Source organism: Pseudarthrobacter sp. Pseusp20 (assembly GCF_059492155.1).
This window is the reverse complement of record NZ_CP168521.1, coordinates 1,125,621-1,353,700: the sequence shown is the minus strand read 5'-3', so window position 1 is coordinate 1,353,700 and position 228,080 is coordinate 1,125,621. Positions and strand designations below refer to the sequence as shown.

The 228,080-nt window shown below is 65.9% G+C and carries 210 protein-coding genes, 1 tRNA gene, 3 rRNA genes and 1 pseudogene (2 of these 215 cut by a window edge); 84 read left to right on the top strand and 131 right to left on the bottom strand.

The genetic code is table 11. The annotated features are described in order from the left end of the window. A protein-coding gene (gene hisC, locus ACEN9K_RS06435; RefSeq protein WP_495635393.1) for a histidinol-phosphate transaminase crosses the window boundary here: on the bottom strand, positions 1-289 show its 5' end (the start). 803 nt of this gene lie to the left of the window's left edge; only the first 289 of its 1,092 coding nucleotides appear in the window; the start codon lies at positions 287-289; its stop codon lies off the left edge, out of view. A gap of 93 nt (positions 290-382) precedes the next feature. Here hisC and ACEN9K_RS06430 point away from each other — a divergent pair, with 93 nt between their 5' ends. From ACEN9K_RS06430 to ACEN9K_RS06395, 8 genes are all read left to right on the top strand, one after another. After that, positions 383-886, top strand: coding sequence for an Lrp/AsnC family transcriptional regulator (locus tag ACEN9K_RS06430; RefSeq protein ID WP_495635392.1), 504 nt, complete (start codon positions 383-385; stop codon positions 884-886). Between the two features lie 94 nt (positions 887-980). Continuing rightward, positions 981-1,406: an SRPBCC family protein gene (locus ACEN9K_RS06425; RefSeq protein WP_495635391.1), complete on the top strand. Its 426-nt coding sequence runs from the start codon at positions 981-983 to the stop codon at positions 1,404-1,406. Positions 1,407-1,515: 109 nt separating this feature from the next. Continuing rightward, entirely contained in the window at positions 1,516-3,174 is a 1,659-nt protein-coding gene (locus tag ACEN9K_RS06420) for a thiamine pyrophosphate-binding protein (RefSeq protein WP_495635390.1), read from the top strand. A 511-nt stretch (positions 3,175-3,685) separates the two neighbouring features. Further along, complete coding sequence (locus tag ACEN9K_RS06415) at positions 3,686-4,357, top strand: hypothetical protein (RefSeq protein WP_495635389.1); 672 nt, start codon at positions 3,686-3,688, stop codon at positions 4,355-4,357. Positions 4,358-4,599: 242 nt separating this feature from the next. After that, positions 4,600-4,752 (top strand): hypothetical protein, encoded by a 153-nt coding sequence (locus ACEN9K_RS06410; protein WP_495635388.1) that lies wholly within the window; start codon positions 4,600-4,602, stop codon positions 4,750-4,752. Between the two features lie 59 nt (positions 4,753-4,811). Beyond that, on the top strand, positions 4,812-5,561 hold the full coding sequence (locus tag ACEN9K_RS06405; protein WP_495635387.1) for an SDR family oxidoreductase: 750 nt from the start codon (positions 4,812-4,814) through the stop codon (positions 5,559-5,561). An 84-nt stretch (positions 5,562-5,645) separates the two neighbouring features. Then, positions 5,646-6,401, top strand: a complete 756-nt coding sequence (locus ACEN9K_RS06400; protein ID WP_495635386.1) for a hypothetical protein — start codon at positions 5,646-5,648, stop codon at positions 6,399-6,401. A gap of 58 nt (positions 6,402-6,459) precedes the next feature. After that, complete coding sequence (locus ACEN9K_RS06395) at positions 6,460-8,019, top strand: HD domain-containing phosphohydrolase (RefSeq protein WP_495635686.1); 1,560 nt, start codon at positions 6,460-6,462, stop codon at positions 8,017-8,019. A gap of 45 nt (positions 8,020-8,064) precedes the next feature. Here the strand turns inward: ACEN9K_RS06395 and ACEN9K_RS06390 are convergent, their stop codons facing one another. Continuing rightward, on the bottom strand, positions 8,065-9,138 hold the full coding sequence (locus tag ACEN9K_RS06390; RefSeq protein WP_495635685.1) for a methyltransferase: 1,074 nt from the start codon (positions 9,136-9,138) through the stop codon (positions 8,065-8,067). A 350-nt stretch (positions 9,139-9,488) separates the two neighbouring features. Between ACEN9K_RS06390 and ACEN9K_RS06385 the strand changes: the two genes are divergently transcribed. Further along, positions 9,489-9,905 (top strand): SRPBCC family protein, encoded by a 417-nt coding sequence (locus ACEN9K_RS06385; protein ID WP_495635385.1) that lies wholly within the window; start codon positions 9,489-9,491, stop codon positions 9,903-9,905. After that, the gene (locus ACEN9K_RS06380) at positions 9,905-10,378 is read left to right on the top strand and encodes a MarR family winged helix-turn-helix transcriptional regulator (protein WP_495635384.1); all 474 of its coding nucleotides are present in this window, start codon (positions 9,905-9,907) and stop codon (positions 10,376-10,378) included. Before ACEN9K_RS06385 ends, ACEN9K_RS06380 begins: the two co-directional genes overlap by 1 nt. A gap of 60 nt (positions 10,379-10,438) precedes the next feature. Here ACEN9K_RS06380 and ACEN9K_RS06375 read toward each other — a convergent pair whose 3' ends face one another. After that, positions 10,439-11,182, bottom strand: coding sequence for a hypothetical protein (locus ACEN9K_RS06375; RefSeq protein WP_495635383.1), 744 nt, complete (start codon positions 11,180-11,182; stop codon positions 10,439-10,441). A gap of 220 nt (positions 11,183-11,402) precedes the next feature. On the opposite strand from ACEN9K_RS06375, the gene ACEN9K_RS06370 reads away from it, so the two are divergent. Beyond that, complete coding sequence (locus tag ACEN9K_RS06370) at positions 11,403-11,570, top strand: hypothetical protein (protein ID WP_495635382.1); 168 nt, start codon at positions 11,403-11,405, stop codon at positions 11,568-11,570. Here ACEN9K_RS06370 and ACEN9K_RS06365 read toward each other — a convergent pair. Beyond that, positions 11,567-12,802, bottom strand: a complete 1,236-nt coding sequence (locus ACEN9K_RS06365) for a Vgb family protein (RefSeq protein WP_495635381.1) — start codon at positions 12,800-12,802, stop codon at positions 11,567-11,569. The two genes, ACEN9K_RS06370 and ACEN9K_RS06365, sit on opposite strands and share 4 nt — an antisense overlap. A gap of 170 nt (positions 12,803-12,972) precedes the next feature. Between ACEN9K_RS06365 and ACEN9K_RS06360 the strand changes: the two genes are divergently transcribed. Then, positions 12,973-13,440: a hypothetical protein gene (locus tag ACEN9K_RS06360; RefSeq protein ID WP_495635380.1), complete on the top strand. Its 468-nt coding sequence runs from the start codon at positions 12,973-12,975 to the stop codon at positions 13,438-13,440. An 85-nt stretch (positions 13,441-13,525) separates the two neighbouring features. Here the strand turns inward: ACEN9K_RS06360 and ACEN9K_RS06355 are convergent, their stop codons facing one another. Further along, positions 13,526-13,846: a GYD domain-containing protein gene (locus ACEN9K_RS06355; protein WP_495635379.1), complete on the bottom strand. Its 321-nt coding sequence runs from the start codon at positions 13,844-13,846 to the stop codon at positions 13,526-13,528. Positions 13,847-14,109: 263 nt separating this feature from the next. Between ACEN9K_RS06355 and ACEN9K_RS06350 the strand changes: the two genes are divergently transcribed. Together ACEN9K_RS06350 and ACEN9K_RS06345 are read left to right on the top strand one after the other, a co-directional pair. Further along, a complete protein-coding gene (locus tag ACEN9K_RS06350) occupies positions 14,110-16,803 on the top strand; it encodes a PEP/pyruvate-binding domain-containing protein (protein ID WP_495635378.1) in 2,694 nt (897 codons plus the stop codon). A 209-nt stretch (positions 16,804-17,012) separates the two neighbouring features. Further along, on the top strand, positions 17,013-17,279 hold the full coding sequence (locus tag ACEN9K_RS06345) for a hypothetical protein (RefSeq protein WP_018770524.1): 267 nt from the start codon (positions 17,013-17,015) through the stop codon (positions 17,277-17,279). A gap of 44 nt (positions 17,280-17,323) precedes the next feature. Here the strand turns inward: ACEN9K_RS06345 and ACEN9K_RS06340 are convergent, their stop codons facing one another. Next, the gene (locus ACEN9K_RS06340; RefSeq protein ID WP_495635377.1) at positions 17,324-18,220 is read right to left on the bottom strand and encodes a diacylglycerol/lipid kinase family protein; all 897 of its coding nucleotides are present in this window, start codon (positions 18,218-18,220) and stop codon (positions 17,324-17,326) included. A gap of 9 nt (positions 18,221-18,229) precedes the next feature. Beyond that, a complete protein-coding gene (locus ACEN9K_RS06335) occupies positions 18,230-18,496 on the bottom strand; it encodes a hypothetical protein (RefSeq protein WP_268002701.1) in 267 nt (88 codons plus the stop codon). Between the two features lie 98 nt (positions 18,497-18,594). Between ACEN9K_RS06335 and ACEN9K_RS06330 the strand changes: the two genes are divergently transcribed. Further along, the gene (locus tag ACEN9K_RS06330; RefSeq protein ID WP_495635376.1) at positions 18,595-19,065 is read left to right on the top strand and encodes a hypothetical protein; all 471 of its coding nucleotides are present in this window, start codon (positions 18,595-18,597) and stop codon (positions 19,063-19,065) included. Between the two features lie 9 nt (positions 19,066-19,074). Here ACEN9K_RS06330 and ACEN9K_RS06325 read toward each other — a convergent pair whose 3' ends face one another. After that, positions 19,075-19,929 (bottom strand): GmrSD restriction endonuclease domain-containing protein, encoded by an 855-nt coding sequence (locus ACEN9K_RS06325; RefSeq protein WP_495635375.1) that lies wholly within the window; start codon positions 19,927-19,929, stop codon positions 19,075-19,077. Positions 19,930-20,197: 268 nt separating this feature from the next. On the opposite strand from ACEN9K_RS06325, the gene ACEN9K_RS06320 reads away from it, so the two are divergent. Then, positions 20,198-20,953, top strand: coding sequence for a YoaK family protein (locus tag ACEN9K_RS06320; RefSeq protein WP_051081403.1), 756 nt, complete (start codon positions 20,198-20,200; stop codon positions 20,951-20,953). Between the two features lie 29 nt (positions 20,954-20,982). On the opposite strand, the gene ACEN9K_RS06315 is transcribed toward ACEN9K_RS06320, so the two are convergent. From ACEN9K_RS06315 to ACEN9K_RS06305, 3 genes are all read right to left on the bottom strand, one after another. Further along, the gene (locus tag ACEN9K_RS06315; protein WP_495635374.1) at positions 20,983-22,845 is read right to left on the bottom strand and encodes a metallophosphoesterase family protein; all 1,863 of its coding nucleotides are present in this window, start codon (positions 22,843-22,845) and stop codon (positions 20,983-20,985) included. Next, positions 22,842-23,924, bottom strand: coding sequence for a hypothetical protein (locus tag ACEN9K_RS06310; RefSeq protein WP_495635373.1), 1,083 nt, complete (start codon positions 23,922-23,924; stop codon positions 22,842-22,844). The genes ACEN9K_RS06315 and ACEN9K_RS06310 overlap by 4 nt, the downstream gene beginning before the upstream one ends. Positions 23,925-24,229: 305 nt before the next feature. Further along, the gene (locus ACEN9K_RS06305; RefSeq protein WP_495635372.1) at positions 24,230-25,099 is read right to left on the bottom strand and encodes a DUF1295 domain-containing protein; all 870 of its coding nucleotides are present in this window, start codon (positions 25,097-25,099) and stop codon (positions 24,230-24,232) included. A gap of 215 nt (positions 25,100-25,314) precedes the next feature. Here ACEN9K_RS06305 and ACEN9K_RS06300 point away from each other — a divergent pair, with 215 nt between their 5' ends. Beyond that, a complete protein-coding gene (locus ACEN9K_RS06300; protein WP_495635371.1) occupies positions 25,315-25,746 on the top strand; it encodes a DUF2177 family protein in 432 nt (143 codons plus the stop codon). Positions 25,747-25,881: 135 nt separating this feature from the next. Here the strand turns inward: ACEN9K_RS06300 and ACEN9K_RS06295 are convergent, their stop codons facing one another. Together ACEN9K_RS06295 and ACEN9K_RS06290 are read right to left on the bottom strand one after the other, a co-directional pair. Beyond that, positions 25,882-26,028, bottom strand: a complete 147-nt coding sequence (locus ACEN9K_RS06295) for an MFS transporter small subunit (protein WP_018770535.1) — start codon at positions 26,026-26,028, stop codon at positions 25,882-25,884. A 1-nt stretch (position 26,029) separates the two neighbouring features. Beyond that, positions 26,030-27,415 (bottom strand): OFA family MFS transporter, encoded by a 1,386-nt coding sequence (locus tag ACEN9K_RS06290; protein ID WP_018770536.1) that lies wholly within the window; start codon positions 27,413-27,415, stop codon positions 26,030-26,032. 262 nt (positions 27,416-27,677) lie between these two features. Here ACEN9K_RS06290 and ACEN9K_RS06285 point away from each other — a divergent pair, with 262 nt between their 5' ends. After that, on the top strand, positions 27,678-28,166 hold the full coding sequence (locus tag ACEN9K_RS06285; RefSeq protein ID WP_495635370.1) for an SRPBCC family protein: 489 nt from the start codon (positions 27,678-27,680) through the stop codon (positions 28,164-28,166). Between the two features lie 5 nt (positions 28,167-28,171). Then, positions 28,172-29,848: an FAD-binding dehydrogenase gene (locus ACEN9K_RS06280; RefSeq protein WP_495635684.1), complete on the top strand. Its 1,677-nt coding sequence runs from the start codon at positions 28,172-28,174 to the stop codon at positions 29,846-29,848. Between the two features lie 73 nt (positions 29,849-29,921). On the opposite strand, the gene ACEN9K_RS06275 is transcribed toward ACEN9K_RS06280, so the two are convergent. Then, positions 29,922-30,422 carry a GNAT family N-acetyltransferase gene (locus tag ACEN9K_RS06275; RefSeq protein ID WP_495635369.1) on the bottom strand — a complete coding sequence of 167 codons (501 nt, stop codon included), beginning with the start codon at positions 30,420-30,422 and terminating at the stop codon, positions 29,922-29,924. 107 nt (positions 30,423-30,529) lie between these two features. Here ACEN9K_RS06275 and ACEN9K_RS06270 point away from each other — a divergent pair, with 107 nt between their 5' ends. Next, positions 30,530-31,420: a potassium channel family protein gene (locus ACEN9K_RS06270; RefSeq protein WP_018770540.1), complete on the top strand. Its 891-nt coding sequence runs from the start codon at positions 30,530-30,532 to the stop codon at positions 31,418-31,420. A gap of 31 nt (positions 31,421-31,451) precedes the next feature. On the opposite strand, the gene ACEN9K_RS06265 is transcribed toward ACEN9K_RS06270, so the two are convergent. Continuing rightward, complete coding sequence (locus ACEN9K_RS06265; protein ID WP_026265967.1) at positions 31,452-32,468, bottom strand: LacI family DNA-binding transcriptional regulator; 1,017 nt, start codon at positions 32,466-32,468, stop codon at positions 31,452-31,454. Between the two features lie 206 nt (positions 32,469-32,674). Between ACEN9K_RS06265 and ACEN9K_RS06260 the strand changes: the two genes are divergently transcribed. From ACEN9K_RS06260 to ACEN9K_RS06240, 5 genes are all read left to right on the top strand, one after another. Continuing rightward, positions 32,675-34,642, top strand: a complete 1,968-nt coding sequence (locus tag ACEN9K_RS06260) for a glycoside hydrolase family 127 protein (RefSeq protein WP_495635368.1) — start codon at positions 32,675-32,677, stop codon at positions 34,640-34,642. Positions 34,643-34,681: 39 nt separating this feature from the next. Beyond that, positions 34,682-35,968, top strand: a complete 1,287-nt coding sequence (locus ACEN9K_RS06255) for an ABC transporter substrate-binding protein (protein WP_056393237.1) — start codon at positions 34,682-34,684, stop codon at positions 35,966-35,968. Between the two features lie 61 nt (positions 35,969-36,029). After that, the gene (locus tag ACEN9K_RS06250; RefSeq protein ID WP_026265968.1) at positions 36,030-36,989 is read left to right on the top strand and encodes a carbohydrate ABC transporter permease; all 960 of its coding nucleotides are present in this window, start codon (positions 36,030-36,032) and stop codon (positions 36,987-36,989) included. Between the two features lie 27 nt (positions 36,990-37,016). After that, positions 37,017-37,877 (top strand): carbohydrate ABC transporter permease, encoded by an 861-nt coding sequence (locus ACEN9K_RS06245; protein WP_018770545.1) that lies wholly within the window; start codon positions 37,017-37,019, stop codon positions 37,875-37,877. Positions 37,878-37,912: 35 nt separating this feature from the next. After that, complete coding sequence (locus tag ACEN9K_RS06240) at positions 37,913-38,419, top strand: DinB family protein (RefSeq protein WP_495635367.1); 507 nt, start codon at positions 37,913-37,915, stop codon at positions 38,417-38,419. 24 nt (positions 38,420-38,443) lie between these two features. Here the strand turns inward: ACEN9K_RS06240 and ACEN9K_RS06235 are convergent, their stop codons facing one another. Then, positions 38,444-39,322, bottom strand: a complete 879-nt coding sequence (locus ACEN9K_RS06235) for a CPBP family intramembrane glutamic endopeptidase (RefSeq protein ID WP_495635366.1) — start codon at positions 39,320-39,322, stop codon at positions 38,444-38,446. Between the two features lie 90 nt (positions 39,323-39,412). After that, positions 39,413-40,462 (bottom strand): helix-turn-helix transcriptional regulator, encoded by a 1,050-nt coding sequence (locus ACEN9K_RS06230; protein ID WP_495635365.1) that lies wholly within the window; start codon positions 40,460-40,462, stop codon positions 39,413-39,415. Positions 40,463-40,645: 183 nt separating this feature from the next. On the opposite strand from ACEN9K_RS06230, the gene ACEN9K_RS06225 reads away from it, so the two are divergent. Further along, positions 40,646-41,080 (top strand): nuclear transport factor 2 family protein, encoded by a 435-nt coding sequence (locus tag ACEN9K_RS06225; protein ID WP_018770549.1) that lies wholly within the window; start codon positions 40,646-40,648, stop codon positions 41,078-41,080. An 82-nt stretch (positions 41,081-41,162) separates the two neighbouring features. On the opposite strand, the gene ppsA is transcribed toward ACEN9K_RS06225, so the two are convergent. From ppsA to ACEN9K_RS06205, 4 genes are all read right to left on the bottom strand, one after another. Further along, positions 41,163-43,583 (bottom strand): phosphoenolpyruvate synthase, encoded by a 2,421-nt coding sequence (ppsA, locus tag ACEN9K_RS06220; protein WP_495635364.1) that lies wholly within the window; start codon positions 43,581-43,583, stop codon positions 41,163-41,165. A gap of 145 nt (positions 43,584-43,728) precedes the next feature. Further along, positions 43,729-44,547, bottom strand: a complete 819-nt coding sequence (locus ACEN9K_RS06215) for a pyruvate, water dikinase regulatory protein (protein ID WP_018770551.1) — start codon at positions 44,545-44,547, stop codon at positions 43,729-43,731. 95 nt (positions 44,548-44,642) lie between these two features. Further along, positions 44,643-45,452, bottom strand: a complete 810-nt coding sequence (locus ACEN9K_RS06210; RefSeq protein ID WP_018770552.1) for a slipin family protein — start codon at positions 45,450-45,452, stop codon at positions 44,643-44,645. A gap of 111 nt (positions 45,453-45,563) precedes the next feature. Further along, positions 45,564-46,172 (bottom strand): DUF222 domain-containing protein, encoded by a 609-nt coding sequence (locus ACEN9K_RS06205; RefSeq protein ID WP_495635683.1) that lies wholly within the window; start codon positions 46,170-46,172, stop codon positions 45,564-45,566. Positions 46,173-46,512: 340 nt separating this feature from the next. Between ACEN9K_RS06205 and ACEN9K_RS06200 the strand changes: the two genes are divergently transcribed. Both ACEN9K_RS06200 and ACEN9K_RS06195 read left to right on the top strand, forming a co-directional pair. Next, the gene (locus tag ACEN9K_RS06200; protein ID WP_224084294.1) at positions 46,513-47,001 is read left to right on the top strand and encodes a hypothetical protein; all 489 of its coding nucleotides are present in this window, start codon (positions 46,513-46,515) and stop codon (positions 46,999-47,001) included. Continuing rightward, entirely contained in the window at positions 46,994-47,134 is a 141-nt protein-coding gene (locus tag ACEN9K_RS06195) for a hypothetical protein (protein WP_018770555.1), read from the top strand. Before ACEN9K_RS06200 ends, ACEN9K_RS06195 begins: the two co-directional genes overlap by 8 nt. Here the strand turns inward: ACEN9K_RS06195 and ACEN9K_RS06190 are convergent. The 5 genes from ACEN9K_RS06190 to ACEN9K_RS06170 form a co-directional block, all read right to left on the bottom strand. Then, complete coding sequence (locus ACEN9K_RS06190; RefSeq protein ID WP_223994044.1) at positions 47,131-47,391, bottom strand: hypothetical protein; 261 nt, start codon at positions 47,389-47,391, stop codon at positions 47,131-47,133. The two genes, ACEN9K_RS06195 and ACEN9K_RS06190, sit on opposite strands and share 4 nt — an antisense overlap. 173 nt (positions 47,392-47,564) lie before the next feature. Next, positions 47,565-48,662, bottom strand: a complete 1,098-nt coding sequence (locus ACEN9K_RS06185) for a DUF2891 family protein (protein WP_495635363.1) — start codon at positions 48,660-48,662, stop codon at positions 47,565-47,567. 34 nt (positions 48,663-48,696) lie between these two features. Further along, positions 48,697-49,668 carry a DUF979 domain-containing protein gene (locus tag ACEN9K_RS06180; RefSeq protein WP_018770558.1) on the bottom strand — a complete coding sequence of 324 codons (972 nt, stop codon included), beginning with the start codon at positions 49,666-49,668 and terminating at the stop codon, positions 48,697-48,699. Beyond that, positions 49,665-50,378 (bottom strand): DUF969 domain-containing protein, encoded by a 714-nt coding sequence (locus tag ACEN9K_RS06175; protein WP_018770559.1) that lies wholly within the window; start codon positions 50,376-50,378, stop codon positions 49,665-49,667. The genes ACEN9K_RS06180 and ACEN9K_RS06175 overlap by 4 nt, the downstream gene beginning before the upstream one ends. Positions 50,379-50,588: 210 nt before the next feature. Next, positions 50,589-51,266, bottom strand: a complete 678-nt coding sequence (locus ACEN9K_RS06170) for a GntR family transcriptional regulator (RefSeq protein WP_056393210.1) — start codon at positions 51,264-51,266, stop codon at positions 50,589-50,591. A gap of 69 nt (positions 51,267-51,335) precedes the next feature. Here ACEN9K_RS06170 and ACEN9K_RS06165 point away from each other — a divergent pair, with 69 nt between their 5' ends. Further along, positions 51,336-52,313, top strand: a complete 978-nt coding sequence (locus ACEN9K_RS06165) for a prenyltransferase/squalene oxidase repeat-containing protein (protein ID WP_495635362.1) — start codon at positions 51,336-51,338, stop codon at positions 52,311-52,313. 7 nt (positions 52,314-52,320) lie between these two features. Here the strand turns inward: ACEN9K_RS06165 and ACEN9K_RS06160 are convergent, their stop codons facing one another. The 8 genes from ACEN9K_RS06160 to ACEN9K_RS06125 all read right to left on the bottom strand — a co-directional run bounded on the left by ACEN9K_RS06160 (position 52,321) and on the right by ACEN9K_RS06125 (position 65,164). Beyond that, positions 52,321-54,069 (bottom strand): acetyl/propionyl/methylcrotonyl-CoA carboxylase subunit alpha, encoded by a 1,749-nt coding sequence (locus tag ACEN9K_RS06160; protein ID WP_134165526.1) that lies wholly within the window; start codon positions 54,067-54,069, stop codon positions 52,321-52,323. Continuing rightward, entirely contained in the window at positions 54,062-55,732 is a 1,671-nt protein-coding gene (locus ACEN9K_RS06155) for a 5-oxoprolinase subunit B/C family protein (protein ID WP_495635361.1), read from the bottom strand. Before ACEN9K_RS06155 ends, ACEN9K_RS06160 begins: the two co-directional genes overlap by 8 nt. A gap of 1 nt (position 55,733) precedes the next feature. Further along, positions 55,734-56,492 (bottom strand): LamB/YcsF family protein, encoded by a 759-nt coding sequence (locus ACEN9K_RS06150; protein ID WP_018770564.1) that lies wholly within the window; start codon positions 56,490-56,492, stop codon positions 55,734-55,736. Between the two features lie 336 nt (positions 56,493-56,828). Continuing rightward, positions 56,829-56,945, bottom strand: a 5S ribosomal RNA gene (gene rrf / locus ACEN9K_RS06145). A gap of 173 nt (positions 56,946-57,118) precedes the next feature. Next, positions 57,119-60,248: ribosomal RNA gene (locus ACEN9K_RS06140) — 23S ribosomal RNA — on the bottom strand. 539 nt (positions 60,249-60,787) lie between these two features. Continuing rightward, positions 60,788-62,310: ribosomal RNA gene (locus tag ACEN9K_RS06135) — 16S ribosomal RNA — on the bottom strand. The 16S, 23S and 5S rRNA genes sit together here, the layout of an rRNA operon. Positions 62,311-62,974: 664 nt before the next feature. Beyond that, the gene (locus ACEN9K_RS06130) at positions 62,975-63,709 is read right to left on the bottom strand and encodes an excalibur calcium-binding domain-containing protein (RefSeq protein ID WP_495635360.1); all 735 of its coding nucleotides are present in this window, start codon (positions 63,707-63,709) and stop codon (positions 62,975-62,977) included. A 66-nt stretch (positions 63,710-63,775) separates the two neighbouring features. Beyond that, a complete protein-coding gene (locus ACEN9K_RS06125) occupies positions 63,776-65,164 on the bottom strand; it encodes a GmrSD restriction endonuclease domain-containing protein (protein WP_056389444.1) in 1,389 nt (462 codons plus the stop codon). A gap of 278 nt (positions 65,165-65,442) precedes the next feature. Here ACEN9K_RS06125 and ACEN9K_RS06120 point away from each other — a divergent pair, with 278 nt between their 5' ends. Then, on the top strand, positions 65,443-65,835 hold the full coding sequence (locus ACEN9K_RS06120; protein WP_134165949.1) for a VOC family protein: 393 nt from the start codon (positions 65,443-65,445) through the stop codon (positions 65,833-65,835). A gap of 40 nt (positions 65,836-65,875) precedes the next feature. On the opposite strand, the gene ACEN9K_RS06115 is transcribed toward ACEN9K_RS06120, so the two are convergent. Genes ACEN9K_RS06115 through ACEN9K_RS06100 form a run of 4 tightly spaced genes read right to left on the bottom strand, consistent with a single transcriptional unit; the run spans position 65,876 to position 69,811 of the window. Then, positions 65,876-66,901 (bottom strand): LacI family DNA-binding transcriptional regulator, encoded by a 1,026-nt coding sequence (locus tag ACEN9K_RS06115; RefSeq protein WP_018771323.1) that lies wholly within the window; start codon positions 66,899-66,901, stop codon positions 65,876-65,878. A 36-nt stretch (positions 66,902-66,937) separates the two neighbouring features. After that, complete coding sequence (locus ACEN9K_RS06110) at positions 66,938-67,669, bottom strand: cupin domain-containing protein (protein WP_495635359.1); 732 nt, start codon at positions 67,667-67,669, stop codon at positions 66,938-66,940. 3 nt (positions 67,670-67,672) lie between these two features. After that, positions 67,673-68,653, bottom strand: coding sequence for a DUF6807 domain-containing protein (locus ACEN9K_RS06105; protein ID WP_018771325.1), 981 nt, complete (start codon positions 68,651-68,653; stop codon positions 67,673-67,675). A gap of 24 nt (positions 68,654-68,677) precedes the next feature. Then, entirely contained in the window at positions 68,678-69,811 is a 1,134-nt protein-coding gene (locus ACEN9K_RS06100; RefSeq protein ID WP_056389436.1) for a Gfo/Idh/MocA family protein, read from the bottom strand. 262 nt (positions 69,812-70,073) lie between these two features. On the opposite strand from ACEN9K_RS06100, the gene ACEN9K_RS06095 reads away from it, so the two are divergent. Next, a complete protein-coding gene (locus ACEN9K_RS06095; protein ID WP_495635358.1) occupies positions 70,074-72,476 on the top strand; it encodes a glycoside hydrolase family 3 N-terminal domain-containing protein in 2,403 nt (800 codons plus the stop codon). 8 nt (positions 72,477-72,484) lie between these two features. Here the strand turns inward: ACEN9K_RS06095 and ACEN9K_RS06090 are convergent, their stop codons facing one another. Beyond that, on the bottom strand, positions 72,485-73,180 hold the full coding sequence (locus tag ACEN9K_RS06090) for a helix-turn-helix transcriptional regulator (RefSeq protein WP_495635357.1): 696 nt from the start codon (positions 73,178-73,180) through the stop codon (positions 72,485-72,487). A gap of 73 nt (positions 73,181-73,253) precedes the next feature. On the opposite strand from ACEN9K_RS06090, the pseudogene ACEN9K_RS06085 reads away from it, so the two are divergent. After that, positions 73,254-73,994 (top strand): annotated as a pseudogene (locus ACEN9K_RS06085) (alpha/beta fold hydrolase). A gap of 17 nt (positions 73,995-74,011) precedes the next feature. On the opposite strand, the gene ACEN9K_RS06080 reads toward ACEN9K_RS06085, so the two are convergent. The 7 genes from ACEN9K_RS06080 to ACEN9K_RS06050 form a co-directional block, all read right to left on the bottom strand. Next, positions 74,012-74,698, bottom strand: coding sequence for a DUF624 domain-containing protein (locus ACEN9K_RS06080; protein WP_495635356.1), 687 nt, complete (start codon positions 74,696-74,698; stop codon positions 74,012-74,014). A gap of 49 nt (positions 74,699-74,747) precedes the next feature. Next, on the bottom strand, positions 74,748-76,382 hold the full coding sequence (locus tag ACEN9K_RS06075) for an ABC transporter substrate-binding protein (RefSeq protein WP_495635355.1): 1,635 nt from the start codon (positions 76,380-76,382) through the stop codon (positions 74,748-74,750). Between the two features lie 5 nt (positions 76,383-76,387). Continuing rightward, on the bottom strand, positions 76,388-77,257 hold the full coding sequence (locus ACEN9K_RS06070; RefSeq protein ID WP_026266084.1) for a carbohydrate ABC transporter permease: 870 nt from the start codon (positions 77,255-77,257) through the stop codon (positions 76,388-76,390). 83 nt (positions 77,258-77,340) lie between these two features. Beyond that, a complete protein-coding gene (locus ACEN9K_RS06065; protein ID WP_018771333.1) occupies positions 77,341-78,321 on the bottom strand; it encodes an ABC transporter permease in 981 nt (326 codons plus the stop codon). A 9-nt stretch (positions 78,322-78,330) separates the two neighbouring features. Next, positions 78,331-80,457 carry a beta-galactosidase gene (locus ACEN9K_RS06060; RefSeq protein ID WP_495635682.1) on the bottom strand — a complete coding sequence of 709 codons (2,127 nt, stop codon included), beginning with the start codon at positions 80,455-80,457 and terminating at the stop codon, positions 78,331-78,333. 229 nt (positions 80,458-80,686) lie between these two features. Then, a complete protein-coding gene (locus tag ACEN9K_RS06055; RefSeq protein ID WP_495635354.1) occupies positions 80,687-81,289 on the bottom strand; it encodes an SOUL family heme-binding protein in 603 nt (200 codons plus the stop codon). A gap of 59 nt (positions 81,290-81,348) precedes the next feature. Beyond that, on the bottom strand, positions 81,349-81,855 hold the full coding sequence (locus tag ACEN9K_RS06050) for a DUF3592 domain-containing protein (RefSeq protein ID WP_043425439.1): 507 nt from the start codon (positions 81,853-81,855) through the stop codon (positions 81,349-81,351). Positions 81,856-81,990: 135 nt separating this feature from the next. Between ACEN9K_RS06050 and ACEN9K_RS06045 the strand changes: the two genes are divergently transcribed. Both ACEN9K_RS06045 and ACEN9K_RS06040 read left to right on the top strand, forming a co-directional pair. Then, a complete protein-coding gene (locus ACEN9K_RS06045) occupies positions 81,991-82,452 on the top strand; it encodes a MarR family winged helix-turn-helix transcriptional regulator (protein WP_018771337.1) in 462 nt (153 codons plus the stop codon). Further along, a complete protein-coding gene (locus tag ACEN9K_RS06040; RefSeq protein WP_495635353.1) occupies positions 82,449-83,705 on the top strand; it encodes an MFS transporter in 1,257 nt (418 codons plus the stop codon). The genes ACEN9K_RS06045 and ACEN9K_RS06040 overlap by 4 nt, the downstream gene beginning before the upstream one ends. A gap of 85 nt (positions 83,706-83,790) precedes the next feature. Here ACEN9K_RS06040 and ACEN9K_RS06035 read toward each other — a convergent pair whose 3' ends face one another. The 9 genes from ACEN9K_RS06035 to ACEN9K_RS05995 all read right to left on the bottom strand — a co-directional run bounded on the left by ACEN9K_RS06035 (position 83,791) and on the right by ACEN9K_RS05995 (position 89,420). Continuing rightward, positions 83,791-84,033 (bottom strand): hypothetical protein, encoded by a 243-nt coding sequence (locus ACEN9K_RS06035; protein ID WP_018771339.1) that lies wholly within the window; start codon positions 84,031-84,033, stop codon positions 83,791-83,793. A gap of 104 nt (positions 84,034-84,137) precedes the next feature. Then, positions 84,138-84,488, bottom strand: a complete 351-nt coding sequence (locus ACEN9K_RS06030) for a cupin domain-containing protein (protein ID WP_223993993.1) — start codon at positions 84,486-84,488, stop codon at positions 84,138-84,140. A gap of 152 nt (positions 84,489-84,640) precedes the next feature. After that, entirely contained in the window at positions 84,641-85,030 is a 390-nt protein-coding gene (locus ACEN9K_RS06025; protein ID WP_018771341.1) for a VOC family protein, read from the bottom strand. A gap of 239 nt (positions 85,031-85,269) precedes the next feature. After that, positions 85,270-85,593 carry a hypothetical protein gene (locus ACEN9K_RS06020; RefSeq protein WP_026266086.1) on the bottom strand — a complete coding sequence of 108 codons (324 nt, stop codon included), beginning with the start codon at positions 85,591-85,593 and terminating at the stop codon, positions 85,270-85,272. Between the two features lie 65 nt (positions 85,594-85,658). Then, positions 85,659-86,003: an iron chaperone gene (locus tag ACEN9K_RS06015; RefSeq protein ID WP_268002678.1), complete on the bottom strand. Its 345-nt coding sequence runs from the start codon at positions 86,001-86,003 to the stop codon at positions 85,659-85,661. 9 nt (positions 86,004-86,012) lie between these two features. Then, positions 86,013-86,480, bottom strand: a complete 468-nt coding sequence (locus ACEN9K_RS06010; protein ID WP_056389409.1) for an SRPBCC family protein — start codon at positions 86,478-86,480, stop codon at positions 86,013-86,015. Positions 86,481-86,510: 30 nt separating this feature from the next. Continuing rightward, positions 86,511-87,428, bottom strand: a complete 918-nt coding sequence (locus tag ACEN9K_RS06005; protein ID WP_495635352.1) for a 2-hydroxyacid dehydrogenase — start codon at positions 87,426-87,428, stop codon at positions 86,511-86,513. Further along, positions 87,425-88,207: a DeoR/GlpR family DNA-binding transcription regulator gene (locus ACEN9K_RS06000; RefSeq protein WP_018771346.1), complete on the bottom strand. Its 783-nt coding sequence runs from the start codon at positions 88,205-88,207 to the stop codon at positions 87,425-87,427. Before ACEN9K_RS06000 ends, ACEN9K_RS06005 begins: the two co-directional genes overlap by 4 nt. A 70-nt stretch (positions 88,208-88,277) precedes the next feature. Then, positions 88,278-89,420, bottom strand: coding sequence for a Gfo/Idh/MocA family protein (locus ACEN9K_RS05995; RefSeq protein WP_495635351.1), 1,143 nt, complete (start codon positions 89,418-89,420; stop codon positions 88,278-88,280). A 139-nt stretch (positions 89,421-89,559) separates the two neighbouring features. Here ACEN9K_RS05995 and ACEN9K_RS05990 point away from each other — a divergent pair, with 139 nt between their 5' ends. The 10 genes from ACEN9K_RS05990 (at position 89,560) to ACEN9K_RS05945 (ending at position 99,856) form a co-directional block, all read left to right on the top strand. Beyond that, positions 89,560-90,462, top strand: coding sequence for a PfkB family carbohydrate kinase (locus ACEN9K_RS05990; protein ID WP_018771348.1), 903 nt, complete (start codon positions 89,560-89,562; stop codon positions 90,460-90,462). 20 nt (positions 90,463-90,482) lie between these two features. Beyond that, complete coding sequence (locus ACEN9K_RS05985; protein WP_495635350.1) at positions 90,483-91,367, top strand: aldolase; 885 nt, start codon at positions 90,483-90,485, stop codon at positions 91,365-91,367. A 92-nt stretch (positions 91,368-91,459) separates the two neighbouring features. Further along, the gene (locus ACEN9K_RS05980) at positions 91,460-92,749 is read left to right on the top strand and encodes an ABC transporter substrate-binding protein (protein ID WP_144601326.1); all 1,290 of its coding nucleotides are present in this window, start codon (positions 91,460-91,462) and stop codon (positions 92,747-92,749) included. Continuing rightward, complete coding sequence (locus tag ACEN9K_RS05975; protein WP_018771351.1) at positions 92,746-93,702, top strand: carbohydrate ABC transporter permease; 957 nt, start codon at positions 92,746-92,748, stop codon at positions 93,700-93,702. Before ACEN9K_RS05980 ends, ACEN9K_RS05975 begins: the two co-directional genes overlap by 4 nt. A gap of 4 nt (positions 93,703-93,706) precedes the next feature. Next, positions 93,707-94,522 (top strand): carbohydrate ABC transporter permease, encoded by an 816-nt coding sequence (locus tag ACEN9K_RS05970; RefSeq protein WP_018771352.1) that lies wholly within the window; start codon positions 93,707-93,709, stop codon positions 94,520-94,522. Positions 94,523-94,601: 79 nt separating this feature from the next. After that, complete coding sequence (locus ACEN9K_RS05965) at positions 94,602-96,041, top strand: NAD-dependent succinate-semialdehyde dehydrogenase (RefSeq protein ID WP_495635349.1); 1,440 nt, start codon at positions 94,602-94,604, stop codon at positions 96,039-96,041. Next, positions 96,042-96,785: a sulfite exporter TauE/SafE family protein gene (locus ACEN9K_RS05960; RefSeq protein WP_134165925.1), complete on the top strand. Its 744-nt coding sequence runs from the start codon at positions 96,042-96,044 to the stop codon at positions 96,783-96,785. Between the two features lie 43 nt (positions 96,786-96,828). Further along, positions 96,829-98,103: an AGE family epimerase/isomerase gene (locus tag ACEN9K_RS05955; protein ID WP_495635348.1), complete on the top strand. Its 1,275-nt coding sequence runs from the start codon at positions 96,829-96,831 to the stop codon at positions 98,101-98,103. Between the two features lie 97 nt (positions 98,104-98,200). Then, on the top strand, positions 98,201-98,389 hold the full coding sequence (locus ACEN9K_RS05950; RefSeq protein WP_018771356.1) for a hypothetical protein: 189 nt from the start codon (positions 98,201-98,203) through the stop codon (positions 98,387-98,389). Between the two features lie 225 nt (positions 98,390-98,614). Beyond that, complete coding sequence (locus ACEN9K_RS05945; protein WP_495635347.1) at positions 98,615-99,856, top strand: MFS transporter; 1,242 nt, start codon at positions 98,615-98,617, stop codon at positions 99,854-99,856. Between the two features lie 7 nt (positions 99,857-99,863). On the opposite strand, the gene ACEN9K_RS05940 is transcribed toward ACEN9K_RS05945, so the two are convergent. After that, positions 99,864-100,199 carry a cupin domain-containing protein gene (locus ACEN9K_RS05940; protein ID WP_018771358.1) on the bottom strand — a complete coding sequence of 112 codons (336 nt, stop codon included), beginning with the start codon at positions 100,197-100,199 and terminating at the stop codon, positions 99,864-99,866. A 147-nt stretch (positions 100,200-100,346) separates the two neighbouring features. On the opposite strand from ACEN9K_RS05940, the gene ACEN9K_RS05935 reads away from it, so the two are divergent. The 3 genes from ACEN9K_RS05935 (at position 100,347) to ACEN9K_RS05925 (ending at position 102,859) form a co-directional block, all read left to right on the top strand. After that, the gene (locus ACEN9K_RS05935; RefSeq protein ID WP_488315013.1) at positions 100,347-100,754 is read left to right on the top strand and encodes a DUF1304 family protein; all 408 of its coding nucleotides are present in this window, start codon (positions 100,347-100,349) and stop codon (positions 100,752-100,754) included. Between the two features lie 64 nt (positions 100,755-100,818). Further along, a complete protein-coding gene (locus ACEN9K_RS05930; protein ID WP_488315014.1) occupies positions 100,819-102,054 on the top strand; it encodes a mechanosensitive ion channel family protein in 1,236 nt (411 codons plus the stop codon). A 52-nt stretch (positions 102,055-102,106) separates the two neighbouring features. Further along, positions 102,107-102,859, top strand: coding sequence for an ArsR/SmtB family transcription factor (locus ACEN9K_RS05925; protein ID WP_142074042.1), 753 nt, complete (start codon positions 102,107-102,109; stop codon positions 102,857-102,859). 68 nt (positions 102,860-102,927) lie between these two features. On the opposite strand, the gene ACEN9K_RS05920 is transcribed toward ACEN9K_RS05925, so the two are convergent. The 5 genes from ACEN9K_RS05920 to ACEN9K_RS05900 form a co-directional block, all read right to left on the bottom strand. Further along, positions 102,928-104,274, bottom strand: coding sequence for an alpha-L-fucosidase (locus ACEN9K_RS05920; protein ID WP_495635346.1), 1,347 nt, complete (start codon positions 104,272-104,274; stop codon positions 102,928-102,930). A gap of 57 nt (positions 104,275-104,331) precedes the next feature. After that, a complete protein-coding gene (locus tag ACEN9K_RS05915; protein WP_018771363.1) occupies positions 104,332-105,231 on the bottom strand; it encodes a carbohydrate ABC transporter permease in 900 nt (299 codons plus the stop codon). Next, a complete protein-coding gene (locus ACEN9K_RS05910; RefSeq protein WP_495635345.1) occupies positions 105,221-106,108 on the bottom strand; it encodes a carbohydrate ABC transporter permease in 888 nt (295 codons plus the stop codon). The genes ACEN9K_RS05915 and ACEN9K_RS05910 overlap by 11 nt, the downstream gene beginning before the upstream one ends. 91 nt (positions 106,109-106,199) lie before the next feature. Continuing rightward, entirely contained in the window at positions 106,200-107,456 is a 1,257-nt protein-coding gene (locus ACEN9K_RS05905; protein ID WP_051081442.1) for an ABC transporter substrate-binding protein, read from the bottom strand. A gap of 213 nt (positions 107,457-107,669) precedes the next feature. Next, entirely contained in the window at positions 107,670-108,407 is a 738-nt protein-coding gene (locus ACEN9K_RS05900; protein ID WP_018771366.1) for a FadR/GntR family transcriptional regulator, read from the bottom strand. 183 nt (positions 108,408-108,590) lie between these two features. On the opposite strand from ACEN9K_RS05900, the gene ACEN9K_RS05895 reads away from it, so the two are divergent. From ACEN9K_RS05895 to ACEN9K_RS05865, 7 genes are read left to right on the top strand one after another with little or no spacing between them, the layout of a single operon-like run. Continuing rightward, entirely contained in the window at positions 108,591-109,988 is a 1,398-nt protein-coding gene (locus ACEN9K_RS05895) for an L-fuconate dehydratase (RefSeq protein WP_018771367.1), read from the top strand. Beyond that, a complete protein-coding gene (locus ACEN9K_RS05890; RefSeq protein WP_134165909.1) occupies positions 109,985-110,413 on the top strand; it encodes an RbsD/FucU family protein in 429 nt (142 codons plus the stop codon). The genes ACEN9K_RS05895 and ACEN9K_RS05890 overlap by 4 nt, the downstream gene beginning before the upstream one ends. Before the next feature lie 10 nt (positions 110,414-110,423). After that, positions 110,424-111,299, top strand: a complete 876-nt coding sequence (locus ACEN9K_RS05885; RefSeq protein WP_495635344.1) for an amidohydrolase family protein — start codon at positions 110,424-110,426, stop codon at positions 111,297-111,299. A gap of 2 nt (positions 111,300-111,301) precedes the next feature. Continuing rightward, positions 111,302-112,273, top strand: a complete 972-nt coding sequence (locus ACEN9K_RS05880) for an aldo/keto reductase (protein ID WP_495635343.1) — start codon at positions 111,302-111,304, stop codon at positions 112,271-112,273. 40 nt (positions 112,274-112,313) lie between these two features. Further along, entirely contained in the window at positions 112,314-113,159 is an 846-nt protein-coding gene (locus tag ACEN9K_RS05875; protein WP_495635342.1) for a fumarylacetoacetate hydrolase family protein, read from the top strand. Between the two features lie 27 nt (positions 113,160-113,186). Continuing rightward, positions 113,187-113,945: an SDR family oxidoreductase gene (locus ACEN9K_RS05870; RefSeq protein WP_134165903.1), complete on the top strand. Its 759-nt coding sequence runs from the start codon at positions 113,187-113,189 to the stop codon at positions 113,943-113,945. A 52-nt stretch (positions 113,946-113,997) separates the two neighbouring features. Continuing rightward, positions 113,998-115,293, top strand: a complete 1,296-nt coding sequence (locus ACEN9K_RS05865) for a hemolysin family protein (protein WP_018771373.1) — start codon at positions 113,998-114,000, stop codon at positions 115,291-115,293. Positions 115,294-115,308: 15 nt separating this feature from the next. Here ACEN9K_RS05865 and ACEN9K_RS05860 read toward each other — a convergent pair whose 3' ends face one another. The 4 genes from ACEN9K_RS05860 to fdhA form a co-directional block, all read right to left on the bottom strand. Then, on the bottom strand, positions 115,309-116,670 hold the full coding sequence (locus tag ACEN9K_RS05860) for an MFS transporter (protein WP_495635341.1): 1,362 nt from the start codon (positions 116,668-116,670) through the stop codon (positions 115,309-115,311). Between the two features lie 67 nt (positions 116,671-116,737). Beyond that, positions 116,738-117,688 carry a serine hydrolase gene (locus tag ACEN9K_RS05855; protein WP_495635340.1) on the bottom strand — a complete coding sequence of 317 codons (951 nt, stop codon included), beginning with the start codon at positions 117,686-117,688 and terminating at the stop codon, positions 116,738-116,740. Positions 117,689-117,831: 143 nt separating this feature from the next. Continuing rightward, a complete protein-coding gene (locus ACEN9K_RS05850) occupies positions 117,832-118,185 on the bottom strand; it encodes a GNAT family N-acetyltransferase (protein WP_018771376.1) in 354 nt (117 codons plus the stop codon). Between the two features lie 112 nt (positions 118,186-118,297). Further along, positions 118,298-119,509, bottom strand: coding sequence for a formaldehyde dehydrogenase, glutathione-independent (fdhA, locus tag ACEN9K_RS05845; RefSeq protein ID WP_495635339.1), 1,212 nt, complete (start codon positions 119,507-119,509; stop codon positions 118,298-118,300). A gap of 313 nt (positions 119,510-119,822) precedes the next feature. Here fdhA and ACEN9K_RS05840 point away from each other — a divergent pair, with 313 nt between their 5' ends. Together ACEN9K_RS05840 and ACEN9K_RS05835 are read left to right on the top strand one after the other, a co-directional pair. Continuing rightward, on the top strand, positions 119,823-120,797 hold the full coding sequence (locus ACEN9K_RS05840; RefSeq protein WP_018771378.1) for an aldo/keto reductase: 975 nt from the start codon (positions 119,823-119,825) through the stop codon (positions 120,795-120,797). Between the two features lie 26 nt (positions 120,798-120,823). Further along, on the top strand, positions 120,824-121,153 hold the full coding sequence (locus tag ACEN9K_RS05835; RefSeq protein ID WP_026266091.1) for a DUF6457 domain-containing protein: 330 nt from the start codon (positions 120,824-120,826) through the stop codon (positions 121,151-121,153). Between the two features lie 13 nt (positions 121,154-121,166). Here ACEN9K_RS05835 and ACEN9K_RS05830 read toward each other — a convergent pair whose 3' ends face one another. After that, the gene (locus ACEN9K_RS05830; RefSeq protein WP_495635338.1) at positions 121,167-123,494 is read right to left on the bottom strand and encodes an FdhF/YdeP family oxidoreductase; all 2,328 of its coding nucleotides are present in this window, start codon (positions 123,492-123,494) and stop codon (positions 121,167-121,169) included. A gap of 251 nt (positions 123,495-123,745) precedes the next feature. On the opposite strand from ACEN9K_RS05830, the gene ACEN9K_RS05825 reads away from it, so the two are divergent. Both ACEN9K_RS05825 and ACEN9K_RS05820 read left to right on the top strand, forming a co-directional pair. Next, positions 123,746-125,482, top strand: a complete 1,737-nt coding sequence (locus ACEN9K_RS05825) for a RecQ family ATP-dependent DNA helicase (protein WP_495635337.1) — start codon at positions 123,746-123,748, stop codon at positions 125,480-125,482. A gap of 37 nt (positions 125,483-125,519) precedes the next feature. Next, positions 125,520-126,722: a TerC family protein gene (locus ACEN9K_RS05820; RefSeq protein ID WP_018771382.1), complete on the top strand. Its 1,203-nt coding sequence runs from the start codon at positions 125,520-125,522 to the stop codon at positions 126,720-126,722. 25 nt (positions 126,723-126,747) lie between these two features. On the opposite strand, the gene eda is transcribed toward ACEN9K_RS05820, so the two are convergent. The 6 genes from eda to ACEN9K_RS05790 form a co-directional block, all read right to left on the bottom strand. Then, positions 126,748-127,374: a bifunctional 4-hydroxy-2-oxoglutarate aldolase/2-dehydro-3-deoxy-phosphogluconate aldolase gene (gene eda, locus ACEN9K_RS05815; RefSeq protein ID WP_223993965.1), complete on the bottom strand. Its 627-nt coding sequence runs from the start codon at positions 127,372-127,374 to the stop codon at positions 126,748-126,750. Then, the gene (locus ACEN9K_RS05810) at positions 127,367-128,746 is read right to left on the bottom strand and encodes a mannitol dehydrogenase family protein (protein WP_223995121.1); all 1,380 of its coding nucleotides are present in this window, start codon (positions 128,744-128,746) and stop codon (positions 127,367-127,369) included. The genes eda and ACEN9K_RS05810 overlap by 8 nt, the downstream gene beginning before the upstream one ends. Positions 128,747-128,820: 74 nt before the next feature. Continuing rightward, positions 128,821-129,807: a PfkB family carbohydrate kinase gene (locus ACEN9K_RS05805; protein ID WP_018771385.1), complete on the bottom strand. Its 987-nt coding sequence runs from the start codon at positions 129,805-129,807 to the stop codon at positions 128,821-128,823. Next, complete coding sequence (gene manD, locus ACEN9K_RS05800) at positions 129,804-131,015, bottom strand: D-mannonate dehydratase ManD (RefSeq protein WP_223993963.1); 1,212 nt, start codon at positions 131,013-131,015, stop codon at positions 129,804-129,806. Before manD ends, ACEN9K_RS05805 begins: the two co-directional genes overlap by 4 nt. Before the next feature lie 101 nt (positions 131,016-131,116). Then, positions 131,117-132,145 carry an L-idonate 5-dehydrogenase gene (locus ACEN9K_RS05795; protein WP_223993961.1) on the bottom strand — a complete coding sequence of 343 codons (1,029 nt, stop codon included), beginning with the start codon at positions 132,143-132,145 and terminating at the stop codon, positions 131,117-131,119. Further along, entirely contained in the window at positions 132,142-133,539 is a 1,398-nt protein-coding gene (locus tag ACEN9K_RS05790; protein WP_495635336.1) for an MFS transporter, read from the bottom strand. Before ACEN9K_RS05790 ends, ACEN9K_RS05795 begins: the two co-directional genes overlap by 4 nt. 185 nt (positions 133,540-133,724) lie before the next feature. Between ACEN9K_RS05790 and ACEN9K_RS05785 the strand changes: the two genes are divergently transcribed. Continuing rightward, complete coding sequence (locus ACEN9K_RS05785) at positions 133,725-134,450, top strand: GntR family transcriptional regulator (RefSeq protein WP_056389338.1); 726 nt, start codon at positions 133,725-133,727, stop codon at positions 134,448-134,450. 78 nt (positions 134,451-134,528) lie between these two features. On the opposite strand, the gene ACEN9K_RS05780 is transcribed toward ACEN9K_RS05785, so the two are convergent. Continuing rightward, entirely contained in the window at positions 134,529-134,792 is a 264-nt protein-coding gene (locus tag ACEN9K_RS05780) for a hypothetical protein (protein ID WP_018771390.1), read from the bottom strand. Positions 134,793-135,127: 335 nt separating this feature from the next. Between ACEN9K_RS05780 and ACEN9K_RS05775 the strand changes: the two genes are divergently transcribed. Continuing rightward, positions 135,128-138,775 (top strand): TM0106 family RecB-like putative nuclease, encoded by a 3,648-nt coding sequence (locus tag ACEN9K_RS05775; protein ID WP_495635335.1) that lies wholly within the window; start codon positions 135,128-135,130, stop codon positions 138,773-138,775. 54 nt (positions 138,776-138,829) lie between these two features. On the opposite strand, the gene ACEN9K_RS05770 is transcribed toward ACEN9K_RS05775, so the two are convergent. From ACEN9K_RS05770 to ACEN9K_RS05760, 3 genes are all read right to left on the bottom strand, one after another. Then, a complete protein-coding gene (locus tag ACEN9K_RS05770; RefSeq protein WP_018771392.1) occupies positions 138,830-139,144 on the bottom strand; it encodes an acylphosphatase in 315 nt (104 codons plus the stop codon). Between the two features lie 105 nt (positions 139,145-139,249). After that, positions 139,250-140,191 (bottom strand): pullulanase X25 domain-containing protein, encoded by a 942-nt coding sequence (locus ACEN9K_RS05765; RefSeq protein ID WP_018771393.1) that lies wholly within the window; start codon positions 140,189-140,191, stop codon positions 139,250-139,252. Between the two features lie 261 nt (positions 140,192-140,452). Further along, on the bottom strand, positions 140,453-141,514 hold the full coding sequence (locus ACEN9K_RS05760) for an adenosine deaminase (RefSeq protein WP_018771394.1): 1,062 nt from the start codon (positions 141,512-141,514) through the stop codon (positions 140,453-140,455). A gap of 312 nt (positions 141,515-141,826) precedes the next feature. Between ACEN9K_RS05760 and ACEN9K_RS05755 the strand changes: the two genes are divergently transcribed. Then, a complete protein-coding gene (locus ACEN9K_RS05755; RefSeq protein WP_026266094.1) occupies positions 141,827-142,468 on the top strand; it encodes a LysM peptidoglycan-binding domain-containing protein in 642 nt (213 codons plus the stop codon). Positions 142,469-142,650: 182 nt separating this feature from the next. On the opposite strand, the gene ACEN9K_RS05750 is transcribed toward ACEN9K_RS05755, so the two are convergent. Beyond that, positions 142,651-143,238 carry a hypothetical protein gene (locus tag ACEN9K_RS05750; protein ID WP_018771396.1) on the bottom strand — a complete coding sequence of 196 codons (588 nt, stop codon included), beginning with the start codon at positions 143,236-143,238 and terminating at the stop codon, positions 142,651-142,653. A gap of 156 nt (positions 143,239-143,394) precedes the next feature. Between ACEN9K_RS05750 and ACEN9K_RS05745 the strand changes: the two genes are divergently transcribed. The 5 genes from ACEN9K_RS05745 to ACEN9K_RS05725 all read left to right on the top strand — a co-directional run bounded on the left by ACEN9K_RS05745 (position 143,395) and on the right by ACEN9K_RS05725 (position 148,482). Further along, on the top strand, positions 143,395-144,315 hold the full coding sequence (locus tag ACEN9K_RS05745; protein WP_018771397.1) for an MSMEG_6728 family protein: 921 nt from the start codon (positions 143,395-143,397) through the stop codon (positions 144,313-144,315). Positions 144,316-144,318: 3 nt separating this feature from the next. After that, the gene (locus tag ACEN9K_RS05740) at positions 144,319-145,179 is read left to right on the top strand and encodes an SDR family oxidoreductase (protein ID WP_026266095.1); all 861 of its coding nucleotides are present in this window, start codon (positions 144,319-144,321) and stop codon (positions 145,177-145,179) included. Between the two features lie 69 nt (positions 145,180-145,248). Beyond that, positions 145,249-145,644, top strand: a complete 396-nt coding sequence (locus ACEN9K_RS05735) for a DUF1622 domain-containing protein (RefSeq protein WP_018771399.1) — start codon at positions 145,249-145,251, stop codon at positions 145,642-145,644. Between the two features lie 75 nt (positions 145,645-145,719). Continuing rightward, the gene (locus tag ACEN9K_RS05730; RefSeq protein WP_495635334.1) at positions 145,720-147,429 is read left to right on the top strand and encodes an HNH endonuclease signature motif containing protein; all 1,710 of its coding nucleotides are present in this window, start codon (positions 145,720-145,722) and stop codon (positions 147,427-147,429) included. Positions 147,430-147,663: 234 nt separating this feature from the next. Then, positions 147,664-148,482 (top strand): YqjF family protein, encoded by an 819-nt coding sequence (locus tag ACEN9K_RS05725; RefSeq protein ID WP_018769624.1) that lies wholly within the window; start codon positions 147,664-147,666, stop codon positions 148,480-148,482. A 27-nt stretch (positions 148,483-148,509) separates the two neighbouring features. Here ACEN9K_RS05725 and ACEN9K_RS05720 read toward each other — a convergent pair whose 3' ends face one another. Further along, complete coding sequence (locus tag ACEN9K_RS05720; RefSeq protein ID WP_018769623.1) at positions 148,510-148,830, bottom strand: hypothetical protein; 321 nt, start codon at positions 148,828-148,830, stop codon at positions 148,510-148,512. Between the two features lie 46 nt (positions 148,831-148,876). Then, the gene (locus ACEN9K_RS05715; RefSeq protein WP_495635681.1) at positions 148,877-151,330 is read right to left on the bottom strand and encodes a Tex family protein; all 2,454 of its coding nucleotides are present in this window, start codon (positions 151,328-151,330) and stop codon (positions 148,877-148,879) included. A 137-nt stretch (positions 151,331-151,467) separates the two neighbouring features. Between ACEN9K_RS05715 and ACEN9K_RS05710 the strand changes: the two genes are divergently transcribed. After that, the gene (locus tag ACEN9K_RS05710) at positions 151,468-151,785 is read left to right on the top strand and encodes a hypothetical protein (RefSeq protein WP_018769621.1); all 318 of its coding nucleotides are present in this window, start codon (positions 151,468-151,470) and stop codon (positions 151,783-151,785) included. Between the two features lie 233 nt (positions 151,786-152,018). Here ACEN9K_RS05710 and ACEN9K_RS05705 read toward each other — a convergent pair whose 3' ends face one another. The 4 genes from ACEN9K_RS05705 to ACEN9K_RS05690 form a co-directional block, all read right to left on the bottom strand. Further along, positions 152,019-153,089 carry an alkene reductase gene (locus ACEN9K_RS05705; RefSeq protein ID WP_134165609.1) on the bottom strand — a complete coding sequence of 357 codons (1,071 nt, stop codon included), beginning with the start codon at positions 153,087-153,089 and terminating at the stop codon, positions 152,019-152,021. 120 nt (positions 153,090-153,209) lie between these two features. Beyond that, complete coding sequence (locus ACEN9K_RS05700) at positions 153,210-154,121, bottom strand: hypothetical protein (RefSeq protein ID WP_495635333.1); 912 nt, start codon at positions 154,119-154,121, stop codon at positions 153,210-153,212. Between the two features lie 17 nt (positions 154,122-154,138). Then, the gene (locus ACEN9K_RS05695) at positions 154,139-154,669 is read right to left on the bottom strand and encodes a DUF6318 family protein (RefSeq protein WP_495635332.1); all 531 of its coding nucleotides are present in this window, start codon (positions 154,667-154,669) and stop codon (positions 154,139-154,141) included. A gap of 342 nt (positions 154,670-155,011) precedes the next feature. Next, a complete protein-coding gene (locus ACEN9K_RS05690) occupies positions 155,012-156,739 on the bottom strand; it encodes a purine-cytosine permease family protein (protein ID WP_495635331.1) in 1,728 nt (575 codons plus the stop codon). A 184-nt stretch (positions 156,740-156,923) separates the two neighbouring features. Here ACEN9K_RS05690 and ACEN9K_RS05685 point away from each other — a divergent pair, with 184 nt between their 5' ends. Together ACEN9K_RS05685 and ACEN9K_RS05680 are read left to right on the top strand one after the other, a co-directional pair. Beyond that, positions 156,924-157,358: a pyridoxamine 5'-phosphate oxidase family protein gene (locus tag ACEN9K_RS05685; protein ID WP_026265824.1), complete on the top strand. Its 435-nt coding sequence runs from the start codon at positions 156,924-156,926 to the stop codon at positions 157,356-157,358. A 19-nt stretch (positions 157,359-157,377) separates the two neighbouring features. After that, positions 157,378-157,821, top strand: coding sequence for a very short patch repair endonuclease (locus tag ACEN9K_RS05680; protein ID WP_223993948.1), 444 nt, complete (start codon positions 157,378-157,380; stop codon positions 157,819-157,821). Positions 157,822-157,950: 129 nt separating this feature from the next. On the opposite strand, the gene ACEN9K_RS05675 is transcribed toward ACEN9K_RS05680, so the two are convergent. Beyond that, positions 157,951-159,192 carry a glycosyl hydrolase gene (locus tag ACEN9K_RS05675; protein WP_495635330.1) on the bottom strand — a complete coding sequence of 414 codons (1,242 nt, stop codon included), beginning with the start codon at positions 159,190-159,192 and terminating at the stop codon, positions 157,951-157,953. 228 nt (positions 159,193-159,420) lie between these two features. Between ACEN9K_RS05675 and ACEN9K_RS05670 the strand changes: the two genes are divergently transcribed. After that, complete coding sequence (locus tag ACEN9K_RS05670; RefSeq protein WP_018769614.1) at positions 159,421-159,831, top strand: Hpt domain-containing protein; 411 nt, start codon at positions 159,421-159,423, stop codon at positions 159,829-159,831. Here the strand turns inward: ACEN9K_RS05670 and ACEN9K_RS05665 are convergent. After that, the gene (locus ACEN9K_RS05665) at positions 159,804-160,568 is read right to left on the bottom strand and encodes a response regulator transcription factor (protein ID WP_026265822.1); all 765 of its coding nucleotides are present in this window, start codon (positions 160,566-160,568) and stop codon (positions 159,804-159,806) included. The genes ACEN9K_RS05670 and ACEN9K_RS05665 overlap by 28 nt on opposite strands. A 94-nt stretch (positions 160,569-160,662) precedes the next feature. Between ACEN9K_RS05665 and ACEN9K_RS05660 the strand changes: the two genes are divergently transcribed. Beyond that, positions 160,663-162,318, top strand: coding sequence for a sensor histidine kinase (locus ACEN9K_RS05660; protein ID WP_223993944.1), 1,656 nt, complete (start codon positions 160,663-160,665; stop codon positions 162,316-162,318). A gap of 19 nt (positions 162,319-162,337) precedes the next feature. On the opposite strand, the gene ACEN9K_RS05655 is transcribed toward ACEN9K_RS05660, so the two are convergent. The 11 genes from ACEN9K_RS05655 to ACEN9K_RS05605 form a co-directional block, all read right to left on the bottom strand. Then, the gene (locus ACEN9K_RS05655) at positions 162,338-163,591 is read right to left on the bottom strand and encodes an McrC family protein (protein ID WP_223993942.1); all 1,254 of its coding nucleotides are present in this window, start codon (positions 163,589-163,591) and stop codon (positions 162,338-162,340) included. Beyond that, entirely contained in the window at positions 163,578-165,809 is a 2,232-nt protein-coding gene (locus ACEN9K_RS05650; protein ID WP_495635329.1) for an McrB family protein, read from the bottom strand. The genes ACEN9K_RS05655 and ACEN9K_RS05650 overlap by 14 nt, the downstream gene beginning before the upstream one ends. Before the next feature lie 70 nt (positions 165,810-165,879). Next, entirely contained in the window at positions 165,880-166,137 is a 258-nt protein-coding gene (locus tag ACEN9K_RS05645) for a PLDc N-terminal domain-containing protein (RefSeq protein WP_026265820.1), read from the bottom strand. A gap of 98 nt (positions 166,138-166,235) precedes the next feature. Beyond that, entirely contained in the window at positions 166,236-166,652 is a 417-nt protein-coding gene (locus tag ACEN9K_RS05640; protein ID WP_018769608.1) for an acyl-CoA thioesterase, read from the bottom strand. A 110-nt stretch (positions 166,653-166,762) separates the two neighbouring features. Beyond that, positions 166,763-168,799: an ABC transporter ATP-binding protein gene (locus tag ACEN9K_RS05635; RefSeq protein WP_056389187.1), complete on the bottom strand. Its 2,037-nt coding sequence runs from the start codon at positions 168,797-168,799 to the stop codon at positions 166,763-166,765. A 41-nt stretch (positions 168,800-168,840) separates the two neighbouring features. Next, positions 168,841-170,574, bottom strand: a complete 1,734-nt coding sequence (locus tag ACEN9K_RS05630) for an ABC transporter ATP-binding protein (protein ID WP_223995117.1) — start codon at positions 170,572-170,574, stop codon at positions 168,841-168,843. A gap of 233 nt (positions 170,575-170,807) precedes the next feature. Continuing rightward, complete coding sequence (locus tag ACEN9K_RS05625) at positions 170,808-173,036, bottom strand: MDR family MFS transporter (protein ID WP_134165618.1); 2,229 nt, start codon at positions 173,034-173,036, stop codon at positions 170,808-170,810. Then, positions 173,029-173,523: a MarR family winged helix-turn-helix transcriptional regulator gene (locus ACEN9K_RS05620; protein ID WP_018769604.1), complete on the bottom strand. Its 495-nt coding sequence runs from the start codon at positions 173,521-173,523 to the stop codon at positions 173,029-173,031. Before ACEN9K_RS05620 ends, ACEN9K_RS05625 begins: the two co-directional genes overlap by 8 nt. Before the next feature lie 155 nt (positions 173,524-173,678). Continuing rightward, positions 173,679-175,367 carry a thiamine pyrophosphate-binding protein gene (locus ACEN9K_RS05615; protein WP_144601266.1) on the bottom strand — a complete coding sequence of 563 codons (1,689 nt, stop codon included), beginning with the start codon at positions 175,365-175,367 and terminating at the stop codon, positions 173,679-173,681. 4 nt (positions 175,368-175,371) lie between these two features. Continuing rightward, positions 175,372-176,436 (bottom strand): agmatinase, encoded by a 1,065-nt coding sequence (gene speB / locus ACEN9K_RS05610; RefSeq protein WP_018769602.1) that lies wholly within the window; start codon positions 176,434-176,436, stop codon positions 175,372-175,374. 113 nt (positions 176,437-176,549) lie between these two features. Beyond that, positions 176,550-177,125, bottom strand: coding sequence for a helix-turn-helix domain-containing protein (locus ACEN9K_RS05605; RefSeq protein ID WP_488315035.1), 576 nt, complete (start codon positions 177,123-177,125; stop codon positions 176,550-176,552). A 258-nt stretch (positions 177,126-177,383) separates the two neighbouring features. On the opposite strand from ACEN9K_RS05605, the gene ACEN9K_RS05600 reads away from it, so the two are divergent. Then, positions 177,384-178,904 (top strand): sodium:solute symporter family protein, encoded by a 1,521-nt coding sequence (locus ACEN9K_RS05600; protein WP_018769600.1) that lies wholly within the window; start codon positions 177,384-177,386, stop codon positions 178,902-178,904. A gap of 91 nt (positions 178,905-178,995) precedes the next feature. On the opposite strand, the gene ACEN9K_RS05595 is transcribed toward ACEN9K_RS05600, so the two are convergent. Then, complete coding sequence (locus ACEN9K_RS05595) at positions 178,996-179,217, bottom strand: hypothetical protein (RefSeq protein ID WP_018769599.1); 222 nt, start codon at positions 179,215-179,217, stop codon at positions 178,996-178,998. A 266-nt stretch (positions 179,218-179,483) separates the two neighbouring features. Here ACEN9K_RS05595 and ACEN9K_RS05590 point away from each other — a divergent pair, with 266 nt between their 5' ends. Continuing rightward, positions 179,484-180,644, top strand: coding sequence for a VIT1/CCC1 transporter family protein (locus tag ACEN9K_RS05590; protein WP_056389060.1), 1,161 nt, complete (start codon positions 179,484-179,486; stop codon positions 180,642-180,644). 3 nt (positions 180,645-180,647) lie between these two features. Here ACEN9K_RS05590 and ACEN9K_RS05585 read toward each other — a convergent pair whose 3' ends face one another. Then, a complete protein-coding gene (locus ACEN9K_RS05585) occupies positions 180,648-181,781 on the bottom strand; it encodes an LOG family protein (protein WP_495635328.1) in 1,134 nt (377 codons plus the stop codon). 266 nt (positions 181,782-182,047) lie between these two features. Here ACEN9K_RS05585 and ACEN9K_RS05580 point away from each other — a divergent pair, with 266 nt between their 5' ends. Together ACEN9K_RS05580 and iolB are read left to right on the top strand one after the other, a co-directional pair. Next, positions 182,048-182,788 carry a GntR family transcriptional regulator gene (locus ACEN9K_RS05580; RefSeq protein WP_056389192.1) on the top strand — a complete coding sequence of 247 codons (741 nt, stop codon included), beginning with the start codon at positions 182,048-182,050 and terminating at the stop codon, positions 182,786-182,788. A gap of 17 nt (positions 182,789-182,805) precedes the next feature. Next, entirely contained in the window at positions 182,806-183,699 is an 894-nt protein-coding gene (gene iolB, locus ACEN9K_RS05575; protein ID WP_018769595.1) for a 5-deoxy-glucuronate isomerase, read from the top strand. A gap of 13 nt (positions 183,700-183,712) precedes the next feature. Here iolB and ACEN9K_RS05570 read toward each other — a convergent pair whose 3' ends face one another. Further along, positions 183,713-184,915: an MFS transporter gene (locus ACEN9K_RS05570; RefSeq protein ID WP_495635327.1), complete on the bottom strand. Its 1,203-nt coding sequence runs from the start codon at positions 184,913-184,915 to the stop codon at positions 183,713-183,715. Between the two features lie 172 nt (positions 184,916-185,087). On the opposite strand from ACEN9K_RS05570, the gene ACEN9K_RS05565 reads away from it, so the two are divergent. Continuing rightward, entirely contained in the window at positions 185,088-185,537 is a 450-nt protein-coding gene (locus ACEN9K_RS05565; RefSeq protein ID WP_495635326.1) for a MarR family winged helix-turn-helix transcriptional regulator, read from the top strand. 25 nt (positions 185,538-185,562) lie between these two features. On the opposite strand, the gene ACEN9K_RS05560 is transcribed toward ACEN9K_RS05565, so the two are convergent. From ACEN9K_RS05560 to iolC, 7 genes are read right to left on the bottom strand one after another with little or no spacing between them, the layout of a single operon-like run. Next, on the bottom strand, positions 185,563-186,705 hold the full coding sequence (locus ACEN9K_RS05560; protein ID WP_495635325.1) for an MFS transporter: 1,143 nt from the start codon (positions 186,703-186,705) through the stop codon (positions 185,563-185,565). Further along, positions 186,621-187,634: a Gfo/Idh/MocA family protein gene (locus tag ACEN9K_RS05555; protein WP_018769591.1), complete on the bottom strand. Its 1,014-nt coding sequence runs from the start codon at positions 187,632-187,634 to the stop codon at positions 186,621-186,623. The genes ACEN9K_RS05560 and ACEN9K_RS05555 overlap by 85 nt, the downstream gene beginning before the upstream one ends. 32 nt (positions 187,635-187,666) lie before the next feature. Then, positions 187,667-188,578, bottom strand: coding sequence for a sugar phosphate isomerase/epimerase family protein (locus ACEN9K_RS05550; protein WP_495635324.1), 912 nt, complete (start codon positions 188,576-188,578; stop codon positions 187,667-187,669). Positions 188,579-188,600: 22 nt separating this feature from the next. Beyond that, the gene (locus tag ACEN9K_RS05545) at positions 188,601-190,127 is read right to left on the bottom strand and encodes a CoA-acylating methylmalonate-semialdehyde dehydrogenase (RefSeq protein WP_268002639.1); all 1,527 of its coding nucleotides are present in this window, start codon (positions 190,125-190,127) and stop codon (positions 188,601-188,603) included. Positions 190,128-190,165: 38 nt separating this feature from the next. Beyond that, positions 190,166-192,094: a 3D-(3,5/4)-trihydroxycyclohexane-1,2-dione acylhydrolase (decyclizing) gene (gene iolD, locus ACEN9K_RS05540; RefSeq protein WP_268003350.1), complete on the bottom strand. Its 1,929-nt coding sequence runs from the start codon at positions 192,092-192,094 to the stop codon at positions 190,166-190,168. 31 nt (positions 192,095-192,125) lie between these two features. After that, the gene (locus ACEN9K_RS05535; RefSeq protein WP_268002637.1) at positions 192,126-193,061 is read right to left on the bottom strand and encodes a Cgl0159 family (beta/alpha)8-fold protein; all 936 of its coding nucleotides are present in this window, start codon (positions 193,059-193,061) and stop codon (positions 192,126-192,128) included. Next, positions 193,058-194,062: a 5-dehydro-2-deoxygluconokinase gene (gene iolC / locus ACEN9K_RS05530; protein ID WP_268002635.1), complete on the bottom strand. Its 1,005-nt coding sequence runs from the start codon at positions 194,060-194,062 to the stop codon at positions 193,058-193,060. Before iolC ends, ACEN9K_RS05535 begins: the two co-directional genes overlap by 4 nt. 382 nt (positions 194,063-194,444) lie before the next feature. On the opposite strand from iolC, the gene ACEN9K_RS05525 reads away from it, so the two are divergent. Both ACEN9K_RS05525 and ACEN9K_RS05520 read left to right on the top strand, forming a co-directional pair. Next, positions 194,445-194,804 (top strand): ArsR/SmtB family transcription factor, encoded by a 360-nt coding sequence (locus ACEN9K_RS05525; protein ID WP_056389079.1) that lies wholly within the window; start codon positions 194,445-194,447, stop codon positions 194,802-194,804. Continuing rightward, positions 194,804-195,286 carry an SRPBCC family protein gene (locus ACEN9K_RS05520; RefSeq protein ID WP_018769584.1) on the top strand — a complete coding sequence of 161 codons (483 nt, stop codon included), beginning with the start codon at positions 194,804-194,806 and terminating at the stop codon, positions 195,284-195,286. The genes ACEN9K_RS05525 and ACEN9K_RS05520 overlap by 1 nt, the downstream gene beginning before the upstream one ends. On the opposite strand, the gene ACEN9K_RS05515 is transcribed toward ACEN9K_RS05520, so the two are convergent. From ACEN9K_RS05515 to ACEN9K_RS05440, 16 genes are all read right to left on the bottom strand, one after another. Continuing rightward, on the bottom strand, positions 195,244-196,062 hold the full coding sequence (locus ACEN9K_RS05515; RefSeq protein WP_134165628.1) for a triose-phosphate isomerase family protein: 819 nt from the start codon (positions 196,060-196,062) through the stop codon (positions 195,244-195,246). The two genes, ACEN9K_RS05520 and ACEN9K_RS05515, sit on opposite strands and share 43 nt — an antisense overlap. Positions 196,063-196,091: 29 nt before the next feature. Continuing rightward, positions 196,092-197,438 (bottom strand): MFS transporter, encoded by a 1,347-nt coding sequence (locus ACEN9K_RS05510; protein ID WP_018769582.1) that lies wholly within the window; start codon positions 197,436-197,438, stop codon positions 196,092-196,094. Between the two features lie 101 nt (positions 197,439-197,539). After that, entirely contained in the window at positions 197,540-198,307 is a 768-nt protein-coding gene (locus ACEN9K_RS05505; RefSeq protein WP_018769581.1) for an SDR family NAD(P)-dependent oxidoreductase, read from the bottom strand. Positions 198,308-198,324: 17 nt separating this feature from the next. Then, the gene (locus tag ACEN9K_RS05500; protein ID WP_495635323.1) at positions 198,325-199,278 is read right to left on the bottom strand and encodes a 3-hydroxyacyl-CoA dehydrogenase family protein; all 954 of its coding nucleotides are present in this window, start codon (positions 199,276-199,278) and stop codon (positions 198,325-198,327) included. After that, entirely contained in the window at positions 199,275-199,769 is a 495-nt protein-coding gene (locus ACEN9K_RS05495; RefSeq protein WP_495635322.1) for a ribose-5-phosphate isomerase, read from the bottom strand. Before ACEN9K_RS05495 ends, ACEN9K_RS05500 begins: the two co-directional genes overlap by 4 nt. Before the next feature lie 10 nt (positions 199,770-199,779). After that, entirely contained in the window at positions 199,780-201,501 is a 1,722-nt protein-coding gene (gene dhaL, locus ACEN9K_RS05490) for a dihydroxyacetone kinase subunit DhaL (RefSeq protein ID WP_495635321.1), read from the bottom strand. A 46-nt stretch (positions 201,502-201,547) separates the two neighbouring features. After that, positions 201,548-202,546, bottom strand: coding sequence for a sugar phosphate isomerase/epimerase family protein (locus tag ACEN9K_RS05485; RefSeq protein ID WP_018769577.1), 999 nt, complete (start codon positions 202,544-202,546; stop codon positions 201,548-201,550). A 132-nt stretch (positions 202,547-202,678) separates the two neighbouring features. Then, a complete protein-coding gene (locus ACEN9K_RS05480) occupies positions 202,679-203,368 on the bottom strand; it encodes a GntR family transcriptional regulator (protein WP_018769576.1) in 690 nt (229 codons plus the stop codon). Positions 203,369-203,483: 115 nt separating this feature from the next. Continuing rightward, a complete protein-coding gene (locus ACEN9K_RS05475; RefSeq protein ID WP_495635320.1) occupies positions 203,484-204,260 on the bottom strand; it encodes an SDR family NAD(P)-dependent oxidoreductase in 777 nt (258 codons plus the stop codon). 9 nt (positions 204,261-204,269) lie between these two features. Then, on the bottom strand, positions 204,270-205,619 hold the full coding sequence (locus tag ACEN9K_RS05470) for an MFS transporter (RefSeq protein WP_026265817.1): 1,350 nt from the start codon (positions 205,617-205,619) through the stop codon (positions 204,270-204,272). A gap of 219 nt (positions 205,620-205,838) precedes the next feature. Further along, positions 205,839-206,570 (bottom strand): FadR/GntR family transcriptional regulator, encoded by a 732-nt coding sequence (locus ACEN9K_RS05465; RefSeq protein ID WP_018769573.1) that lies wholly within the window; start codon positions 206,568-206,570, stop codon positions 205,839-205,841. Between the two features lie 191 nt (positions 206,571-206,761). Then, positions 206,762-207,664, bottom strand: coding sequence for a succinate--CoA ligase subunit alpha (sucD, locus tag ACEN9K_RS05460; RefSeq protein WP_018769572.1), 903 nt, complete (start codon positions 207,662-207,664; stop codon positions 206,762-206,764). Between the two features lie 11 nt (positions 207,665-207,675). After that, positions 207,676-208,845 (bottom strand): ADP-forming succinate--CoA ligase subunit beta, encoded by a 1,170-nt coding sequence (gene sucC, locus ACEN9K_RS05455; RefSeq protein ID WP_018769571.1) that lies wholly within the window; start codon positions 208,843-208,845, stop codon positions 207,676-207,678. Between the two features lie 225 nt (positions 208,846-209,070). Continuing rightward, positions 209,071-209,787: a hypothetical protein gene (locus tag ACEN9K_RS05450; RefSeq protein ID WP_026265816.1), complete on the bottom strand. Its 717-nt coding sequence runs from the start codon at positions 209,785-209,787 to the stop codon at positions 209,071-209,073. A 20-nt stretch (positions 209,788-209,807) separates the two neighbouring features. Then, positions 209,808-212,363, bottom strand: coding sequence for a DNA helicase PcrA (pcrA, locus tag ACEN9K_RS05445; protein WP_223993908.1), 2,556 nt, complete (start codon positions 212,361-212,363; stop codon positions 209,808-209,810). A gap of 90 nt (positions 212,364-212,453) precedes the next feature. Then, positions 212,454-213,284: an inositol monophosphatase family protein gene (locus ACEN9K_RS05440; protein ID WP_134165632.1), complete on the bottom strand. Its 831-nt coding sequence runs from the start codon at positions 213,282-213,284 to the stop codon at positions 212,454-212,456. A 32-nt stretch (positions 213,285-213,316) separates the two neighbouring features. Between ACEN9K_RS05440 and ACEN9K_RS05435 the strand changes: the two genes are divergently transcribed. Continuing rightward, on the top strand, positions 213,317-213,943 hold the full coding sequence (locus ACEN9K_RS05435; RefSeq protein ID WP_056389110.1) for a hypothetical protein: 627 nt from the start codon (positions 213,317-213,319) through the stop codon (positions 213,941-213,943). Here ACEN9K_RS05435 and ACEN9K_RS05430 read toward each other — a convergent pair. Then, complete coding sequence (locus ACEN9K_RS05430; RefSeq protein WP_134165634.1) at positions 213,940-214,713, bottom strand: DUF998 domain-containing protein; 774 nt, start codon at positions 214,711-214,713, stop codon at positions 213,940-213,942. The two genes, ACEN9K_RS05435 and ACEN9K_RS05430, sit on opposite strands and share 4 nt — an antisense overlap. A gap of 83 nt (positions 214,714-214,796) precedes the next feature. On the opposite strand from ACEN9K_RS05430, the gene ACEN9K_RS05425 reads away from it, so the two are divergent. The 3 genes from ACEN9K_RS05425 to ACEN9K_RS05415 all read left to right on the top strand — a co-directional run bounded on the left by ACEN9K_RS05425 (position 214,797) and on the right by ACEN9K_RS05415 (position 215,799). Beyond that, a tRNA-Arg gene (locus ACEN9K_RS05425) sits at positions 214,797-214,869 on the top strand. 1 nt (position 214,870) lies between these two features. Beyond that, complete coding sequence (locus ACEN9K_RS05420; RefSeq protein WP_495635319.1) at positions 214,871-215,365, top strand: DUF6314 family protein; 495 nt, start codon at positions 214,871-214,873, stop codon at positions 215,363-215,365. Beyond that, complete coding sequence (locus ACEN9K_RS05415) at positions 215,362-215,799, top strand: NUDIX hydrolase (protein ID WP_142068542.1); 438 nt, start codon at positions 215,362-215,364, stop codon at positions 215,797-215,799. The genes ACEN9K_RS05420 and ACEN9K_RS05415 overlap by 4 nt, the downstream gene beginning before the upstream one ends. 10 nt (positions 215,800-215,809) lie before the next feature. Here ACEN9K_RS05415 and ACEN9K_RS05410 read toward each other — a convergent pair whose 3' ends face one another. Further along, on the bottom strand, positions 215,810-217,723 hold the full coding sequence (locus ACEN9K_RS05410; RefSeq protein WP_018769563.1) for an ABC transporter ATP-binding protein: 1,914 nt from the start codon (positions 217,721-217,723) through the stop codon (positions 215,810-215,812). Continuing rightward, positions 217,720-219,387 (bottom strand): ABC-F family ATP-binding cassette domain-containing protein, encoded by a 1,668-nt coding sequence (locus ACEN9K_RS05405; RefSeq protein ID WP_223993900.1) that lies wholly within the window; start codon positions 219,385-219,387, stop codon positions 217,720-217,722. The genes ACEN9K_RS05410 and ACEN9K_RS05405 overlap by 4 nt, the downstream gene beginning before the upstream one ends. Positions 219,388-219,637: 250 nt before the next feature. Between ACEN9K_RS05405 and ACEN9K_RS05400 the strand changes: the two genes are divergently transcribed. Beyond that, the gene (locus ACEN9K_RS05400; protein WP_223993898.1) at positions 219,638-220,369 is read left to right on the top strand and encodes a hypothetical protein; all 732 of its coding nucleotides are present in this window, start codon (positions 219,638-219,640) and stop codon (positions 220,367-220,369) included. Beyond that, positions 220,366-221,103 carry a hypothetical protein gene (locus ACEN9K_RS05395; RefSeq protein ID WP_223993896.1) on the top strand — a complete coding sequence of 246 codons (738 nt, stop codon included), beginning with the start codon at positions 220,366-220,368 and terminating at the stop codon, positions 221,101-221,103. The genes ACEN9K_RS05400 and ACEN9K_RS05395 overlap by 4 nt, the downstream gene beginning before the upstream one ends. A 212-nt stretch (positions 221,104-221,315) precedes the next feature. Here ACEN9K_RS05395 and ACEN9K_RS05390 read toward each other — a convergent pair whose 3' ends face one another. The 6 genes from ACEN9K_RS05390 to ACEN9K_RS05365 all read right to left on the bottom strand — a co-directional run. Next, complete coding sequence (locus ACEN9K_RS05390; protein WP_495635318.1) at positions 221,316-224,348, bottom strand: alpha-mannosidase; 3,033 nt, start codon at positions 224,346-224,348, stop codon at positions 221,316-221,318. Between the two features lie 124 nt (positions 224,349-224,472). Further along, positions 224,473-225,351 (bottom strand): formate dehydrogenase accessory sulfurtransferase FdhD, encoded by an 879-nt coding sequence (fdhD, locus tag ACEN9K_RS05385; protein WP_495635317.1) that lies wholly within the window; start codon positions 225,349-225,351, stop codon positions 224,473-224,475. Between the two features lie 50 nt (positions 225,352-225,401). Further along, entirely contained in the window at positions 225,402-226,910 is a 1,509-nt protein-coding gene (locus tag ACEN9K_RS05380; RefSeq protein ID WP_495635316.1) for a molybdopterin molybdotransferase MoeA, read from the bottom strand. Continuing rightward, positions 226,907-227,203, bottom strand: a complete 297-nt coding sequence (locus tag ACEN9K_RS05375; protein WP_056331155.1) for a DUF6457 domain-containing protein — start codon at positions 227,201-227,203, stop codon at positions 226,907-226,909. Before ACEN9K_RS05375 ends, ACEN9K_RS05380 begins: the two co-directional genes overlap by 4 nt. Beyond that, positions 227,200-227,874, bottom strand: coding sequence for a molybdenum cofactor guanylyltransferase (gene mobA, locus ACEN9K_RS05370; protein ID WP_488315047.1), 675 nt, complete (start codon positions 227,872-227,874; stop codon positions 227,200-227,202). The genes ACEN9K_RS05375 and mobA overlap by 4 nt, the downstream gene beginning before the upstream one ends. Before the next feature lie 95 nt (positions 227,875-227,969). After that, positions 227,970-228,080, bottom strand: partial view of an HNH endonuclease gene (locus ACEN9K_RS05365; RefSeq protein ID WP_018769554.1) — the end only. It continues 390 nt past the right edge of the window; only the last 111 of its 501 coding nucleotides appear in the window; its start codon lies off the right edge, out of view; its stop codon occupies positions 227,970-227,972.

Here is a 228,080-nt window from a genome sequence, read left to right as displayed (position 1 = left end):
TGCCGGGCCCCACTGCCACCTCCTCCGCGGTGACGCCCAGGTGCCGGGCCAGCCGTTCGCGGAGCTCGACGGCGGCCATGTCCGGGTAGCGGTTCATCCTGCCGGCCGCCTCGGCCACCGCAGCAATGGTGGCGGGCAGGGGGTCGTAATGGCTTTCGTTGCTGGCGAGGGCGGCGATGTCGGCACCGAGGCTGCGGCGCCCCGGGACGTAGGACGGAAGCCCGGTCACCGCGCCGCGCAAGGTGGGCAACGCAGTTTCGGGGGCGGCCACGAGCTGATCACTGGTCATGAAGTCCGATCATGGAAGTGACCCGGACCACAATGCAAGGTAGGCTCCGGTGCTTGGGACTTCTGCTCAACTTCTAGTACTTCTGGTGAAAATATGACCATCGCAAACTCTCGCACCCTTGATTCCCTGGACGGCCGGATCATCCTTGCCCTGGACAAGGACCCCGAAGCCAGCGCCCTGGCACTCTCCCGGACCCTCGGCGTCGCCCGCAACACCGTCCACGCCCGGCTGGCACGGCTGGAGCGCAGCGGCGCGCTCCGCTCCTTCAGCCGCAGGCTGGACCCCGCCGCGCTCGGCTACGAGCTGATGGCCTTCCTTTCGCTGTCCATCAGCCAGACGCGGACCGGCTCGGTGGAGAACGGGCTCGCCGCCATCCCGGAGGTCATCGAGGTGCACGCCACCACCGGCGACGCGGACCTCATGGCCAAGGTGGTTGCGCGCGGTACCGCCGACCTCTACCGCATCACCAACGAGATCCTGGAGATCGAAGGGATCGAGCGGACCAGCACAGCCATCTCCATTCTGGAGCTCATGCCGCCCCGCTACGACGGCCTCATCAGCCGGCTGTCCGAGCAGGAAGCGCGGCCGGCGGACTGACCGCATCCGGTGGCGTACGCCGCTGTGGCCTCCCCGGCGGGAGGGGCAAGCCGCTACCCTCGCCTCCGCGTGCCGGTGAGAGCATACTGAACGCATGCCAACCTTCCGGCTGTCCACGTTTGCAGCAGCGCCGCCGGAGCGTGTCTTCGCCACCTGGACCGATGCCGACAGGTTCCATGAGTGGATCGGCGGCGTCACCGGCGTCACCGACCGCGTTGGCCCTGCCGGTGAGGCCGGCAGCCGCTACACGGTGCAGTTCGGGCGGATGATGAGCCGCACCGAAGTCCTCGAGGCCGAGCGGCCCCGCCACATCCGCACCCGCTTCGGCAACGCCATCCTGAAGGGCGAGTCGGACGTGACCTTCACCCCCGATGGCGTGGGCACCCGCATTGACCAGGTGTTCACGACCCGCGGGTTCGTGTCCGCGATTTTCGGCTGGATCTTCGCGACGGGCTCGTACCGGGGCAGCTTCAAGGGTGAGTTGGAGACGTTCCGGGCACTCGTTGAGCGGGAGGCGTGATACGCACCACAGGTGGGCGTATTGTCACTTTCCAGCACTCCTGCTGCCAAAAATCCCAGCTGCATCGCGCGGTATTGCAAACGTGAGATGCAGGCCACACGATGCCTGCATGACTTCACTTACCGTCTCCCGCCGCGTGGCGCAGGTTCTCAGCAGCTATGTCAGCGACGTCTTCGGCGTTATGGGCAACGGCAACGTCTACTTCCTGGACGCCGCCGAGCAGCAGGGCCTCCGCTTCACCGCCGTCCGGCACGAGGGCGCCGCCATCGCCGCTGCCGACGCCTACTACCGCACCTCGGGACGGCTCGCCGCGGGCACCACCACCTACGGCCCCGGCTACACCAACGCGCTCACCGCCCTCGCCGAGGCGGTTCAGGCGCAGATCCCGGTGGTGCTGGTCACCGGCGACGCCCCCACCACCGGCGCCCGGCCCTGGGACGTGGACCAGGCGGCCATCGCCGCAGGCCTAGGCGCGGCCACCTTCACCGTCACCCGCGACGCCGCGGGCGCCATCACCCGGCAGGCGGTGGAGTACGCACTCACCCGGCGCACCGCCGTCGTCCTGGCCATCCCGTACGACCTCGCCGCGCTCGAGACCGGGGACGAGGACCTTCCGGAGCCGGCGGCACCACAGGTGACGGACGACGTCGACGGCGGCCTTGGGCAGATTGCGCGCTTTCTCGCCGGTGCCAGGCGGCCGCTGATCCTGGCCGGCCGAGGCGCGCACCTGGCCGGAGCCGGCCCGGAGCTCCGTCAACTCGCCGATCGGCTCGGCGCACTGACCGCCGGAACCGCCCTGGCCCTCAACCTCCTCAATGGCGAGGGGTACCTGGGCGTTGCCGGCGGTTTCGGCACCGACACCTCGGCCGGGCTCATGGGCGAGGCCGATGTGGTCCTGGTGGCCGGCGCCAGCCTCAGCCCGTTCACCATGCGGTTCGGGCACCTGCTGGGCCCGGACAGCACCGTCATCCAGATCGACACCGCCCTGCAGCCGACCAACCCGCGGGTGGACCTGTTCGTTCAGGCAGATGCGAAGGTTGCTGCTGCGCGGCTGTTGTCCTTGCTGGACGGCGAGGCTGCTGTGGCTGGTTGGCGCGCGGAAGCTTCTCGTCGCCTGGCTGCGGGGCCGGGGCATGATTTGGGTTCGGCCGAGACTGAGGATGGCCGGCTGGACCCGCGCGCCCTCGCCACCGCCCTTGACGCTGTGCTGCCGGAGCGCCGGACGGTGGTCCAGGACGGCGGCCACTTCATCGGCTGGGCGCCCATGTACTGGAACATCCCGCGGCCGCAGGACCTGGTGATGGTGGGCACCGCTTACCAGACCATCGGGCTGGGACTGGCGAGCGCCGTCGGGGCCGCCCATGCGCTGGAGGACGGCCGCACCCTTGTGCTGGCCTCCGGCGACGGCGGTTTCCTGATGGGCCTGTCGGATCTTGAATCGCTTATCGGTGCAGCTCGCAGCGCCATCGTGGTGATCTACAACGACGCCGCCTACGGGGCCGAGATCCACCAATACGGCTCGCAGGGCCTGACGGAGAAGCCGATGCTGATCCCGGAAGTGGACTTCAGCGGGGTTGCAAGGGCGCTGGGTGCCGAGTCTGCGGTTATCCGTTCGCTTGGTGACCTGTCCACGCTGCAGGACTGGATCGACGCCGGCGCGAAGGGAACGTTCGTGGCCGACTGCCGGATCACCTCCAGCATCCGGGCGCCCTGGCTGACCGAGTGGATGAACGCGACGAGGGCTGCGAAGGCAGCTGTGGCGGGATAGCCAGGTTGGCCTATCCGCAGAGCCTCGCTACTCCGTCTTGGGGCTGGCCTTCCTTGTTCATGATGGACTCGTCCCGGTCAAACTCCGGCGAATTCTGCAAAATTACATCAAGATCTTTGCAAGATTTCGCAAGGAAAGACCACTTATCGCTACAGCATTAAGACAAGATTCATTGGTTTCAGGAGCTGACCCGCAGAAATATGGTCGAAACTCACACTGGATTAACAATTTTCAATTTGGAAGTCATGAATGCGGAAATCCAACTATTCTGACATCATCATGACATGACTACACCAGAGCTTCCGGGGGCGAGCTCTCAGCAGACTGCGCCCCACCAGCAACCGCAATTTCCTCCTATGCCGCCGAACTACGGTCCACAAGGCGCTTCAGGCCCTCAAGAATACGCGAAGGCAAAAAGCAGCGAAATGTCATCGGGCTCGTCGCACTTATTGCCGCAATTGTCGGTTTCATCTTTGCGTGCATCCCCGGCGCTCTCATTATCGGTTGGGTCTTGCTGCCCATTGCGTTCATCCTGGCAATTGTTTCCCTCTTCTTGAAAGACAAAGCCAAGGGAATGGGCATCACAGCCCTGATCTTGTCGATCGTGGGAACCATCGTCGGCTTTGCTGTTTTCTTCTCCGTTGTCGCATCGTCGGCCAAGGACGCCTTCGGCGGAGGCGACACTAAAGTTTCGGCACCTAACGCTGAAGCAGGTAGCGCTGCTCCAGCAGCAGCACAGCCCGCCGCCAAGACCGGAACACGTGAAAATCCTTCTCCAATCGGCTCGGTCGTGGAGTCAAAGGATTGGCGGGTAGTGATTAACTCGGTCAGGCTTGCTGCTTCGGATGCAGTTGTCGCGGCTAACCAATTCAACAAACCCCCGGTCGCCGGCACCGAGTACATCTTGGTGAATTACTCTGCAACTTATCTCGGCGATGAGGCAAATGGGCAGATGCCTGCTTTTGTCTCGGTCGACTACGTCACCCCCGATGGAAAAACCGTCAATCGACTCGATAACAGTGCCGTTGCACCCGAGCATATCGACACTACGAGCACCCTTTACAAGGGGGGCACTGCAACAGGCAATATCGCCATTCAAGTACCAACAGCCACAGCTGGCCAAGGTGTTCTCGCCGTCCGGCCGGGCATGATCGCCGACAAGGTCTTCGTCGCCGTCAAATAGCTTCGTCCACAATAAAGCAAGGCCTCCGGCAGTCGCCGGAGGCCTTGCTTTATTGTTGGGCATGACTTGGGACCATGCTCGTCTGGCCTGCGGGCGACACCGGTTGGTGCAAAAGCACGCAGTGACAGTCACGTCCGCCGTGAAGCACCACGCCCCCACCGCCTGCGGCCGGCCTGGGACGTGGACCAAACCGCTATCGCCGCGGGCCATGCGTTGGGGCCGACTCGGCTGTCATCCGCTCATTGAGTGACCTGTGCGCGCTGCAGGACTGGATCGACGCCGGCGCCAAGGGCACCTTCGTGGCCGAGTGCCGGATCACGTCCAGCATCCGGGCGCCGTGGCTGACCGAGTGGATGAACGCCACGCGGGCAGCGAAGGCGGCGGTGGCGGGGTAAGACCTATCGGTAACGGAAGACCAGCAGCTTTGTCAGTCACCCGGCATAGGATTCCTTGCATGAGGATTGCCGTTGCAGGGGGAACCGGGACAGTGGGCCGCCACGTTGTGGCTATCGCCAGCGAGCGCGGACACCACGTGGTCAGTCTCAGCCGGGCCGAAGGGGTGGACCTCATCACCGGGCGCGGCCTCGACCAGGCACTCCAGGACGTCGACACCGTCATCGACGTCTCCGGCATCCAGGTCCTGTCCACCAAGAAAGCCGTGGATTTCTTCACCAACGCCACCCAGAACCTGCTGGCTGCCGGGAAGAAGGCCGGCGTAAAGCACCATGTGGTGCTGTCCATTGTGGGCATCGATAAGGCCAACTCGGGACTGTACGCCGGGAAGCTGGTGCAGGAGGACGAAGTCAGGCACGGCGGCATTCCCTGGACCATCCTCCGGTCCACCCAGTTCCACGAGTTCGTACCGATGTCCATCAAGGCCGCCTCAGTGGGCCCGCTGGTCTTCGTGCCCACGATGGTCACCCAGCCGGTGGCAGCAAAGGAGGTGGCCGCAGCCTTGGTAGATGCGGCCGAGTCCGGGCCGAAGGGACGCATTCCGGACCTCGGCGGCCCGCGGACCGAACACCTGAAGGGCCTGGTGGCGGCCTATCTGGCCAAGACGCGGCAGAAAAAACTGATCGTTCCGCTCCGGGTGCCCGGCCCCATGGGCAAGGCCATGCGCAACGGCGGGCTTATCCCGCCGCCGGGTTCCGCCGTCGGACGCCAAACGTTTCAGGAGTGGCTCGACGCCATCGGCGCCGCGTAAAAGCCGATGCTAAATGGGGCAACTGCCCCATGCCGCTGCTGCGGCCCGGTCATAGTCTCGCCTCATAGAGAAAAGGAGGCGGCCATGACCATCTACCAGCCGCAGTCATCAGCAGAGGCAACACCCAAACTTGCCGACCTTCCCGAGGACGCCGCCGAGCACTTCGCCGGCTACGCCGTCCTGGGGCTGCCTTTCACCAGCGGCCACTACCTGGCATTCCGGGATTTCCCGGTGAGCTCCGTCGGCCCCGGCTACCGCTCCGTCTGGCACCGCACGCCCGGCGGCGAGTGGACCATCTACGCCAACACCGCGCCCGAGTTCAGCTGCGCCCGCTACTTCGGGGCGGCCGTCCACCATACGGTGGAGACCGACGTCGACATCCAGTGGAGCGGGCCCTTCACCGCCGTGATCACGGTCCCGGGAGTCCTCGACTGGGACCTGCAGCTGGGCACCTCCGCGGCCACCACAATGCTGACCGCCATGGCCGTGCGGATGCCGGAAAGCCTGTGGCGGAACGAGCTGGTGCTCCGGGCCATGGGGGCATTCGCCGGCCCGCTGCTCGGCGCGGGCAGGATGAAAGTATCAGGCGTTGTGCCCAATGGCCAGACGTTCCAGGCCCAGCCGCGGCAGCTGTGGCTCGTGACGGATTCCCAGGCCACCATCCGGGATGAGGATGCCGGAGTTCCGGGCCCACTGCCGGTCCAGGACCACCTGGCGGACTTCTGGCTTCCACAGCGTGGACTGTTCGGAGCGCAGGTGGGCGTCAGGTTCCCGTCCACCGCACAATCCGCCGGACCAGGCCCCGTCCAGGCACGGACCGGGAAGAACCAGACGGCATAAGAGCCGCACGCGTGGTCCCTACTGCCGTGGCCGGCGGCTTCCTAGAATGGCAGGTGTGATGCAGTCACCGGCTGCGCCCCGGCGCAGCGAAGTCCTGGCCGCGCTGTCGCTCGCCATCGACCTGGGGCTGGGGCAACCGATGGAGCACATGCTGCGTGCGTCCCTGCTGGCGTTGCGGATCGCCGGGGCTGCGGGCGTGGACGACGCAGGCCAGGGCAGGATCTACTACGCCAACCAGCTGGCCTGGATCGGCTGCCACGCGGATTCCTTTGAACTCGCCGCGCTGTTCACGGACGACATCGCCTTCCGCGCCGACTATTACGACCGAGACCAGCATGGCCTGCCCATGTACGCCGGCATGTTCAGCCACGCCGGCGCCGGCCTCCCGCCGCTGGCCCGCGTTGCCCGCTGGACGCGTTTCGCGGCGACCGGCAGCGGGGCGGTGCGGACCATGATTGCCTCGCACTGCGTCTCGGCCGGGGTGTTGGCCAGCAGTGTAGGGCTCGACGACGGCGTGGCAGGACTGCTCACCCACACCTTTGAGCGGTGGGACGGCAAGGGCCTCCCGGAGGGGGTGGCGGGGGCGGACATTCCACTGGAGATGCGGATCATGCACCTGGCGGATACGGCCGAGGTCTTCCTGCGGAGGGAAGGAGTGGCCGGCGCGGTGGCCATGGTGCGGGCCCGCCGCGGCAGCCAGTTCGATCCCGCACTGGCCGGGCTGTTCATCGACCAGGCCCAGGCACTCACCGAAGGACTCCTCGATGTCGACTGCTGGCAGGCGGCCCTTGACCTGGCTCCCACTGACGCTCCCCTGTCGGGCAGCCAGCTGGATACAGTGCTGCGCGCCATCGGCGACTTTGCAGACCTCAAGTCCCCCTACACGGCCGGACACTCCCGCGCGGTGGCGGCCCTGGCGGCCGCCGCGGGCGAGGAGCATGGGCTGCCGGCGGACGACGTCACGGAGCTCCGCCGCGCAGGCTGGGTGCACGACCTGGGCCGCCTGGGGGTGTCCAACCAGGTGTGGGACAAGAAGGAGCCCCTCTCAGCGCTGGACCTGGAACGTATCCGCATGCACCCGTTCCTGGGCGAACGGATCCTCAGCCGCGTTCCCGGGCTGAAGGGCGAGACGGCCCTCACCGGCACACACCACGAGCGGCTGGACGGGTCCGGCTATCCACGAGGGATCGGCGGAAACGAGCTGGGGATCAAGCAGCGGATCCTGGCGGCAGCTGACTCTTACCATGCCTCCGTGGAGCCACGCCCGCACCGGCCCGCTCTGACGCCGGTCGATGCGGCCGCCCGTCTCCGGCAGGAAGTTTCAGCCGGGAGGCTCGCCGCCGGAGCAGTGGAGGCCGTGCTCGTGGCGGCCGGCCAGCAGCCCCGCCGTTCGCATGCCGCCGCGGCTGGGCTCACCCCGCGGGAAGTGGAAATCCTCGGCATGCTCTGCCGCGGCATGACTCCGGCCGAGATCGCGGACAGCCTCTTCCTCTCCCGGAAAACCGTCCGCAACCACGTGGAGCACATCTACACCAAGATCGGTGCAACCAACCGGGTGGGGGCCACCTTGTTCGCGATCAGGAACGGCCTGACCGATTACGGGACGGCACCCAATTAGCGCAGGGCCGCGCCGTGCCCGCCTCGTGGGGCACATCCCTTGGTGCTAGCGGCTGACAAGCCGCCACAATGATGTGACCTCGGCCGAGCGCGCCGCGAACAGGGGATCGTCGCGGTCCGAAGCTTTCGGATGCGTTGGCTTGGTGTCGAGCCGCTCCGTCACCTTCAGCCCGGCGGCTTCGACGGCGGCCAGCAGGTCCTCGCGCGAGCGGAGGCCGAGGTGCTCGGCCAGGTCGGACAGGACCAGCCAGCCCTCACCGCCCGGCTCCAGATGGCCGGGGAGTTCGTTCAGGAAGCGGAACAGCATCCTGCTCCCGGGGTCGTAGACGGCGCTGTCCAGGCTGGAATGCGGTGTGGCCGGAATCCAGGGCGGGTTGCACACGATCAGCGGTACCCGTCCGGGCGGGAACATGTCGGTCAGGACCGCCTCCGCGCGGTCCTGGACCCCTAGGTTCCGGAAATTCTCCGCGGCGCAGGCGATGGCACGCGGCTCGTTGTCGGTCGCGATCACGCGGCGGACGCCACGGCGCGCGAGGACGGCGGCGAGCACGCCGGTTCCGGTTCCGACGTCGAACGCCAGCGTATCGGAGGGCAGTGCAGCGGCCGCCACCAGGTCCACATACTCGCTGCGGGTGGGGAAGAACGTGCCGTAGTGCGGGTGGACGCGGTCCTGCAGGGCCTCGACGTAGACGCCGGTCCGGCGCCATTCGTGGGCGCCGATTGCCCCGACAAGCTCATGCAGGGACACCACGGACGCTTCGCCGATGTCTCCGTACGCCTCCACGGCGGCTTCCCGGATGTCCGGTGCGCGACGCAGCGGCACCACGGCGCCCGGGGCAAGGGGAATCAGCAGCAGGCCCAGAATGCGTGCACGGTGCGAGGCGGACTGCCGGTGCCGGTAGAACTGCTCGGCAGGGGTTCCCCTGGACTTCTTTCCGGTACCTATCCGGCGGTCCAGGGCGTTGAGGATCTGCCGGGCGTTGTGGAAGTCGCCGTGCCAGAGCATCGCGGTCCCCTGTGATGCCATGCGGTACGCAGCATCGGCTGTGAGGGAGTCGTCCACCACTTCCACGCGCCCCGGCGCCGCCCTGCCATTGGCCGAGCGCCACCGCGCGGTCATGCCGGCGCCAGCCTCAACCCAGTTCACGTACTCATCCACCGCGGCAGTGCGCGAAGGTTTGGGGACGGCGAGAGGGATTCCCGCGGAAGCTGGGGTGTCAGTAGGGATGAAGATCCATTCCAAGATATTGGGCAATCGGATCCTGACGATTGCAGCGGCGGTTCGATGACGTCCAAAGCGGAGGGCCAGGATTCCAGACCGACATCCGGCAGTAAACCGGGCATGGTCGATGGGGCGCTGAAGCCCTTGAACCTAAATGTCAGGATACAGGAGCGGCACGGGTTGCCTCTGTACAGAAATAGTCTGTGCATAGATAATCTTCGTATAGACCATCTGCCGAGGAGGCCACCATGTGGGAATACGAGAACAGCATTGAAACCAGTGCCACGCCTGAGTCCATCTGGCGGCTGTGGTCCGACGTCGAGAACTGGGGCGCCTGGAACGGGGAGATCGAGAAGATCGAGATCAACGGCCCGTTCGCCGCTGGCTCGCAGATCCTGATGACGCCCCCGGGTGACGATCCCATCCCGCTGGTCATCGCCGAAGCTATTGAAAACGAACGGTTCGTGGACGAGGCCCGCTTCGGCGACCTTCTCCTAAGGACCACCCACCGCATCGACACCATCGAACCCAACCGGAACCGGGTGGTGTACCGGATGGAGATCACCGGCGACGGCGCCGACGAAGCCGGCCCGCAGATTGGACCCGGCATCACTGCCGACTGGCCCGAGACCATGGCCGCGCTGGTCAGGATGGCCGGCGGCTGATGCCCCTCAGCCCCGGCGAAAGTCCCGGATTCCTGCTCTGGCACACCACGCTGCGCTGGCAGCGGGACATTGCGGCAGCACTCGCCCCGCTCGACCTGACCCACGTCCAATTCGTGCTGCTCGCCTGCGCCTGGTGGCTCAACAACCAAGGTGAGCACCCGAACCAGCTGGCCCTGGCACGGCAGGCCGGCACCGACGTCAAGATGGCCTCCCAGGTCCTGCGCGCGCTGGAAGCCAAAGGACTCATCGAACGGGAAGTCGATCCGGAGGACACCCGTGCCAAACTGCTGCGCGTCACCGACGCCGGAGCCCAGCTGGCGCCACTCGCAATCGCCGCCGTCGAACTCGCCGACGCGCAGTTCTTCCAGCCTGTGCCCGTCGACGATGCCATATCCCTGCTCCGCCGCCTGGCCCATCCCGAGTTTGGAGCGCCCACGACGGCGGCCAAGGAAAGCCGTTCCAAGCACACTTGATGAAGCCGCGGTTACTTCCTCTTCGTCAGGGCAGATACACGGTCAGGTCCCGCTGCAAAATCAGGCATGCCAGGCAATGGCGTTTTGAACAAAGACGGCAATGCGTTGTACCGAAGCATCACCGGATGGATGGCCAGCTGAATAAGTAGCAGCCGCTTCCCGGACGCAGCCGTCCAGTTCCGGCCAGGAGATCCAACAGAAAACCTCCGGTAGGCGGGCCATCAGCTCGGATTCAGACGGAAGGGATACGTCGGCGACACGTTCCAGCACGGGGCCGAGGAAGCGGCCTACGGCTTCGGCTAGCTCAAGTTGCCCAAGGCCTTTGACCCGAACCGGCGGGGCTGCACCCAAAAGAAAAAGCACAGGAGCAGCGGGCCCGGTTTTGGACATTAGGGTGATGTATTCGCGTGCCAATTGTTCGGGCTGAAAACTGCCGTACCTGATGCGTTTGGCTTCAACCAATGTGTACGTGCTTGGAGTCTCAAAGATTGCGTCCGGCTGGACTGTCAATTGGGCTTTGCCGCCACCCGCACCGAGATTGAAGTCGCCGGGAAGAAAATGCATCTGCAAATTCTCGGCCTCTGCTGCAAGCTTGTTGCGGGCATCATCGGCTCCATGGGCAGACCTCAGGATGCTTCCCAGGAAGTGGGTCCTGGGAAGGAAGTCGAGGCCCACCAGCACTTCTGCCGTAAGGACATTCTCACGCCCCTGGCCGCCGGCTCTATAGTCACGTGCTTTCTCCCATGAGATTTCTTCCAGGAGCTTTCCCACGATTGAACTGGAGGCGGTGGTTGCAATTTCCAAAGGTTCTCCTTCGACACAGCGCGACGGCGTTTGTCGCGACAGTAGCCCAATTGTCGCGGACCGAATGGGAACACGCAGGCAAGGGCAAAGGTGCTACTCCCGGAACTCAATTCCGGGGTGCTCCCGACGATCCATGGCACGGGCCTTGAATTTCCCGGAGGTACCACTCGTGAGAGGCTTGGAGAAACTCACATTGGGGGACACTGTGGATATTGCGTGGATGCTGTTGAATGCGGCGGTAATGGTTGTGCCTGTGGCACTTGGCGCAACTCTTTTGTATTGGATCATCCGGCTGGGCGTGAAGCATGGCCTGAGGTCGTACTACGCGCAGAGCAACCAGAAGCCGGACGCTGTCAGCCCGGCGCATCAGCCGGAGCGCTTGGGCTAGTCCAGCGCCCACACCTCGGCGCCGTCAGCCCCGCTGACCTTCCGGCGGCGGCGCAGCACCACAACAAGCAAGGCGGCGCCGCCCAGGAAAAAGGCGCCCGCTCCGGCGGCGACGGCCGGAAGTGCCACATCGAAGGATCCCTGGGCGATGTCGGCACCTTCCGACCCGGCACCATCTGATGCGCCGCCGTCGGCTGCTGCTGCTGCTGGCTCTCCCCCGCCCGTGGTGGGCGCCGCTCCGGTGGCCGGTCCGCCGTCGAGCACTGTCAGTGACCTGCTTTTCCTGTTGACAACCACCACGGGCCCGTCGCTCCGCTGCACCATCCGGGCGGGATCGTCCCCGGTGGCGATGGTATGCGCGGCAGTCGCCGCCCCGGCGGGGATGACGGAGACGGTGTCGTCCAGGCTGTTGGTCACGTAGACGGTCCCGTCGGCAGCGGCCAGCACCTCCTGCGGCGCAGTGCCCACGGGAATCCGCCGCTCCACGGTTGTGCCGCCGGGCTCGATCACCGCAACATCGTTGGTGAGGATGTTGGCCACATAGACGGTCCCGTCCGGCGCCGCGGCGATCCCGTGCGGCTCGGCCCTGGCACCCACATCAATCGTGTGCGACGGCCACGGCGCACCGCCCGGAACCACGGTGACGGTGCCGGCCAGCTGGTTGGTGGCATAGGCCGTCCCGTCCCTGGCCAGGGCCACCTTCACGGGATACGGCCCGGCCTGGATAATCCGCTGCACCCATGCATCGCCCGGCTTCACCACAGACACCGAGTTCTGGTCCGAATTGACCACGTAGAGCGATCCCTCCGGCCCCACGGCCAACCAGCGCGTGCCGGCCGGAAGCTTCATCACCAGGGAGACTTCGTCCGCGCCCGGCGCCACCACGCCGATTTCTGACTGCGCACCATTGCTCTGCGCCACGTACAGCGTCCCGTCCGGCGTTACGGCCAGCGAGGTGGGGAAGTGCCCGGTGGTGATGGTGCGGGACGGCACCGTCTCCCCCGGCTTGTAGACGCTGACGCCGCCGCCCCAGTTGTAGTCGCTGACGTACAGCGTGCCGTCCGGGCCGGACGCAATACCCAGCGGCTGGCCGACGGCGCCAATCACCTTCGGATCGGCCGCGGACGCGGGGGCGGCTACGACGGCGGATCCCAGCATGAGCGCGGCGCTGGCCAGCAGTGCCATCCCGGCAGAAAAGGCCGCGCCTGCGGCACGGCGGAGCGGCAGATGCATCACGGTGTTCCCCCAAACGTATTGCCGACCCCCGCGGCAATCCTCCGATCCTACCTGCGGTCCACACCGTGGGCGCTCCGCCGGTCGCAGAAGTCTTTGGCACCGCGGAATAGCCCCACCTGCCGTGGTGCGCGTACGCGCACGCCGCCAAAAGGGCGCATAGTTAGAAGATGACAGGTCCTTACACCCGGGGTGACTCCTACAGCAGCGAGGTTTCCCGGAAACACATCAGGCAGGCGCTCGAGAACTACGGGGCAACGGACATCATGTTCAGCCAGCGGGGAAGCCTGGGCGCCGTCGCCTTCAAGGGCGATGGCAGGCAGTTCCGGATCGTCATGCAGTTGCTGCAGTCTGAAGGCGCCCTGGCCATCCGCGGGGACATCGCGGACAGCCGGCTCCACGAAGCGAACGCCAAGGTCCTGGAACGCGTCAACCGCAAATCCTGGCATGCCCTGGCGCTGGCCATCGACGCCAAACTCGGGGCGGCGGCAGCCGGCATTGCCACGCTTGAATCGGAATTCCTGGCGCATGTGGTTCTCCCCGGAAACCACACCGTGCTCGACGAACTCGAGCCCATCATCGACTCCGCCTACCGCTCCGGCCAGCGTCCCTCCTTCGGTCATCCGGCCCTGCCCTAGGGCCCAAGCTGGGTGGAACGCCCAAGCCGGCGGGCCGCCGTCGTAAATTCCCCGACGCCGGCCCACTGCAAAGCTGCAAACCCGCCTATTGTCCCGGGGCCCGGTACGACGGCGTCTTCTTGGCGGCCTCGTCCAGGTCTTCCGCGGTGAGGAGCGGCTTCAGGCGGACGTTGACGTTCCCGGTCGAATTGATCAGCAGCGACAGTGCCGCGGCACTTGCATCGTCCGGCGCCTCGAACACGCCAAGGACGTCATAGTAGCCAAACGCGTAATAGAAGCTCTCCAGCGAGCCGCCCACGGACTTCAAGGCCTCCGCCAGGGCATCACGCCGCTTGGTACCGCCTTCCTGCATCAGCCCCTTGATCCCCTGGCCCACGTACGTTGCTTCAAACAAATACTTCGGCATGGTCTTTCCTCCCTGGCATGTGCATGCGACGGCGCCACGTTCCGCGGATTACGGATGTCCGGCCCCGACAAGGCCGAAAGTATGCCTCCGGCTACAGGCAGTCAATACGCGGGGATACCTAATGGCGGGCGCCGTGGCAACACCGCGATTAGGGGTATGCGGACGCTTCCGGAAGGCCGTTAGGCCCTAGCTGGGTCCCGGCGCCGCGGCACAGGCTGGAACATGTCAATTGCAGGAGGACGGCTCCCGGGACGCAGGCGGGTGTGCCGTCTGAAACGGCCGACGGCGATGCGCGGCAGGGGGACACAGTCATGACCTATGTCAAGGACTTGGGCGACGTGGGCCGGGACGACCTCGGCACAGCCGGCGGCAAGGCGGTGGGCCTCGGCGGCCTCATCCAGGCCGGCCTGCCGGTCCCGCCCGGGTTCGTCCTCACCACCGCCGCCTACTCGGAATTCGTCACCGGGAACAACCTCGATGCGGCCATCCGGGAACTGGCCTCCCTTCCACCCGACGCCTCGCCGGAGGACTACGAACACGCCTCCGGGCAGCTACGGGCCCTGTTCGGCAAAGGCACCATGCCACCGGCCATCAGAACCGAACTCGCGGGCGCCTACCAACGCCTGGGCAGCGGGACGTCCGTGTCGGTGCGTTCCTCCGCCACCGCCGAGGACCTCCCGTCGGCCAGTTTCGCCGGGCAGCAGGAAACCTACCTGAACGTCCGCGGCCAGGACGCCCTGACCCAAGCCGTGACCGACTGCTGGGCCTCCCTCTGGACGGCGCGCGCCATGGCCTACCGCGCCCGCGAAGGTGTGCAGCCCGGGCAGGTGCGGCTCGCCGTGGTCGTCCAGCAGATGGTGGAAGCCGACGCCGCCGGCGTCATGTTCACCGCCAACCCCGCCAACGGCCGGCGCGACCAGACGGCGATCAGCGCCGCATGGGGCCTGGGCGAGGCCGTGGTCAGCGGAACGGTGACCACCGATGACCTGGTGGTTGAGTCCGCCACCGGCAGGATCATCTCGCGGCAGACAGCCGACAAGGAGGTCATGACGGTTCCCGTGGAGAGCGGAACCCGGGAGCAGCCGGTGGCGGAAGCCCGCCGTCGTGCGCCTGTCCTGGATGACGCGGCAGCTGCGGAGCTGGCCCGCTACGGCCAGCGGATCGCGGACCACTTCGGGTCTCCGCAGGACGTCGAATGGGCGCGGGCCGGCGGCCGGTTCTTCCTGCTGCAGTCCCGGCCCATCACCGCCCTTCCCGAACCCGCGGCCGACGTCCCCGAGACCTGGCCCGTGCCCTATCCCAACGGGCTCTACTTCCGGGCGAGCATCGTGGAGCAGATGCCGGACCCGCTCTCCCCGCTCTTCGCCGACCTCATTGACGGCTCGGTGTCCCGCTCGCTGTCCGCCCTGATGAACCAGGCGCTGGGCATCAACTCCCTGCGCGAGGGCGAGGTGCGGTTCCCCACCATCAACGGCTACGCCTATTACTACTACCGCAACTGGGCCATGCTGCGGATGACGGGCCGGACGGTGCCGGCGATGGGGGCGCTGTTCCGCGGCACGGCGCACATGGGCATCGCCGGGTGGCGCGACTATTCGCACCCGCGCTACGAACGGGTGATCAAGGACTGGTCCGTGAAACCCCCCTCGGAGCTCACCGGCGGGCAGTTGCTGGAGGGGGTGCAGGCCCTCCTGGACGCCGGAACCGTGTACTACACGGCCGTGCAGTCCATCATTCCGCTCGCTGCCATGAGCGAGATCTCGTTCCGGACGTTCTATGGCAGGGCCGTCCGGCGCCACGGCGATCCCCCGGCCCAGGCGTTCCTGCTGGGCTTCGACAGCGAACCCATCCGGGCGGAAAAGTCCCTCTACGATCTGGCGGGCTGGGCGCGCAGCGATCCGGCGCTGGCAGCGGCTTTGCTGGAGCGGCCGACGGCGGAGCTCGCCGGGTGCCAGCGCACCGGTGCCGCGCCGGAAGGGGTGGACGACGTCCTGTGGCAGGAATGGCGGCTTGCCTTCAAGGAACACCTGGACCTGTACGGGCATGCCGTCTACAACCTGGACTTCGCCACCCCGGTGCCGGCCGACGACCCGTCCGCCCAGCTGGAGACGGTGAAGTTCTACCTGCGCGGGCAGGGCACGGACCCGCACGAGCGGCAGCGGCAGCTCACCGAACGCCGGGAGGAACTGACCCGGGAGATGGCCGCCCGGCTGGGGCCGCGGCGCCGGGCCCTGTTCCACCGGCTGCTGAAGTGGGCCCAGGAAACGGCACCCGCACGCGAAGACGCGCTGGCCGACGTCGGGCTGGCCTGGCCGCTGATGCGGCGCATGCTGCTGGAACTCGGCCGGCGCCTGGTGGACTCCCACGTGGTCGCGGCGCCGGATGACGTGTTCTGGCTCCGGCACCAGGAGCTGCGGAGCGCCGTCGAATTCGGTCTCGCCGAGCCCGGGGCTCCGGCCGCCGTGGTGATTGCGGGAGCTGCCCGTCCCGTCCGGGCCGCCGCCGTCGAGGATCGCCGGATGCTGTGGCGGGGCCAGGCGAAGGCGAATGCACCGCAGATGCTTCCCGAGAGCAAGTGGATGGAACGGTCTTTCGGGTCGTGGATGCCGGCAGGCTCCCAGCACCAGGCCGGCGACGTGATCAAGGGCGCCGGCGCCAGTTCCGGCAAGGTCACCGCACCGGCGCGCGTCCTGCGCGGACCCGGGGATTTCGGCCAGATGCGGCCCGGCGAGGTGCTGGTGGCCCGCATTACTACTCCCGCGTGGACTCCGCTGTTCGCCATGGCGTCCGCCGTGGTGACCGACGTGGGCGGCCCGCTGAGCCACAGCTCCATCGTGGCCCGCGAGTATGGCATCCCGGCGGTCCTGGGCACCGGGGTGGCGACGCAGCGGCTCAGCAGCGGGCAGCGGATCGCCGTGGATGGCGACGCCGGTACGGTCACCATGGAACGCCCCTGACCGGGCATCGGATGGCAGTCCCGCTGGCAGCCAGAAAATGCCAGGGCTTCCGGCACGTTGGAGCCCGCTATTGGGCGTACACTCAACGTACCCGGGACACCCGTGACTGGACATCCTGTCTCCGACAGTACGTCCCTTGGGTCCCTCCGCCGGGCAGCAGCCGACACTCTCTTCGACTCGCATCCGGCAACTGCCACGAAAGGCACACCATGACAGATCTGCGCATCCGCGACCACTGGAACCAGCTTCCCTCCGCCGTAACGCAGTGGCTGCTGGAAAACCCGGGGTGCATGATCCTTCCGCGGACGCTCTCCGCGGAAATCAGTGCGGCCAATGGCGAAGCGGCCAACGACGACGTCCACGGCGAGACCACGCTGTCCCAGCAGGACATGGACTTCATCCGGATGAAATCACATGAGGCAGCGAACGGACAGCCGGACACCGGTTACACGTTCTTCGACTCCGTGCAGCCGTAACCACTTCCGGCCTGTACGCACGGGCGCAGTCCTGCGGCGAAGGGTCACAGAGTGGCCAGGGCACCCTTGGCGCTTTCCACCAGGACGTGCGTACCTGCCTGGATATGGACCACCTCGCCGTCGATCTGGCACGGCACAGCATTCCGCGTGGAAAAGGCATAGCTGGTGACGCTGGGCTGCTCCCCCAGTCCCAGCGTCACGGCGCGGAGCGTCATCAGCGCCATCTTCACCAGCCCGGCGTGGGGCAGGGTCACTACCTCGAACCGGCCGTCGTCCGGATAGTGCGATTCGCTGACCGTTCCGTACTTCGCCATGCGGGAGATGTTGGCCAGGATCAGGCTGTCGAACTTTGCCGTGGCCCCGTCGTCCCGCACGAGCTCGAACGGCCTTAGGTTCCGCAGTGTGCGGGCAACGGAAACCAGTTCCAGGACTTTTCCCTTGCCGCCCTTTTCGATGCCAATGGCCATCAAGGGCGTCAGCCCGAAACCCACGTAGGAATGCGCGTACAGGACCTCCTCCCGGCCGCCGCTGCGGAACGTGACGCGCAGCAGGTCGATGGGCCGGACCGCTTTCTCCCGGATTGCCTGGCTGAGGGTCCGGGCGGGCAGGCTCCGGTAATGGTCGTTGGCGTTGCCTGCAGGAATCACGGTGCACACGGCTTTGCTGCCGGGAACGTCCATCACGCCGTTGACCACCTCGTTGTACCCGCCGTCGCCGCTGACGGACACGATGAGTGGCGCACCCCGCCCAGCCTCGGTCCGCGCAAGCACGCGGGCGTGCCCCGCATACTCCGTGGGCAGCAGCTCAACCGGCAGGCCCGGCAGGTCTGCGGCCAGGTCCTGATGCAACGCCTCGATCCGCGCGTCCATCCCGGCCCTGCCCGGATTGAAGATCACAACGGCGCGGTCAAAGAGGGCCGCGGGTGCTCCGTCATCGGCCATGGCGTCCCGCTACTCCCCCATCCCGGGGTGGACGGGAACGTAGTCGACGCTGTTGCCGGAGTTGGTCCGGCCCGCGGTGGTCCGGGAGTAGCCGCGCGCATCCAGCCCGTTTTTGGCGCGGAATTCCGCGAGCGCGGCGTCGTAGGCGTTGTTCAGGGTGCGGCCGGAGAACTCACCGGTACTGCCGTCGGTGAAAGCGATCCGGATCCGGACGCTGGCCGGGTAGTGCCGGTTCATCCGGATGAAGCCGTCTGCATCCTGCTGGAGGGTAATCAATTGGGTCTGCTTTCGTTCGTGGGAGCAGTCTCAAGTTTGCCGCAGATTCCTTGAAAATCCCTTTACGGCCGATGCCATACTGGTCCATGGCGATGGGAATGACCAGGCGCGGGGCGTGGCTGCGGTACGGACTGGTCTCGGTCCTGCTGATTTTGATCCACATGGGCGCCCTGTGGTTCTTCTCCGACGGCGTCTACCACGGCAACGCAAACGTTCCTCTCTTCAAATTTCCGGAAGAAGTGGATGTCCTGTACATCCTGACGTTCACTCCCCTTTTCATCGGACTCAAGTACCGGGTCTACGACGCCGCGGTGCGGGCCGCCACCAGGAACTACAGGCCTCGCGCGGCGGTGGTCTGTTTCGTCGCCGGCTATGTGGTGGCCCTGGCGATGGACGTGGCATGCCTCGTCGCGGCGTCCAGGCCCATCGCGGATTCAGGGCTGTCCATCCTGGGCTCTGTCTTCCAGACGCCGCTGGTCCTCCTGGTTGCCGGCGCGCTCATTGCGGGGGCCGGTATGCAAAACGGCAGGCCACCGGAAACGGGGCCCGCTCCCTTCCCCGGGCGCTAAGTCCCGCGGCTACCCTTCGCAGGCCACCCCGTCGCCGTCGCCGTCCAGCCCGGCCCGGTAGCCGGCAGTGCCGGCATACAGCGGCGCGGCTCCGGCAGCCACCGCCTCGGCGCAGTTCGCGTAGTACACAACAGCCGTAGCGGCGGCGGGCGCCACAGTCGCCGGTGCCAGCTGCCCGGGGCAGCTTGCCAGGATGCCGGCGATCGCGTCGTGCTCCGCCTGCGTCACCCACAGGCTGTACCGCGCCTTCACCGACACCTGCCGGGCCACATACTCACATCGGAAGGCCTTGGCCGGCGGCAACCAGGTGGCCGCGTCGCCGTCGCCCTTTTGCTGGTTGGTGGGTCCGTCCGTTGCCTGCAGGTTCATCGGATCATTCGCTAACGCCGTCCGCTGCTCGGTGGTCAGCTGCTGCGCGCCCTTCTGCCAGGCATCGCTGAGCGCCACCACGTGGTCGATCTGCACGGCGCTGCTGGTGGTGGTGCCGCGGACGAAGTTGATGACCGTTCCGGTGTAGGGGTCCACCAGCACCCCGGTCTTGACCGTGCAGGGGACGCTGCCGGCGTAGGTGACCTCGGTGAGGTCGCGCCGCAGGATGTCGTTGCGGGTGTCGCAGCCGTTCTGGTCCACGTCCGCCCACGTCGGGCCGAACAGCGACCGCTCGTACCCCGTCTTCGGCGCCCGGCCCTTGACCGGGAGGGTCTCCAGCACATCGGCTGCATTGACGGCGACCGTGCTGCCGTCGGCAGCAACCGCCGGCAGGCTTGGAGTGAAGAGCGCCAACAACGCGGAAAGGACGACGGCGGCCGTCCAGCGCGTGCCTGGCGCGGGTATTGTTTCGGGCAAGGACGTGAAGCTGGACATGCAGTTCCCCAGGTTGTGCGCAGCAAGAGTTGACGGCGCCAGCTCCCCCAAGACCGCTGGCGCCACGGACGAGCCTAGCGGCCGGCACCTGCCAAAACGGCCGGTTGGGGACCAACTGGGCCAATCCTTCCCGACTCCTGCGCCAACCCTGCAGCTGCTCCCTCTTCCCGCGTTTCCCCGGCCGGCAAGGCCCCGGCGCATACTGGAACAGTCGCCCCTGCTGGGCACAATCCGCGTCCCGCCACCAGGACTGCCGAAAGGTATGCGCATGCCCGCCCGCTTCCTCCCCGCCCATCCGGCCAGGCTGCACCTGGTGCTCATGCTGGTCCTCACGTTTTCCACCGGGGTGCTCGACGCCGTCGGTTATCTGGGCCTGGACCGGGTGTTCACGGCGAACATGACCGGCAACGTGGTGATCCTGGGCATGGCGCTGCTGGGCGGGGACAACCTCCCGATCCTTGGCCCCATCGTGGCGCTCACGGGATTCATGACCGGCGCCGTCATCTCCGGCCGGGCGCTGCGGCCCACCACGTCAGGGTGGAACCGCCGCACCACCGGGCTGCTGGTGGGCGTCAGCGCTGTGATGGCTGTTGTGGCCACCCTCCTCCTCAGCGGCGTGCACCCCAGGCACAATGAAGCCCTGACCGTTGCCATCACCGGCACCCTGGCGGTGACCATGGGTGTGCAGGCCGCCACCGCGCGGCATCTCAACGTCAAGGATGTCCCCACCGTGGTGGTCACTTCCACCATCACGGGCCTGGCGGCCGACTCCCGCTTTGGCGCCGGCACGCACCCGTTCTGGGGACGGCGGCTCGCGGCGATCGGGCTCATCATGGCCGGCGCAGCGGTGGGCGCCGGGTTCGTGCAGCTCCACCTGGGGCTCGGGGTCCTGCTGACCGCACTCCTCACCCTCGGCGTCGCCCTGCTGGGCCGGACAGGCGTGCACAAGTACGGCGCAGACACGGCGACGGCGGCACCCGGGCCGGGTGCCGCCGTCGAAAGCCCTCCGGAGACGGCTACGTAGGCTGCCGCTGCATCATCATTGGCTCCCGCTCACGGACCCGCCGGCCGCACCACGATGGCCGAGCCGCACTGGTTGATGAGCGTGCCCAGGCTTGAGGATGCCGTGGCGGCCTTCGTGCCGGTGGCGGACGTATCGGTCAGCGGAAGGGCGTTGACCTCAATGGCCGCGTTCGACTTGGCCGCGATATTGGAGGTGGCATCACCCAGCTCGGTGGTCCCTGCCGGTGGCGTGAAGGACGTGGTGGCCGAGTTGGTGCCGTTCCTGACGCCGTGGGCGGTCAACAACAGCGACCCCGGTGTTACCGGCGTGATGGACGGCGCCCGGACATCCGGGTAGGCCACCCCGCTGTTGGTGTCCGTGGTCGGCGTGACGTCCAGCGGCGTTGTGGTGTTTGCGCCCTGGACGGCAACAGTGGACCAGGCATACCGGGAGGCGGGCTCAGGTACGCTCGGCGCGGTGTCGCCGGCCTGCATCACCCGGTACCAGACTGCCTGGTGCGCCGAGGCGGAGCTGGCGCTGGTGAAATCGCCCACTGCCCGCGTCCACCCCGCCGGAGCGGTGGTGTTCGCGGACCCGGACACGGTTACCTGCGAGTACAGGAATACCGTGTCGCCAGGCTGCCAGCCTGCCGGCAGGGAGGGCGTATAGGACCCGGCCGCCGTCAGTTCACCCGATCCCGTGGCCGTCGACCGGACCGAGACGGCTGTCGCCGGGGGCGTCGTCGTCGTGGGCGTCGGCGTTGGAGTCGGGGTAGGCGTTGGAGTTGGAGTCGGGGTAGGCGTTGGCGTGGCAGTCGCAGTCGCAGTCGCTGTCGCCGTAGCGGTCGGCGTCGGGCTTGGTGAAGGGGCAGGCCGGGTGACCGAGAAATTGTCGGTGAACGTCCCGCCCGAGGCGCCGACGAATGACCCGCTCAGGGTGGTGCTGGTCACCGACACCTTCAGGAAGCCATACGTTGGATTGTTGTTGCTGCCCATGAATCGCTGGAAGTACGGAGCCGTCGTCGTGTTGCTCTCACTGTTGAGCGACCTGCCGCCCGAACCAACTGTGGCCAGGATGGTCCCGGTACCGGCGGCGAACTGCCCCGTCGGATCGGTGTCGGCCACACAGTCGGGATTGAAGCTGGTGACGGGGATGGACGTGCAGCTGCCCTTGAGCGCCAGCGGGTAGCTGCGAGCGTAGGCATGGTCGTGGGCCTGCAGGTACAGATCCACCTTCTTGGACACCAGCATGTTCATCAGGTCAGGACTGGCGGCACAGGGGTAGTTCACCATCGACAGGCAGTACATGTGCATGCCAACGATGATGAAGGGGATCCCGGCAGCACGGGCCGAGTCGATGGCCGACGTCACGAATTTGTAGCCCTGCGTCCCGGACTTGTAGGACCAGTCAAGGCCGCTTCCGCTGTACGTCAGCTTCGGGGACACCATGATCAGCCGGACCAGGGGGCTGGTTGCCGGATAGTCCGTGTAGAACTGCTGGGCGTAATTCCCCACCGAGCCGAGCTTGTCCGGCAGGCACGAGGCGAAGTTGGACCAGACGCCGTCGGGCCCGTCGTCCTCGTGGTTCCCGGTGATGAACTCATAGGGCATGGTCCCGGCATGCTGCTTGACGAATGAACACCAGGCAGACTCCGGGGTGATCTGGGAGTAGGACAGGTCGCCGAGGTTGAACATGGCGGAGGTCCCGGCGTTGCGTGCCGCATCGATCACCTTGCCGGTGTTCGTGTTGCCGCCGGTGTCACCGGCGAACCCCAGGCTCACGGTGGTGGCCGCGGTGGCCTGCGGGTTCCACGATGTGGCAAGGAAGGAGACATTCGCAAGGACGAGGGCAGTGCCGAGAAGGACTGCCAGCGCCAAGCGCAGTGGGTGGCGCATGCGCCTGCGGGCGTTCACTTGCAGCTCCAAACAGTAGCGCGGCGCAGCCCGTTGGCTGCGGCGGAGTACCCGGTGATAACGGTGGGGCCGGCCTGCCGTGAGGCCGACGTGGCCGCCCCGGACACTCCGGTGAACTGGCCGTCAGAGCCTGGCGGCAGGATCCGTGCGCTCTTGCCGATCCACATCACCGCTTGGGGGCGGTCCCCGCGGAAGGACGACGAACTGCCGGTTCCCACCGCGATGCCCGGAACGCCCGATGCCGCACTCGAGGAGGGGCCGGCTGCCGCGCCTGCATCGCTGACGGAGCCGGACTTGTCCCAGGTGGCAGCGTGGGTTCCCTCATTGACGGCGCTCTGGCCGATCGCCTGCCCGGCCGAGTCGATGGCAAGGACCACACCGCCGCGCCCGCTAAGGGTTGGAAGGGACGTCGGGGTACCGGCCGGCGACCACAGGACCGGCGTGCCGCCGCTGTCGAGGGCCACCCCGCCGATCGTGCCGTCCGGACCGATCGCGAAAGCATGCCCACCTTGTGCACCGGCGGGCAGGGTGAGCGCCCGGGGTGCCGTGGTCAGCGTGGACCAGACAGCGGGACGCTCGTCGTCATCCGCGCCCGGGCCGTCCGAGTGCTCCTCGTCGTTGATCAGCGCACCGACCACGACGCCGCTGTCCGAGACCATCGACGGGAGCGCGATGTCACCCGGGTTGACGGGAAGGGTGTGATAGGCACCGTTCTGCCACCACCAGCCGACCAGGACCTCATTGGCCGTGTCATATCCCGTGCCGACGACTACTCCGTCCTTGTTTACGGAGGTGGGGACTGCGGCATCGAGTGGAATCGCCAACTGGGTGGGCTGGCCATCGCGCCAGAGCACCGGCGCGGATCCTCCGGAGGCAGTATCGGCGAGGCCTACCACCAGGCCGTTGCTGCTCGACGCCACTGCGTTGCTGCCCTGGCCGCCGATGCCCGGGAGCAGGGTGGCCGAACAGTTTGTGGCCGCGGGCAATTGCGCGCCAGCGGCTGTCGCGGCAACCGGCACCATGACCATGCCGCCCTCGGCCGCAAGCAGGAGCGCCGTCAGCACCGCCCCGGGTTTCATGTCCTTCGGCCTGTTGAGCCAGGGAGGCCTGCCTCCGCTGCCCGGTAGACCCCTGTTGAAATTCCTATGCTTTGACAATGTCGCTCCCCGGAGTAGAACCCCACGTCCCCAGCAACGTGCAGCGCAAGAGGCCTCTGCATAACCGCACTGTCTTTCGAGACTACGTTGCCACCCGCCGCCGGGCACGGGTAAGGGGGTACTCGGATCGGAGGTTAGGGGCTACTTGCTTGGAGCGAACCGCCCTTCCAAGCCGCGACGGCGGCACCCAGCCCGGGTGCCGCCGTCGTACGTCCTGCCCAAAGCCCCTATTTGAGCTTGGGTACCAGCACGGGCGTGTTCTTCTTGTACTCCTCATAGTCCGCCTGGCCGCCCCACTTCTTGTCCGCCTTCTTCTCCAGGGGCGGCACGCCGCTGCCCTTGATCAGCAGCAGGGCCACGAAAACCGGGGAGATTAGGGCCGCCCACTGCCAGCCCTGCAGGACGGGCAGGGCGATGATGGCCACGCCCACCCAGAGCGTGATCTCGCCGAAGTAGTTGGGGTGGCGGGACCTGGACCACAGTCCGGTGCTGATGAAGCGGCCCTTGTTGGCGGGGTCGTCCTTGAAGCGGGTCTTCTGGAGGTCAGCCACGGTCTCGATGGCGATCCCTGCGGCCCATACCAGCAGGCCCACCCAGAAGAACCCGTCCAGGCCCACCTTCTGGTCGGACGTGATGGCCACCCAGGCCAGCGCCGCGGTGAGTACCACCCACAGGCCCTGGATGGTCCAGGTGTTCAGGAAACGGAAGAAGTCCGGCTTGAGCTCATCGAAGCGGTCGTCCTTGCCGTGCTTGCTGATCCGCATAAACAGGAAACTGCCCAGCCGCGCGGCCCACAGCACCACCATGGCTGCCAGCACCATGCCCCGCGCGTCCACGCCCGGGGAGGCCAGGACCAGGAACACCGTGATGGAGATGTAGGTCAGGGCGCCGGTAAGGTCGTAGAACTTTTCCGTCTGCGCCTTGTAGGACGGGATGAACACCAGCCACTGGATCACGAACGCGATGGCAACCCCCAGCGCGAACACCGGGAACCCGCCAATCCGGGAGCCGCCCTGGCTGCCGGCCAGGGCAATGAGCACCGCCGCCACCACGGCAATTACGGTGCTGATGAGTGCCTTGCGGCTCTTTTCGTTCACGGACCCGTTCCTTTCCCCTGGCCCGCCGCGCTCTGCTGCACGGCCGGTCCCAACGATCATGCGGCCACCTTCATTCTCCACAACGCACGGCGCCTGCCACTTGGTCTTCGGAGCGGCGGGGGGCTTGTATGGGTGGCCCGCACGTTTGACCAGTCCATCCCTTGCCACGGCGCCGAACAGCTTCTGCAACCGTCACCGACACAAGGAGTCAAAGCATGGTCCCCCGCACCAGGAACTGGCTGATCACGTACGTTGTCAGCGCACTGATATTCGCGGTGCTGGATGTGGTGTGGATCCTGCTGGTGGCCAACCCGCTGTACCAGAGCCAGATCGGCCACCTGCTGGCGCCCAGGGCCAATCTGCCCGGCGCTGTCCTCTTCTATGTCATCTTCGTGGCGGGGATGGTGCACTACGGCGTCCGGCCCAACACCCCCGGCATCAGCCTGCGGCAGCGGGTGGGCGGCGCTGCCCTCTTTGGGTTCTTCACCTACGCCACATGGGCGCTGACCGGGTTCGCTGTGCTGAAGGATTTCACGGCCCTGGTGGCCGTGACGGACATCCTGTGGGGAGCCGCGGCCTGCAGCGTGGTCACGTGGCTGACCGCAACGGTGCTGCGCCGCCGGCTCGCCAACCCTGCCACGGCCTGACGCCTGGCGTGATGCGCGCCCAGAGTGGCCCAGTTTTCATGGTGAAACCCTGAGTATCGCGGGCGGCTGCCGTTGCTTGCCGACCGAAACTGGGCCACTGTGACGCACGGCCCAAAGCTGGCCCAGCCCGGGCGGCTACCCGAACAGCGCCGCCACCTGGGTCAGCGTTTGGAAGACCCCAAAGGCCAGCGGGATTCCCACCAAAACCCAAGCCAGTACCAGCCTGCCGGTGGACCGGCGGACCGGCTGGTGCGCGCCGTGGTTGTGTGCTGTGCTGCTCATTTCATGCCTCCAGGGAAGATTCGTGCCGCTCGGGGCGGCGTTCGTGGAACCGTGCATCGACGGGCTTGACCAGCAGGTTGGCCACGAACCCGATGACCAGCAGGGCCACCATGGTCAGCAGCGCGGGCTGGTAGGACGCGGCATTCAGCTGCCCGGGCTTGCCCTGTGCGTCCAGGATGCTGTTGACGATCAGCGGCCCGGCCACCCCGGCCGCGGACCAGGCGGTGAGCAGCCGGCCGTGGATGGCGCCTACCTGGTACGTCCCGAAGAGGTCCCGCAGGTATGCCGGGACGGTGGCAAACCCGCCGCCGTAGAAGGAGATGATGACGAAGGCGAGCACCACGTAAAGGGCGGTGGCGGTGGATCCGGCCAACGCCAGCACCGTATACAGCACGGCGCCCACGCCCAGGTACACCATGTAGATGCGCTTGCGCCCCGTGACGTCGGAGGTGGCGGACCAGGCGAAGCGGCCCGACATGTTGCCGATGGACAGCAGCCCCACAAAGCCCGCAGCAACGCTCGCACTGACCAGGGACTTTCCGTCGGACTGCCGGAAGAAGTCCTGGATCATTGGCGCCGCCTGCTCCAGGATGCCGATGCCGGCCGTGACGTTGCAGAACAGCGCCACCCAGACCAGCCAGAACTGCCGGGTCTTGATGGCGTTCTTCGCCGACACGTTCTCCGTGGTGACGAGCTTGGCCGCCTTGACCTTGGCGGGGTCGAACCCTGCGGGCCGCCACCCGTCGGCGGGCACCCGGACGGTGAAGGCGCCGAACAGCATGTAGGCAAGATAGACGACGGCGAGCGTCAGGAAGAGCTTGCCCACGGCATCGCCGCTGGCCACCCAGCCCTGGGCGCCGGAGTTGGGATCGTACGCCTTCAGCAGGGCCTGGGACACGGGGCTGGCGATCAGCGCGCCGCCGCCGAAGCCCATGATCGCCATGCCGGTAGCCAGGCCGGGGCGGTCCGGGAACCACTTGATCAGCGTGGACACCGGCGAGATGTAGCCGATGCCCAGGCCGATGCCGCCCACGAAGCCGTACCCGAGGTAGACGAGCCACAGCTGGTGGGTGAAGATACCCACCGAGCCGATCAGGAAGCCGCCCGCCCAGAACATCGCGGAGGTGAACATCGCCTTGCGCGGGCCGTTGGTGTCCACCCAGGTGCCCATGACAGCGGCGGAAAGGCCCAGCATCACGATGGCGATGGAGAAGATGACGCCGATCTCGGTCAGGCTGGCCCCGAAGTGCTTGACCAGCGCCGTCTTGTAGACGCTGGTGGCGTAGGCCTGGCCGATGCACAGATGGACGGCGAGCGCCGCGGGCGGGACCAGCCAGCGGTTGAAGCCCGGCGGGGCGATGGAGTGGTCACGGTCCAGGAAGCCCATGGTTGATTCCCTTTGCTTGTCGATGACGTCGATGTCTGATCGATCCAGAGGCGAAAGGCCTTGTTGAACCCGGGCCCTTTGCCTTGGGCTATCATCATGCAAATCATCAGCAAACGTACTATTGGCGCGCCGAGCGGCAGGAATTGCGCGGCGAGCGGCTTGGTTGGCTGAGGCACTCCCCTGTCAGCCCTGCACAGCCCATCGGGCACGCACACGCAGCGCCTTGCTTTCCGCCCGCCGCGGCGGATGGCAGAGTGGGACGATGAGTGAGCAACCAGCCGCGCTGGTCCTGAACCTGGAGTGCACGGTCCCGTCCCCGCCGGAGACAACGTTCCTGCTGCTGACGGAACCTGCCCGGCTTGCCGAGTGGTGGGGCCCGCACGGCTTCAGGATCCCCGAAGTGGACATCAACCTGGTGGCGGGCGGGCGCTACCGGTTCCGCATGGCCCCGCCGGAGGGCGAACCGTTCCACCTCTCAGGAAAGTTCCTGGAGATCGATCCGCCCTGGCGCCTGGTCTACACCTTCGCCTGGGAGGAACCGGCGCCGGACGACACCGAGACCGTCGTGGACCTCTCCCTCGCCAGCACCGGAACCGGAACCCGGGTGGTGCTCTCGCAGGGACCGTTCCTCACGGAGGAGCGGCTGGAACTGCACCGGAACGGGTGGAGCGATTCGTTCGAAAAGCTGGCTCGTGCCGCCGGGAGCGTCGGCCGCTCCGGTGCCGCCGGCAGCCGGGACAACACCCGGTGACAGGCCTGGACGCGGACGTCATCATCATCGGCGGTGGCCTGGCCGGGCTGGTGGCCAGCAATGAGCTGGTCCGTGTGGGCAGGCGGGTGGCCATCGTGGACCAGGAAAACGCGGCCAACCTGGGCGGGCAGGCCTTCTGGTCTCTGGGCGGGCTCTTCCTGGTGGACACCCCGATGCAGCGGCGCCTGGGCGTGAAGGATTCCTTCGACCTGGCGTGGCAGGACTGGCAGGGTTCCGCCCGGTGGGACCGGCTTTCCGGCCCGCACCCCGAGGACGAGTGGGCGCAGCAGTGGGGCCGTGCCTATGTGGAGTTCGCCGCCGGTGAGAAGCGCGCGTGGCTGCAGGAACAGGGCATCCGGTTCACCCCGCTGGTGGGCTGGGCCGAGCGCGGCGACGGCAGGGCCGGCGGCCACGGCAATTCGGTCCCCCGCTTCCACGTCCCGTGGGGAACCGGCACCGGGGTTTCGGAGCCGTTCGCGGACAAGGCGCGGGCGGCCTCCGGGGCGGGCAGCGCCAGGTTCTTCTTCCGGCACCGGGTGGACGGTTTAACGTTCGACGGCGGCACGGTCACCGGGGTGCGGGGCGCGGTGCTGGCGCCTGATGATTCCCCGCGCGGGGTGTCCTCAAACCGGGATGTTGTTGCCGATTTCGAACTCCGGGCCCAGGCCGTGGTGATCGCGTCCGGCGGAATCGGCGGCAACCACGGGCAGGTTCGGCGCTGGTGGCCTGCGCGGCTGGGGACGCCGCCGCGGAAAATGGTCACAGGCGTGCCGCAGCACGTCGACGGACGGATGCTGGACATCGCAGACGGAGCCGGGGTGCGGCTGGTGAACCGTGACCGGATGTGGCACTACACCGAAGGGATCCAGAACTGGAACCCCATCTGGCCGGACCATGCCATCCGGATCCTGCCCGGCCCGTCGTCCCTCTGGTTCGATGCCCTGGGCCGGCGCCTTCCCTCCCCCGGCCTGCCCGGCTACGACACCCTGGGCACCCTCCGCCTGCTCCGGACAACGCCGGAGCTCCAGCAGCACGACCATTCCTGGTTCATCCTCAACCAGCGCATCATCGAAAAGGAGTTCGCCCTCTCCGGCTCCGAGCAGAACCCGGACATCACCAACCGGGACCTCAAGCTGCTGCTGAAGACCCGGCTGGGCCGCGGCGCGTCCGGTCCCATCGAGGCGTTCAAGGAGCACGGCGCGGACTTTGTGGTGGCGGACAACCTGGCGGACCTGGTCCGCGGAATGAACGGGCTGACTGACCAGCCGCTGCTGGACCATGCGCTGATAAGGCGGCAGATCGAGGAGCGCGACGCCGAGATCAGGAACCCCTTCTCCAAGGATGTCCAGGTGGCGGGCATCCGCAACAGCCGCCGGTACCTGGGCGACCGGCTCTTCCGTACCGTCAAGCCGCACCGGATCCTGGACCCCGCCGCGGGCCCTCTGATCGCCGTCCGGCTGCACGTTGTCACGCGGAAGACGCTGGGCGGGATCCAGACCAACCTTGACGGCCAGGCCCTCGGACAGGACGGCGCCCCCATTCCCGGGCTGTACGCCGCCGGCGAGGCAGCGGGATTCGGCGGCGCCGGCGCCCACGGCTACAACGCGCTGGAAGGCACCTTCCTGGGCGGCTGTCTCTTCACCGGCCTGACCGCCGGCCGGGCGCTCGCCCGGGCGCTATGAACTGACTCCGCACTAAAGCCCCGCGCTGCACTCAGGCGGGCGCTGCACTCAGGCCACGGGCCGCCGTCGAACACTATTGGCTGTTGCGCCGGACCAACCGGAACTCCGGCAGCCCCTCCCACTCGGGTGGAAGCGTGTTGCGCCTGCCGTCCGGCCGGAACCCCTGCTTCAGGTAGAAGGCCAGGGCGCGGGGATTGTTCTCCACCACCCAGAGGTAGGCCGGGCCGGAGCCGACGGCGGCGCTCACCAGGGCTGCCCCAAGGCCCGTTCCGTAGGTCCGCCGGAGGGTGTAGATCGAGTAGAGCTCCACGGCTTCGGGGCCGTCGTCGTCCCGCCCCGGGCCGGCGTCCGCGAAGCCCACCAGTTGGTTGTCGCCGTCCAGCGCGAGGATCCGTGGCTCGTCAGTGGCCAGGAATGGCCGCCGGCGTTCCACCCGCTCGGGGATGCTGGCCCTGCGGCGGCGGAAGAATTCCGCAGAGAGCAGATGCGGGTAGCACTCCTCATGGGCCAGAGTCTGCATGAGCACCACCGCCTCGGCGTCCTCCGGTGTGGCCTGGCGAAGTCGAAAGTCCATGGCGCCAGCCTAACCAACGGCCCGTCGCTCCCACGCCGTGTTCCGCCGTCGAACCTCTATGCCTTGTCCGGTCCCCGGTTGGGCAGCCCGCGCACTTAAGATGAGGCATGAACTTCGAGGACGCGCTCCTGACGGTGATTGGTGCCGCGCTGATTCTGCTGATGGTCGCCGACGTCTTCCATACCCTGCTGTACCCGCACGGCTCGGGCCCGGTGGGCCGGACCATCATGCGCGGGTTCTGGCTGCTGTCCAGGAGACTCAGGGGCGGGGCGTCGTCCATCGCAGCCCCGCTGGCCATGGCGGCTGTCATCGCTGCCTGGGCGGCGCTGGCTGCCGTGGGCTGGGCGCTGCTGTACCTCCCGCATTTGTCGAACGGGTTCACCTACTCGGCCGACGTGCCCCGGCAGGCCGACTTTGCGGAGGCCCTGTACATCTCGCTGGTGGCCCTCTCCACCGCTGGATTCGGTGAGATCGTGGCCACGCACCCGCTGCTGCGGCTGGTGATGGCGTTCCAGGCCGTGGCCGGTTTCGGCCTGCTGACCGCCACGGTCTCGTGGATCCTGCAGACCTACCCGGCGCTGAGCCGCCGGCGCGCACTCGCCCACCAGTTGAACCTGTTCCGGGAAGCGGCGGGTCCGTCCGGCATCGCCTCACTTGATGCACGGCATGCAGCAGGACTGCTGGAATCCATGGCGGAGAACGTGGCGTCCGTGAGCATCGATCTCCTGTCCTTCCACGAGACCTATTACTTCCATGAGGTGGAGCAACGGGGTTCCCTTCCCGCCACCATCGCCTACGCCCACCACCTGGCCTCGGATGCGCAGGGCAGCGACAACCCCGAACTCCGGTTTGCCGGGCGGATGCTCTACGCGGCGCTGGACGACCTGGCGGAGGTGCTGCGCGGGAAGTTCGGCCACGTGGGAAGCACGTCCTCCGATGTGTTCGACCACTACGAGCTCCACCACAGGCACCGGCGGCCCCCGGAACCGCGGCCATAGCCGCGGGCGCTGCCAACCGTTTGCCGGCGGGTCACCCCCGCGGACCGGAGGACTCACGGACGATAAGGTCACAATCCACGATATGTACGCCCGGAAGGGGTATGCCGTCGAGCGCTGACAGCAGGGCCTCGCCCGCCCGCCTGCCAATAGTGGAGAGGTTCAGGTCAATGCTGGACAGATGCGGTCTGTACCCATCGGTGAACGGGGACCAGTTGTCCACGCCGATCAGTGCCACGTCGTCGGGGATCGACAAGCCATGCCGCTCAAGTTCGTAGGCGGCGCCACGTGCGATCTGGTCGCTGCCGCAGAAAATCGCATCGACGTCGGAGTGGCTGGCCAACAGCGCGCGGACCCCGTTGTGGCCCCATTCCTCCGTCCAACTGCCGTACCAGACATCCCCTACCGGCTCCAGTCCCTGGTCGGCCATTGCAGCGAGGAAACCGTCCGCCCGCAGGACCGCCGACGCGTGGTTTTCCAAGCCCGTGATATGGGCAATCCGGCGTCGCCCGGTCTTAACGAGGTGGTCAACGGCGCGGCGGGCACCACCCCGCTCGTCCCCCGTGACGGAGCAGTCCCCCGGGTCCTTCGACGGCGCGAACGCATAGACTACCGGCACTGGCAGGTTTTCACCGAGCGGCGGCCGCGGATCCACTTTGCGGCCCACGACGATGATTCCGTCCACCTGCCGCGCCAGCAATGTACGCACGTAGTGCTGTTCCCGGATGGGATCGTCCCTGCTGTCGCAAAGGAAGCAAAGCATCTCGCCCAGGCCCAGGGCGTCCTCGACGCCGCGCAGGATGGGGATGCTGAAGCGTCCATAACTGTCGGTGGTGATAACCCCCACGGTGTAGGTCCTGCCACTGCGGATGCTCCGGGCGGCACCGTTCGGCAGCCAGCCCACCTCCTCCGCGGCGGCGCGTACCCGCAGCCGGGTCGATTCCCGCAGTTGGCCCGTCCCGTTCAGCGCCTTTGACACCGTTCCGGTCGATACTCCCGCCCGCGCGGCTACAGCCGCGATGCCGGAAGAACGGAAACTATTTTCCGTCACAAGTCCCCCTTTCATCGCCGGACCAATTCCTCATAGAGCCGAAAAGTCGCTTTTCCGCCCGCATAAAGCCTAGCAGAAGCCGTTGACAGGTGAGACGCAGGTCACTTAGGGTTGGGCCTCGGAAGACGATTTCCTGATTTTCCGTTTCCGGCTTTTCCGGATTCTGTCCCGTCTCCCTCCGATTCACACTTTGGAAGAGGTCATTGATGACATCTGTTCACCACAGTCCAGCACCGTCCGCAGGGCAGGGTACCGGCGGCGGGACCGCAGCGGGGCCCGTCGGGGCGACGACGTCCGGACACTACGCGCTGCGCCCGCTGGCCTTCGATTCCGTGCAGCTGCGCCCAGAGGGACATCTGGGCAGCTGGCAGGAGCTCAACCGGACCTCCACCATTCCGCATTGCATCGACAATCTGGAATCCAGCGGCGCCCTCGACAACTTCCGGCGGCTGGTCGGCGAGAGCGACGCGGCGTTCCGCGGATTCTGGTTCCAGGACTCGGACCTGTACAAGACGCTGGAGGCTGTGGGCTGGGAGGCCGGCAGGCAGGCAGATCCGCGGTGGGAAGAGTATGTGGCGTCCATGGGCGAGCTGCTGGCCAAGGTGCAGGAGCCGGACGGCTACCTGAACACCTGGGTCCAGGGCGTTGAGCCCGGGAAGCGCTGGGACAAGCTGCAGTGGAGCCACGAGCTGTACACCGCCGGCCACCTGCTGCAGGCGGCAGTTGCCGTGGCCCGCACCACAGGCAACGGAGCCGTCGTCGAGGTGGCCCGCCGCGTCGCCGACTGCATCGTGGAGAACTTCGGCCCCGGCGGCGCCGAAAAGATCGACGGGCACCCGGAAGTGGAAACCGCATTGGTGGAGCTCTACCGCCTGACCGGAGACAAGCGCTACCTTGAAACGGCCGTCCGGCAGCTGGAACTGCGCGGGCACGGCATCCTCCCCGACGACAGGTTCGGCCGCCAGTATTTCCAGGACCACCTTCCCATCCGCAAGGCGGCCCACGAGGCAACAGGTCACGCAGTGCGCCAGGTCTACCTCTCCACCGGAGTGGCGGATGCCTACCTCGAAAACGGGGACGCATCCCTGCTGGAGGCCGCGGAATCGCTGTGGGAGAACATTTTCACCCAAAAGGCCTACCTCACCGGGGCGCTCGGATCCCGGCACCGGGACGAGGCATTCGGCGACGCCTTCGAGCTGCCACCGGACCGCGCCTACGCCGAAACGTGTGCCTCCATCGCGAGCCTGCACTTCAGCTGGCGGCTGCTGCTGGCAACCGGCAACAGCAAATACGCCGACGAGATGGAGCGGGCCCTCTACAACGGTATCGCCGCTTCCACCTCCGTTGAAGGCAACAGCTTCTTCTACTCCAACCCGCTGCAACTGCGCACCGGCCATGACGGCTCCACCGAGGACGCACCGTCGGAACGCCTGTCCTGGTATGCATGCGCCTGCTGCCCGCCGAACCTCGCACGCCTCGTGGCATCCCTGCACCATTACGTAGCCACGCAGGATGAGTCCGGCCTTCAGCTCCAGCTGCTGCACGACGGTGAGATCCGCGCCTCAGGTGAACCTTTCGGCGGCGAAGTAACTGTTGCCACAACCACCGAATATCCCTGGGACGAAAAGGCCAGCATCGAGGTCACGGCTCCTGCCGGCGAGTGGACGCTCTCCGTGCGCATCCCTTCGTGGTGCAAGGACCCGGAGGTGACCATCGGCGGAGAGCCCATCGAGGCAGTGACTGATGCATCCGGCTACCTCCGGCTCAGCCGCGACTGGGAAGGGAGCACCATCGTCTTGCTGACACTGCCGATGCCTGTCCAAATTGTTAGCGCTCATCCCCGCGTCGATGCTGTGCGCGGCACGGTCGCCCTGGTCCGTGGCCCCGTGGTCTACTGCCTCGAGCAGCATGACCAGGCGGACGGCGTCGTGCTGGAAGACCTTGCGGTCGACGCGGCCGCGCCGGTGGAAATTGCAGCGGCGGAGGGCATCCCCGGGGTGCGCACCGTGCTCAAAGCCGCAGGCGTCGCCCGTCCCCAGTCGGAGCAGGCGCTCTACCGCACCTCCGGAACGGAAGCCGCGGAACAGCGGCCCGTCGAACTGACTGCCATCCCGTATTTCCGCTGGGCCAACCGTGGGCCGGCCGCCATGCGGGTCTGGATCCCCCTCGCCTAGTTGCACCTCCCACCCATCCCTATGAAGAGGAAACGGCATATGAAACGCACAAAACTCGCTGCAGCACTGGCGCTGGCGGCATCCCTCACCCTCACGGCCACCGGTTGTGGCAGTTCCTCCGGCTCCGACTCCCTGCAGGCCTCCTCCGGGGAGCCGAGCGGGACCATCACGCTGTGGGCCCGCGATTCACAGAAGGGGTTCATGGATCTGCTCGCGGACGCGTACAACAAGTCCCACAAGGCGCAGGTCCAGGTCACCATCGTGCCCAGCGGAAACTTCGTGCAGAAATTCGGCACGGCAACCGCTGGCGGGTCGGGCCCGGACGTGGCTTCCATCGACCTGGTCTACCTGCCCTACTTCGCCTCCACCGGGGTCCTCCAGGACATCACCGACGACGCCTCGAAACTGCCGTACAAGGACAAGCTCAGCCCGTCGCACGCGCGCCTCTCCACGTGGGAGGACAAGACCTACGCCCTGCCCTTCACGGCCGAAGCATCCGTGCTGTTTTACAACAAAGATCTCTTCCAGAAGGCCGGCCTTGACCCTGCCAAACCGCCGGCAAACTACGAGGAGATCCTCAACGCCGCCAAGAAGATCCGCGCCCTGGGCCCCGACACCTACGGCTTCACGATGGCCGGCCAGTGCGGCGGCTGCAACATCTTCGAGTTCACCCCCAGCGTCTGGGCCAGCGGCGGCGACGTACTCTCCGACGACGGCAAGACCGCGAAACTGGACTCTCCCGAGGTGACCAAGGCGCTGACGTTCTACAAGCAGATGCACGACGCCGGCGTGATGCCGGAGGCGGCGAAGACCGACTCGGGCACCGCCCAGCCGGCCCTGTTCCAGGCTGGAAAAGTGGGCATGGTGGTGCTCGGCGCCTTCTTCACGCAGACGCTGAACACGGACAAGAAGGTTGACTACGGCATCGCTCCCATCCCGGGAGAGAACGGCGGCTCAGCTTCCTTCGCGGGCGGCGACAACATCGCGGTCACCACCGGGTCAAAGAACAAGCCTGCCGCATGGGACTTCGTAAAGTGGGCCACCGGCGACGAGGCCCAGACCCTGCTGGCGAAGAACTCCATCGTCCCGGTCAGGACTGACCTCGTAAAGAGCGTCTACGCCTCGGCAGACCCGCGCAATGAGATCTTCAGCAAGGCGCTGGAGACGGGCAAGACGCCGTACAGCGTCGTGGAAAACAAGCTGTTCAATGACAACAACGGACCATGGGCAACCATGATCAACGAGGCCGTGTTCGGCGGCGACATCCAGGCCGCGCAGCAAAAGGCGCAGCAGGCCGCCCAGCAGATCATCCAGACCGGACCCTGACATCCACGGGTGCTGCCGCGGACCCGCGGCAGCACCCGCCTCGTCCTCAAGGAGACCTACTTTGGCACACCACACCACCCTGACAACGCGCCCCGGCAAGCCCCAACGCCCAACGGCGCCCCTACGTCCGCCACGGAGCCGGCGGACCCTCACCACCTCGCGCAGCAGGCTCGGCGCGTTGGTGGTCGCCCCCGCGCTGACCCTCCTCACCGTCTTCTTCTTCCTGCCCGTGGTCCTGATGCTGTGGATGTCCCTGAACCGCTGGCCGCTGCTGGGCAAGATCAGCTTCATCGGCCTGGGCAACTACGCGACGGCGTTCCAGGACCAGGACTTCCTGCGGGCAGCCGGGTTCACCCTCCTCTACACCGTGATCATGACTCCCCTGCTGCTGGTCATCGGGATCGCGTTGGCGCTCCTGATCCGGCGTCCAGGCAAAGCTTCCAGAATCTTCCAGTCCATCTATTTCCTGCCGGTGGTGGTCGGCTTCGCCGCCGCCGGTTACCTGTGGCTCTTCATGGCCCAGCCCAACATCGGGCCCCTGCTGGACCTGCTTACCCGCGGCGGGCTGGCCTCGCACTCGGACAACTGGTTCGGAAGCTTCGCCGGAGCGCTGGGCATCGTGTGCGCCATGGTGGTCTGGAAGGTTGCCGGCATGCAGATGCTGCTGCTGAACTCGGGCTTGCAGTCCATCCCCGTGGAGCTCGAGGAAGCGGCCAGGATCGATGGTGCAAGCCGAACACAGGTGTTCCGCTACATCATCCTGCCGCTGCTGCGGCCCACCCTCGCGCTGGTGCTCGTCTTTTCGGTAGCCGGCTCACTGCTGGCCTTCGACCAGTTCTACATCATGACCAGCGGCGGCCCGGCGAACCAGACCATCACCGCGGTGTACCACATCTACCGGGTGTCCTTCCAGGGTTTCCAGCTCGGCTATGGCGCCGCGCTCTCTGCCCTGCTGATGATCGTGCTCGCGGTCGTCAGCGCCATCCAGATGCTCATCCTCCGCAACTCGGACCACAACTAGTCCAATCCATCGGAAACGGACCCCTCCATGACTTCACTGCAGTCCAGACTCCGCCCGGTGCCGCGCACGGCCTGGTGGATTATCAACCTCAGCCTCGCGGCCCTGTTCCTCTACCCGTTCTGGGTAGTTCTCTCACAGTCGATCAAGTCCCCTGCCGAGGCTGCTGCCGCGCCGCCCACGCTTTTCCCGGGTTCCTTCTCGTGGGGGAACTTCGCGAAGCTATTCGGCAACGAGAACGGCGGTGCGGGCTTCGTCCAGCAGCTGGGCAACAGCGTCCTCGTCTCAGTTGGCGCAACGCTCCTGACGATCGTATTGAGCACGCTGGCCGGCTACGGCTTCGCCAAACTGCGCTTCCGCGGCAGCAACCTGCTGTTTTTCGGTACCCTCGCCACCTTCATGATCCCTTTCCAGGCGGTCATCACTCCGCTGTACCTGGTGCTGCACCAGATCGGCCTGACCAACAACCTCCTGGGCCTCATGCTGGTGTACACCACCTTTAACCTGCCATTCGGTATCTTCCTGATGAGGAATTCCTTCGCAGCGCTGCCGGCGAGCATTGAGGAAGCTGCCCTGGTGGACGGGTGCAGCGTGCTGCGTGCCATGGTCCGGGTGCTGCTCCCGGTGGCCATTCCGGGGGTGATCAGCACCGCGCTGTTCACCTTTTTCGCCTCGTGGAACGAGTTCTTCGCCGCGCTGATCCTCATGACAGACCAGTCCAAGTACACCCTTCCGGTGGCCTTGAACGTGCTCTCCAGCGGCACTTTCGGGACCCTGGACTGGGGGGCACTGCAGGCGGGCGTCGCGGTGACGATCGTCCCGTGCATCGTTATCTATGTCCTGCTCCAGAAGTACTACGTGGGAGGCATGCTTACGGGGGCGATGAAGTAAGCCGCGTTCCCTTTCCGGCTTGCTAGGGTCTGCTTATGGCTTCCCACTCCCACTCGATGGACGACGTCATCAACGAACCTGCGCGTGTCCAGTTCGAGTTCTTCCTGGATGAGCACCGGGCCGCGCTCAACGGGTGCCTGGACGGGCTGACCGAGGAGCAGGTCCGGCGTCGGCTGGTTCCCTCCCGCACCACACTGCTGGGGCTGGTGAAGCATGCCACCTTCGTGGAGAAGGTCTGGTTCGACGAAGCCTTCACCGGCCGTCCCCGCAGCGAGATCGGCATCCCCGCCACTCCTGACGAGTCGTTCAACCTGGACGACGGTGACACCATCGACTCCGTCCGGAAAGCCCACCGGGACGCGTGCGCCGCGTCCCGGGCTGCTGCCGCCCCTCTGGGCCTCGACGACGTCGTGACCGGCAACCGGCGGGGACCGCTCCCGCTGCGCTGGTTGTACCTGCACATGCTGCGGGAACTCGCCCAGCACTGCGGCCACGCGGACATCCTGCGCGAACAGATCCTGGCCGGCAAGGGCGCAGACTGAGATGCCGCCTCGGCCTCGCAGCGCTCAGGCCGGCGCCGTCGTCGTTCTTTGTTTTGTGAGGTCCCCGCGGAGGGCAAGGGCCACGGCAGCAACCAGCAGCCACATGGTGGCCGCCTGGCCCCAGGGATAGACCTGCTGCGGAATGCCAGGTGTCAGCGGGTTGAGGATGTACTGGAACGCCGCGAGGCTGACGTGCATCAGCGCTGCCAGAAGCATGCTGCCTGTATGGTCGTAAACCCACACCATGAGCACCCGGTACGCCGTAAGCTGGCCGACGAGGACGGCCACCAGCCACAGCGACAGGAAGATTCCCAGGGGCACCCCGCCATTGGTCCCGCCCCCACCCCAATAATTCACGAAGAAGTGCCACGCACCCCACAGCACCCCCACCAGGATTCCCGTCCACAGAACACTGAAGCGCTGCCTCGCCTTGGGGATGGCGAAGCCGGTCCAACCGATTTCCTCGAGAAATCCCGCCGCCAGCCCGATGGCCAGTCCAGTGATGATGGTGCCGCCCTTATCTGTAGCCGTGGCGATCCGAGGCGCGTAATCCGGGGACGCCAGCCAGAGCACCAGCACGAACGCGGCCAAACAGACCGGCGCCACCAGCAGGGCCAAATACCAGCGCCCGCCCACACGCCATCTCAGCAGCCTCGCCCGAAGGTCCCGGTAGCCAGCCCGTCCCGACACAACTCCGGTAAGCACCAGGCTGGCCAACGCTGGTCCGAGCAGCATCGCCGGCACGGTTACGGGGATGGTGAGCTGGAACTGCTCCGGCGTAGGCGACAGGCCGCCCGTGACAGCCCACACCGCCAGCACAATGGCGCCCCACGACAAGAGGAAGGTAACAACGTAGTACCACCACAGCGGGTGCGTGCGCACCGATTCCGCCAAGGCATGCATGGGATCCTCCGGTTGCCGGCTGTACCTCCAGCTTCCAGGGCGGGCGCCCCCGGACACAGAGTCCTCGGACCCGTTAAAACAGACTGCCCGTCAGGCTAGGAGCCTGGCCACCAGCTCGCCGCGGCTGCCGACGCCCACCTTTTCAAAGAGCGACTTCAAGTGGTCGTGCACCGTGTGCGGCGAGATGAACAGGTGCCGGGCGATCTCCGCCGTCGAACTTCCGGCCAGCACCTCCAGGCAGACATCCCGTTCCCGGGCGGTCACGCCGTACGCCATCAGCAGCAGGGCCACGAGGTCGTGGGTGGTTGCCGGTTCCACGGTGACCACCATCTGTTCGGGATCATCGCCGGTGATGAGGCTGCTGGCCTGCAGCACCACCCAATTGTTCCCGGCGTCGCGCATCCTGGCCCGCGCCGTCCCGGATGCCGCCGCATGCGCCTGCGCCACCACCGAATAAAGCGTCTGGCTGAAGCGCCCGGGCGCAGCTTCCTCCACCTGGGCAAGCCAGGAGGCGGCGGCCGGCGTGGCCGCGCGGAGGTCGCCGTGCAGCCCGGCCAGGACAATGACAGGCCCGACGGCGGCCGGTCCCGTCGGGTGCGCCACGCGGACGGCGGCCCTGGTGGCCGACGCGAGCGTGGCAGTCACCGCGCCCAGGAATTCCACCTCCCGGTCGGTGAAGTCGCTGCCGCCTTCCCGGAAGATGCTCCCCACGCCCCAGCACAAGTCGTCCACGCGGAACGCGGCCCGCAACTCATGCTCGAAGCCCAGCGGCTTGATCAGGTCGTTGATCCGGACGCTGCGGACCACCTCACGGTGCGGCGCATCCGAAATCCTCGCGATGGGGCGGGGCCGGCGCAGCAGCTCGGCGAAGGTGTTGGGTTCCCGGCCTGTGTATTCGGACTGGGCAAAGCGGAGGAAATACTCCTCAAACTGGCGCCCACCCACCGGCCACGGCAGCCAGTTGGTAACGGAGGTCATCACCATGGAGGCGGGGTCGACGGCGGCCCAGCACCCTTGCTCGAACGGCACCTCCCGCTGCACCACGGCCAGCGCCGAGGTATAGAGGTCAGGCAGGTCCATCCCGCCGGCGGCCATGGCGGCGATGTCCCGCCGGGCACGCTCCGCGCGCTCCTCCCACATACCTCCAGTATCCGCCCGGCAGGCAGGCCGGCAATCCCCCAAATGGGTGGTTTTCCAGGCGCCCCGAAACCCCTGGTGCGGGGATCGCGGGGGTGTGTTCCGCCGTCGTACTTTTCCTTTTACGGACGCCGCACGAAGCGGGCCGTCCGTAGAGGAAAACCGGGAACCACAATGGAGGCTGCAATGGGACAGGCACGTGACGTCATGGGCCGGCTGATGACGGCCATGGACGCAAAGGACAGGGATGCGCTGGCAGGCTGCTACGCCGAAGGCGCCGTAATCAGCACTCCGGACCAGGGAGAGATCTCCGGCCGCGAGGCGATCACCAACTATTTCCTCCACTTCTGGGAGGCCATGCCGGACGTCACGTACCAGCAGGTGGCCACTCATGAGGCCGGGGACGTTGCCATCCTGGAGGGCTTCGTTGTGGGCACGAACACCGGGCAGCTGAACCTGCCCACCGGCGGGACGCTGCCGCCGACAGGAAAGCAGGTCCGGGTGCGAAGCTGCGACATCACCAAAGTGGAGGCAGGCCTGATCACCGCGCACCACGCCTACTTCGACCAGATGGAACTTCTTGGCCAGCTGGGGCTGCTCCCCGAACCGTCCAACCAGTGAAACCGTCCAACCAGTGAAGGCTGTTCCGTCACCACCTGTCGGCAGTGGCGGAACCGCCCCTTTGATCGTCAAGCGTTTCTGGTCAGGCTGCCCCGACGGCGGCCACGGCTGCACCTTCCGAAGCGTCAGCTGAGGCCCCGGCGAGCCGAAGCCAGGTGTCCACCACGGTGTCCGGGTTCAGGGAGACGGAATTGACGCCTTCCTGTACCAGCCACTCGGCGAAGTCGGGGTGGTCGCTGGGGCCCTGGCCGCAGATGCCGACGTACTTTTCGCGGGCCCTGCAGGCCTTGATGGCCATGCTCAGCAGCTTCTTCACGGCCGGGTCCCGCTCATCGAAGCTGTTGGCCACAATCGCCGAGTCCCGGTCCAGGCCAAGGGTCAGCTGGGTCATGTCGTTGGAGCCGATGGAGAAGCCGTCGAAGTACTCGAGGAACTCGTCGGCGAGCAGTGCGTTGGAGGGCAGCTCGCACATCATGATCACCTCGAGGCCGTTTTCGCCGCGGCGCAGCCCGTTCTCGGCGAGCAGTTCGATGACGCCCCGCGCCTCGTCCAGGGTGCGCACGAACGGGATCATGAGCTTGACGTTGGTCAGCCCCATCTCGTTGCGCACGAAAGAGAGGGCCTCGCACTCAAGGTCGAAGCAGTCCCGGAAGGAGGGCTCCAGGTACCGGGACGCGCCGCGGAAGCCGATCATCGGGTTCTCTTCATGCGGCTCGTACGCCGGGCCACCGATGAGGTTGGCGTACTCGTTGGACTTGAAGTCGGACATCCGGACGATCACCGGTTCCGGCGCAAAGGCGGCGGCGATGGTGGCCACGCCCTCGGCCAGGCGCTTGATGTAGTACTCGCGGGGGCTGTCGTAGGCGCTGATCCGTTCCCGGATCTCGGCGGCCACATCCGCAGGCTGGCTGTCCAGGTTCAGCAGGGCCTTGGGGTGGATGCCGATCTGCCGGTTGATGATGAACTCCAGCCGGGCCAGGCCCACGCCGTGGTTGGGCAGCTGCGCGAAGGTGAACGCCTGTTCGGGGGTGCCCACGTTCATCATGACCTTCACCGGCGCCTCGGGCAGGTTGGTGATGCCGGTTTCCTCAACGCTGAAGTCCAGCAGGCCCTCGTAGATGGCCCCCGTCTCGCCGTCGGCGCAGGACACGGTGACTTCCTGGCCGTCGGACAGCGTGTCCGTGGCGTTGCCAGTGCCCACGACGGCGGGAATCCCCAGTTCGCGGGCGATGATCGCGGCGTGGCAGGTGCGCCCGCCGCGGTTGGTGACGATGGCGGAGGCGCGCTTCATGATCGGTTCCCAGTCGGGGTCGGTCATGTCCGCCACCAGCACGTCGCCGGTTTGGAACGACGCCATCTGGTCGATGGCGGTAAGGATCCGGACCTTGCCGGCCCCGATCCGCTGCCCGATGGCCCGGCCTTCCACCAGCACCGGGCCGGTTGCGTTCAGGCGGAAACGGCTCATGCTGCCCGGGGCCCGGCGGGACTGTACGGTTTCCGGGCGGGCCTGCAGGATGTACAGGCCGCCGTCGGTCCCGTCCTTGCCCCACTCAATGTCCATCGGACGGCCGTAATGCTTCTCAATGGCCACGGCGTGGCGGGCAAGCTGCTCCACGTCGTCGTCCGTCAGGCTGAAGCGCGAGCGCAGCGAAGCCTCCACCGGCACGAAGTCGATGGTGCGGCCGATCTCGCTGTTGTTGGTGTACGTCATCTGCAGGGCCTTCTCCCCCAGGCCGCGCTTTAGGATCGCCGGGCGGCCGGCCGCCAGGGCGGGCTTGTACACGTAGAACTCGTCCGGGTTCACGGCACCCTGCACCACGGCTTCACCCAGCCCGTAGGAGGAGGTGACGAACACGGCGTCCTGGAAGCCGGACTCGGTGTCCATGGTGAACATGACGCCGGAAGCGCCGACGTCGGAGCGCACCATGCGCTGGATGCCGGCCGAGAGTGCCACCTCGGCGTGTTCGAACTTGTGGTGCACGCGGTAGGCGATGGCGCGGTCGTTGTAGAGCGACGCGAAGACGTCCTTGATGGCCTGCAGGATGTTCTCGATCCCGCGGACGTTCAGGAAGGTCTCCTGCTGCCCGGCGAACGAGGCATCGGGCAGGTCCTCCGCCGTGGCGCTGGACCGGACCGCCCAGGACAGGTCCGCGGAGCCGTCGTGCTTGTCCACCAGCTGCTGGTACGCCTCGCGGACCTGTGCTTCGAAGTCGGGCAGGAAGGGCGTATCCCGGACCAGGGAGCGGATTTCCTGGCCGGCGGAGGCCAGGGCCGTCACGTCATCCGTGTCCAGCCCCACCAGGCGATCGGCGATCTTCTGGTCCAGTCCGGAGTCGGACAGGAACCGGCGGTAGGCGTCTGCCGTGGTGGCGAAGCCGTCCGGAACCTGGACGCCGGCCGAGGTCAGGTTCTGCACCATCTCGCCCAGTGAGGCGTTCTTGCCGCCCACCTTGTCCAGGTCCTTGAGTCCAAGTTCAGAGAACCACAGAACGTCTGTCGTCATGATTGCTGCTCCTTTGCAGTGGGTGGCGTAAGCAATGCTGGCCGTCACGGTAGTGCCGGCCGGAAGAAAAAACCCTGTCAACAGTGGCAGGTCTGCAGCGCACTTTCCACATGATGTGCGCTACGCCACGTTTGTGAAATGGCGGCTAGTGCTTGAGGTTCATCCGCTGCAGGATGGTGGCCGCCATTTCCTCCACGGAGACGGTGGCGGAGTTCAGGTACGGGATCCGGTGGGAAACGTACAGCTGCTCGGCGCTGCGCAGCTCAAAACCGCACTGCCGCAGGGATGCGTAGGGCGAGCTGGGGCGCCGTTCGGTACGGATCTGGCTCAGGCGCAGCGGGTTGGAGGACAGGCCGAAACACTTCGACACGAAAGGCCGCAGCGGCTTGGGCAGCCCGTCCCGCTGGAAGTCTTCATCCACCAGCGGGAAGTTCGCCGCGAAGATCCCGTGCTGCAGCGCCAGGTACATGGTGGTGGGCGTCTTTCCGCACCGGGACGGGGCCACCAGGATCACCTGGGCCTTCTCCAGCGCACGCAGGCTCTGCCCGTCGTCATGCTCCATGGCGTACTCGACGGCGGCCATCCGGGACTGGTAGCGCGCGGCGTTCCCCAACCCATGCGCCCGGCCCGGCTCACCGCTGGCAGGGGTGCCCAGCGCCTGCTCCAGGACCCCCACATGGGTGCCGATCAGATCCACGATCACACCGTTGCAACCGCCAAGGATCTGCCGTATTTCGCTGTTGACGGCGGTGGAAAACACGAGGGGCCGGGGCCCGGCGGCAGCCAGGCCGTCGATGGTGCGGACCACGGACCTCGCCTGGTCGGGGGTGGTGATGAAGGGAATGGTGACGCGGTCGAAATTGTCCACCGGGAACTGCGTCAGCAGTGTATTGCCCAGTGTTTCCGCGGTGATGCCGGTACTGTCCGACAGGAAGTAGACAGGCCGTAGAGCAGCAGTGGTCATGGCACGACTTTAGCGGCCGCCGCGGTTCCGCACCGAAAAGTCGGGGCATGCCGGGTGAGGTCCGCTCCTTGGCTGCGTGCGGGTCAGACAGCGGGTCAGGCCGCCTTTACAGGTGAGGGGCCGGCCGCGGACGCCGCCTGGTTCTCGCGCGCCAGGAATGCGGAAAGTTCGCCGATGGTGCTCATCAGCGGGGCGGGGAACACCACCGTGGAGTTCTTGTCCACCGCGATTTCCACCAGGGACTGCAGGTTGCGAAGCTGCAGTGCCAGCGGGTGGGCCATCATGGTGTCGGAGGCATCGCCGAGCGCTGCCGCGGCGATGGCCTCGCCTTCGGCCGCAATGATCTTCGCTCTCTTCTCACGCTCCGCCTCGGCCTGGCGTGCCATGGCGCGCTTCATGCTTTCCGGCAGTTGGATGTCCTTGAGTTCCACCAAGGTGACTTCCACACCCCATTCAACGGTGAGCACGTCGAGGATTTCGCGGATGTCGCCGTTAATCCGTTCGGTCTCGGACAAGGTCTGGTCCAGGGTGTGGCGGCCAACCACCTTCCGCAACGTAGTCTGGGCGATCTGGTCGATGGCGGAGGCCACGTTCTCAATGGCGATGACGGACTTCACGGCGTCCACCACCCGGTAGTAGGCCACGGCGGAGACGTCCACGCTGACGTTGTCCTGGGTGATGATGCCCTGCGACTGGATGGGCATGGTCACGATCCGGAGGCTGACCAGCGGCAGCCGGTCGATGATCGGGACAATCAGCCGCAGGCCCGGATCCCTGACGCCAATGACCCTGCCAAGCCGGAACAGTACGCCCTTCTCGTATTGCCGCACGATCCGGATGGACATTCTTGCAGCGATGAGAAGCAGGACAACGAGGACGATGACAACGATAGTGGTGGCGTCCACCAGGATCCCCTCCTGGTTACTCGAGTGGGACGTGCCGACGCCTGGGTGGCGCCGTGACAGGTGCCCTGCCTTTATTGTCCCACCAAAGGCGTGAGGGAGCCCAGGGAGGAGCTACCGGTTCCGCACATGGGGCCACAGCGGTGGCTTGTCGCCTCCTTGGAGGTCCTGGTTGCCGCCACCGGTGAGCAGGGCGGCGGAGAGCACGTCAGCGCGGAGTTGCGAAAGGGCCCTGTGCTCGTCCGGGCCTTGGAGTCCCCTGGCAATGGCGGTGGTGCGGCTCCAGACCGCCGAGGCTGTGGTGGCGGGCAGATAGGCGGAGATCCATGCCATCCCGTCACAGTCCGGCGTGTACTCCACGCGCCGGTCCGCTGCACTCCTGGCGTGGCATCCTTCCAGGGTCTCCGGGTGGTGGCGTTCGCGCCAGATGCGGGCTTTGGCCTTGAACCGGTGGGCCGGCATCTCTCCGACCGGGCAACCCCGGGCCGGGTTGCCCGTGTCAGGATCCAGGAAGTGCGCTTCCAGGGCGGCTGCGCCTGCAGGGTCCAGGCTGGCGGTTTGGTCCACCATGGTCCGGGCATGCTGCCAAGAGATATGCCCGGAGCGCAGGGCAGCAAGAGTTAAGGGCAGCGAACTGGCCAGCGCATATGTTTCGGCCAGCAAAGCACCAGCCGCGCGATGACTAATTGACAGTACGCACGCTGCCTCCGCCGCCACCGCCATCACATCCAGGCAGCCGTCGGCCAGCATTTTGGCGGGCGGGATTGACCGGGTCAACGGGGGTCCCGCGCGTCCCGCGGGTCGGGCAAACCGGAGGCTAGACTGGCCGGGTAAGGACGGATTGGGGGATCCATGGCGGCGCTGCCGCTGTTCCGCTGGTCGGTCGCAGCCAGCGGACCCAAGGATCACCGTGACCTTCTTCCAGGACTTTCCAGTACCTCCGCTCCCACCGAGGCCGAGGTCTCAACGGTACGTCCCGCCGCCATGGGCGGGCGCCCCAGTCTACGAGCTGCCGTCCGTGGTCCACATCGGCAGGTTTGTGTCCAGGACTCCGTGGAGGGTGGTGGCGGTCAAAAGTGCCGACGTGTTCTCCACCGGCTGCGTGTTCAACCTGTCCTGGCTGTTCCGCCGTGACCAGCAATCCGACGAAGACTGGGCCGACCTGCAGCACCTCTTCTTCCAGCCGGGAAGGGGCATCCGCAGTGGCCGCGGACAACAGACCGGCCTGATGTTCGGCGTCCAGTTCCCCGATGGTTCCAAAGCCAGCACCGGCACCCTGGGTCCCCACGGCTTCGTGGAGCGTGGCCAGGAACCCGAACCTCCGGCGCTGGTCCTGAACAATGGCGGCGGCGGTGGCGGAGAGGATGAGTTCCAGGGCACCGGCTCGCTCTGGCTCTGGCCGCTTCCCCCTGCCGGCAGCCTCCGCCTGGTTTCCCAGTGGACCGATTTCGGCCTTGAGGAAACGTCCATCATGCTCGACGGCGGGAAGTTGCGGGATGCCGCAAAGGCAGCCCAGCAGTACTGGCCGGAGGAGGGCAGCAACCATGGGTGACTTCACAGGCTTGGTCCTGTTTGTCCTCTTCGGAGCGGTCTTCTTCTACATCCTCTACGGCGTCATCCGCGCCGCAGTCCGGGACGGAATCGGCCAGGCGGATGAGCGCCGCGCGGACCGGCGTCGTAGCTAAATCGAGGACACGATGCTTCCGTAGCCCTGCAGGAACATCCGGCGCCCCTGGCCTTCGTCCGTCCACACCCAAATGACCGAGTAGTCGGACGTGACGGCGTCCACCACCCCCGTGCCGGCCAGGGTTCCCTCGGCGAAGCGGACCCGGTCCCCCACCGCCAGCCGCGGGTGCCTGGTCCGCTTCCTCCTGGGCCGAAGCGTGGTGGACTCCTCTGCTGTTGCGGGGTCTGGCGGGCAGGTCGTGAGCTGCTGGCGCATGGGATTCCTTGGGCTCGCGGGCGGATGGTCAGCTCATTACAACCCTGCCCGCTGCTCCCAGGTCACGCACTCGCGCGTGGTGATGCAAGACTAGCCCGCCACCGGCGTGGCATGCACCCACCAGACGCTCCGAACGGAGTGTGACTGGTGCGTGCGCCACGCCAGCCCGGGAATCAGTCGAGTTCAGCCACCGATCCCAGCGCATCCCACGCGAAGCTGGCCAGCCAGTGCGTGGACATGAAGTCCCCGCTTTCCAGTCCGGACAGCCCGGCCTTCAGGAGCGGGTCCAGCGCGTCGGACAGCACGGCCGCGGCGGCCGAGGCTTCCGGGCCGCTGGATTGACGAAGCGTGGCGATGATCCGTGCCACCTGTCCCGCGCGGGTCAGGTTCAGTCCGTGCAGGTGCACCAGGTAGCCGTCGGTCTCATCCGTCACGCCCACCGGCTGCAGGATGCGCGATGCGGTGGACAGCTCCGGCAGGAACCCCGCGAACCACCCGGCGAACTCGTCCGCGGAAAGCACGCGGCGCATCAGGTCCGCCTCGCTCAGGCCCGCGGAGAGGAAGTCCTGGCCGCTGAGCTCCCAGTCGCCCGGCCAGCCGCGGTCATTGGCAAACCAGGTGCGCGCCGCGTCCTCGCACGCTTTGGCGGCATCAACCCTGCCCAGGGAGCGGAAGGCATCCAGCATGTACCCCACACCGAACGCGGCGTTGGTGTGCAGCCCGTGCCGGACGGGATACTGCGCCTTGGCCATCCAGGCGGCGCTGAGCTCCGCCACGGCATCCACCAGGGGTTCCAAAGCGGTGCCCCATTGGCGGATCTCCGCATCCGGGGAGGCGGAGCAGGTGGCGGCCAGCCGCATCAGCCAGGCCCAGCCGTAGGGCCGCTCCCAGGACGGGTTGGCCAGCAGGTAGTCCCGTTCCACTGCCAGCTTGGCCGGGGTCAGGTTGGCGCCCAGGGCTGCCCGGAGCGACGCCTCGGTGGCGGCATCCACCCAAGCCGCCGTGCCGCCGTCGGACGCTCCTGCCGCGGTAGTCCCAGCAAAGGGTGACCCTGGAGTGCCGCCCACCAGGCTCGCCCCCAGCCAGTGCATGTGCACGCAGGAGTGCCAGTCGAAGGAGGTGTAGAAGGCGGGGTGGATCTGCTCGGGGGTTGGCCTGTCGTCGGCTGACACCTGGGTGTGGTGGGCCGAGTGCGGGAAGGGCTCGGAAAGGTTGCCCAGCACCACGGCCGCGTAGTCCGGTGCCGCCTGTGCGCGAAGATCGTTGTCCATCATGCTCCTTTGAATGGCAGGGTCTGCGGAAGGGTTAGTGGAAGGCCAGGAAGTACATCAGCGCGATGTTCACCGCCAGCAGCGGGATGGCCGTGCCCACCTGTGCGGCGATGACGCCGTATTTGTTGTCCATTTCCAGCAGCGCGGACGGCACCAGGTTGAAGTTGGCTGCCATGGGCGTGCAGAGCGTTCCGCAGAAGCCGGCCAGCATGCCGATCGCGAAGACGATCGCGGGGTCACCGTGGAACGTCTCCACCAGCACGGGCCAGCCGATGGCAGCGGTCATGATGGGGAACGCAGCGAAGCCGTTGCCCATCAGCACGGTGAACAGGAACATGCCGATGCAGTAGACCAGCACGCCGGCGATCAGTGAGCCCTTGGGCAGCAGGCCGGAGGCGAGCGTGCCCACGGCGGTGCCCACGCCGGCTTTGGTGAAGAGGATGCCCAGCGTGGTGAGCATCTGGGGCAGCAGCGCGGCCCAGCCGATGGATTCGAGGATCCGGCGGCTTTCGAAGATGGGCGTGGCCGGGTTCTTGGGCTTGAGGATCACCAGGGCCACGACGACGGCAGCCACGGCGCCAATGGCCAGGGCTACCAGCGTGGTGTTCTTGGGGTCCAGCAGCGGGGTGCCGCCGATGGACAGCAGCGGGGCTGCGAGCACCAGGATGACGGTGACCAGGGGCAGCGTCAGGGCCGGGATGAAGAGCTTGTTGCCGAAGCGCTTGGCGAAGGCCTCGCGCTCGTGGCCGGTGGAGGTGCGGTGCTTGCCGTGGCCCAGCAGGCCGGTGGAGGCCAGCACCACCAGGACCAGGACGGCGATGCCCAGGATCCAGCCGGGCGCCGTGCCGGCCTGGACCCAGGTGCTGTAGAAGAAGCACAGGCCCAGCAGGCCCCAGAAGGAGGAGCTGCCCCAGCGGCGGGGGTGGTTGGTGTCGGCGGCAATGAGTGATGCCCAGGCGACGAACAGAAGGCCGATCAGCCAGTAGACGGCTTCAACGTTGATCATTTCGCTTCTCCTGCGGTTTCCTTCTGGGCGGTGAGCTCGTATTCGCGGTATTCCTTGTCCAGCTGCTTGTCCAGGCGCAGGAGCCGGAAGCCGTGGATGAGGAAGGCCGCAATGGCGGTGGGGATGGCCCAGAGGGCCAGCTGGAGCGGTTCCAGGTGCAGGTGGTACGTGGTGTCCACGAACGTGGTGATCAGCAGGATGGAGCCGACGGCGACGAACACGTCCTCGCCGAAGAACACGCCCACGTTGTCCGCCCCGGCGGAGTGGCCCTTGATCTTCTCGCTGATCTTGTCCGGGACGTGCCCGTAGCGGCGCAGCGCTGCGCCTTCGGCCATGGGGAACACCAGCGGGCGGACGGTCTGGGCGTGGCCGCCGATGCTGTTCAGGCCGACGGCGGCGGTGATCTGGCGGACGGCCAGGTAGCCGATCAGGACCCGGCCTGCCGTCAGCTTGGCGAGCCGGCCGATGAGGACCTTGGCCTGTTCCTGCAGCCCGAAGAACTCGATGATTCCCACCACGGGCAGCACGGCCACGAAGATGGTGACCGAGCGGCTGCTGGCAAAACCGGTTCCGAACGAGTCGAGGATCTGCGCGGGGTTCATGCCGCCCAGAAGTGCGGTGACGATGCCCGCAACGGTGACGACAATCAGGGGGTTCAGGCGGATGGCGAAGCCAACGATCACCAGCAGCACCCCGATGAGTACAAGCATGATTATCCCTTCCCAGGGGACCCGTGACGGGTCTGCGAAAGTGGGGGCCGGCGCGTCCGTGAGTGTGGTGGTGGGAGTGACTGCGCCGAGGGGCGGGAGCCCCGGACACGTTAGGGCTGCAGGGTTAAGTGAGCTGCAGAACAACGGTGTGATCTAAAGCATAGCTTTTTGTTCAACAATCCTGCAACCCCCTTTTTGGGGAAGGGTTGGCTAGCGGCCGACGGCGGCGAGCAGCTGCGCTTCCGCGCGGTCCAGGTAGGCGGCCAGGAAGTCCGCTGCCGCGGCCAGCTCACCGGCTTCCAGGAGGTCCACGATCCGGGCGTTGTCCTCCACGTAAGGCTCGTGGAAGGCAGGGTTGGCCGCCATCGAGTGGAACACCAGGCGCATCTCGGCCAGCACCTGGTCCATGAGGCTGTTGAGCCGCTCGCTGCCGGAGCGGTCGACGATGGCGCGGTGGAAGTCCTGGTTGGCGCTGGCCATGCCGGGGATGTCGCCGTCGGCGGCGGCCGCCCTGGCGGCCTTGATGATTGCCGCCAGGGGCTCCAGCGGGGCATCGCCGGACCACAGGACCGCCGCGGGCTCCAGGAACCGGCGCACCCGGTAGATTTCGCGGATGTCGTCAGCCGTGGGGTGGGCCACGAACACACCACGGTTGGGGATGCGGGTCACGATGTGTTCGGCATGGAGCGCCGTGAATGCTTCCCGCAGGGTGTTGCGGGACACGCCGAGGGCCTCGCGGAGGGCTTCCTCGGCGAGCTTTGATCCGGGAGCCAGCTGCCCGGCGGCGATGCGGCTGCGCAGCTGGGCGGCCACCCAGAGGCCCGTTTCGGCGTGCTTTGTGGTCCTGGCCTGGGCTTGGAGATCGGCCAGTACCTCGTCAAACGTCATGGCACCACGATATCGGGCAGGACAGCGGTGCCCTGTCCGCACCGGACGTATTCCGCCATCATGGTGACCATGACGTGGCTTGACGGCCTCCGGTTCGACCCGATCGCCCCGCTGCTGTCCAGCGGTCACCCCGCCGTGCGCTCCTGGGCCGTCCGCGAGCTGGTCCCCGGACCGGGAGGGCTGCCGGCCACCCCGGCGGCCGATGAGGCACTCTGGGACCTTCCGGTCCCGCGCCGGATCCTGCGGCACCAGGCGGCGGACGGGTCGTGGGCCTATCCGGGAAGACGGCCCCGGGACCGCATGGATTACGACCTGCTGGAGACCTACCGGCAACTCGGGTTCCTCGTGGAGATGTTCGGGCTCACCCGCCGGCATCCGGCCATCGCCGCGGCCGCCGGTTATGTGCTTTCACACCAGTCCGAGCCAGGTGACCTTCGGGGGATTTACGGCAACCAGGTGTCTCCCAACTACACGGCGGCCCTCATCGGGCTCCTGTGCAAAGCGGGGTACGGCGACCACCCGCGCGTGGAACGCGCGTTCAGCTGGCTTGAGGCGTCGCGGCAGGACGACGGCGGCTGGGCCCTTCCCATCCGCACCCGGGGGAGGAAGCTGGACGCGCTGGACGAGCCGCAGACCATCACCGGCGATCCGTCGCAGCCGTTCTCGCACCTGATCACCGGGGTGGTGCTCAGGGCCTACGCGGCCCATCCCGCGCACCGCGCAAGCACCTCCGCACAGAAGGCCGCGGAAATGCTGGCGGGCCGCTTCTTCGAGCCGGACGCCTATCCGGATAAGGGCCGCGTCTCCGACTGGACCGAGTTCTGCTTTCCCTTCTGGATGACGGACCTCGTTTCCGCCCTCGACGCGATCAGCATCATCCACCCCGGCCTTCGAACGGAAAAAACCGGCCAGGCGCGCGACTGGCTGGCCGCGCACCAGGAGCCGTCAGGGCTCTTCACCGGCCACCTGCTCCGGGACAGGTTCCACGACCTCCAGCTCTGGTTCAGCCTGGCGGTGTGCCGCGTGTTCGCGCGGATGCCCTCGTGAGGTGCGTTCAGGAAATGGTGGTGAGCACCTGCCCGGGCCCGACGGCGTCTCCGGCCGCCGCGTACAGCTCACCGACGGTGCCGGCGCGGTGGGCGGCCACGGCCGTCTCCATCTTCATGGCTTCGAGCACCAGCACCGCTTCGCCTTCCTCGACGCTGGCCCCGGGCTCAGCCAGCCACTTGACCACGGTGCCGGCCATGGTGGCCAGCAGGTCGCCGTCGTTCTTCTCCGCCGCAGCCTCCCCGCCGTCCTGCGGAGCCGCTGCGCGTCCCCTGCCGCCGCCGTCGAGCAGGGAATCCAGCAGCGCCTTGGGGAGTCCCAGCTCCATCCGCTTGCCGTCCACCTCGATGCCGATGGTCCGGCGGGGCTCTTCCGGCGCGGCGGGACTGAAGGCCGGATCCGCCTCAAGGGCGGTGGTGAATTCGTTTTCGATCCAGGTGGTGTAGACGCCCAGCGTGTCCGTCCGGGTGAAGTCCGGCGCGTCCACCACCGCGCGGTGGAACGGCAGCACGGTGGCCAGGCCGCCGATGCGGAACTCCCGCAGGGCGCGGCGGGCGCGGCGGAGCGCCTGCTGGCGGTCCGCCCCGGTCACCACGAGTTTGGCCAGCAGGGAATCGAACTGCCCGGGGACCACCGAGCCCGAACGGACGCCGGTGTCCACCCGGATCCCGGGACCGGTGGGGGCTTCGAAGGTTTCCACGGTGCCGGGGGACGGCAGGAAGCCGCGGCCCGGGTCCTCGGCGTTGATCCGGAACTCAAAGGCGTGCCCGCGCGGCTCCGGGTCCTCGAGGATGGGAAGCTTCTCCCCCGCCGCGATGGACAGCTGGGCGGCCACCAGGTCCACCCCGGAGGTCTCCTCGGTGATGGGATGCTCCACCTGCAGGCGGGTGTTGACCTCCAGGAAGCTCAGGAACCCCGTGCCGTCCAGCAGGTACTCCACGGTGCCGGCACCGACGTAGCCCGCCTCGCGGCAAATGGCCTTGGCCGAGGCGTGGATGGCGGCCCGCTGCTCAGCGGTGAGGAAGGGGGCGGGGGCTTCCTCCACGAGTTTCTGGTGGCGGCGCTGCAGCGAACAGTCGCGGGTGCCCACGACCACCACGTTGCCGTGCGTGTCCGCGATGACCTGGGCCTCCACGTGGCGCGGCCGGTCCAAAAACTTCTCCACGTAGCATTCGCTCCGGCCGAAGGCGGCCAGGGATTCGCGGACCGCGGAGTCGAAGCTTTCCTCGATGTCGGCCTGGTCCCGGACCACCTTGAGGCCACGCCCGCCGCCGCCGAACGCCGCCTTGATGGCCACGGGAAGGCCCACCTGTTCGGCGAAGGCGCGGACCTCCGCGGCGCTGGCCACCGGTCCGTCGCTGCCGGGTGCCAGCGGGGCGCCGGCCCGGACCGCCACCTCGCGGGCGCTGACCTTATCGCCCAGCAGCCGGATGGTCTCCGGGGAGGGGCCGATCCAGGTCAGGCCGGCGTCGATTACGGCCTGGGCGAAGCCGGCGTTCTCGGACAGGAAGCCGTAGCCGGGGTGGACGGCGTCGGCGCCGCTTTTCGCCGCAACGGCGAGGAGCTTGTCGATGTCCAGGTAGGTTTCCTGGGGCCGGGAGCCTGACAGCGCGTAGGCCTCGGTGGCGGCGGAGACGTGCAGCGCGTCGGCGTCCGGGTCGGCGTAGACGGCCACGCTTTCCAGGCCTGCATCGTCGCAGGCCCGGGCGATCCGGACGGCAATTTCGCCGCGGTTGGCAATGAGGACTTTACGCATGGGGGCTTTCCTTAGGTGTTTCGGGCAGTTCTGCCGGAGGAGCTGCGGCGGTGAACCGGACGGTTGTGCCCGGGGGAAGCTGGGCGGCCTTGTCCAGGTCGGCATGGACGACGACGGCAATCACCGGGTACCCGCCGGTCACCGGGTGGTCGGAGAGGAACAGGACGGGCTGGCCTTCCGGCGGCACCTGCACGGCGCCGCGGACGGTTCCTTCGCTGGCGAGTTCGCCGTCCCGGCTGCGGCTGAGCGGCTGGCCGTTGAGGCGCAGTCCGATCCGGTTGGACTGCGGCGTGACGGTCCATTCCTGGGCCAGGAAGTCCTGCAGCGTGTCGGTGCTGAACCAGTCCTGCCGGGGTCCGGGGACCACCCGCAGCACGGTCGCCCCGTCCTGAATCGGAAGGGGGGACACTTCCGGGTGGCCCACCACGCTGCCCGGTTTGGCGGCGTGCACCGGCAGGATGGTTCCCGCTCCGAGCAGCTCGGGGCCGATCCCTGACATGGTGTCCGTGGAGCGGCTGCCGAGAGCATCGGGGCCACCGAGTCCACCGCGGACGCCGACGTAGGAGCGGAGCCCTGCCGTGGGGGTGCCCACGGTCAGCCTCTCCCCCGCCAACAGCGCGAAGGGGGCGTCGCACGCGGGGTGCCGCGCCGCCGTCGTCCGCTGGCTGTCCTCTTTTGAGTCTGCCCCCGGTGTGATCTGCAGCGGGACGGCCGCTCCGGCGACGGCCAGGACCTGGTCGGTGAGGGCCTCGAGTTCGAGGCCGCCGAAGAGGAGTTCGATGCCGGCTGCGCCTTCGGCGTTGCCCACCAGGCGGTTGGCGCGGCGGAGGGCTCCGCGGTCCATGGCGCCGGCGCTGCTGACACCCAGCGAGGCGAAGCCCGGCCGGCCCAGGTCCTGGACGGTGGCCTGCAGCCCCGGTTTGCGGACGGCAAGGCCTGGGTGGCCCTGGTGCTCTGCCGTCCGGTTGGCGGGGGCTTTGGGCCGTTCCGTCATGATGGCGTGGCTGCGGACGGCCTTGAAGCGGACGGTATCGCCGGGGCGGATGAGGGCGGGATTTTCCCGGTCCAGGTCCCACATGGCGGCTTCGGTCCGGCCGATCAGCTGCCAGCCGCCCGGCGACTGCCGCGGGTAGACGGCCGAGTACGCGCCGCCCAAGGCCACAGCGCCGGCGGGCACGGCCGTGCGCGGGGATCGGCGCCGCGGGACTTCGAGGCTGGGGTTTTCGCCGCTGAGGTAGGCGAAGCCCGGTGCGAATCCGGCAAAGGCTGCGGTCCAGAGCTGGCCGGCATGCGCGGCCACCACTCCCTCACGGCCCAGTCCGGTGAGCGACGCCACCTCGTCCAGGTCCTCGCCGTCGTACACCACGTCGATGGTGACCAGCGCGCTCTCGGTGTCCGCTGGCGCCTCAAGGTCCAGCCCGCGGACGTGCGCGGCCAGCGCCTGGACTGCTTGGGGCGAATCCGCGGTGACAAGGACGGTTGATGCGGCTGCGATGACGTCGATCTGGCCCGGCTGCGGGTGTGCGGTCAGCTGCGCCTGGAGGCTGAGGACGGCATCGAGGGAGGACAGCTCCACCAGGATGGCCCGGTCACCCGCGCGCCGGATCCCGGTCAGCTCCGGGCGAGGGGCAGTGGCGGTGCGCTGCTGCTGCGTGGCGGCCATGCTAGGCGAAGCTTTCGATCCGGATGCCGGCGTCCACCAGTGCGGCACGGACGGCGGCAGCCATTGCCACGGCGCCGGGGGTGTCACCGTGCAGGCAGATGCTTTCGGCGTGGACGGGAACCAGCGATCCGTCGATGGCGCGGACTACGCCGTCCCCGGCCAGGCGCAGGACGTGCTCGACGACGTCCTCCACCTTGTGCAGCACGGCGCCGGGTTCGCGCCGGGAGACCAGGGTGCCGTCCGGGTTGTAGGCACGGTCAGCGAAGGCCTCGGCCACGGTCCGCAGGCCCGCGGCTTCGGCCTGGCGCTGGATCTCGGAGTTGGGGAGCACCATAAGGGGCAGGGTGGGGTCCACTGCGAGGATGGCTGCCACAACGGCCCCAGCCTGCTTCGGGTGGGTGACGATGGTGTTGTAGAGCGCGCCGTGCGGCTTGACGTAGCGGACGGCAGTGCCGGCGGCGAGGGCCACGGCCTGGACTGCGCCGATCTGGTAGACCACATCGGCGGTCAGCTCGGCCGGGGTCATGTCCACGAAGCGCCGGCCGAAGCCGGCCAGGTCCCGGTAACCGGGGTGTGCGCCCACGGTGACGCCGGCCTTCACGGCGGCCTGGCAGGTGGCCATGATGCCTACAGGGTCGCCGGCGTGGAAGCCGCAGGCCACGTTGGCGCTGGACACGCTTTCAAAGATGGCCGCGTCGTCTCCGAAGGACCAGTTCCCAAAGGACTCGCCGACGTCGCTGTTCAGGTCGATGCTGGGCATTGTGATCTCCGTCTCGGATTGCTGTTCATCCAAGAATGCCCTAAAAACTCGGATTGTTCAACAATCTGAAGCCCCTATTACCCTTCCTACCCGTGACGCGCCATCACATCCTGCCCGTTTCCGCGGGATGCGCCATCACATCCGGCCCGTTCGCCGGCCACGCCTCATCACTTCGTGAGAGTCTTCTGTCGTGGCGCGGGGCCTGGTGACGCGTTACCGGTGAGGGGACGAAAGCTGATGGCGCGTCACGGGGCCCAGGTGCGGGATCGTGTTGTGGTGTTGGTGGGTTAAATGTGGGAGGCCCCAACCTGGTGGTTGGGGCCTCGACCAATGTGTGTCCGGCGGTGACCTACTCTCCCACACCCTCCCGGGTGCAGTACCATCGGCGCTGTGGGTCTTAGCTTCCGGGTTCGGAATGGGACCGGGCGTTTCCCCCACGCTATGACCGCCGTAACCCTTGTACCCGCCCGCCCGGTGTTTTGTTCGGGGGTGGGAAGTTTGGTGGTTACAACATTGTGGTGTTGTTCTTCAGTTGTGGTGGTTCCGTGCCGTGACAACCCGTGTGTTGGGGGGTTGTTGGTTGGGAACCACATAGTGGACGCAAGCAGAGTTTTGTATGTATCTGTGTGGTGTAAGTTGTTGGCCTATTAGTACCGGTCAGCTTCACGAGTCGTTAGTCCTCGCTTCCACATCCGGCCTATCAACCCAGTGGTCTGGCTGGGGGCCTCTCACACCCGAGGGTGTATGGAAATCTCATCTCGAAGCGAGCTTCCCGCTTAGATGCTTTCAGCGGTTATCCCATCCGAACGTAGCTAATCAGCGGTGCACTTGGCAGTACAACTGACACACCAGAGGTTCGTCCGTCCCGGTCCTCTCGTACTAAGGACAGCCCTTCTCAAATTTCCTGCGCGCGCAGCGGATAGGGACCGAACTGTCTCACGACGTTCTAAACCCAGCTCGCGTACCGCTTTAATGGGCGAACAGCCCAACCCTTGGGACCTACTCCAGCCCCAGGATGCGACGAGCCGACATCGAGGTGCCAAACCATGCCGTCGATATGGACTCTTGGGCAAGATCAGCCTGTTATCCCCGAGGTACCTTTTATCCGTTGAGCGACGGCCATTCCACAATGTACCGCCGGATCACTAGTCCCGACTTTCGTCCCTGCTCGAGATGTCTCTCTCACAGTCAAGCTCCCTTGTGCACTTACACTCGACACCTGATTGCCAACCAGGCTGAGGGAACCTTTGGGCGCCTCCGTTACTTTTTAGGAGGCAACCGCCCCAGTTAAACTACCCATCAGGCACTGTCCCTGACCCGGATTACGGGCCGAAGTTAGATGTCCAAAGTGACCAGAGTGGTATTTCAACGATGACTCCACCCGAACTGGCGTCCGGGCTTCAACGTCTCCCACCTATCCTACACAAGCCACTCCGAACACCAATACCAAACTATAGTAAAGGTCTCGGGGTCTTTCCGTCCTGCTGCGCGTAACGAGCATCTTTACTCGTACTGCAATTTCGCCGAGTTTATGGTTGAGACAGCGGGGAAGTCGTTACTCCATTCGTGCAGGTCGGAACTTACCCGACAAGGAATTTCGCTACCTTAGGATGGTTATAGTTACCACCGCCGTTTACTGGGGCTTAAATTCTCAGCTTCGCCTTGCGGCTAACCGGTCCTCTTAACCTTCCAGCACCGGGCAGGAGTCAGTCCGTATACATCGTCTTGCGACTTCGCACGGACCTGTGTTTTTAGTAAACAGTCGCTTCCCCCTGGTCTCTGCGGCCCCGATCCCCTCCACACCGCAAAGGGTGTATCAAGGTTGGGGCCCCCCTTCTCCCGAAGTTACGGGGGCATTTTGCCGAGTTCCTTAACCATAATTCTCTCGATCGCCTTGGTATTCTCTACCTGATCACCTGTGTCGGTTTGGGGTACGGGCGGCTAAAACCTCGCGTCGATGCTTTTCTCGGCAGCATAGGATCACCAAATCCCCCCAAACGGGGGTCCCATCAGATCTCAGGCACCATGAGTGGCGGATTTGCCTACCACTCGCCCTACATCCTTAGACCGGGACAACCATCGCCCGGCTCGGCTACCTTCCTGCGTCACACCTGTTAATACGCTTGCCTCCCGGGATCAGGTCCTGCGCTCCACCAAAACCCTCACACCACAAGGGCGCTCGGGCAGGCTTCGGGCAGTTAGTATCCCCCGCTCAGCATGGGCGGTTTTTCGCCGGTACGGGAATATCAACCCGTTGTCCATCGACTACGCCTGTCGGCCTCGCCTTAGGTCCCGACTTACCCAGGGCAGATTAGCTTGACCCTGGAACCCTTGATCATTCGGCGGACGGGTTTCTCACCCGTCTTTCGCTACTCATGCCTGCATTCTCACTCGTGTAGGCTCCACCGCTGGTTTACACCGCGACTTCACCGCCCACACGACGCTCCCCTACCCATCCACACGCCTGAACCACAAGGGCTTAGCTAAAATGTGAATGCCACAACTTCGGCGGTGTACTTGAGCCCCGCTACATTGTCGGCGCGGAATCACTTGACCAGTGAGCTATTACGCACTCTTTTAAGGGTGGCTGCTTCTAAGCCAACCTCCTGGTTGTCTGGGCAACTCCACATCCTTTCCCACTTAGCACACGCTTAGGGGCCTTAGTTGGTGGTCTGGGCTGTTTCCCTCTCGACTATGAAGCTTATCCCCCACAGTCTCACTGCTGCGCTCTCACTTACCGGCATTCGGAGTTTGGCTGACGTCAGTAACCTTGTAGGGCCCATTAGCCATCCAGTAGCTCTACCTCCAGCAAGAAACACGCAACGCTGCACCTAAATGCATTTCGGGGAGAACCAGCTATCACGAAGTTTGATTGGCCTTTCACCCCTACCCACAGCTCATCCCCTCCATTTTCAACTGAAGTGGGTTCGGTCCTCCACGACGTCTTACCGTCGCTTCAACCTGGCCATGGGTAGATCACTTCGCTTCGGGTCTAGATCACGCCACTCACACGCCCTATTCAGACTCGCTTTCGCTACGGCTGCCCCACACGGGTTAACCTCGCGACGTAACACTAACTCGCAGGCTCATTCTTCAAAAGGCACGCCGTCACCAGAATCAGACTGGCTCCGACGGATTGTAAGCACACGGTTTCAGGTACTGTTTCACTCCCCTCCCGGGGTACTTTTCACCTTTCCCTCACGGTACTGGTCCGCTATCGGTCATTAGGGAGTATTTAGGCTTATCAGGTGGTCCTGACAGATTCGCACGGGATTTCTCGGGCCCCGTACTACTTGGGATACTCTCACAGGCGGTACAAACACATTACGGTTACGGGACTAACACCCTCTCTGGCCGGCCTTTCAAAACCGTTCACCTATGCGCGCACATCACACCCCACCAGCCCGGCAGAACTGGTATGGAAAGTCCCACAACCCCGACCATGCAACGCCCGCCGGCTATCACACATGGAACGGTTTAGCCTGATCCGCGTTCGCTCGCCACTACTAACGGAATCACTATTGTTTTCTCTTCCTGCGGGTACTGAGATGTTTCACTTCCCCGCGTTCCCCCCACGCACCCTATGTGTTCAGGTACGGGTCACCGAGTCACTCGCGCGCTCGGCGGGGTTTCCCCATTCGGACACCCTGGGATCACAGTCCGGTTATCGACTCCCCCAGGCTTATCGCAGATTCCTACGTCCTTCTTCGGCTCCTAATGCCAAGGCATCCACCGTGTGCTCTTAAAAACTTGACCACAAAGATCAAAAACATTTCTCGAGAGAACCACAGAAACCAACCACACCCCAACACCCAAAGGGCATCAACAGCGCAGCCAGATCCAGGTTCATTAATCTTGGAAATTGCTTCTTATACAAGATGCTCGCGTCCACTATGTAGTTCTCAAACAACAACCCCACACCACACACCCCACACACCCAAACAGGCGCACGGAACGTCACGGCAGGGAAACCAGAAACAAACAAACCCGACAAAGAACCACCACGACCAAAGCCGCAACAACCCCTCCCCGGCCCTGTTGCCTCAGGACCCAACAGTGTGCCAAACACTACCCAGCAACCCAAACCAGCCGCGTTCCAGAACACCCGCCCTCCCCCGAAGAGAAGAACAAAACATTCGTACTAACCACACCGGTCCGTGCCACCAGGCACCTATTTGTTGATATTCCACCCATGAGCACCCGCCACGGAACAATCGTCCATGCTGCGGGCTTGCTTCCTGACAACCCCCCACACCGGCATTCACCAGCACAGAAGAGTTGGAGGTGCTCCTTAGAAAGGAGGTGATCCAGCCGCACCTTCCGGTACGGCTACCTTGTTACGACTTAGTCCCAATCGCCAGTCCCACCTTCGACAGCTCCCTCCCACAAGGGGTTAGGCCACCGGCTTCGGGTGTTACCAACTTTCGTGACTTGACGGGCGGTGTGTACAAGGCCCGGGAACGTATTCACCGCAGCGTTGCTGATCTGCGATTACTAGCGACTCCGACTTCATGGGGTCGAGTTGCAGACCCCAATCCGAACTGAGACCGGCTTTTTGGGATTAGCTCCACCTCACAGTATCGCAACCCTTTGTACCGGCCATTGTAGCATGCGTGAAGCCCAAGACATAAGGGGCATGATGATTTGACGTCGTCCCCACCTTCCTCCGAGTTGACCCCGGCAGTCTCCTATGAGTCCCCACCATCACGTGCTGGCAACATAGAACGAGGGTTGCGCTCGTTGCGGGACTTAACCCAACATCTCACGACACGAGCTGACGACAACCATGCACCACCTGTAAACCAGCCCCAAAGGGGAAACCACATTTCTGCAGCGGTCCGGTTCATGTCAAGCCTTGGTAAGGTTCTTCGCGTTGCATCGAATTAATCCGCATGCTCCGCCGCTTGTGCGGGCCCCCGTCAATTCCTTTGAGTTTTAGCCTTGCGGCCGTACTCCCCAGGCGGGGCACTTAATGCGTTAGCTACGGCGCGGAAAACGTGGAATGTCCCCCACACCTAGTGCCCAACGTTTACGGCATGGACTACCAGGGTATCTAATCCTGTTCGCTCCCCATGCTTTCGCTCCTCAGCGTCAGTTAATGCCCAGAGACCTGCCTTCGCCATCGGTGTTCCTCCTGATATCTGCGCATTTCACCGCTACACCAGGAATTCCAGTCTCCCCTACATCACTCTAGTCTGCCCGTACCCACCGCAGATCCGGAGTTGAGCCCCGGACTTTCACGGCAGACGCGACAAACCGCCTACGAGCTCTTTACGCCCAATAATTCCGGATAACGCTTGCGCCCTACGTATTACCGCGGCTGCTGGCACGTAGTTAGCCGGCGCTTCTTCTGCAGGTACCGTCACTTACGCTTCTTCCCTACTGAAAGAGGTTTACAACCCGAAGGCCGTCATCCCTCACGCGGCGTCGCTGCATCAGGCTTTCGCCCATTGTGCAATATTCCCCACTGCTGCCTCCCGTAGGAGTCTGGGCCGTGTCTCAGTCCCAGTGTGGCCGGTCACCCTCTCAGGCCGGCTACCCGTCGTCGCCTTGGTAGGCCATTACCCCACCAACAAGCTGATAGGCCGCGAGTCCATCCAAAACCACAAAAGCTTTCCACCAACCACCATGCGATGGAAGGTCATATCCGGTATTAGACCCAGTTTCCCAGGCTTATCCCAGAGTCAAGGGCAGGTTACTCACGTGTTACTCACCCGTTCGCCACTAATCCACCAGCAAGCTGGCATCATCGTTCGACTTGCATGTGTTAAGCACGCCGCCAGCGTTCATCCTGAGCCAGGATCAAACTCTCCGTTGAAGTAAAACAAAAACAGACACAACCACAACCACCGGAAATAACGGCAGAAACAGCTGCACAAAATTTGAAACCAGCTAAAAACACCATGCACACCACGGGGTGGCGGCACAGCACAATCAACCAATTACATACATAATCGGTATCAACAAACTTGGCACACTATTGAGTTCTCAAACAACAGACACACCCGGCACCACCCAAACCAACGTCCAGGCTCGCTCCGGAGCAACTTTCCAAACTTACCCGGTTCCAACAATCTTCGCAAATCAGCGTTACCGCGATCCACTCCACTCGAAAACCAGCCCCACCCGCGTCCGGCACGCCAAGAGGCGAACCATTTCCAGGCCGTTCAGTAAGGGGTTTGGCCGCTATCTTTCCGCTTCAGCGGCGGCGACTCAGAAAACAATACCCGCCCCCACACCCAACCGCAAATCGACCCCCTAGCGGGTGAAGATCCGCGGAATCCCGGGGCAGGAACGGCCGTCGGGGCACCCAAGCGGCCTCCCGCCGTCGTAATTCCCTGGTGTGTGCTGCCGCACATGCTGTCTGGCCTCCCCCATCTCCGGCCCCGACCTCAATTCCCTCGGTTGGCCCTTAAAGCCACGAGCCGCGGATACCTCCGGAAAGGAGGATCCGCGGCTCGCCTTAGCACTGCCCCGCCTGGCTAACGCTCGCAGGCGACGCCGTCGCCGTCGCGGTCAAGGGAAGAGCTGTACCCCGCCTGTCCCCTGTACAAAGGCGCCGCACCCGCGGCCTTGGCTGCAGTGCAATTGGCGTAGTAGGCAGCTGCCGGAGCCTGCACGGGGGCTGGTGCGGCAGGAACTGCCACAGGAGCAGGTGCGGGAGCCTGCGCGGCCTGCTTGGCAGCTGCATCCCGCGCAGCCTGGTCGGCGGCAGCCTTCGCAGCGGCTGCCTGATCGGCGGCGGCCTTGTCGGCAGCGGCTTTCTCAGCGGCCGCCTTCGCAGCAGCAGCCGCCTTCTCGGCCGCGGCCTTGTCAGCTGCCGCCTTGTCGGCCGCAGCCTTCTCCGCCGCAAGATCGTCAAGGCTCTTGACGCCGAGATGCACCGTGGACCCCTTGTCAGCCTTTGCACCGTTGGCTGGGTCCTGGGTGGTCACCTGCCAGTTGCTCTTGACCATGATCGACTTGCCGTGGGCCGTGTCCTTGGCATCAACTTCAAACCCAAGGTCTTTCAGCTGGTCCGTGGCCTTGTCCAGGGCCAAACCCGTCACGGACGGAACGGTGACGGTCTCGGTCGTTTGCGCAACAGAGGTTGCGGCTGCTGCAGGCTGCGTCGCCGCCTGCTTGCCGCCGCAGCCCGTCAGCATGAGGCCGGCAAGCACAGCCAGAGCCAGCGTCTTCTTCAACCTGCCTGCGGCAGGCATGGGACTTGTTTTCATGATCCCCCCTAGGAATGCGTGTGATGGTGTTGAAATCGCGTCCGGAGAGTCCGGACAAGAACGGGCCTACTCGCAGGCGATGCCGTCGGAGTCGCGGTCCAGTGCGGACCGGTAGCCGGCCTGGCCGGCGTAGAGCGGCGCAGCTCCCGCAGCCCTCGCCGCAGTGCAGTTGGCGTAGTAGACGGCGGCAGGTGCCGGTGCGGCGGGAGCAGGTGCGGGTGCAGCCGGCGCAGGTGCCGCCGGGACAACGGGCGCGGGCGCCGGAGCGACCGGTGCCGGTGCGGGGGCAACCGCCGCCGGGGCAGGAGCAGCCGCGGCAGGCGCCGGTTCAGCCACCGCCGGTGCGGGAGCCGGGGACTGTTGGCTGGTCGGAGCCAACTGTCCGGAGCAGTCACCGAGGATGCGGGCCATCGCGTCGTGCTCCGCCTGGGTCACCCACAGCCCATATGTCGCCTTCACCGAGATCTGCCGGGCCACATACTCACACCGGAAGGGCTTGTTCGGGGGCAGCCAGGTGGCCGCGTCGCCGTCGCCCTTTTGCTGGTTGGTGGGGCCGTCCGTTGCCTGGAGATTCAGCGGATCATTCGCGAACGCCGTCCGCTGCTCGGTGGTCAACTGCTGCGCGCCCTTCTGCCACGCGTCGCTCAGCGCCACCACATGGTCGATCTGCACGGCAGTGCTGGTCCCCGAGCCACGGACAAAACTGATGGTCTTGCCCGTGTAGGGATCCGCCAGGGTCCCTGTCTGGACTTTGCAGGGAACACTGTTCGTGTAAGTGATGCCGGTGAGGTCCCGCCGGAGGATGTCGTTGCGGGTATCGCAGCCATTGCGGTCCACGTCCAGCCACGCCTGGCCGAACTGCGCCCGGTCATACCCCGTTTTCGGCGCACGGCCCTTGATGGAAAGGGTGGCCAACAGATCGACCGCCTTTGTGGCGTAGGCCGGCTGCGCGTTGGGGGCGGTGGCGGTGACGCCGGCGGCAAGGACGGCCGGGTTCTCCGGGTCCAGCGGCTCACCAGTGCTGTCAGCGGTGGGAGTGGGCGTGGACGACGGCGAAGCCGTGGCTGTGGCGGTTGGGCTCGCTTTGGCGGACGCCACCTTGGCGGCGCTCTCCGAGGAGGCTGCCTCCAGGTCTGCGCTGGCAACGTGCGGCAAGGCGACGGCCCCGCCGATGAAGAGGGCGAGGGACGCGGCGATCGCGATGGCGCCGGCCTTGCGTTGCGCCGGGAGCCAGGCCCAGGAGCGCCGCCCTGTAAGCAGGACATAAAGGCCGGTGAGTGCGGTTGAAATGCCCAGGAAAACCAGGGCTCCGCCCACTCCGCCGCTCAGCGCGCCCAAAAGCATGAACAGTGCGGTGATGCCGGCAACAATAAACGTTGAAATGCGTGGTTTCCGCGGCGGCTTCGGTGCCGCCGCAGGTGGAACAAACCCGAAAAGGGTGTCGTGGTCGGGCATTCTTTCCCCATTTTCACGGGGTCCCCATAAGGGGACCCCACATTTGGCGGGCCTGCTGCTAAGCCCGACAAACTCATCGTCATGAGCCTATGGTCCAACCGAAACCGAAAACGGGCGTCCTGCGCGTCCTCGGCCAACATTCAGCAAGTCTTGATCGGACCTTGAGGAAAGCCCTACGCAATACCGTGTGAGTGCTTCATAATTCGCGGTTTCGCGTGGCTAAACCCGTCTGTTCGGCTCCCATTCCCTTGCGTGAGCCGCAAAGATAGAGTGGCCGGATGCAGATGCGTCTTGAGGTTGTCCAGGTCCCGGTTTCCGACGTCGACAGGTCGAAAGCGTTCTATACCGAAAAACTTGGCTTCGTCCTGGACCACGACGTGGAACACATTCCGGGCATGAGGGTGGTCCAGCTGACTCCCCCGGGTTCGCCCACATCAGTAGTCATCGGCACCGGGATGACCGCCATGACGCCGGGCAGCCTGGAGGGACTGCAACTGGTGGTTCCGGACATCACCGAGGTCCGGGCCGAACTGGTCAGGCGGGGCGCGGACATCAGCGAAATCCAGGACCTGGGCGGCGTCCTGTTCGCCTACTTCACCGATCCCGACGGCAACCGCTGGGTGATGCAGGGCCAGACCCCTGCGGACATCCGGGACGCGCACAAACCCTAAAAGAAGCTGCCAAAAGGGAGCGGGCGCCGGAGGGTGCGGACTACTTTTTAGCCGGCGGGGCAGTGGAACCCCGGACCACCAGCTCGGTGCCGAGCTCGATCCGCTGCGGCAGTTCCTCGTCACCATCCAGATGCCGGAGCAGGGCGCGCATGGCAGTTTCGGCCATCTGCACTACCGGCTGCCGGATCGTGGTCAGCCCCGGCTCGATCCACTCGGCCGCCGGAATGTCGTCAAACCCAATGACGGACAAGTCTTCGGGAATGCGGAGCCCGGCGGAACGCGCAGCCCGGTACGCACCCAAGGCCTGGTCGTCGTTGCCGGTGAAGATCGCCGTCGGACGGTCCGACAACTCCAGCAGCTTGCGGGTTGCAGCCTCGCCCGCTTCGATGGAAAAGTCGCCGGGAACCATCAACGCCGTGTCCAGGGCTATGCCCGCGCGGCGCAGTGCCGAGATGTAGCCATCCTCTCGGGCGCTGCTGCACTGCAGGTCCTCGCGGCCGCCGATCATGGCGATCCGCTTATGCCCCAACTGCAAAAGGTGTTCCGTGGCCGAATAGCCACCCTCCCAATTCGCCGCCCCCACTGTCATCAGGTCCGGGCCAGGCTGGCCCACAGGATCGATCAGCACCACAGGTATCCCCAAGGACTTGATCCGCTGGATTTGCTTGGCATCCAACTGGTAGACGGCCATGAGCAGCCCATCCGATTTCCGCTCCGCGAGGTTGGCCAGCCACGGCCGGATGCGCGAGCCGTCCAGGCTCAGGCTGCTGACCACAGTCCCGTAGCCGGCGTCCTGTGCCACACGTTCTACGCCCTCGATGATCTCCAGGGCCCATTCCGAGCCCAGCCCCGGAAACACCAGGTCCACCAGGCCGGCCTTTTGCCTGCGTTTGGCAGGGCGGCGCGCATAATCGCGCCGGGCAATGATCTCCTCCACCCGGGCACGCGTCTCTGCCGCCACGTGCGCGTGCCCGTTCAGCACCTTGGACACGGTGGGAACCGAAACCCCTGCTTCACGGGCAATCTCACTGATCGTCGCGCGCCTGGTGTCCTGCTTGCTCACCACGGAAACCGCCCTCTCACCCGGGTCACGCGCCCGGTGCTATGTATCGGAAAGTTCCCACGTCTGGATCCGGCCACACATGCCGTAAATTCTGCGGTTTTCCCGTTTTCCCATCGTAGTTCGCGCACCGGACAGATAGATACTTTCTGCCGTGTCCAGAGAGGCCAGCTGCTGCCGGGTGACTTCCGCCTGGCGGGCAGCTCCCTCCGCCAGAACGTCTGCCCAGGCGCTGGTCCTGTCCGAGACCAGACGGGCAGCGGCAGCATGGAAGTCGGCCAGTGCTGCCGGACCGGAAACCAGCACGGCTTGCTTAAGCGCAAAGTAACCTTCCAGGGCCAAATCACGACGGCGGCGCGCGGCGTGCTCGCCCGCGTCCGGCCCAGCGTCGGCGTCCTTGTGTTCCAGCGCCGCTGCGCTCCGGTACTTTTCCGCGTGCGCAAAGTACTCGGGCGGAAATGTCATCACGGCGTCGCCGTGTTCGGGCAGCCCGGCATTCTGCATGACTACAAGGACCTTCAGGTCACCCGAATCATTGATGGCGCGATGCACGGTGCCGGGGGTAAACCAAAGCACCACCCCAGGCGCCAACGGTGTCGAGGTGAAGCCGCGCGAGTCAAGTGTCTCCAGCCTGCCGATTCCCTGGAGCACCACGTACGCCTCCGTGGAAGCGGTGTGCACGTGCGGCGACCCGCCGGCTGCACCGTCGGCGCCCGGCCAGTCGTAGATGCTGATTTCGGAGAGCCCAGTGGCGCCCGGAAACGTTGAGGCCATCCGTTACGCCCAATCGCGAAGCGCTGCTTGCGCAGCATCCGCCAGCGCCTGGGCGCGTTCGGCGTCCACACCGCCATCGGCAATCACCACGGCGTAGCGGTAGGAAAGCGGCGCACCTTCACGGAGGGGCACCTCCTCGCTGAAGAAGGGGGCTGAGCCCAGGCACGCGAACATGGACGACCTGGCAAACCACTGGTTGGGTGCACCGGGGTTATTTCCGTCCTCCACGAACGCGATGGTGGAGGCCCGGCAGGTGACGTCATGCGTACCGGTGAAGGCGATCCACGGCGAGCGGGTGCCCATGAATTCGTCCGTACCCGCATCCTCCTGGTTGCGGAACACGCCGCCTGTAAAGGACCTGGGGCCGCGCCAAAAGAGGCCACCGTATCCGGCGTTGTGCCGGCCTTCCGTAGTGGGGCTGCCGATGCGGATCTCTTCGCCGGAGATATTGCTCATCCTGGTCTCAAAGAGGATGGCGTATGCCCCCTCGGTTTCGCTGTTCTCCGTGGCAGCGTCTTCCACCAACCGGAGGCTGAACCGGCGGCTCTCCGCAATGACCGGTTCCCCTTCCTGCGAGGTCCAGGTCAGGGATTCCGACGCCGTGATGCCGGGGCCGGATTGGTCGATGCCCGTGAAGGATCCGTGGGTCATGGCACCATTGTTGTCCAGGTTGGCGTACTCCGTGGCGCGTGTGTAGGTGGCTCCGCCCCAGAAATTGTGCTTGCCCACGTTGGGCAGCGCCCAGGAAAGTCCCTTATGCCAGACGTGGTCCCACGGGCGGGAAATTGTCACCTCGTCCCCGCCCAGGGTGGTCAGCGGATGGAAGAACGGCCGCGGACTCTCGTACTGGTCGTCCGTGGGCTTGTAGGTATAGGTGGCGATAGGCCTGCCTTTGGCTGTGAAGGTGAGGGCCGCTCCATCGTCGTGGAAACTGAGTGATGCCGCGGACACAGCGGAAAGGGACGCTGCTGTGGGGGTGGTCATGGTGGTGCCTCCTTGGGTATGGGCTCAGACGCTGGTGGCTTTGAGGGCGGTCAGGTTGAATGCTGTCTCCTCGAGGACTTTCGCGCCCAGCCCTTCGCCGTCCATGCCCCCGTAGAAGGGGTGGCCGGTGACGATCTCGCCGCGGTGCACGGATTTTCCGGTAAAGGCGGAGGCGTAGAGGGCGGCAGCGAACTCCAGAGTTTGCCGTGCGGAGTCTGCCCCGGCCGGAAGAGGGCGGCCGGCGTCGAGCGCGCCATACATGGCCAGGAACTGGGCCGCGTGTCCGCTTCCCTGATCCAAGGGCTCGCCGTTCCACGCTGTTCCTACCTGGTCCTCGTGGCCGGGCGCTGCCGTAATGGTCCAGTTGTCCGTGCTGTAGCCGTAGAGGTGGCTCAGCTCCACAGTGGCAAATTCGCAGTCGATGCGGATGTCCGAGGTTTCCCGCGGCGAGAGCAGCGAGTTGATAATGGTGGCCACGGCTCCGTTACTGAACCGGACCAGGGCGGCGGACAAGTCTTCAGTGGAAGTAGGCCGTGCCTGCCGGCTGGCGATGGCGGTGATTTCCTCCCACGGACCCAGCAGGTGCAACAGCAGATCGAACTGGTGAATGCCGTGACCCATGGTGGGCCCGCCGCCCTCGGCTTCCCAGGTTCCGCGCCAGGGAAGTTCCCAGTAGCTGTCCGGCCGGTACCAGAGGGTGTCGCACCGGGCCACCAAGGGACGGCCGAAGTCACCGCCGCCAATCAGCCGGCGGGCCGCGGCTGCCGCATCCCCGAACCGGTGCTGGAAGACGCAAGAGAACTGGGCGCCGCCCTTTGCCTGGGCGGTCTCCAGCCGGTCGAAGTCAGCGAGGCTTAGCGCCGGGGGTTTTTCGGAGAGGACATGGACGCCTGCTTCGAGGCATTCGATGGCCTGGCCGATGTGGAACATGGGCGGCGTGCAGAGGTGGACAATGTCCGGTTTGGCCTCTGCCAGAAGATCGGCCAGGCTCAGGTACATACCAGGGATGCTGTGCTTCTCCGCGAAGGCATCCAGCCGGCCCTGGTCCACGTCGCATGCCGCCACCAGCTCCGCCCTGCCGTTTGTCCGGGCCAGGTTGTCAGCATGGACCGCCGCGATCCCGCCGGTTCCCACGATGGCCACTCTGTACGTCCGCATGTTTTCTCCGTCGTTGCAGTGATGTAGGTAGCGCCCCAGGGCTTCGAAGTGGTCCGAAGGGCCTCCGGGCGCCTGGTCCCAAAGTCAATGGAAAGTTTCTATTCCATTCACGAAGTTTCGTGGGTTCCGTCGCAGACTTATCCCACTCCCATTGTCAACCGTAGGAGGATTATCTTTGAAGAGTCAATGCTTTAGGACCTAGAAAGTAAACGATAGTTTCTGATAGTTTCTTAGAAACTTCCTACGATCCCAGGAGACGCCCGTGACCAGCGGTGCCGCCGAAAAGCAAGCCATCACCTCCCCGGCCGCCGGCAACGGCTCCCGTGACGCCGTCGAACGCCTCTCCATTGATGAGCTGGTGCGGCACATGACCCTGGAAGAGAAGCTGGCCCAACTGGCAGGTGTGTGGGTTAATGCGTCCACGGACGGAGACTCCGTAGCGCCGCTGCAGAATGAGATGGCCGGCGACGCGCGCTCCTGGGAGGAGATGATTGCCTCCGGACTGGGGCAGATCACCCGCATGTACGGCACGGTGCCCTTGGAGCCTCTCGAGGGCGCCCGGCGGCTGGCCGCGGCGCAGGAACAGATCATGGCGGCCTCACGCTTCCGCATTCCGGCGCAGGTCCATGAGGAATGCCTCGCCGGCTTGGCTGCGTGGAAGGCCACGGCTTTCCCCGTCCCCCTGGCGTGGGGCGCGACCTTTAACCCTCCGCTGATCCGGCGGATGGCGGGTCTCATTGGTGGGCAGATGCGGGCACTCGGCGTCCACCAGGGGCTGGCTCCCGTGCTGGACGTTGTGCGGGACCTGCGCTGGGGCAGGGTGGAGGAGACCATCGGCGAGGACCCCTACCTGGTGGGCACGGTAGCCAGCGCCTACGTCTCCGGGCTGGAAGGGTCCGGAATCGTGGCCACGCTCAAGCACTTCGTTGGCTACTCTGCGTCCCGCGCCGGACGCAACCATGCACCGGTGTCCATGGGCCCGCGCGAGTTGGCGGACGTGATGCTGCCCCCGTTCGAAATGGCGCTTAAACACGGCGGAGCCCGCTCCGTGATGCATGCGTACACGGACACCGACGGCATTCCTGCAGCCGCCAACCGCGCACTGCTGACCTCGCTGCTGCGCGACGAGTGGGGCTTCGCCGGCACCGTGGTTGCCGACTACTTCGGCATCGCCTTCCTGCATGTCACCCACGGCGTTGCCGCCGATTCCGGCGATGCAGCCGCCTTGGCACTCAGAGCGGGCGTTGACGTGGAGTTGCCTACAGTGAACTGCTATGGCACGCCCCTGCTTGAGCGCGTGCGCTCCGGCGAGGTCCCCGAATCCCTGGTGGACACTGCCCTTCGCCGGGTGCTGCGGCAGAAGCAGGAGGCCGGGCTGCTCGCGCCGGATTTTGACCCCGCACCCCCGGTCCTCAGCGCCGGAGCCGTCGACCTGGATCCAGCCGGGAACCGGGCTTTGGCCCGCGAGATCGCCGCCCAGTCATTGGTGCTGCTGACCAACGGGATGCACGACGGCGGCGCCAGCCTCCCGCTGCCCGTTACGGCGTTGGCCTCGCTTGGCGTGGTGGGGCCCCTGGCAGAGGATCCATTCGCAATGCTGGGCTGCTACTCATTTGACGCGCATGTGGGCGCATCACACCCGGACGTTCCCATGGGTGTTTACGTTCCCACCGTGGCCTCGGCAGGCAGAAACCGTTTCGGATCGCTGCGCAGCGCTGCGACCGGCACCTGCGAGGCCATCACGGACGAACAGATCGCGGAGGCCTGCCGGACTGCCGCGTCGGTGGACACCTGCGTAATCGTGGTGGGCGACAACGCCGGCCTCTTCGGCCGCGGCACCTCCGGGGAAGGCAACGACGCAGCTGACCTTCAGTTGCCCGGGGACCAGCACCGCATGCTCGACCAGGTGCTCACCGCGGCCGAGGCCGCCGGAACGCGCACCGTCGTCGTGGTCCTCAGCGGCCGGCCTTACGCCCTGGGCGACTTCGCGGACCGGGCCGGGGCGATCGTCCAGGGCTTCTTTCCCGGCGAAGAGGGCGCGGAGGCGCTCTGGGACATCCTGACAGGGGCCGTCAACCCGTCCGGCAAACTGCCCGTTTCCGTACCCCGAACTTCCGGCGGACAACCCGGCACCTACCTGCACAGCCGCCTGGCCGGGCCGTCCGGCGTCAGCGCGCTGGACCCCTCGCCACTGTTCAGCTTTGGGCACGGCCTGTCTTACACGACCTTCGACTTTTCCTGCCACTCGGCCAGTGCGGACGCCATGTCCACCGCGGATGCCGTCACCGTGGGATGCACCGTGACCAATACCGGCCCCGTTGACGGCGCCGAAGTGGTGCAGCTGTACCTCGAGGACCCGGTGGGCGAGGTGGTGCGGCCCCTCCGCGAACTGATTGGCTACGCCCGGGTGGACCTTGCCGCCGGCGCATCGGCGAGGGTCGAGTTCACGGTGCACGCCGACCGGACGTCCTTCACAGGGGTGGATCTGAAGCGGGTGGTGACGCCGGGCCTGGTGAAGCTGCACGTGTCGACCTCCAGCAGCCGGGACACCCACAGCCACGAACTCATCCTGCAGGGCGGCCGCCGCGTCGTGGGTTTTGACCGGGACATGCTGACACCGGCAACGGTGGCGCCGCTCCGGGCGTGTACTGACCCGAGAGGTTGATTGAGGACTCACCCCCGGCCGTGCACCGGCCTGGCGTTTGCCGGGGGTTCCCCAACCTCATGGATGCCATGGCCACTGCAGGCCGTCTTGGTGACGCTGGCCCGCTCGATTCGCGAAACGGTGAACCACCGCATGGCGTTGCGCAGCCGGCACCACCCAACCAGGTACCACTGGCCGTTGGTGGCTGCGAACAGCACCGGCTCGACGTCGCGGGTGGTGGTGGTCCCGTCCCCGGATGTGTAGCGAAGGCGAATCACGCGCTGCTCGGCCATCGCCTCCTCCAGTACCGACTTGATGGCCCGCGACGAGGAGGGAATGGCGTTGACCCAGACACGGTGGGCCAATGCGTCGGCTCGTGCCCGTGTTTTGGGATCGAGGACATCCATGATCTTCCGGACACCTGCTGCTGCCAGATCGGCGTAGGGGGCATCCGACGCAGCGGACACCGCTGCCATGAGCGCCACGGCCTGCGCCGGGGACAGGCTGACTGGCGGCAGGGACCCGCCTGCAGCCAACCCATAGCCACCGCCCGGACCTGGGCGGGACCATACCGGCGCACCGCTGTTCTCCAACGCATCGAGGTCCCTCTTGATGGTGCGAACAGATACCTCAAGTTCTGCAGCCAGCCGTTCGGCAGAAACCCCCTGCCTGCCGCTGCGGCGCAATATCTCTGAGAGGGCATGGAGCCGTTCGACCCGCTTCACCGTTCAAGCCCGGGCAGATTCATGACATAAATAGTGACACACCCTTGTCCAAGGCGGCTGCGAGGCTATTGGCATGACAACTACTGCAAGCCGTCCCGTCATCATTCTCATCGCCGGCCACTGGCTGGGCGCCTGGGCGTGGGATGAAGTGCTGGAACACCTGGCAACCGACCAATCCCGCGCCGTCGCGATGACGCTGCCCGGTCTCGACGGGGACGATCCCGGGCGTGCGGCAAAGACCCTCGACGACCAGGCCGCGGCGGTCCTGGACGTCATCAGCCAACTCGGGGCCTCTGGGGACCACCCCGCCACTCTCGTCGCCCACAGCGGGGCAAACGCCCCCGTCAGCCTCGTCCTGGACCGACACCCTGAGCTTGTCCATCGAGTGGTGTGGGTCGACTCCGGCCCTGTGGCACCGTGAAGCGCCTTCGGCCCGGGCATCCCGGAGGAGTTGGCGGAGCTTCCGCTGCCGCCCTTCGATGTCCTGGCCCAGCAGGCGAGCCTCGACGGCCTGAGCCCAAAAGTCCTCGAGCGTTTTCGGGCCCGGGCTGTCCCTGAACCCGGCCCTGTGCTTCGTCAGGCCGTCGAGCTCACGAACGATGCCCGCCACAAGGTCCGGACCACCCTGGTGTGCTGCTCGATCCCGGGCGCGCAGGTGCTGGAGCTCGCCCGCTCCGGGCATGCCATGTTTGCCGAAGTGGCGAACATTGAACACCTCGACGTCATCGACCTCCCAACGGGGCATTGGCCCATGTGGAGCCGTCCCCGCGACCTCGCCGGGGCCATCCAGTCAGCGGCTTCCCGAACCAGCTGAACTGCACCCATGACCGGTCAGGCGGCGGTGAATTTCTCCTCAACCAGCGCCAGCAGCGGCCGGGAGTTCAGGCACACCAGAAACACTACGGTGCCGGCGAGAACCGGCAGCAGGTACGCAGTGGTCACCAGCAGCAGGGTTCCCGCGACGAACAGGATCCCGGCGTTGCCCAGTGAAACCCGCTTCCGGGCACTGAAGCTGTACAGGGAGAGCCGGTAGAGGTCCCGGGTCCGGAACGAAAACCTGGACAGCAGCAGCAAAGCATTCAGGCCGGCGGTGGCCACGAGCACTGCGAGGAGCAGCATCGCCGGCCTGAGCGCGGGCGTGGCCGGGTTGCCCGGATGCAGCGAGGACAGCCCGGCCAGGTTGACCGCGATGACGGCCAGAACCAAAAGGTACGGCACCCAAACCTGCAGGGCCTGCCCCAGATTCATCCGGTACCCGCGGACGAAGTCCTGGTAAACCCCGCCCTCATGGCCGGCGGCCATTCGGTTGAATGCGTACATGCACGCCACCAGGGCCGGCCCCGCCGGAACGAGTGCCACCACAAGGGGCCAGGCCCCCGCGATGGGTGCCGCCATCAGGGCCGGCAGCAGCAGGATATTGGCCAGCCCCAGGAGGACCGAGCCCATCATCACGCCCGCAACGGTACCGGCCGCCCTGAACAGGGGGCCGGCTCCGTACTCCGCCTTCTTCTGAACCACTGACTGCCTTTCGGTCACCGCGGAAGGCCCGCGGCCGCCGTCGTACGCCCTACTTCTTTTCGGCGTATGCCTTGTAGGCCTTGTTGGCCAACTCTACGTATTTGCCCATGCCCTTGCTGTCCAGCTCTTTGACGTAGGCGTCGAACTCCGAGAGGCTGCGCTGGCCGGTGATGAACTTCAAGGTGTTCTGCTTGACGTGGTCCTTCAGTGGCGTGAGAGTCAGGGTGGCTTGCTCCCGGTCGGTGTCGCTGAACGGGACGGGCGGGGCAACGGGCCTGGGCTTCTTGCTCTTCATGGCCTTTTGGAAGGCCAGCTCTTCCTCATTGAAGGTGGACTGGAGCAGGTCCGTGGTGCCCCCGTAGGCGAAGTTACCGCCGGAGAAGCCGTAATCCACGCGCAGGTCTTTGGTGCCGCCCGGATTCAGGCCCTGGAAGTTGATGTCCTTGGCCAGGATGCGTTTGCCGCCTTCCTTGTTGTAGGTGGTGCCCTGCACCCCCCACTTGGCGAACTCCTGGCCTTCGTCGCTGTAGAACAGCCAGTCGATGTACTGCATCAGCGCCACGAAGCTGTCCTTGTCCTTCACGGACGCGTTCAGCATGATGCCGTTTTCCAGCCGGGAACCGCCAATGACATCGCCTGCGGGGCCGCCGGGAACCGTGATCTTTCGGACGGCGAAGTTGCCCTTCCCCAGAGACTGCTCCATTGACGTGCGGTACGTGATGATGTTTTGGGAGTTGGCGCTGATCACAAACGACTTGCCCGAGGTGAACTTCTGGATGGCCGAATCATCGGTCTGTGTGAAGCTTTCCGGATCCATCAGCCCCTCCGAAACCAAGGAGTTGAAGTAGGTCACAAGATCCTTGAACTGGCCGCTGCCGGCACCGAAGGCGAACTCCTTCTTGCCTTCATCGAACGTCAGTCCGTCCACCAGGCCCCAGCCTGCCACGGTGCCAAAGGCGGTGCCGGCAATGTTCAGCACGCTGTTGCCGTTGAACCGGTCGGAAAAGGGCACCACATCGGGATGGTTCTTCTTGAGTTTGCGCAGCACCTCCCGGAACTCGTCCCAGGTCGTGGGCTCCGCGATCCCGTCCTTCTCCAGCACGTCGGTCCGGAACGCCAGCGTGTAGTCCGGCCAGAGTTCCTCGTGCAGACCGGGCAGGACGTAGTACTTGCCGTCCTCCTGGGTGAGGCCTGCAATCTCAGGCTCCAGCTTCCACTTCTTGATCTTGTCCTGGTAATGCGGCATGAGGTCCACGTAGTCGCTGACGGGAAGGACGGCGCCGGAGGATACATACGCGCTCTCCTGCCCCGGGTAGGTCTTGGCAATTATCTCCGGAGCCTTGCCGGAACTGATCAACAGGCTGCGCTTCTGCTCGTAGTCGCTGCTGGGAACGATGGTCGGTTCCAGGGTGACGTTGTTGTCGCTGGCCATCTTGGAGAACAGGAGCCAGTCCTTCTTGTATGGATAGGTGGGCTGATCGCTGAACAGGAAGGTGAAGCTCAGCGGCGCCGTCGCCTTGAACGTGTCCCCAACCCCAAAGCTGTCCATCGCACCATTGCGGGCCTTTGAGGTATCGGCCTTGCTGCCGGAGTCAGAGTCACATCCCGCCATCACCAGGCCGAAGGCTGCGAGCGCGGACAGGCCGAGGAAATCTCGTCTGCGGATCATGGGTTTTCCTTTCATAAGGGTTATTCCTTGACGGAGCCGAGCATGACGCCCGAAAAGAAGTACTTCTGGACAAAGGGGTAGACGCAGAGGATGGGGATCACGGTCAGGACGATGGTGACGGACTGGATGTTCGCGGCAATCTGGCCCACGTTCTCCGCCGTACCGCCGGCGGAGCCTGCCGTGGTGACGCCGGCAATCATGTTGCGAAGGTAGATGGTCACCGGGAACAGATCGGGGTTGTCCAGGTACAGGAACGCCTGGAACCAGGAGTTCCAGTTGGCTACTGCGTAAAACAGGACCATGGTGGCAACGATTGCCTTGCTCAGCGGCAGGACCACCTTGAAAAGCACCCCGTACTGGGTAAGTCCGTCAATGGCGGCCGCTTCCTCCAGTTCACGTGGCATGTTCTCGAAGAACGACTTCATGATGAGCAGGTTGAAGACGCTGATGGCGTTGGGCAGCACTACGGCCCATAAGGTGTCCCGCATTCCAAGCGAGGTGATGAGCACATAGTTGGGGATCAGGCCGCCATTGAAGAACATGGTGAACACCGCGATGCCGATGAACAGGCTGCGCCCCTTCAGGTCCTTCCTCGCGATGGCATACGCGAAGCTGGTGGTCAGCACCATGGAGATAGCCGTGGCCACCACGGTGTACAGAATCGTGTTGCCGTAGTTCCGCCAAAAGACCGAGTCGGCCAGGATCAGCTGGTAAGTCTCGGTGTTGAAGCCCATGGGGAACAGGTTGACCTTGCCGGCGTTAATGAATCCTTCGCTTGAGAAGCTCTGCGCCAGGATGTTCAGGAACGGATACAAGGTCAGGAACACCACCACCAGCAGGAAGGCCAGGTTCACCACCCGGAACAGCCGCATGCTGCGTGAAACCTTCATGTCCTTGACCAGGACACCTGTGTCCTTTGGTGCTGCTTTCGCGCCGGGTTCTTTCACGGCTGTCCCTTTCACAGTTGTCCCCTTCACCACAGGCTCGTTCCGGCGAGCCGCTTGGATATGGCGTTGGCGGAGAGAATCAGCGTGAGGCCGATGACGGATTCGAACATGCCGATCGCCGCCGCGTAGCTGAAGTTCGACGATTCAAGGCCCACCCGGTACAGGTAGGTGGAGATGACATCCGAGGTCTGGTAGTTCAGCGGGTTGTAGATCAGTAGGATCTTTTCGAAGCCCACGGCCATGAACGTGCCGATGTTGAGGATCAGCAGTGTGATGATGGTGGGCCGGATGGCCGGCAGGGTCACATGCCAGGTCTGCTGCCAGCGGTTGGCGCCATCGATCCGGGCTGCCTCGTACAGCGATTCGTCCACCCGGGTCAGGGCGGCCAGGTAGAGGATGGCTCCCCACCCCATGGTCTGCCACACCTCGGAGCTGATGTACATGGGCCGGAACCACGCGGCGTCCTGGGTGAAGTTAACCGTGGTGCCGAACAGCGAGTTGGCAATTTGGTTTACGGTGCCTGTCATGGAGAAGTTCTGCAGGATCATGCCGGCGATGATCACCACGGACATGAAGTGCGGCAGGTAGGCCACGGTCTGGACGAACTTCTTGAACTTCTGCGAACGCAGTTCGTTCAGCATCAGCGCGAAGATGATGGGCATCGGGAAGCAGAACAGCAGTGTCAGCACGCCCAGGATGATGGTGTTCTGGAACGCTTGCCAAAAGCTGGGATCGTTGATGAAGAGGGTGACGTATTTCAGGCCCACCCATTTCTCGCCGAAGATGCTGCCGCCGGGCTGGAACTGCCGGAACGCGATCACGTTGCCTGCCATGGGCAGGTACCGGAAGATGGCGAAGTAGGCCAGCGGCAACAGCACCAGGGTGTAGAGCCGCCAGTCCCGCCTGAAGGCCAGCTTCCAGCCTCCGGGTTTGTTCCGCGGTTTTTCAGTTCGCGCATCGGCGTCCGTGGGGACCGCCTCGGGAGGTACTTCCAATCGCATGGCCATGACTGCCTCCTACCGGCCCGTTTCTGCGGTTGAGTCTTTAGTGGGTATTTCCTCCAGCACCAGCACGCCGTTGGCGGCGAGCTCCACCGTGCCGGTGACATTGGCTCCGGTGAGCTGGTCTGTGCCGCCCTGCCCCACGTCCACCCTGGCGGGTGCATCGTTGTGGTTCAGGACCAGCAGGTAGCTGCGTCCGTTGCCGGCACGACGGCGGACCTGCACTCCCAGCGGCGCGTCCAGTTCCGCGCGGATTCCCGCAGCGGCACGTTCAGTTGAGAGCAGTTCCGCAAGGAAGGAGCTGTCCACCCTGGCCGACAGGTACACGGCAGTGCCGGCGCCGAAGCTGTTGCGGGTGACGGCGGGCGAGCCTTCCAGCCGGCCGGAGGCATAGCTCGCAACAACGTCAGCCGTGGTGGTGTGCAGGTGCTCGGTCCAGTAATCGGCTGAGGCCGTACCGCCGTCGGCCGTTGAAAGCTTGACTGCCTCGCCCTCCCCGGCCAGCGGATGCATCTCCTCGCTCCACACTCCCAGGACGTTGCGCAGCGCGCCCGGGTAGCCGCCCAGGAGGATGGTGTTGTCCTGGTCCACGATGCCGGAGAGGTAGCTGGCCACCAGATGCCCGCCGCGGGCCACATAGTCCTCGATGTTCCCGGCGGCCTGGTCGGTGAGCAGGTACGACGCCGGCAGGACCACCATGCCGTACTGGCTGAGGTCGCTGGTGGTGTTCACGAAGTCCACGGATATGTTGGCGTGGAAGAAGGGGCGGTAGAGGCGGAGGACTTCCTGGGCGTAGTTCAGGTCCGAGCGCGGGGAGTTCCCCAGTTCCAGGGCCCACCAGCAGTCCCAGTCGAAGACCAGCGCGACCTTGGCGCTGGAGCGTGTGCCGGTGAGGCCGGCCAGGCCCTTGAGTTCCTGGCCCAGTTCACAAACTTCCCGGAAAATGCGCGTATTGGGCCCGGCGTGGTTGACCATGCCGGAGTGGAAGCGTTCGGTGCCGCCCCTGGCCTGGCGCCACTGGAAGAAGAGGATGGAATCGGCGCCCTGCGCGATGGCCTGGTAGGAGCCAAGCCTCATTTTGCCGGGCAGCTTGGAGACGTTGACGGACCACTGGCTGACGGCGCCGGTAGCCTGTTCCATCACCAGCCATGGCTGGCCGCGGCGGAGCGAGCGCATCAGGTCGAAGTTGAGCGCCGCGGCCACGTGGGCGTCTTCCTCGCGCGGGTCCGGGTAGATGTCCAGGGCCGCGGCGTCCTCCTCAGCAGCCCAGGCCCAGTAATCGTTGTTCTTGTAGAAGCGCATGAAGTTGGTGACAATCGGCAGATCTGGCGTGTACCGGCGCAGGATGTCCCGCTCGGCCTTGTAGTGCTCCAGCATGCTGTCCGAAGTGAACCGGTGGTAATCAAGGCGGCGGGACGGGTTGGACCACGTGCGCGGCTGGGCGGGTGCGTTCACCTGTGACCAGTCGGAGTAGCGCTGTCCCCATACGTCGGTGCTCCATGCCTGGTTCAGGTTCTCCAGGTCGCCGTATTTTTCCTGCAGCCATGCCCGGAAGGCGCGGCCGGCGTACGGGCCGTACGAGACCGGTCCGTACTCATTGTTTACATGCCACATGCGCAGGGCCGGGTGGGCAGCGTAGCGCTCCCCCATCTTCTCTGCCATGGCCAGCGATTTTTCCCGGTAAGCAGGATGGGAGACGTCGAAGTGCTGTCGGGAGCCGAAGCCGAACGTAGAGCCGTCGGCCAGGACGGGCAGGATGTCCGGGTGCTGGGCGATCAACCAGGCCGGCGGGACGGCGTCCGGAGTGGCCAGGTCCACGCCGATGCCGTTCCGGTGCAGCAGGTCCATCACCTCGTCCAGCCAGTCAAAGTCGTAAAGACCGTCGGCTGTCTCGAGCCGGCTCCAGGAAAAGACGGCCAGGGTAACCAGGTTGACGCCCGCTTGCTTCATGAGCCGGACATCCTGGTCCCACACCTCGCGTGGCCACTGTTCGGGGTTGTAGTCACCCCCGTAGGCGATGCCGCCCAGACGTTCGTGCAGGCGTTTGAAGCGGTGTTCGGAGGTGCTGGTGCTGTGCTCGCGGGTCATCATCGTCCTTTTGTTGGCATCATGGCCGCGGGCTCCCACCAGTGCGACCTGCATCACAGTGAGAAACTATCGTAAAGTTTCAGCAATAACAACAGAAAAGGGAAAGTGGGAGGAGACTCCGCGTCCCCTGCAACCATCCATAAGGGCGGCGATACCCAGAGAATGGGGCAGCGGAGTGCGGACTGGCCATCCGATATGCATGGTTGCCCGAATAGGGATCTTCCCGGGCAGGCAGGAAAGTATCGGGTGGGGAGGGGAAAGAAACCTACAGCACTGCTTCCAGCTAAGCGCCCGGTGCCGTTCCACCCGCCTGGGGTTCCAGGACATCCTGGACAACCTCATTGTGGCGCAGGAACCACGGCTTGAACGGCGGGTCGAAGCGGGCGAATCTCGGCGTCCCCACGGGAGTCAGCCCGGCCAGGGTGAGCGCAGCCTGCAGGCCGTCGTTGCGCTTCTGGAAAGCCGATGCCGAACCGCTGCCGGAGAATCCCAGCACTGCGGCAAGGGAACCTGGCACCGTGCGGATCCTGACCATGGGATCGGCAGGGACCGGAGCGCCGTCAGCTGTCACGCCGGCCGGAAGGACGAACGCCACCGAATATTCGGCAGGCTCCCCCGACCCCGGCACCGGACCGGACTGGAGTACGGGGGTGGTCATTGCCAGTTTCCGGGGCCCTGGTTCCTGGAGCACCGGAGCGGTCATGGCCAGTTTCTGCCGGGCATTATTGCTGCCGCTGATGTAGTTGAAGAGATGCCGGAAGGCGGCATTGCCGGCGCGGTCAAAATCCGCGGTGACCGTCACTTCGGCCACCACGTAGTCCGGATACCGGCGCAACTCGAAATGCGGATAGCGCCGGATCAATTCAAAGGGCTGCTGCTCGGTCATGGTGGACCGAGCCTACGCCCGCCGAGCCGCAGCGGCCAGACCCAAGAGCCGTGACAGTCTCAGACCACGTGGTTTGTGGCGGGTTTCCGGAATTTGGCACGGAGGGCCGCGGTGCCAACCCCAAGGCAGAGCAGCAGTCCCAGCCCGCCGAAGATGACGGTCAGCACAATGCCCACGCCACGGAACCACACACCGTCGCTCTCATAACCCAGCACAACGGCCCTGGCCGGGTCATTTTCGGCATAGACCACCGTGGCTTCGCTGCCGACGACGGGATGCTGGTCGTGGTCAACGGCCGCGAACGTCCTGTGGGGCAGCCCGTCCGCCGCCGTGAATTCAACCTGCATCCTGCGCGAGGAGGCTTTGGTGACGTCCTTGAAGTGGACGATCGTTCCGGTGGCCTGTGTCCCGGTCCGCGCAAGCTCCTCGTCGGCGTTGATCATGAAACTGCCCACGCCAATCAGGATCGGGCCCAGGCAGATGACCAGGACGGCCACCGCAAGGTTCGCTTTTCCTTTCCACGACAACGCGGATTTGCGCTTTACATCAGCTCTGCCCCCAGTCACGCATCCCATTCTGCCGGAGCATGTCACCAAACCCACACCGCAGGCTGTTGCCCATTGATAAGCAAGCAGACCATAATAGTTAGCAGAACTAATTAGCACTGCTAAGGAACGTCAGCAGGAGGCGCACCCGCATACATGTCACCCACCCAAACGAAGAACACAGCAACCGCAGACCCCACCACGCCCGATACCCTCGCCATCGAGCTCCGCACCGCCGTGATGCGTACTTCACGCCGGCTCCGCGTTGAGGCAACGGGCGACATCATCACCCCCGGGCAATACACGGTCCTGGCCCTGCTGAACGGCAGCGGCCCCAGCACGCTCCGGGCACTTGCCGAGAGTGAGCACGTCCAGGCCCCGTCCATGACCAGGATCGTCAACGCGCTCGCCGACCAGGGCTTCGTCACCAGGAGCGCAGACCCCGACGACGGGCGGCAGGTCCGCGTGGACATCACGGATGCGGGAAGGACGGTCCTCGCCGAGGCACGGAGCCAGCGGACGGCCTGGCTGGCCCAGCGCGTGGCCGGGCTCAGCGAGGACGACAGGCTTACCCTCAGCCGGGCGGCCCGCATCATGCAGGAAATGAGCGGCAAATGAGCGCGATGTTCCGGGCCCTCGAAAACCCCAACTACCGCATCTGGGCCAGCGGTGCGATCGTTTCCAACATCGGCACCTGGATGCAGCGCGTGGCCCAGGACTGGCTGGTCCTGACCGTTCTCACCGACCACTCAGGCGCCGCCGTCGGCCTCACCACGGGCCTGCAGTTCCTGCCCATGCTGCTGTTCGGCCCTTACGGCGGAGTCCTGGCTGACCGGTACCGGAAACGCATTATCCTCATGTGGACGCAGTTGGCCATGGCATCCACCGGCCTCGCCATCGGCCTCCTGGTGGTGACCGGCACCGCCCAACTGTGGCATGCGTACGTGGCGGCCTTCTGCCTGGGCGTTGCCAGTGCCGTTGACGCACCGGCGCGCCAGGCCTTCGTCTCGGAACTGGTGGGGCAGGAGAACATCTCCAATGCGGTGGCCCTGAATTCCGCCTCCTTCAACACCGCCCGGCTCACAGGCCCCGCGATCGCGGGGGTGCTCATCGCCTGGGTGGGAACGGGCCCGGTGTTCCTGCTCAACGCGGCGAGCTTCGCGGCCGTCCTGGTCTCGCTGTTCAGGATCCGCATTACCCAGCCCGCCCCGGTGGCAAAGGGCGAGCGGAACAAGCACCAGGTGGTTGAGGGCATCCGCTACGTGCGCCGAAGGCCGGACTTGATGCTGATCATGGTCCTGGTGGGCATCCTGGGCGCGTTCGGCATGAACTTTCCCGTCATCAACTCGCTGATGGCCACCACCGAATTCCGCATGGGCCCGGGTGAATTCGGGCTTCTCGGTTCCATCATGGCGGTGGGCACCCTGGCCGGCGCCCTCCTGGCGGCCCGCAGGTCCCGTCCTCGGCTGAGGTTCCTGCTGGGCGGGGCGCTGGGCCTGGGTGTCTTCACCATCCTGGGCAGCGTCGCGCCGTCTTTCTGGGCCTACGCTGCCCTCCTCATTCCCGTGGGGCTGGCGTCCATCACGTTCCTGAACAGCTGCAATACCAGCATCCAGCTGTCCGTGGAGCCACAGTTCCGCGGTCGCGTGCTGGCCCTGTACCTGGCCATCCTGCAGGGCGGCACCGCCCTGGGTTCACCGCTGGTCGGTTGGATCGGGAGCCAGTTCGGCGCCCGCTGGTCCGTGGCCGCAGGCGGGATCGTGGTGCTGCTGGCGGGTGTCGCAGCCGTCATCGCGGTCACCAGGCGGAACCGGCTCACCCTCCGCGCCGCCCTGCGGCTGGCGCTGGGGCGGCGCCAGCCCGCCGTTTGAATTGGCTGGCGGGGGAAGGAACAGACGGCTTATTTGGGCCGTGGGCCGGTCCCCCAATGTCACACGTTACCGACCCACGGCAGTCTTAGTCCCCCGAAGCGGGCGGGAGGGCCAGCCGGCGCGTGAGTTCGTCGTCGACGAGGCATCGGAGAGCGGACGCGTGGTCCGGTTCGGTGGAGGAATCTTGGCCGACGAGCGCGTGGCGCAGCAGGAGCAGGTCGGCGGCCGGGACGAGCGGCCAGCGCCGGAAGGCATGGAACACCCTGCCCTGTGAGCTGGTGCCGGGACGGATCCTCCCGGAAGGTGGCTGGTCAGCAGCGGCGTCCATCAGTGGCCCCCATGAGTAACTTGCCAGCTGACTGCTCAACCACGGGTATGCACAAGATACCCAGAACACGGCGGATAAGCCACCGGTTTTTACAACACGTGGACTTATGACGGAAGCTTGGTGACGATATCCACGGAGATTTCCACCGCCGGGACCGTCCCCCTGTTCTCCAGCCAGTGGGTGGTGTTCCGGTCCTCCGGCCAGCCCACTCCGGGCCCATAGTCCGTGGCGGCGCCGTCGCGGTGGTCGGTGATGGTTCCCTGCAGGATAAAGACGGTTCCGGGTCGCCCCACATGGTCATGGAGGGGCCCGAAGACCCCACCCGGGTCGATCGTCACCATCCGCATCCGCAGCTGGCGGCCTTCCATCCCGTCAATCTCGCCGTCAAGGTCTACGGCCGCCAGCAACTCCACCGAGACGCCTTTTGTCTCCGGAACCATGTCTTCCGCGCCCATTCCCGTGCCTTCCTTTCAGGCCGCTTACGACGGCGGCGCCGGCCTGCCGCTGCCACGCACCCGGGTGCGGGTGCTTCGGGCGGCACGTGCCGGCGTCGTACTTATGGCTTTGCTGCCAGGTGATTGAGTATGCGCCTGTGCAAGGCGGATGGCTACGTGACGGGGATCGAGGAAATGTTCAGGATGTTGCCCTCGCTGTCGAGGAACCACGCACCCTTGCCCATGCCTTCCATCGTTGCGATGCCGTTCTCGGTCTTGAGTCCCGGCATGTCGTACTCCTCAAAGACGACGCCGCGGCCCCGCAGTTCCTCCACTTCCTTTTCGACGTCATCGACGCCCCAGGACATCTGGGTGTTCTTGGCGGAACCGGCGTTGTCCGTCTGGTAGAGCAGGAAGCCCGTTCCCTTGCCGCAGCGGTAGATAAGGTTGTCGTTTTCGACCGTCTGGACCGGCTCCAGTCCCAACTTGTCCCGGTAAAACTCCCGTGCCCGGTCAATATCCTTGGCCGGCAGCACAGCCATGATTTCCCTATCCTTGAGCATGACAATTCTCCTTGTGCATTTAGTGGCGTTGCTCTCCCCCTGAAACAGTCCGGCCGTCCCGGCCGGGCCTCGTGGCCGTCCTTCCCGCCGATTGCCGGGGCGGCCACCTGGAACCCCTGGTTCCGCCGTGGCACAGGACAGCGGCGGGAGGTTCCCGAAGTCTACGAGGCCATTATGGAACCGAATTACCGGGGACGAAATAGGGGAATTTTATGGAATGCCGGGCCGCCGGCCGGCGCTTATTTCCGGGCCGAGCGCGCCGCTTTTCGGAACGCCGCGCCGGCCACAGAAACCAATGGGACAAGGCACACCAGCATGGCGATGGTGTTGGGGCGGAAGACCGCGCGCCCATTCACGGTCCGGTACACGCCCAACGGGACAACGAAACCGCCGCCCCCGCCGCCCGATGCCCCCTGGTCCGATTCCGTGCCGCCGCCAAAACCGAAGGACACCAGCGCCACCGGCACAATGTCCTCCCCGCCCACATTCACGGGAGAGCCGTACGCGCGGGCAACGCCCATGTTCTTGAAGGAGTCTGCGAGGGAGGAGAGAGTATCAGCCATGGCACCACGCTATGCACTGGCGCGGCCGGCTGGAAGGACCATAGGTCCCGCCGTCGTCCTGCGCCCTATTTCCGTATTTCCGCCATCCGCAGCCGGACGATGTCAGCGAGCACGTCGTCCGGCACTGGATGGTCCGCCGTGAAGCGGATGGTCCCCTTGGACAGGGAGTACCCCTCCAGCCGGGCGGCCACTGCCTCCACCACCGCGGAGGAGAACGGGAAAACCGAGAGGTGCTTTGCTGCGGCCACGGCCGCCACCAGCGGTTTGCCGTCCAGTTTGAGGGCGGGCATGCCGTAGCTCATGCCCTCCGTGGCGTCGGGAGCCAGGGACCGCGCAATCTCCACCACGTGCTGAAGGCAACTGCGGTCCGGTCCGTCAATCCTGTCCAGGGCTTCGTCAACGACACCCATGTGGCGGCCTCAGCTCTTTCGTGCCGCCACTGTGGCAGCCAACGCGGCCAGGCCGCGTTCGAAATCGGCGCCCACCATCTTGTCCATGTTCATGAACAGTGCGAACACCCTCCCCAGGCCCTTGTTCTCGCCGGTCATCCGCCAGGTCACTTCGGTGCCGCCCGGGGCAGGGGTGAACGTGAAGGTGGTGGGGTTCAGGGCCTTGAAGGGCTTGGTGAACTGCAGCCGGATCCGGACCAGATTCGACGGCACCGACTCCTCGATCTCCATGGTGCCGCTGCCCGCCTTGCGGTTGCCGCTCCACTCATACCCGGCCCCCGTGCCTGCTTCAGTGCCGAAGTAGCGGCGGCTCATGCCGGGGTCGATGGTCTCCCAGGGGGACCAGGCAGTCCATTCGTGGAAGTTGTTGACGAGCGGAAAGATGTCTTCGGCGGCGGCAGGGATGACGGAACTGCGGCGGACTTCAAAAGTGGACATGGGCCAAGCATAGGGCGGGAACCGCCGCGGTTAAGGGAGGACCACGTTCACCGGGTCCTTGCCCTCCAACAGCAGCCCGATCTGCTTCCTGAGCAACCGGACCATCCGGGGGAACATGGCCGAACTGGCGCCGCCCACGTGCGGTGTGATGAGCACGCCGGGAGTGGTCCAGAGCGGATGGTCGGCGGGCAGCGGCTCCGGATCGGTGACGTCCAGCGCGGCCCGGAGCCGTCCGCTTGCGGTCTCTGCCAGCAAGGCCCCGGTATCCGCCACAGGGCCGCGGGCCACGTTGACCAGCAGGGCCCCGTCCGGCATGGCCGCCAGGAACTTCGCATCCACCAACTGCCTGGTGTCTTCGCCCAGGGGGACGCTGACCACCACAACCTCGTGCAGCGGCAGCTGCTGGTACAGCGAATCGATCCCGAGGATGGTCCCGCGCTCATCGTCGCGGGCGCGGCTGGCCATCCGGGTGACGTCGGTTTCGAACGGCAGGAGCCGGGCCTCGATGGCGTTGCCCACTCCCCCGTAACCCACCAGCAGCACGCGCCGGTCCGCCAGGCTGGGCCGCTGGCTGTTGTCCCACGTACCGGTTTCCTGGTTCCGGACAAAGTCCGGAATGCCGCGCTGGGAAGCAACCATCATCCCCACGGCGAGCTCCGCCGTCGAGGTTTCATGGACTCCCGCCGCGTTGGCGAAGGTGACGCCGGCGGGCAGCACCGAGGCGACGCCGTCGTACCCGATGGACTGGCTCTGCACCAGGCCGACGTCCACGCCCTCCAGTGCGGCGAGCGCCGCCGGTTTGCCCATGTAGCCGGGCACCAGCAGATCCAGCCGGCCGTCCGGCGCCGGCCCGGTGAGGTCCCACAGGACAAAGTCGACGCCGTCAATCGGCGCCAGTGCGTCCAGCAGGTCCCGGGACGGCAGGCACACGCGCAGGCGGGCCGTCATGCGGCAACCATCAGCTTGACGTTGGCGGCGCGCAGGGCTGTCTCGATCTCCCGCGGCGGCGGAGCGTCCGTGACCAGGATGTCCACCGCGTCGAACGCCGCCAGCCGCGCCAGCGCGTACCGCAGCATCTTCTGGTGGGTTGCCACCACCACTACCTGTTCCGCTGAATTCATAAGGGCGATCTTAGTGGCGCGCTCCACGTCGCGCTCAATATAGAACGCCTCGTCATGGATGCCGCTGACGCCAATAAAGGCTGTCTTGGCACGGAGCCCGGAGGCGGCGCTGACGGTCATCGGTCCGTTGAACGCCTGGCTGTCCAGCAGCAGCTCCCCGCCCAGGCAGATGGTGCGCGCCGCCGTCAGCTGCAGGCAGCGCTGGATGGCGGGCGCGGAGTGCGTGATGATGGTGCCGGTGAACGACGTGGGCAGTTCCTGCGCGATCTGGTACGTCGTGGTGCCGGCATCAAGGATGATGGCATCCCGTTCGCCAATCATCGAGAGGCACACCCTGGCCACCCGAAGCTTCGCGTCCGCGTCCTCCCGGACGCGCGCGGCGAAGTTCGCGTTCTGGCCATGACCGTCCACGGCGCTGACGCCGCCGTGGACCACCCGGGCCAGTCCGCGCTTGGACAGCACCCGGGTGTCCCTCCGCACCGTCATGTCGGAGACGGCAAAGGTCTCCGCCAGATCATTTGTTGAAATGAACCCCCGGCGGCCCAGCTCATCGAGGATGGTGCGCTGGCGGGGTGTCAGCGGCGCCTCTTTATCTGCGGTGCCCATTGGCTGTTCTCCCTCCCCCGTGCGCCGGGCAGGAGCCTGGCGGGATGTTGCAATTCCAACATGTATCTTCTTATGAACGTACCCCGAGGGCGGCATTGCCAAGCTCAACGGGGCGTCCTTCCGTAATAGAGCGTTCGGCGGCCAGGCCCATGCGTACGGACCGCAGTCCGTCCGCAATGGTGACTTCCACCGGCCCCTCGCCCAGGATGGCCTTCCGGAAGCCCTGGTGCTCATAGTAGGTGGAGCCGTGGTGCGCGCCGGCCGCCAGGACAGCCTCATCCACCGGAACCTCGTGCTTTTCGGGACCCAGCGGGGACCGTGGGCTGAATTCAACCGTCGCTTCAGCGTGGTCACCGGGAATCCAGTGGTTGGCGGCCACCGGGATGAGGGTTTCAATCTTGGCAGCATCCCCAACAATGGAGATGCGTTCCTGGAACTTGGATCCCTCGGCGAACATGGACAGCTCCAGCATGGCGCGGCGGCCGCCCTTGAAATCGACGATCACATAGGCGTTGTCCAACATGTCCGACACCCGGCCGTCGTAGACCTCATCCATGTGGTTCACGTCGTGGCCGCCGCTGGCCAAGACGCGTACGGGCTCGTCCTGCAGGATCAGGCGCATCAGGTCAAAGAAGTGGCAGCACTTTTCCACCAGCGTCCCGCCGGTCCGTTCCGCAAAGCGGTTCCACGCATCCACCTTGTGCAGGAACGGAAAGCGGTGCTCCACGATGGAGAGCATGTGGATGTTGCCCAGCCTGCCGCCATGCGCCGCCTGGATGATCTCCTGGACCGGCGGCATGTACCGGTATTCCATGGCCACCCACACCGGGGCCGGGTAGCTGCCGGCCAGCGCCTCCAGTTCGTCCGCCTGCTCCGCCGTGGTGCACACCGGCTTCTCCACGAGGACCGGAAGGTTGGTGCCGCTGGCGAAGATGTCCTTGAGGATGCCCAGGTGGGTGTCGTTGGGGCTGGCGATCACCAGCGCGTCCACCAGGCCCGAGGCCAGCAACTCCTGGTGGGAAGGGAAAGTCCGCACCTCATGGCCGATCTCCTTCACCGTCTCTTCCAGTGAAGAGGGTGTGGGATCCGAGACTGCGGTGATGCGGCTTCCCGGGATCAGGGCAAGGTTCCGGACGTGTTCGCGTGCCATATGGCCCGCTCCAATGAGGCCATACCGGATGGTCCGGACCGATTCCGCAGTAGGCAATGACATGAGCTGCTCCGTTTCTCTACGTTGAGTGGGCGGGACCACGGCGTTGCATCCCAAACACAACTATACAGAAAGTGTTGTTTTTCCAACATGCTGTGTGTATATTTCTTCAGTATCAGCCGGAACTACAACGAGGTGGAACGTGCCCCAACCGTCAACCGGAACCCTGCTCTTCGTAGGCTGCGCCACTCTTGACGCCATCGCCCTGGTGCAGGACTACCCTGCCGCGGACAGCCGCACCGTAGCCACGGACTTTGCCACGGCGGGCGGCGGACCCGCCGCCACGGCAGCCGTAGCGGCCGCCCGCGCCGGAGCCAGGACGGCCTTTGCCGGCGTCCTGGGAACCGACGAAGAAGGGGACCGCATCGTCAGCGGCCTTCAGGCAGAAGGCGTGGACACCTCCGCCGTGATTCGCGACGCCGGCGTCAAGACCGGTGCCAGCGTGATCGTGGTCAGCAGGGCCACCGAAAGCCGGGCCATCGTCACCCGTCCGGTCCCGCCGGTCAGCTTCCCCGGGGACAGCCGCTTCTCCGAACTGCTCCAGTCAGCGGCCTGGGTCCACACGGACCACCTGGGCTGGAACGCGGTGGCCAATGCCCCCGCGCGGCCGGCCGGCCTGGCCATCAGCGTGGACGCCGGCAACCCCATCCCCGCCTTCAGCCCCCGCGGCGTGGCCCTGTACGTCCCCACCATCGAAAGGCTCCGCGCAGAATACGGCGAGGACCTCTCCCCTGAGTCGCTGCTCCGGAAGGCAATTGACGACGGCGCCTCCGCCGTCGTCGCCACCGCCGGCTCCGAAGGTGCCTGGGTTTTGGAACGCGGCGCCGAACCCGTCCACGTCCCGGCCACGCCCGCCACCATCGTGTCCACCCTCGGCGCCGGCGACGTCTACCACGGCGCCCTGCTCGCCGCCGTCGCTGCCGGACTTCCACTGGTGGAAGCCGCCGTATTCGCCGGGCGCACCGCCTCCGCCTCCTGCGGCGGACTGGACGGCCGGTCCGCCATCCCGCACCAAACCGTCAATCTTGTCCCAGCCTCCAACTGACCACCGAAAGAAGCCACCCCATGAGCCATACCGACCTCTCCCCGCTCCAGCGCCCCTCAGGCGCCTTCGCCATGCTGGCCGTGGACCAGCGCGAAGCCATGCGGAACATGTTCGCCGAACACACCGACCAGCCCGTCACGGACCAGGACCTGCGCGACTTCAAGCTTGAAGCGGCCCGGATCCTGACCCCGTACGCCTCCGGCATCCTGATCGACCGTCAGTTCGCCCTGGACCAGGCCATCGAAGCCGGCGTCGTGGACCCCAACTGCGGGCTCATCGCCTCCGCCGACCACTTCGAATCCGCCCACGGCGAGCTCGTTGGCGAGGTCACCATCGACCGGCTGGTGGATCCGCAGAAGTACGCGGCCCTGGGCGTGAAGGCCCTCAAGCTGCTGGTCCTCTACCGCCCGGACGAGCCCGCCGAAGGCCGTGTGGCCATGGTCCGTGAATTCGTGGAAAGCTGCCGGTCCGCCGGACTGATCAGCATCATCGAGCCCGTCTCCCGCAAGCCCCTGGCAGGCGGCGACTTTGACTGGGATGCCGGCATCCTGGCCGCAGCCAAGGAACTCGGAAGCCTGGGCGCCGACCTCTACAAAGCGGAGGTCCCCTTCCACGGCCAAGCCCCCGAAGACCAGGTCCGCGCCGCCTGCGCCGAACTGACCAAGGCCATCGACGGCCCCTGGGTGGTCCTGTCCTCCGGCGTCCCCGAGGACGTCTTCCCGGATGCCGTTCGGTGGGCCTGCCTGGAAGGCGCCAGCGGCTTCCTCTCCGGACGCGCCGTTTGGGCATCCTGCATCGGTGCCCCCGACGTCGTCGAATCCCTCTCCACCGACGCCGTCCGCCGGCTGCACCGCCTCTGCGCCGTCGTTGACGACGTCGTCTCCGCGCAGAGGACGCACGCGTAGCCATAAGTGGCGCGCACCAACGTCCTGACCGGGGCACACCCTTTCCGCAGTAAGCAAACAAGGCACACCAAACACTCAACGAGGAGATTATTGTGAGTCAGATTTCACGCAGGCAGGCAGTCGCCCTTCTGGGAGCCATGGGCTTCGGCGCCGCTGCGGCAGCGTGCGCCGGGCCCGGCGGTTCCACCAAACCCGGCGGTGCCACCGGACCGGCGGCACCCTCCACCGGCGCCGTGACCGGCAGGGTGTCGTTCGCCCACTGGCGCGGCGAGGACAAGGCCGTGTTCGACGAACTCATCAAGCGCTTCGCCGCCCAGCACAACGGCGTGGAGGTTGCCCAGGACATCTCCACCTCCAACGACTACAACGCCCAGGCCCTCCAGAAGCTGCGCGGCGGCTCGATCGGCGACGCTTTTGCCACCTTCCGCGGCGCCCAGTTCAAGAACTTCACCGAAGCCGGCATCTACACCGACCTCAAGGACAGCAAGGCGGTGGGCAACTACCAGAAGGGGCTGCTGTCCGCGGGCCGGAACGGCGACAGCCAACTGGGCCTGCCCTACCAGGTGGTGTTCCCCATGCCCATGGCCAACGTGGATCTCTTTGACAAGGCCGGTGCGGAGATCGCCCCCAAGAACTGGGATGCGTTCCTGGGCATGTGCGAGAAGCTGGCCTCCGCCGGTGTCATCCCCATCTCCTGGCCGGGCGGCGATGTCGGAAACGGCGGCCAGCTGTTCAACTGCATGATTGCCAACAACGCCCCCGTTGACGACATGTGCGCCCAAATCGAACAGGGCAAGCTCAAGTGCACCGACGACTGGTTCATCAAGATGCTTAACCAGTACAAGGACCTGAAGCCCTTCGTTCAGCCCAACGCCACCGGCACCGCCGTGGAACCGGCCCAGAACCTGTTCTCCCAGGGCAAGGCTGCCATGCTGGCCACCGGCTCCTACCACATCGCCGCCGTGCGGGGACTCGGCGCCAAGTTCCCCATCGACCTGGTGTTCCCCAACACCACTTCCGACGGCAACGGCAAATACGAGGGCGCCTACAACGCCACGTTCATCCTCGGCGTCAACTCGGCCAGCAAGAACCAGGCCGCCGCGGCAGCCTGGATCGATTTCCTCTCCGAGCCCGAAAACGCCGGCTACTACGCCAACCAGACCGCCCAGCACGTGTCCGTGGACAAGGTGGAGTACACCAACCCGGACCTGAAGCGGCTGAGCCCCTGGCTGCAGAAGAAGACCGCGCTCGCAGCCCGCTTCCAGTTCCAGAACCTCGACGTCCGCAATGCGGTGGAGGCCAGTGCCACGGCCGTCATCTCCGGCACCAGCCCGGAACAGGCAGCCGCCGCCGCCCAGAAGATTGTTGATGAACGGCTATGAGCATCCATCCCGGAACCGCAGCCAAGGGCAAGGCGCCGGAGAGCCAAACCTCCGCCAACGCCCCCAAGGTGCGCCGGCGCTCCCCCACCCGGGTGAATCCGGCACTGTACCTCTTCCCACTGCCCGCCGTCGCCGTCGTCGCCTTCTTCCTGGTGATGCCCACGCTGCAGGCCTTCCAGTACGCCATCACGGACTGGAACGGCTTCTCGGCGGCCTTCAACTACGTGGGCCTGGACAACTTCATCCGTGCGTTCACCAAGGACTCGCTGTTCACCAATGCCCTGACCAACAACCTGAAGTTCGTGCTGCTGGTGGTCATCGCCCAAACGGCGTTCTCGCTGGTCCTGGCACTGCTCCTCACCCGGAACTCACGCGGCAGCATCCTGCTCCGCGCCCTGTTCTTCTTCCCCACCATCCTGTCCTCGGTGTCCGTGGCCTTCATCTGGAAGTTCATCTACGACCCCAATTTCGGCCTGGCCAACTCGGTCCTCAGAACCGTGGGGGTGGACGGCGGGGCCTACCTCGGCAATGACGCCCAGGCCCTCTACTGGGTTGCTGTCACCCAGGTGTGGTTCCATTCCGGCCAGATGATGGTGGTCTATATCGCGGGGCTGCAGGCCATCCCCAGGGAACTCTACGAAGCAGCCGAAATGGACGGCGCCAACAAGTGGCAGCAGTTCAAGTCCATCACCTGGCCATTCGTGGCCCCGGCCACGTCCATTGTGGTGGCCTACACCACCGTCCAGTCGTTCAAGGCATTCGACCTGATCCTCGGTATCGCGGGCAACCCGCCCAAGGCTGCCCTGGACATCCTGTCCACCCGCATTTACAGCACCTTTGCCAACTCGGAGTTCGGCTACGCCGCCGCCCAGTCGATCATCTTCATGGCGATGATCGCCCTGGTCACCTGGCTTCAGCGCCGACTGCTCCGGCTGACCCCGAAGGGGGAATAGCAGCATGCTCGCCTCACTAAGCCGCCGCGCCATCCTGGCCATCTATGCGGTCATCATCATCGTTCCACTGACCGTGGTGGCGTTCGGCAGTTTCAAGTCCACGCAGGAACTGTTCGCCGGGCCATTCAGCCTGCCGCACTCCCTCTCCGCCGACAACTTCGCGGAAGTGGTGGGCGGCCAGAACCTGGGCTCATCCTTCATGAACAGCGCGATCGTCACGGGTATCTCCGTGCCGCTCACCCTGTTCCTTGCCAGCCTGGCCGGATACGCCGTGTCCCGGCTGAAGGGATTTATGGCGTGGGCCATCTTCGGGTTCCTGGTCCTGGGCATGGCCATCCCGGCGCAGGCCAACATGGTGCCGCTCTATGTGCTCTTCGGCCGGCTTGGCCTGCTGGACAACCTGGCCGGCCTGGTCGTGGCCAACGTGGTCTCCACGCTGCCCATCGCCGTGTTCATCCTGGGCGGGTTCATGCGGACCCTGCCCAAGGAACTCTACGAGGCCAGCTCCATCGACGGCAGCGGACCGTGGAAGACCTACTTCTCCATCGCCCTGCCGCTCTCGGCGCCCTCCATCGCCGCAGCCGCCATCTTCCTGTTCGTCATCCACTGGAACGAGTTGCTGTACCCGCTGCTGTTCATCCAGTCCCCCGGCAACCGCACCCTGCCGCTGGCTCTGCTGAGTTTCCAGGGCGAGTTCCAAACCAACTACCCGCTGCTGTTCGCCGGCGTGATCCTGGCATCCCTGCCCGTCGTCATCGCCTACGTCTTCCTGCAGCGCTACTTTGTAGCCGGCATCACCGCCGGCGCGAGCAAGGGATAAGGAACCAGGCCCCGGGCCCGGCTTTGGCGGCCGCCCGGAACTGCCGAATCTTTTCCCAGCCATACGAAAGGCACAATCCATGAACCTCAAATCCGCCCGGCACCTCATTAACGGCACCTGGCACACCTCCGGAACCGCCAAGGACGTGATTGACCCGGGCAACGGCACCACCGTGGGAGAGGTGGCCTGGGGCACGGCCGACGATGCCACCAAGGCCGCCGGCGCCGCCGCGGAGGCCTTCAATTCCTGGTCCGGCTCCACCGTCCGCCACCGGGCAGACCTGCTCCGCAACGCCGCCGACCTCCTGGCAGAACGCCGCGACGAACTGGCCCACACCCTGGCACTCGAAGCCGGCAAACGGCTTCCCGAAGCGCAGGGGGAGGTGGACTTCTCCGTGGAGTACTTCCGCTGGTTCGCGGAGGAGGCGCGCCGGGCCACCGGCACCGTCAGCCCGCCTGAACTGCGTGGCCGCCGCCATCTGAGCCTGCGCAAACCCATCGGAGTGGCGCTCAGCCTCACCCCCTGGAACTTCCCGGTCTCCATCCAGGCGCGGAAGCTCGCCGCGATGCTGGCCGCAGGCTGCACGGTGGTGGGCCGGGTGTCTGAGAAGGCGCCGCTGGCTGCCACGGGACTGTTCGAAGTCCTGCACGACGCCGGCTTCCCCGCCGGCGTGGTCAACGTGGTCCACGGCCCCTCCCGTGACATCACCGCCGCCCTGATGTCCCACCCCGCGGTCAGGGCCGTCAGTTTCACCGGATCCACCGGCGTGGGCCGGCAGATCATGGCCTCAGCCTCGGAACGCGTGCTCCGGCCACTGCTGGAGCTGGGCGGCAACGCACCCTTCATCGTGTTCGAGGACGCCGATTTGGACGCCGCCGTCGACGGTGCCGTCCTGGGCCGGCTCCGCAACACGGGCCAGTCCTGCGTTGCCGCCAACCGGTTCCTGGTCCAGGAGGGCATCGCGGAAGAGTTTGCACAGAAGCTGGCCGCCCGCTTTGATGCGATGAGCATTGGCCACGGCGTTCCCGACGGCGGCGCACCGGTCCCGGAGCTCGGTCCCGTTATCGACGCCGAAAGGGTGGCCGCGGTTCAGTCCCTGGTGGACGACGCACTCAGCCGGGGCGCCCGGCAGGTCACCCAGCGCACCGACGTCCCGGCCAAGGGGTCCTTCCTGGCACCCACCCTGCTGACGGACGTCCCGGACGACGCACGCCTGGTGACCGAGGAAGTCTTTGGCCCGGCGGCCGGCGTCGTCACCTTCTCCTCCGAAGAGGACGCCATCAGGAAGGCGAACGCCACCGAGATGGGCCTGGCTGCCTACGTGTGGACCAGCAGCGCCAAGCGCGGCTGGGACATTCCCGAACGCCTCGAAGCCGGCATCGTGGGCGTCAACGATCCCCTGCCCTCCGTTGCTTTCGCTCCCATGGGCGGCGCCAAGCAGTCGGGCCTGGGCCGGGAAGGATCAAGCCTGGGCCTCGAAGAGTTCGAGGAGGTCCAGTACGTGGCCTGGCGGCCGTAAGTGCTGACCACCGGACTGGTGCTGGGCGCCGTCGTCATGGGCGCCGGGATGCAGCGGATCACCGGGATGGGCTTCGCCCTGGTGGCCGCGCCATTCCTGGTCCTGCTCCTGGGCCCGGTGGAAGGAGTAGTGCTGGTGAATGTGTGCGGCGCCGTGACGGCGGGCGCCATCATCTTCCGGGTGGTGCGGGACATCGACTGGAAGCGGTACCTGATGCTCGCGGCCTCGGCGCTGCTCGGCATTGTCCCGGCCGCATTCCTGATCCGGCTGGTCCCGGCGGCGGTCCTGGAAATTTCCATCGGGGTGATCCTCGCCGCCGGGCTGACCATCCTGCTGGCCCTGAAGTCCGCCACGCTGCCGGCGCGCCGGCGGTACCTGCTCACCGCCGGCAGCCTGAGCGGGTTCATGAACACAGCGGCAGGAGTGGGCGGTCCAGCCGTCAGCATGTATTCCATCGCCACCCGGTGGCAGCACAAGTCCTTCGCGGCCACGATGCAACCGTACTTCTTCACCATCGGCGTCTTCTCGCTCATCTCCAAGGCGATCACCGCGCCCCAGACGTTCCCCGTGATGCCCCTGGCGATGTGGCTCGCCGTCGCCCTCGCCTGCCTGGCCGGCCTGGTTCTCGGCGACCTCGCCGCCAAGCACGTCCCCACCCGCGCCGCGCAGATACTGCTGATCGTCCTGGCCTACCTGGGCGCGGCCGCCACCATCATCCGCGGCATATCCGATGCCGTCGCCTGATCCGACATTTTCACCTGCACCAGCACCAGAGAGAGGAATTAACATGACGTGGCTCGACAGTGCCGCCCACGCACGATGGCTTGAGGTGGAGACGGACCGGCTGGTCCGCTTTGCCGAGGCCTCCAAGGTCCCCACCGGATTCGGCTGGCTGGACAACTACGGCAAGGTGTTCGCCGACAAGCCCACCCATCTGTGGATCACCGCCCGGATGACGCACAGTTTCGCCGTCGCCGCGCTGATGGGCAGGCCGGGTGCCGCGCTCCTTGTGGACCACGGCATCGCTGCGCTCAACGGCCCCCTCCACGACGATGAGTTCGGCGGCTGGTACGCCGAGGTGGACGCGAACGGCCCCGTGAACGATACGAAGTCCGGCTACCAGCATTCCTTCGTGCTCCTCGCCGCTGCCAGTGCCGTCGCCGCAGGGCGGCCAGGGGCCCGCGAATTGCTGGACGAGGCGCTCCGGGTGGCTGACACCAAATTCTGGGACCACCAGGCCAACATGTGTTTCGACTCGTGGAACCGGGAATTCACGGAAACCGAGGCATACCGTGGCGGAAACGCGAGCATGCATTCCGTGGAGGCATACCTCATTGTGGCCGATGTGACCGGGGAGAACCGCTGGCTCGAACGGGCCCTGCACATCGCCGAAGTGCTCATCCACAACTTTGCCCGCAACAACAACTACCGGGTGTTCGAGCACTTCGACCCGGAGTGGAACCCCATGCCCGAGTACAACACCGATGACCGGGCCAGCCAGTTCCGGGCGTACGGCGGCACCCCAGGCCACTGGGTTGAGTGGGCGCGCCTGCTCCTCCACCTCCGTGCCGGGCTCGAAGCCCGCGGCCTGGACGTCCCGGCCTGGCTGCTCGACGATGCGCGCGGCCTGTTTGACGCCGCCATCCGCGACGCCTGGGAACCGGACGGCCACCCCGGCTTTGTGTACACCGTTGACTGGGAGGGCAAGCCGGTGGTCACCACCCGCATCCGCTGGGTGCCCGCCGAGGCAATCGGGGGTGCGGCAGCCCTCTATATCGCCACGGGGGACCAGAAGTACGCGGACTGGTATGAGCGGATCTGGGACCATGCCCGTGACTCGTTCATCGACTACGAGCATGGGTCCTGGAAGCAGGAACTCGACGAGAACGGCAATGTCTCCTCCACCGTATGGTCAGGCAAGGCGGACATCTACCACCTGTGGCACTGCCTGGTGGTCCCCCGCCTTCCGCTGGCCCCCGGGCTGGCACCGGCGGTCGCGGCAGGATTGCTGGACACACGCCTTAACCAAACCCTGCAGGCCAGCGAATCAGCCGGCCGCTGATTCGGCACTTCGTCCCGGGCGGCACGACCCCGGCTTACCCCCCGAAACAGTCCTCCTGAACAATCCCCTAAAACGACCCCCTTCCGAAAGGACAGCGATGTCTGCCATCTCCCCCGAAGAATCACTCCTGCGCGTCGCCGCTGCGGACCATGAGCCCGTGACCCTGCACCTGGACGCCGCGCGGCCGACGGCGGTGCGCATCGAAGTGCAGGGCACCTGTACCTGCCAAGGCAGTGCGTCCGGCCGGCCGGGGTCGTACACGGACACCGATTTCGGCCGCAGGTAGGACTTCCCGACCGGAATCACGGTTCGGGGATCACGGCCGGGGACCACGGCCGGGGACCCGGTTCGGGGAGCCTGGCAGCGGGTCCCGCACGGCAGGAGCGGGAGCACGATCCGGACAACGTGTCATGTCTGTGACAGACCCTTCGATCCGGTAAATTTAAGGGAGGAATTGTCAGGCGAGCAGCGCCGCATTCCACACCCTCCCCCTTGAATGGACGCTTCCCCCATGTCTTCCGCGATCCCTGCGCCGGAACCTGCCCGTTTTCCGTATGCCGCGATGGTGGTCCTCGCCACCATCGCTTTTACGGCCATCACCACTGAACTCCTGCCGTCCGGCCTGCTGCCCCAGATCAGCACCGGCCTGGGAGTGTCCGAGCCGGTGGCCGGCTACCTTGCCGCCGCCTACGCCGCCGTCATTGTTGTCACGGTGGTTCCGGCCGCCCGGTTGCTGGGGAAGATTCCCCGCCACGCCCTGCTGGTTGGGCTGGTCCTGACCTTCGCGCTCAGCAACGCGATGGTGGGACTCGCACCGGATTTCACCGCCGCGATGATCGCGCGTTTGGTGGGCGGGCTGGCGCATGGGCTGCTGTGGACCACCATGGCGCCGTTCGTATCCCGCGTGGTCCCGGCGGACAAGGTGGGCAAGGCCTTGGCCATCGTGTTCAGCGGCAACAGCCTGGGCCTGGCCATCGGCGCTCCGGTGGGTACGGCCCTGGGCGTATTCCTGGGCTGGCGCGCAGCGTTCCTGGTGCTCGCCGGGTTCGGCGTGGTCCTGACCGTGCTGGCGTTCTGGCTGCTTCCCCGCGTCCGGCGCATTACCGATTCGGTCCGGCCGTCACTGCGCAGGGCCATCGGCCAGCCCGGCGTGAAGTCGGTGGCCACCGCCTGGCCGCTGCTGGTCCTGGCCCACTTCGCGCTGTTCACCTATATCGCGCCGTTCATCCGCGAGGCGGCCCTGCCGGACTACGCCATCAGCCTCTCGCTCACGGTGCTGGGCGGGTCCGGACTGCTGGGTATTTGGATCGCTGGACTCACCGTGGACTCGCGTCCCCGCCGCTCGCTGCTCATCACGACGGCGGCCATCGCAGCATCGATGTTCCTCCTGCCCCTCGCCGTGGGGAACCTGCCCGCGGCCCTGGTGCTGATGACCATTTGGGGAGCCGGCCTGGGCGCGATCGGCATTTACAACCAGTCGGCGATCCTCCGGGCCGGCGGCGAATACAGTGAGGCCGCGAACGGGCTCACCGTCCTGACCATCCAGCTGGGCATCACCGTCGGGGCACTTTACGGCTCCGCGGCCCTGGTGGTTGGCGGCCCGCTGCTGGTCCCGGCGGCGGCGGCGATTCCTGTGGTTGCCGCCCTGGTGATCACCCTTGCCGGTAAGCGCTACGCCTACCCACCGGGCCCCCGTGAACGCATCTGGCTGGAGCCCCGGCCGGTGAAGGACACCGTCAAGGACCCGGCCTGACCCGGGGTCAGTCCCGGTGCTTGGCCACCGTGAACAGGAAGGTGGAGTCCTCCTCTGCGTGAAGGCTGTGCAGACCGGGCGGGACGATCAGCAGGTCGCCGGACTTGCCCTGCCAGGATTCCCCGCCGGCGCGGAGGCTGACGCAGCCCCGGATCACGAACACCGTGGCGTCGCCCGGATTCTGGTGCTCACTCAGCTGCGTTCCCGCGGTCATCGCCATGACCGTCTGCCGGAGGATCTTTTCGTGGCCCCCGTACACCGTGTCCGCAGCCCTTCCGTTCGGGGAGCCGATGGCTGCTTCGAGCTGCTGCCGGGCCAGCGCGTCAATCGATATCTTCTGCATGGGCCCAAGGCTACCCACGTGGTGGGGAGATGAACACGTGCCAAACGGCCTTCCGGTGCGAGCGCGGGCGCCAGCGTCGGCGTGGGCGTCCAAGATCCCCCAATCCGGGGATGGAGCAGCCCGCAGGCGCAGCCCTACGCTGCAAGCATGAACGCCGCAGCGCAGGTCTTCGCGGTACTCGCCGCAGCCATCTACATCGTCGTGTTTCCAGTGGAGAGCTTCCTCCTCCGCCGTCACCGGTGGGCTCAGAAGTTCCTGAGTACGCCGCCGGAAAATGTGCGTGCAGTGATGATGTGGGCCATCCCCACCGGTTACAGGAACCTGGTGATTGCGCTGGGGGTGATCGCCGGAGTGGTTGCCGCCAACGCCGGGCAGCTCGTGGTGGGCTACACACTGGTGGTCTACTGCTGCGCCAACATGGTCCTCACCGCCCCCACCATGCTGCTCGCCGACATCCAGGGCCACTACCCAAGTAAATGGGAGAGTGTGCCGGGAACCCTCGCGGCCACCGTCCCGGCACTCGTTGCCTTGCTCCTGCTGCCGCTGGGGCCATAAGCGGGGCACGCCAAGGCGCCGGCGCGATTTCGGTCCTGCCGCCGAAGTTGGTAGTGGTTAACGGATGCCAGACCTACTTAACCGCGCCATACCCTTCCTTGCCGTCGCCGTGGCGGTGGCCGCCGGACTGGTCCTGTCCTGGCTCCTCCGCAAGGTGGTCCTCCATCTGAACCGGAACCGGCCCGAGCTGCAGGCAACCTCCCGGGTGGCCCGGCAGCCCTTGCGGCTGGCACTGTGCCTGGTGGGCGTCCGTGCTGCCCTCAGGCTCACGGCCAACAACGAAAGCTGGCACGCCGGCGTCGACCATCTCCTGCTGATCGCCCTCATCGGCGCGGTCGCCTGGCTCGCCGTCGCGGTGCTGCTCATCGTGGAAGCCGTGGTGCTGAACCGGCACAGCGTGGACGTGGCGGACAACCGGCGGGCACGGCGCCTGCGCACGCAGATGATCCTGGCACGGCGCATTGCCGTGGCACTGGTGGTGGTGCTCGCCGTCGGCACCGCGATGCTGACCTTCCCCGCCATCCAGGCGCTGGGCGCGGGGCTGCTGGCGTCCGCCGGGGTGATTTCCATCGTTGCGGGCCTCGCCGCGCAGACGTCGCTGGTGAACGTCTTTGCCGGCATGCAGCTGGCGTTCACCGATGCCATCCGCGTGGACGACGTGGTGGTGGTGCAGAAGGAATGGGGCCGGATCGAGGAGATCACCCTCACCTACGTGGTGGTGCACCTCTGGGACGACCGGCGGCTCATCCTGCCGTCCACCTACTTCACCACCACGCCGTTCGAGAACTGGACGCGCCGCCAGTCCGAGGTCATGGGCACCGTGGAGTTCGATCTCGATTGGCGCGCCCCTGTGGAGGACATGCGCACCGAACTGCGCCGCGTCCTGGCGGAGACCGAATTGTGGGACGAGCGCGTGGGCGTCCTGCAGATCACCGATGCCACCGGCGGCTTTGTCCGTGTCCGGATCCTGGTCAGCGCCGCGGACAGCGCCGCGCTCTTCGACTTGCGCTGCCTGGTCCGGGAAACAATGGTCATGTTCCTGCAGCAGAACCATCCGGAAGCCCTCCCGCACCAGCGCTGGGAGCAGGCGGCGGACGACGGCGGCACGGCCACACGGCGCAGGGCACCACTGCGCGGGCTGGGTTCGCCTCCGGCCGGCGGTGCCCGTCCCCCGGCGGACCCGCACGAATCGCAGCTGTTCACCGGCTCCATTGAGGCAGTGGAGAGGTCGCGCGCATTCACCGGGCCAGGCGATGAGGTGTTCGAGGAGCGGGACAGGAACCTCGCCTCCCGCAACTGAGGCAGGCAAAACCCCTTGATAGGTGACTATTAGGTCACATATCATTGCTGTCATGGACGACGTGTTCAAGGCACTCTCCGACCCCACCCGCCGGGACCTGCTCGATGAGCTCTACCGCGAGGACGGCCAAACCCTGAGCGCCCTTGAAGCCCGGTTCAGCATGAGCCGGTTCGGGATCGCCAAGCACCTCCGCATCCTGGAGGACGCAGGCCTGGTGGTGACCCGCCGTCGGGGGCGGGAAAAGCTGCACTTCCTCAATCCTGTCCCCATCCGCCTGGTCCACGACCGCTGGGTCAGCAAATACGCAGAACCATGGGCCGCTGCCCTCAGCGACCTCAAATCCAGATTGGAAAGTCCCATGGAAAAAATCTTCGAGATCTACATCAAGACCACGCCCGAACGGCTCTGGGAAGCCATCACGGACAGCGACATCCGCAGCAAGTACCAGTTCGGCAACACCATCGAGTCCGATTGGTCACCGGGCGGACGCTTCGTGATGGGCAACCCGAAGGCCGGGGAGGCCCTCGGCGAAGGCGAAAACCTGGAGGTGGACCCGCCGCGCCGCCTGGTCCAGACCATGCGCGCCCTGTGGGGCGAGGACGTCAAGGCCGAGGGCACGTCCACCATCACCTGGGAGATCGAACCGGTCGGCGATTCCTGCCACCTCACCGTCACCCACAGCGACCTGCGCGAGGGTGCCAACGAACAGCTTTACGGCGGCTGGCCGATGATCCTCTCCGGCCTGAAGACATGGCTGGAAACCGGCGAAAAACTCACTACGCCCGGCTCGCTGATGTACACCTAAGCCATAGATTTTGAGGTAACGCACGACGGCGGCGGGTGCTGCCCGCCGCCGTCGATGCACTTCCGGGACTATGCCTTGGGGACGCGGACGATGGCCGGCCCGGTTCGGTCAGGCGACAGGGTGACTTTGAGTCCATCCACGGTGGCCTCGACCGTTCCGCCGTCACCCGCCGCTGACGCTTGTGACAATGAGAACCTGCCCGCGTCCAGCTTCAAGGCGGCTTCCGTTCCCCCGCCTAGCAAGTCAACGAAGGCCACGGCTTCCGTTCCGCGGTCAACCCAGCGGATCCAGGGGTCGTCGCTGCTTGCCACGGTTCCATCCTGAAGCGGACGGGCACCCACGAGGTACTGCTTGGCGGAAGCCATCCAGTGGCCAAGATCGGTCAAGGCCTGGCGCTGGATCTCAGGAATGGTGCCGTCCGCCCGCGGTCCCACGTTCAGCAGGAAGTGGCCACCGCGGGAGACCACGTCCGTGAGCTGGCGGGCCAACTGCTGGCCGGTCAGCGACTGCTCCGGTCCTTCCACCTGGTTGTAGCCGAAGGAGAATCCGATGCCCCTGCAGTTCTCCCACTCGGATTCGGACTCGTTCTCCCTGGCCGCTTCGTACTCGCTGGTGGCATAGTCCTTGTGGGTGGCGCCCCACCGGTCGTTCACCACGCCTTGCGGACTGATCGAGTAGAAGTGCTCGAACAGCCGGCCGAGCCCGTACTCGCCAAAGTGCTTGCCGGCGTCGGGCCATTCGATGTCGTTCCACAGGACGTCTGGACGATACTTGTCCATCAGGTCCACCACGTGGTTGTAGGCGTATTCGGCGTAGCCGGCGTCCTTGGGGCGGGAAGTGTCGTGGACGCTTTCGCTGGTGACGTGCGGCGGGAAGGGGCGTACATGCCAATCCAGTCCGCCGGAATAGTACAGGCCCAGCTTCAGGCCCTTGTCACCCACGGCCCGGGCGATTTCGCCGATCAGGTCCCTGCGCGGTCCGCGGTGGACCGTGTTCCGTTCGCCTGTTCCCGGAGCGTCCCAGAGCGCGATGCCGTCATGGTGCTTCGTGGTGGGCACCACGTAATCGGCACCGGCGAATTTGAACAGCTCCACCCAGTCCCCCGGATCGAACTGTTCTGCTTTCCACTGGTCCAGGAAGGCGTCGTAGTCCTCGCCTCCGAACACGTCCCGGTGGTGCTGTTGGGCAGGACTGCCGTCAATGCGGATGGTGTTGTAGTACCACTCCGCATAAGGGTTGTGGGTAAACCACTCGCGGTCCTCGATGGTGCCCAGGGCGCCGATGGGTTCGGCCCAGGCGGGAACGGAGTAGGCGCCCCAGTGGATGAAGATGCCGAACGGCGCGTTCTGGAACCACTCCGGCACGGGCCTGGCCAATTTGTTCCAGTCTTCAGGCATAGCTGTGCTGTCAGTCATAATGCACTCCAATTTCCAGATGGTTGATTTTGGGAATTCCAGGGGTCAGGGCGGTGCTCAGCGGCCGCCGAAGCCGCCCATGCTGACGCCTTTCACGAGCTGGCGCTGCAGGAGGATGACGACGAGCAGGCTGGGAATCACCGCCAAAGTAGCGGCCGCCATGAGCGGTCCCCAGTCCGTTCCGCGTTCACCGGAGAACATGGAGAGCCCCAGTGGAATGGTTGCCTGCGAGACGTCGTTGATGACGATCAGCGGCCACAGGAAACTGCTCCAGTAATCGATGAAACTGAAGACAGCCACCACGGCCAGCGGCGCACGGACAAGCGGAAGGATCACGCTCCACAGGATCCTGATCGAACCTGCTCCGTCGATACGGGCTGCCTCTTCAAACTCAACGGGCAGGGACAGCAGGAACTGTCGGATCAGGAAGGCACCGAAGGCACCGAAAGCAAAAGGGACGATGAGCGCCGGCAGGGAGTTAATCATGTCCAGCTTTGCCATCATGATGTAGAGCGGAATTACCAGGACTTCCTGGGGCAGCACCAGCGTGCCAAGGAAAACGAGGAACAACTTCTCCCGGTGCCTGAACTGCAGCCGGGCAAAAGCGTAGGCGGACAGCAATGACACGACCGTTGTCAGCACCGCTCCGGAGACGGCCACCAAGAAGCTGTTGATGATGACCCGTCCGAAGGGAATAGCGGTCCACACTGTTTGGTAGTTCGACCACTCCACGCGGGAGGCAAGGAAGCTGGCACCGGTGGAGAATATTTCGGAGGTGGGCTTCAGCGATGTGGCGAACATCCAGAGGAACGGGAAGAAGAACGCAGCGCCGACCAGGACAACGCCGATGCGGCTGACGAGGCGGCCGGCCCGCCTCTTCTTCCGCGACGCTGTTGCGTGCCGACGGTGCGCGAGGCCCTTGTCGATTTCCGGTTGGGCGAGAGTTTCAGTTGTCATAGTTGACCAGCCTCTTTTGCTGCGAGAACTGCAGTGCGGTGATGAGCATGACGATGACGAACAACGCCCAAGCGAGTGCCGACGCGTAGCCGAGCTTGTCAAAGGAGAAACCGTTGCGGTAGAGGTACAGAACGATCGTGTTGGTGGAATCGCCCGGCCCGCCGAGTGTCAGCAGGTAAGGCTGGGTAAATACCTTGAAAGAGCCGATGATGGTCATGACCGTGCAGAAGAAGAGCGACGGCGACAGCATCGGCAGCACCACCCGGAAGAACCGCTGCCAGGCTCCTGCCCCATCGATGCGGGCGGCCTCAAGCAAATTCGGCGAGATGCCGCTGAGCCCTGCGCCGAGAACGATGATGTTGTAGCCGATCCCCTGCCAGACAGACATTGCGATCAACGACCCCATGGCGAGCTGGCTGTCACTGAGCCAGGAAGGCCCGTGTATGCCAAAGTTGGCCAGAAAGCTGTTGATGACGCCGTCATCGGTCAGCATCAGGCGCCAAACCAACGCGTTGGCGACCATGGGGGTCACCACCGGAATGAAGAACAGCACCCGGAAGAACGGGCCCCAACTGCCCAGGTTGTGAAGCCAGGTGGCAACAGCCAGGGCAGCGATCAGGTTGACCACGGTGTAGGAGACGGCAAAAAAGAGGGTGTTGCCCAGAACCGTCCAGAACACCGGGTCACCAGTGAGCAGCCGAACGTAGTTGTCCAGCCCCACGAATTTTGGTGCCCCGAACAAGGGCCAGTCGAACAGGCTGATGACCAGCGAAGCCACCAGCGGAAGCACGATAAAAATCAGGAACCCGAGCATCCCGGGAGCGAGGTAAGCCGCTGCGAGCCGGCCCTGCCCGCCCCTGGCGGGGGTCCTTTTCACGTCTTTGACAGCAAGTGTGGGTAAAGCAGTCATCGTTGACCTGTTCCATGAAGGGGACAGGCTCCGGTGCGGGAGCCTGCCCCCGGGGAGTTTACTTGGCTGAATTCATGATGGTGGAGAGGAGTTCCTGCGCGGTCTTGCTGCCGCGGAAGCCTTCTCCGGAGTACTGCGTGAAGTTGGTCTCCACCTGGTTCCAGCTAGGGGTGGTAACCAGCGGACGCCCGCTCTTCAGAAGGGCCTGGACAACCGCCACGTCAGCCGCCGGCTTGGTCCCGGCCCAGTCCTTCACCGCGGACTCAACAGATGGAACGGTTCCACGGGCGGCCCCAACAGCGCCGATGACCTCAGGGGTGGTGATCTTCATGATGTTCTTGAAGGCAGCTTCTTTGTCCTTACAGGACGCTGCGATGGCAAACGCGGACCCCTGGATCATGCCGATGCTCTCTCCCGAGGTGGAAGGGACGACGGCGATGCCCACCTTGCCCTGCGTCTTGGTGGTCAGGGTGTCGTACATCCAGGGACCGTCGATGATCATCGCCGCCTTGCCGCTCATGAACTGCTGCTCCGGCACATCGGTCCCGTCCGACGCCTGCGGCGGGTTCGCGACTTGCGCCTTTGCCACAAGGTCGAAGGCAAACTGCTGGTCGTTGACGAGGCCCTGGTTGGTGAGGTCAAGCTTTCCATCCTTGACCGGTTCATTGCCGTTGGCGAATGCCATGGGAAGCCCCGGGCCCGAGCCGAATCCCGGCGGCACTGCGAGGCCCATCACGCCGCCTTTTGTCAGCGCCTTAAGGTCGGCCGCGAACTGGCTGGTGGTGTATTTGGTGGTAGGCGGCGCCACGCCGGCCGCGGCCAGGAGATCCTTGTTGTAGTAAAGAACCACCGGTTCGGCGTCATAAGGTATCCCCCGCAGCGAGCCATCAACGGTCAGGCCGTCGATCATTGCCTTGTTGTACATGGACACGTCAATGTTGTTGCTCTTAACCATGTCGTCCAGCGGCACCGTAAGGTCCTTAAGCTCCTGGGCACGAGCCGCCTGCGTTGTGATGATGCACGGCGCTCCGGAACTGGAGAGGCGGGTCTTGACCTTGGTCCAGTAATCGTTGAAGCTCGGACCCTCCAAAGTGAGGTTGAATGCAGGGTCCTTTTTCTTGGCTGCGTCCACAAAGGCCTGCCACTGGGCCCTGTCGTTTTCATTGGTGATCCAGGTGTACATGGCGGAGGCTTCCTTGCTCTCCCCTGATGATGAACTCCCGCTTGAGGAACCACATGCGGTAAGGCTTCCGACGGCCAGGGCTGCAACCGCTGCAGCTGTCAGCAGCTTGCCGGTAACACGGTTAGTCGACACAACGAACGTCCTTTCAATAGCTGGGGACAAAGGCTGCCCGGCGACGTCCTCGTGGCCTGCCCGCTGTAATTCCCGCAACCCTTGTCCCCAACAGCATGACCCGCCCCAGTTTGGAAAGTCAAGGAATCATCTGATCTTTTTGACTCCAAAATTCCTGAATCGACCCTAAACCAGCTATTTGTCGGAAATAGTCAATACAAGGTCTGACGAATCCTACGTCTGTTCCTCAAGCTCGGGAGCGGGAATGGTTGTCACGTAGTCCTCCACCGCGTACAGATGGTTCGCCATGCGGGTTCTGGCCCTGTCCACGTCATTCCGCCTGAGCGCCTCCAGGATTCCCAAGTGCTCCCGATGCGTGGCCAGCAGGCCTTCATTGTCATGAATGGACCGCCACATCCGGCCGCGGATGGTGTTGGTGGAGACGGTTTCGATCAGCGCTGACAGCACGTGATTCCTTGAGGCATGGGCGATGAGCCGATGGAATTCGATGTCACACTGCATGGCGCCGGCATGGTCTATGGGCGATGCTTGAATGGCCGCGTTCGCCCGCTCCAATATGCTTTCGGCCTCGTCGAGTTGCGAGCTTTCGATACAAACCGCCGCCGCGGCAGCAGCCTCTGTCTCAAGGGCCCGCCGCACAGTGTGCACCTGGTTTGCCCGCTCTCCATCCTGCAGGCCCACCCAGAATTCCATCGCGGAGAGCAAAGCCGACGGCTCCAGCCTGGTCACGAAGGTGCCGGCGCCCTGCCTCGTCTCCAGAATGCCCATAGTGGACAATGCCCGCACGCCCTCCCGAAGGGAACCCCGGGAAACCTGCAGCTCTGCTGCCAGGTCCTTCTCAATGGGCAGCCGGTCGCCGGGCCGAAGCCTGCGGGACGACAGCATCTGCTTCACGCCCGAAATAACGACGTCGGTTTGGGACATCGACCCAGTGGAGTTGCTGTTGGTCATCGCAGCCACCTTTCCCAGTGCTTCGTCTAGTGACGCTGAACGCACAATTCACTTTCATCAGATGTATCCCTTGGAAAGGGATGCTTCTTCCGATATTCTCATCAAATACTTCCACATACATCAGATGACGCTCACGATGTTGCTGGAGCGCCGTCTTCACGGCCTGAACCTGGAGGGCTCACCTTGCCACAAATCACCGGTTTCGATATTTTCGACGTGCGGTTTCCCACGTCGCTTTCCGCAGACGGTTCAGATGCCATGAATCATGACGCAGACTACTCCGCTGCGTACATCGTGCTGAAAACGGACGACCCGGACCTTTATGGCTGCGGCTTCACCTTTACCATCGGCAGGGGCAATGAGGTGTGCTCCGCCGCGATGGAACTGCGCGCCAGGCCCCTCATAGGCCAAGACTTGGATGTCCTTTGCGGCAACCTTGGCGAGGCGTACCGAAGCCTGAAACGTGATTCCCAGCTTCGCTGGCTGGGGCCCGATAAAGGCGTGGAGCACCTTGCCCTCGGAGCCGTGATGAACGCCGTCTGGGATCTTGCCGCCCGCCGCTCGGGAAAGCCCCTGTGGCGTTACCTGGTGGACATGACCGCCGAACAGATCGTGGACGCGGCCGACCTCAGCTACCTTTCAGACGCCCTCACCCGGGAGGAAGCCCTGGCGCTTCTGGAACGACTCGACCCCACCCGGGATCAGCGCATCCACCAGCTGGCCCGGGACGGCTACCCGTGCTACACCACCTCGGCCGGTTGGCTGGGCTACTCGGACGAGAAGCTACGGCGGCTCTGCCAGGAGGCCGTGGACCAGGGCTACCGCCACATCAAACTCAAGGTTGGTGCATCCCTCGAGGACGACATTCGCCGCCTCAGGATCGCCCGCGAAGTCATCGGGCCAGAGGGCAACCTCATGATCGACGCAAACCAGGTATGGGATGTTCCGCAGGCCATCGACTGGATCAAGCAGCTGGCTGAATTCAATCCGCTGTGGATCGAGGAACCCACCAGCCCGGATGACGTCCTGGGCCACGCCGAGATCCGAAGGGCCGTCCAACCGATCGGGGTGGCCACCGGCGAGCACGGCATGAACCGCGTCCTTTTCAAACAGCTCTTCCAGGCCGGGGCGATCGACTATTGCCAGTTGGATGCCTGCCGGCTCGCCAGCGTCAACGAAGTGCTGGCCGTCCAGTTGATGGCCGCCAAGTTCGGTGTCCCGGTGTGCCCACATGCCGGCGGGGTAGGTCTGTGCGAACTCGTCCAGCACCTGTCCATCTTCGACTTCATTGCCGTCTCCGGAGACCTGGCCGGCAGGGTCACCGAATTCGTGGATCACTTGCACGAACACTTTGTGGATCCGTGCATCATCCGGGACGGCGCCTACATCATGCCGGCGAACCCTGGGTACTCGTCGGAACTGAAGGAGCAGACGTTGCAGGCGTATTCCTTTCCCCGGGGCAGTTATTGGGCCGGCACCGACGCCGGCCAAGCCGAACAGGCATGGGAATCGGCCCGCGCTGAGCGCGGTGTCGCCTTCGCTCGGGCAGGGACCGGGGAAAGGGTAGGGGAACAGGCATGATCAACTACACACTTACCCACCCGGGCCTGCTCGCAGCCCTCGCTGAATCCGGCCACGGCTCGCAGATCCTCCTGGCGGACGCAAACTACCCGCACAACACCGGCGCCCCTGCAGCCGCGAGGCGGATAGCCCTGAATCTGCGGCCCGGCCTGCTGACCATTGACCAGGTACTGGAGGTGCTGATCGACGCCGTTCCGCTCGAAGCCGCCGCCGTAATGACGCCTCCGGACGGAAACTGGACGGAGGCAGTCAAAGGCTACGAACGAGCGCTGGGCACCGCAATTCCCATCACTTCGCACCAGCGCTTCGACTTCTACGATGCCGCGCGGTCGCCGAACGTCGCCGTCGTCATCGCCAGTGGGGACACCCGGCACTACGCGAACCTGCTCCTGACCATCGGCGTTCGGCCCGACGGACAGGCATGAGGGCTGACAGTTGCTTCAGGTAATAGACTCACACGTCCACGTCTGGGACCCTTCCGTGCTCAGTTATGACTGGTTGAACCGTGCCCCTTCCCTGAACCGGCCCTTCCTTCCACGGGAACTTCCACACGCGCCCGGGACGCAGGCTGTCTTTGTGCAGGCCGATTGCCGTGATGACCAGGCGCTGAAGGAAGTTGACTGGGTGGCGAGCCTCCGGGCCACCTGGCCAGAGCTGGCGGCGATTGTGGCCTATGCCCCCATCAACCGCGGGGACGGCGTGTCCGAAGACCTTGCGGAGCTGTGTCAGCGGCCCCTGGTCCGCGGGGTGCGCCAGCTGTTCCAGGACAGGGAGGCCGGTTTCATGCTGACGGCGGAAACACTGGCCGGAGGCCGCCATGTAGGGAGGGCCGGAATTGCCTTCGACGCCTGCGTCCGCTCGTGGCAGCTTTCGGAACTTGCAGCTTTTGCTGCCCGGATACCGGAGCTGCGCATAGTGCTGGACCACATGGGCAAACCACCCATTGCAGCCGGCAGCCTCAGCGAATGGAGCACAGCGATGCGTCGATTGGCCAGGCTGCCCAACGTCGTCGTGAAGATTTCAGGGGCGGGCGCGGAAGCTGACCCCACGCGCCCACTTGGGCCGCAGGCCCTGCCTTTCATCCTGGAAGCCCTAAACGTTTTTGGGGCCGATCGGTGCATGATCGGCAGTGACTGGCCGGTCTCTCTAACGGAGCCGGCCGCGTACCAGGACTGGATTCTCACTGTGGAGCAGGCGATGTCCGACGCCTCCTCTTACGAACGCGAAAACGTCGCCCATGGAACCGCAGTTCGCGCTTACGGACTCAAGGCAGTCCGGGGTCCGGCACACCCGGAAGAGGAGAAAGACTAACCATGCAAACAGAAACCCGCACTATCCCCGGCACCGCAATCCAACTGCCCGTCCTCGGGTTCGGGGGCGCCCCCATCGGCAACCTGTACCGGCAGGTGCAGGAGCAGGAGGCGATCGACGCCGTTGAAGCAGCCTGGGAGGGTGGCGTCCGGTACTTCGACACAGCCCCACACTACGGGCTGGGACTTTCGGAGCGCCGCCTTGGAAAAGCACTCGCCGGCCAGGACCGCAACAGCTACGTGCTCAGCACCAAAGTGGGGCGCCTACTGCGACCCAACCCATCCCCGAACGGTAAGGACACCGAGGGGTTCGACGTGCCCGATGATCTGGTCCGGGTCCGCGACTACTCACGCGAGGGGGTGTTGCGCTCCATCGAGGAAAGCCTCCAGCGGCTCGGGACTGACCGGATCGACATCGTCTTCATCCACGACCCGGACGACTACTGGAGCGAGGCTGTCGACGGTGCCGCACCCACCCTGTCCGCCTTGAGGGATGAGGGCGTCATCGGTGCCTGGGGCGCAGGCATGAACCAGTCCGAAATGCTCGCCCGCTTCGTCACCGAAACGGACATCGATGTGATCATGCTGGCGGGCCGGTACACGCTGCTGGAGCAGGGAGCAGCAGCGGATCTGCTGCCGGCGTGCCTTGAGCGGAAAGTGGGAGTAGTGAACGTCGGAGTCTTCAACTCCGGCCTGCTCTCCAAAGACCGTCCGGCGCGCGACGCCACCTACAACTACCAACCCGCGCCCCCGCAGCTTTTAGACCGGGCAAACCTGCTGGCCGACATCTGCGAGTCGCATGGAACCACCCTCCCTGCCGCCGCCTTGAGGTACCCGTACCAGCACCCCGCCTTGACAAGCGTGGTCCTGGGCATGCGGACGCCCGAACAGGTGAAGCAAAACCTCGATCTGGCATCGCAGGCAGTCCCGGACCAGCTATGGGCCGAGCTGCGCAACCGCGGCCTCATCACGTAGTTCCCCCAACCCAACAGCATCAATTAGCGAAAGAAGGACCATGCAATTCGCACGAATTGGCGAGCCAGGCAAGGAAGTACCAGCCGTCCTGCACCACCAGAAGTACTACTCCCTCGAACAGGTGGCGGCGGACATCGATGCCGGCTTCTGGGAATCCGACGGACCGGTGCGCACAGCGGCAGCGCTAGCCGCCGGGGAACTGGCAGAGATCGCAGTTGATGGTGCCCGGATCGGCGCCCCGATCGCCCGGCCGTCATCGGTCATATGCGTGGGCATGAACTATGCGGCCCATGCGGCCGAGTCAGGGTCCGCTCCTCCGTCGGTGCCCATCATTTTCCATAAGGCCCCAAACACGGTGGCAGGCCCGTTCGATGCTGTGGCGATTCCCCGCGGGTCCACCAAGACCGACTGGGAGGTCGAGCTGGGAGTGGTCATCGGGCGGCAGGCTTCCTATCTGCAGTCCCCCGAACAGGCTCGCGACCACATCGCCGGCTACGTCACCGTCAATGACCTGTCCGAGCGCACATTCCAGCTGGAGGTGTCCGGCGGCCAGTGGTCCAAGGGAAAGAGCTGCGCCGGATTCTGCCCCACCGGCCCGTACCTGGTTACCCCGGATGAAGTGGACGCCGGCGACCTGCAGTTACGGAGCTGGGTCAACGGTGAAATCCGCCAGGACTCCTCCACCCGTGACCTGATCTTTGGGGTGGAGCAGGTGATCTACGATCTCAGCCAGTTCCTGGTCCTTGAGCCAGGGGACCTGATCTGCACCGGCACTCCGGAGGGGGTCGCCCTGTCCGGGCGCTTTCCTTACCTGAAGGCCGGGGACGTCGTCGAAATTGAAGTAGCGGGACTCGGCCGCCAGCGCCAGGAATTCTTCCAGGGCTAGGTAGCCCGACCACGAAAGGACCAGACAATGGAGTTTGCGGGACTTAAGGCAATCGTCACCGGCGGAGCCTCCGGAATAGGGGCCGCAACGGCCCAATTGCTGCAGGAGCGCGGCGCAGCAGTGGCGGTTTTGGACCTCCGCCCCGAGCAGGCGCCGAAAGGGGTCACAGCAATTCAGTGCGACGTCTCGGATGACATCTCTGTCCGGCGGGCCGTACGGCAGGCAGCAGAGCAGCTGGGCGGGATCGACATCCTGGCCAACAACGCCGGAGTGGGCGCACAGGGCACCATTGAATCCAACGACGACGACGAGTGGCACCGTGTGTTTGATATCAATGTGATGGGTATAGTCCGCGTTTCAAGGGCCGCCCTTCCGTACTTGCGCCGGTCCTCCCACGCGGCGATCGTCAATACTTGCTCCGTCGCGGCTACCGCAGGCCTGCCCCAACGCGCCCTCTACAGCGCAACGAAGGGTGCTGTGCTGTCACTCACCCTGGCCATGGCTGCCGACCACCTTCAGGAAGGGATCAGGGTCAACTGCGTAAACCCGGGTACCGCTGACACTCCGTGGATCGCTCGCCTGCTGTCCACAGCGGCAGACCCCGAGGCCGAGCGGGCCGCCCTTGAGGCCCGTCAGCCGCACGGCCGGCTCGTCTGCCCGGAAGAGGTCGCTGCAGCCGTCACATACCTGGCCAGCCCCCTCGCCGGGTCCACCACGGGAGTGGACCTGGCTGTTGACGGCGGCATGCAGGCACTCCGGCTTCGGCCCCGCCCCGCGGCGTCCTGACTTCGACACGAAGGCAGGCGCCGGCGGGTCCGCGGCTGGGTAAGGTCGTGTCATGGACAGCGGCACCCTGGTTAATATCGCTTTGGTTCTCGGTTTCGTGCTGCTGGGCGGGGTGTTCGCGGCGGCGGAAATCGCACTGGTCTCCCTGCGCGAAAGCCAGGTGCGCCGCATCGAGAAATCCGGGGACACCGGCGCCCGGACTGCCGCCCTTGCCCGCAACCCCAACCGTTTCCTCTCCACGGTCCAGATCGGCGTGACCCTGTCCGGATTCTTCTCGGCGGCGTATGGGGCCTCGGCGATCGCTCCCGCCGTCGTACCCCTCCTTGAAGCCCTCGGACTTGGTGCGGCTGCCGGGCCCGTGTCCTTCATCGGCATGACCCTGCTGGTGGCTTTTCTTTCCCTGGTCCTGGGCGAACTCGCCCCCAAGAGGCTGGCGCTGCAAAGCCCTGTTGCCTTCACCCGCATCCTGGCCCCGCCGCTGATTGCCCTGTCGCATGCCATGCGGCCGGTCATCTGGCTCCTGTCGGTCTCGACGGACGCCGTGGTCAGGCTCTTTGGCGGTGACCCGCGCGTCAAGCGGGAAAGCATCAGTTCCGAAGAGCTCTGGGACATGGTGGCCGAGAACGAACTCCTCGAAGAGAGCAGCCGCCACATCCTGGCCGACGTGTTCGGCGCCGGCGACCGGACGCTGCAGGAGGTGATGCGCCCGCGCACGGAGGTGACCTTCATCGACGGTGCCATGACGGTGGCGGACGCCCGCCGGATGGTCAGGGACGGCCCGTACTCACGGTTTCCGGTGATCGGGCGCAGCCCGGATGACGTCCTGGGCTTCGTCCACATCCGCGACCTGATGCCCCGCGACGAGGTGCAGGACCATTCGCCCGTGCGGGACATCGCCCGGGAGATCCTGCCCCTGCCCGGCACCAACCGCGTGCTCCCCTCCCTCTCACGGATGCGCAAGACCAACCAGCACATCGCTTTGGTGGTGGATGAGTACGGGGGCACCGACGGCGTGGTCACGCTCGAAGACCTGGTGGAGGAACTGGTGGGCGAGATCTACGACGAATACGACACCGGCGCCGAGCACGAGGACCGGGTCAACGTGGCCAACGGAACCATCGACGTGGACGGCGGCCTGATCCTGCAGGAGTTCAAGGCCGCCGCCGGAATCGAACTCCCGGAGGGGCACTACGAAACGGTGGCCGGGTTCGTGATGGACCGCCTGGGCCGCCTCCCAAAGGCAGGCGACCGGGTGCAGATACCGGGGTACGTGTTGACGGTCCTCAGCATGGACCGGTTACGGATTGCCCGGATCCGGGTCACGCCGGTAATAGATCGGGGTGACTAGGAGTGCGCCGGCTGCCTAGGCCTTCTGCTGCCGCCAGAACACGGAGATCCCGAACGTCACGGCACAGAGCACCAGCATGGCCAGCACCATCCGCATCCAGCTGTCCTGGTGCACCCCGCCTGATGCGAACACGCCGATCATCACGGTGGCGGTGATCGCGCCCACGTAGCGGCAGGTCTGGTAGATCCCGGCCGCCACCCCGCGGTCCTGCGGCCGGGTGGACACGAACATGCCCTGGTTGGAGGCGATGCTGACCGTGCCGTACGGGATGCCCATCAACGCGGTCAGTACCACCACAACGGGGATGGCCAGCGTGCCGGTCAGCAGCCACATGAGCGCCGCCACCACGGTCAAAAGGACGACGCCGGCAAGCAGCACCCGCCGGACACCGAACCTTCCCATGGCGGAGACTGCCCACGGGGTGGCTACCACGGACATGCCGGCCAGGGGCAGCATCAGCAGCCCCACCACGCCGGGGTCGTAACCGCCGGCTTCCTGCAGCAGCTGCGGGAGGCCGAAAAAGACGAAGTAGTACACGCTGCTGAAGACGGCGAACGCCAGGTACACGAGCATCAGCGGCCGGTTCCGGCCCAGCAGCCGCAGGTTCAGGAAGGGTTTGGCGAAGCGCAGCTCCCGCCAGGCAAACAGCCCCGCGACCACGGTTCCGGCGGCCAGCATCCACCACCGGTAGTCCGGCGCGACGCTCAGCGCAGCCATCATGACCAGGAGAAGGGCCGCGATGAACCCGGCAATCCCCGGGACGTCGGAGTCCCGCACCAGTTCCGCCACGCTGCCGCGCTCCCGGACCTGGTCCGGCGGTGCGGCCTTCCGCACGGTCAGCAACGCCGCGAGTGCCAGCGGGACGTTGACCAGGAACAGCGACTCCCAGCCCACGAAGCCCACCAGCAGGCCGCCGACCACCGGGCCCACCGCGGCTGCGGACGTGTTGGCCATCTGCAGCCGGCCCAGCGGGCGGGCCGAGTCCACCTTGGCCCGGTGCGCCAGAGCGCCCACCATCACCACGGCACTGGGATATGCGGTGGCAGTTCCCAGAGCCATGACCGCCCGTGCCACGCACAGCAGCGCGAAGTTCGGGGCCAGCGGGGCCAGGGCGCAGGTGACGGCGACCAGCCCCATGCCCAGCATGAACATCCGCCGCGGGCCGAACCGGTCGGCGAGCCGGCCCATCACCGGCTGCCCGGCTGCGGAGGCCAGGTAGAACGAGGTGACCACCCAGGTGACGGCAGCAACGTCGAGCCCGAAGTCGGCGCGCAGCACCACCAGGGCCACGGCGATCATGGAGGAGTTCAGTGGGTTCAGTGCCGTGCCCAGGCTGAGTCCGGCGACGGCCAGGGCAGTCCGGGGGTTGTTGCTCACGGTAACAGTCTGGCCTAAAGCTTCCACCGCGGGCGACTCGGCGGGCTCCCGGGCGGTGTGGCGTGCGCTATTTTCCTGCCACTCCCACCGGGAAGAGTGCGTCCTCCACCGCCCTGGTCAGGTCCCGGATCACCTCGGCCTGGCCCTCATCCGCCCCGCCGTCGGGGTTCTCCGTATAGATGACCAGCGCGAAGGTCGAACCGCGGTAGCTCAGGAGCGCGGCGTCGTGCAGTTCCCCGGACACTTCCCCGTACTTGTGGTACACGTCCACTCCGGACCGTGATCCCGCCGGGATGAGGTCCTCGTTGTTGGTGTCCTGCATGTAGCTGAGCAGCTGCGCCGTGTTGTCCTTGTCCAGGAGTTCGCCTGCATAGAGCTTCTTCAGGATCAGGGCCATGTCCGCCGCGGTCAGGAGGTTTTGTTCGGGGTCGTAGGTGATGCCGATGGAGCCCGCGTAGGCGATCAACTGCGGGTACCCCACGGCATCCATCAGCAACAGCCAGGAGTCGTTGTTGCTGTCGTTGACCATGGCTTTGAGTTGGAACGCGGCGTCGTAGTCGCCCATGGGATCCTCCAGGCCCGCCTGCCCGTTTTCCACCAGGTGATAGTAGGCGGCGGCAGTGAGGATCTTGGCCGTGCTGGCCGCGGTGAACGTGTCCTGGTCGCCGAACGTCCGTTCCGCACCTCCGGACACATCGGCGAGCGCCAGCCCAATCCGGTATTCGGCCGCGTCACTGAGGATGTCGTCCACGCTGTCCTGCAACGACGGCGGAGCTGCCGCCACCGGCGCTGCGGGTACGGCCGGCTGGGTGGGGACCACGGCACCGGTGAGTGGCTCGGACCGGACCACGGCCAGGGTGATGGTCCCGACGATGACCAGTACTACCGCAAGGGCCAGCCACAGCAGCCTTCTGTGGCCCCGGTTCCTGCCCGGAGCTGGCTTGCCGTTTGATGGCCTGCCCGGCGGTTGCAGCGGAGCACCGCGGCCTGGTGTGGGCACCTTGGGGTGCACGGACATACAAGGGCTCCTGTCCCGCCTCGGCAATCAAAAACAACACCAGCGCGGCGGTGGGCCGCGCTGACAGATGCTGATTAAATCACCGGCGGTTGGGAGCTTCCTGAAGGCTTGCGGGGTGTTCCGCCGGCTGTAATAGGGATGCGCTAGCCGCGGGCGCGGGCGGACAACGCGCTGTCCAGGAATTCCAGGTGCGCCGGCGCCACAGGCACCACGTTGGCCGAGTATTCCGGGTGCTTTGCAAGGAACTTCTTGATGAACGGGCATACCGGGATGATGCTGCTCCCGGCCTGGACCGTGCTGTCCAGGGCAGCCGTGGCCAGCCGCCCGGCAAGGCCCTGCCCGCCGTATTCCTCGTTGATCACCGTGTGGTAGAAAATCCGCTGCGGCGACTCCCCGCCGTCGTACTCCTTGTACACCGCCTTGCCGATCACGTTGCCGGCGTCGAGGATCTCGAAGCGTTCGCGCCCGGGATTGTGGCGGACGGTGATGTCACTCAAGGGAAACTCCTTCGTTTGCGGTTTGTGTTGCCCGTGCAAAGCCTAACCCGGCCCGGGCAACAGTTATTTCCGCAGCAAGGGGCCCTTGGTGGCATCCCCGCCCGCCGCCGCGTCAGCTTAAGTAGCCGTTGGGATTGAGGACGTACTTGGTGGCTGCGCCGGCGTCGAACTCCGCGTAGCCCTTCGGTGCCTCCTCCAGCGGGATGGCCTTGGCGTTGACGTTCTTGGCGATGTTGACCCTGTCATTCAGGATGGCCATCATCAGCTGCCGGTTGTACTTCATTACCGGGCACTGGCCAGTGGTGAAGCTCAGCGATTTTGCCCAGCCGGTGCCGAGGCTCAGTGACAGTGCGCCATTCTTGGCGGCCTCGTCGATGCCGCCCGGATCGCCCGTGACGTACAGGCCGGGGATACCAAGGGCTCCACCAGCGGCCGTGAGCTCCATCAGGGAGTTCAGGACCGTTGCCGGCGCCTCCTTGGCATCGTGGCCGTGGCCCTTCGCTTCAAATCCCACGGCGTCGACGCCGCAGTCCACCTCCGGGACGCCCAGGATCTGCTCGATCTGGTCCTTCGGATCGCCCTTGGTCAGATCCACGGTTTCGCAGCCGAAGCTGCGCGCCCGTGCCAGCCGGTCTTCGTTCATGTCGCCCACGATGACGACGGCGGCCCCCAGCAGGTGCGCGCTGGTGGCTGCCGCAAGACCCACGGGACCGGCCCCGGCAATGTACACGGTGGAACCGACGCCCACCCCTGCCGTGACTGCGCCATGGAACCCTGTGGGGAAGATGTCCGAAAGCATGGCCAGGTCCATGATCTTCTCCATGGCCCGGTCCTTGTCCGGGAACTTCAGCAGGTTCCAGTCTGCGTACGGCACCAGAACGTAGTTGGCCTGGCCGCCGACCCACCCGCCCATGTCCACGTAGCCGTACGCGGCGCCGGGGCGCGCGGGATTCACGTTCAAACAGATGCCGGTCTTGCGCTCCTTGCAGTTCCGGCAGCGGCCGCAGGCGATGTTGAACGGCACCGAGCAGAGGTCGCCCACCTTGATGAACTCGACATCGCGGCCCACCTCCACCACTTCGCCGGTGATCTCGTGGCCCAGCACCAGGTTGGGCGGAGCCGTGGTACGGCCGCGCACCATGTGCTGGTCCGATCCGCAGATGTTGGTGGCCACCGTTTTGAGGATCACTCCGTGGTTGACCGGGCGTCCCACGTTCGCGGGGTTGACACCTGGCCCGTCCTTGAGCTCAAACGTCGGATAGTCAATGTCGATTACTTCCACCTTGCCGGCTTCTTTGTAGGCAACGGCTTTGTTCCCTGTCATCTATCGCTCCTGTAGTCAGGCGTCCGGTGGGACGGCCGTGATCTGGTTGGGTGGCACATCCCGCGAGGGGAACAGCCCTGGCCGATTGGTGCGTCCTGATATGTGAAGTGGTCAGGCAACGGTTCCGGGTGGGGATTCGCCCAGTCTAGGCACGGCCCACCAAGGGGTCTAGGGGTATGAAGCCCCTTGTTTAGGGGAGCAATCCATGAGGGAAACCCCTATAGTGGCGTACGCTGCACCAACCGGTTCCGCTGCCCTGGAAACGGACGCTGCCGGCTGGTTTCCGAACACGTTCTACCGTTGAGGAGCACCCATGAAAACGCGCACCATTGGACAACTCACAGTGTCCGCCCTGGGCCTTGGCTGCATGGGCATGAGCGAGTTTTACGGCGACGGCGATGAGCAGGAGTCGATCGCCACCATCCACGAGTTCCTGGATGCCGGCGGCTCCCTGCTGGACACAGCGGACATGTACGGCCCCTTCACCAACGAAAAACTGGTGGGCCGCGCCATCGCCGGCCGCCGCGAAGAAGCGGTCCTGGCCACCAAGTTCGGAAACGAGCGCCGCGAAGACGGTTCCTGGGTGGGCATCAACGGCCGCCCCGAATACGTCAGGTCCGCCTGCGACGCCAGCCTCCAGCGCCTGGGCGTGGACCACATCGACCTGTACTACCAGCACCGGGTGGACAAGACCGTTCCCATCGAGGACACGGTTGGCGCCATGGCGGAACTGGTCCAGGCCGGAAAAGTCCGGCACCTTGGCTTGTCCGAAGCATCCGCCGCGACCATCCGGCGGGCCCACGCCGTGCACCCCATCACCGCCCTGCAAACCGAGTATTCGCTGTGGGAGCGGGAGCCTGAAACCAAGGTGTTTCCCGTGCTCGCGGAACTGGGCATCGGTTTTGTGCCCTACAGCCCGCTGGGCCGTGGGTTCCTCACCGGGCAGATCCGCAGCGTGGACGATTTCGCCGAGGACGACTTCCGCCGCCACTCCCCGCGTTTCCAGGGCGACAACTTCACCCGCAACCTGGAACTCGTGGACCGGGTCAGGGAGCTGGCCGACAAAAAACAGTGCACTCCCGGCCAGCTGGCCCTCGCCTGGCTGCTGGCGCAGGGGGAACATATCGTCCCCATCCCGGGCACCAAGAAACGTGAACGGCTGCGCGAGAACCTGGGCGCCGTGGACATCGAGCTCAGCCAGGACGAGCTTGAGCTGCTGGACCAGCTGGCACCGGCCGGAGCAACTGCCGGCGCCCGCTACCCCAACATGTCCACTATCGACACGTAAACGCACCAACGGCGCTAAGGAGAACCATGGCAATGAACGACGACGAAGCACGGGTGCTGGACCAGTGGAGCCACCGGCTGGCCCAGGCACTGCAGATCCTTGACCTCAACATGGACCAGGAGCTGCTCCTTGACCTGGCCCGCAAATCCTCCGAGAACGTCATCCATGCCGCCGCCCCCGTCACCACGTTCCTGGTGGGCTACGCGGCAGCGCTGGAGGCAGGCACGGGCAGCGCCGGGAACAGGGAAGCCGCTGGTGCAGCCATCGAGAAGGCTGCCAAGGTGGCGTTCCAGCTGATCGACGACGGCGCCCACGGCGGGCCGGCAGGCAGCGGGTGGGCGGACACCGGTCAATAGCCGGCGAGAACAGTCAGCCCGCGGCGGTGGGCTCGTCCTCCAGTACCTTCACCGGCTCCAGGCGGACGATGACCGCCTTGGACACGGGTGTCTGGCTGCCCTCGGCCACGCTGTCCAGCGGAACCAGGACATTGGCCTCGGGGTAGTACGCCGCGGCACAGCCCTTCGCGGACGGATAGGACACCACGCGGTAGTTCCAGAGGACCCGTTCCACGTTGTCCCTGTATACGCCACGGATGTCCACGCGCTGCCCGTCGGCCAGCCCCAGTTCGGCAAGGTCTGCCGGATTGACGAAAACCACTTCGCGGCCCTTCCTGATGCCACGGTAACGGTCGTTGTTGCCGTAGATGGTGGTGTTGAACTGGTCATGCGAGCGCATGCTCTGCAGGATCAGGGTGCCGGCGGGGCGTTCCACGTGCTCAAGTTCGTTGACCGTCAGGATGGCCTTGCCGGTGGGAGTGTGGAAAGTCCGTGAATCCCGCGGGCCGTTGGGCACCACGAAGCCGCCGGCCTGCCGGATCTTGCGGTTGTAGTCCCCGCACCCGTTGACCACGCGGGAGATGTGGTCCCGGATGAGGTCGTAGTTCTTCTCGAAGCCGGCCCAGTCGGCGTTGATGGTGTCTCCCAGCGTCGCCTGGGCCAGCCGGCAGATGATCGCCACCTCGGACAGCAGGTTGGGTCCCACCGGTTCCACCGTGCCGTGGGAAGAGTGCACCGCGCAGACGGTGTCCTCCACTGAAACAAACTGCGGCCCGGTTTCCTGGCGGTCGATCTCCGTCCGGCCCAAGGTTGGCAGGATGAGCGCTTCAGCCCCGGTGACTCCATGCGAGTGATTGAGCTTGGTGGAGATCTGCACGGAAAGTTCGGTGTTCTCCATGGCGTTCTCGGCCGTTGAGGTGTCCGACATCGCGCCCACGAAGTTGCCGCCAAGCCCCACAAAGACCTTGATGCCACCGTCGCGCATCTGCCGGACGGTTTCCACGGCATCCGCGCCGTGTTCCCGGGGCGGTTCGAAGCTGAACTCCTTGCCCAGGGCGTCCAGGAAGGCAGGCGGCATCTGTTCCCAGATGCCCATGGTGCGGTCACCCTGGACGTTGCTGTGGCCGCGGATTGGGGAAGCCCCGGCGCCGGGTTTTCCGATGTTGCCGCGCAGCAGCAGGAGGTTGATGATCTCCTTGATGGTGGCGACGCCCTTTTTCTGCTGGGTTATGCCCATGGCCCAGGTGATGATGACCTTGTCCGCAGCCAGATAGCGGGCCGCCAGTTCATCGATTTCCCCGCTGCGCAGACCCGTGGCTTCGAGGACCGCGGCTTCGTCGAGGTTGGCCAGGTGCGCCCGGAGTTCAGCCAGCCCCTCGCAGTGTTCCTGGAGGAAGGCGTGGTCCAGGACGTTGCCCGGATTGGCATCCTCGGCATCCAGCACCCGTTTCGAAACGGCCTGCAACAGGGCCATGTCCCCGCCGATCCGCACCTGCAGGAACTGGTCGGCAATCTGGGTGCCGTGGCCGATGACGCCCTTGACCTTTTGCGGGTTCTTGTACCGCATCAGTCCGGCCTCGGGCAGCGGGTTGATGGCGACGATGTGGCCGCCGGCCTCCTTGGCTTCTTCCAGTGCCGTCAGCATGCGCGGGTGGTTGGTGCCCGGGTTCTGGCCCATGACGATGATCAGGTCGGCCTTGCCGAAGTCGTCGTAGGAGACGGTCGCTTTGCCCACGCCGATGGTCTGGCCCATGCCCCAGCCCGAGGACTCGTGGCACATGTTGGAACAGTCGGGCAGGTTGTTGGTGCCGTAGGCCCGGATGAACAACTGGTACAGGAAGGCGGCCTCGTTGGAGGTGCGGCCGCTGGTGTAGAACGTTGCCTGGTTGGGGTTGGGCAAGGACTTCAGCTTGTCCGCGATGATCGTGAAGGCATCCTCCCAACTGACCGGACGGTAGTGGTCCTCCCCCGCGGGCTTGTACACCGGTTCGGTGAGCCGGCCCTGCATCCCCAGCCAGTACTCGGTGCGCCGGCGCAGTTCGCTGACGGGATGCCCGGCCCAGAATTCGCTTCCGACCACCACAGGGGTGGCTTCCCAGGTGACCGCCTTGGCCCCGTTCTCACAGAATTCGAAGGTCTTGCGGTGGCCCGGGTCCGGCCACGCGCAGCTCATGCAGTCAAAGCCGTCCTTCTGGTTCAGCGCCAGCAGGGTCTTGCGCGAGCGCTCCACGCCCATGTGCTTGAGGGCAGGCTGCATCGAGTGGTAGACGCCGGGCACGCCGGCAGCCCAGGTCTTGGGATGGCCGCTCACCTCAAGTTCGGATTCGTCGGGTTCTTCGACCTTCGGGTTTTCGCGCGCCACGTTGGGTTCTCCTTGCTTGCCGGTCCCAGATGCGCCTGCTGCCCAGCCGTTTCGGTAATTTCCACAGTTGTTGAGGCTGCCCCTGAAGTCAAGGACGGCCGCCGGCCGGCAGGCCCGTGGGCTGACACCCTGTCCGGCCTGCTTTTCCACATACGCCCGAAGGTTTACGACGGCGGCGCGGGGCTGGCGTAGGGTGGTTCCTACGGCTGAAGCAAGCGGCCGCAGTTTTCTTCTGTGCGGAGCCGCTTTCCATGGCCGACGAACCAGCCCTCCGGGCCCTTGCTGAATCACCCTTCTCGCTGCCCCACCTGCGGGACGGCCAATTGGCTGGCATGGCAGCCCTTGCGGACGGCCGCGACGTCCTGGCCGTGATGCCCACCGGATATGGCAAATCCGCCATCTACCAGGTCGCCGCCCTGCACCTGCACAGGACCACCGGACGTCCCGCCGTCGTGGTTTCACCGCTCATTGCCCTGCAGGAGGACCAGTTGGACGGCCTGGCCCAGGCGCTCGGGCCGGATGCCGCTGTGGCCATCAACTCCTCGCACAGAGACGCCGAAGTCGAGGCTTCATGGCAGGCCGCCGAGGATGGCCAGGCCGTGTTCCTGTTCCTCGCCCCCGAACAGCTGGCCAAGCAGTCAACCGTGGACCGGATCAAAGCCCTAAACATCTCCCTCTTCGTGGTGGACGAGGCCCACTGCGTTTCCTCCTGGGGCCACGATTTCCGACCTGACTACCTCGCCCTCGGCAATGTCCGGGAACAGCTGGGCAATCCGCCCGTGGCTGCCTTGACCGCTACGGCCTCCCCGCCGGTCAGGGACGAGATCGTGGAGCGGCTGGGCATGAACCAGCCACTGGTCCTGGTCCATGGCTTCGACCGGCCCAACATCAGCCTCGATGTGGTCCGCCACCATGAGGACAAGGGCAAGCGCAAGGCCGTCCTTGAGCAGGTGGCGGAGCTGGCCGGGAAGGGTCGAGGCCTGCTGTATGCGGCCACCCGGAAGGACACGGAGAAATACGCGGCCAAGCTTGTCAAGGAGGGGCTGCGCGCGGAGGCTTACCATGCCGGCCGTTCCGCGAGGGACCGGGAACACATCCATGAGCTGTTCCTGGCTGACCAGCTGGACGTCGTGGTTGCCACCACGGCGTTCGGCATGGGCATCGACAAGCCGAACGTCAGGTTCGTGGTGCATGCCGACATTCCGGAGTCGCTGGACTCCTACTACCAGGAGATCGGACGGGCAGGCAGGGATGGCGAATCCGCATCCGCCGTGCTGCATTACCGCTCCGAGGACCTCGGCCTGCGGAAGTTCTTCGGCACCCACTCCCCCGACCCCGGTTCCCTCCTGGCCGTGCTGAAGATCCTCAAGGCCGCCAAGGCTCCCGCGCCGAAGGCGTCCCTGGCCGAGCTCACCGGGTTACCCGCCCGCCGCATCACGGGACTCATCAACCAGCTGGAGGAGGTTGGCGCCGTCAGCACAGGCAAGCGGGGCATCCGGCTGACCTCCAAAGCCAAGCTGCCCGCACTGGTGGACGACGCCGTCGAACTCGCCGAAGCCCGGCAGCGCGTGGACCAGTCCCGGCTGACCATGATGCGTGCGTACGCGGAGACGGACGGCTGCCGGCGGCAGTTCCTGCTGGGCTACTTCGGCGAGGACCTGCCGGAGCCGTGCGGAAACTGCGACGGGTGCGCTGCTGCCGCTTCGGGGGACGCGGGGCAGCTGGACGAGGGGAAGGCGGGAAAGAAGTCCCACGCCAAGCAAAAGCAGGGGAAGAAACAGCCGGGCAAGGCGTCCGACGGCGGCGGGCCGGCTTCCGCCGCCGCCGAGCCTTTCCCGCTGCAGTCCGCGGTGGTGCACAAGGAGTGGGGGCCCGGCCTGGTGATGCGGCACGAGGACGACGTCATCACGGTGCTCTTTGAACAGGAGGGCTACAAGACGCTGTCCCGGACCGCCGTCATGGAGCACGAACTCCTGAAGCCCGCTTAGGTAGGCTGGAGGGACCCTCCGACGAAAGGCCCGCCGCGTGGAAGTATCTGCTTATATCTGGACCCTGACCATTGCGGGAATCGTGGGGCTGCTGGCCTTCGACTTCTTCTTCCACGTCCGTAAGGCGCACACGCCCTCCCTCAAGGAATCCGCCACCTGGTCCGCGATCTACGTGGGCATTGCCGTGCTGTTCGGGCTGGCCGTACTGGTGTTCGGCGGACCCGACATGGGGACCGAATATTTTGCCGGCTACGTGACGGAGAAGGCGTTGTCAGTGGACAACCTCTTCGTCTTCCTCATCATCATGGCCAGTTTCAAGGTGCCCCGCGCGGACCAGCAAAAGGTGCTGCTGTTCGGCATCGTATTCTCCCTGATCGCCCGCACGGCGTTCATCTTCCTGGGCGCGGCACTGATCAACAGTTTTGCCTGGGTGTTCTACATCTTCGGGCTCATCCTGCTGCTCACCGCCGGCAACCTGCTCAAACCCGACAGCCACGACGACGACTCCGAAGGCCTGGTGGTCCGGCTCGCCAGGAAGCTCCTGCCGGCGTCGCAACACTACGACGGCGACAAACTCTTCACGGTGGAGAACGGCAAGCGGGTCCTGACGCCGATGCTGCTGGTGATGGTGGCCATCGGCGGCACGGACATCCTGTTCGCCCTGGATTCAATTCCGGCCATCTTCGGCCTCACCCAGAACGTGTTCATCGTGTTCACCGCCACCGCGTTCTCGCTGATGGGCCTGCGCCAGCTGTTCTTCCTGATTGACGGCCTGCTGGACCGGCTGATCTTCCTTTCGTACGGCCTGGCGGTCATCCTGGGTTTCATCGGCGTGAAGCTCATCCTGCACGCCCTGCACGAGAACACCCTTCCCTTCATCAATGACGGCAAGCACGTCAACGTGGTGGAGGTCAGCACCGTCGTCTCGCTGGGCGTCATCCTGGGTGTCCTGGTGGTGACCATCCTGGCGTCCATCTTCAGCCCCAAGGGCAAGGCCAAGAACGCGGTGTCCGGGGCGCGGCGCCACGCCACGGAATACATGGACCTCAACTACGAGACGGACATGGCCGAACGCGACAAGATCTTCGCCAAGATGTGCCGCGAAGAAAACCAGATCCGCAAGCTTCCCGAGAAGTACAAGCGGCTGGTCCGCAACGAAACCGAGTTCATGGAGCTGCTGCGCAACGCCCACGCGGAGCACGACAAAGCCCAGGTCCGGGCTGCCGCAGCCGAGAGCTGACGCCCGGCCGGCTTGCGGGGATGGGTTACCGGCCCAGCGCGGCCGCGCCGCTGGCCAGGCTGGTGATCCGCGCCCAGTCCTTGGCCGCGACGGCGTCCGCCGGAGTGAGCCAGCTGCCGCCCACGCAGGCCACATTCGGCAGCCGAAGGTAATCCGGGGCGGTGGCCAGGCTGATGCCGCCGGTGGGGCAGAACTGCACGTGCGGGAGGGGCGCCCCGATGGCCGCCAGATAGGACGGACCGCCTGCAGGCCCGGCGGGGAAGAACTTCATCGCATCCAATCCGGCTTCCAGGACGGCCATTACCTCGCCCACGGTGGCGACGCCGGGCAGCACCGGGACGTCCAGGGACAGCATGTGCTTGAGCAGGGCCGGGGTGACACCGGGGCTGACCAGGAATGTGGCACCCGCTTGGACGGCGGCGTCGGCCTGGCCCGGCGTGAGGATGGTGCCGGCGCCCACCAGGATGTCCGGCACCTCCTCGGCGATCAGCTTCAGCGAGGTCAGCGCGGAGTCGGTGCGCAGCGTCAGCTCGATGATCTTCACGCCGCCGTCCACCAGGGCACGGGCCAGGGGCACCGCATCCTGGGGGTCGTCGATGGTGACCACCGGGATGACAGGTGAAACGCCAAGGACGCCTGATGCGTCAGCCATGGTTGATCTCATTTCCCAGGCCGTCCGGCCCGTTGGTTTCGATGATGCGGTACCAGTGCAGGAGCAGGTTGCGGAAGCCGCCATGTTCCGCCAGGTCCTGGTCAAAAACGGGCCGGAAGCCCAGCAGTGCAGGCACCACGCTGTCGGCGTCCCTGGCGGCCGGCAGTGTTGCGTTCAGCTCCGAGGCCAGCGGATCGTTGAGGTCGGTTTCCAGGGTGGTGGCCACATGGTGCATCCACGCGGCAATGGCGAGCGCAGCCCAGCGGGGTTCGCGGCCGGCGTCGAGCGTTCCCCTCATGGTGGGCAGCAGGCGCAGCCCTATCTTCTGGGAACCGTCGCTGCCCACTTTCGCGGTGGTGTGGCCCAGGGCGGGGTTGGCGAAGCGGCGGAGCACCTCGTCGCAGTACTGCTCCCCGCCCAGCCCGGCCGGGAGGGTGATGGTGGGCAGCGCTTCCTGGAGCATCATGCGCCGGCAGGCGGTATGGAACGCGTCCACGGCCACGGCGTCGCTGATGGTTTCCTTGCCCGCGGCGAGCCCCAGATAGGCCAGCATCGAATGGCTGGCGTTCAGCAGCCTCAGCTTGGCTGCCTCCCACGCGGCGACGTCGGTGCTGAACACCGCCCCGGCATCCTCCCAGCGCGGCCTGCCGGCGGCGAAATTGTCCTCAATCACCCATTGCTTGAAGGGTTCGGCCACCACGGCGGCTTCGTCCCGAAGGCCAAGTTCACGTTCGACGCCGGCCAGGTCGCCTGGCGTGCTGGCCGGCACCATCCGGTCGACCATGGTGCTGGGGAAGGTTGCGTTTCCTGCCAACCAGACCAGCAGGGGTTCGCTTTCAGGTGCGGGCAGGGCGGCCGCGAAATTCCGGACCAGGGTTCCGGTCAGTTCGCCGTTGCCGGGCAGGTTGTCGCAGGACACCACGGTGATGGCTCCGGCACCCGTGAGTGGCCGTTGCTGCAGGCCACGGACAATTTGCCCGATGGCGGTACGCGGCGGGCGTCCCGAGAGGTCCGCCTGGACTTCCGGGTCCTGCAGGTCAAGGGTGCGGGTTTTCGGATCGAACCGGTATCCCTTTTCCGTGATGGTGAGGGTGACGATCTTTGTGGCCGGTGCGGCGATCCGCTCGACCACCAGTTCGGGGTTGTCGCGCCCGGATATGGCGTCGACGATGCTGGAGACCACACGCAGCGGGGCGGCGTTGCCTCCCCGTTCTGCCACGGTGAACAAGCCATCCTGGGGCGCCAGTTGCCGGGCCACGGTGCTGGAACGCTGGGTGACCCCGATGATCCCCCACTCGAAGTCGCCGGCGGCAAGCATTGCGTCTTCCGTGAAGACCGCGGTGTGGGCGCGGGCGAAGGCTCCCAGGCCCAGGTGGACGATGCCGGGCTGCAGTTTGTCCCGCTTGATGCCGGCGTGGTGTCCGCTGGTTGCCAGGGAAGATGTAGTCAGGCGTTCGATGGCTGCGCTCCTTCGGAGAAGTTCCCGGAGGCGTGCGCCCTGGTCTGTTCGAATGTGGGGATGAAACCGGTACCGCCCTTGCCGCCCACCACCAGCGACGATGCGGCAGCCCCGAAACGTGCCGCCGTCGGGAAGTCGTCGCCCAGCACCAGACGCGCGGTGAGCGTCCCAACGAACGCGTCCCCGGCACCGGTCTGGTCCACCACGGCGGGGGCGGGAACCGCCGGCACCCACGCAGAGCCGGCACCTTGGGCGGCGTCGCCGCTCCATTCGAGCTGGACCCCTTCCGCCCCACAGGTGACGGCAACGTTGGCGGTACCCAGCGAGCGCAGCTTGGCCGCGGCCTCCTGCGGAGAGGCAACGCCCAGCAGGGCATCCGTCTCGCCGGGGAATGACGGCGTGACCAGGAAGGCCTGCGGCGCCAGGGCGGTGAGTGCCGCCGTCGCCTCTTCCACGGTGGTGAGGCGGGGGCGGTAATTGGGATCGTAGACAAAGCGTGTGGCCAGGCCGGCAGCTTTGACGACGGCGGCGCGCGACGTTGGTGAAATGGCGCAGGCGATGCCGCCCGCCACCAGGGCCCCGGCTGCCGCGACAACTTCGGGATCGACGTCCTCCGGGCCCAGGGTGGAACCCACGCTGCCGCTGCGGGCGTAGGAGAACTCGCGTTCGCCGGCAGGATCGCTGTGGACGAGGTAAACGCCCTGCTGGCCGCGCCGGAACTTTAGAAGGTCGGTCGAAACGCCCAGTTCGGCGATACGGGCGGCAATGGCGTGGCCCAATTCGTCATCGGTCAGCACGGACAATAGGCCTACCGTGGCGCCTGCGGCGGCGGCGGAGGCTGCGACGTTGAGGGCGTCGCCGGAGATGCCAAGCTGCGCGGGAACGCCGTGGGCAAAGGGAAGGTCGGTGGCGACTTCGACGAGGATCTCCCCCATCACCACCACGTCAAAGGGTTGGTGGGCTGCAGTGTTCACCAGTCGTGCACCGATCCGTCCAGGCGCCGGTTCACCGGCAGGTACTTGGGGTCGAAGGGGAAGCGTACGGCGGCTTCCTCATTGAACTCTACGCCGATGCCGGGAGCGTCCCCGGGGTGCATGTAGCCGTCGCTGAAGGTGTAGGAGGTGGTGAAGACTTCCCCGGCGGGGTCGCGGTGGCCCATGTATTCCTGGATGCCGAAGTTGGGGATGCTCATGTCAACGTGCAGTGCGGCTGCGAACGAGGCCGGCGACAGATCACCTGCGCCGTGCGAGCCCGAGCGCACGCCGTAGAGGTCTGCGAGGGAGAAGATGCGGCGCAGGTGCGTGATGCCGCCGGCGTGCGAGACGGAGGTGCGGATGTAGTCGATCAGGCGTTCGGTGATGAGCTGCTGGCAGTCCCAGATCGAGTTGAGCACCTCACCCACGGCGACGGGGGTGGTGGTGTGCTGGCGGATCAGGCGGAATGCCGACTGGTCTTCAGCCGGCGTCGGGTCCTCGATCCAAAACGGCCGGTACTGCTCAAGGGAGGCGCCAAGCCGGCCTGCTTCGATGGGCGTGAGCCGGTGATGGACATCGTGCAGGACGTGGACGCCGTAGCCGAACTCCCCTCGGACGTGGGCCATCATTTTCGGTGCGAAGTCCAGGTAGGCGGTGGTCTCCCAGGTGTCTTCCTGGGGCACGTTGCCGCTGGCCGGCTCGTAGAGTCTGCCGTCCACGGGGGCGATCCCGTAGGTCTTGTCCAGGCCGGGCACGGCTGCCTGGGCGCGGATGGCCTTGTAGCCAAGGTCCAGGTGATGCTGGAAGTCTGCGCTGAGGTCCTCAAGGGTGGTGCCGCTGGCGTGTCCGTAGACCATCACGCCCTCGCGGGCCGCGCCGCCCAGGAGTTCATAGACCGGCATGCCGGCCGCCTTGCCCTTGATGTCCCAGAGTGCGACGTCGATGGCTGCGATGGCCGTCATGGTCACCGGGCCGCGGCGCCAGTAGGCGCCCTTGTAGAAGTACTGCCAGGCATCCTCGATGCGGCGGGCATCGCGGCCGATGAGCAACGGGCAGAGGTGCTCGGAGAGATAGGAGGCTACAGCCAGCTCGCGACCGTTCAAAGTGGCGTCGCCGATGCCGGTGATGCCGTCCTCGGTTTCAATTACGAGCGTGACGTAGTTCCGTCCGGGCGACGAAACCACAACCCGTGCGTCGGTGATCTTCACTGGGAGTCCTTCTCATGGTGGTATGCAATGTTCGGTGGCGGTAAGTGCCCGCTGTGAGGGTTCAGAACGGGCACTTACCGCTGTTTTGGTGGGGGTGGGTGTCAGTCCGAGCTGAGGCGGAGCATGACCTTGCTGCTGCCGGCCGCGGGGTCCGCGGCCGTTTGCATGGCTTGCGCCGCGTCCTCGATGGCGAACTTGTGGGTGATGATGGGCGAGACGTCCAGGCCGTCCTTCATGGCCTGCAAGGCATCGGTGATTTCATCCACGAACCTGTAGGACCCTATCCAGGTGATTTCCCGGGTGACCAGGTCCCCCAGCGCGGAGGCCGCAGGGGTGCCGGGCAGGTTGCCCACCTGGACGACGGTGCCGCCGCGGGCCGTGGCGTGCAGGACTCCGCCCAAAACGGCAGGGATCCCGGTGGCCTCGAAGACGAGCTCCATGTCCGTGGGGAGCGCAGTGTCCGAGACGTTCAGTACCTCGTCTGCGCCCATGGCCTTGGCAATCCGCAGGGACGCGTCGCTGATGTCGGTGGCAATCACGGTCCGGGCTCCGGCGTACTTGGCGGCCGCCGTGACCAGCGACCCGATGGGCCCGGCACCGTTGACCAGCACGTCCCGGCCTTGCAGGCTGCCGGCGCGGCTGACGGCATGCATGGCGACGGCGAGCGGCTCCGCCAGTGCCCCACGGAGGGTGTCCACCCCGTCCGGAAGCGGCCGGACCTGGAATGCCTTGGCGAGTTTCCGTTCGCTGAACCCACCGTCGGTGTGGGGGTCGAACGCCGCCGAGCCGAAGTAGCGGATCTGCGGGTAGAGGTTGGTCCTGCCCCGGAGCCGCTCCGGCAGCGCGCCGTCCCCCACCAGTTCGGCGGGATGCACCGTGACGGGCTGGCCCACTTCGAGATGTTCGACGCCGGCGCCCAGCTTGGCGATCCGGCCCGCCACCTCGTGCCCCAGGACGAGCGGTGACTTCAGCGCCGCGGTACCCGACGCTCCGTGGCGCCAGTACGAAAGGTCGCTGCCGCAAATGCCGCCCCATTCGACGTCGAGCACTACCTCTCCGGGCCCGGCGACGGGCTCGGGCCGGTCATCGATGCGGAGGTCGTTGGCACCGTGGACGACGACTGCCTTCATACTGCGTCCTCCAGGCGGACCATGTCGCGGCCGCGGACCTCGGGGCCAACAGCTGCGGAGACCAGGGTGATCAGCGAGTAGCCGATGACCATGGCGGCGAGCGGCCACCAGTGTCCGGTGACTGCGGTAAGCATTGCCGCCAGCAGCGGGCCGATGGCTGTGGCCAGGATGCCGCCGATCTCCTTGGCGAGCGCCAGTTGCGTGAAGCGGGTGCGGGCACCGAAGAACTCGGCCATGGTGACGCTTTCCATGGCGAAGAGGCTCAGCACGCCCAGGTTCAGGCCGATGACCATGGCGATGGTGATAAGCGCCGAATTGCCGCTGGTGATCATGAGCATCATCGGGATGGCGTAGAGGGCAGTGAGGGCGCTGAGCACCAGGTACAGGGGGCGGCGGCCGAAGCGGTCACCAAGGAGGCCAATCAAGGGGATGGTGACGAAGCCGAGGATCGAGCCGTACATGATCGCGTTGGTGCCCACGCTCTTGTCCGTCATCAGGACGGTGGCCAGGTAGCCCACCAGGAAGGTCTGCACCAGTCCGGAGTTGCCGGCCTGGCCAAAGCGCAGGCCCAGTGCGATCAGGAACGCCTTGCCCTTCTTCTGGTGCAGGGCAGCTTCGATGGTGCTGGTTCCCGCGAGTTCGGGGGCCTTTGCGGCTGCGCTCTTGATCTTGTCCTTGGTGAGTGCCACGCCGTCAACCACGTCGGCACGCTGTTCGAAGACCGGGCTTTCCTTGATGGAGCGGCGGATCCAGACGGCGAACAGCATGATCACGAAGCTGGCAAGGAACGGGACGCGCCAGCCCCAGCTCAGCAGGTCCTCCTGCGAAAGGGAACTGACCAGGATGGCCCACAATGCCGAGGCGCCCAGGGTTCCGGAGTTGGTGCCCAGGCAGACCAGGGAAGAGATGATGCCGCGTCGGCGAGCCGAAGCGAACTCCGCCAGCATCACCGTGGCACCCGCGATTTCCGCGCCGGCCCCGAAACCCTGGATGAGGCGCAGGGCCACCAGGAGGATGGGTGCCCAGATGCCCACCATGGCGTAGGTGGGAAGTACGCCGATCAGGGTGGTGGAGGCACCCATCAGGGCGATGGTGATGTACAGGACCTTCTTGCGGCCGATGCGGTCGCCCATGCGGCCGAAGTAGACAGCACCGAAGAGGCGGGCAACGTACCCCACGCCGTAGGTGGCCATCGCGGCGATCAGGCCGATGACGGGGCTGACGTCCGGGAAGAAGATCTTGTTGAAGACGATGGCGGCTGCCAGGGAGTACAGCTGGAAGTCCATGAATTCCATGGCCGTGCCAAGCCAGCCGGAGACGGCCACCTTTGCGAGGTCGCGGGTGTTCCGGGCTTCAACCTTGCTGCTGGTAGGCGGTGCAATGCTTTCGGTCATCAGTTGCTCCTTTGCAGGTGATGCTGTCTAGGGGGAGGAAAAACGTTGAAGGGGATTGAACAGCGGAAAGCTGTGGACTGCCCGGCCGGGCCCCTCGGATGGGCATCAGTGAACCGGCAGCACTTCGATTTCTACTACCATACAAGCACTACCATTCTAGTGTGTCAACGGGCTAGACTAATGGCATGGCAACGGACAAAAGAGGTGCTTCCCCCCGGCTTTCGGTGCGCGACCAAACCCTCGAGACGCTCCGCAGCAGGATCATCTCGCTGCAACTCCCGCCGGGCGAGCCCCTATCCGAGAACGAGCTGGCGCAGGAGCTGGGCGTCAGCCGCACGCCGGTACGCGAGAGCCTCATCCTGCTCCGCGAGGAAGGACTGGTGCAGGTCTTTCCCCAGATCGGCTCGTTCGTCTCGCTGGTGGACCTGGCGCGGGTCTCCGAAGCGCAGTTCATCCGCGAAGCCATCGAGTGCGCGTCGCTCCGGGATCTCGCCGTGGACGCGGAAGGCATCGGCGTCCTGCGGGGTATTCTCAAGGCGCAGTCGGATGCTGACGCCAGCGGCGACGTGGAGGAATTCTTCCGGCTGGACGAGGATTTCCACCGGGAACTCCTGCGCCTGGCCGGACACGAATCCGCCTGGAGTGCGGTCAACTCCGCCAAGGCACACCTGGACCGGGCGCGCCGGATGAGCCTGCTGGACACCCGGCCCGTTTCCACCTTGATCGAGCAGCACACGGCCGTGGTGGACGCACTGGAAGCCAACGACCTTTCCGATGCGGACAGCCGCCTGCGCCTTCACCTTCGCGCCGTCTTCGAGGACGTCCAGCGCATCCAGGAATCCACCCCGGAGCTGTTCTCCGACGCCGCCGCCCGGCGTCCTTCACGGCGGAGCGTTGCCCGCCTGACTTAAGTCACCCAAGGTGTGCGGCCGACGACGGCGGGAAGTCCCGCCGTCGCGCGCGCCCTGGTCAGGCTGGCTGATCAGGAGCTAATCAGGAAGGCATGCCTCCATCGAGCCGTAGTGCAAGTGCGCACCGCCTTGGACGAATTGCCCGAAATTGGGTGCGTCTTCGTCATCAGCCAGGTCCTTGAAGTAGTTCACGTCAAGCTCCCCTGCCTGCGCCTGGGTGGAAACAATAATTCCGACGCAACTGGCGGCGTCGTTGGTTGCCTGGGCCGGAGCGGCGCTCCCAGCGAGGATGGACAGCCCGGCGAGGCTGAAGATGGCAGCGCGGCGAAGAAGGACAGTCATGACTGGAACCGTTTCTGGGATATGGGATTTCCGTTAGCTGCCGGCGGCGGCCAAGGCCCGCAGCAGCCGATAGGGCCGGTTGGTTGCCCCCAGATCGCAGACCCAAACGCGGCGCCGGAGTTGGATGGGCGCCTTCTTCATCTCCCGGCCAGGCGCTTGTGGCGGCTGCCCGCACTGAAAGGGTACTGCTGCGGGACTCCGGCGTCCACGGAAATTCCAACCACCCAAATGGGCTAACCAATTACCCACGGTGCCTGTTTGTCAGTCCGTCTTGCTAGGTTTGATTCCAGGCCAGGGAAACCGTCTCCGGGCCCGCAAACAGTTGGGGAGGCCCCGTGTTTCTGCTGGACGCTGCCGGTCATCATGCCGGATCCGCTGCGCCGTCGGACCTGGTCTTCTCCGCCAGCGACCTTGTGGCAGCTTCCGAGTGTGAGTACCGCACGCTGCGAATCCTGGACGAAAAGCTGGGGCGTACTCCCAAGGCAGAGTTCCCGGTCGATGAGATGCAGAAGCGCGCCGGCGAACTGGGCGACCGGCATGAACAGACCGTGCTGGCCAGCCTGGTGGCCAAGTACGGCCAATGGGACGCGGGCCGCGGGTCCGGCGTCTACTCACTGGACCGCGGCCAAAACCTCCGGGGCGAGCTTCAGGCGAAACACGCAGAGACCGAACTTGCCCTGCGGTCCGGGGCGGACGTCGTGTTCCAGGCCACCTTCTTCGACGGCGAGTTCCTTGGTTACGCGGATTTCCTGGTCAATGAGGCGGCAGGCACCGGGAACCCCGGCCGGTACGAGGTCTGGGACACCAAACTTGCCCGGCACGCCAAGGTGGGGGCCCTGCTGCAGCTGGCTGCCTACGGCGACCAGCTCCTCGGGATGGGGCTGGATCCCTCCCCCGCCGTCACGCTGGTCCTCGGCACCCGCGTCGGCGACGATTGGCTGCGGAGCAGCCATTCCCTGCCGGACCTGCTGCCCGTTTTCCGTGAACGACGGCGGCGCTTCCGCCAACTCACAGCCACCCACCGGGCGGCCGATGGTCCCGTCCAGTGGCAGCAGCCCGGCGTCGTGCATTGCGGGCGCTGCGACTACTGCGCCGAGCAGGTGAAGTTGCACAGGGATCTGCTGATGGTGGCGGGCATGTCCGTGGTCCAGCGACGGAAACTTCATGCTGCGAAGATCACCAGCATCGATGAACTGGCAGCCATGCCGGCCGGCGAAGCCAGGAACTCCGTGGCCCGGCTCCGCGCCCAGGCGAGGATGCAGCTGGGCCTGGACCAGCCCGCAGGCTCGAGGACATTTACCAAGGATGGCCAGCCGCACACGGTCTCCTACACGGTCCTTCCGGACAACACCATCGGATCGCTGCCCGCCCCCAGTGCCGGGGACATCTTCTTCGACTTCGAGGGCGATCCGCTGTGGCAGGACCCGGCCACCGGCGCGTGGGGCATTGAGTACCTCTTTGGCGTCATCGAGGCCCCGGTGCCTGGTGCGGAAGGCGATCCCGTCTTCCGCCCGTTCTGGGCGCACTCCCGTTCCGGGGAGCGCCGCGCCTTCCTGGACTTCCTGGACTACGTGGAAAAGCGGCGTGCCCGGTACCCGGACATGCACGTTTACCACTACGCCCCGTACGAAAAGACCGCGCTGCGGAACCTTTCGCTTGCGCACCAGGCGGGCGAGGACACGGTGGATGACTGGCTCCGGCAGGGGCTGCTGGTGGACCTGTACGCCACGGTGCGGCATTCCCTTCGGATCTCGGAGGCGTCGTACTCCATCAAGAAGCTTGAACCGCTGTACATGGGAGACAACCTCCGGTCCGGGGAAGTCAAGGACGCCGGCGCTTCGGTGGTGGCCTACGCCGCCTATTGTGCCGCCCGCGATGAAGGGCGGCAGGACGAGGCCGACACCATCCTGGCGTCGATTTCCGACTACAACCGGTACGACTGCCTCTCCACCCTTCGGCTGCGTGACTGGTTGCTTCGAATCGCTTCCGTGGCCCGTGCGGACGCCCAAGCGTCAGGGGACGCCCCTGCGGCGGCTGCTTTGACCGTTGCTCCCCCGACAGATCCCGCAGTCGACGGACGCCAGGATGCACAGGACGAAACCGCCGAAGAACGTCGGCTCCGCGAGTATCTTGCCGGCCTGCCGGACAACCGCCCGTGGACTGACGACGAGCGTGCCATCGCCATGGTTGCGGCAGCCACCGGATATCACCGGCGTGAGCGCAAGCAGTTCTGGTGGCAACACTTCGACCGGGTCGAGGCGCCGCTGGAAAACTGGTCCGACCAACGCAACGTGTTCGTTGTATCGTCAGCGGAAGTCGTCTCGGACTGGGCGTTGGCCAAGCCCCGGGAACGGATGCAAACCCGCGTCCTGAAGCTCCGAGGCACCATGACGGAGGGCTCCGATTTCCGCGCCGACTCCAACTGGTGCCGGCTGTACGACGCCCCGGGACCTGATGGCATGACCGCCCCGGACGCTGCCCCGGGGACCAGGGCCTACTCCTTCGGGACCAGGATCAGCGAACTGGAGCCGGCACCGGACAGCCCGGAACACTTCGTGACCATTGCCGAGCGGGAGACCGGGAAAGTTCGCGCCTATCCGCACCTTCCGGTGGCACTCACGGAGGACCAGCCCCTGGCCACCGCCAGCATTGAAGCAGCCATCGCGGACATCGCCAGCGCTGTCGGGGCTTCGGTGCCGTCCCTCCCCGCGCAACCGGGCCTGGACATCCTGCGCAAGTTGCCGCCGCGGTTCCACTCGCTGCCAGGGCCGGCGGACGTCCGGCATGGCGACGATGGTTCAGCCGATTACGCGCCGGCCATCACCGAATCTTTGCGGGACCTGGACCACTCCTATCTGGCCGTCCAGGGTCCGCCAGGGACAGGCAAAACCTACGTTGGTGCCCATGTCATCGGCAGGCTGGTGGCCGAGGGCTGGAAGGTCGGGGTGGTTGCCCAGTCCCACAACGTGGTGGAAAACCTGCTCTGCCGGGCAATCGAAACCGGCGGAGTGGACCCCCAGGTGGTGGGCAAGAAACTGGCCGCACCCCATCCTGTCCCCTGGAACCTCACCTCAGAAGGCGACGTGTCCCGCCTGCTGGCATCCCCGGGCGGATGCCTGGTGGGCGGCACCGCCTGGACCATGACCGGCAAGGAAGTCCCCGCCGGGTCCCTCGATCTCCTGGTCATTGACGAGGCCGGGCAGTTCTCGCTGGCCAACACCCTGGCGGTCAGCGTCGCGGGTACGCGGCTGCTCCTGCTTGGCGATCCCCAGCAGCTCCCGCAAGTCACCCAGGGCGCGCACCCGGAACCAGTGGACCAGTCCGCGCTTGGCTGGCTCGCGGCCGGCCACGCCACCCTTCCCGTAAGCCTGGGCTACTTCCTCGCCGATACCTGGCGGATGCATCCGGACCTGTGCCGGGCAGTGTCGAACCTCAGCTACGAGGGAAGGCTGGCATCGGCTCCGGCCGCGTCCCTTCGCGAACTGGAGGTCCTGGCGCCCGGGGTGGAGACGGTGTTCGTCAACCACACCGGCAACGCCACCGCGTCAAAAGAAGAAGCTGCAGAAGTGGTAAGCCAGGCCCGCCGGCACCTTGGCCTGAAATGGACCTGCGGCCCGGAGACCGAATCCCGCCCCCTCGGGCAGCAGGACCTGCTGGTGGTGGCCGCCTACAACGCCCAGGTCCACCTGATCCGCAGGCACCTGGCGGAGGCCGGACTGCCCGATGTCCGGGTGGGCACCGTGGACAAGTTCCAGGGCCAGGAAGCTCCCGTGGTGCTGGTCTCCATGGCATGCTCGGCCGTGTCAGAGGCTCCGCGGGGAGCGGAGTTCCTGCTCAACCGGAACCGCATCAACGTGGCGGTGTCCCGCGGCCAGTGGCGCGCGGTCATCATCCGTTCCCCCGACCTCACCAGCTACATGCCGCACAAGCCCGCGGGGCTGGAGGAACTCGGGGCCTTCATCGGGCTTAGTCCGCGGGATTAGCGCGGGACAGGCCCCCTGACGGCGCCGCGGGAACGTCGCTGCCGCGGGAGCGGCTCAGTGCGCCCGGAAGCCCCGGAATTGACCGGAGGCTTCGGACATCGATGCCTCCACGTTGTCCACCCGGCCCGGCGTGCGGCCGGATTTGAGCCACTCCAGGAGCTGGCGCACCTTCGGCTCGGGCCCCTCGGCCACCACGGAAACCGAACCGTCGTCGAGGTTCTTCACTTCGCCGGAAAGTCCAAGGTCCTCAGCCTGGCCCATGGTCCGGAAGCGGAAGCCCACAGCCTGCACCATGCCGGACACGCGCGCGTCCAGCCGGATATTGGCCTGCGCCGGGTTTTCCTGCGCGGGCCCTGCGTGCCTACCCATGGTGGACCTCCTCGTCCGCAGCTTGCCGTCCCGGCCGGGCCGCGCTACCTGTCACCGTTGTTTGGAAACGACAGTCAGCGCGGCCCGGCCGGGCGGATGCATCCCTTAGTTGATGGTGATGTCGCGGGTGGCGTGGTTGTAGCGGATGGTCACCTTGCCGCCGGCGTGGTGCAACTCGTGGTTGGGACCGTCGAACGTGCCGAAGGCACCGTAGTTCTCAGTCCAGGATCGGTTGAGGGCGATCTTGAAGGTGTAGAACCCGGCGGGAAGCTCGGCGCTCTTCTTCCACAGCTGGTCCAGGAAATCGAATTCCATCTGCGCTTCGTCGTACTGCGGTGCCCAGTTCTCCGGGGCACCCAGGATGGTGTTGAAGTCACCAGCCAAGGCCACAGCTTCGGGCTGCGGAAGGGTTTCAACGTCCGGGCCCTCGAACGGCTCGGTGGCGGCGGAGGTCTCGGCAGCGGGGGCTGCTGCTGCCTTGTCCTTGGCCGAAGCCTTGCCCTTGCGTACTGCCTTCACTACGGGTTCGACGGCGTCTTCGATCGCCTTGGCTGCCTTGCCCACCGCCGAGGCGGCCTTCTTCGCGGGAGCCTTCCTGGCGGTCTTCTTCGGAGCCTCCTCCTTGGCCGGAACCTCCAGCGTCGCCGCGGCGGCGGAGACCGGGCGGACAAAGCCTTCGGGAGCCGTGGGAACGGGAGTATCGGCAGGGACGGGAGTGCCGGCGTCGAGCGCTGCGGCGAAGGAATCAGCGTCGGGGAAGGCGACGGTAGCGCGCATGCCGTCCTCGGTGATGGTCCAGCCCGAGCGGCCCTTGATCAGCCAGCCGGCCTTGACCAGCTTGGCGGTGGCGGAGGTGAGGGTCTTGTGGCCGCGCGGGATTCCGCCGCTGAGAAGTTCTGCCTCATGCTCGTTGAACGGCACGCGGGCAGTTGCTTCCGCCAGGACCTGGCCTGCATTCAGTGCATCGCCGGACCACACGCCTTCGGTCAGGACATCGAGCACGGTCTTGAGTCGAAGGTAGGTGTTTTCTGCGGTGGACTTGGCCATGATTCCCCTTATATAAAAGCGATCGGTCTTAGGCATCTTGCCAACAGCCGATTAAATCGCGCGACTTTAATTGGTAAATTCTGCGTGTCGTGACCGACTATGAAGCGGATAGTGCCGCAAGTGAGGCGGAGGTCTCGGGTAAGGGCTGTCTGCATAACCCTCGAGTGCTGGCATGGATGCTGCCCTGCACTCCCCAGACACGCCTGCGGCACTTAGTTTACCGGGCAGAAAGACCGGCTGTTGCCCCCGACACAGCAGCGGTCAGTCGGACACTTCCCTGCCGTTCAATTCCGCCAGCAGCTCCGCTTTCCGCTCCTCTGACGCGAACGAGGAATGGATGGAGTTCGCTGCAAGGCGTGCCCTGTCGAAATCAGAGAGTTCAAACACCGAAGTCAGCTGCGCAAAGTTGTCATCCACGTAGCCGCCGAAGTAGGCGGGATCGTCTGAGTTGACCGAGACGTTGAGTCCGGCGGCCAGCATCGCGGGCAACGGATGGTCGGCCAGGGTGTCCACGGCACGGAGCCGGACGTTGGACAGGGGACAGACCGTCAGGGGAATGCGTTCGTCCACCAGGCGCTCCACCAGGTCGGGGTCATCCATGCAGCGGATGCCGTGGTCGATCCGCTCCACGCCCAGGAGGTCCAGGGCTTCGATGATGTACGACGCCGGGCCCTCCTCCCCCGCGTGCGCCGTCAACCGCAGGCCTGCTTCACGCGCCTTCGCGTACAGCCGCTCAAACTTGGACGGCGGGTTTCCCACTTCGGCCGAATCCAGGCCGATGGCACCGATGGGCGCATTCATGGCCAGCAGCCGGCCGAGGACTTCCAGCGCGGAGTCCTCCGGCAGGTCCCGGAGGAATGCCGCGATCAGGATGGTGGAGATACCGTATTCCTCCTCCGAGGTCGCCAGCACCGATGCCACACCCCTGACGCACGCCTCAAGGGGAATGCCGCGGGAGAGGTGCGCCTGCGGGTCCATCATGATTTCCGCGTGCCGGACCCCGGCGGCAGCAGCCCGCTCCAGGTAGGCCCGGGTCATGTCCGCAAAGTCCTGCTCGGTTCGCAGCACCGCCATGTTGGCGTAGTAGAGGTCAAGGAAGGACTGCAGATCCGTGAACTCATACTTCTCGCGGAGTTCGTCCAGACCGGAATACGGCAGCGCAATACCGTTGCGCTCGGCCAAGGCAAAGATGAGCTCGGGCTGCAGCGTGCCCTCGATGTGCAGGTGCAGTTCTGCCACCGGGAGGGGCTTGGCAGGGGCTGCGGGTTCCGCAGGGTCCGTTTCGGTTTCGGGCATGGTGCTGCCGCCGGCAAAGTTGTCCATCCGGTCAGGATAGTGCCCCTCCCGGTTTTGCGCCTGCCCGGGACTTCGACGCCTTAAAGACCGCCGGCTCCCCGCAGATGCACTGCACCTACCCGACACCCCTGCTGGAATCTCGATTTGATAACGCCCAAGCGATGTCCTAGCGTGAAATGCATGCCCGCCCGGCGGGCTCTTTGATTGCCCGGTGCTGCCTCCACCAGAACTGCCCAGCGGCAGCCACCGACAGTGACCTCTATTTGTCAGGGGCGGGCAGTGGCGCGACGATCTCCGGGGACGGAACCAGCGCTGGTGGCCTTCAGGAGCATCACCATCATGAAAAACACCAAATTCCGTACTGCCGCACGCCGTGGAGTCACCCTGGCCGCCGTCTCCGCGGCAGGTTTGGCCCTCTCAGCCACGGCGGCCAACGCAGCCACCCCGACCTCCACCTGGGATGCACTCGCCCAGTGCGAGAGCGGCGGCAATTGGTCCATCAACACCGGTAACGGCTTCTCCGGCGGCCTGCAGTTTACCTCCAGCACCTGGGCCGCTTACGGCGGAACCGGCTCCCCCGCGGATGCCACCCGTGAACAGCAGATCGCGGTAGCGGAGCGGGTCCAGGCCTCCCAGGGTTGGGGTGCCTGGCCCTCCTGCGCGTCCCAGCTCGGCCTGAGCGGTGGCGGCGGAGCCCCGGTCCAGAGCGCGCCCGTCCAGGCTGCTCCCACGCAGAGCGTCCAGGTTCAAAGTGCCCCGGCTCAAAGTGCTCCGGTTAAGCAGGCACCGGCGCCGCGGCATGCTACGTCGGTTGCCCTTAGCGGCGAGACCTACACGCTTCAGGCCGGGGATACCTTGAGCATTGTTGCCGACAAGCTGGGCATCCAGGGCGGCTGGCAGCATCTTGCCGACGCCAACCTGGACACCATTTCGGATCCGAACCTCGTGTTCGAGGGACAGGTTATCCAGCTTCCCGCGTAACGCCTGAGGCGGCATCACCAGCGGCCCCCTGGCCGCCCGCCTTTTGGAAGGCGACACAGACAGGTCGGCGATAGACAAATTCCGTTGACCAAAAGACGACGCCGGCACACCCCCACAAGGGATGTGCCGGCGTCGTTCTTTTAATTCCCGGGCCGCTGCCGGAGTCGGCAGGGAACCGCCGGTCAGCTGGCCGGCAGTTCGCGGACGATCCGCACCTTCCAGGCGGAGTCGTCGCTGGTGTCCAGCAGGGCAACCGTGCCGTGCGCAAGGTTCAGGGCGACACGCTTGACGGCCAGCAACTCCAGGTAGAGGTGCTCGTTCATGCGGCTGGGGGTGTCGATCATGTATTTCACGGCGTCGCGCACCTTGCGGTAGTTGGCGCTGCGTTCGCGGTGCATGTGCAGTTCCAGGGCGGAGCGCTGCTTGAGCCGCGGTTCGTGCCGGTTGAGCAGCGTCACTGCTGCGTGGACCGCAACGACCAGGGCGAGTGAGACTCCGTAGATCCACACGCCGCTGGACAGCAGGAACAGGGGCAGGTTGCCAATGGCCACAAGCGCGATGACCACGCGAAGGGCGGCGATCCGCCGGACCGTCCTGGCCACGGTGGCCATGCCGTCGCGGAACCGGTGCTGGTCCTTGCGCGCGGCGGCGGGATCGATGGTGAACTCGTCGAGGACCAGGATTCCCTGGGCTTCCGGGGCCAGCATCTGCCCGAAACGGGGCAGGGCGGTGCGGGCGTGGGCGACTGCTTTGTCAGGTGTAGATGTCATGAGAGAGCTTCCGAAACGCGGTTGGGGTTGCGGTGATCTTAGTGGTTTAACCTGAACGTCGTATGCATGCGTCCACTATTTGGACATTAACCTCTCCGCGATGTGGCCGTTGGCACAGCAATTGGCACTTCCGCCGGGGACCGTCAGACTGAATGGATGCAAACCTTCCTCCCGTACCCTGACTTCCGCCAAAGCGCCAAAGCCCTGGACACTGCACGGCTGGGCAAGCAGCGGGTTGAAGCGCTGCAGACCCTCCGCGCCCTGGTGATTCCCGGGTACGGTTGGCAGACCCACCCCGCGATCCGCATGTGGATGGGCCACGTGCCGGCCCTCACCATGTATGGGCTGGCGATGGTGGACGAATGGATCGAACGTGGCCACCCGGACAACACCCGGGCGAACATCGCCGAGTTTGCGCCGCAGGCTGCCCATCCGGACTACGCCGCCAAGATCATCCTGCCGCCCTGGCTCGGGGACCCCGACTTCCACCTGAGCCACCGTTCCAAGCTGGTGCACAAGGAACCGAAGTTCTACACGTCCGTTTTCCCGGACGCCATTCCGGACATGGACTACGTCTGGCCCGAACCCCGGCACGAATTCCTGCCGCAGGAACCGGAGGGGGACATTCTCTGGATCCTGCGGGAGCCGCATGACGACGTCGACCCCCAGTCGCTCAGGACCGTTGCGCTTCCGCCGGTGAACCGGAGCGCTGCTGCCGCGGCCGCGATGTCGGCCGGAGATGACGGTTACTCCCCTGTCTACGTGGACGACGGGTCCCGCCGGCCGTCACGGGCGCCCAGGAAGGCGCCCCCGAAGCCTCAGGAGAAGAAGCCCACCCGCAAGCGCGCGGCGCAGGAGGAGGCGTTCCGGACCCTCCCGGGGAAGACGCCGGTTGCGGTTCCGTTCGAGAACGGAGCCAGGTTCGCCGTGGGACAGGTCGTGGGGCGCCCCATCACCCTCGATGACGGCCGCTTTGGCAGGAATTTCGAGGTCATGGAGATCATTGACCGCTCCGCGTTCGCGTACCCGGCGCTGTTGCAGGATCCGCGCGTGTTCTTCCCGGTTGAGGCGCCGTAGGCCGTGACGATTCTTTTGGCAGGGTGCGGCGACCTGGGTACCGAAGCGGGGCTCAGGTTCGCTGCGTCGGGGCACAGGGTTGTGGGCTGGCGCCGGTCCCCTGCGAAGCTTCCGGCAGCCATTGAAGGTGCTGCGGCGGACCTGGGCTCGCCCAAACTGCCGCCAGTCCCTGCGGACACCACCGCCGTCGTCATTGCCGTCGCTGCCGATTCCCCCTCGGAAGAGGCATACCGGACGGCGTATGTACGTGGTGTGGCACATGTCCTGGATGCGCTCGAACGTGACGGCGTGCACCCGGACCGGGTGTTATTTGTTTCCTCCACGGCCGTCTACGGCGATGCGGGTGGCGGCTGGGTGGACGAATCCACGGCGCCGGATCCGGGCGGCTTCTCCGGACGGGTGCTGGTGGAAGCCGAGGATCTCCTGCACAACAGGCTTGCGGGAACCGGGACCACCGGTATTGCGCTCAGGCTGGGAGGCATCTACGGGCCGGACCGGACGCGGCTGATTGACCAGGTGAAGACAGGCTCGGCCGTGGTTCCCGAGGACGTGCGCTACACCAACCGGATCCACCGTGACGATGCAGCGGCCGCCATTGTGCACCTTGCCACCATGGAGGCTGCGCCCGCGCCGGCATATATCGGCGTGGATGATGAGCCGGCCGAGCTGGGTTCCGTGTTGCGGTTCCTTGCAGCCGAACTTGGGCTTCCAGAACCCCGGGTGGGTGACGCCGGTCCCGCTCGTGGAGGCAACAAGCGTTGCCGTAACCACCTGCTCCGAAGCACCGGGTTCACCTTCACGTTTCCCACGTTCCGGGAAGGGTACAGGGACGTCATAGCAGGGAACGGCATCCGCCATCCGTGACGAAGGCCGCCGTCCAATGGGTTACAGCCAGGTTGGCCGCGGGATGCCTGGCCCGAGCTAAGGCGGGGCATGGAATTTCGGCAGGTCATTGAGGCAGTTGGGCAGCTTGTCGACTTTGCGGGAGTCGCGGTGATGGTGATCGGGGCCGTGGTGTCCCTCCCGCTGGCGATCCGTGGCCATCAGCCGCACCAGCTTCCACCGGGGGCGGGGAAGCTGGGTTTCTACCGGTCCTACCGCCAGTTGCTGGGCCGGTCCATCCTGCTGGGCCTTGAACTGCTCGTCGCCGCCGACATCATCCGCACCGTTGCCGTCACACCCACGTTCGCCAGCGTTGGGGTGCTGGCCATCATCGTGCTGATCAGGACGTTCCTCAGCTTCTCCCTGGAATTGGAAATCACGGGGCGCTGGCCCTGGCAAAAGGAGCCGGCCGCGGCCCGTACCGGCTCCGCCGCCGCCCCACGCTGAGCACCCGGGGTTGGGTTTTCCACATAGGGGTTTTGGGGGCTCTTGAGTGTCGGTGGTGGCTGGCAGAGTTGGGTTATGGAGGCCATTGGGGAGCAGCTGGATGAGTCGTTCGGCGGGTTGTTCGGCGGGAACGCTGACGACGCCGGCAGCCGGCGGACGAGTCCGGCCCGCCTTCGCGCCGTCCCCGGCGGGGAGGGATCCGGCCCTGACATCCTCGGGGCACTTGCCGAAGAACTCGCCACCGCCGCCCTGGCCGCCCCGGGCGTGCTGGCCACCGCCACCTACATCGAGGCCGCCGATTACGCCGCCCGGGTCGAGAACCTTGCCCGCACCGTGGAGTATCTGCAACTCATCTCAGCCCTGACTGTGGACCGGACCCGCACCCAAGCCATCACCCAGGCCGCGGCCAGGACCACAGCAGCCCGCAGACCCCTGGCCCCGCCCTCCCCTGCCGATGACGGCTGCCGCAACACCGCAGAGTTCCTCCGCCTCAGGCTCCGCATCCCCATCCGCGAAGCACGCCGCCGCCTCACCCTCGCCCAGCACACCCTGCCCCGCACCAGCCTCACCGGCCAACCACTCCCACCAACCCGGCCCCACCTCGCCACCGCCCTAACCCCCCACCCCGCCACTGACGGGACCACCACGCAACCGCCCACCGGGAGCCTCCAGGCACCGGCCGTGTCCTCCCACGCCGCGACCCTCATCAACGCCACCCTGGACCGGCTCCAACACCACACCACCCCCCACACCCTGTACCGGATCGAAAAGCACCTCACCACCGCAGCCACCACCACCGACCCCGACTTCCTCACCCGCCTGGCCCAACGCTGGACCGACACCATCGACGCCGACGGCACCGAACCCACCGAAGAAGCCCTCCGCCACACCCAAGGCGCCTTCATCCGCAAACCACGCCACGGCCTGCACCACCTCGAAATCTTCGCCACCACCGACCAATACGAACACCTCCTCACCGTCATGAACACCGCCACCAACCCCCGCACCACCACCCCAAACACCAGCACCGGCACCGGCACCGAACACCACGGACGAACAGCCGAAACAGCAGCCGTGCCCGACCTGCCTGCCCAGCCGGCCCCGCCCGACCTGCCGGACCTGGACCGGCGCACCCGCGCCCAAAAACAACTCGACGGCATCATCACCGCCACCAAAACCGCACTCGCCACCAACACCCTGCCCACCACCGGCGGCAACAAACCCCAAATCATCGCCACCATCCACTACCGGGACCTCTTCCCCACCCACACCACAGCAACAGCGACAGGAGAACGGCCTGGAATACCCGCACCACCAGGGACACAGACAGGCACAGGGACAGGGAAAGGGGCTTTCGCGTTCACCGGCCCCGTCGCCGCCACCACCCTGCGCAAAATCGCCTGCGACGCCGACATCATCCCCGCGCTCCTGGGCACCAACGGCGAAATCCTCGACCTCGGCCGCAAAACCCGCCTCTTCACCCCAGCCCAACGCACCGCCCTCACCACCCGAGACCAAGGCTGCGCCTTCCCCAACTGCACCATCCCCGCACCCTGGTGCGAAGCCCACCACATCACCTACTGGTCACACGGCGGACCCACCACCACCAACAACGGCGTCCTGCTCTGCAGTCACCACCACCACCTCATCCACAAAGAACAATGGACCATCACCACCACCAACCACACCCCAACCTTCATCCCCCCACCCCACCTCGACCCCACCCAAAAACCCCAACAAAACCACTACTTCAAACCCCCACCACCACCCCACCAATACGAATGAACCAGACGGCCTTGCCACTACGGTTGCCCAGAAGTCCCGGCCGGGACCCCCCCCTTGCCATCAGGCTCTTCCGGCCCGGCCCGGCCCTTCCTTCGACAACACCACCCGGGGACCGGCAGCCTCAGTTAGGCTTCAAGCATGACGGGCACATCAGTGCGAACGTTGCTGAATTTCTCTGCCTAGATCAGTCCAGCGAGCCTATTCAGCCGGGCCAATCGAAGGAGCACATGGGCCTTGACCGGAAACTTGGGTGCCCCGGCAGTGTGGCCGCGGCCACCGGAACTTCCTGCGCCGGTATTCTCCGACCAGCGGTGGCTCGACGCAGTCTTCCTCCACTGGCGCATCACGGAGGAAGAGGCAGCAACTTTCATGCCCGATGGCGTCCGGCCGGACGTGTTCGACGGCAGTTCGTGGGTGGGCCTGATCGGTTTCCGCATGGAACAGGCGGGACTTGGACGCGGGCCGGGCATTCCCTATCTGGGGAGCTTCAACGAGGTCAACGTTCGGCTGTATTCGCGGGAACCAAATGGGACCCGCGGCGTAGTGTTCCTGAGCCTGGATGCGAACCGGCTGCCCGTCGTTCTGGCAACGCGAGCGGTGGGAATTCCCTACGTGTGGTCCCGTATCCGGCAAAGGCCGCCTTTTCCCGGCAGTAGCGTCGTCCGGCGCCAGCATGGCCACAGCGAGGTCGAGGCCGCCGCGATCACTGATGAATTTCCTGTGGGCTACTCCGTGCGCCGGTTCGGCAGCGCGGCGGCACGCAGCGACTTCACGGTGGTTCCCAGACTCCGCGCCGCCGCCGGCGATCCCCTGTCAGTCTTTCTGACCGCCAGGTTCGGCATGCATGGGCACTTCTTCGGAAGGACGGCCTTCATACCGAACACGCACCAAGCGTGGCCACTGTTCGGAGCTAATGTCCACCAGCTCAGCGACGGACTCATCAAAGCTGCCGGCATCAGTGCGGGCGGGCCGCCCGAGTCTGTCCTCTACTCGCCTGGAGTCCGGACCAGATTCGGCAGGCCACGCCTGGTCTGCGCCAGCGCCACCGGCTAAACCTCACGATCCGGCTGATGCAAACCTTTAGACGTCCTGCCAGCCCTGGCCTTCGCTGAAAGTACTCACCAGCGTGCCCACCCCCGCCTGCAGGGAGTTCGACGGGTCGAAGTACAAGGATGCCTCCGAGGCGCGGCTGTGGGTGATCAGCTGCTCAGCCTCGAGCTTCGCCTCGGGCACGGTAGCTCCGATAATTGCCGTACGGGCCGGGAGCTCGGGCGTGTGCACCACGTCGGCGCCGGTCTGGGTCAGCGGAACCGTGGTGCCGGTGTTGATCTCGTCGTGCGGGAACTCGAACTCGGCATCACCGGGAGCGGCAGGAACTGTGTACTCCAGGAAATAGGTCATACTCCACCCTTGCAGAAAAGCCGCCACTGCCAAAAGCCCTGATGGACTACTTGCCCAGGCCGGCCTTCCTGAGCGCCTCCGCCATTGCCGTGTTGACGGGCTGGGCTACAGGAGTGGGACGGCCACCACCCACGGTCCTGCCTGACGGCTGCTTCCCTGGCTGTTGCCGGTCCGGACGTCCACTGCGCTCACCCTTGCCGCCGCCCACTCCCCGGCGGTTGTCGTTCCCGCCCGGTCTCCCTGCCCCGGGCTTCGCCGAGCCGCTCCGCCCGGAACCTGCACCGCCGCTGGCCGGTTCGTCGTCGAGCCTTAGGGTCAACGAAATCCGCTTCCGCTCAGGATCAGCTTCCAGGACCTTGACCCTGACCACCTGGCCGGACTTCACCACCTCGCGCGGATCGGACACAAAGCGGTTGGCCAGGGCGGAGACGTGGACCAGGCCGTCCTGGTGGACTCCGATGTCCACGAAGGCACCAAACGCCGCAACGTTGGTCACGGTTCCTTCGAGAATCATGCCCGGCAACAGATCAGCGATCTTCTCGATCCCCTCCGAGAAGGTGGCGGCGGCAAAGGCGGGCCGGGGGTCGCGCCCCGGTTTGTCCAGCTCAGCCAAGATGTCCCTGACCGTCGGCAGACCGAAGGTATCGTCAACGAACTTCTGTGGGTCCAGGGACGACGCCGGGGCCGCGCCGGCGGCCTTCAAAACCTTGCGCGCGACGGCGTATGCCTCCGGGTGCACGCTCGACGCGTCCAACGGCTCGGCTCCTCCGGAGATCCTCAGGAAGCCGGCACACTGTTCGAAGGCCTTCGCGCCCAGCCGCGGTACCTTCTTGAGGTCGGTGCGCTTGTTGAAGGGTCCGTGCTCGTTCCGGTAGGCCACAATGTTTTCGCTCAGCAAAGGACCGACGCCGGCCACCCGGCTCAGCAGCGCGGGCGAGGCGGTGTTGACGTCAACACCCACGGCGTTGACGCAGTCCTCCACGACGGCGTCCAGGCTGCGGTCCAGCTTCGACGCCGTCACGTCGTGCTGGTACTGGCCCACGCCGATGGATTTGGGGTCGATCTTCACGAGTTCGGCCAGCGGATCCTGCAGCCGCCGGGCAATGGAAACGGCGCCCCGGAGCGAAACGTCCATTCCCGGCAGTTCCGCGGCGGCGAGCGCGGAAGCAGAGTAGACGGACGCGCCAGCCTCGGACACCACGAGTTTCTGCGGTTTCCAGTCCACGTCCGGGAGGAGCTTGATCAGTTCGGCAGCCAATTTGTCCGTCTCGCGGGACGCCGTGCCGTTGCCGATGGCTACGAGTTCGACGGCGTGCTGCCGCGCCAACCGCACCAGGGTGGCCAGGGCGTCGTCCCACCTGCGTGCCGGGGCGTGCGGGTAGACCGTGTCTGTGGCCACCACCTTGCCGGTGCCGTCCACCACTGCGACCTTGACGCCCGTGCGCAGTCCGGGATCCAGCCCCAGCGTGGCGCGGTTTCCAGCAGGGGCGGCCAGCAGGACGTCGCGGAGGTTTGCTGCGAACACCCTGACCGCTTCGTCTTCCGCCGCCGCGAATAATCTTGCCCGGAGATCAGAGGTGAGGCGGGACAGCACGCGCGAGCGCCATGCCACCTGCGCGGTCTGCAGCAGCCAGGCGTCGGCGGGGCGGCCGCGGTCGGCGACCCCGAGGAACCTGGCCACGGCGGACTCGTAGCGGGCGCGGGCGGCGGTGAGGGCGGCCTCGTCCGATGGATCGGCTTCGGCGAGGTCCAGCTCAAGGATGCCGTCCTTCTCCCCGCGGAACAGCGCGAGGATCCGGTGGGACGGCATCCTGTCCGGCGCCTGGGCGAACTCAAAGTAGTCCGCAAATTTCTGGCCTTCTGCCTCTTTGCCCTTCTTGACGCGGGACACCATCCGGCCCTGGACCCACAGCCGGTCCCGCAAATTCGCTGCGAGGTCGGGATCCTGGGCCACCCTTTCCACCAGGATGGAGCGTGCACCTGCGAGCGCGGCGGCGGCGTCATCAACGGAATGCGCGCTGTTGAGGTACTTCGCGGCCTCGCGGTCGGGATCCAGGTCCGGCCGCTTCAAGAGTGTGTCCGCGAGCGGCTCCAGGCCTGCTTCCCGGGCGATCTGGGCCTTCGTCCGCCGCTTGGACTTGAACGGCAGGTAGATGTCCTCAAGCCGCGACTTGGTGTCCGCCGCCAAGATTGCCTTGCGCAGTTCCGGCGTCAGCTGGCCTTGCGCTTCGATCGCGTCGAGGACGGCACGACGGCGGTCCGCCAGCTCCCGGAGGTAGCGGAGCCGTTCGTCGAGGTCACGGAGTTGGGTGTCGTCCAGCGTCCCGGTGGCTTCCTTGCGGTACCGGGCGATGAACGGAACTGTCGAGCCGCCGTCGAGCAATTCAACTGCAGCCTTCACTTGCCAGGCCTTGACCCCCAGCTCAGCAGCGATCTGGGCAAAGAGTTGGTCCTCCCCTGATGCGCTGGGGCGGACGGAAGCGGCGGAAGGTCCTGGCATTTGGGTCACCAGAACATCTTGCCTTACCGGCCTGCGGGGCTCCACCGCCGCCGTACTCGCTGAGGCGCCATAGGGAGAAGCAGGTATTCCCCTGGGACGCGCAAAGTGCTGTAGTGGACTAGCCATCACTGGCACCCATGCTCGAGGAAGAGGCCACCATGCGGGAATTGCTGGTTGTGTTTCAGGACGGGTTCGACGAAGCGAACGTCACCGTGACCGTGAACGGGAAGGCTGTGCGCAGGGATGTGGGGATTTCCACGAATCCGCTTCTCGGCATCGCGTCAGAGGTCTCGGTAGAGCTGCCGGCCAAGGGTGCCCAGGTGGGCGTTGAGGTCACCAACCGTGGGCTGAAAGCCATCACCAAGGTCAGCGGCAGGCCCAAGAGTGTGCTGGTGTCCATCGAGGACGGGCGCTTGGTGATGAAGGAAGGGACCGGCCGGGAAGCCGTGCTCTAGCGCTTTTTCCTTGCGGCAAAACTGGCTCTGGTAAGAGTCCATTCGTTGGAGTAGCATCTGATCACCGCCGGCATCCGATGGAGTCCGGCGGGCCACTTAATTCTTCAGCCGTGAGGTCGTCGGATGACCTTCCGGTGTTGCTGCCCGGGACCAGCACCCCAGACAGCCAACGACGGCGGCACCCATGATGGGTGCCGCCGTCGTCGTTTTGTTCAGCTCGGCCGATCCGCCGCTCAGCCCTGGTAGGCCGGGTAATCCGTGTAGCCGGTGGCGCCTTCGGCGTAGAAGGTGGAGGCGTCGGGCTCGTTCAGCGGAAGGCTTTCCTTCCAGCGGCGGGCAAGGTCCGGGTTGGCGATCGCGGGGCGGCCCACCACCACGGCGTCCGCATGGCCCTCAGCCACCAGGCTCACGGCTTCTTCCCGGGTGGTGACCACGCCGAAGCCTGTGTTCACCAGGAAGGTGCCGCCGAAGCGTACGCGAAGATCCTGGACAAGTTCGCCGGCAGGTTCGTGGTGCAGGATGCTCAGGTAGGCGAGGTTGAGCGGCGCAATGCTGTCCACGAGGACTTCGTACGTAGCACGAACATCCGCGGCGTCGGTCTCGGCAATGCCCTGGACGTTGTGCTCCGGGGAAATGCGCAGGCCCACCCGGTTCGCGCCGAGGGCGGCAACCACTGCGTTGACCGTTTCGATCACAAAACGGGCGCGGTTCTCGGGTGATCCGCCGTAGCTGTCGGTCCGGATGTTGGAATTCGGCGCCAGGAACTCGTGCAGGAGGTAACCGTTGGCCGAGTGCAGTTCCACACCGTCGAACCCTGCCTCAATTGCGTTCAGGGAGGCGTTGACGATCTCCTGGATGACGACGGGGAGTTCGTCGGTGGTCAGTGCCTGCGGCACCGGGTAGGGCTTCTTGCCGGCCGGCGTCCGGACGTCGCCGTCAATCGCTACGGCACTGGGGGCGACGATGGGCAGACCGCCGGTGATGTCAGGGTGCGAAACCCGGCCGCCGTGCATGATCTGGGCGAACATGCGCCCGCCTTCGGCGTGGACGGCATCCGTAACCTTTTTCCACCCTGCAACCTGCTCCTGGGTGACGATGCCCGGCTGGCCGGGATAGGCCTGTCCTGCGGGAGTGGGGTAGGTGCCCTCGCTGACGATGAGGCCAAGGGACGCGCGCTGGCGGTAGTGCTCGACGACGAGCGGGCCCGGGATGCCTTCCTGACCGGCGCGGAGGCGGGTCAGGGGTGCCATCACCAGCCGGTTGGGAAGTTCAAGTTCGCCGAGGGTGAGTGGGGAAAACAGCATGCGCAGTTCCTTTCGAAGGCTGAAGACGTACTGCCTTTGCCAACTGTGGGGCGCGTGCAACTATTCCGGACTTTCGCTGGTGCGATGGGGATCACAGCCGGTTCTGCCCTGCTTTTGAACCTACCGTGGTGCTCCGGCACCCGGGCAGCCCTGCCCCTGGGGATTGGCGTTGCAGTCGTCGGCGTAGTTGCGGGTGAGCGAGCGCCAGACGCTGATCCCTTGCGGGGGCGCGCTGAACTGGCCCTGGCCGGGGATCGGAAGGGGTGGACCGGAGTTCACCGAATAGGTGCCTTGGAACGAGGTTGTCAGCACCACCTGGAAATCTCCGGTGGATGCGTAGGCGTGGCTGGTCCGGGTCTTCTCGCCCCACCTGTCCTGCGGCAAGGCGCCGCCCATCGACGGCTGGGGGCCGAAAACCGTGCCGTCCCCGTAGTTCCAGGTGTATTGGACGGGTATCGCCACCACGTGTACCTGTTGGCCGAACATGGTGATGTCGAACTGCTGTTCAATGGCTTCCGCGTAAAAGTTCGTCTCCGCGCCCCGGAGGGTATTGGGGCTGGGCTGCGCCACAACCTTCCCGGCGTTGACCGGCAGGTTCTGGAACTGGCGCTGGATATCGGCGGCGATCCGGGGCAGGAGGTCCTCGGGCTTCGGGTCGTAAAGGCAGGTGGGTCCTGAGTGATGCGCCCAAACCGCGCCGGGCACGCCCCGCGGCCGCGACAACCACACGACCGGAATGCCCTTGGCACCGTCCTCCCGGTCCTTGCAGTCGAGCTGGCGGGCAAGGCAAGGGGTGTCAAAGTCTCCTCCGCCGAGGTGGCATTGGAGCTCGTACTTGTACTCGTTGGGGTCGGAGACTCCAACGCTAGGTGATTCGAGTGATCCTTTCCCTGTGTCCGAATCAACAACCCAAGTGTCTACTCCAACGCCGTTGTCGACAAAGCCGGAATCAGTACCACTATCGGCGACGGCCGGTTCCAGGCCGATGAGCGCCAGGACTAGGACTAAAGCGACCCGTACAGGGCCCTTCACTAGGTGGTGGCTCCTCATCATCGAAGCGGGTGAAGCCCGTTGACACGCCAGGCAGAATCTTCAAAGCCAACGAGCAATACGTTGCCCGTATTCGAGGGCTTTGTCGCAGCTCTGAATTCTGCCCCTCCGCCCTCATAGTAGGTAATGGTGTCCTGGAGCACTTGGAGGATTACCTGGTAGTTGCCGTCTCCTGAACGCTCGAAAGTGGTGGTTGCGGCAGGAATGGTGATCTTACCCCCAGCCAGCCATCGGTCCCCCTGATAATTTGTTGTCAGGGAACTGGTAATGTTCGAGCAAAATTCGCAATTCGGCGAAGTTACAGCCTGTACAGACGAAATATCGCCCGTCTGGTACGCGAAGTTCAGGAGCTCAAACCAGTATCGTGTAAACGCCTCTAGTCCTTCCTTCGTTTCCGTCTTGGCTACTTCCGGCAGCACGGGAACCGGCACGTTTTGGGCGGGGCCGGACGCGTCGGCTGGCTTATAGACGGCGCTGGGTGTGGGGGTGGGAGTCGGCGTGGTGCTGGCTGTGGGCGTCTCGGCCGCCACAGGCGACGAAGTGCCGCCCGGCCCCGGAGAGCCCCCGGAATTGCAGCCGGACAGAGCCAGTGAAAGACCAATAACAAGGGCTGCTGCCCCGGACCGCACAGCGCGGGACGTAAAGAAGTTCTGTGATGTCATGGGCCGCTGTACCCCCAGTAAATTTCAAGACGGCTTGCTCCGGACAGTGAGTTAAGGGTAGCCCACGTCACAATTCGGCGACCGAACTTATCCACAGGCGGACCCGGTTCCGTTTCTACCATCCGGAATGCGACAGAAGAAGTCATAAAGGAAGCCGGCACACCACGTGCACCGGCTTCCTTTTTGTAATGACCGCCAGAACTAAAGCGCCTATTTTCCGGCTGGGAGCACCAACTCCCCTGTCTTGTCCGTCGACAAGGCGAGCGAAGAAACGTACTGGATACCGCCGTCGGGAGCGTCCTGCGCGGAACGCACCATGTCCGGCCGCTCGAATTCCAACCCCGTCACGTGGCACAGGAGCTTGGCGTCGCTCGGGTTCCCATCGGCGTCGAACATGGGCAGATCAATGCCGTCTTCGGTGCGGCGAAGATAAAACCTGCCGCGGGTCAGCACAGCGAGAACCGGCGGCAGGACCAGCGCCAGGCCAACCGCGAAAGTGGGCGAGTACGGCTGGATTGCGGCACCGAACGCACCAAAGAACACGGCAATGGAAATTCCTGCGGACACCAGCATGGACACGAATCCCACCGGGTTCACGGCGTACAGCATGCCGCGGCGGAACTCCGGCACCTTCGGCGAGATCTTCAGCAGGTACTTGTTGATGGCGATATCGGACGCCACCGTGACCACCCAGGCCATGGCGCAGTTGGCGTAGAAACCGAGGATGGTATTGAGGAAATCGAACATGTTCGCTTCCATCAGAACCAGCGCAAACAGCAGGTTCACCACGACGAACACCATCCGGCCCGGGTACGTCTTAGTGATGCGCGTGAACGAGTTGGTCCACGCCAGGGAGCCCGAATAAGCGTTCGTGACGTTGATCTTGATCTGCGAGATGACCACCAGCACCACGGCCAGCGTCATGGCCAGCCAGGCCGGCATCATCTCCTGGTAGACGCCCAGGAACTGGTGCACGGGCTCATTGGCCGTGGCAGAGGCGGCGGGGTCCAGTGTGGCGATCAGGTAGATGGCGATAAACAGTCCCACAATCTGCTTGATCGCCCCAAAGATCACCCAGCCCGGACCGGCAAGGATCACCGCGCGCCACCAGGCTCCCTTGTTGGCCTCGGTACGCGGCGGCATGAACCGGAGGTAGTCGATCTGCTCGGCGATCTGCGCCATCAGGGACAGGCACACTCCGGCTGCGAGCATCACGGACGCCAGGTTCGGTCCGCCATCGCCGGACGCACCCGTGTACGCGAAGAAGCTGTCGATGCTCTCCGGATGGGACATCAGCAGGTAGCCCACGGGAACCACCATCAGCAGCAGCCACAGCGGAGTGGTCCACACCTGAAGTTTGGCCAGGGTGTTCATCCCATAAATCACCAGCGGGATGATGATCACGGTGGAGGCGGCATACCCCAGCCACTGCGGGACGCCGAGCCCGAGCTCCAGGCCCTGCGCCATGATGGAGCCCTCCAGCGCAAAGAAGATGAAGGTGAAGGTCGCGAAAATAACGTTCGTGACCACCGATCCGTAGTAGCCAAAGCCGGAACCGCGGGTGATCAGGTCCAAGTCGATGTTGTACCGGGCCGCGTAGTAGGCCAAGGGGAATCCGGTGGCGAAGATGACGACGGCTGCCACCAGGATCCCCAGGATCGCGTTGACAGTGCCGTACGAGATCCCGATGTTCGCGCCGATCGAGAAGTCCGCCAGGTAGGCGATGCCGCCCAGCGCGCTCGTTGCCACCACCCCGGCACTCCACTTGCGGTAGGAGCGCGGCGCGAACCGCAGCGTGTAGTCCTCCAGGCTTTCCTTGGTGGCGTTCAGCGCCGCGGTGTTGCCTGCCGTCGGGGTTGCCGGGGAATGTCCGACGACGGCGGCAATGGATGGTGCCGCCGGTTCCAGTAATTGCGTTGTGTCTGTGTCGTTGCCCATTAGGTGCGTCGCTTTCGTTTGCGTTTAGCCATCACGGCCCTGCGTGCGACGCTATCCAGCAGGAAAGACAGCCCGGTCACAAGCCTGTTTCGGAAGTGTTAAGCCTTGACGGACCTGTCACAAACAGGCGGAGATGGGTACAAAGCCTCTGGCGCATTTCTACTGCGAGTAGAACAATGGCCGCATGATGTTTGAACACGCGGACGGCAATCCCGTCCTGGAACTCGATGACGAGCAGTCCTGGCGCCTGCTGGCGGCAACGCAGCACGGGCGGCTGGTGGTTTCTGTTGCGGGGGAACCGGACATTTTCCCGGTGAATTACGTGACCTCAAACCGGAAGGTCTACCTGCGCACGGCGCCGGGAAACAAACTCGCGCAACTGACCATCAACGCCCAGGTGCTGTTCGAGACCGACGGCATCCTCTCGCAGGAGGCCTGGTCGGTTGTCCTGAGGGGCACAGCGCGTGTGCTCAGCAATTCGGATGAGCTCGCAGCCATTGAGGAGCTTGGCCTGAAGACCTGGGTTCCAACACTCAAGGACTTCTACGTGGAGATCGAACCGAAGTCCGTCAGTGGCCGGCACTTCGTGTTCGGCGAACAGCCGGAACGGGAGATCTAACCGCTCCTAGACTGGAAGGATGGCGGACAGGTCCACTGCAGACAAGCTCACCCCCGAGCAGCGCAGCTGGAACATGTCCCGGATCCGCGGCAAGAACACCAAACCCGAGCTTCTCGTCCGCAGGTTGCTCCACGCCAAGGGCTATCGGTACCGCCTGCACGGCAGGTCCGGCGGCACCAAACTTCCGGGAAATCCGGATCTCGTCTTCGCCGCCCGGCACAAGGTGATCTTCGTCAACGGCTGCTTCTGGCATTTCCATGACTGCAGGGTGGGCCTGCACGCTCCGAAAACCAACGCCGAGTTCTGGGCCGCCAAACGCATCCGGACGCGAGAGCGCGACGAAGGTCAGCGCCGGCAGTTGGAAGACGCCGGCTGGGAAGTGCTGACAGTCTGGGAGTGCGAGCTGAAGGACCGTTCAGCCCTCGAAACCCAGTTGGTGAACTTCCTGGACGCCGGCGGCTGACGCAGGAATTCTTGAGGAAATCTTAAGCCGCTGCCAGCACTGTCCTTGATCCTGGCGAGGCAGGATGAACGGGTTGCCGCGATCAGGCAGCACGCCACTGACAGTTTCGGAGCGGCTATCCCCTATCCCCTAGCTTCTCCGGGCCAACAGGGCGGACTTGAAGGCGGATGCCGACGAGTCACTGCTGTTGATGCGCCAGTCCGTTTCCTTCTGCAGATGGAACCAGACGAAGCCCATCACGTCCGGCTGCGCGGCCAGATAAGACACCAGGTCCGTGTTCCAGGCGGCTTTGGAACCACCCAACTCACTGGACGCTGTCTCCGCGATCAGGACGGGTTTTCCGGGTGCCAGGGTGCGGAGCTGGGAGATGCCGGGGCCAAGGAGATCCATCGGGGAAACCCAGCTGCTCCAGGTTTGGGACGTGCCCCAGTTGTAGCCGTCCAGCGCCACGATGTCCACGTAACCTGCCCCCGGGTACAGGCCGGCCAGGTCGGTCGAGCCCCAGTAGGGCACGTTCGGGGACCAAACCCACTGGACATTGGCGGCACCCGTCGCGGCGACAACGTCGTGCACATGACGCCAGGCGGCCACATAGTCTCCGGGCTGGTTGCCGTTGACGCCCTCGGCCCACGGGTACCAGTTGCCGTTCATCTCGTGCGCAAAGCGCAGCATGACCGGCTTGCCCCAGGCCGCCAGCGACTGGCCCCACTGGGTGATATTTGCGTCGAAGTCACCGGCAGCCAACCGGTCAAGCGAATAGGCCGGCTGTTCCACCCCGCCGCCCCAGGCCCACGGCTCCCAGGTCACCAGGGGCGTGGCACCCCGCGAGCGCACCGCATCCATCTCGGTGATTGGCGGCGACTGCAGGAAATCCTTGTAGATCATGACCATCGAGGGACTTTCCCCTGCAAGGGTGGCCACCTCGTCAAGCTCGGTGCCGGCCAGCGCTCCCCCGGCGGTTGCCACTCCGAAGCGCAAGGGAGCCGTGCTGACTGTGGGCGGCTGCGGGGCGGGCGCTGGTGATGGAGCCGGGGCAGCCTGAACCACGAAAATCGCGGAAGCCTTGATGGACGAGGTCTTGGCAGTGATGGTGAGGTTTCCGGTTGACGCCGCTGGAATGGTTATCCCCGTACTGAAAGCACCCGTCGATGTGGTCTGGAACGCGAAGGTCGTGGAACCCACAATCACTGTCCCGGTAGTGGAGACCTTGAACCCTGTTCCGGTAACGGTCACCGCGGAACCGGCCGGACCGGAAGCCGGGTTGAGCGTAACTTGAGGTGAAGTGGCTGCGCTGGCCGGCTGGATTATGGACACGGCCAAACCAGCCACGATTAAGAGCGCGGCAAATAAGGTCCTGAGCGTTCGGAACACGGCAATCTATCCCCAGATTGAAGGCGGTTTTGGGCCGCTGTTGACGTCAATGCGGAAAGCACTGGCCTTGATCCTATGGGCAGCAAACCGCACTCCCATCAAGAAAACCACAATTCTTGCCGAGTCTTCTGCAAGGTAAAGGGAACGGTCCTAACCTGAAAAAAGACAAAGCACCTCCGCATTACCACCCTGTTTTCCGAGTCAGCAATTCCAGCAGAAAGGAGTGTCATGAGCACTTCAGATGATGCGCCCAGGCCGCTGGTAGACCAGTCCGTCCTGGACCGGCTGCGGGAAGAGCTTGAGGAGGAAGAAGGCTACAGCAGGGTCTTCGTGGGGAACTTCATCGAGTACCTGCCACAACGGCTGGCCCGTTTGCGGCTTGCCCTGACCACCGGAGACCTCGACGGATCGATGGATGCCGTCCTCAGCTTGAAGACCTCAAGCCAGATGGTTGGAGCCGAGCGGCTGGCGGGGCTTGCCCTGGAACTGGAGAACGAGATCCGGGCCGAGGCGCGACACGCTGACATGACGGTGGCATTGCCCAGGCTGGCAGCCGCGTACCTGCGGCCCATCACCCAGTGCAGCAGGCAAACCACGCACCGGCTGCAGGCTCAGTGCTGCCCGGGCGCCAAGCGATAACCCACTCCGCGGACTGTTTGCAGCCACCGCGGCTGCTGCGGCGAGTCGCCCAGCTTTTTGCGCAGGTTTCCCATGTGGACCTCGACGGAACGTTCGTCGGCCTCGCTGATGTAACTGCCGACGTCGTAATCCTCATCCCGAAGCCTGCGCACCAGGTCGGACTTGGTCCGGACCGTCCGGCCGGCTTCCAGGAGCGCGTACAGGAGTTCGAACTCCGTGCGGGTCAGGTTCATCTCTTTGCCGTCGACGGCCACCGTGCGGGACGCGTAGCTAAGCTCCAGCCCGTTGTGGCTGAAGTTTCCACGCTCGGGGTGGGCGGTTCCGTCTTGGGAAGCATCCACCGTTACCTCGCCGGGGTCGGGAACGGAGCGTGGCCGCCGCATCATGGCCGCGACGCGGGCGCGCAATTCGCGCGGCCGGAACGGTTTGGTGAGGTAGTCGTCCGCACCCGATTCGAGCCCGATCAGGGTGTCCAGTTCCTCGGTGCGGGCCGTGAGCATCACGATGTAGGCATCCGAAAACTCGCGGATCTGCCGCGACACCTCGAATCCGTCGATGTCCGGCAACCCCAGGTCCAGGGTGATGACGTCAGGATTCAGGCTCTTTGCCATCAGGACGCCCTCCGCGCCGCCGCTGGCGACCGAGACGTCGAATCCAGCCTGGGTCAGCACAGTGCGAACCAGTTCCCGAATGTCGTGGTCATCCTCGATGACCAGACCCACACGTGCCTCACTCATAGAGCCCCCTCAGTGCCAACGTCAGAAGTATAGCTGGCTGCGGATATCCTGCTGGTATGGCCCTGCAAACCCCCACATCCGCGTCTTCCACCCCATGAGCGACCCCACAGCCTGGTCCTCCGGACGGCTGCGGTTTTTCAAGCGGCCCTTTCACGAGTACCGGCTGACGGACCGGGTGGCCATGAGCCAGATGCCGTTGTTCGTGACCACCATCCTGACGGCCCTGCTGGTCTGGGCGTTCTTCCCGGACACCATGGACAACCCCCTTTTCGTCACGTTCCTCATCTCCCAGCTGGCGATCATGGCGCTGTGCTACCTCATCCCCTGGGAGCGCCTGCCCTACACCAGCTTCCTGGCCATCCCCCTGCTGGACTTCATCTCGATCGCCGCCGGCCGGGAGGGCGGACAGGAAAGCCTCGCGGGTATCAGCCTGCTGGCCGTGTTCCCGGTCATCTGGCTCTGCGCGTCGGGCTACTACCCGCGGGCCGCCTTGTGGCTCTCCTTCCTGGGACCGCTGGCCATTATCTGGGTGCCGTTGCTCCTGAAGGGAAACTACACGCCACAGGACTTTGCCCGGTCGCTCCTGCTGCCGGTCATGATGCTGGGCATTGGCGTCTCAGTGAGCGTCCTGACCCTGAGCATGATGCGCCAGCAGACGCAGCTGGAGGAAAAAGACGAGCAGCTGCGGGCCAACCTGCGCATCAGCAAGCGCCAGGAGGCCCTGTTAAACACCGTGCTGGAAACCGTGCACCTGGGCGTCCTTGCCGTCGACGCCGACGGCCACGACGTCCTGATGAACCGGAAACAGCGCGCCAACCATGAACTGGCCAGGCCAAAGAATATCGCGGACCCCAACGAGTCACAGCTGCTGGTCTTCGGCCCTGACCGCAAGACGCTGGTCGCCGTGGAGGAGCGGCCGGTCCGCCGGGCCGTCCTGGGGGAAACCTTCACCGATTACCTCGTCTGGCTGGGCGAGGGGAAAGAACAGCGGGCCTTTGTCACGACGGCACGCGCCATGAAGGATTCCGATGGCAACCTCGGCGGCTCTGTCATCGTCTTCAGCGACGTCACGGACCTGGTGAACGCGCTCACCGCCAAGGACGACTTCGTCTCCAGCGTCTCCCACGAATTCCGCACGCCATTGACCTCCATCCTCGGGTACGTGGAGATCCTGCTGGCCGATGAGCTGGAAGGGCCGCAGCGCGAGATGCTGGAGATCATCCGCCGGAACTCCGAGCGGCTCCTGACCCTGGTGTCGGACCTGCTGTCCAGCAGGAACGGCCAGTTGATCGTCACGCCCCACGCCGTCGATGTGGCCGAACTCGTGCGCAGCAGCGTCTCCTCCGCGATGCCGCGGGCCGCCGCCGCCGGCGTCGAACTGCGGGCCGAAACCCCGGAGCGCCTGGAAGCTCACGTGGACAGCGCCCGGATCTCCCAGGTCCTGGACAACCTGGTGTCCAATGCCATCAAGTACTCCCCGGACGGCGGCGAGGTGGTGGTGTCGCTGGCGCAGGAGGACGGCCACGTGGCCTGCCGCGTCACCGACACCGGCATGGGGATGAGCCCGGAGGACGCCTCCGAAGTGTTCGCCAAGTTCTTCCGCACCAGCAGCGTCCGCCGCACCGCCATCCCCGGCGTGGGCCTGGGCCTGCCCATCAGCAAGGCGATCGTCGAGGCACATGGCGGCACCATCGGCGTCGACAGCACGCTGGGTGAAGGGACCACCTTCATGTTCCGGGTGCCGGTGTAGCGGCCCCGCGCCCACGGGGTTACCTGGCCGGGCCTGCGGGGGCAGGACGCGGGTGGGAAACCACCTCGCCCCAGGACTGGCGGACGAGGTCCCTGACGGAGGCAAGGATGGCCGACGGCGGCTGGCTGAGATCCAGCGGGAACTCCACGATGTCGATATCGGTGTTAAGGATGCGGCGGAGTTTCATTTCGCCCTTGCCGGCATAGACGAGCCAGGCGGTGGGTACGGCCAGCGCCGTGCAGTGCGCCAGCATCTGGTAATGGTCTGCGGTGAGGGACGCACCGGCGTCCGACGCGGCCCGGTACTTGGCGTTGTACGCCACCACCGGCCGCCCACCCAGCAGGTGGACAGCATCCGGGCGCACGGACAGGCGGTCCGAGTCGCGCACCGCCTCGCTGAGGAGGGCGTTGTACCGCAGCCGAAGCTCCCCCGGATACGCGGCCATCGCCGCCCGCAGTGCGGTTCCCACGAAGTCCCCGAACACCTGGGCCATGTCCACCACGAACGAGGCCGTCCGCTGCCTGCCCTCCCCCGCTTCCGCGGACGCGTTGCGCAGGATCAGCTCCGCCAGGCGCAGCACGGCGTGGTAGCGCAGGTTCATCCTGGTGGGCTTCCACGGCGGCACCGGCGCCCCGGACGGAAGGCGCGTGACGGCGTCGAGCTTTCCCTTCAGCTGCCGCAGCCTGCCCAGCACCTCCGGCCGTACCCCCGGCACCTGCCCCATCCGCTCCAGCGCAGCGCGCAGGATCCGGTTTTCCGCGATGTCCTCGGTGAACTCGTCGTAGGAGACCTCCAGGGGAACCAGCATCCCGGGACGGCGGGAGATCTGGTCCGAAATCCGGATGCGTCCCTTGACCGTCCGCAGCGACTCGTCCACGGTGAGGTAGCCCTGCAGGACACCACGGCCCAGGGCCCCTTCGGCCAGCTGCGCCAGCGACTCGGCCAGGGCGCTCCACAGGTCACGGTCCTCGTCAGCGGCCACCAGGTCCGGCCGGAAGCCCTGATCCCCCGCATAGCTGAGGAGGAAGAGGAGCCGGCTGAGCCCCAGCCTGTCCTTGGGCCGGACGTCCAGCTGGAGCGTGGGGGTCCGGACGGAGCCCACCTTGCCCACTGGTTCAATCCTGTACAGCCCCATGCCCATGGGGGATGCCTTGGCCAGCCCGCTGGAGTTCAGGAAGGAAGCACTTGGCGCGTCCAGCCGTTCCACCAGGCCGCCTGACAGCTCGTCCAGGACCAGGTGCCGCACGGACGCCCGGGGATCAGCGCGCTGCAACGCGTCCCAGCAGCTGGTCCAGCCCGAAGCGCTCCTCCAGCTGTGCCCGCGTGAGCTGGCCGTGGTAGTGCTCCTCCAGCAGCGGCATCAGCTCATACTTCCAGATCCGGCGGAGCCCGGCCGGGGTTTGGGCCGCTGGCTTCATGAAGTAGGACGGCCCGATCATCAGGTCCCGGTCCCACTCGTCGATGGCACCGTTCAGCGCATCCAGCAGCAGCGCCGGGGTGGTGTCCAGCTGCCGGGCCTGCAGGAACCGGAGCAGGGAGCCGTTAACCGGCTCGGTCTGCGGGTGCAGCTCAATGAAGGAGAACCGGCGGCGGATGGCTGCGTCCATCATGGCGATGGAGCGGTCCGCAGTGTTCATGGTGCCGATGATGTAGAGGTTGTCCGGCAGCGTGAACGGTTCGTTGGGGCTGTACTGCAGGTAGATCCGGTCGTCGCGGTATTCCAGCAGGAAGTACAGCTCGCCGAACACCTTGGCCAGGTTGGCGCGGTTCATCTCATCGATGATCAGGAAGTACGGCTTCTTCTCGTTCCCGGGCTTGGCGGCTTCCTCCGCCAGCCTGCGCAGCGGGCCAGCCACCAGCTTGAAGGACACCTGGCCCTCGTCCGTCTTGTCCGGCCGGTAGCCCTCGAAGAAGTCCTCGTAGGCATAGGACGGGTGGAACTGGACCAGCTTGACGCGCTCGTCGGTGGTGTCGTCCGCCAGCTCGGCGGCGAGGTGCTTGGCCAGGTAGGTCTTGCCGGTGCCCGGAGGGCCGTAGAGGACCAGCTGGCGGTTCTCCTCCAGCAGGTCCGCGATCTCCTGGAGCGGTTCCAGCTCCATGTGCAGCGACGCCGCGAATTCCTGCGTCAGCGGGCGGAAGCCCTCCTGGACAGGCTGGACGACGGCGGCACCGTCAGTGTCGCCGTCGGGCTCGGTTTCCGCCTCGGCAGGCAGCAGCGCCTGCAGCGCCTGGACCACCCGGGTCACGTCCACCACGATGCCGGGGGTGGCGAGCTGGCGCTGGACGTGCCGGGGAAGGCTGGTGGTGGTGTGCCCGTCGTCGAACCAGCGCACCTTGCGCCGCAGCCGGCGGTTGTCGTCGTTGTACTCGGGCTCCCCCAGCACGCCGCCCAGCCGGACAGTTCCGGCGTGCTGGTAGAGCACCAGATCACCCGGTTTCATGACGGTCAGGAAGGCAAACACCGCAGTCTTGGTGTCCTCGCGTTCCACGTAGCCCAGGTGTTTGTAGTCCTCGTCCACGGCGTGCTGGACCAGGCCGGCGGTGACGCCGGGGTCCAGGTGCCGGAGATGTTCGACGTCGAGGGTCACCTTTTCCTCGCCGTGCCAGGCCGTGAGCAGCTCGGCGTGGTCGCTGTGCGTGCGGAGCAGCCAGGCCCGCCGGCCGGGGTCGCCCACTTTGCGCCACTGGCTGACCAGCTGGCGGGAGTACCAGTCCGTGCGCTGGCCCGCCTGCTCGTCCAGGTGCAGCCGGATGCGGTGGATGTCCGCCGTGATGTCCTCTTCGCTGTCGCCGTTGGCCCCGCCCACCAGCGACGCGAACGCGTCCCGGATTTCCTGCCGCTCCACGTCCGCCACCACCGGCTCGAAGTAGCTGGGCCAGGCCAGGAACTCAATGCTGCGGCGGATGGCGGGCTGATCGTCGGGAGTTGATGCAGCGAGGCGGTGGAACTGCACGGGGTCCTTGATGGCCGCCTGCACCACGCTTGCCGGCCGCTGCGCCACGTTCTGCACAAACCGGCACAGCCACTTCAGGTGGTCCCAGATGGTCCAGTTGAATTCGGCGGTCCGATCGCGGATCACGCCGTGGTCCGTCATGCCGGCGTACAGCTCCTCGGGAAGCTCCAGCGGCGGCTCAAGCCAGCCCGCGGCCTCGGCCACGCGGGCGCGCTTGACCTTCAACGACTTCACTTCGTGGGCCAGCGGAAGCGACTGCAGGAACAGCAGCTCCACGGCCAACTGCTTGGCCCCGCGGGTGGCGCCCTCCAAGTTCTCGCGGAGGTTGGTCATCATCGGGGCCTTGGAGTCGGCGATGCCCCGGTCCAGGCGGTCGAGCAACTCCGCGGCCGCCGGAACCGACCAGGTCCGGGTGCGGCCGTCCAGGGGTGAAGCCTTGCCTTGGAGACCGGGCCCCAGCACGAACCACGCCGCATCCTCGATCTCCTTGGAGATGCCGAGGGCGCGGGTCATGGCAACAGTGGCAGTGGGGGTCATGCCTCCAAATTTACAGGGTCAAGCTGGGCGGCCGCTCCAAACCGTCCGGCCGCCCATCCGCCATGCCGGGCTAAATGCCGGTGGCGGGCCGCTTCCTGCCGAAGACGAAGTACCCCATGGGGCCGATGAAATTGATGAACGAGGCCGCCCGCCAAACAGCCTTTGGGCCGTTAATCAGCTCGGCGGGCCTGCGCGAGATGTCCCGTTGGGCGGCAACCAGCAGGGACACCTGCATGATCGCGGTAAGGATGATGCCCGCCCTGCCGGATGGGGACATTTCCTTCCATGTCTTCTTGTTCCGGCGGCCATGGGTCTTGTTCTTTGCCATCTTGTTTTTAGCCATCTTGTTTTTAGCCATCGGGGCTTCCTTTCACCGTTCGCTGGTTGTTCCAGTCCAGTGTGTCCAGACCGGCCCTGTCCAGAGGCTTACTGCCTGTAGGGGGCCATCCGTTCCTTTTGTTCCTGGCTGAGTCTCTGCACCCGGCCGGTCGTTTCGTCCACGAACGCCAGGTGGCTGCTCGCCTTCACGCAGTCCTCGCGGGTGACGGGGTCCTGGAGCAGGTAGTGGATATCGAAGCTGGCTCCCTTGACGGCGCCGATCCAGAGCTGCACCACCGCCGGAATGTTGCGGTACTCCAGCGTCCGGACGTAGCGGATCTTGTGATCCACTACCAGCGCCATGGTTCCGGCCGGAACGTCGTTGAACAGCGATACCGGCGGCTCCACACCGGGCAGACCCGCGCCCCGGGGCGGCCCGAAGGCGGCGATCCTCGCCTCCTCCAGCATCCTGACGATCTGGACATTGTTGATATGGCCGTAGGCGTCCATGTCTCCCCAGCGCATCGGCACCAGGACCTCAATGCGCTTACCGCCGTCCGGCCCGGCCCCTTCCGCGGCCTCCCGTCCGTCTTCCTGCCGCTGCAGCCGCTGGGCTGCCTCGGCCTGCTGGGCGCTCAGCTGCGCACCGCCGTCGAATCGTCCACCGGTACTTCTCCGGCATCTGCACCCGCGAACTGTGACATGTAGAGGCGGTGGTAGGCGCCCCGGGCGTCGAGCAGCACCTGGTGGTTGCCCTGTTCCACGATTTGTCCGTTTTCCATGACCAGGATGGTATCGGCATCGCGGATGGTGGAGAGCCGGTGGGCGATGACGAAGCTCGTGCGGTCCGAGCGCAACGCGGCCATGGCCTTCTGCACCAGGAGTTCGGTGCGGGTGTCCACGGAACTGGTGGCCTCGTCCAGGATCAGCAGCGAGGGGTTCGCCACGAAAGCACGGGCGATGGTGATGAGCTGTTTCTCGCCGGCGCTGACGTTGTTGCCCTCCTCGTCAATCACGGTGTTGTAGCCCTCGGGCAGGGCCCGCACGAAGCGGTCCACGAAGGTGGCCTTCGCGGCGGCCATCACCTGCTCGTGCGTGGCGTTGAGGTTGCCGTAGCGGATGTTGTCGTAGATGGAGCCGCCGAACAGCCACGCGTCCTGGAGGACCATACCCACTTTGGAGCGCAGCTCGGAGCGGCTGAGGTGCGTAATGTCCACGCCGTCGAGCATGATGGAGCCGGCGTTGAGCTCGTAGAACCGCATAACCAGGTTCACCAGCGTGGTCTTGCCGGCGCCCGTGGGCCCCACAATCGCCACTGTGTTGCCGGGCTCTGCCGTGAAGGACAGGTTCTCGATGAGCGGCTTGTCCGGGGTGTAGCTGAAGGTAACGTTCCGGAAGTCCACATGCCCGTCGGTCTTCGGCGGCAGGTGTTCGGTGGCGGTCTCGGCGTCCTGTTCGTCGGCGTCCAGGAATTCGAAGACGCGCTCGGAGGATGCCACGCCGGACTGCAGCATGTTGGCCATGCCCGCCATCTGGCCCAGGGGCTGGGTGAACTCACGGGAGTACTGGATGAACGCGGTGGCATCACCCAGGGACATGGCGCCGGATGCCACCCGCAGGCCGCCCACCACTGCGATGCCCACGTAGCTCAAGTAGGAGACGAACTGCATGACGGGGAAGATGATTCCGGACACGAACTGCGCCCCAAAGCTTGCCTTGTAAAGGGCCTCGTTGCGTTCCTCGAACCGGGCCAGCATGTCCGCATCGCGGCCGAAGACGCGGACCAGGTCGTGCCCGGAAAAGGACTCCTCGATCTGGCCGTTCAATGACCCGGTGTTCTTCCACTGGGCAGCAAAGAGCTTCTGGCTCCGGACTCCGATCAGGCCAGCGGCCACCCCGGACAGCGGAAGCGCGATCAGGGCAATCAGGGCCAGCTGCCAGGAGACGATAAACATCATGATCACGATGCCCACCACGCTCAGCACGGAATTGACCAGTTGGGCGAAGGCCTGCTGGAGTGCCTGCTGGATGTTGTCGACGTCGTTGGTCACCCGGGACAGCACGTCGCCGCGCTGCCGGGTGTCGAAGTAGTTCAGGGGAAGCCGGTTCAGCTTGGCCTCGGTGTCATCACGCAGCCGCCGGATGACCTTCATGACGATCCGGTTCAGCACGTACCCCTGCAGCCACATGAAGATGTTCGCCACGAAGTACATGAGCAGCACGATGGCGATGAGCATGGTGAGCTTGTCGAAGTTGATGCCGGTGCCGGGCACAAGTTCCATGCGGGCCACCATGTCCGCAAAGTTGTCCTGCCCCTGCTGCCGGAGGCCGGCAACGAACTGCTCCTTGCTGGCCCCGGCGGGAAGTTGTTTGCCAACCACCCCGGCGAAGATCACGTCCATGGCCTGGCCCAGGATCTTGGGGGCGATGACGTTGAGGACCACGGAGATGACCACCAGGCCCACCACGGCATAGATGCCCAGCGCTTCGGGCTTCAGCAGCCCCATGAGACGTTTGGCAGACGGCCAGAAATGCTCGGCTTTCTTGGCCGGCATGGCACCGAACATGCCGCCGTCGGCTTCGGTGGGCTGGAACTCCTCTTCGACGTAGTCGTCATCCTCCGGCTGCCCTGCGCCCGGTTGTGCCTCCCCCGCGGGCGGCTGGACGGACATTGGCGTCTCTTCCACGGGACTGGAGTCCTTCTTGCGCGGGCTCATGCCACTTCCTCCACACTCAGCTGGGATTCAACGATTTCCTGGTAGGTGGGTGAGGTTTCCAACAGTTCCTCATGGGTTCCACGGTCAACGATCCGCCCGTTGTCCAGGACCAGGATCTGGTCAGCCTCGGTAATGGTGGAGATCCGCTGGGCCACGATGATCACCGTGGCGTCCGAGGTGGTGCGTTTGAGGGCGGCACGGAGCCGGGCGTCGGTGGCAACGTCCAGGGCGGAGAAGGAGTCGTCAAACAGGTAGACGCGCGGTTTGGTCACCAGCGCGCGGGCGATGCACAGGCGCTGGCGCTGGCCGCCGGAGACGTTGGTGCCGCCCTGCGAGATCCGGGAATCGAGTCCGTTCTTCTTTTCCCGGACAAATGATTCACCCTGGGCTGTCCGGAGCGCATCCCACAGTTCCTGGTCGGTCGCCTCGGTCTTGCCGAACCGGAGGTTGTGCCCGATGGTGCCGGAGAACAGGTAGGGACGCTGCGGCACCAGGGCGACGCGTTTGGTGATCTCCGCGCGGTCCAGCCTGTCCACCGGGACGCCGTCAAGCAGCACCTGGCCTTCTGCGGCGTCGTACAACCGCGGCAGGAGGGAAAGGAGGGACGTTTTGCCGGCACCGGTTGACCCAATGATGGCGATGGTCTGGCCGGGGCGTGCAGTGAAGCTGATGTTGCTAAGCACCGGGGACTCGGCTCCCGGGTAGGCAAACGTGACGTTGCGGTACTCAACCACGCCTTGCAGGGAGGCCGGGGCTTCGGGACGCTCGGGGTCGTGGATGGAAGGTTCGACGCCGAGCACCTCGCCGATGCGGTCAGCACAGACTGAGGCGCGCGGGATCATCATGGCCATGAACGTGCCCATCATGACGGCCATCAGGATCTGCAGCAGGTACTGCAGGAATGCGGTCAGCGAACCCACCTGCATGGCACCGGCGTCCACCCGCTGCCCGCCAAACCACAGCACAGCGGCAGTGGACAGATGCAGGATCATGCTGATGGCCGGGAACATCAGGACGAACAGGGCGCCGATGCGGAGGGAGACGTCCGTGAGTTCCTTATTGGCGCCACCGAACCGGTCCGTCTCATACGGTTCGCGGACGAAGGCCCGGACCACGCGGATACCGATGATCTGTTCGCGCAGGACGGCGTTGATCCGGTCGATCTTCCGCTGCATGGAGCGGAACAGCGGCATGAGGCGGACCACCAGGTACCCCACCACCACGGCCAGCAGCGGGACGGACACCCACACCAGCCAGGAGAGGTTGATGTCCTCACGCAGCGCCATGATGATGCCGCCGATGCACATGATGGGGGTGGCGACCATGAAGTTCAGCGCCATCAGCAGGAGCATCTGCACCTGCTGGACATCGTTGGTGCCGCGGGTGATGAGCGTGGGAGCGCCGAACGCGTTGACGTCCTTGGCGGAGAAGCTGGTGACTTTGCGGAACACCGCGCGGCGCAGGTCGCGGCCCACCGCCATGGCCGTCCTGGAGCCGAAGTAGACGCCGGCAATGGCCGCAGCTATCTGGGCGAAGGCCACCAGGAGCATCACTGCACCGGTGCGCCAGATGAAATCGGTGTCTCCGCGGGCCACCCCTTCGTCAATGATCTGCGCATTCAGGCTGGGCAGATACAGGGCGGCAATGGTGGACGCGAGCTGGAAAACGAGGACAGCCAGGATGTACGGCAAATACGGTTTGGAGTAGCGCCGTATAAGGGTGAGGAGCATGGACTCAACTCTAGTGATGCCCACCGACATTGGGTCCCCTTGGAAGCAGGTTTTCCGGCCGGAGCCACTGGTGGAGGGCCAGTCTACGGGGGCACCATGGGCAGCGGCATTCCCCGCAGTCCGCAGTAGAAGCCGCAGCCCGCACCGGGAAGTGTCTTCCCGGTGCGGGCTGCGGCGTTGGTGTTGCCGGTGCGGGGGGCCGCGCCCTGCTGTCGATGGCCTGCCAGGCGCTGCTAGGAGCCGGCCCCGGCGGACGGAGCCTCGGCTGACAGGGCATCGGCTGACAGGGCATCGGCTGACGGTGCGTCAGGCGCTGCGGCACTGTGCTTCCCGCGCCCTGCCAGGTACAGCGCGGCCGCTGCCTGGATCTTTCGCTCCTTCAGGAGCTTGCGCTGCATCCTGCTGAGCTCTGCCGCGGTGGCCGCCTGCCTGGCCGCCACGTCCTGCTGGGAGCGCAGCTGTTCCTGGATGTCCAGCACCAGGCCGCCCAGTTCCGCCTGCTGGCGGGCCAGCAGGTGCTGGGTGTCCTGCAGTTTCTGCAGGGTGGCGGCGGCGCTGGCCACCGCGTCGGCAGCCTTGTCCATCGTGTCGGCAGAGCGCAGGTCCAGCCCTTCGGAACGGAAGCTCCTGGCGAAGACTTCCTCGAAGTCCTCCGTGGCCACCCGCCCGGAAGCCGCGGCAGCAGCGGCAGCACCGCCGTCGTACATCTTGGCCGGCGCTGAACCCAGCCCTGCAGGTGTGGCACTCCTTGCGGGCAGTCCGTTCCCGGGGGCGTTCCCGGCCGGCGGGACCACGGGCAGCTGGCCGGTCATGGCGGTCATTCCGGCTTCGCCGGCGGCGTTGGCCTGCAGTGTGGCCTCGGGGGTGATGTCCACGGTCCTGCGCAGCGGCACCTCCTTGATGAAGATCACGGCGATGAGGGCAACCGCGCTCACGACCGCGGAAATCATGAAGATGCCGGCAGTCGCGTCACCGTAGGCCGCCCGCATGATGTCCGCGACCGGTGCGGGCAGGTCCTTGAGGTCCATGCTGGCGCCGCTGTTGCCGGAAGCCTGGATGCCCAGCTTCGACAGTCCATCGGTGGCCAGGTCCTTGACGTGGTTGGCCATGACGGCGCCCAGGACGGACACGCCGATGGCGCCGCCCACCGAGCGGAAGAACGCGACGGAGGCACTCGCGGAACCGATGTCCTTGGCCTGGACCGTGTTCTGCACGGCGAGGACCAGGTTCTGCATCAGCATGCCCAGGCCGATGCCGAAGATGCCGGTATAAAGGCCGGTCAGCCAGAGTTCGGTGGTGTGGTCCATGGTTCCGGCTAGCGCCAGGCCGCCGATCAGCAGGACGGTGCCGCCGATCAGGAAGCGCTTCCACTTGCCGTAGCGGCTGATCAGCTGGCCGGACAGGACGGAACCGACCAGGTTGCCGGCGATCATGGGCAGGGTCAGCAGGCCCGCCTCGGTGGGCGTGGCGCCGCGGGCCACCTGGTAGTACTGGCCCAGGAAGGTGGAGGAGCCGAACATGGCCACGCCCACGGCAACGGATGCCACGATGGCCAGCGCGGTGGTGCGTTCGGAGATGATCTTCAGCGGGATGATCGGCTGCGAGACCTTGGATTCAACCAGGACCAGCAGTGCGAGCAGGAGGACGCCGCCGCCCACCATTACCGCGGTCTGCCAGGACCACCAGTCGTAATAGTCGGCTTTGCCTGCGAAGGAGACCCAGACCAGGAGCAGGCTGACGCCGGAGGTGAGCAGGATGGCACCGAGCCAGTCGATCTTGGCCGGGCGCTTGATGTGCGGAACCTTGAGCGTGACCTGGAGCAGGATCAGGGCGACGACGGCGAGCGGCACGCAGACGAAGAACGTCCAGCGCCAGCCAAGCGAGCTGTCCACGATGAAGCCGCCCAGCAGCGGTCCGCCGGCGGTACCGACGGCCATGACGGCACCCATGTAGCCGGAGTACTTGCCGCGTTCACGCGGCGGAATGATGGAGCCGATGATCGCCTGGGCCAGGGCAGTCAGCCCACCCATGGCGATGCCCTGGATCACGCGGGCGGTGAGCAGGAACGGGATGTTTTCGGAGAAGCCTGCCATCACCGAGCCGGCCACGAAAATCACGATGCTGAGCTGGACCAGGACCTTTTTGTCGAAGAGGTCGGCGAGCTTGCCCCAGATGGGGGTGGTTGCTGCGTTGGCCAGCAGCGCGGCTGTGATGACCCACGCGAAGTCGGTCTGGGTGCCCTTGAGCTCGGACATGATGGTGGGCAGCGCGTTGGCCACGATGGTGCTGCTGAGGATTGCGGTAAAGAAGGCAGCGAGGAGACCGGTCAGGGCCTCCATGATCTGCCGGTGGTTCATGGGTGCGCCGGGTTCGTGGCGCTTGGATTGCCGCGACTCCTGTTTGGCGCTGCGTTGGCGCTGGCGCTCCTGTTCCTGGTCCGCGGCGGCGGTGACGTTAGCCATTAATGGACTCCTGCGTTTCGTGTTCAATGGTGGTTCCGGCCGCCCTTGCCCGGATGGAATTCTTCAGGGATGTGGTGAGCTTGCTCAGCATCGCGGCTGTTGCCACGGCGTCGTCCTCGTTCCAGTCGGCGAGGTAGGCCTGCAGGGTCTCCGCCCGGTGCCGCACCAACTCCGCAAGCTTTTCCTTGCCGCGCGGGGAGAGTGCCAACAGCTGGGCCCGGCCGTCGTCCGGATCCGGGGTGCGGACCACCAGGCCCGCGTCCGCCAGCTCCGCCACATGCCGGCTCAGCACCGGAGGGCTGACCCCCAGCCGCTCAGCCAGGTGCGCGGCACGGGTCTCCCCTTCGCCGATGAACTTGAGCACGCCCTGGAGGGCGATGCCCGTGTCCTGGCCCTTGATGTTGATCATGGTGACGCAGCGCAATGCGCGCTGGAGGTCATAGATGTTGCTGACGAGGTCGGCTGCAGTGGCCGGTGCGACAGACATGATCCTCCCTAAAGAATTAGTTGCTGCAAGCAACTGTATCAGGAAAAGGTTGCTTAGGGAAACGAAGTTGTTGCCGCTGGCGCTTAAACACACACGCTCCCCCACTTCAGCCGTTGTGGCAGAAGTGAGGGAGCGTGTGAGCGTTATTGGCTACATCAGTCGCCCAGGTGGGTGGGCCCGAACATCTTCAAAAGCGTCTCAACCACGACGACGTTGGGCCCGTCCCCGGCGAAGCCCGCCTTCAGCGCGTCCCCCACATCCTCCGGGGCAACCCGGGTGGCGGGAATGCCGAAGGACTCGGCAAGCCTGACGAAGTCCGGGCGGGCCAGTTCGGTAGCGGTTGCCTTGCCGAAGGCACCCACCATGTATTCACGCAGGATGCCGTAGCCGCCGTCGTCCACGATCAGCCAGGTGACCGGCACGTTGTGCTGTTTCGCCGTAGCCAGTTCGGCGATGGAATACATCGAGGAGCCATCGCCGGACACGGCGAGTACCCGGCCCGGCCTCCCCTGGGTTTCCAATCCCACGGCCGCTCCAATGGCGCCGGGAAACGCGAAGCCCAGGCCGCCGGCGCCCTGGGCTGAGTGGAACTGCCCCTGCCGCGCGTCCCAGCAGGACCAGCCCCAGTAGGCGGCGATGGTCATGTCCCAGAAGGTCTGCATGTCCGCCGGCACGGCCTCGCGGATGTCGGCCATGAACTTCAGTTCCTTGCCCAGGTCCTGGGATTCCAGCCGGGCACGGACCTTGGCGAGCGATTCCTGCACCAGCGACTCCGGCGTGGCGCCATGCCAGTCCGGGGCCGCGGCCCTGCCGGGCTGCAGTGCTTCATCAAGAGCTGCGAGCGCCTGCCCGGCGTCGGCACGGATGCCAAGGCCAGGCCGGTTGGATTCCAGCACCCGCGGTTCGGCGTCGATCTGGATGATCCGCCCGCGTGGTTCGAACGTGAAGTAGTTGGACGTCACCTCGCCCAGCGAGGAGCCGATCACCACCAGGACGTCGGCGTCCTCCAGGACGTCGGTCATGTAGCGGTCCTCGATCCAGGCCTGGAGGGACAACTCGTGGTTCCAGGGGAACGCGCCATTGCCGCCCGGCGTGCAAATCACGGGAGCGCGGAGTTTCTCCGCGATGGACAGCAGGGACTTCTCCGCCTTGCCGCGGCGGGTGCCGCCTCCTGCAATGATTGCCGGGCGCCTGGCTGCTTCCAGCCACTTCACGGCCTCCCGCACCAGTTCGATCCGCGGCGGGTTGTCCGCTGCCTCCGCCAAGGCATCCTCCACTGGAGGCACCATGATGGGATCCAGCAGCACGTTTTGCGGAATCTCCAGCCAGACCGGGCCCTGCGGTGAGGAGATGGCCTCGGTCCAGGCGTCCTGGATGGCGGACGGGATGCCCGAGGCATGCTGGATCAGGCGCTGGCTCTTGGTTACGTTCGCCGCCGACGCCTTCTGGTCATCAAGCTGGTGCAGCATGCCCTTGCGCCGGGCACCCAGCCCCTCCAGGGGAATCTGGCTGGCCACCACCACCATGGGCACACCCGTGGCGTAAGCCTCCTGTAGGCCGGCCAGGGACGTCAGCGCGCCGGGGCCGGTGGACAGGAACAGCACGCCCACTTCCCCGGTGGCGCGGGAGTAGCCGTCCGCGGCAAAGGCGCTGTTGTTCTCGATCCGGGAGGAGACGAAGTGCAGGTTGCCGCGTCCCATCGCGTCGAACAGTCCCAGGGCATGCTGCCCCGGGATGCCGAACACCGTCTTGGCACCCAACGCTTCGAGGGTCTCGACGACGAGGTCCCCGCCATTGCGGGCACCCCTTCCCTCCGCGGGGGCGGGTGCCGCCAGTTCGGTCACCGCCCTACTCCTTGGTGGCCGCGGCGAAGCCGGCGGGACGGCGGGCCTCCTGGCCCAGGGCCTGCGCCTGGTAGCCCGTTTCGGCTCCGAAGCGGCTCCCGGGAACGGCATTGTCCGCCATGAGGGTCACCAGTTCGTACGCCACGTGGCTGGCGGCAACACCGGTAATTTCGGCATGGTCGTAGGCGGGCGCTACTTCAACGACGTCGGCCCCCACCAGGTTCATGCCGCGGAAGCCGCGGATGATCTCCAGGAGTTCGCGGCTAGTGATGCCGCCTGCTTCCGGCGTGCCGGTGCCCGGTGCGTGTGCCGGATCCAGGACGTCAATGTCCACCGAGATGTAGAGCGGGCGGTTGCCGATCCGGTCGCGGACCTTGGCGACGGTTTCCAGCACGCCCTGATAGTAGACGTCCGCTGAAGTGACAATGCCAAACCCAAAGCGGTGGTCGTCGTCGAGATCCTTCTTGCCGTAGAGCGGGCCGCGGGTGCCGATGTGGCTGATGGCTTCAGTGTCCAGGATGCCTTCCTCCACCGCGCGGCGGAAGGGCGTGCCATGGGTGTATTCGGCGCCGAAGTAGGTGTCCCAGGTGTCCAGGTGGGCATCGAAGTGGAGCATGGCAATGGGCCCGCCGGCGCGCTCGGCAGCGGCCCGCAGCAGCGGCAGCGCGATGGTGTGGTCCCCGCCCAGGGTCAACAGCTTGCTCCCGGCGGCGGTGAGGTCCAGCGCGTTCTGCTGGATGGTTTCGATGGCTTCGTTGATGTGGAACGGGTTGACGGCCATGTCGCCGGCGTCGGCCACCTGGATGTTCTCGAACGGGCTGACATCCCAGGCGGGATTGTAGGGACGCAGCAGCCGGCTGGCCTCGCGGACATGGTTGGCGCCGAAACGGGCCCCGGGGCGGTAGGAAACACCTGAATCGAACGGCACCCCCACCACGGTCACGTCAGCCTTGGCCACCTGGTCCAGGCGGGGAAGACGGGCATAGGTGGCAGCTCCGGCATAGCGGGGAATCCGGGATGAATCGATAGGGCCAAGGTTGCCGTTGGCTTCAATGCGCAGCTCTTCCAATGGAGGCCTCTCCTTCGAGGAGGTAAGGGACAGGTGTGACTGCAATCATACACTCCTGTTTCCCTTAGAGCATCAGGTGTTTACCAAACCTGCCCCCGAACCCCGAGGACAAGTCAGCGGCTGGCGGCGGGCACCAGGACCCAGAGCACCTCTACGGGCTTGTCCGTGGGGTTGGCCCAGGTATGGGGTTCGCGGCCGGGAAAGGTTACGGTGTCGCCGGTGCTCAGGTCGTATTCCTCGTTGGTGAGGATCAGCTTGATGGACCCCTTGATCACATGCAGCACATCCACGTCGCAGTCCACCGCATAGAGCTCGGACTCGCCGCGGCCGTGCGGCTCGATCACGGCCTGGATGATCTGGACCCTGCGCTCCGAGCGCGCCGTCAGGAGCCGCTCCACGATGCCCTGGCCGCCGAGCGAAATCCGGGGGCCGTCGTTCCGCTTGGTCAAGTGGGTCTCGGGTGCCGCAAAAAGGTCGCCAATGGAAATGGACAGGACCTGGCAGAGCGTCACCAGTGAGGCCACCGACGGTGAGGTCAGGTCCCGCTCCACCCTGCTGAGGAAACCCTTTGTCAGGCCGGTGGCATCGGCAACCTGCTCGATGGTGAGCCGCTGGGACTGCCGGGCGGCCCGGATCCTTGAGCCGATGGCAACAGGGACGTTACTGGGCTCAACTGGCAGTGCCTTCATCTACGAACCTTTCATGGCCGGCAGTCCGGCTCCACTCTCGAGCCATACTAATCTGCGGCGCTTTTGTGACACGCGCATGCCACACGGGAGCGGCACCGGCGTTCCGATCCTTGACTGTTGCAGCCGTCACACTCTAGTCTTTGGAAACTCCTGTTGCCTATAAGGCAATACCAGGAACCCCTCTCCGTTCGTCCGCGGCGGTGCCGGGCGCCGTCGCCCCCGGCACCACACCCGGCCCACAGCTCCAAGGAGCCAACTATGGATGCAAGTGCCATCAACATCGCCATCGTGGTGGTGTATCTGCTCGCAATGCTGGCCTTCGGCTGGTGGGGCAAATCCCGCACCAGGAACAACAGCGACTTCCTCGTTGCCGGCCGTCGCCTGGGACCGTTCCTGTACACCGGGACCATGGCCGCCGTCGTCCTCGGCGGGGCGTCCACGGTGGGCGGCGTGGGCCTTGGCTACAAGTTCGGCATCTCCGGCATGTGGCTGGTGGTGGCCATTGGCGCCGGCGTCCTGCTGCTGAGCCTTCTCTTCGCCGGGACCATCCAGAAACTGAAGATCTACACCGTGTCCCAGATGCTCACCCTCCGCTACGGGAGCAAGGCCACCCAAGCCTCCGGCATCGTCATGCTCGCGTACACGTTGATGCTCTGCGCCACGTCAACCGGCGCCTATGCCACCATCTTCGTCGTGCTGTTCAACCTGGACCGGGCGCTGGCCATCGCCATCGGCGGCGCGATCGTCCTGGTGTACTCCACCATCGGCGGCATGTGGTCCATCACCCTTGCGGACCAGGTCCAGTTCGTGATCAAGACGGTGGGCATCTTCTTCCTCATGCTCCCCTTCACCCTGAACGCCGCGGGCGGCCTCGACGGGATCCGCAGCCGCGTGGATGCCAGCTTCTTCCAGATGGACGGCATCGGCGTCCAGACGATCATCACCTACTTCGTCGTCTACACCCTGGGCCTGCTGATCGGCCAGGACATCTGGCAGCGCGTGTTCACCGCCAAGACCCCAAGGGTGGCCCGTTGGGGCGGCGCCACCGCAGGCATCTACTGCATCCTCTACGGCGTGGCCGGTGCGCTGATCGGCATGGCCGCCAACGTGGCCCTGGCCAACGTCAAGATCGCGGCGAAGGACGACGTCTACGCCGAGGTGGCCCAGAACCTGCTCCCCGTCGGCATCGGCGGACTGGTCCTGGCCGCCGCCGTGGCTGCCATGATGTCCACCGCGTCCGGCGCCCTCATCGCCGCCGCCACCGTTGCCCGTGCCGACGTCCTGCCGTTCGTTGCCGGCTGGTTCGGCAAGGACGTCAACACCGGCGACACCGAAAACCCGGAACACGACGTCAAGGCCAACCGCATCTGGGTCCTGGCGCTGGGCATTGTGGCCATCGTCATCGCCATCATCACCAAGGACGTGGTAGCGGCCCTGACCATTGCCTACGACATCCTGGTGGGCGGCCTGCTGGTGGCCATCCTGGGCGGCCTGGTGTGGAAGCGAGGCACCGGCGTTGCTGCCGCCGCGTCCATGGCTGTCGGGTCGGTCATCACCCTCGGCACCATGATCATCCTGGAAGTGAACGCCAAGGCCCCGCTGGACGGGATATACGCCAACGAGCCCATCTACTACGGCCTGATCGCCTCCGCGGTTGTCTACATCACGGCTTCGCTGCTCACCCGCCCCACGGACCCCGCCGTCATGCGGGCCTGGCAGCTTCGTGTTGCCGGCCAGGAGCCGGAAGAAGCGCCCGAGGAAGTCCTCGCCGGCCGCTGACCTGACCAAGCATTAAGCACGACGGCGGCGCCTCCTTTCGCATTCACGCGCAAGGAGGCGCCGCCGTCGTAAGTCCTACCCTCCTGGGTCCCTACCCCTCAGTGTCGCGGGGCTCGTCGTCATCCAGCGGGACCTCGCGGTCCTCGGCGTCGATGACTATCGGTGGCGGCTGGACCACCGGTTCCCCTTCATCAAGGACCCCGTCCTCCGCGTCCGCATCGTCTACCGGTGCATCCTCGGCGTAATCGTAGGCGGGGTCCGCTTCCACGGCGTCCAGGTGCGGCATGTCCGGGTGCTGTCCGGTGGTGCTCATGATTCAACCTCCGTTATTCGCCTGACGTGCTCTTTAGGGTAGGGCGCAGGATGCGCCACACCTTCATCACAGCACCCGCCGGGCGGACGGGTCAATAGTCGTGGCGGCGCCCGGAAGAGTGGCCAACGGGGGCGGTATCGGCCCCGGTTTTAAGGCATACCGAAAGTTCCCAGCGAGGTTTGCCAGCCAAAAAACCGCGGAAATACGCAGTACGCTGGCAAGGCAAAGGCGCGATAATCATGCCCTTTCCAGCCCAGGAGTTACCAGTGTCGCAGCACGCCCAGTCCAACAACGTCGGGTCCAATTCCCGGACCCCGCACCCGGAGGCCGCCGGCACCCCGCAAAGCCAGCCCTCGCCGTCGAACATCAAACGGTGGCGCCAATACCTGGCGGACGAGCGCGCGGAAGCAGCGGTCTACCGGGACCTCGCCCAGAACCGCGAGGGGGAGGAACGGGACATCCTCCTGGCCCTGGCCGAGGCCGAAGGCCGGCACGAGGCCCACTGGCTGGCCCTCCTGGGAGAGCACGCGGGCAAACCAAAGAGGGCCTCGGCGCGAAGCCGGTTCCTGGGGTTCCTGGCGCGGCACTTTGGCTCGGTGTTTGTGCTGGCCCTCGCCCAGCGCGCCGAGGGCCGCTCCCCCTACGCCAAGGACCCCAACGCCACTCCGGCCATGGCTGCCGATGAGCAGATCCATGAGGAAGTGGTGCGCGGCCTGGCCACCCGCGGCCGCAATCGCCTGGCCGGTACGTTCCGCGCAGCGGTCTTCGGCGCGAACGACGGCCTGGTCAGCAACCTCTCCCTGGTGATGGGCATGGCGGCGTCCGGCGTGGCCAGCACCGTGGTGCTGCTGAGCGGCATCGCCGGGCTGCTGGCCGGTGCCATGTCCATGGGCGCCGGGGAATTCATCTCCGTGCGTTCCCAGCGCGAGCTGCTGGCGGCGACCCGCCCCACGCAGATCACGCTGGCGGCCGCGCCCCAGCTGGACCTTGAACACAACGAACTCCTCCTGGTGTACCTGGCCCGCGGGATGTCCCGCGAGGCGGCGGAACACCGGGTGGCCGAGCGCATGGGGCTGCTGTCCTGCGACTGCGACCCCAGCCTGTCCCTGCAGCCGGATCTGCCGGAGGAAGAGGACCAGCACGAGGCCGTGGGGACGGCCTGGGGTGCGGCGCTGTCCAGCTTCTGCTTCTTCGCCTCCGGCGCCATCGTGCCCATCCTGCCGTTCCTGTTCGGCCTGACCGGGGTCGCCGCATTGGTGGTGGCCGGGGTGCTGGTGGGCATCGCCCTGCTGGCCACCGGTGCCGCCGTCGGCCTGCTGTCCGGCACCTCCCCGCTGACCCGCGGCCTGCGCCAGCTCGCCATCGGCCTCGGCGCCGCCGGCATCACCTACCTGCTGGGCCTGCTCTTCGGCACGGCGGTCGGATAGGGCTCAGCCCCGGAGGACCTGCACGGCCTGATCCACCGTATCCACCAGGTGAATGTAGTCCGCCATGGGCCGCCCGGCGGCCAGGCTGCGCAGCATGGGCCAGGCCGGGTACTCCTCCTCCCAGTGGCGCCGCCCCACCAGCACCATGGGCGCCACTTTCTCGCGGGCGCCATAGTAGTTTTCGCAGGCGTCCTGGAAGATCTCCTGGACGGTCCCGGCTGCTCCGGGCAGGAAGACGATTCCGCCGTGGCACAGTTCCAGCAGGATGGCCTCCCGGATGGCGTTGGCGAAGTATTTGGCGATGTGCGTGGCAAAGTAGTTGGGCGGTTCGTGCCCGTAGAACCAGGTGGGGATCCCCAGGGATGCAGTCCCGCCCGGATGGCGTTCGACGACGGCCGCCGCCGCGCGTGCCCACGCCGACACCGAGGGACGGAACCCGGGGACCGCGGCAAGCGTGCCTAGCGCTGCGTCCAGGTCGCCGTCGGACGCCTGGCTCAGGTAAGCGCCCAGGTTGGCCGCTTCCATGGCGCCGGGCCCGCCGCCGGTAGCCACCGAATACCCCTGGCGGGCCAGGAGCCTGCCCAGCCGTGCCGCCTCCGCGAACTCCAGGCTGCCGCGCGGCGCTGCATGGCCGCCCATGACCCCGACGATGGAGCGGCGGGTCCAGGCCGCCGACCCCGTCAGCTCTTCCAGCGCGTCCCCGATGGCATGGTCGTGCAGGGCAGAGGCCAGGGTCGCATCCACGCGGCGCCGCTGGCCGGACTGGATGCTCCAGTGGTAGATGCGGGCGTCCGGCAGTTCCTCGTAGGGAGACGATGCCAGTCCGGCATACAGTTCAGCCGGGGAGTACAGCGATGCCCGGTAGGGGTCGAAGGGGACGCCTTCCAGCCGGGGAAAAATCAGTGCACCGCGGCTGCGCAGGTTGCCTTCCATGCCGTCGTCGAACAGGCAGCCGAGGAACATGGCACCTTCGACGGTGACGCTCTTCAGGGCGGCCGACCGGCCCCGCAGGTCCAGCGACTGCGCGTGCCAGCCATGCAGGTTAACTGCGCCGCCGGCCACCAGGCGGTCGAAGCTGGCCAGATCCTGGACCTCGAGGTTGCGGGGACGGGGACCAAGGCTTCCGGCGAAATTCACGGCTGCCGCCTTCCAGTCCACATCATGGAGCCAGCCTAGGCCACGCAACGCAACGCTGGCCGGACCTTGTTGCCTCTCAAATTCTCCCGGGGACCGGAAGCCTGCCACCGCGCCTGCTTCTGCCTGCCTCCCTTGACCCGGGAGTAGCGCCTGTTACGATCGTGGAAGAAGAGTATGTCCTATCAAGCGAACATATGGTGGCAGTGCGCCACTGGCGCAGGCGCCGGTCGGGCGGACGCGCAGACATGAACATGAGGGAACGCACCGTGGCGAACAATCTGGGACTCAGCATCGACCGCTCTTCTCCCGTACCCCTGTACCACCAGGTGGTCCAGGGCATCGAAGCGGCCATCTACAGCGGGGTGCTGGAACCCGGAAGCCGGCTGGAGAACGAAATCGACCTGGCCGCCCAGCTCAACCTGTCCCGGCCCACCATGCGCAAGGCCATGGACGAGCTGGTCCGCTCCGGACTCCTGGTCCGTAAACGCGGCGTGGGAACCCAGGTGGTCTCCAGCCAGGTGCGCCGTCCGCTCGAGCTTTCCAGCCTCTACGACGACCTCACCAACGACGGCAAGAAACCCACCACCGAAGTCCTGAGCTTCTCCCACGTTGAAGCCGACGACGCCACCCGGGCAACACTGCAGCTTCCGGCAGGCTCAAAGGTCTATCACTTCACCCGGCTCCGGAAGGTAGGCGGCAATCCGCTGGCCCTCATGGAGAACTGGGTTCGGGACGACATCGCGGAAATGGATGAGGCCATGCTCGCCGCTGAAGGTCTGTATTCGATCCTCCGGCGCGGCGGGGTCAACTTCCGCCTGGCCAACCAGCGCATCGGCGCCGTCAATGCCAACGACTACCAGGCCTCCATGCTGGACACGACGCCGGGATCCGCGCTGGTCACCATGGAACGTACTGCCGTCGACGACACCGGGCGGCGCGTGGAAACGGGCCACCACGTGTACCGCGCCGATTCCTACAGTTTTGAAATGACTCTCGTACAGCGATAATCCAAGGAGCCAACTCCATGACCAACTGGGTTTACCCCCTGGGCACCGCCGCTGACGGCAAATGGGACATTTCGATCGGAACCTCCGACTCCTCCCTCGCCGTGGACGGCTGGGCGCACACCGGCCTGAAGGTGGCCACGGTGCCGGCCGGTGCCGCCGTCGAACTCTCCGCCGCGGACGAGGAACGGATCGTGGTGCCCCTCAACGGGGCCTTCACCGTGACGGTTGACGGCACCGACTATCCCCTGGCGGGCCGGCCCTCGGTCTTCTCCGGGCCCAGCGACGTCCTTTATTCCGGCGCCGGACGCGCCGTGAGGATCAAATCCGCCGACGGCGGCAGGGTGGCAGTGGCCACGGCCCCCGCGAAAGCCTCCTACCCCACCCGGCTGGTCCATGCCGCGGAGACCCCCGTGGAACTGCGCGGCGCCGGCAACTGCTCGCGCCAGGTCCACAACTTCGGCACCCCGGCAGCGCTGGAGGCCGACCGGTTCATCGTCTGCGAGGTCCTCACCCCCGCAGGGAACTGGTCTTCCTACCCTCCCCACAAGCATGACGAGGAAAAGGACGGCGAGACCCAGCTCGAAGAGATCTACTACTTCGAAACCCAGGTGGCGTCCGGCTCCGCAGCGCCACCCGACGCCGACGCCATCGGGTACCAGCGCGTCTACGCCTCCGATGAGCGGCCCATCGATGTGTCGGCCGAGGTGCGCACCGGCGACGTGGTCCTGGTCCCCTACGGCTGGCACGGCCCGGCGATGGCCGCGCCCGGCTACGACCTCTACTACCTCAACGTCATGGCAGGTCCGGGCCCGGTGCGGGAATGGCTGATCAGCGACGATCCCCACCATGGCTGGGTGCGTCAGACCTGGGAGACCCAAAACATCGACCCGCGGCTTCCGTTCGGTGCCTAAGGAACCCCGCCGCCTAGCGGCTGGCCAGCTCCTCGACAGGCACCGGCACCTGGCCTTCAAGCTGCCGTTCCCGCTTGGCCGCGGCGGCGGCGAACGCCATGACGGCCAGGCCCGCAACGGTGATCACGGCGCCCGCCCAGATGGGTGAGGTGTAGCCGAGGCCGGCGGTGATGGTGACCCCTCCCAGCCAGGCGCCCAGGGCGTTGCCCACATTGAAGGCACCGATGTTGGCGCCGGAGGCCAGGGTGGGAGCCCCGGAGGCGTACTTCATCACGCGCATTTGCAGGCCCGGCACGGTGGCGAAGCCGAAGCCGCCCATCAGGACCAGCGACATGACCGCCAGGACAGGGCTGGAGGCCGTCAGAGCGAACACCACCATGACCACGGCCAGCGCGGCGAGCACCACCAGGAGCGTCCGGTCCACGTTGCGGTCTGCGGCTTTGCCGCCAAGGGTGTTCCCGGCGAAGAGGCCCGCCCCGAAGACAATGAGCAGCCATGGCACGGTGGAGGCCGCAAATCCGGACACCTCGGTGAGGGTGTACGCAATGTAGGTGAACGCGCCGAACATGCCGCCGAAGCCGAGGATGGTCACAAGGATGGAAAGCCACACCTGGCCGGAGCGGAAGGCCCGAAGCTCGGAGCGGAGGCTTCCCGCCTGCCCCGCTTCACGGGCCGGCTTGGGAACCAGGGCCAGGATGCCGGCGAGCGCAGCCACGCCAATGACCGTGATGGCCCAGAAGGTGGCACGCCAGCCGGCCGCCTGGCCCAGCAACGTCCCGAACGGCACGCCAAGGACGTTGGCCGCGGTCAGTCCCGTGAACATGAGCGCGATGGCGCCTGCCTTCTTGCTGGGCGGGACCATGCCGGCCGCCACCACTGCTCCGATGCCAAAGAAGGCGCCGTGCGAGAGGGCGGCAACAACGCGGCCCAGCATCATTGGCCAGTAACCGTCAGCAGTGGCGGAAAGCAGGTTTCCGGCAATGAACAGGACCAGCAGTGCGGCCAGTACGGGCTTGCGCTGGAATCGCGTCACGGCTGCCGTCAGGCCCAGCGCGCCCACCACCACGGAGAGTGCGTAGCCGGAGATGAACCAGCCGGCCTCCGCTTCGGTGACGCCAAAGTCGGTTGCCACCTGCGGGAGGAGGCCGGCGATGACGAATTCCGTGAGTCCTATGCCAAACCCGCCCAGGGCGAGTGCTATCAGGCCAACAGGCATGCGAATGCTCCTTTGAGCTGTACGTGTGGTTGTTCCGTGAAGTGGAAGGCGCCTAAGATAGTTGCAGGCGCGGTATTTATTGTTGCACATGCAAATATGCCGCGCAAGCAACAATCTCTACCCGCAGCTGCCGGAGGGCTCTCCCGCCGGGACAATTCGTAAAGGAGCAACCATGGGCATCAAGGACGACGCCGTCGAGGTCCGCGCCCAGGGCTGGCGCACCCTGGCGGCCCTGCATGGGCTGATCGAAGGCGAGCTGGAGCGCTCCCTCCAGGCAGAGTCGAAGCTCTCCGTGGTGGAGTACACAGTGCTGGACGCCCTCAGCCGGCAGGACGGCTGGCACATGCGGATGCAGCAGTTGGCGCGTGCCACGGCGCTCAGCCCCAGCGCCACCACCCGGCTGGTGAACCGGCTTGAGGACCGCGGCCTCCTGACCAGGATCCTGTGCGACGACGACCGCCGTGGAATTTATACGGAACTGACGCCCACCGGCCTGAGCCTCCTTGAGGAAGCACGGCCCGTCCACGATGCCACGCTTGAGCGGGCCCTCGGCCAGGCGATGACCATGCCGGAACTCGCACCGCTGGTTGACGCACTGCCCGGGCTGCATGCGCGCGCATAGGACAGCAACGCCCCTTTGAGGATCCTCATAGGGGCTTTGCAAGGAGCAGCGGGCGCTGGTCCGGTCCGGGAACCTTCGCCGCGGCGGCCCCGGCCTTGCTGCCGGCCACATTCTTGAAGTAGTGCTCCAGGTCCTCCAGGCTTTTGTCCTTGGTCTCGGGCACGTATTTGGCGGCAAAGGCGATTCCGGCAGGATCAGGGAGAAGAGGCCGATGAGCAGCAGCGCCGTCGTGGTTCCCACTCGGCCGGTGATCTTGCTGGATCACCGCGAGGCCCAGGCCCACCACGAAGATCCTGCGGAGCCACGGGATGCCCAGGTCCTTCCATGAACCCATTTTGGACTTGTAGTCCTCCGCGGCCATGGCCTTGACTTCCTCGAACTCCCTGCGGGCTTCCTCCTGCGACCGGATCCGCTGCAGCACGCTGAGCGTCTCGCCGAAGCTGCCGATGGAGGCCAGCCAGCGTGGACTCTCGGGCATGACGTTCATCCCGATCCACAGCGCGATGGCCGGCAGGGTGGCGATGACCAGCATCCAGCGCCAGATACCGTGCGATTCGCCGAAGGAGTTGCCCAGGTAGGCGTTGAAAATGAAGGCCAGCAACTGCCCGGTGACGATCATGAGTTCGTTCTGGGTGACGATCCGGCCGCGCCGGTCGCGCGGCGATATCTCGGCCAGGTAGACCGGAACGGTAACGGATGCCCCGCCCACGGCAAGCCCCAGGATAAACCGCGCGGCGATTAACACTTCGGTGTTCGGCGCGAAGGTGCAGCCCAGGGTGCCCAGCAGGAAGACGACTGCCAGGACCATGATCATCCCGCGCCTGCCGTTGCGGTCTGCCAGGCGGCCGCCGAACAGGGCGCCAAACGCGGCGCCGAACAACAGGGACGAGGTCACCAGGCCCTCGGTCAGCGGGGTGAGGCCCAGATCCTGCTGCATATAGGGCAGCGCGCCGTTGATTACGCCGGTGTCGTAGCCAAACAGCAGGCCGCCAAAGGTGGAGATGATCGTGGCGGTCCGCAGGGCGCGCTGGTGGTTGCCGGGCTGCTGTATGGTCGTTTTCCCCTCCGTCCCCTTCTCCTGTCCTACTTGTAGAGGTCGGGCTTCGCAGCCAGCTTCACGGCGACCTTTTCGCCGTTCTTCTGCGCCTCGACGCCTGCCTCGCAGCATGCCGCGGTGGCGTACCCGTCCCAGGCGGAGGGGCCACCGATTTCGCCCCTCAGTGCAGCGTCCACCCATGACTGGATTTCGACGTCGTACGCGGCGCCGAAACGCTCTTCGAAGCCTGGGGTGACGCTGCCGCCCCAGCGGCCGGAACTGCGGGTGTAGGGACCCTTGTCGCCGCCGATGCTGACGATGCCGTCCTCGAAGGAGGCCTGGGTGGCCACCTCGTAACCGAATTTGGCGTTGACGTAGATCTCGACGTCCGCCAGGACGCCGGACTCGGTCTCGATCAGGACGTGCTGGGGGTCGTGCTGGCCGTTGGGAGCATTGCGGGTGGGCTTGCCCAGCCGGACCTGGATGCTGGTGATTTCCTCGCCGGTGAAGAACCGGATGGCGTCGAATTCGTGGACCACGGAGTCATTGATGAGCATCTCGTTGGTGAAGCCCTCAGGGGTGTTGGGGTTGCGGTGCTGGTGGTGCAGCATCAGCAGTTCGCCCAGCTCATGGTTGCGGATGATGGAGCGGAGCGCTGCGTATTCGGCGTCGAAGCGGCGCATGAAGCCCACCTGGATGCGCTGGTGGCCCAGCGCCACTTCGGCTTCGACAATCTTCCAGGAGGATTCGGCGTCCGGGGTCAGCGGCTTTTCGCAGAGGATCGGAATGTCCCTGGCGATGGCCTTGAGCAGGATGTCCTGATGCAGGAAGCCCGGGGTGGCGATGAGAACGGCGTTGACGTCGCCGTTGTTGAGGGCTTCGTCAGCGTCGGCCAGGGCGACTGCGCCGGGGATGTCTTCGACGGCGGCCTCGGCGCGGGCGAGGTCGACGTCGACGACGGCGGCCACTTCGGCGCCATGGATCCGCTTGTTGAGGCGCTGGATGTGGTCGGCGCCCATGCGGCCGGCGCCGATGACGGCGACGCGGAGGGTTTCAGTCATTGTTTGGTCCTTTTGGCGTTAGCAGGAAGAGGTCAGTTGACGGCGGTGCGGGAGCCGCAGGTCAGCAGGTAGTTGCGGGTGCGCTTGGCGATCGGCATCGGGACGTCGAAGGCCACCGGGTACATGTCCTGTTCCACGATCCCGAAGATGGGGCGGTTCAGGGCTTCCACGGCCTCGATGACGGCGCGGAGGTCGGGCAGCCCGCTCGGCGGTTCGGTCATGACGCCGGCGAGGTTGGCCGCGGCCCATGTCATGTTTTCCTCGTTGACTCGCCTGAGGATGTCCGGATTGATCTGCTTCAAATGCAGGTAGCCGATGCGGTCAGGGTAGTTCTTGATGAGCTCCAGGCTGGAGGCGCCGCAGTATTCCGCGTGGCCGGTGTCCAGGCAGAGGTTCAGGTACTGCGGATCGGTAGCTCCCAGCAGCGTTTCGATGTCCTCCTGCGCGCCAACGTGGGAGTCAGCGTGGGAGTGGAACTGCTGCTTCAGGCCGAAGTCCTCCAGCAGGGTCTTGCCCAGGCGGTTGTGGCCGGCGAACAGGTCGCTCCAGGCCTTGTCGCTTAGCGTGCCGCCTTCCACGGCCTCGCCGGTGACGTCGTCGCGCCACATGGCCGGAATGACCACGATGTGCCCGCCGCCCATTGCCGCGGTGAGTTCGGCGACCTTGCGGGCCGGCTCCCAGGCGGTCTCCCACTGGTCCACGCCGCGGTGGAAGGCGGTGAACACGGTGCCGGCTGTGACTTTCAGGTCGCGCTGCTTGAGTTCCTCCGCCAGGCGGGCCGGGTCGGTGGGAAGGTAGCCGTACGGGCCAAGTTCGATCCACTTGTAGCCGGACTCGGCCACTTCGTCGAGGAAGCGTTCCCACGGGGTCTGCTTCGGATCGTCCGCAAACCAGACGCCCCAGGAGTCCGGCGCCGTGCCGATGATCAGCTTGTTCTCAGTCATGACAGCGTTGTCTCTCTGGGTGTTAGTTGGACGGGAAGTTGTAGGAGGCTTCGGAGGCGTGGTGGGTTTCGGGCCAGCGGGAGGTGACGACTTTGCCGCGGGTGTAGAAGGAGACGCCTTCGGGGCCGTAGATGTGTTTGTCGCCGAAGAGGGATGCTTTCCAGCCGCCGAAGGAGTGGTAGGCCACGGGGACCGGGAGGGGCACGTTGATGCCGATCATGCCGACGGTGACGGAGCGCTGGAACTTGCGGGCGGCGGCGCCGGAGGAGGTGAAGATGGCGGTGCCGTTGCCGTAGGGGTTGGCGTTGATCAGCTTGATGCCGTCTTCGAGGGTGTCGACGCGGACCACGACGAGGACGGGTCCGAAGATCTCTTCCGTGTAAGCCGTCATTTCGGTCTTGACGTGGTCGATCACGGTAGGCCCCACCCAGAAGCCGTCTTCGTGGCCCGGGACCACCAGGTCGCGGCCGTCCACCACCATGGCGGCGCCGGCGGCCTCGGCTTCGGTGACGATCCGTACGATGCGTTCCTTGGAGGCCGGGGTGATGACCGGGCCCATTTCGGCGTCGGGGGCGGTGCCGTTGTTGACCTTCACGGCCAGGGCGCGTTCTTCGACTTTCTTGACCAGCAGGTCGGCGGCGTCCCCGACGGCGACGGCGACGGAGATCGCCATGCAGCGTTCGCCGGCGGAGCCGAAGGCGGCGGCAGCGAGGTGGTCGGCGGCGTTGTCCAGGTCGGCGTCGGGCAGGATGATGGCGTGGTTCTTCGCCCCGCCCAGGGCCTGGACGCGCTTGCCGTGTTTGGTGGCGGTTTCGTGGACGTACTGCGCGATCGGGGTGGACCCGACGAAGGAGATGCCGTCCACGTCCGGGTGGGTCAGGAGCCCGTCGACGGTTTCCTTGTCGCCGTGCAGGACCTGGAACACGCCGTCGGGCAGGCCGGCTTCCTTCCAGAGCTTGGCCAGCAGCAGGGACGCGGAGGGGTCGCGCTCGGAGGGCTTGAGGATGAAGGCGTTGCCGGTGGCGATCGCCATCGGGGCCATCCACAGCGGCACCATGACCGGGAAGTTGAACGGGGTGATGCCGGCGACCACGCCGAGGGGCTCGCGGAAGTTGAACACGTCGATACCGGTGGAGACCTGGTCCGAGTAGTCGCCCTTGAGCAGGGTGGGGATGCCGCAGGCGTACTCGATGACTTCCAGGCCGCGGCCGATTTCGCCCTTGGCGTCGGAGAGGACCTTGCCGTGCTCGGTCGTGATTAGTTCAGCGAGGTCGTCCACGTGGGCGGCGACGAGTTCGCGGAACTTGAACAAGACGGCGGTGCGCTTGGCCAGGGAGATGTCACCCCAGCTGTCGGCAGCCTTCCGGGCGGCGGCGACGGCGGCGTCAAGGTCGGCGCGGTTGGCCAGGCGCAGCTCGCCGGTCACGGCCCCAGTGGCCGGGTTGTACACGGGGGTGGTGCGGTCGCCAGCGCCGGCGGTTTCGGCGCCGTTGATGAAGTGGTTGATCACGGTGGTCTGGGTATCGGTGGTCTGGGTGGTGGCAGTCATGGGGACTCTTCCTTGAGGGGGTGGTGTCTGGAGGAGGGTTAGCCGAGCAGTTTGCGCTGGCGGGACTTGTGGTCGACGTAGGTATGGAAGGCCTGCTTGGTGGAATCCAGTTCGGAGACCTGGGAGACGGGGACGTCCCACCAGGACTCGGAGGATGGTGCGTCCAGGAGCGGGTCGGACTCGACATGGATGAGGATGGGCCCGCTGCCCTCGGGGGCGGCCTTGGCGTCGCGGATGGCCTGTTCCAGTTCGGCGATGACTTTCTCGCCGGGTTCGATCCGGATGACCTTCACGCCCAGGGACTCGGCGTTCAGGGCAAGGTCCACCGGCAGGGTGTCCCCTTCGTCGAAGCTGTGCTGTTCTTCGTCCAGGGCCCGGTAGCGGGTGCCGAAGCGCTGCGAGCCCAGGGATTCGGACAGGGAGCCGATGGAGGCGTATCCATGGTTCTGGATCAGGACCACGATCAGTTTGATGCGTTCGGCGACGGCGGTGACCAGTTCGGTGTGCATCATCAGGTAGGAGCCATCCCCCACCATCACCACGACGTCCCGCTGCTCGCCGCCGCGCGCGGCTTCGGCCAGGGCTGCGCGCTTGACCCCGAGGCCTCCGGGGATTTCGTAGCCCATGCAGGAGTAGGCATATTCGACGTGGTAGCCGAACGGGTCCCGGACACGCCACATCTTGTGCAGGTCCCCGGGCAGGGACCCGGCCGCGCAAATCACCACATCCGCAGCGTCCATGGCCCGGTTGGCGGCGCCGATGATTTCGTTCTGTGCCGGCAGCGGGGTGTAGCGGGTGTCAAAGGCCTCGTCCACAGTGGCGTTCCAGCGCTTTTTCTCGGCGGCGACCTTCTGCTCCAGGTCGGCGCCTACCCGGTAGCCGCCCAGTGCTGCGTTGAGCTTGACGAGTGCCTTGCGGGCGTCGGCGACGATCGGCAGCGTGGTGCCGTGCTTGTAGGCGTCGATCGGGGCAACGTTGATGTTGATGAAGCGCACGTCCGGGTTCTGGAACGCTGTGCGTGACGCGGTGGTGAAGTCCTCGTAGCGGGTGCCGATGCCGATGATCAGGTCGGCGTCGGCAGCGATGGCGTTGGCCGCCGTCGTACCGGTGGAGCCGATGGCACCCAGGCTGAACTGGTGGTCCCACGGCAGGACGCCGACGCCGGCCTGGGTGTTGCCTACCGGGATGCCCGTCAGCTGGGCGAGCTTTGCGAGCTCGTCGTTGGCGTAGGCGTAGAGGACGCCGCCGCCGGCGATGATCAGCGGGCGCTTCGCGGCACGGATGGCCGCGGCGGCACGGGCGATGTCGTCGTCGTCCGCGTCGGGGCGGCGGATCCGCCACTCCCGCTCGGCCAGGAACTCCTCGGGGACATCGAACGCCTCGGCCTGGACATCCTGAGGCAGCGAGATGGTTACGGCGCCGGTCTCCGCCGGATCCGTCAGGACACGCAGGCCGTGGTGGAACGCGGAGAACAGCTGTTCCGGGCGGGTGACGCGGTCGAAGAACTTGGACAGTGGCCGGAAGGCGTCATTAACGGTGATGTCGTAGGCGTAGGGCTGTTCGAGCTGCTGCAGCACGGGGTCTGCCGCGCGGGTGGCGAACGTGTCGCTGGGCAGCAGCAGCACCGGCAGCCGGTTCGTCGTGGCCAAAGCGGCACCGGTCAGCAGGTTGGAGGACCCCGGGCCGATCGAGGTGCTGATGGCGAAGGTCTGGCGGCGGCGGGTATGCCGGGCATACCCCACGGCCTGGTGCGCCTGGGCCTGTTCGTTCCGGCCCTGGTAGTACGGCATGATGGCCGGGTCCAGCTGCTGGTACTGCTTCAGGGCCTGCCCCACACCGGCAACGTTACCGTGCCCGAAGATACCGAACGTGCCGGGGATGAGCCGCTCCCGGTAGTCCACACCGCCCACCTTGTCGACGGTGTATTGCTTGGACAGGTATTCGACGACGGCCTGGGCCACCGTCATCCTGCGCGTTCCTGTTGTGTCCATGGGGAGGCTACTCCGATACTTCCGTGGTGTGGTTCAGCAGTGAGGCGGCCGTGGCCACGGCACCGGCAACATCGCCGTCGGCCGGGTACAGGAGCGTCCGGCCAACAGTGAGGCCCTGGACGCCCGGGAGCGCCAGTGCCGCCTGCCAGGACGCAAAGACCTCGTCCTGGGACCCATCCGGGTCTCCGCCCAGCAGGACGGTGGGCATGGTGGTGGCGGCCATGACGCGTTCCATCTCCGCCACGACGGGAAGCTTCATCCAGGTGTAGGCGCTGGTGGAGCCCAGCCCCTCTGCGATGGCGATGGACTTGATCACGGCGTTGGTGGACAGATCGTTGCGGACGCGGCCGTTTTCCCGGACCGACAGGAACGGTTCCACCATGGCAATCAGCTTGCGCTCCGCCAGCGAATCGATGGCCTTCGCGGTCGCTTCCAGGGTGGCCACGGTGTCGGGGTCGCCCAGGCAGATGCGGGTGAGCATCTTGCCGCCGTCAGCACCCAGGGCCTCCAGAGCGGCGGCGGTGTGGCCGGTGAAGCGGTCATCGAACTCGTTGACCAGCCCGGAGAGGCCGCCGCGGTTCATGGAACCGAAGACCAGCTTGCCGTCCAGGGCGCCCAGCAGCAGCAGGTCGTCCATGATGTCCGGGGACGCCAGGACACCGTCGACGGCGGGGTTGGCCAGGGCGATCTGCAGCCGGTCCAGCAGCTGACGCCGGTCAGCCATGGCCACGGGGTCGCTGCCGACGGCAAGGGCGCCGCGGGCGGGGTGGTCGGCGGCGACGATGAAGTTCTGCCGCCCCGACTTCAGGCCGGGGTGGCGCCGGCGGGACTTGGCCGCCCGGGCCACGGCACCAGGGTCTTCCAGCCGTATAGTGCTCAGGTGCTCATAGCGGCGCGGATCGTCGTCCACAGCGTTGTTGGAAGCAAGAGAGGTGAGGGTCACAGTGCTGCTCCTTCGGGAATCGAGGCGCCCGGAACCGCGCGGCCGCGTTCGGCCAGCAGCGAGGTGACCTCCTCCGGCGTCGGCATGGCGTCGGCGCAGGAAAGGCGTGAGGCGACGATGGCGCCGGCGGCGTTGGCGTAGTCCAGGACCTGTGCCAGCGGCCAGCCGGAGAGGAGTCCGTGGCAGAAGGCGCCGCCAAAGGAGTCGCCGGCACCCAAGCCGTTGAGGGTTTCCACCGGGACGGGCGCGGAGACCACGCGTTCGGTGCGGGTCTTGGCCATCACGCCTTCCGCGCCAAGCTTGACGACGGCGATTTCCACGCCGGCAGCGAGCAGGCGGTCCGCCTGCTCATCGGGAGTCCCCTCGCCGACTGCCACGGCACATTCCTTGTCGTTGCCGATCGCGACCGTGACGTGCGGCAGGACCTTGGCAACCTCGGCCCGGGCCTCCTCCTCGGAAGCCCAGAACATCGGCCGGTAATCCAGGTCCAGGATGGTGAACTGGCCCTCAGCCAGCCCGGTCCGCGGCCGCGCCTCATGCGCGGCAATGTGCGCTGATCGCGAGGGCTCCTGGCACAGGCCGGTCACCGTGGACCAAAAGATCCCGGCCTCACGGATGGCGTCCAGGTCCAGCTCTTCAGCCTTGATCTGCAGGTCCGGCGCCGTGGGGAACCGGCCGTAGAAGTACAGCGGGAACTCGTCCGTGGCCGGCTTGATCGCGCAGAAGGTCACCGCCGTGGGCCAATCCTTCACCGGGGTAACAAAGGCGTCATCGACGTTGAACTTTTGCAGTTCGCGGTGCAGGTAGGCGCCGAACGGATCATCCCCGGTCCGGGTAATGACCCCGGTGCGGCGTCCGTGGCGGGCGGCGGCAACCGCGACGTTGGACGGTGAACCGCCAAGGTATTTGCCGAAGGAATCAACGTCCTCCAGGCCAACCCCGATGTCGTTCGGGTAGATATCAACGCTGATGCGCCCGATCGTAAGAAGCTCGTGGGTCACGGGAATCGTGGACCTTTCTGGTGTGGAACGCGGATCCTTCGAGGGGCAGGAGTTCCGGGACTGGCAGGCCGTGGCGTGGGCCACAGGCACTACTTTGCCTTAGATCCAATGTCCTGTCAAAGGTTTGTACTGACATACTTACAACTGAAGCTGCCGGGCGCCGCGGTCCCAATATTTCGGGTGCCGGAACTACTTTTTAGCGACGGCCAACTCTCCCGTGCGTACTGCGCGCAGCCGAAGTCGAAGGACCAGCCACCGGGCACTGTTTTCCACGTAACCGGAATCCCTGAAGACCCGGGTCTTGAATCGTCACCCTGGGACTCTTATGCTTAAACAACCTAAAGGTTGATAAACCTGGAGGTTGATTAGAAACGGGCAGGCAATGAACCCTGAAAGTGCGGCATTGGACTCGGCCTTCATGGCCCTGGCAGATCCCGTGCGGAGAAGCATCATCGCCCGGCTCAGCCGGGGCCCGGCAACAGTGAACGAATTGGCAGAACCGTTCGAGATCTCCAAGCAGGCGGTCTCGAAACACATCCAGGTACTCGAGCAGGCCGCGCTGGTGACCCGAAGCAGGGATGCACAGCGCAGGCCCGTCCACCTGAACCCGGCGCGGCTCGAGGAGCTGACCGCCTGGATTGACCGGTACCGGTTGGTCCGCGAAGGCCAGTTCCGCAGCCTCGACGCCGTTCTTAGGTCAAACGCTGCGGACAGCGGCGAAAAATCCTCCAAGGAGTCATGATGAGCAATTCCCTGAAACTCAGCGTTCCTGAGGGCGTCCCCTTCATCGATTACGAGCGCGAGTTTGATTTCCCGGTGGCGGACGTGTTCCGCGCCCACAAAGAACCGGACCTGATTGTCCAGTGGCTGGGCCCGCGGGGCTTGAAAATGGAGATCGACCACTACGATTTCCGCACCGGCGGCAGCTACCGCTACCTGCACACAGGACCGGACGGTGTGGCCTACGAGTTCAAGGGCATCTTCCACACCGTCCGGGACAACGAATTCGCCATCCAGACCTTTGAGTTCGGCGGATACCCGGATGTGGTCAGCCTGGACTTCATGACGTTTGAGGACCTGGGCAACGGAAGGACCCGGTTGCGGGGCCACTCCGTCTACCCAAGCCAGGAGGCGCGCGACGGCATGGCCCAGTCCGGGATGGAGGGCGGCCTGAGCGAGGGCTACGAGCGGCTGGAGGAATTGCTGGCCGGGGCGCGGGTCTGAGCCAGGGCGAGGGCTTCGTCCAGCACGCGGCCAAGGTTGGCGGCGTCGTGCGCAAAACGGCCCAGGAAGAGTCCGTCCGCTGCGGGAAGCTGCGGCAGCAGCCCTGGCCCGGCACTGCCGCCATAAATCAGGGGGCAGTCCGGGCCCAGTGCGGCCCGGAGCAGGGTCAACACGGAGTTGATGTGCTGCGGCGGGGCGGGTGCAGGAGCACCGATAGCCCATACGGGTTCATAGGCCAGGACCAGGCAGCTTAGGAGGCTGGCGTCACCGCCAGTAGCGGCGTGGACCTGCCGCACGCAAAAGTCGGCGGCAGCACCGGCGTCGAGCCTGTCCGGCTCACCGATGCAAAGCAGCGGGGTAAGGGAACTGTCGACGGCGGCACGCACCTTGCGTGCCACCACGGCGTCGTCCTCGGCGAACAGGCTGCGGCGTTCCGCGTGGCCGATCTCGACGAGCTGGACGCCCAGTTCGGCCAGCATGCCGGGGCTGACTTCCCCGGTGAGGGGCCCGTCCCCCCAGGCGCAGTTCTGGGCGCCGAGCAGGACGGGTGAGCCGGCCAGGATCCGTGTGGCCGGCTCCAGGACGGGGAAGGAAGGGATGACGAAGACCCGGACCGGTGCGTCCTTGGCGGAATGCGCACCCAGCCCGGGCCTTTCGTCCACAACGGAGCGCACCTCCGACAGCCAGCGCAGGCTTGCCTGGTAACCCAGGTACATTTTGGTGCTGACGCCGATGTGGACGGTGCCGTTGCCTGTGCTGCTGCCGGAGGTGCGCATGAAGTTCCTTGCGATGTGTTGTGACGGGCTCAGTCGAGCAGGTCGTCGGCCTTGTTCTTGAACCGCTTGGTGGCGTACATCATTGCGGCGGCCACGAAGGGCAGGACGCCCAGGGCGTACACACCCATGGATCCGGTGGGCGAGTGCGTGGCCTCGTTGACGGCGGTCCGCAGGATCGGGGCCACAAAGCCGCCCAGGTTGCCCAGCGAGTTGATCAGGCCGATGCCGGCCGCTGCTGCGGATCCGGCGAGGAACGCGGTTGGGTAGGACCAGACCACCGGACCGACGGCGAGGAAGCTGCAGACTGCCAGGGTTATGAAGATCATGCCCAGGACCGGCTGGTGGTTGGTTCCCGCCCAGGCCGAGCCGAAGATGCACAGGCCGGTGGAGAGAAACAGGATGGTGCCGAACTTCCGCCGCTTGGCAACGGTGTTAGCCGCCCGGCCTATGAAGTAGCAGGAGAAGATGCCGAAGAACCACGGGACCGCGATCAGCAGGCCGACGGCGAGGCCCACTTTCTGCCCGGTCAGGGACGACACCTGCTGCGGCAGGAAGAACGTCACGCCGTAGACGGCGATCTGCAGGCAGAAGTAGATGGCGGTGAAGTACCAAACCCGGCCGTTGCGCATGGCGGCGAGGATGCCGCGGGGGCCGGTCTGGTCCTTGATGTTGTCCTCCAGTGCCATGACTTCCTTGAGCGCGTACTTCTCCTCCCGGCTGAGGAACTTGGCCTTTTCAGGACCGTTGATCAGGAAGAAGAAGGCGGCGATGCCGGCCAGGACTGCGAGCAGGCCCTCGACGAAGAACATGACCTGCCAGCCGCGCAGGCCCGGCACCTGGTCGCCGATGTTGATCAGCCAGCCGGAGAGGGGGTTGCCGATCATCTGGGAGAACGGCTGGGCCAGGTAGAAGATGGCGAACATCTGGACGCGCACCTTGTTGGGGAACCATTCGGCCAGGTACATGATCACGCCGGGGAACAGGCCGGCCTCGGTCACGCCGAGGAGGAAACGCAGGATCACGAACGAGGTCTCGCCCTGGACGAAGGCGAAGCACGCCGAAACGATACCCCAGGTGATGGCGATGCGCGCCAGCCAGATCTTGGCGCCGACCTTCTTGAGCAGCAGGTTGCTGGGGATCTCGAAGATCGCGTAGCCAATGAAGAAGATGCCGGCGCCCAGGGCGAAGGCTGCGGCGGACACTCCTTTGTCCGCCCCGAGGGCCGCCTCGGCAAAGCCGACGTTGGTGCGGTCCAGGAACGAAACGACGTACAGGATGACCAGCATCGGCATGAGCCGGCGGGCCGCCTTGAAGATCGCGGACTTCAGGACCGGACGGGCCAGAAGTTCCTTGGATGTTGCGGTGGTTTCGGACACAACACTCTCCTTCGAGTGGTGACGTGGTGGTTTCCGCGGGCCGGCGGCCCGCATGTTGGTGGTGGCTCCGGTCTTCTTGATGCGAAGGGAAACGGAGCCCGTCAGTGCATGTACAGTCCGCCGTCGACGTTCAGCGTCTGGCCGGAGATATACCCGGCGTCCTCGCCAATCAGGAAATGGATGGCGGCAGCGATGTCGCGCGTGTTGCCCACGCGGTTCACCACCAGGTCCTTGACCAGCTCGTCCTTGCGTTCCTCGCTCAGGGTGCCGCCCATGATGTCGGTGTCGATCGGCCCGGGCGAGATGGCGTTGACAGTGATGTCGTACTCCCCCAGTTCACGGGCGGTGGCGCGGGTCAGGCCGATGACGCCGGCCTTGGCCACGGAGTACGGGGTCTTGCTGAAGGTTCCGCCACCGCGCTGGGCGGAGACGGAGGAAATGTTCACAATCCGGCCCAGCTGGTTCTTGACCATCGATTCGGCGGCACGGCGGGTGGCGTAGTGGACGCCGTTCAAGTTGATGCTGAGTACCCGGTCCCATTCGGCGGCGTCCAGTTCCAGGTACGGCACCGGGGAGCTGACGCCCGCGATGTTGGCCAGGGCCACCAGCTGCGGAAGTTCGGCCTCGATCTCGTCGATGGCCGCCCGGACCGACGCTTCGTTGCTGACGTCTGCGCCTGCTCCGTGGGCCTTGATTCCGTACTTTTCGGCCAGCTCCTTGGCCACGGCCTTGGTGGCGGCGTCATCGATGTCGATCACGCCGATGTTCCAGCCGCGCTCTGCCAGGTAGTCTGCGGTGGCCCGGCCGATGCCGCGTTCGGAGACAGCGCCGGTAACGATCACCGTGCGGTCTGTGGGAAATGCTGTCATGGAGGTGTTCCTTCGGATCAGGAAAGCGGGGCAGGGCCCAGCTCTTCGATGAGCTTCTGCATGGCGACGTACGCCTTGTTCCGGTAGGCAACCAGGGCTGCGGTCCGGTCTGCGGGGACGTCAAGGAAGCCGGAACCGGTCTTGGTGCCCAGCTGGCCGGCGTCGACCTTTTCCTGCAGGATCTTGGGGGTGGCGAACCGCTCCGGGAACCCGGTCTGGAGGGACTTGTAGCAGAACGCATATACGTCCAGGCCCGCCATGTCGGCAATCGCAAACGGCCCGAAGAACGGCAGCCGGAAGCCGAAGGTGGTGCGCACCAGGGTGTCCACGTCCTCCGCGGTGGCGATGCCTTCCTCCACCACTTGGGCTGCCTCGTGGAACAGGGCGTACTGGAGCCGGTTGAGCACGAAGCCGGTCACGTCCTTGACGGTGGCTGTTTCCTTGCCGGTCTCCCCCACGATGCTGCGGGCCGCCTGGATGGTGGCCTCGGAGGTGCCCTCGTGCGGGATGACTTCCACGCCGGGAATGAATGGTGCCGGGTTGGAGAAGTGGACGCCCAGGAAGCGCTCCGGGTTGTCCACCACCTCGGCCAGCTTGGCGATGGAAATGGTGGAGGTGTTGGAACCAATGATGGCCTCGGGGCGGGCGGCGGCGCTGATCCTGCCCAGGGTGGCGTGCTTGATCTCCAGGATTTCCGGCACTGCCTCCTCGATGTACTCGGCGCCGGCCACGGCTTCTTCGATGTCCTTGGCTGCCCAGAGGTTTTCCTTGAGCAGGTCGGTGGCGTTGTCCGGGAACAGGCCGGCGGCGACGAACTCGTCGGACTCCTTCAGGAGCCGCTCGTAGTTGCTTTGCGCGATTTCAGCGGAGACGTCGGCGAGTGCCACGCGGGCTCCTGCGAGTGCCAGGACCTGGGCGATCCCGCCGCCCATATAGCCTGAGCCGACGACGGCGATGTTGCGGTTGCTCATTTGTCTTCAAGTCCTTCCGACGCGTCCTCGTAGGAGGAGATTGCGTCTACTTTGGCCGCGGATGCGGAGTTTTCATCGAAGCGGTGGTCAAGCCACTCGCCCACCAGTTTCTTGGCCAGTTCCAGGCCGATGACGCGCTGGCCCATGGTCAGCACCTGGGCGTTGTTGGACAGCACGGAACGCTCCACGGAGTAGCTGTCGTGTGCGGTGACGGCCCGGATGCCGGGAACCTTGTTGGCCGAGATGGCCACGCCGAGGCCGGTTCCGCAGATCAGCAGGGCACGGTCCGCCTCTCCGGCTGCGACCTTGCGGGCTGCGGCGACGGCAAGGTGCGGATAGGCAGTAGCGTCGTCGGCGCCCACGCCCACGTCCTCCACCGAGGCGACCCGGGGGTCTGCCTCCAGCATCTCGCGCAGCGCGTTCTTGTATTCGACGCCGGCTTCGTCATTGCCGACGACGATGCGCCAGCCTTGCTGGGCGTGTTCGGTCATGCGATTCTCCTTAGTGGCTTTCGATGGTGGCGGCGTACTCGGCCACCCTGCGGGCAATGAGGCCGAACGAAACGGCGCCGGGATCCGGGTGGCCCAGGCTCTTCTCGGCCAACGGGCGCGCCCGGCCTTTCCTGGGGCTGAGTCCGGCAGTCGCGTCAGCGGCCTCGGCGGCGGCCTCCGCTGCCGCACGAAGGCTGCCGGCCAGGCTGCCGCCGTCGTCAATTGCTTTGGTGAAGGTCTCGGCGAACGGAAGGAGCGCGTCCACCATGGTCTTGTCTCCCGCCTCGGCCTTGCCCAAGGTGACAATGGCGTCGCGGAGGGCATTGACGGCCGCCGCTGCGTCGGCCGCGGTGTAGGCGTCCTTGCTGCCCAGGGTCCTGCCGACGGCGGTGACCGCCGCGCCCCAAAGGGCCCCGGAGGTACCGCCGGCACGCTCGGCCCACTGCTCCCCCGCCGCCGCGAGCACTTCCTCCAGGCCGGCACCGCCGGCATGGGACTTCTCCGCGGCGGCAACGGCAGCATCCACTCCGCGGCGCATTCCGATGCCGTGGTCGCCGTCCCCGGCGATGGCATCCAGCTTCCCGAGTGCCTCCTCGTGTTCGACGACGACGGACCGGGCTTCCTTCAACACTCCCACCGCCGTGGCAGCCAGCGCGGTGGACGCCGGCGTGGCTGCCAGCCCCGGCGTCGTGGCCGCCTCGGCCAGGGACTCGACGGCCCGGGCCCGGCGCGGGGCCAGGTTGCCCTTGCGGAAGGCGGGGGTGTCAGCCGGCGCGGCCCAGAACTTCTCCAGTTCCGCATCCAGCCAGAACAGCGTCAATGACAGGCCGGACATGTCCAGGCTGGTCACCAGTTCACCGCACTCCGGCTCAACGATCTCGAGTCCGGCAGCGGTGAGCAGGGCCTCGATCTTGCCGAACAACAGGAAGAGTTCGTCGTACTTGACTGTTCCCAGTCCGTTGAGGATGGGCACTACCCGGTGGCCTGCGGTTTCCGGCTTGTCCTTCAAAAGCCCGTCCACCAGCAGCTTGGCCAGTTCACTGGCACTGGGCAGGGGCAGGTCTGAAATCCCCGGTTCGCCGTGAATGCCCAGTCCCACGGACATCATGCCTTCCGGCACGGTGAAGAGGGGCTCGGATGCTCCGGGGAGGGTGCAGCCGGCGAACGCCACGCCCAGCGAACGGGTGTGGTGGTTGGCCTTCATGGCAAGCCGCTCCACCTCATCCAGGTCCAGCCCGGCCTCTGCCGCCGCGCCGGCAACCTTGAAGACCGTCAGGTCGCCGGCGATGCCGCGGCGCTTGCCGATCTCCTCGAGGGGCGCGCTGGCGATGTCGTCAGTCACCAGGACGGTGCGGGTTTCGATGCCCTCAGCGTTCAGCTTCTCCTGGGCCTGGCCGAAGTGGAGCACATCGCCGGCGTAGTTGCCGTAGCTCAGGAGGACGCCGCCGCCGGTCTGGGATGCCTTGGCCACGCGGTACACCTGCCCGGCGGAGGGGGAAGCGAACATGTTGCCGCAGGCGCTTCCGGCGGCGAGCCCTGCCCCCACCAGGCCGGCGAAGGCGGGGTAATGGCCGGAACCGCCGCCAATGACCACTGCCACCTGGCCCTCTGGTGTTTCGGTGGAACGGACAACGCCGCCGTCGACTCGCGCCACATACTTGCGGTTGGCGGCCACGAAACCGTCGAGGGCGTCGTCTGCGAACTGCGCTGGATCGTCAAATATCTTTGTCATGATTCCTCGTTGAACCGGTTGGATCGGTTGGGAAGCCTGCCGTGGCTTAGCGTGCGGGGACAGCCGCCGGGGCCTGCCGGCCCTGCGCTACCATGCTGGTGCCCAGGGTGTAGCCATCGCGCTTGGGCAGGACCTGGCGGCGCAGGTAGTCCTGGTTGGCGGCGGTGACGCTCAGGCCGTCGCCGCCGTAGTGCTCGGTGCAGATGATGCCCTGGAAGCCCACCGAGATGGCGAACTGGAAGGCCTCGCGGTAGCTGATGAGGCCGGATTCCATGGGCGCCGGCATGGCGACGTAGTGGTTCCGGGCCTGGTCCTCGTCGCGGATGTAGTTCTTGACGTGCCAGTAGTTGGAGTAGGGCAGCGTCTTGTGCACCAGTTCGCGCCAGTCTTCGATGGGGCGGTGCAGGCGGATCAGGTTGCCCAGGTCGGGGTTCAGTCCAACGTTGGGCAGGTCGACGTCCTGGACGAGCTGCACGGAGGAGTCAGCAGTGCCGAGGTACGTGTCCTCGTACATCTCCAGGGACACCAGGAGGCCGAGTTCAGCGGCGTGCTTGCCGACCTCCCGGATGCGGGTGACGGCGTTGTTCCAGGTTTCCTTGTCCGCTACCGGGTCCTTGTGGCCTTCAACGGTCCAGAACCAGAGCTGTTTCTGCTGCTCCGGGGTGATGGCCTGGTGCAGGCCGATGGAGACGACCTCGCAACCGAGCTGCGCAGCGGCGTCGATGGTCCGGTGGGTGTAGGCCAGGTTTTCCTCCCACTTGCCTTCCTCAATCACGCTGCGGCGGATGGCGGAGATGGAGGGAAGCCCGAGGCCGGCGGCACTGGCCGCGGCCTTCAGTTCGTCCAGACGGGCGCTTGAGAGATCGCCCGGGCGCACCCAGCTGTCGGTGAGGTCGGCGTTGCTGAAGCCGGCGTCTGCGACTTCTTCGAAGACCTGTTGCCAGTCGCTGGCGGGGGCCTCCTGGGCGGTGGTCCCGTCCGGCCTTGTTCCCGGGAACTGCAGCAGGGCAGCAGCGATGGGCCAGTTTTCAGCGGTGTACGGCATTGTCACTCCAAATTTAGAATCGCATTTCCTATAGGATCTACGCTATTCGAGGCCCTGTCAAGGGCCTCTCTGTTCCTCCCGGGCGGAGGTTAGTGAAAAAGTCGGGCCATATTGGGCCCATGGACGTGCGTGCTAGCTGCGCACTTCGCTGTCGTGCTGCGAGCGCTGCTTGACGCCTTCGATGTGGTCGATCATTTTCTGCCGGGCAAGATCGGCGTCGCCGGTCTCGAAGGCTTTGAGGATCTCGGTGTGCTCGGCAATGGCGTAGTCGGCATCGGTCACGCCCAGGCCGCCAAAAAAGCGGAAGCGCTGCACCTGCCCGCCCAGGGCGTTATATGCGGACAGCAGGAACTGGTTGTCAGCGGACTCGGCGATGAGCCGGTGGAACCGTTCATCGGCTTCCCAGTAGGCGCGGAACTCCGTGAAGGATGGCCCGCGCGGGGCTGCCTTGAGGTCCTCGATGGCCTGCTCCAGCTGCCCGGTCAGTTCCGGGTCAGCATGCTTGCAGGCCATGAAGGCATTGGCCGGTTCGATCACCAGGCGGGCGTCCATCAGGTCGGCCAGTTCTTCCGGGGAGAACAGCGGTGCCACACGGTAGCCGCGCAGGGCCATCCTCCGCACCATCCCGGTCGCTTCCAGCCGGGCGAGCGCTTCGCGCACCGGCGTCGGGGAAACGTCCAGCTCCCTGGCCATCCCGTCGATGCTGACCGGGGTTCCCGCCTCCAGCCGGCCGTCCATCAGGGCAACAAGAAGCGCTTCGTAAACGTGGTCGGCGAGGACCTGCCTGCTCACGCCGCCGGAGGCCTGGTTCTTGGTTGCCATGTAGAAATCCTATAGCCGGAAAATGTGCGGGAGCGCGTGGGATGGGGTGTCCCCGGACACGTCCCGCTGGTGCCGTACGGCCGGCAGGCAGCACTGCACCAGCGGAAACCGGTGGTCAGGAAACCTGCAGGCCGCCGTTGATGTCGTAGGTGGCGGCAGTAATGTAGCCGGCGTCCTCGCTGAGCAGGAATGCGATCAGCGCCGCCACTTCCTCCCGGGTTCCCACCCGACCCATCATGATGCCCTCGGACATCTGGGCCTTGCGCTCGTCCGTCAACGTTCCGCCCATGATGTCAGTGTCGATCGGACCGGGGGCGATGGCGTTCACGGTGATGTTGTGTTCACCCACTTCACGGGCCAGCGCACGGGTGAAACCGAGGATGCCGGCTTTCGAGGCGCTGTAGGCCACCTTGGAGTAGGTGCCGCCGCCACGCTGGGCCGAGATGGAGGAGATGCTGACGATCCTCCCGAGTTCGCGCTCGATCATGCCCCTGAGGACCCGCTGGGAAACAAGGAAGGTGCCGCGCATGTTGATGGCGAAGACCTTGTCCCATTCCGCCACCGTGGTCTCCATGAAGGGGGTGGGTGAGCTGATTCCGGCCAGGTTGACCAGTCCGACGATGGGCGGAAGCGCCTCCTCAATTTCCGTGATGGCGCGGTCAACCGATGCCTCGTCGGAGACGTCGGCGCCCACGCCGATGGCCTTGACGGCACGGCTGGAGCCGATTTCGGCAGCCGCGGCCTTCGCGTCTTCGGCATTGATGTCCAGGATGGCGATGGACCAGCCCTCGCTGGCCAGCCGGTCACCGGTTGCCCGGCCAATGCCGCGGGCAGATGCTGCCCCGGTGAGGACAGCGGTGCGCTCTGCGGGGAAGGTGTGCTGTGTAGTCATTGATGCGTCCTAGTGGGTTTCGGCGGCAGGAACTGTGACCCCGGGGGCGGAGACACCCTCCGGCCGCTTGCGTGCGTAAAGGTAGGTGGCGGCGGCGGTCACGGCGAGGCAGGCGGCCAGGAAGACCAGCCCGCTCTGGCTGTTTCCGGTGGCGTCCTTGAGGATGCCCACGATGTAGGGCGCCACGAAGCCGCCCAGGTTGCCAAGGGAGTTGACCATGGCGAGGCCGGCGGCGGCTGCAGCACCGGTGAGGGCTGCGGAGGGCATGGCAAGGAACGGCGCGATGGCGGAGTAGATGCCCATGGCCGCGAGGGTCAGGAACACCATGGCGAGCACGGCATTGACCGGCAGCAGGTAGCCTGCGCCCAGGAGGCCGACGGCGGCGAGCACCATGCTCATGCTGGCATGCCATACCCGGTTGCCGGTGCGGTCTGAGCGCTTGCTCCAGAAGTAGACGAAGACGGCAGCGATGGCGTACGGGATGAAGACGATGAAGCCCACCTGGGTCGAGTCGAACTTGCCCAGCGCCTTGACGATGGTGGGCAGCCAGAGGCCCAGGCCGTAGATGCCGCATACCAGGCCGAAGTACAGGGCCGAGTATGCGATGGTGCGGGGGTCCTTCAATCCGGCAAGGAAGTTGTGGTTGCCGGACTTCTGCTTGTGGGCCAGTTCGGCGCTCATGGTGTTGGAGAGCCACTCACGCTCTTCCGGCTTGAGCCACTTGGCGTGTTCGGGCCGGTCCGTCATGACGAAGGGGGTGATGATGCCCAACAGGATGGCGGGAATGCCTTCCAGGATGTAGAGCCACTGCCAGCCGTGCAGGCCTGCCACGCCCTCCAGGTTCAGGAGCATGCCGGACACCGGGGCGCCGAGGGCGTTGGAGATGGGCTGGGCCAGGATGAAGATGCCCAGCACCGTCACGCGCTGCGCCGCGGGGAACCACAGGGTCAGGTAGAAGAGGATGGCCGGGAAGAAGCCTGCCTCGGCGGCTCCGAGGAGGAAGCGGATGATGTAGAACGTCGCTTCACCGTTCACCAGGAACATGGCGGTGGCAAAGATGCCCCAGCTGATGAGGATGCGGGCGATCCACTTGCGGGCGCCATAGCGGTACATGCCGCCGTTCGACGGGATCTCAAGCAGTGCGTAGCCGAGGAAGAAGATGCCGGCGCCCAGGCCGTAAGCGGCCTCGGTCAGTCCGATGTCCCCCTGCATGCCGAGCTTGGCGAAACCAACGTTGTTCCGGTCCAGGTAGGCAATGAAGTACAGGAGGACGATCAGGGGCATGAGCCTCCGACGAACCTTGCGGAGGGTGGTCTCGCCCAACTCGCTGAGAGCGGGGGCAGCAGCACGGGAGGTCATCGCAGGCCTCCCAGGGTGGTGTGGGGACCCTCGAAAAGGGAATGCGCGCGCATGACGACTCCTTTGGCTGGCGGCATTTTTTGGGGGTGATATCAGATGTCTGATGTCTGTAGGAGATTCTAATCACAGGGGACGGGAGCGTCAACACGGCTGCGGACGCGGCCTGGTGGGGATGCCGCTGACAGGGAATACCCCGATGGGACGGGCCCGGACAGGCGGCTAGCGGGCCGCGGCTCCGCTGCGGCTGGACACGGCAAGGTAGTGCTCGTAATCCTCGAAAGTCTGGGTGATATGTGCATCCATGGTGGAGCGGGCGGTGGCCGGGTCTCCGGCGGCGATGGCGGCCAGGACCATCTTGTGGTGGTGGATGGCGTGCCGCTGCACGTCGGGGAACGCCGAGGTTTCGCGCCGCATGGCGTAGAGCAGGGTGGACAGCTGGCCCAGCAGGGCCGGCACGAACGGGTTGCCGGACGCGCGCAGAACGGTGTCGTGGAAGGCGATGTCTGCCACGGTCAGCGCGTCCACGTCGCCGGCATGGTGGGCCGCTTCCATCTGCTCCACGCTGTCCTGCAGCGCGGCGAGGTCAGCCGGCCGGTGCCGGGAGGCAGCGAGTTCGGCCGCGCCGGTCTCCACCATGCGGCGGACCTCGAGCAAACGGAGTGCCACCTGGTCCGAGGCCACTCCCCTGGAGGCTGCGCGCATGATGGCGTCCAGTCCGGTCCAGCGCTCGGGCGGGTTGACGAAGGTGCCCAGGCCGCGCCGGACGTACACCACGTCCTGCGCTTTCAATACCTTCATGGCCTCGCGGGCCGTCAGCCTGCTGACACCGGACTCCTTGGCGATATCCGCTTCAGGCGGCAGGGCGTCGTCGGCCTTGATCTCTCCGCTGAGGATGTGCTCAAGGACTTTGTCGACGACGGCGTCGACCAGGGTCGGTCGCTTCTCTGCCATCCGTCATCCCCTGCCTGCGCGCGCAAGGCGCCCTGATTTTCCTTCCTCAACATTACTCGACGCACTCGGCCGCGCGCTGCCCGCCGTCGTCGTGCGTCAAACAGTCAGGTTGGTTAAACAGCAAACGCGGGGCCGCCCTGCCGGTCCCCAAAGGGGAACCGGGCCGGGTGGCCCCGCGTTGTGCAGGACTGCTAGAGGGCTGCGTAGACCTCACGGAGCAGCTTGGCGGTCTCGGACGGCGTCTTGCCGACCTTGACACCGGCAGCCTCGAGGGCTTCCTTCTTGGCCTGGGCGGTACCGGCGGAACCGGAGACGATGGCACCTGCGTGGCCCATGGTCTTGCCTTCGGGCGCGGTGAAGCCGGCCACATAGCCGACGACCGGCTTGGTGACGTTGGCCTTGATGAAGTCGGCTGCGCGCTCTTCGGCGTCGCCGCCGATTTCGCCGATCATCACGATGGCCTTGGTCTCGGGGTCAGCCTCGAACGCGGCCAGGGCGTCGATGTGCGTGGTGCCGATGATGGGGTCGCCGCCGATGCCGATGGCGGTGGAGAAGCCCAGGTCGCGCAGTTCGTACATCATCTGGTAGGTCAGGGTACCCGACTTGGAAACCAGGCCGATGGGGCCCTTGCCGGTGATGTTGGCCGGGGTGATGCCAACCAGCGCTTCGCCGGGGGTGATGATGCCGGGGCAGTTCGGGCCGATGATGCGGGTGACCTGGTTGCCGTCGGCATCCACCTTGGACTGGGCCAGGGCCCAGAATTCGGCGGAGTCCTGGACGGGGACGCCTTCGGTGATGACCACGACCAGGCCGATGCCGGCCTCGATGGCTTCCACAACGGCGTTCTTGGTGAATGCCGGCGGCACGAAGACGATGGAGACGTCGGCGCCGGTTTCCGCCATGGCTTCCTTGACGGTGCCGTAGACGTTGATTTCCTTGTCGCCGTGCAGGACCGTGGTGCCGGCCTTGCGGGCGTTGACGCCGCCGACGATGTTGGTGCCCGCCTTAAGCATCAGCGCGGTGTGCTTGGTGCCTTCGCCGCCGGTGATGCCCTGGACGATGACCTTGGAGTCCTTGTTCAGATAGATAGACATGGTGCGTCCCTTTACTTAGCTGCGTTGGCGAGCTCGGCGGCCTTGTCGGCGCCCTCGTCCATGGTGGCGGCCAGGGTTACCAGCGGGTGGTTGGCCTCGGTGAGGATGCGGCGGCCTTCCTCGACGTTGTTGCCGTCAAGGCGGACTACCAGCGGCTTGTTGGCGGAGTGGCCCAGCTCGGCCAGCGCGCCAACGATGCCCTTGGCGACGGCGTCGCACGCGGTGATGCCACCGAAGACGTTGACGAACACGGACTTGACCTGCTCGTCACCCAGGATGACGTCCAGGCCTGCGGCCATGACCTCTGCGGAGGCTCCGCCGCCGATGTCCAGGAAGTTGGCGGGCTTGACGTTGCCGTGGTTCTCGCCGGCGTAGGCCACGACGTCGAGGGTGGACATGACCAGGCCGGCGCCGTTGCCGATGATGCCTACTTCGCCGTCGAGCTTGACGTAGTTGAGGTCCTGCGCCTTTGCCTTGGCCTCAAGCGGGTCCGCTGCGTCCTTGTCCTCGAGCTGCGCGTGCTTCGGGTGGCGGAAGTCGGCGTTCTCGTCGAGGGAAACCTTGCCATCGAGGGCCAGGATGTCACCGTTGCCGGTCTTGACCAGCGGGTTGACCTCCACCAGGGTGGCGTCTTCCTTCTTGAAGACGTCCCAGAGCTTCAGGATGACGCCTGCCACCTGGCCGCGGAGTTCCTCGGCGAAGCCTGCAGCTGCGACGATCTCGTCCGCCTTGGCCTGGTCGATGCCCACGGCGGGGTCGATGGCAATCTTGGCCAGCGCTTCGGGGCGTTCGACGGCGAGCTGTTCGATTTCCATGCCGCCCTCAACCGAGCACATGGCCAGGTAGTTGCGGTTGGCCCGGTCCAGCAGGACGGAGAAGTAGTATTCCTCGGCGATGTCCGCACCCTGGGCAATCATCACCTTGTTAACGGTGTGGCCCTTGATGTCCATGCCCAGGATGTTGGTGGCGTGCTCAAACGCTTCGTCGGCGGACTTTGCCACCTTGACGCCGCCGGCCTTGCCGCGGCCGCCTACCTTGACCTGTGCCTTGACAACGGTTACGCCGCCGATCTTCTCGGCGGCTGCCTTTGCTTCTTCTGGGGTGTACGCCACGATGCCGGCAAGCACGGGTACACCGTGCGCCTCGAACATATCGCGCGCCTGGTATTCAAACAGGTCCACGGTTTAGTGTCCTTCTACGTCGAAGTAGTTTCTGTACAGTCGGACACCATCCGAAAAGACGATGACCGGGCTGCGGATTGCACGCACCGGCGGCCTGTCTGGAAACGAGCCACGCGGCGTAATGCTCCATGGGGAACTCTAGTCCTTTGGAGGGACCGGGCCGTCCCAGACTACCTCTTATGTGAGTAAGCACACTATTCTATGGAGCGTAGAAAAACCGCGGATTTACGGGGTTTTTGGGCCCTCTGCCTGCGGGGATGCACTGCTTTTGGCGGGGCCCGGGACCAGTTCGTAACGTTCGGGGGAGATGAAGAATCCGACGCCGGCGGAGACGTTTCCGCACGCCACGCCGCCGTTGTAGGCGGAACAGCGCAGCCCGTTCCGTTCGAGGTTCTGACCGTCCGCAAGCACAGGCAGCTGGGCCAGCGGGCCGGCCTTGGTCCCCTTGGGTCCGTAGGCCGCTTCCATCGACGTGACGCCGGAGCGGCATTCGCCGTAGCGTGCACTGTCCGGGGCCAGCAGGGCCACGCCGCCCAGGTAGCCCAGGTGGGTTCCGGCGCAGTCATCCCTAACGTCCCCGGGTTGGGGAGGCTGATAGGTGGCCAGCTCGCAGTGGGCCACCGGGACAATGGGCAGCTTGTTGTTGGCAGCGTCGCCGTAGCGGTTCTGCTGGTACGGCAGGTTCACGTGGTCCCCGCGCGCGGACGTCAATGAACAGGCGATGGTGCGGTCCGCGGTGATGAAGGAGAGGACGTCGCCACCGCTGGAGTATGTCTTGGCGTCGGCCAAGGGCGCCTTTTCCAGTTGTTCCATGGGCGGCAGCGGGGCCGGTGGAACGTAGGAGGGGTCCTTGGTGGTCACGCTGCATCCCGTGGCGGTGACAGCAATGAGGAGGAGAAGGGCGGCGAGCATCCCCCAGACATTCCGTCGCATGGGCTCCATTATGCCCGGCCGGGGGCGGCTTAGGCGTCGAGCTTGGTCAGCGGCGCGTACCGCAACAACAGGCGCTTCTCGCCGACGTCGAACTTCACCTTGGCCACGGTCTTGTCCCCCGCTCCTTCAAGCGCCAGGACCGTGCCGTTGCCGAAGCTGGTGTGGTTGACCTTGTCTCCCACGCTGACGGCGATGATTTCCTTTTGCGGCTGCACCCGGTTCTTGGCGATGAACGCCGGAACGTCGGCGTTGAATCCCGCCGAGGAGTCCGCTGCCGCGCCACGGGCAGTGCCGGCGCCCCAGAAGGACCCGCTGTAGCGGCCGGACCCGATGGAACCGCCGCCCCAGCCGCCGGCCTGCCTGCTGGTTCCTTCACGCTTCCATTCCAGGAGCTCCGCCGGGATTTCCTCGAGGAACTGGCTAGCGGGGTTGTACTGGCTCTGGCCCCACATGCTGCGCACCTCGGACCGGGTCACGTAGAGCCGCTTGCGGGCACGGGTCAGTCCCACGTACGCCAGGCGTCGTTCCTCGGCCAGTTCCTTGGGGTCGGTGGCGGAGCGCTGGTGCGGGAAGAGGCCGTGCTCCATGCCGGTCAGGAAGACCACGGGGAATTCCAGGCCCTTGGCCGTGTGCAGGGTCATGAGGGTCACCACGCCCAGCCGTTTGGCCTCGGCGACGGCGGCGTCGATGTCCGCGCCGGGAGCATCCGGGATCTGGTCGGCGTCCGCTACCAGGGAGACCTGTTCCAGGAACGCGCCAAGGCTTCCTTCCGGGTTCTCCTGCTCGTACTCGCGAACTACGGCCACGAGTTCAGCCAGGTTCTCCACGCGGGACTCGTCCTGCGGATCGGTGCTGGATCGCAGCGCGGCAAGGTAGCCCGTCTGTTCCAGCACGGCTTCCAGGGCGGCGGCCGCCCCGGATCCGGAGGCAACCTCGGCCAGGTCGTCCAGCATCTTCACGAAGCCCAGGACGGCGTTGACGGACCGGGTGGCCATGCCGGGCGCCTGGTCGGCGCGGCGGGCTGCCTCCATGAACGACGTCCGCTCACGCTGGGCCAGGGCCGCGACGGCGCCTTCGGCGCGGTCGCCGATGCCGCGTTTGGGCTCATTCAATACACGGCGGAGGTTGACGTCGTCATCCGGGTTGACCAGGACGCGCAGGTACGCCAGGGCGTCCTTGATTTCCTTCCGCTCGTAGAAGCGGGTGCCGCCCACCACCTTGTACGGCAGGCCCACGCGCACCAGGACGTCTTCGATGGAGCGGGACTGGGCGTTGGTCCGGTAGAAGATGGCAACATCGCCGGGGCGCAGGTTCTCCTCGTCCTGGAGCCGGTCGATCTCCTTGGCGATGAACTGCGCTTCGTCGTGCTCATTTTCGCCGACGTAGCCGATGATCTTGTGGCCTTCGCCCTCGGCGGTCCACAACCGTTTTTCCGGACGGTTGGGGTTGCGGGAGATGACCGAGTTCGCCGCGCTCAGGATGTTTTGGGTGGACCGGTAGTTCTGCTCCAGCTTGATGGTGCGGGCCTCCGGGTAGTCCTTTTCGAACTCCACGATGTTCCGGATGTCCGCCCCGCGGAAGGCGTAGATGGACTGGTCCGAGTCACCCACCACGGTGAGTTCCGACGCGCCCGGGCCCTCCCCCACGATTTCCCGCACCAGGGCGTACTGGGCGTGGTTGGTGTCCTGGTATTCGTCCACCAGCACGTGGCGGAACCGGCGGCGGTAGGACTCGGCGAGCGCGGGGAAGGCACGGAACATGTAGACGGTCTCGGCGATCAGGTCGTCGAAGTCCATGGCGTTGGCCTGCCGGAGGCGCTGGGTGTAGCCCTTGTAAACGTCCGCGACCGCATGTTCGAAGGGGTCGTTGTAATTGGCTGCCGAGGCAAAGGAATCGGCGTCGATGAGCTCGTTCTTCAACGCCGAGATCTTGTGCTGGATGGCCTTGGGCGCAAACTTTTTGGGGTCCAGGTCCAGGGCCTTGGAGACCTGGGTGACCAGCCGCAGGGAGTCGGCGGAGTCGTAGATGGAGAAATTGGATTTCAGGCCGACGTTGGCCGCTTCCTGCCGCAGGATCCGCACGCAGGAGGAATGGAACGTGGAGATCCACATGATCTTGGCGCGTCCGCCCACCAGCGCCTCAATGCGCTCCCGCATTTCCGCGGCGGCCTTGTTGGTGAAGGTGATGGCCAGGATTTCGCCGTGGTGGGCACGGCCGGTGGCGATCAGGTACGCGATCCTGTTGCTGAGCACCCGGGTCTTTCCGGATCCGGCACCGGCGACGATCAGCAGCGCCGGCCCGGCATGCTTGACCGCTTCCTCCTGCTGGGGGTTCAGCCCCTCCAGCAGCTGGGCAGCGTCCGGGCGGTGGCTGCCTTGGTGCCGGCCGCCGTCGTGCCTGTCCGTGCTGTCCCGGTCCCGGTGGTGCCCGACCCCGTTGTTCTGCTGCCAGCCGGCCTGGCTGGCCGGCATTCCGCCGGGCCCGGCCGTGGTGGCAACGCCCTCCGGCCCCGTCCTGGTGCGGGCGGTGGCGGCAGGAGCGGCCTTGAACGGTCCGTCAGAGTACGGGTCAAACAACATATCCATGGTGCATACAAGTCTAGGCGGTGGGACCGACAACGCCTTCCAGCCTGTGGATTACTGCCGCTGACCCGTGAACCAGTGCCGGCAACCGCCTCAGGCCACCGAGCCTGACTGAAGGGCTGCACGCAACTCCTGAACCGCCGTCGTTCCTCCTGCCAGGAACCACTCCAGCCCGTTGACGCGGACTGTGTCCACGGCGCCCCCCGCCGCCCGGACGATCGCCTTGCCCGGCAGCCAGTCCCATTCCGGGCAGCTGTGCTGGAACCAGCACCCCAGCTGCCCGTCTGCGACACGGCCCAGGTCGCAGGACCCGGATCCCAGCATGCGGAGGGACGCGGCGGAGGTGGCGGCCGCGTGCCAGGGCATGGCGCACATGGGATCCATCAGCCAGGTGGGGTGGATGTAGGTGGCGGCCCCAAGCTCGGCGACGCTGGTGGCGTTGCGTTTGCCGCCGTCGTCGCTGAAACCGGTGAGGAGGCCACCGTTCAGGGTGGCGGGCCGGTCACGGCCGCCGAGCCACAGTTTGTCCTCCTCCGGCTGGAAGACGGCGCCCAGCAGCACATCATCGCGGTCCTTCAGGGCAATGGCGGAACACCAGTAGGTGGATCCGTGCAGGAAGTTGTAGGTGCCGTCCACGGGGTCGATCACCCAGGTACGGCCGCTGGTTCCCTGGACGGAGGCGCCTTCCTCACCCAGGATGCCGTCATCCGGCCGGCAACGTTGGAGCTGCTCCAGCACGTAGGCCTCGGCGGCGTGGTCCGCCGCCGTCACCACGTCCGAGACGGAGGTCTTTTGTTCCGACTGCAGGCCGGCCATGCGCATGAGGAGCGCCAGTTGCCCGGCTTCGCGGACCAGCGCGGCCGCCAGTTCGTAGTCGTCCAGTGCGGGATCAAGAACAGCTGCGCTGTGTCGGCCAGTGGTCATGGCTTCAGTTTATGGGGCGGGATAATGGTGCCATGGCCAAAACCCCTGCCCAGAGGATCAAGAAGCACGGCGACAAAGCGGTTGTGCCGCAGCACCACCTTCCACCTGTGGTGAACCCCACCACGGCGCGGACGCCGCAGAAGGCTCAGGGCAACAGCAACCTGATTGTGGTTGCCGGCGTGGTGGCAAGCCTGTTCCTGTTCTGGTACCTGCACCTGCTGACCCTGGACCAGCTCACCCAGCTCACCAAGGGCCTGGCCATGCCCGATTCGCTGGTGGGCGGGTTCGATCCCGGCTACATCGGCCGCCTGCAGGCAGCGATGGACGGCGATGCCCTGGGCCAGCTGAACTATGTCCACAAGACCGCGGGGACCCTCTTCCCGCTGATCTTCGGCTTCACGTGGCTGCTGCTCATTGGGACCAATGTGGCACGGAAGGGGCTGCGCTGGGCGTTGTGGGCCTTGCCCATGCTGTTCGTTGTGGTCCGGTTGTGGGGGAACGTGGCCATAGACGCCATGATGGCCTCGGAAGGTCCCGACGCCGGCCAGGTTGCCCTGGCGTCCGGCCTCACGGTGGCGGGGTGGGTGCTTTTGGTGTTGAGCCTCCTGGCCGGGGCCGCGGCTGTGTTCCTGAACAGCCGGAAACGGAACGAGACCTAGCCGGCAGTTACCCGGGCCGCCGCAGCCGCCGCCCGCTGTTCCTTCCGGTGCCGGTGCACCCGCTGTGCAATGACCAGCCCGGCGGCGGCCATGCCCACTGTCACGGGGTACCCCATGAGCCGTTCCAGCGTCCCGGGCTCGGGAACCATCATGCGGGTAAGCCCGCCGGTTGCCACCGCGGCCAGTGACACGCCGCCGCAGGCCACCAGGAACCACGCCATCCCGGTCTTCCGGAGCCACAGGAGTCCCAGGACCAGGAGGGCCGCACCACCCGTCACGAAGTACGTGACGGCGCCGGCATAATGCCAGGGTGAGCCGGCGTCCTCCGGGACCAGTCCCACAACCACCGTTCCTGCCCCGGCGGCTCCGGTGAGCAGGCGGACCGCGGCGGCCGCGAGCCAGGGCCCCCTGCGGCTCCAGCCGACCCGGGTCCCGGGGCGGGCGGCCACGCGCAGCAGCCCGGATGTCAGCATCACCGCCCCCACCAGCAGGCCAAGGCCCTGGACCACGAACGAGGCATTCATCAGCCAGTTCAGGGGTGAGCAGACGTCCCGGCCTGAGAACGTCCCGCAGTGGAGGGCACCGAGGTCACTGATGTATCCGGTCCGCAGGTCGTATGGACGGGGTCCGGCCCACGCCATGGCCACGGCTGCCTCCGCGGCGAAATACTGCAGCACGCTCAGGATTGCCCAGGCACCGATGTACTGCCGGGTGGACGCAACGTTCGGAATGAAGGCGGCGGCGGGAGCGGCAGTGGGGGCTGGACTCATGCCATGAGCGTAGTACGGCCCGGCACCTTGTATGCTTGTAACCGTGTCCGGACGGACCGGCCCCGCCGAACCACCGGATGCCCGCCCTCGTAGCTCAGTGGATAGAGCACGGCTCTCCTAAAGCCGGTGTCGTTGGTTCGATTCCAATCGAGGGCACTTGAACTCCCGTTTCCCGGAGCCCAGCCTCCGCGCCTACCTCCTGGGCAACCAGCCGGCCGGCGCCGCAAGCCACGACACCCACCCGGGCCGCTGGCTGGTGGAGCGCGACCTGCTGGACAGGTCGGAGGGCACCCGCGGAACCTTTACCGGCGTCGTCCTTTTCATCCCCACGGACGACGACGGCCTGGCCTTCCGTGAGGAAGGCACCATGCGCTGGCCTGCTTTTTCCGGCCCCGCCTCACGCGAGTACCTGCTGCGGACCACCGGGCGCCCTGACGCGCTGGACTTCTTCTTCCCCGATGGCCGCCCCTTCCACCGGATGAGCTTCACGCCGGAAGCCAACCTGGACAGCCACTGGTGTGATCCCGATACCTACCGGGTGACCTACACCTTGGAGGACCCTGACCACTTCAGCTACAGCTGGGATGTCACCGGTCCGCGCAAGGACCTGCTGCTGACTTCACACCTGGTGCGGACGCAGGCACCGGCATGAAACACCGCATCGTGGTTTCCGCCGTCTGCGTGTTCGACCACACCGGCCGCCTGCTGACCGTGCGGAAGCGCGGCACCACCATGTTCATGCACCCGGGCGGCAAGCCGGAACCGGGCGAGACAGCTGTGCAGGCCGCAGCCCGGGAGCTTGAGGAAGAAGTGGGCATCACCATCGACCCGCGCGAACTGGTGTTGATGGGCGTGTGGATCGCCGACGCAGCCAACGAGGCCGCCACTGACATTGAAGCCACCGTCTTTACCGCTCCGGGCACCTGGTCAGCACACCCTTCAGCTGAGATTGCCGAGATCCGCTGGCTGGACCTGGACGTCCTGGCTTCCGGCGCCGGACAGGCCCGGGACCTGGCGCCACTGCTGACGGACCACATCCTGCCCCTGCTCGCCGCCCGGGCAGTCCCGGGAGCCGCGCAGGCTTAACTGATCAACCCTAAAACTCGGGGACGGACTCCTGGGCCACGGCGGTGGCCTCCGCGAACTGCGTCCGGTAGAGCTCGGCGTAGCGGCCGCCGGCGGCCAGGAGCTCCGTGTGGGTTCCGCGTTCCACAATTTGGCCGCCCTCGACCACCAGGATGGCGTCGGCCGCGCGGACGGTGGACAGCCGGTGGGCAATCACGACGGCGGTCCGCCCCTCGAGTGCGGCGCCCAGGGCTGCCTGCACGGCGGCTTCATTCGTGGAGTCCAGGGCAGCGGTGGCCTCGTCGAGGATGACGACGCGGGGCTGCGCGATCAGGAGCCGGGCAATGGTCAGCCGCTGGCGTTCGCCGCCGGAAAGCCGGTAGCCGCGCTCCCCCACCACCGTTTCCAGCCCGTCCGGCAGGGACCTGATCATCGTCTCCAGCCGTGCCTGCCGCAGCACGTCCCACATGTCCTCTTCGGTTGCGTCGGGCTTGGCCAGCCGAAGGTTGGACGCGATGGTTTCATGGAACAGGTGGCCGTCCTGGGTCACCATGCCCAGGGTGTCCCGCAGCGAATCAAAGGTGGCGTCCCGCACGTCCAGCCCCGTGCCCCGCGCAGTGCCGCCGAGACGCACTGCGCCGGAGTCGACGTCGTACAACCGCGACAGCAGCTGGGCGATGGTGGACTTGCCGGCGCCGGAGGAACCCACCAGCGCCACCGTCTGGCCCGGTTCCACCCGGAAGCTCACGCCGTGCAGCACTTCCTCGCCGCCGCGGGTGTCCAGGGTGGAGACTTCCTCCAGCGAGGCCAGCGAGACCTTGTCCGCGGACGGGTAGGCGAAGCGGACGTTGTCGAATTCGACGGACACGGGGCCGGCAGGAACGGGCTTCGCGTCCGGCTTCTGCTGGATCAGCGGCTGCAGGTCCAGGATCTCGAAGACGCGTTCAAAGCTGACCAGGGCGCTCATGACTTCCACCCGGGCGTTGGACAGGGCCGTGAGCGGAGCGTAGAGCCGGGTCAGCAGCAGTGCCAGCACCACCACATCCCCGGGTGCCAGCTGGCCGCCCAGGGCAAGCCAGCCGCCCAGGCCATACACCAGTGCCAGGGCAAGCGCGGACACCAGGGTCAGGGCCGTGACGAAGGTGAACTGCAGCATCGCCATGCGGACGCCGATGTCCCGGACGCGGCCCGCGCGGGCGGCGAATTCGCGGGATTCCTCGTCAGGACGTCCGAACAATTTGACCAGGGTTGCGCCCGGCGCCGAGAACCGCTCGGTCATTTGGGTGCCCATGGCGGCGTTGTGAGCGGCAGCTTCCCGGCGCAGGTCAGCCAGCTTGGAGCCCATGCGCCGGGCCGGAATCAGGAAGATCGGCAGCAGCACCATGGCAAGGACGGTCACCAGCCACGACGTATTGAGCATCACGGCCAGCGTCAGGGCCAGCGCCACCGAGTTGCTCACCACCCCGGAAAGGGTTCCGGCGAAGGCGGACTGGGCTCCGATGACATCGTTGTTGAGGCGGCTGACCAGCGCGCCCGTGCGGGTCCGCGTGAAGAAGGCAATGGGCATCCGCTGCACGTGGTCGAACACCCGCGTGCGCAGGTCCACGATGACGCCTTCGCCGATGGTCGAGGACAGCCAGCGGGTCAAGAGCCCCACCCCGGCCTCACCGACGGCCACGATGGCGATCAGCACTGCCAGCCAGATGACCGTGTCAACGCCGGTCTTGGCGATGATGGCGTCAACCACCTTGCCGGCAAGCACCGGGGTGGCGACGGCCAGGAAGGCAGCCGCAATGGAGGAGAGCACAAAGGCGATGAGCTTGCCCTTGTGAGGGGCGGCAAAGGCCAGCACCCGCTTCAGGGTCTCCTTGGAAAAAGGCTTCGAAGCGCTCTTAGCGGTGCTGATGTTGTAGAGCGAACTCCAGGCTACGCGGTCCATGCTCATGGCTGTTTCTCCTGGGTTGCAGTGTGGTGGAGTTCCTGGACCGTGCCGTTTTCCAGGTGCCACCGGTAGTCGAGTCGAACGTTTTCCAGCAGGCGGCGGTCGTGGGTGACCAGCAGCAGCGCTCCGTCGTAGCTTTCAAGGGCCTCTTCCAGCTGTTCTATGGCCGGCAGGTCGAGGTGGTTGGTCGGTTCGTCCAGCACCAGCAGGTTCACGCCGCGGGCCTGGAGCAGCGCCAGGGCCGCCCGCGTCCGCTCACCCGGTGACAGGGAATCCACGGTCCTCGACGTGTGGTCCGCCTTGAGGCCGAACTTGGCCAGGAGCGTGCGAACGTCGGCACTGTTCCAGTCCGCCAGCACCGCTTCGACAGCGTCGCCCAGCGGCAGGGCGCCGTCCAGCAGCCCGCGGGCCTGGTCTATTTCGCCGACGGCGACGGAGGCACCCATGGAGGCATCGCCGTCGTCCGGCGCCTGGGTGCCCAGCAGCAGGCGCAGGAGGGTGGATTTGCCGGCGCCGTTGGGGCCGGTGATGCCCACGCGCTCGCCGCCGTTGAGCTGGAGGCTGACCGGTCCCAGCGTGAAGTCGCCCTGGCGTGCCACGGCCTTGCGCAAGGTGGCGACGACGGCGCTGGAGCGCGGTGCCTGGCCGATGCTGAACTGGAGCTGCCATTCCTTCCGGGGCTCCTCCACCGCGTCCAGACGGGCGATCCGGGATTCCATCTGCCGGACCTTCTGGGCCTGCTTTTCAGAGGATTCAGTACTGGCGGCGCGCCGGATCTTGTCGTTGTCGGGGTTCTTCTTCATGGCATTGCGAACGCCCTGCGAACTCCATTCCCGCTGCGTCCGTGCCCGCGAGACCAGGTCTGCCTTGGTGGCGGCAAACTCCTCGTACTTCTCGCGGGCGTGCCGCCGCATCACCGCGCGCTCCTCGAGGAAGGCGTCGTAGCCGCCGTCGTAGACAGCCACACTGTTCTGTGCCAGGTCAAGTTCGACGACGCGGGTCACACAGCGCGCCAGGAACTCGCGGTCATGGCTGACCAGCACCACGCCGCCGCGCAGCCCCGTTACGAAGTTCTCCAAGGTGGCCAGCCCCGCGAGGTCGAGGTCGTTGGTGGGCTCGTCCAGGAGCACCACATCGAAGCGGCTCAGCAGGAGGGCCGCCAGGGCCACCCGGGCGGCCTGGCCGCCCGAAAGACCCGTCATCAGCGCATCGGCGCCGGCGTCCAGTCCGAGGTCTGCCAGCACCGCCGGGACGCGGTCGTCCAGGTCAGCGGCGCCGGAGGCCATCCAGCGGTCAAAGGCACGGGCGTAGGCGTCATCCGCCCCCGGAGCGCCGGAACCGAGTGCTTCCGCGGTGGACTCCATGTCGGCGGTCGCCTCCGCGCAGCCGGTGCGGCGGGCAATGTAGGCCGCCACTGTTTCGCCGGCAATGCGCTCGTGCTCCTGAGGGAGCCATCCAACGAAGGCATCGGACGGCGCAAGGTTGACCGAGCCCTGCTGGGGCTGGTCGACACCGGCCAGGAGGCGCAGCAGCGTCGATTTACCGGCACCGTTGGCACCCACCACGCCCACCACGTCGCCGGGGGCAACCGTCAGCGAGAGCCCGGAAAAGAGCACCCGGTGGCCGTGGCCACCGGAGATGTCTTTCGCAACAAGGGTTGCAGTCATCGAATCGTCCTTTCGCCGCTGCCCGGACAGCCGCCGACGGCCGGCAGAGGCGGCGAAAACCGGGCCGCGGCGCCGCTGGGGCTGCAGGACATAGAAGAACCCGCTGGTCCGGACTTGGGGGGTGTACGGACCAGCGGGCTCGACCATCAACTATAGGCGAAGGTGGACCATGGGCAAAATCGGCGGCACGGCCGGGGCGGGGACGGCACGGTAAAATCGTCCTCACCACCCGTTCTGCAGAGAGCACTCCATGACCCTTCCTGCCAAGGCGTTCCAGCGCTGGCTGCAAGGCATCGCGCCAGATGCCAGCACTGCAGACGTCTGCAGGGTCTCCGGAATCAAGCGGACCACGCTGGCCCAGCAGCTGGTCCGGGGCAAAGTCTCCGTGAGCACGGTGGTCAGCATCAGCCGCGCGTACAACATCAACCCCGTCGACTCACTGTCCGGGTTTGACGCCTACAGCGCCCTGGGAAGCCCGCCGCGTCCACCCACCCGCAGCGAGCTGGTCAGCCAGATTTCCACGCCGGACCTCCTGCGGGCGCTCCTGGCCCGCCCCGCAATGGACGCGGCCCGGGGAGCAGCCTCTCCCGCCCTCACTCCTGCCCCGCACGCCACCTCCGTGAAGAACTGGGTCGATGCCATAGACGACGGCGAGGTCCGGCACCGCGTGTCCGCCTCCACGGGAGTGGCGCCGCAAAACTATTCCGCCCAGTTGACCGCCAACCGGCTGTCCCCGGAGCTCGCCTTAGCGACGGCATTGGCGGCCGGAGTGGGACCCGCCGGCGGACTGGTGGCCACGGGAATCATTACGGAGGAGGAGGCCGGCTGGCCTCCCGGTGCCCGGCAGGCGGCGCTGGACAGCCTCACCGACGGAGAACTCACAGCCCTTGCTGGAGACCGGCTTCAGGCAATGGGCAAAGTACTGCGCCGCCAGGAGCAGGACCAAGCGCAGACAGAAAAAATTTGGGAGAACCTGGGATGATCGAAACCCTTCAATGGAGCACGCTGGCCATTTGCGCCCTTATTGCGGTGGCCCGCGTCCCCAGCACACTCAGAGGAGAAAACCGCTCCCTTTTCGGCATCTTTGCCTTGATGACCCTGGCCATCCTGTTGAGCATCCAGGGGCCGTACATCGTCATCGACCAGGCGCTGGGCGGGATCAACCTGGCCAACCTGTTGCTGCGCTTCGTCATTTTCGGCGCCATCTTCTTCATGGGTATCCGCGTTTCCAGGGGCTTCGGTGCAAGGGATGCGTACAGGCTCATAACCGGAAGGGCCGGGGTTTCGGTCCTTGCGGTCATTTCCGTTGTCATGGTGACGCTGTTCTTCATGATGGGCACCAGCGGGTCGTCGGCCGGGCTGACAGGGGTTGTGGGTACGGATCCCTGGAACTCTGCCTTACTGGAGTATTACGGGGCCGCCGGCCGGGCTTACCCCGCCTACATCACGTTGGCTTTGCTGCCGGCAATGGTGCGTGCAGTCTTCGGCCGGCTTCCCGCCCTGGTCCGGGTTGCCGCGGGGCTGCTGGGTCTTGGCGCCGTAGCCACGGGCCTGAGTTTGTCTTTCCCTCTTATCCCGCCCACCCTTGGCCAGATAGAGTTCCTTATTAACTACACGGCCGTGCTGTGCTTCGTCGTCGGGCTGGCATTAATCTGGGTCGCCAAAATGGTCAATGCGCGCGGCGCGGCACGCCGGAGGACATCTACCGAAATGTAACCTTCGTGCGCTTTCACAAAATCATTAGAATGTGAAACAATCATGAATGTGTGAAGGCGGGGCTGCCAAGCGTTTTCGAACGGGGATAAATTCCAAAGCGCCGGCCGCCCCGGGGGCCTTTGCACGCATTGGGGGGATGAGTGGTGGCGGATCGTTGGGGACCGCCCCCACTCAGCCTATTTAAGGACCCTGGCCCCTAAGGGACACTGATCCTATTTCCTGGTAAACCTCAATGTCACCAACTGGAACGGCCGGAGCGCGAGCTCGGCACCGGTATCTGCCGGAACAATTCCGGGCGCCTCGGCGGCACGCTCCAGGAGATCCGTCGGCACCACGCCATTGACAGGGAAGTTGGCTGTGAGAGTTCCCACGGACCGCTGCCCCAACGACTCATAGAGCCGGACCACCACATCGCCCGATCCGTCCTGGGCCAGCTTCACCGCTTCAATGACCAGGGCCGGATTGCTGACGGAGAAGAGCGGCTCCACCGCGGTGCCGCCGCTGACCAGCCGGGGCGCCAGGTTGGTGCGGTACCCTTCCTGGACGGCGGCCGCAATGTCAGCACCTGGGCGGACGGTCACCCTCAACTCCTGGTGTCCGCGGTCGGCGTCGGGGTCGGGGAACTTAGGAGCCCGCAGCAGGGACAGGCGCACCGTAGTGGTGGTTCCGCCGTCGGATTCCCTGATGCTTCTGCCCACGTCGTGGCCGTATGTGGAGGAGTTGGCCACCGCCACACCGTAGCCGGGCTCCCCCACGTGGATCCACCGGTGGGCACAGATTTCGAACTTCGCGGCTTCCCAGGAGGTGTTGGTGTGGGTGGGCCTGAAGACGTGGCCGAACTGTGTTTCGGCAGCTGACCGGTCTGCCCGCACGTCGAGGGCAAAGCCGAGTTTCAGCAGCTTTTCGCGCTCCTGCCAGTCCACGGCCGTGGTGATTTCCAGTGACGGGCTGCCGGGGGCCAATGTGATGCGCTGGGTCAGCGGCGAGCTCCCTGCCAGCCGTTCCACCACCACCACGGCGCTGCCGTCTTCATTGGCCAGCCGGACCGACTCCGCGTGGACCAGCGGAGTGACATTGCGGCGGTAGAACTCGTCGATGTCCCAGGCGTCCCATTCGTTGGGGGTGTCGCGGTGCAGTTCCAGCAGGTTGCCGCGCTGGCCAGGGGCGATGGCCTCTCGTCCGGTGGCGTAGTCACGCAGGGACGCGAGGAGTCCATCGGCGTCCACCTCGACCCGGATAATCCCGTTGTCCAGGATGTAGCCGCCGTGGTGTGGCGTGGCGAGCACCGGCCCAGGGAGCGGCGTCGGTTCCGCTGCCGCAAGGGCGGGCACTCCATTCCTTGCGTGCGGCGCAGCGTTAAGCAGGAACTGCCGGTCCCCGGAGCCCAGCATGGCGGCAGCTGCCTGGCTGATGATTGCTTCAAGCGCCGTTTCGATGGCCTGGTAGTTACGCTCGGCGTCCTGGTGGACCCAGGCAATGGAGCTGCCGGGAAGGATGTCGTGGAACTGCTGCAGCAGTACCAGTTGCCAGAGCCGCTTGAGCTCGGCATCCGGATAGTCGTATGCGCCGGCCGACCGGACTGCAGCCGTGGAACACCACAGTTCCGCCTCACGCAGCAGGTGCTCGCTGCGCCGGTTGCCCTTCTTGGTCCGCGCCTGGCTGGTGTACGTGCCGCGGTGCAACTCCAGGTACATTTCGCCCACCCAGACAGGCAGTGCCGGGTAGTCTTCCTCGGCCTGCCGGAAGAAACTCTCCGCTGAGCCGATCCTGACCCTGGGTGATCCCTCCAGATTCGCGGTTCGGGCAGCCGCCGCAAGCATTTCGCGGGTGGGTCCGCCGCCGCCGTCGCCATAGCCGAAGGGCACCAACGACACCGTCCCGCGGCCGTGGTCCCGGTAGTTGCGCTCGGCGTGGGCAAGGTCCCTGCCGCTGAGGTCCGAGTTGTAGCTGTCCACCGGCGGAAAGTGGGTGAACAGCCGGGTGCCGTCGATTCCCTCCCAATTAAAGGTGTGGTGCGGCATCCTGTTTGTCTGGTTCCAGGAGATCTTTTGGGTAAGGAACCAGCGGCTGCCCGCGGCTTTCACGATCTGGGGCAGGGCGGCACTGTATCCAAACGAGTCCGGGAGCCACGCCTCCCTGCACTCAATGCCGAACTCCGCCAGGAAGAAGCCCTTGCCCTCCACGAACTGCCGCGCCATGGCTTCGCCGCCGGGCATGTTGGTATCCGATTCCACCCACATGCCGCCGACGGGCACAAACTGGCCTGCCCGGACCTTTTCCCGGATCCGGCTGTACAGCTCCGGGTACAGCTCCTTGATCCATGCCAGCTGCTGCGCGGACGAACAGGAGAAGACAAAATTCGGGTCTTCATCCATGAGTGCCACCACGTTGGAGAACGTCCGGGCGCATTTACGGATGGTTTCACGGACCGGCCAGAGCCAGGCCGAGTCGATGTGGGCATGGCCCGTGGCAACCAGCTGATGCGCGGATGCGTAGGCGGGGCGGCCAAGGACTTCGGCGAGCTCCTGCCGTCCTGCCGGCGCGGTCCCGGCGACATCGTCAGGGTCCATCACGTCCATCATGCGCTCGAAGGCCCGGAGGATCTCATGGCGGCGGGGAAGCTCCAGGGGGAGTTGTTCCATGAGGCCGGCCAGCGTCCACACGTCCTGCTGGAGTTCCCACACGCACTGGTTGAGTTCAGCGATGGCGATGTTGCCCAGCCGGTACTGGGGTGCTCCCCCGGCGGTCGCCTTGTCTCCCAGCGGGGTGGCGGCAAAGGTCCAGCCTTGCGCCATGTCCGGGTTCGCGGCCGCCTCCACGTAGAAGTCCACGGCCATGCCGCCGCCCAGCAGCTTCAGGGGAATGTACTGGTTGCGGGGTGAGATGGCCTTGATGATGGTCCCGTCAGGCCGCCAGGCGATGCCCTCGCACTGAAACCCGGGCGCTTCGGTGGTGAACCCAAGATCCACCACCACCTCCACGGTGGTTTCCGGGCCGCCGCCCCAGGATTCCGGCACCTCCCCTTGCAGCCGGAGCCAGGTGGTCCCCCACGGCCGGCCCCAGGCGGCGCCGTGCTCCTGCGGCTGGAACTCCTGCCGCATCGCTTCGAGCGCGGGGACCGGTTCACCGGGGGCCTCCCAACTGCTCAGGGCAAGCGGGACCGTCCGGCTGTAGACGGCAGGGGCGATGCGCTCGCGCACAAACCTGGCCAAGCGGACTTCCGTGATCCTGCGGTCGTCATGCAAAATAAGTCCTCTTTAGGCTCGGGGCTGGATCATCGCGTCCATTCGATGGACAAATCTACCCTCCGGCAGCATTGCATCCAACCCCCTGCCCGGGGCAGGCACGTCCCAGCCTTGCATTGACCCCCTAGCCACTGGGCACGGCTGGTGCAGGGCGCAGGATCCGCGAGACCCCGGCGTAGACGTTAAAACTGGTGTGCCGGCTGAAACCCGCCAGCGTCAAGCCGTTCGCCTCGGCCAGTTCCACGGCAAGACTGGAAGGGGCACTCACGGCAGCCAGGACGGGAATGCCCGCAAGGGATGCTTTCTGGACCAGCTCGAAGGACGCCCTGCCAGATACTTGGAGGACGGTTCCGGTAAGAGGCAGGAGGCCCTCGCGCAGTGCCCAGCCCACCACCTTGTCCACGGCATTGTGGCGTCCCACGTCCTCACGCAGGCACAGGAGCTGCGGCTCGCCGTCGTCATCGATCCTGAACAGGCCTGCCGCGTGCACGCCGCCGGTGTCCTCGAAGACACGCTGGGACTTCCGCAGCATCCCCGGCAGGGCGGCCAGGACTTCCGCGTCCACAGTCAACGGGTCCGTCCGGGGGCTGAAGTGGGAGGACTTTTGGACAGCTTCGATGGAGTCCGTTCCACAGATGCCGCAGGAGCTGGACGTGTAGACGTTGCGGCCGGTGTCGGGAACTGGCACATCCGGCCGCAGCTGGGCCTCCACCACGTTGAATGTCTGGACACCGTTCTCGTCCTCGCCGGCACAGAATCGCAGCGAAACCAGCTGTTCGGGGGCCCATATGACCCCCTCGGACACCAGGAATCCAGCCACCAGGTCAAAGTCGTCCCCCGGGGTTCGCATGGTGACCGAATAGGAAAGCTTTCCCAGCCGGATCTCCAGCGGTTCCTCGACGGCGAGGACGTCTTCGCGGTGGCGGACCGGGTACTCCAGGGCTCCCGGCGAACCGTCCAGGACATACTTGTGCACCTTGCGGCGCTGGGTTACGCGTCCCATGTTCCACCCTGCTTGTTCATTACTCCATCATGGCACCAACAGGGGCCGCCTCAGCCCAGGAGGGCGCTCCAGTCCACGGGTCCGCTGGGTGCCGGCTTACCCTTGGGCTGGCCTGTCCGTGCGGCGCTTCTTGGCTTGGCTTTGGCCGGGCCGTCCTGGGTAGGAGGTATTGGCGGCCCCCATGGCAGGGCGAACGCGGGCACCGGCTCGCCGAGCTGCACGCCGTGCGGTGGCACTACCAGCACACCGTCCGCGGCGGCGAGCCCGCGCATCATCCCTGGCCCCGTATGCTGCGCCGGGGACGCCATGCCGTACAGCAGCCGGAACGGCATCAGCCGGGTACGCCCGGGGTCCGGCTCGATCATGGTCCCGCACGGCACCTCCTCCACCGCCGGCATGGGACGGTGCCCCAGTGCGGCCAGCAGCGGGGCCCCCACAGTGGAAAGGGCCATCATGGCCGCGAGCGGGTTGCCGGGAAGCCCCAAAACGAAGCGTCCGTCGGGCAGTTCGGCGAGCACGGCGGGGTGGCCGGGCCGCATGGCCACGCCATCGATGATGAGCCGGCCGCCGAGTTCGGTCACTGCCCTGCGGAGGTGGTCCGTTCCCGAGCGCCCGGTGCCACCGGTAGTAATGACGACGTCGGCCGGCAGGTCCGGCGCGTCCGGCACCTCCGGCAGCACGTCCTCGAGCGCCGCAAGCCATTCGTCATAGGAGTCGCCGATCCGCTGCTGCCCGACGGGTATGCCGCCCAGCATGGCGACGACATCCGGCAGCTGCGGGCCGAAGGTGTCGCGCACCTGGCCCGGGGCCGGCGTGCCGTGTTCCACCACTTCGGACCCGGTCAGGACCAGGCGCACCACGGGCTTTCCCTGGACCTGCACATCGTCGTAGCCTGCCAGCGCGGCAAGTGCCAGGTGGGCGGGATTGAGCTCCACCCCCGCCTTGACCAGGATGTCCCCTTCCAGGGCTTCCTCCCCGGCTTTCCTGATGTGCTCTCCCGCGCGGGGCTCGCCCGGGCGGGCCTTGCCTCCGGTCATCAGGAGTGGGAGTCCTTCATCGTCCTGGCCAAGGACTGCGCTCTCGGTGCGAAGCACTGCCTTGCCGCCTGCAGGGATCAGGCCGCCGGTGGCGATGGGGCTGGCCTGGTGCGGTGCCAGCCGGGTGCCGGGTTCCACCGGGATCCAGGGGCCGCTTCCGTTGACTACCCAGCCGTCCATGGCCGAGGACGCATAGTGGGGCATGTCCTGGAGGGCCACAATGTCCTGGTCCAGTTTGCGGTCCAACGCGATACGCAGTGCCACTGGTCCGGGAGGAATGGGGGTTGCGGCGTCGAACGCCGCCTGCCGGGCCTCTTCCCACGTGTGGGCAGCATGGTGCTGGCCCGCATGCCCTGCTTCCGCCGTCCCGGCTTGGACTGCGCCGGAGTCAGTGGTTCCGGGTTCAGTGGGTCCGGGTTCAGTGGGTCCGGATCCAGTGGGTCCGGGTCCAGCTATGCCGGCCGGCCCTTCCGCTTCGCTGCCAGGTGGCGCTTCCGGATCGCTTTGGGGTTCCGCGGTCATTCGCCGGGAGTCCCGGCGGCAGCCTCGGCCTCGTAGTCCTTTGCCAGTGTGCGGGCAACGGCCAGGGCCGCATCCATTGATTCAGCGTCCATCTCCCTGCCGGGAGCCGCAGCCAGGCCCGCAGCGAACCCGGCGATGAAAGTGGTGAGCGGAGCGGCTGGCCGGACCACAGCATGGGCGGCGACGCCCGCAAGCGCCAGCACCGCGTTGACGTCCACCTGGACGTCCTCAAGCTTGTACGCCTGGAGAAGTGCCCTGCACCACTCTTCCAGTGTTTCGTCCTGGCTCTTCACGTATTGCCTCCCACGTTTGCTCCGCCCGTCTGCCGGTCCTGGCGTTCGCTCTGGTTCCCGGCGGCAATCCCCAGCGCGGCAGCGTCATCCCAGGTATCCACATCAGAGGTGGACCCTGCAGGGACTGTGACAAGCTGCACGTCCAGATTAGCAAGGAGCGACCTGACAGAGCCGTTGACCAGCGCCCCGCGAGCAGCGAGGTCCCTGCACGCCTTTGTTAACTCAGGCGTGCGGTAAAAACCCACCAGTGGCTGTGGGCGGTCGCCTTCGGCAGCCATGACATTTGCCGGGTCCGCCGCCGTGGACATCTGCAAAGCTTCCTGAAGCGCTGCCACCGCTTGGGATGCCAGCGGCATGTCGCAGGCCAGCACCAGGAGGTAGGGCGCACCCTCGCCGATGTCCGCCAGCGCATCCAGCCCGGCCGCTATGGCTGCCGCCGGGCCCGCGAAGTGCGGCTGCTCCCTGCAGCTCAGCAGGTTGGGAGGCCAGATTGGCAGGGAAGCCATCTCGCCCACAACTGCCACATGCCGGGCCCCCGCGGCGGCAGCGACAGCGCGTTCGAGGAGGGATTGGCCTTGGAAGACGAGCGACTGCTTGGGTACGCCGCCCAGCCGCGATGACCTCCCCCCGGCCAGGATCACGGCATCAAAGGCAAGCCCGTTCACTTCCACTCCCCCAGCCTAGCGACCGGCAGCGTAGGGGCCGCACTGCGGGTCAGAACGTCCGGCGCACCGGAGCATCACGGCAACTCAGGCAGCGCGGGGTGTCAGGCAGCGCGTTCCGGAAGCAGGAAGGGGTCCCAGGCCGGCGTGGGCTTCTCCAGTTCCTTGATCTGCCAGATGGTTCCGTGCGGCGGTTCGGGCACGAACCGCAGGGT

Coding starts and splice junctions, on each gene's coding strand:
- ACEN9K_RS05515 (WP_134165628.1), bottom strand. CDS start 196,062: ATGCGCACCTCCGGCAGCAGCACAGGCAACGGCACCGTCCACATCGGC.
- ppsA (WP_495635364.1), bottom strand. CDS start 43,583: ATGACGACAGACGTTCTGTGGTTCTCTGAACTTGGACTCAAGGACCTG.
- ACEN9K_RS05765 (WP_018771393.1), bottom strand. CDS start 140,191: ATGGCCAAGTCCACCGCAGAAAACACCTACCTTCGACTCAAGACCGTG.
- ACEN9K_RS06385 (WP_495635385.1), top strand. CDS start 9,489: ATGTGGGAATACGAGAACAGCATTGAAACCAGTGCCACGCCTGAGTCC.
- ACEN9K_RS05865 (WP_018771373.1), top strand. CDS start 113,998: ATGGACAGCGGCACCCTGGTTAATATCGCTTTGGTTCTCGGTTTCGTG.
- ACEN9K_RS06015 (WP_268002678.1), bottom strand. CDS start 86,003: ATGGGTGTCGTTGACGAAGCCCTGGACAGGATTGACGGACCGGACCGC.
- ACEN9K_RS05415 (WP_142068542.1), top strand. CDS start 215,362: ATGAAACACCGCATCGTGGTTTCCGCCGTCTGCGTGTTCGACCACACC.
- ACEN9K_RS05520 (WP_018769584.1), top strand. CDS start 194,804: ATGAGCAATTCCCTGAAACTCAGCGTTCCTGAGGGCGTCCCCTTCATC.
- ACEN9K_RS05915 (WP_018771363.1), bottom strand. CDS start 105,231: ATGACAACTGAAACTCTCGCCCAACCGGAAATCGACAAGGGCCTCGCG.
- ACEN9K_RS05410 (WP_018769563.1), bottom strand. CDS start 217,723: ATGAGCATGGACCGCGTAGCCTGGAGTTCGCTCTACAACATCAGCACC.
- ACEN9K_RS05495 (WP_495635322.1), bottom strand. CDS start 199,769: ATGACCGAACACGCCCAGCAAGGCTGGCGCATCGTCGTCGGCAATGAC.
- ACEN9K_RS05395 (WP_223993896.1), top strand. CDS start 220,366: ATGATCGAAACCCTTCAATGGAGCACGCTGGCCATTTGCGCCCTTATT.
- ACEN9K_RS06340 (WP_495635377.1), bottom strand. CDS start 18,220: ATGGCCGATGACGGAGCACCCGCGGCCCTCTTTGACCGCGCCGTTGTG.
- ACEN9K_RS06345 (WP_018770524.1), top strand. CDS start 17,013: ATGACAGATCTGCGCATCCGCGACCACTGGAACCAGCTTCCCTCCGCC.
- ACEN9K_RS06000 (WP_018771346.1), bottom strand. CDS start 88,207: ATGGGCACCGCAGATAAAGAGGCGCCGCTGACACCCCGCCAGCGCACC.
- ACEN9K_RS05880 (WP_495635343.1), top strand. CDS start 111,302: ATGCAAACAGAAACCCGCACTATCCCCGGCACCGCAATCCAACTGCCC.
- ACEN9K_RS06225 (WP_018770549.1), top strand. CDS start 40,646: ATGGGACAGGCACGTGACGTCATGGGCCGGCTGATGACGGCCATGGAC.
- ACEN9K_RS05785 (WP_056389338.1), top strand. CDS start 133,725: ATGGCAACGGACAAAAGAGGTGCTTCCCCCCGGCTTTCGGTGCGCGAC.
- ACEN9K_RS05450 (WP_026265816.1), bottom strand. CDS start 209,787: ATGGAGCCCATGCGACGGAATGTCTGGGGGATGCTCGCCGCCCTTCTC.
- ACEN9K_RS05705 (WP_134165609.1), bottom strand. CDS start 153,089: ATGCTGTTTTCCCCACTCACCCTCGGCGAACTTGAACTTCCCAACCGG.
- ACEN9K_RS06390 (WP_495635685.1), bottom strand. CDS start 9,138: ATGACCGCGCGGTGGCGCTCGGCCAATGGCAGGGCGGCGCCGGGGCGC.
- ACEN9K_RS05795 (WP_223993961.1), bottom strand. CDS start 132,145: ATGAAGGCAGTCGTCGTCCACGGTGCCAACGACCTCCGCATCGATGAC.
- ACEN9K_RS05560 (WP_495635325.1), bottom strand. CDS start 186,705: ATGCTGCGAGGCAGGCGTCGAGGCGCAGAAGAACGGCGAAAAGGTCGC.
- ACEN9K_RS06240 (WP_495635367.1), top strand. CDS start 37,913: ATGGCTTCCCACTCCCACTCGATGGACGACGTCATCAACGAACCTGCG.
- ACEN9K_RS05670 (WP_018769614.1), top strand. CDS start 159,421: ATGAGCACTTCAGATGATGCGCCCAGGCCGCTGGTAGACCAGTCCGTC.
- ACEN9K_RS06155 (WP_495635361.1), bottom strand. CDS start 55,732: ATGGCCGCCACGCAGCAGCAGCGCACCGCCACTGCCCCTCGCCCGGAG.
- ACEN9K_RS05925 (WP_142074042.1), top strand. CDS start 102,107: ATGGACGACGTGTTCAAGGCACTCTCCGACCCCACCCGCCGGGACCTG.
- ACEN9K_RS06260 (WP_495635368.1), top strand. CDS start 32,675: ATGACATCTGTTCACCACAGTCCAGCACCGTCCGCAGGGCAGGGTACC.
- ACEN9K_RS05835 (WP_026266091.1), top strand. CDS start 120,824: ATGGCAATGAACGACGACGAAGCACGGGTGCTGGACCAGTGGAGCCAC.
- ACEN9K_RS06320 (WP_051081403.1), top strand. CDS start 20,198: ATGCCCGCCCGCTTCCTCCCCGCCCATCCGGCCAGGCTGCACCTGGTG.
- ACEN9K_RS05920 (WP_495635346.1), bottom strand. CDS start 104,274: ATGACTGACAGCACAGCTATGCCTGAAGACTGGAACAAATTGGCCAGG.
- ACEN9K_RS05770 (WP_018771392.1), bottom strand. CDS start 139,144: ATGGGTAGGCACGCAGGGCCCGCGCAGGAAAACCCGGCGCAGGCCAAT.
- ACEN9K_RS05730 (WP_495635334.1), top strand. CDS start 145,720: ATGGAGGCCATTGGGGAGCAGCTGGATGAGTCGTTCGGCGGGTTGTTC.
- ACEN9K_RS05890 (WP_134165909.1), top strand. CDS start 109,985: ATGATCAACTACACACTTACCCACCCGGGCCTGCTCGCAGCCCTCGCT.
- ACEN9K_RS05945 (WP_495635347.1), top strand. CDS start 98,615: ATGTCTTCCGCGATCCCTGCGCCGGAACCTGCCCGTTTTCCGTATGCC.
- ACEN9K_RS06175 (WP_018770559.1), bottom strand. CDS start 50,378: ATGCTTGTACTCATCGGGGTGCTGCTGGTGATCGTTGGCTTCGCCATC.
- ACEN9K_RS06045 (WP_018771337.1), top strand. CDS start 81,991: ATGTCACCCACCCAAACGAAGAACACAGCAACCGCAGACCCCACCACG.
- ACEN9K_RS05870 (WP_134165903.1), top strand. CDS start 113,187: ATGGAGTTTGCGGGACTTAAGGCAATCGTCACCGGCGGAGCCTCCGGA.
- ACEN9K_RS05750 (WP_018771396.1), bottom strand. CDS start 143,238: ATGACATCTACACCTGACAAAGCAGTCGCCCACGCCCGCACCGCCCTG.
- ACEN9K_RS05995 (WP_495635351.1), bottom strand. CDS start 89,420: ATGTCATTGCCTACTGCGGAATCGGTCCGGACCATCCGGTATGGCCTC.
- ACEN9K_RS05690 (WP_495635331.1), bottom strand. CDS start 156,739: ATGGGCAACGACACAGACACAACGCAATTACTGGAACCGGCGGCACCA.
- ACEN9K_RS05625 (WP_134165618.1), bottom strand. CDS start 173,036: ATGGCTAACGTCACCGCCGCCGCGGACCAGGAACAGGAGCGCCAGCGC.
- ACEN9K_RS05405 (WP_223993900.1), bottom strand. CDS start 219,387: ATGACTGCAACCCTTGTTGCGAAAGACATCTCCGGTGGCCACGGCCAC.
- pcrA (WP_223993908.1), bottom strand. CDS start 212,363: ATGGATATGTTGTTTGACCCGTACTCTGACGGACCGTTCAAGGCCGCT.
- ACEN9K_RS05550 (WP_495635324.1), bottom strand. CDS start 188,578: ATGACTGAGAACAAGCTGATCATCGGCACGGCGCCGGACTCCTGGGGC.
- ACEN9K_RS06275 (WP_495635369.1), bottom strand. CDS start 30,422: ATGGACTTTCGACTTCGCCAGGCCACACCGGAGGACGCCGAGGCGGTG.
- ACEN9K_RS05930 (WP_488315014.1), top strand. CDS start 100,819: ATGCCAGACCTACTTAACCGCGCCATACCCTTCCTTGCCGTCGCCGTG.
- iolD (WP_268003350.1), bottom strand. CDS start 192,094: ATGACGGTGGCCCAGGCCGTCGTCGAATACCTGTCCAAGCAATACACC.
- ACEN9K_RS05875 (WP_495635342.1), top strand. CDS start 112,314: ATGCAATTCGCACGAATTGGCGAGCCAGGCAAGGAAGTACCAGCCGTC.
- dhaL (WP_495635321.1), bottom strand. CDS start 201,501: ATGACAAAGATATTTGACGATCCAGCGCAGTTCGCAGACGACGCCCTC.
- ACEN9K_RS05735 (WP_018771399.1), top strand. CDS start 145,249: ATGGAATTTCGGCAGGTCATTGAGGCAGTTGGGCAGCTTGTCGACTTT.
- ACEN9K_RS06405 (WP_495635387.1), top strand. CDS start 4,812: ATGAGGATTGCCGTTGCAGGGGGAACCGGGACAGTGGGCCGCCACGTT.
- ACEN9K_RS05790 (WP_495635336.1), bottom strand. CDS start 133,539: ATGACCGAAAGCATTGCACCGCCTACCAGCAGCAAGGTTGAAGCCCGG.
- ACEN9K_RS05855 (WP_495635340.1), bottom strand. CDS start 117,688: ATGTCCGTGCACCCCAAGGTGCCCACACCAGGCCGCGGTGCTCCGCTG.
- ACEN9K_RS06035 (WP_018771339.1), bottom strand. CDS start 84,033: ATGGACGCCGCTGCTGACCAGCCACCTTCCGGGAGGATCCGTCCCGGC.
- ACEN9K_RS05970 (WP_018771352.1), top strand. CDS start 93,707: ATGCTCGCCTCACTAAGCCGCCGCGCCATCCTGGCCATCTATGCGGTC.
- ACEN9K_RS06130 (WP_495635360.1), bottom strand. CDS start 63,709: ATGAAAACAAGTCCCATGCCTGCCGCAGGCAGGTTGAAGAAGACGCTG.
- ACEN9K_RS06190 (WP_223994044.1), bottom strand. CDS start 47,391: ATGCGCCAGCAGCTCACGACCTGCCCGCCAGACCCCGCAACAGCAGAG.
- ACEN9K_RS05595 (WP_018769599.1), bottom strand. CDS start 179,217: ATGAGCACCACCGGACAGCACCCGGACATGCCGCACCTGGACGCCGTG.
- ACEN9K_RS06365 (WP_495635381.1), bottom strand. CDS start 12,802: ATGCATCTGCCGCTCCGCCGTGCCGCAGGCGCGGCCTTTTCTGCCGGG.
- ACEN9K_RS06055 (WP_495635354.1), bottom strand. CDS start 81,289: ATGACCGAGCAGCAGCCCTTTGAATTGATCCGGCGCTATCCGCATTTC.
- ACEN9K_RS06425 (WP_495635391.1), top strand. CDS start 981: ATGCCAACCTTCCGGCTGTCCACGTTTGCAGCAGCGCCGCCGGAGCGT.
- ACEN9K_RS05760 (WP_018771394.1), bottom strand. CDS start 141,514: ATGGACAACTTTGCCGGCGGCAGCACCATGCCCGAAACCGAAACGGAC.
- ACEN9K_RS05710 (WP_018769621.1), top strand. CDS start 151,468: ATGCTCGAGGAAGAGGCCACCATGCGGGAATTGCTGGTTGTGTTTCAG.
- iolB (WP_018769595.1), top strand. CDS start 182,806: ATGACCAACTGGGTTTACCCCCTGGGCACCGCCGCTGACGGCAAATGG.
- ACEN9K_RS06125 (WP_056389444.1), bottom strand. CDS start 65,164: ATGCCCGACCACGACACCCTTTTCGGGTTTGTTCCACCTGCGGCGGCA.
- ACEN9K_RS06380 (WP_495635384.1), top strand. CDS start 9,905: ATGCCCCTCAGCCCCGGCGAAAGTCCCGGATTCCTGCTCTGGCACACC.
- fdhD (WP_495635317.1), bottom strand. CDS start 225,351: ATGGGACGCGTAACCCAGCGCCGCAAGGTGCACAAGTATGTCCTGGAC.
- ACEN9K_RS06170 (WP_056393210.1), bottom strand. CDS start 51,266: ATGACGTTTGACGAGGTACTGGCCGATCTCCAAGCCCAGGCCAGGACC.
- ACEN9K_RS06215 (WP_018770551.1), bottom strand. CDS start 44,547: ATGACCACTGCTGCTCTACGGCCTGTCTACTTCCTGTCGGACAGTACC.
- ACEN9K_RS05780 (WP_018771390.1), bottom strand. CDS start 134,792: ATGACTGTCCTTCTTCGCCGCGCTGCCATCTTCAGCCTCGCCGGGCTG.
- ACEN9K_RS05645 (WP_026265820.1), bottom strand. CDS start 166,137: ATGGCAAAGAACAAGACCCATGGCCGCCGGAACAAGAAGACATGGAAG.
- ACEN9K_RS05505 (WP_018769581.1), bottom strand. CDS start 198,307: ATGACAGCATTTCCCACAGACCGCACGGTGATCGTTACCGGCGCTGTC.
- sucD (WP_018769572.1), bottom strand. CDS start 207,664: ATGTCTATCTATCTGAACAAGGACTCCAAGGTCATCGTCCAGGGCATC.
- ACEN9K_RS05400 (WP_223993898.1), top strand. CDS start 219,638: ATGACCCTTCCTGCCAAGGCGTTCCAGCGCTGGCTGCAAGGCATCGCG.
- ACEN9K_RS06430 (WP_495635392.1), top strand. CDS start 383: ATGACCATCGCAAACTCTCGCACCCTTGATTCCCTGGACGGCCGGATC.
- ACEN9K_RS05440 (WP_134165632.1), bottom strand. CDS start 213,284: ATGACCACTGGCCGACACAGCGCAGCTGTTCTTGATCCCGCACTGGAC.
- ACEN9K_RS05605 (WP_488315035.1), bottom strand. CDS start 177,125: ATGAAGGCACTGCCAGTTGAGCCCAGTAACGTCCCTGTTGCCATCGGC.
- ACEN9K_RS05485 (WP_018769577.1), bottom strand. CDS start 202,546: ATGCCGTACACCGCTGAAAACTGGCCCATCGCTGCTGCCCTGCTGCAG.
- ACEN9K_RS06110 (WP_495635359.1), bottom strand. CDS start 67,669: ATGGCCTCAACGTTTCCGGGCGCCACTGGGCTCTCCGAAATCAGCATC.
- ACEN9K_RS05965 (WP_495635349.1), top strand. CDS start 94,602: ATGAACCTCAAATCCGCCCGGCACCTCATTAACGGCACCTGGCACACC.
- ACEN9K_RS05935 (WP_488315013.1), top strand. CDS start 100,347: ATGAACGCCGCAGCGCAGGTCTTCGCGGTACTCGCCGCAGCCATCTAC.
- ACEN9K_RS06370 (WP_495635382.1), top strand. CDS start 11,403: ATGCTGTTGAATGCGGCGGTAATGGTTGTGCCTGTGGCACTTGGCGCA.
- ACEN9K_RS05545 (WP_268002639.1), bottom strand. CDS start 190,127: ATGACTGCCACCACCCAGACCACCGATACCCAGACCACCGTGATCAAC.
- ACEN9K_RS06165 (WP_495635362.1), top strand. CDS start 51,336: ATGACGTGGCTTGACGGCCTCCGGTTCGACCCGATCGCCCCGCTGCTG.
- ACEN9K_RS05685 (WP_026265824.1), top strand. CDS start 156,924: ATGATGTTTGAACACGCGGACGGCAATCCCGTCCTGGAACTCGATGAC.
- ACEN9K_RS05565 (WP_495635326.1), top strand. CDS start 185,088: ATGGGCATCAAGGACGACGCCGTCGAGGTCCGCGCCCAGGGCTGGCGC.
- ACEN9K_RS05840 (WP_018771378.1), top strand. CDS start 119,823: ATGAAAACGCGCACCATTGGACAACTCACAGTGTCCGCCCTGGGCCTT.
- eda (WP_223993965.1), bottom strand. CDS start 127,374: ATGGCTGACGCATCAGGCGTCCTTGGCGTTTCACCTGTCATCCCGGTG.
- ACEN9K_RS05640 (WP_018769608.1), bottom strand. CDS start 166,652: ATGCGCTGGGGAGACATGGACGCCTACGGCCATATCAACAATGTCCAG.
- ACEN9K_RS06205 (WP_495635683.1), bottom strand. CDS start 46,172: ATGGCGGTGGCGGCGGAGGCAGCGTGCGTACTGTCAATTAGTCATCGC.
- ACEN9K_RS05825 (WP_495635337.1), top strand. CDS start 123,746: ATGGCCGACGAACCAGCCCTCCGGGCCCTTGCTGAATCACCCTTCTCG.
- ACEN9K_RS05665 (WP_026265822.1), bottom strand. CDS start 160,568: ATGAGTGAGGCACGTGTGGGTCTGGTCATCGAGGATGACCACGACATT.
- ACEN9K_RS06290 (WP_018770536.1), bottom strand. CDS start 27,415: ATGGGCTTCCTGGACCGTGACCACTCCATCGCCCCGCCGGGCTTCAAC.
- ACEN9K_RS06180 (WP_018770558.1), bottom strand. CDS start 49,668: ATGATCAACGTTGAAGCCGTCTACTGGCTGATCGGCCTTCTGTTCGTC.
- ACEN9K_RS05470 (WP_026265817.1), bottom strand. CDS start 205,619: ATGACCTCCCGTGCTGCTGCCCCCGCTCTCAGCGAGTTGGGCGAGACC.
- ACEN9K_RS06325 (WP_495635375.1), bottom strand. CDS start 19,929: ATGTCCAGCTTCACGTCCTTGCCCGAAACAATACCCGCGCCAGGCACG.
- ACEN9K_RS05940 (WP_018771358.1), bottom strand. CDS start 100,199: ATGCAGAAGATATCGATTGACGCGCTGGCCCGGCAGCAGCTCGAAGCA.
- ACEN9K_RS06285 (WP_495635370.1), top strand. CDS start 27,678: ATGAGTGAGCAACCAGCCGCGCTGGTCCTGAACCTGGAGTGCACGGTC.
- ACEN9K_RS06235 (WP_495635366.1), bottom strand. CDS start 39,322: ATGCATGCCTTGGCGGAATCGGTGCGCACGCACCCGCTGTGGTGGTAC.
- ACEN9K_RS05755 (WP_026266094.1), top strand. CDS start 141,827: ATGAAAAACACCAAATTCCGTACTGCCGCACGCCGTGGAGTCACCCTG.
- ACEN9K_RS05525 (WP_056389079.1), top strand. CDS start 194,445: ATGAACCCTGAAAGTGCGGCATTGGACTCGGCCTTCATGGCCCTGGCA.
- ACEN9K_RS06295 (WP_018770535.1), bottom strand. CDS start 26,028: ATGAGCAGCACAGCACACAACCACGGCGCGCACCAGCCGGTCCGCCGG.
- ACEN9K_RS06395 (WP_495635686.1), top strand. CDS start 6,460: ATGCAGTCACCGGCTGCGCCCCGGCGCAGCGAAGTCCTGGCCGCGCTG.
- ACEN9K_RS06120 (WP_134165949.1), top strand. CDS start 65,443: ATGCAGATGCGTCTTGAGGTTGTCCAGGTCCCGGTTTCCGACGTCGAC.
- ACEN9K_RS06105 (WP_018771325.1), bottom strand. CDS start 68,653: ATGACCACCCCCACAGCAGCGTCCCTTTCCGCTGTGTCCGCGGCATCA.
- ACEN9K_RS06245 (WP_018770545.1), top strand. CDS start 37,017: ATGACTTCACTGCAGTCCAGACTCCGCCCGGTGCCGCGCACGGCCTGG.
- ACEN9K_RS05720 (WP_018769623.1), bottom strand. CDS start 148,830: ATGACCTATTTCCTGGAGTACACAGTTCCTGCCGCTCCCGGTGATGCC.
- ACEN9K_RS06360 (WP_495635380.1), top strand. CDS start 12,973: ATGACAGGTCCTTACACCCGGGGTGACTCCTACAGCAGCGAGGTTTCC.
- ACEN9K_RS05600 (WP_018769600.1), top strand. CDS start 177,384: ATGGATGCAAGTGCCATCAACATCGCCATCGTGGTGGTGTATCTGCTC.
- ACEN9K_RS05950 (WP_018771356.1), top strand. CDS start 98,201: ATGTCTGCCATCTCCCCCGAAGAATCACTCCTGCGCGTCGCCGCTGCG.
- ACEN9K_RS05620 (WP_018769604.1), bottom strand. CDS start 173,523: ATGTCTGTCGCACCGGCCACTGCAGCCGACCTCGTCAGCAACATCTAT.
- ACEN9K_RS05975 (WP_018771351.1), top strand. CDS start 92,746: ATGAGCATCCATCCCGGAACCGCAGCCAAGGGCAAGGCGCCGGAGAGC.
- ACEN9K_RS06400 (WP_495635386.1), top strand. CDS start 5,646: ATGACCATCTACCAGCCGCAGTCATCAGCAGAGGCAACACCCAAACTT.
- ACEN9K_RS06040 (WP_495635353.1), top strand. CDS start 82,449: ATGAGCGCGATGTTCCGGGCCCTCGAAAACCCCAACTACCGCATCTGG.
- ACEN9K_RS06065 (WP_018771333.1), bottom strand. CDS start 78,321: ATGGCCATGCGATTGGAAGTACCTCCCGAGGCGGTCCCCACGGACGCC.
- ACEN9K_RS05660 (WP_223993944.1), top strand. CDS start 160,663: ATGAGCGACCCCACAGCCTGGTCCTCCGGACGGCTGCGGTTTTTCAAG.
- ACEN9K_RS06195 (WP_018770555.1), top strand. CDS start 46,994: ATGGGTGACTTCACAGGCTTGGTCCTGTTTGTCCTCTTCGGAGCGGTC.
- ACEN9K_RS06060 (WP_495635682.1), bottom strand. CDS start 80,457: ATGCAGGTCGCACTGGTGGGAGCCCGCGGCCATGATGCCAACAAAAGG.
- ACEN9K_RS06100 (WP_056389436.1), bottom strand. CDS start 69,811: ATGCGGACGTACAGAGTGGCCATCGTGGGAACCGGCGGGATCGCGGCG.
- ACEN9K_RS05985 (WP_495635350.1), top strand. CDS start 90,483: ATGAGCCATACCGACCTCTCCCCGCTCCAGCGCCCCTCAGGCGCCTTC.
- ACEN9K_RS06025 (WP_018771341.1), bottom strand. CDS start 85,030: ATGCTCAAGGATAGGGAAATCATGGCTGTGCTGCCGGCCAAGGATATT.
- ACEN9K_RS05955 (WP_495635348.1), top strand. CDS start 96,829: ATGACGTGGCTCGACAGTGCCGCCCACGCACGATGGCTTGAGGTGGAG.
- ACEN9K_RS05500 (WP_495635323.1), bottom strand. CDS start 199,278: ATGAGCAACCGCAACATCGCCGTCGTCGGCTCAGGCTATATGGGCGGC.
- ACEN9K_RS06255 (WP_056393237.1), top strand. CDS start 34,682: ATGAAACGCACAAAACTCGCTGCAGCACTGGCGCTGGCGGCATCCCTC.
- ACEN9K_RS05465 (WP_018769573.1), bottom strand. CDS start 206,570: ATGGCAGAGAAGCGACCGACCCTGGTCGACGCCGTCGTCGACAAAGTC.
- ACEN9K_RS05680 (WP_223993948.1), top strand. CDS start 157,378: ATGGCGGACAGGTCCACTGCAGACAAGCTCACCCCCGAGCAGCGCAGC.
- ACEN9K_RS06185 (WP_495635363.1), bottom strand. CDS start 48,662: ATGGACAACGATCTTCGCGCACAGGCGGCACCGGACTACGCGGCCGTG.
- ACEN9K_RS05480 (WP_018769576.1), bottom strand. CDS start 203,368: ATGGCAACCAAGAACCAGGCCTCCGGCGGCGTGAGCAGGCAGGTCCTC.
- ACEN9K_RS05745 (WP_018771397.1), top strand. CDS start 143,395: ATGCAAACCTTCCTCCCGTACCCTGACTTCCGCCAAAGCGCCAAAGCC.
- ACEN9K_RS06300 (WP_495635371.1), top strand. CDS start 25,315: ATGGTCCCCCGCACCAGGAACTGGCTGATCACGTACGTTGTCAGCGCA.
- ACEN9K_RS05555 (WP_018769591.1), bottom strand. CDS start 187,634: ATGACTGAAACCCTCCGCGTCGCCGTCATCGGCGCCGGCCGCATGGGC.
- ACEN9K_RS06010 (WP_056389409.1), bottom strand. CDS start 86,480: ATGTCCACTTTTGAAGTCCGCCGCAGTTCCGTCATCCCTGCCGCCGCC.
- ACEN9K_RS06330 (WP_495635376.1), top strand. CDS start 18,595: ATGACCAGGCGCGGGGCGTGGCTGCGGTACGGACTGGTCTCGGTCCTG.
- ACEN9K_RS06420 (WP_495635390.1), top strand. CDS start 1,516: ATGACTTCACTTACCGTCTCCCGCCGCGTGGCGCAGGTTCTCAGCAGC.
- ACEN9K_RS06310 (WP_495635373.1), bottom strand. CDS start 23,924: ATGAAACCCGGGGCGGTGCTGACGGCGCTCCTGCTTGCGGCCGAGGGC.
- ACEN9K_RS05430 (WP_134165634.1), bottom strand. CDS start 214,713: ATGAGTCCAGCCCCCACTGCCGCTCCCGCCGCCGCCTTCATTCCGAAC.
- ACEN9K_RS05900 (WP_018771366.1), bottom strand. CDS start 108,407: ATGACCAACAGCAACTCCACTGGGTCGATGTCCCAAACCGACGTCGTT.
- ACEN9K_RS05570 (WP_495635327.1), bottom strand. CDS start 184,915: ATGCCTGTTGGCCTGATAGCACTCGCCCTGGGCGGGTTTGGCATAGGA.
- ACEN9K_RS06355 (WP_495635379.1), bottom strand. CDS start 13,846: ATGCCGAAGTATTTGTTTGAAGCAACGTACGTGGGCCAGGGGATCAAG.
- ACEN9K_RS06230 (WP_495635365.1), bottom strand. CDS start 40,462: ATGTGGGAGGAGCGCGCGGAGCGTGCCCGGCGGGACATCGCCGCCATG.
- ACEN9K_RS06270 (WP_018770540.1), top strand. CDS start 30,530: ATGAACTTCGAGGACGCGCTCCTGACGGTGATTGGTGCCGCGCTGATT.
- ACEN9K_RS06070 (WP_026266084.1), bottom strand. CDS start 77,257: ATGAAGGTTTCACGCAGCATGCGGCTGTTCCGGGTGGTGAACCTGGCC.
- ACEN9K_RS06005 (WP_495635352.1), bottom strand. CDS start 87,428: ATGACGGCCCGCCTGCGCGTGTGCCTGCCGTCCCGGGACCTGCTGGAC.
- ACEN9K_RS05635 (WP_056389187.1), bottom strand. CDS start 168,799: ATGTCCGTCCAGCCGCCCGCGGGGGAGGCACAACCGGGCGCAGGGCAG.
- ACEN9K_RS06075 (WP_495635355.1), bottom strand. CDS start 76,382: ATGAAAGGAAAACCCATGATCCGCAGACGAGATTTCCTCGGCCTGTCC.
- ACEN9K_RS06020 (WP_026266086.1), bottom strand. CDS start 85,593: ATGGCTGATACTCTCTCCTCCCTCGCAGACTCCTTCAAGAACATGGGC.
- ACEN9K_RS05715 (WP_495635681.1), bottom strand. CDS start 151,330: ATGCCAGGACCTTCCGCCGCTTCCGTCCGCCCCAGCGCATCAGGGGAG.
- ACEN9K_RS06160 (WP_134165526.1), bottom strand. CDS start 54,069: ATGCGTAAAGTCCTCATTGCCAACCGCGGCGAAATTGCCGTCCGGATC.
- ACEN9K_RS05380 (WP_495635316.1), bottom strand. CDS start 226,910: ATGACCGCGGAACCCCAAAGCGATCCGGAAGCGCCACCTGGCAGCGAA.
- ACEN9K_RS05630 (WP_223995117.1), bottom strand. CDS start 170,574: ATGCTCCTCACCCTTATACGGCGCTACTCCAAACCGTATTTGCCGTAC.
- ACEN9K_RS05650 (WP_495635329.1), bottom strand. CDS start 165,809: ATGACCCCCACTGCCACTGTTGCCATGACCCGCGCCCTCGGCATCTCC.
- ACEN9K_RS05435 (WP_056389110.1), top strand. CDS start 213,317: ATGGCCAAAACCCCTGCCCAGAGGATCAAGAAGCACGGCGACAAAGCG.
- ACEN9K_RS06030 (WP_223993993.1), bottom strand. CDS start 84,488: ATGGGCGCGGAAGACATGGTTCCGGAGACAAAAGGCGTCTCGGTGGAG.
- ACEN9K_RS05475 (WP_495635320.1), bottom strand. CDS start 204,260: ATGACTACACAGCACACCTTCCCCGCAGAGCGCACCGCTGTCCTCACC.
- ACEN9K_RS06150 (WP_018770564.1), bottom strand. CDS start 56,492: ATGCCCAGCATCGACCTGAACAGCGACGTCGGCGAGTCCTTTGGGAAC.
- fdhA (WP_495635339.1), bottom strand. CDS start 119,509: ATGACAGGGAACAAAGCCGTTGCCTACAAAGAAGCCGGCAAGGTGGAA.